This window comes from Marinobacterium iners (genome assembly GCF_017310015.1).
GTDB lineage: Bacteria > Pseudomonadota > Gammaproteobacteria > Pseudomonadales > Balneatricaceae > Marinobacterium > Marinobacterium iners.
This window is the reverse complement of record NZ_CP022297.1, coordinates 1,436,564-1,667,249: the sequence shown is the minus strand read 5'-3', so window position 1 is coordinate 1,667,249 and position 230,686 is coordinate 1,436,564. Positions and strand designations below refer to the sequence as shown.

Sequence of the window (230,686 nt, the reverse complement as noted above, 5' to 3'; positions counted from 1 at the left end):
CAGTATTATCTGCGCAGCGATCCCTGGCAGGGAGATCTGCAGGTCAATTTGGTTACTGAGAGTCAGCGCGAGCGCCCATCACATAACATTGCTCAATCGCTTCGTCACCCCCTGCAGGCCATCGCCGAGCCTTTTGGCGCTTCGGTAAAAATTGTCGAGGTCCCACCCGGCCCGCCTGTCATGTCACCTCTGGTGGCCGAGGTATACGCCGCTGATGCAACCAGACGTGCGGAGCTGTCGCTCCAGTTGATGGCGCAGATGCAGCAGATCGAGGGACTGGTCGATATCGATTCAACACTGGAAGCTCCGGCGAAACAGTGGCAGCTGGTGGTTGATCGCGCTCGCGCCGCCCGGCTGGGAGTTTCTCAGGCACAGGTAGTGCAAGCATTGCAGACAGCACTTGGCGGCAACAACCTGAGTTACCTGCATGACGAACACGCCAAATATCCGGTCCCAATTCGGGTCATTCTGCATGAAGGCGACAAAGCACAGCCATCGGCACTGCTTTCGCTGCAACTGCGCAACCGTGAAGGTCTGTTGATACCACTGGCCAGCTTCGCACAGATTGTTGAGTCAGACTGGGACGCAGCGCGCTATCACAAGGACCTGCTGCCGGTAACCTATGTCACGGCGGACATGGCCGGTGAGATCGACTCTCCACTCTATGGCATGTTCCGCATGGTGAATGCACTGAATCAGCAGGAGGATGCGCCGGAACAGTTCTTTATTCGCCAGCCCGACCTGCCGGAGCTTGGCACACTGAAATGGGACGGCGAGTGGCAGATCACCTATGAGACGTTCAGAGACATGGGACTGGCCTACAGTGTCGGCGTGTTCATGATCTTTGTGCTGCTGGTGGCCCAGTTCCGCTCTTACCTGATGCCGCTGGTAATCATGGCCCCCATTCCGCTGACGCTGATTGGGATTCTGCCTGGCCACGCCCTGCTGGGTCGAGAGTTTACCGCAACCAGCATGATCGGCATGATCGCGCTGGCCGGCATCATTGTGCGCAACTCCATACTGCTGGTGGTATTTATTCGTCAGTTACAGGATGAAGGGATGGGACTGGAAGACGCCGTAGTGATGGCGGGAGCTGTCAGAATCAAGCCCATCGCACTAACAGCCATTTCAGCGATGGTGGGCGCCTGGTTCATTCTTGGCGACCCGATTTTTAACGGACTGGCGATCTCGCTGGTGTTTGGTCTTGCCATGTCGACGTTGCTGACCATCATCGTCGTGCCGCTTTTGTATTATGTGCTTGCACGCCGCCGCTGGCTATAACGCGGCGGCAATCACTGCGCAGTTTCAGTTTCAGTTTCAGCTTCGGCTTGCCACTGCTTTGACCACTTCAGTAGCCAGGTCGGCAGTTCATCTTCCGGCATCGGTCTGGCGATGGCATACCCCTGGCCCAGCTCACAGCCCAGCTCCAGCAACGCCTGGCAATGGGCCTGAGTTTCGACCCCTTCGGCAATAACAGAACGTCGAAAGGCCTGAGCCAGGCGGATGACACCATCCAGGATTGCCAGGTCATCCGGATCATCAAGCATGTCACGCACAAAACTGCGGTCGATCTTGAGCAGCTCAGCCGGCAAACGCTTAAGGTAGGTCAGCGACGAGTAGCCGGTACCGAAGTCATCCAGAGCAAAGCCCACACCCAGGCGCTGGCAGGCAGTAATGATGTCCGATATCTGCACCACGCCATCCAGTGCCGTGGTTTCCAGAATTTCCAGCTCCAGATCTCCGGGCTGAATCGTTGGTCGCTGCTGCAGTTCTTTGTCCAGGCGCTCAACAAAACTGGCATGTTGCAAATGGATGGCGTCAATATTGATACTCACCTGCAATCGCATGCCAGCCTGTTTCCAGCTGACCTGCTGATCCAGAGCCGTACACAACACCCAGTGGCCCAACTCGATTGCCAAGGGGTGGTTCTCAATCACGGGAAGGAAGGCTGCCGGTGGCAACAAGCCGCGTTCAGGATGCTGCCAGCGAATCAGTGCTTCACATCCAATTACCTCACCGGTCCGCATGTTGACCTTGGGCTGGTAAAACAGCCTGAACTCTTCGCTGTACAGGGCATCCCGTATGCGCTCCAGACTTTCATGCTGATCACGTACTGCGCGATCACGCTCTACATCAAACAGATGGTAACGATTCTTGCCCGCCTGCTTGGCCTGATACATCGCCTGATCTGCCTGACGCTGCAACTGGTCGGCATCCAGCGATTCCTGCTGCGGGTAGAAAACCACGCCAATACTGGCGGAAACGGCCAGCTCAAGCTCATCCAACTGGACCGGCTCGGCAGCAGCCTGCAAAAGCCTCTCGAGTACCGGAGTGCTCGCATCCGGATGCTCAAGGTTCTGCAATACGGCAACAAATTCATCCCCGCCCAGACGGGCCAGAGTATCCTCATCGCGCATCACTCGCTTCATGCGCCGTGCTACCTGTACCAGAAGCTGGTCACCCACCGCATGGCTATGAGTGTCGTTCACGGCCTTGAACCCATCCAGGTCAATAAACAGCACCGCGATACTGGTGCCATGACGATTGGCCTGTGCCATGGCCTGCTGCAGACGATCCGCCAGAAGTGTACGATTGGGCAAGCCGGTCAGCGGGTCGAAGTGGGCAATCTGCTCCAGCTGTTTTTGCTGCAGCTTCAGGGTTGTAATATCAGAGAGCAGCGCCACATACCCCTGCAGGCGACCGGCCTCGTCATAAAAAGCATTTACTTTCTGCAGTACGGCATAAAGCTCACCAGCCTTATGTCGGTTCCAGACCTCACCACTCCAATGGCCATCACGCTGCAGAGCCTGCCACATGCTGTCATGGAAGTGCTTACCCTGAAGGTCAGAGTTGAGGAAGGCGGGGTTACGCCCCACCACCTCGTCGGCATCATAGCCCGTTGTGCGGGTAAAGGCGTTGTTGACGCTGACAATATTGCCGTCAGGGTTGGTAATCATGATGCCTTCATTGGCATTATCAAATACGCTTGCAGACAAGCGCAGCTGGCTTTCATGTAGCTCTCTGCGTCTCAGGCTCACCAGCAACTCTGCAAACAGTTTCAGCAGGGCTACGGTTTCGCTGCCAAACTTGTCTCGGTGGCGCATGGAGGATATACCGATAAACCCAGTGCAGCGGCCCCTGACCATCAACGGCTGACCGATCAGGCTTTTGGTACCCTGTGATTTCAGTATTTCGACAATAAAAGGGTCAGGAACCTGTTCCAGGTCCGCTATGACAACCGGCTCGCCTCTTCCATGCAGGGCAATCCAGTTGGGGAATTCACTCATCGGGAGCTGCTGCAGCTTGTGTGCTCCTGGCTCCACACCCTCGGCGCACCACTCAAGCATCATCGAAGCGGTTTTTCCCTCGAAGTCATATTCGAACAGGTAGCAACGGTCAGCATCAAAGAAGCTGCCAATTTCACACAGGGCATCATCAAGAGCGGATTCAATCTGATTCAGCGGCAGGTTGATGAATCGGCTGGAGAACTTCAACACAACCTGCCGATAGCGGTCCGCCTGTGCAATCAGTTGCTCCGCCTCATTGCGCTGCATCTCGGCACTGACCCTGTCTACAAAGAGCTGAATCAGATTGGTTGCAATCTGTGGCTGCAGCAACGGCTTTCGACTCATAACAACCAGCAGCCCAACCGCTTGCTGCTGTTTATCAAGCAACGCACTGCCAATATAGGCTTGTGCATCCATCTCCGCGAGCATGTAATCTTCAGGGTATTTCGTCTGAATATCAGTGGCACAAACAAGTTGGTGCTGTTTCAACACATCAGAACAAGGGCTACCGTGCAGGTCATAGCTGAAACAATGGATGCTGCCTTCATCGGACCAACCCGCCAGTACTTCGGCCCGCTCACAGTCTTTTTCAAACCGCGCGACAAAGGCATACTCAAGCCCGAGAGCGTCAACAAGGTGCCGACAGACCGCTTCATAAAAAGCTTCTCCGGCGAGCGGCGCAAAGGTGGTTGCCAATGCTGTCAACGCCTGCTGAGTGAGCTGCTGCTCAGTAATGTCCTGCACCGTCCCCAGCGTCTGCACGGGTTCACCCTCGGGGGTGTACAGGGTTTCAGCACATACACTGACATGTTTCACGATATCACCCGGCAGTAACAGCCGGTGCTTGATCTCGTAGGTTTTCCCGCTTCTAAGCGCCTTACTGTACACATCCCGGATCCGCTGCCTGTCTTCAGGGTGCAGCCGCGACAGCGCCTTGCGATAGCTGGAATCACTCTCAGATGGATCAAGGTCCAACAGCCGGTACATCTCATCAGAACAGGTGAAACGCTGATTGATGTGATTCAATTCCCAACTGCCCACCCTGGCAATGCGTTGAGCCTCCCTCAGGCGCTCACTGCTCAGCTCAAGCGCCGCTGTTGTTCTGCGTCGCTCCCGCTCCAGCTGACGTCGCCGCTGGATATTCAGAGCCAGGGCAGTAATGACCACCGCCTGTATCAACAGGGCACCCGCCAGCAGCCAGATCTGCAGCTTACGATTGCGCTCCAGTTCATTTACCTGAGCGTCCACCATCGCTTCCAGACGCTCCTGGTAGTGCCACAGATCCTGGGCTTCATGCCGGCCCGGGGTAATATCGTTGATGATGGAGAACAGCAGGTTCTGCTCGTTGAAATGGTAAGGGCGGGAGTGAACCTCTACGGTTCGAATTTCGCCACTGGCAAGGCGGTGACGGAAAAGAAAGTAATTGCGGCCCTCAGCCTGCGCCAAAATCCGTTCTTCTGCCACCTGTTCGGCAGTGAAGGTATTGATCTGCTGGATGGTCATCTGTTCCAGCTGTTCAGTCGAATACCCGTAGAACTCGGCCGTGGCATCATTGGCTTCAACGATGCTGCCGGTGTCCGGTTCAATAAGCAGCATCATGACACCGGACTCACGGAACACCCGTTCAAACTCGGGACCTTTGGCAACCACGGAAGCAAGCCCTGTCATCACCAGTACCATGGACAGGACCACAGCCATCAACAGCCGGCTCAGTTGGCGCAGCGACAGACGATGCTGCCACATATCAATCATGGGCCGTACCAAAACAGCAGGACCCGAACGAGTTTCGTCTGGTGCGAGGAGTGTGTTCAATCCTTGAACATATGTGTAACGAGCACGATCCGTGCCGTATAAATGAGGTTGCGGATATGGTCTTAAACAGCGCCATCTAAAGGCTCGCTCCAACTACTGCAATCCGTTTGGCCATCCAAACTAACCAATTAAAGGTCAGACAACAAGCGTTTAAAGCTGTCGCAAGCAAGATACGGGTCAGCCGTTGATAATAATCAGGTATTAGCATCGCTGAATATACTACGGCTGACTTCGTTCACTGGCTCATAATCCTCAAGAGCCCGAATATGTCACCTTGACGTCAAGGTGTCTCATCCTTACCCGACACTCCATCCTGACGGAACATGGCCTTGATTCCCCTGACAGCCTGTCGAATACGATCCCTGTTTTCAATCAGGGCAAAGCGCACGTAGTCGTCACCGTAGTCACCAAAACCTATGCCCGGCGATACACACACCTTGGCATCGGACAGCAGCTTTTTGGAAAATTCCAGCGATCCCAACTCACGATAGTGATCCGGAATTTTGGCCCAGACATACATGGACGCCTTGGGGTTATCCACCATCCAGCCCGCTTCATGCAGGCCTTTCACCAACACGTTTCGGCGCTGCCGATATTGCTCGGCGATATCGCGCACACATTGCTGATCGCCCTCAAGTGCCGCGATGGCCGCCACTTGCAAGGGAGTGAAGGTGCCATAATCGTGGTAGCTTTTGATACGTGCCAGCGCATGTACCAGCTCTTTGTTACCCACCATGAACCCGATACGCCACCCGGCCATGTTGTAGCTCTTGGAAAGCGTAAAAAACTCAACGGCCACATCTCGCGCACCGGGTACCTGCATGATCGAAGGCGCGGTCCAGCCATCATAGACAATATCGGCATAGGCCAGATCGTGCACCACGATAATGTCATACTGCTTCGCCAGCGCGACAACACGCTCAAAGAAATCCAGCTCAACACATTGTGCGGTGGGGTTGGAGGGAAAGCCCAGAATGATCATTTTGGGTTTCGGGATCGACTCGCGGATGGCCCGCTCAAGCTCGACAAAAAAGTCTACCCCCGGCACCAGTGGAACCGAGCGGACCTGAGCCCCAGCAATTACGGCACCATAGATATGAATTGGGTAGCTTGGATTGGGCACCAACACGGTATCGCCGTGATCCAGGGTTGCGAGCATCAAATGAGCCAGACCCTCTTTGGAGCCAATAGTGACAATCGCTTCATCTTCAGGGTCAATATCGACCTGATAACGCGTCTGATACCAGTTGGCTATGGCTCTGCGCAAACGCGGGATACCCCGTGATGTCGAGTAGCCATGGGTATCATCACGCTGGGCAACGGCACAGAGTTTTTCAACAATATGGGGAGGTGTGGCCCCATCAGGGTTCCCCATGCTGAAGTCAATGATATCCTCGCCACGTCGACGAGCGGCCATCTTTAATTCAGCCGTGATGTTGAACACATAGGGGGGAAGACGATCAATACGGGAAAAATGGCGTACGGATTGCACACCGGTCTTGTCAGTCATATAAGCCTCGATAAACGTCAGCGCCCGGAACCGTCCGAGCGACGCCAGCCATGTGCGCATGGCTGTGACACCGAGATTATCCGCAATCAGCCGCGGACGCCAGTCCCTTCTGCAAAGACTCTGCAGGCTTCACAACTCATTCAATTTAGCGCTTAACTGATCAACGATATGTGCCGCAATGGGAATGGCAGAGGTTGCTGCTGGGGAAGGTGCATTGCACACCACCAGTGCGCGATCGGTTTTCACAAACAGGAAGTCATCCACCAGCGAACCATCCCGCGCCACCGCCTGCGCCCTCATCCCGGCCGGGTAGGGTTTCAGATCCGCCAGGGTCAGCTGTGGGCAATACTTGCGTACCAGCTGCAGATAGCCGTTGCGGAACAGGCTGTTTTTCATCTCGGCCAGTCCCGGCTTCAGGTTGCGTCCCAGCATTTTGAGCAATCCGGGCCAGCTCAACATGCCGGTCATTTCGGACAGGCTCAGATCCCGCTTGCGGTAACCTTCTCGCTTGAACGCCAGCACCGCATTGGGGCCAACGGTGACGGTGCCATCGATCATCCGCGTCAGGTGTACGCCCAGAAACGGCAGATCGGGGTCGGGAATGGGATAGATCAAGTGGTTCACAATCCGGTTGTGCTCGGGCGGCAACAGGAAGTATTCACCCCGAAACGGCACGATGCGAAAGTCCGGCGTCTGCCCCAGCATTTTGACCATCCGATCCGCCCAGAGTCCGGCGCAGGCAATCAGATGCTCTGCGCTGAACAGTTCCGCATCGGTTTCCACCTGAACACCGGACCCGTGCTCTTCGATCCGTCTCACCTTGGCGTTGAAGCGCACCTCGCCACCGGCCTGATGTACCAGTTCCACCATCTTTTCACAGATGCGGGCGTAACTGACAATGCCGGTCGAGGGCACGAATAGAGCCCCTACCCCGGTGATGTTGGGTTCGCGCGCCCTGAGCTGGTCGGCATCGAGCACCTCGATCGACAACTCATTCTCGGCACAGCGTCCGATCAATGCCTGCATCCGCTCCAGCTCCTGCGCATTGGTCGCGACCAGCAACTTGCCGCATTCATCAAACGGAATGCCGTGTTCACGGCAGAAGGCCTTGGTAGCGGCATTTCCCGCCTTGCAGAAACGCGCCTTCAGACTGCCGGGCTTGTAGTACACCCCGGCGTGAATCACGCCGGAGTTGTGGCCGGTCTGATGCTGCGCCGGAGCGGATTCTTTCTCCAGCACCAACACCCGCTTGCCCGGAAAACGCTGTTGCAACTCCAGAGCCGTTGCCAGCCCCAGAATGCCGGCGCCGATCAGAATATAGTCATGCATGGTTCGCACTCGCCTCTGTAGCGGCACCGGTGGCCGGCTTTTCCCCATAGCGACGACTGAACAGAAACAAGCCTACAAACGCCACGGCAGCCACCAAGTCATAGGCCAGCTGGCCATGAGGCCAGAGTAGACCGATAGCGCAGACACCGCTGAACAGACGCAACAGTAGGTTAAGCCGCCCTTCCAGATAGCCTTCCATGAATCCGACAAAGGCATACATGCCGAGAATACCAAAGGCAAAAATGGTCAGTACTTCAACCCAGCTGCCGCCAATAAACGGGGTATAGGCAAACAACAGAGGCACCACATACAGCCCTTTGGAGATTTTCCAGGCGGTGAAGCCGGTCGCCATGGGCGGTGTACGGGCAATTGCCGCCGCCGCAAAGGCTGTCAGACAGACCGGAGGGGTCACATTGGAGTCCTGCGACAGCCAAAAAATGATCATATGGGCCGCCAGCAGGATCATGGCCAGCCTTTCGGGTGCCATCGCTTGCTCCAGCAGTTGCCCCTTGAAGTCTGCCGGCACCTGTTCCAGCAGGCCCATCGCCTGCGCCTCGCTCATGGGCGCGGCCAATGCGGAAAGACTGGCAGGGTCCACCAGCATGAAAATGGTACGCGCCGCTTCCGGCAAATTGCCACTGACCATCAGCTGCAACAGTTCCCGCTCGGCCATCAGGCCATACAGTGCCGGCGCCGACAGGGTCGCCAGCACGATGTAAGCGGCCGTGACCGGGAGGCCCATCCCCAATACCAGCGATGCCAACGCCACCAGCACCAGCGTGATGAGCAGGCTGCCACCGGCCCAGTCGGTCACCATCAATGAGAAGGTATTGCCGATGCCGGTCATGGAGACCACATTCACCACCAGTCCGACCGCAATCAGCAGCATGGCGGTGGTGGCCATGTTTTTTGAGCCCTGTGCCAGCGCATCGACAATCGCTCGCGGTCCCATCTTGCGCGGCGACAGCCAGGACGCCACTACCACGGACAGAATGGAAATACCGGCTGCATAGGTAGGTGTAAAACCTTTTACCAGCAGGGTAACCAGTACCACCAGCGGCAACAGACAGTGCCAGCCTTCCTTGAACACCTCACCCACCGGGCGTGCATCCATCTCAATCGCATGGGCATGGCTGCGCTTGGCCTCAACCCGCACGTAGAAGCCGACCGACAGGAAATACAGCAACGCCGGCAATGCCGCTATCCCAATGATGGTGACATAGGGGATCTGGGTGTAAGACGCCATGATGAACGCACCTGCCCCCATCACCGGTGGCATCAACTGACCACCGGTAGAGGCCGCTGCCTCAACACCGGCGGCAAAACGCGGCGGAAACCCGGCCTTCTGCATCAACGGAATGGTGATGACACCGGTGGATACCGTATTGGCAACGGATGAACCGGACACCGAGCCCATCAGGCCCGAGCCAAACACGGCCACCAGACCAGGGCCACCTACCATTTTGCCGGCCACAGCGCGTGACAGGTCGATGATGAAGTCACCGGCACCGGATTTCACCAAAAAGGCACCGAACAGAATAAACATGAACACATAGGTCCAAGAGATCATGGCGATGGAACCAAACATCCCCTCGGACGAGAAGAAACTCCGGTACAGCACGGTTTCCAGGTTCAGGCCCGGAAAGTTGAACATGCCCGGTACATACTGCCCCCACCAAAACACATAGGTCAGGGCAAACAGAATCAGACAGGGAATGAACCAGCCGGTAGTCCGGCGTGTCAACTCCAGTGCAATCGCAATGGCGATAATTGATACGATCCAATCCGTGGTGATAAAGTTGACACCACGCGCATAGAGCGCATCTTCAAACAGCATCAGATAAGCAGTTGTCCCCACCGCCGCCAGACCGATCAGCAGGTCCAACCCCAGCATCAGCTTCGAGTCGCCAGCCTTGCGGCTCATCGGCACCATCAATGCACAGATCAATGCAAAACCGGCAAAGTGGATCGCCGCCACCCACAGCTCTGACAGCGTTCCCAAGGTGTTGAAATAGATGTGGGCCAGCGCAAACAGTGCCCCGCCCCAGTAAATGAAGCGCCCACTGACGGAATTTGCGTCACGCTTGGTCAGCTCAAGGCTTTTGAGGCGCTCGGCGGTCTGCTGATCATTCAGCTGCGTTGAGGTCATCGACTCGGTCCTCTGTTATTCGGTATTCACCACAACTGCACACCCCGCCCTCTGACGGGGGTGCAATCGACAGACTGGTGAGCAAGCCTGGCTTACTCGGCGATCAGGTGATCCGGGATTGCGAGGCCCGCTTCACGGTAGTAACGCACCGCACCCGGGTGCAGCGGTACCGGCATGCCAGCGATCGCTTTTTCCAGTGCCATCGCCTTGGTAGCGGCATGAATACCGTTGAGGAAGGTCAGGTTTTCATAGATGGTTTTGGTCAGCTGATAAACGTCTTCTTCAGACACGTCCGCATTCACTGCCAGGAAGTTGGGCTGGGCAATGGTGTTGATCTCTTTGGTCTGGCCCGGATAGGTGTTGGCCGGAATGACATAACGGGTCCAGAGGTCATAGCGACCGTTGGCCTGCTTCATCTGCTCGTCGGTGAAATCCAGCGTGGTGATATCACCACCCATGGCGGCATAGGCTCGGGTGATGGCTGAGGTCGGAACGCCCGACGGAATGTTCATGCCATCAATAGTGCCGTTCTGCATCGCATCAGCCGACGGGCCATAACCCATGTAGGCCAGGCTGAAGCTGTCCGGGTCGATACCCAAATTGCCCAGAATGGTACGGCCGGAGCCTTCAGTGCCTGAGTTTTTCGGTCCGATGGAGAACTTCTCGCCCTCAAAGCCCTTCAGGTCCATGATGGTGCCGGTTTTCGCATAGGGTGTGCGAACCACGAACTGCTCCACGTTCTGCCACAGCATGGTGACAGAGCGCAGGTACTCCTGCTTGCCGGACTCTTTCAACTCACCCTCACCGTTCCAGGCCCAGGCACCGTAAAGCCCCTGCAGGATCGAGAACTGAACCTGGTCCTCACGCATCAGCTTGATGTTTTCACCGGAGCCGGCAGAGTTGATGGCAGAAACGGACATGCCGATGGTAGGCTCCAGCTTCACCTTCGCCAGTGTCGCGATCGCAACACCAACCGGGTAGAAGGTGCCACCGGTGGATGCGGTGGCCATGATGTAGGAACGTTTTTCTTCAGCCTGTGCCAGACCGGCAGCGCCGCCAACGGTTGCCATGGCCAGCGTAAGACCCATTGCCTTGATCAGGGTGCGTTTGCTCTGATTCATCTTGGTATCCCTTATCGTTATGTCATCAGTCGTTGTTGTTAGTGACCTGAATAACAAAGCAGGAACCGGGCCAACTCACTCGACCCTTACAACCCTTTGTTTTACATATACATTCAGCATACAACACTGACCTGATGAGCTAAATTTCGCCTATTAAGCCCTCTGAGCATAGGCAAAAAATCGCTTATTGCGCTGTAAAATCACTGCGATTCAGGCCATAACGCTGCATTTTCTGGTTCAGCGTCCGGCGTGGCAGGTCCAGCTCATCCATGACCGCCTTGATATTGCCCTGGTGCCGCTCCAACGCTTCACGAATAAGTTGCGACTCGTATTCAGCCACTCGAACAGCCAACGACAGGGTCTGTCGCCCGGCCAGCGGTGCACTGATCAGCGGCGTCTGGCGCGACAGCAGTTCGGCCACGCTGGCACGCGGGTCCACGGCGTAGCGGATGGCGATGTTCTTCAGCTCACGCACATTACCCGGCCAGGCGTAGGACTGAAGCGCATCCAGATCATGATCACTAAGCTGGCGCGCTTCACGGTCATGCTCATCAGCGCCGCGGCCGGCATAATGAGCAAACAGCAACGGCACATCCTCGATCCTCTCACGCAGTGGCGGAATATGCAGCTCGGAGACACTGAGACGATAGAACAGGTCTTCACGGAAATTGGGGTCGCCACGCAGGTCCACCTTCGCAGCAGCCACCACACGCAGATCGACCGGAATCAATGTATTGGAACCCAGCCGTTCGATCACATGCTCCTGCAGCGCCCGCAGCAACTTGATCTGCAGGTGCAGCGGCATGCTCTCAATCTCGTCCAGAAACAGGGTACCGCCACTGGCATACTCAAACTTGCCGATACGGCGCTTGGCCGCATGGGTAAACGCACCGGCCTCATGCCCAAACAACTCACTTTCAATCAGGTTTTCGGGAATGGCCCCACAGTTGATTGGCACGAACTGCTTCTTGCCTCGAATGCTGTACTCGTGCAGACACTGCGCCACCAGCTCCTTGCCTGTACCGGTCTCACCGTAGATGATCACATTGGTATCCAGCTCGGCCAACGCCAGCAGCTCTCGCCGCAGGCGCTGAATGGCCGGTGAAATGCCGATCAGACGCGCTTCCAGCACCGAACGACTGGCCAGACTCTGCTGCAGGCGCAGGTTTTCCAGCATCAGCCGTCGCTTTTCACAGGCTCGGCGAATCCGCTCCACCAGGCGCTCGGGCACAAAGGGTTTTTCGATAAAGTCGTAGGCACCTTCGCGCATGGCCGCCGTAGCCATATCCACATCGCCATGTGCCGTGAGCAGAATCACCGGCAGATCCGGTGCACGCTTGAGCGCTTCGGTCATCAACTCAAGGCCATCCATGCCGGGCATGCGCACATCAGTCAACAGAATGCCGGGGCAGAACGGATCTATCCGCTCCAGCGCCTGCTCAGCACGGCTGAAACACTCCACACTGAAACCGGACAGCTCCAGCCACTGGGCAGTTGCTTCACGCACCATCGCCTCATCATCCACCAGCAGTACGCGGCCCTGATCAATCATTATTCGCTCCTTGGTTGGTAAAGCGGCATGCTCAGCCGGAAACAGGCACCTTCAGCCTGATCAACAGGTTCGATACTGCCACCGAGGTCACGCAAAATACTGTGTACGATTGCCAAGCCCAACCCCAGTCCCTGGCCCACCTCCTTGGTGGTGAAGAAGGGCTCAAACAGTTGAGTGCGATGCTCGGGCTCAATGCCGGGGCCGTTGTCTCGCACATCCAGCAGCATCTGTCCGTTCTCTATGGCCTGCACACTGATCCAGAGGTGGTGCTCACCGGGTCGTGTCGACATGGCGTCGCAGCTGTTCTTGATCAGATTAATCATCACTTGCTCATAGCGTGCGGCATCACCGGCAATTTTCATGTCAGGCGGCGGCGGATCAAAATGCAGTTGCAGATCCAGCTCCTCGAAGCGACCACGAAACAGCTGCAGCACCTGTTCCATCACCTGCTGCAGCGACACCGGATCGATACGCTCCGGTTTGCGATAGGCAAAGGTTTTCAGCTGCCCGGTAATCAACGCCATGCGGTCGAGCAGCTGCTGTTGCTGGCGCAGGTTACGCACCAGTGCATCAGGATTATCCAGCTGCTTTTCAGCAATGGCGAGATAGGTACGCATGGCGGTCATCGGCTGATTGAGCTCATGTACGACAGAAGCCGACATCCGCCCCAGCGCCGCCAGCTTTCCAGCCTGCACCAGCTCCGCCTGAGCTTCCTGCAATGCCTGGGTGCGTGCAACCACCTTTTGTTCCAGCGACTCGTTGGCTTCTCGAAGCGCCTGCTCCAACCGCTTGCGACGGCTGATATCGATCAGAGTGACCAGATAGCCCAGCTCAGGGTGTCGATCCATCTGCCGAATCGAGATCAGCATGGGAAATTCACTGCCATCCGCACGCTGGCCGACCACTTCCAGCCCGGTCAGCGGCTGAAAGCGTTCGCTGCCCAATGCACCCAGCGCCTGCTGCAGCGGCCGAGCCGAAAAGCCGGCCCGCAGCAGATTCAGCACCGGCTGGTGCCGAATCTGTTCCGCCGAAACGCCAAACAACTGCATCGCCATCGGGTTGACCAGCTCAACCTGGCCCGAAGGCGTAATGTGTATCAAACCAACCTGCGCGGTATTGATGATGTCACGCTGCTGTTCTTCACTGCGTGCCCGCTCCTGCAGTCTCTCCAGTTGGAGCCGACGTTTCTGGCGTGACTCACGCAGGTAAAGCAGCAACAGACCCAGCGCCACCCCGCCGGAAAGTACCGAGGCCACCACCAACTGCTCACGTTGCCTGGCCGGACGGATATCGGTCAGCGTACTCACCTGCCAGCCCAAATCATCCAGCTCAACTCGATGCATGATTGCCATGGAGTCTTCATGCGGCACAAGCTGCAGACGGGTACCATCACTCAACAGCCGGGACTCCAGCTGCCCCAGCGGCCACCCCAGATCAGACTTGAATACCAGCTCTCCCGTGGGTGACACCACCAGCAACGGGTGGTCCGTCGTCAGCTGTTCACTCAGCCGGGGTACATCCAGCCGAATCACGGCTACCCCCACCAACCCGCCATCATAGATCGGCGCTGACATGAAAAAAGTCGCGGTTTCCAGATCTTCTTGATACTGCAGTTCCTGCCCTTGCTCTCCCGCCAGCGCTTGCTGGAAATAGTGCTGCTGCCACTGAGAGCGCAACTGTTGTGAACTTTCATCACGCCAGTTGCTGTATGCCAGCGCCTCTCCTGTAGGGTCAAGCACAAACAGAGCCGTAGAGCCGGCCACCAGGTTGAACTGCTCCAGTACCCGGTTCACCAAAGTACGGTTATGTTCATCCGGCTGGCGCAGAAAGTCTCTGACCTGCAGGTTCTGTGCAACCAGAAAGGGCAGATAGTTGTACTGACCAAGACTGCGGCGCAGCTGGCCGATGCTGTTCAGCAACCGATCGGAACCTTCCACATGCAACTGCTGCATGGCCCGATCATAGGCAACCCGACCACCCCACCAGGCCAGCAACAGAAACAGCAGGCTATACAGCAGAATTTTGAGGCCAAGCGACAGGCGATATTTTGAAGACGTGGCACGTTCGGGCATTGGCAGTCTCTCTTGGGCAGGCGCGGAACCTTAGCAAAGGCAGATATTTTTTTCAGCCGATCAACGCCTGTGCCATAATAGCGGCCCCATTCTATTCAGTCTGTATGGATACCATGACCGCCAACACCATTATCGCCTATCAGGGCCACGAAGGGGCCTATTCCCATCTTGCCTGCCGCCACGTGCACCCGGAGCTGGCGCCCCGCGCCTGCGAAAGCTTTGTTGAAGCGATGTTTATGGTCGAGCGCGGCGAAGCGCGACTGGCGATGATTCCGCTGGAGAACTCCACCGCCGGCCGGGTTGAAGAGATCTACCGCCTGATGCCGAAAACGCGCCTGCATGTGATTGGCGAGCACTTTGAACCGGTCAACCACTGCCTGCTGGCGCTGCCGGGCACCCGCATCGAAGACCTGAAAACGGTCTCGTCGCATCCTCAGGCACTGGCACAGTGTGCCGAAAACATCCGCAGCCTCGGAATTGAGCCGGTTGCCGCGCTGGATACCGCAGGCTCTGCCGATGAGTTGTCACAAAAGCGTACCCCGGGTCATGGCGCCATCGCCTCCAGTCTGGCGGCCGAGCTGTACGGGCTGGAAGTACTGCGAGAAAACTTTCAGGACAAGACCGGCAACACTACCCGCTTCATGATTCTGTCACGCGACCAGATGATGCCGCCGCTGGAGAAGGATGTGCGTTACATCACGTCCCTCATGTTCCGTGTGCGCAACATCCCGGCTGCGCTGTACAAGGCACTGGGCGGCTTTGCCACCAACGGAGTGAACATGGTCAAGCTGGAAAGCTACATGGCCTCTGAAACCATGACCGTGTCCAGCTTTCACCTGGATATTGAAGGTCACCCGCATGAGCAGGCGATGAAGTTCGCGCTACAGGAACTGAACTTCTTCGCAGAAGAGGTGCGCGTGATCGGTACTTATGCAGCCCACCCTTTCCGCTTCAGCCACCTGAGTCTGGAGCTGTAGTCCGGCACTCAACGTTCCGGCGTACACTCTCCCCGCAGGGCACAGCCCAGTGCCTTGCGGATTGCATCCGGTGAAAGCCCAAGCGCAATCAGATGATGCAGCTTGGTGAAGGCCGCTTCCGGGGTCAAATCAAGCCCCGACACCACACCGACCTGATTCAACAGGGCACCCGTTGCATAGGCTCCCTGACTGACCGCTCCCTGCTGGCACTGGGTCACATTCACTACCACCTGCCCGCGCCCTCCTGCATGAGACAGCACCTCCAACAGACCGGTCTCGGTTTCCGGCGGGTTACCAACGCCATAGGTGAGCAATACCATTCCCTTTACCGCTTCAGGCGCCAGCGCTTGTTGCAGCAGCCGCAGCGGCATGCCCGGATATGTCATCAACATGACCACTGCATCAGGATCATACGCGGGTATTTCAAAGCGCACGGGTTGTGGCGGCAGTCGCTCTGCACTCAGCTCAATTTCAATTCCGGCCCTGCCCAGCCAGGGAGCATTCGGCGAGTCAAAGGCATCCAGGCCGCTGCTTTTTACCTTGCGGCTGCGATTGCCGCGCAGCAAACGACCATTGAAACAGATGCACACCTCAGCAAGATCCGTACGCGACGCCAACAGCAGCGCCGTGACCAGATTATCCAGCGCATCATTTCGCACTTGGCTGAGAGGAATCTGGGAACCGGTCAGAATCACCGGCTTGTCCAGCTGCGACAACATGAATGACAATGCAGACGCGGTGTAGGCCATGGTATCGGTCCCATGCAACACCACAAAACCCGTGTAATCATGCCACTTGTCCTGCAGGGATCTGGCGATCTGTGCCCAGTCGGCCGGCACCACACTGGCACTGTCGATCAATCGGTCAAACTCCAGCAGATCAAACGCCGGCACTGTCCGATCCCCCAGCGCCGCCTTCAGCCGGGCGTCAAAACCCGGCTCCGGCACATACCCCTTGGCCGAGGCCACCATACCGATGGTGCCACCGGTATAGATCACCAGAATTTTGCTCATCATGGCGCTACCGCAACCGGTGCCAACATGGCATGCGGGCTCAGAATGGCATCCAGTTTCGCCTCAGGCAGCAGCCCTTCGGCCAGTACCAGTTCACGCACGGTAGAGCCTGAAGTCAGCGCTGTAGAAGCGATCCGCGTTGCATTGCTGTAGCCGATATACGGCACCAGCGCCGTGACAATTCCGATACTGTTGTCCAGATGTCGGGCACACTGCTCTTCATTGGCACGAATGCCGCGAATACAGCGATTTTCCAGCATGGTACAGGCAGAGGTAAGCATCTTGATGGAGTTCAGCAAGTTGTACACGATGAGTGGTTCCATCGCGTTGAGCTGCAACTGCCCGGCTTCTGCCGCCAGTGTCACCGCCAGGTCGGCGGCAATTACCTGATACGCCGTCTGGTTGACCGCCTCCGGGATCACCGGGTTGACCTTGCCCGGCATAATGGAAGACCCCGGCTGCATCGGCGGCAGCAGAATTTCACCCAGCCCGGTGCGTGGGCCACTGGACAGCAGACGCAGATCGTTGCACATCTTGCCCAGCTTGATGGCGAAGCGCTTGAGAATGCCGGAAAACATGACAAAAGCGCCCATGTCTGAGCTGGCTTCCACCAGATTCGTGGCCGATACCACCGGTTTGCCGGAGATCTGCGCCAATCGCCCCACTGCCAGCGCCTGATACCCCGGCGGTGCATTGATACCGGTCCCGATAGCCGTACCGCCGAGATTGACCTCGCACAACAGCCGCGCCACCTCATGCAGGCGGTCGATATCCTCATCCAGATTGACGGCAAAGGCCTCAAACTCCTGCCCCAGCGTCATCGGCACGGCATCCTGCAGCTGAGTACGTCCCATTTTGACGATATGGGAAAACTCGCGCCCCTTATCTTCCAGCGCCTCGATCAAGCTGCGGATTGCCTGTTCAAGCGGTTCAGACGCAAACTGAATCGCCAGGCAGACCGCTGTCGGATAGGCATCATTGGTGGACTGGGAGCGGTTAACATCATCATTGGGATGCAGATACCGGTACTCCCCACGCCCATGCCCCAGCTTCTCCAGCGCCAAGTTAGCGATCACCTCATTGGCGTTCATGTTGGTGGACGTGCCGGCGCCGCCCTGAATCAGGTCGACAACGAACTGATCATGAAGATGACCGGCATCAATCTCGTCACAGGCGGCGATGATGGCATCCGCCTTTTCTGCCGGCAGCACACCCAACTCACGGTTGGCCCAGGCGGCAGCCGACTTGACCTGCACCAGCGCACGTACCAGCGCCGGGAAATGGCTGATAGGCACACCGGTAATGGAAAAGTTATCAAGAGCACGCTGGGTTTGAATGCCGTACCAGGCTTCAGCCGGTACCGCCAGATCACCCAAAAGATCATGTTCAACGCGCATGTTCATCGAATGCATAGACCCTTGCAAACAGATTAAAAAGACCCCCGAGCTCGTCGTGAACCCGGGAGCGATTGGAGAAGCCCTTACCTGACAGTCTTGCCGGAAGCGGTTTCACGCGCCCTGATCCGTTCCAGATCTTCCGGCTCAATTTCCCAGGCGACCGGGTCCACATTCATGTCACGGAACTGGCTGACATCAAAAACCGGCTGCTCGATCCCCTCGCCAATCTGACGATCGAAATCACGCAGAATCCGCAGCCCAGGCTTGACCAGAAACAGCAGCGCAATCAGGTTTGCCAGCGCCAGCAGGCCCATGGTGACATCGGCAAAACCGAATACGGTACCCAGATCGGTGGTGGCGCCCCAGCACACGAGCCCAATGATCAGAACCCGGAATCCATTGAACAGATTCTGGTTTTCAGTGCTGAAGAAATTGAGACTGTTTTCACCCAGATAGTAGTTGTAGAGCATGGTACTGAAGCCAAACAGCACCAGTGCGATGCTGACAAAGGCACGCCCCCAGTCACCGACATGATCCGCCAGTGCCGACTGTGTCAGCGCAACACCTTCAACCGCGACACCGCTGCCCGGCTCATACACTCCGCTGAGCAGAATGATAAATGCGGTTGCCGAACAGATAATCAGCGTGTCGATAAAGACCGAAAAAGACTGCACGATGCCCTGATTGGCCGGGTGGGGCACATAGGCCACGGCTGCCACGTTGGGTGCGCTGCCAAGACCGGCCTCGTTTGAAAACAGGCCACGCTTGACCCCCATCATGATCGCCGCACCAATGCCACCACCGACTGCAGGCTCTAGGCCGAACGCACTTTTAACGATCAACATGAAAACATCAGGGATACGGTCAAAATTGAGGCCCAGCACGACAAACGCTACCAGCAGGTAGCCACCGGCCATGATCGGTACCAGCACTTCGGCGACTTTGGCGATACGCTTGACGCCACCGAAGATGATCATGCCCACCAGCATCGCCATGGCGATCCCGGTATAGAACACCGGCACACCAAAGGCGTCACCGACTGAGGTTGCAACGGCATAGGATTGCAGCGCTGTGAAGCAGAAACCAAAGGTCACCAGCAGCAGTACGGAGTAAATCGCAGCCAGCCAGTTCCACTTTTTGCCCAGCCCACGGGAGATATAGTGCGCCGGGCCACCACGGTAGGTTCCATCCGGCTCGGCCTGCTTGTAGGTTTGCGCCAGCGTACATTCAAGAAAGCTGGTGGCCATGCCCATCAGACCAACCACCCACATCCAGAAAATGGCACCTGGGCCACCCAGTGTAATCGCCACGGCAACACCTGCAATATTGCCACCACCCACGCGCCCGGCCACCGACAGCAGCAGCGCCTGAAACGAACTCAGATGGCCATGTTTATCATGCTTGAACGCCTGACTGGCGCTCAGAATTCGGAACATGCGACCGAAATAGCGAAACTGGACAAAGCGCGAAACGACTGTAAAGCCAACACCGATAAGGATCAGCAGGCCGATCAGCACCTTGCCCCAGAGAAGCTCGTTGAGAAATTCCAACATCACTGCACTCCACTCTATTCTTGTTTTAGGACGGTGGGTCATTTAATCAATGATTCAGCACTGATAAAATTTGTCACTCTGACTACAGAATGGCGTATTTTGGCGCACATACAACACCAAAAAGTGCCAGCGCATTTTGGCGCATGCCCACTACAAACCCTCAGGAGGTGACGCGATTGAACGAGGATCTGGCCCAGAACCTGCGCCTTCTGTGCAGCTATCACAAATCGATCGCCGAAGTCTGCCGCCGACTCGATATCAACCGTCCGCAGTTCAACCGCTACCTGGGCGGACGTTTCAAGCCCTCAGCGGGCACCCTGCGTCGTATCTGTGATTTCTTTGGTGTTGAGGTACATGAGATCATGCTGCCGCATGACCAGTTTCAGCGCCTGGTGCAGATACGCCCCAGTGCGTTGCCACCCAGCGAACCTTCTGCAGATAACCTCAACGCACACCTGGACCACCTGTTCCGCAGTGGCAGTCAGGGGCTGGAACGTTATATCGGTTACTATTTCGAATATTACCTGTCGATGTCAGCGCCGGGAAAATTGATCCGTACGCTGGTCTGTATCGAGGAGCGAGATGGGCGCTACCTGTTTCAACGCACCGAGCGGATGCAACCGGAGCCCGGTGAACCAGCCTGCCACAACCGCTATCAGGGGGCTGCCGTGATGCTTAGTGATCGTTTATTTCTGGTTGATTATGAAACGCTGAATCGACATGAGCTGACCCAGACAATCCTTTTCCCCAGTTTCCGTAACCGACTTACCCGGCTGACAGGACTGCGCATTGGAGTGTCTGATAACAGTGAACGCATGCCCTGCTGCACACGGGTGCTGTATGAGTATCTGGGCACCAGCATCAGAGTGCGCAAGGCGCTGGCGATGTGCGGACTGCTAGACCCCGGCAGTGATGAACTTGATCCAAGCATTCCTGCTGCAGTGCAAAACAACATGACAGATGAAGAGATTCATTTCCGGGCGAGACATCACACCGGCCGATAACGCCTGAGTGCAATATCAGAACATTACCATTGTGATATAAGGGCTTATATTTATTCCGCACTGCACAAAAATATTATTTATTATAATATTTTATTCTAAAAAAACTATTGTGCATCGCACAAAAAAGAGCCATATTGAATTTGTCCTGCATCGCAGGGCACCGCGAGAGTCGTTGCTCTTCCTCAATCTCTCGCATCCCATTTCCAACTCTGGCCGTTTTGAGTTGTTTGCACTTTGCCTGCCCCTCTTCAGATGAAGAGGGGTTTTTTTTGACTGAATTTCGAGAAACGTGACACGCAACGGCCACAAGAGGGGTTACATGTCAGACTGATTGCTCGCGGGCGGCACGTTCCTGCAGTTTTTTCAGCACCCGAGACACCGCCACAAAACCGAAAGTTGCGGTCACGACCGTGGTGGCTCCGAAACCACCGGCACAATCCAGTCGTGTGCCATTTTCCATCACGCTCTTCTGCTGACAGACACTGCCGTCCGGCTGCGGGTAACGCAGCTGCTCTTCTGAGTAGACACATTCAACGGCAAAGCGGCGCCCGCTGCTGCTGAAACGATAATGGCGCCGAAGGAAAGAGCGTACCTTGGCGGCCAGAGGATCGGTTTGGGTACGGGTCAGGTCGGCAACGCGAATCAGGGTCGGGTCGATCTGACCACCGGCACCGCCAATCGTGATCACCGGCACTTTTCGCCGCTTGCACCAGGCGATCACCGCAGCTTTGTCCTTCACGCTGTCGATGGCATCCACCACGTAGTTCAGATCGTCATGCAGCAACTCATCCAGATTGTCGCGGGTTGCGAAGGCTTCTACTTCATGCACCAGACACTCCGGGTTGATATCTCGGATACGATCCGCCATCACCGCCACCTTGGACTGGCCGATGGTGGAACTGAGGGCATGGATCTGACGGTTGGTATTGGTGACACACACATCATCCAGATCAATAAGCGTAATTTCGCCTATGCCGCTGCGCGCCAGTGCCTCCGCTACCCAGGAACCAACGCCCCCAATACCAATAACCGCCACATGGGAGCGCTGAAACAGTTCGAGCCCGTCCAGTCCATAGAGCCGAGCCGTACCACCAAAGCGCTGCTGAGCCACATCACTCATCGTCGAACGCATCCTCGGTCAGTTCGGTCAGAACGGTGTCGCCGCACTGATTGCACTTGCCTTCAATAAAGACCAGCCCATACAGCTCGTATTCCTCAGGGTCGGACATCCCCAGCCCCAGCTGTTGGCAGTTGTCGCACCAGGTATCGGTAAGGAAGAGTTGCTGTTCCTCAGAGTCACGGGCGTAAAAATCCCGCTGCACACGATTTTCGTTCATTTTTTGATCAGTCTTCATAAGAGGCGCATGATAAATCAGCCGGCAGTACCATGCCAGCGCAGAGCAAAAGGATCACGCCATTCACCCGCCAGCAGCGCTGCCACCTCGGGCAACCGGAACAGCTCACCCCGGTCAGGGTCAGTACAAAAGGCACAGGCCTTGTCTGCAAGGCTGAAGCTCAAATGCCAGGCATGCAGATAACCACGATCTGGCTGGGCCACGTTCGGCTGCGCCGCATCCGCTTTTTCATGATAGATCGGATCGCCAATAATCGGAGCACCGATGCTTTTCAGGGCGACACGGATTTGATGTGTTTTGCCGGTGTAGGGACGACACAGAAAGGCGCGCAGGCCTGGCTTGAGCGATGCACTGTAGAACTCGGTACGCGCCCGGTTTTCGTCTGTACGCGTAAGCTTCCAGCTGCCGCGACGGCTGCGAACCATTCCACCCTCGATACGGCCCTGTTTTTTGCTCGGCTTGTGATCGCTCAGCGCCAAATAGAACTTACTGACTTTTTGTGCAGCAAAGGCCGCCGACAGCTCAGCGGCGACTGCAGCCGACAGCGCAAACACCACCAGCCCGGACGTCATGCGGTCCAGCCGGTGCACCGGCCAGACCGGTTGCCCCAACTCTTGTGCCAGCAGCATTGCCAGACCGGCTGCCTGATCATCCTTGTGCATGCTGATGCCCGGTGCCTTGTCGATAACGACAAAGCGGGCGTTGTGTTCAATGATGCGAAAGGCAGGCAGGGTGTCAGGCTGACTCACCAGTTCATGACCTGTTTGACGAAGGGTACGGTGATCTTGCGTTGCGCACTGAGTGAGGCCACGTCCAGCTTGTCCAATGTTACCAGCAGATGGGCCATGTTACGGCTGCCGTGATGCATCAGGTAGCGAATCACATCATCACCCAACTGAAGACCACGGGCCTGAGCCCGTGCACGCAGGGCCACCACCTTGGTGTCGTCATCCAGTGGCTGGAGCTGAAATACCATGCCCCAGTTGAGGCGGGACTCAAGATCGGCCAGTCGAATCCCCAGTTTTGCAGGCGGCAGGCTTGCCGCAATAATCAGCACATGGCCGTTGGCGCGCATCCGGTTATACAGATGGAACAACGCCTCTTCCCACTCAGGGTCACCGGCAATTTGCTCCAGGTTATCAATGCATACCAGATCCAGTTGATCAAAGTCTTCAAGCAGCTGAGGGCCATACTGTTTCAGCTCGGCCAGCGGCAGGTAAACGGCGCTGCGCTTGATCGGGTCGGAGGCATGGCAACAGGACTGCAACAGATGGGAGCAGCCCGTACCGGTATGTCCCCAAAGATAGAGATACTGCTCGCCAAAACCGGCCACCGATTTCTCCAGTGCAGCGCACACCAGCCCGTTGCGGCCACAGACGAAGTTCTCGAAGCGGGCATCATCCCGCAGCGTTATTCCCAGAGGTAACTGCACAGGTGCAGCAGAACGGCTTTTCTCTTTTTGAATCACTGCAAGCGTCTTATGGTTCGCGATACCGAGGAAAAACATACGGCGTGTAAATGACGCGCGTAACTCTAACACAGAGCGCCCGCAACCTGATAAACTAGCGCAATAATTTTTTACCGTTATTTACCCGCTTTAAAGGTTGACTCACCCATGTCTACAGGTTCTGAAAAAACTTCCCTGAGCTACAAGGATGCCGGCGTTGATATTGATGCCGGAAACGCGCTTGTCGAGCGTATTAAAGGTGTCGCCAAACGCACTGCCCGTCCTGAGGTCATGGGTGGACTGGGTGGGTTCGGTGCCCTGTGCGAGCTGCCGGCCGGTTACAAACAGCCGGTACTGGTATCGGGTACCGATGGTGTCGGCACCAAGCTGCGCCTGGCGATGGACCTGAAAAAGCACGATACCATCGGCATCGATCTGGTGGCCATGTGTGTCAACGACCTGGTCGTGGCCGGCGCCGAGCCGCTGTTCTTCCTCGACTACTATGCCACTGGCCATCTGAATGTCGACATGGCCGCTGACGTTGTCACTGGCATTGGCGCCGGTTGCGAGCTGGCCGGGGCAGCACTGGTCGGCGGTGAAACCGCTGAAATGCCGGGCATGTATGAAGGCGACGACTACGACTTGGCCGGCTTCTGCGTGGGCGTGGTTGAAAAGTCCGAAATCATCGACGGCAGCAAAGTTCAGGTGGGTGATGCCCTGATCGGCCTTGCCTCTTCCGGCCCGCATTCAAACGGTTATTCCCTGATCCGCAAGATTCTGGAAGTGGCCAATGCCGATATACAACAGCCAATGGGTGACAAGACCCTGGCCGACGCCCTGCTGGAACCGACCCGCATCTACGTCAAGTCTATCCTGAAGCTGATCCGCGAATCTCAGGTCAATGCCCTGTCACACATCACCGGTGGCGGCCTGCTGGAGAACATTCCGCGTGTACTGCCCGCTTCGGCCAAGGCCGTGATCGACATCGACTCATGGACCCTGCCGCCGGTATTCCAGTGGCTGCAGGCTGAAGGCAACGTGGATGCACGTGAAATGTACCGCACCTTCAACTGTGGTGTTGGCATGGTAATCGCTGTTCCCGCCGACAAGGCTGACGCGGCCATTGCACTGCTGCAGGCTGAAGGTGAAAGCGCATGGCTGATCGGCCAGATCGAAGCGGCCGCCGAAGGCGAAGAACAGGTTGAGCTGCGTCAGGGAGCCTGAACATGGCGTCCAAACGCATCGTTGTACTGATCTCCGGCAGCGGCTCCAACCTGCAGGCCATTCTCGATCAGACACGCACGGGACAGATTAACGGCAGCATCGTGGCGGTGATCAGCAACCGCCCCGATGCCTACGGCCTGACTCGGGCGGAGCAGGCAGGCGTCGATGCCCGCCTGCTCGACCACAAGCAGTTTGCCGACCGTGAATCCTTTGATCAGGCGCTGGTTGAGCTGATCGACAGCTACAGCCCCGACCTGGTGGTACTGGCCGGCTTCATGCGCATTCTGACACCCGAACTGGTCCGCCATTACCATGGCCGCCTGTTCAACATTCATCCCTCATTGCTGCCCAAATACAAGGGTCTGAATACGCACCAGCGTGCCCTGGACGCCGGCGATGAAGCGCACGGCTGCAGCGTTCACTTCGTCACCGAGGAGCTGGACGGAGGCCCCGTGATCGTACAGGCCAGCGTCCCGATTGCCGCGGATGAAACCGCTGACAGTCTGCAGCAGCGCGTACATGCACTGGAGCACAGGATCTACCCGCTGGCGGTGGAGTGGTTTTGTCTGAACCGGTTGGCACTGACCGATACCGGCGTTACGCTTGATGGGGAACCTCTTCCGACAACGGGTTTCCAATACGGCATCTGACCGATGGAGGCTGCATGACTCTTCAATTCAAGGCAGCATGGCTGTCAGCCCTGTTACTGCTGGGCACACCCGCTCTCGCCGACACCGACCCTCTGCCGCCATTCAAGGCAGTGTATACGACCGAGTTTGACCTTGGCATATCACTCAGCGGTGAAGCGGTGCGCGAGCTGCGACAGGATACCGGTGGTCTCTGGCATTTCAGCTCAGAGGCCTCCGCCATGATGGCGGGCATCCGCGAAGCATCGTCCTTCAATTACCGCAGCGGCGAGATGATTCGCCCGCTTAAATACGATTACTACCGCAAGGTGCTCGGCAAAAGCCGTAGCGCACACATCGACTTTGACTGGCCCGCCGGTAAGGTCACAACCGTGGTAAAGGACAAACCCTGGAAAATGGTGATTGGCCCAGGTACGCAGGACAAGCTTAGCTATCAGCTGCAGATGCGGCTCGACCTGAAGGCCGGCCAGCAGAGCATGTCCTATCAAGTGGCGGATGGCGGCAAGCTGAAGACTTACGCCTTTGCGGTGACCGGTGAAGAAGAGGTCAAGACGCCCTACGGCACTTTCAATACGGTACGTGTCATGCGAGACCGGGGCGAAGATGCCGACCGCGAAACCCTGATCTGGTTTGCGCCAGAGCTGGACTATCTGATCGTACGTCTGCAGCAGACCGAATCCGATGGCAAAACCTACGCCCTGCTGCTGAAAAACCTGGAGACACCATGAGCGAAGCATTGATCAGCGCAACCGAGAACTGCCTTCTGGCACGCGAGCAATCCGCTCTGGACAAGCCTGACGAGCTGTTTTATTGCAGCTACCTGATCAGCCACTTGAATCTGGTTGCAGCCGAAATGCCAGAATCAGGCGAAGCCTTCCTGCACAACCTACAGGAAAGCCTCGACAATGCCTTCAGTGTTGATCAGCTCAGTGATCAGGACAAGTCCGGCATCAAGTCACTGTGGAACGAAGTCTGCGGCGAAATCGGATCACCGCTGGCCAGCTGATCCAGCACATCCACCAGCAGCACCCGCTGCTGGTCCAGTGCCAGCCGTCAGGGTAAAGCAGCGCTGGTTGCCACTGATGTCCATATAGGGCGCCGAGCGCAGAATCCGCCGCTCATAATCCTCAGCCGCCACCAACTGATAGAACCAGGGGCGCCAGCTCCAGTTGTGACCAATCACCCGCACATCTTCGTGCCACTGGCCGTCTCGGTATTCATAGTTGGGCGATACTTGTAGCCCCTGGCGGTCACAGATGAAGCAGCGTAGAATCGCCGCATCCGGGCAGTAATGCCTGAGAGCCTCAACCCCCTCACCCGCCAGCAACAGATCACGCAACGCCAACAACTGGCTCTGCATGCCTTCCAAGTGCCACTGCCGCCGCGCAGACTGCTCGATCATCTGCTCCAGATAGCGCTGCAGCAACTGCTGTACCCGATCATAGCAGGCATCCGGTGCCAGAAAATCGGGCAGTGCCGGATCAAAAATAAAGCCCTGCACGTAACTGGCGTTACACTGCAGCGCGAGGAAAAACTCTTCCTCGGTTTCAACCCCTTCAAAAATCAGCTTGCTGCCCAAACGCGACGCCATGTCACCCAAAGTGTGCAGCAGTGCACTTTCCTGGTGCCCGAACGCACTGTTTTTGAACATGCGCATGTCAATTTTGAGCAGATCCGGTGTAAAGGCCAACAGCCGATCCAGCTGCTGGAAACCGGTGCCAAAGTCATCCAGCGCCACCCGTACCCCTTCAGCACGATACCGGCGAGCCAAGTGGTGAATACGGTCGATCCCGCCACCATGTTCGGTAATCTCGACCACCACCCGGCTCAGGTCCACACCCGCCTCACGCATCATCTCCAGCGTGGGCAGCGGCTCCAGCGGATCAAGCGCATCGATCCATTCCGGCGACAGGTTGATGGTCAAATAGGTATCTTCCGGCGCAGACAGAAAGGCATTCAGCGCCTGGCGGCGTACATCACGATCCAGCTGAAGGCGCTCCGCTGCCGGCAGCGTTGCATCCTGAAACACGGCTCCCGCCGATACAACCCGACCCTGTTCATCCTTGCGTCTGGCCAGTACCTCGTAACCTGCAACACGACCGGTGGCAATCTCCACGATCGGCTGAAACCAGGGAAAGAGTGAATACTGCATAATAACCTCGATAAACATGCGGGATGTGGCCTAACCCATAAGCAAAACCCGGGCCATCACGTTACGCACCCGGGTTTGGCGTGGATCAGGGGTAAAACGGAACTCAGGACTTGATGCGCTCGCCCCACAGGTCGTGCTCGTCTGCATCGGTCACACGCACACGCACCCGGTCGCCCGGCTTCACGCCCACGTCGTCCAGCAGATAGATCTGCCCGTCGATTTCCGGTGCATCCGCCTGGGTACGGCCGATGGAGCCATCCAGACCGACTTCATCGATCAACACTTCAAGCTCGCGGCCAATCTTCTGTTGCAGCTTGCGCGCGCTGATGGCCGCCTGCTTCTCCATGAAGCGCGCCAGACGCTCCTCTTTCACCTCTTCAGGTACAGCAGGGTGAATCGCATTGGCGGTCGCGCCCTCTACCGGTGAATAGGTGAAGCAGCCTACACGATCCAGCTGAGCCTCATCCAGGAAGTCGAGCAGGTACTCGAACTGCGCATCGGTCTCGCCCGGGAAGCCGACGATAAAGGTGGAGCGCAGCGTGATGTCGGGGCAGATGTCGCGCCAGGCATTGATGCGATCCAGCGTTTTCTCGCTGGCGGCCGGACGCTTCATGGCACGCAGCACATCCGGATGCGCGTGCTGGAACGGTATGTCCAGATAGGGCAGGATCTTGCCCTCGGCCATCAGCGGAATCACATCATCCACGTGCGGATAGGGATAGACGTAGTGCAGACGCACCCAGGCGCCCAGATCACCCATCGCTTCGCACAGCTCTTTCATGCGGGTCTTGAGCGGACGCCCCTGCCAAAAGCCAGTACGGTATTTGGTATCTACGCCGTAGGCACTGGTGTCCTGCGACACCACCAACAGCTCCTGTACCCCGGCATTCACCAGACGCTCGGCCTCATCCATCACATCGCCCACCGGACGCGATACCAGATCGCCGCGCAGTGAAGGAATGATGCAGAAGGTACAGCGGTGGTTACAGCCTTCCGATATTTTCAGGTAGGCATAATGACGCGGTGTCAGCTTGATCCCCTGCGGTGGCACCAGATCGATGAACGGCTCATGCTTGCGCTCGGGCTTGGGCAGGTACTGATGCACCGAACCTACAACCTGCTCATACTGCTGCGGCCCGGTCACGGCCAGCACCTGCGGGTGGATATTGGTAATCTCATCCGCCTGCGCGCCCATGCATCCGGTCACGATCACCTTGCCGTTTTCGTTCAGGGCCTCGCCAATCGCTTCCAGGGATTCCGCTTTGGCTGCGTCGATAAAGCCACAGGTGTTCACCACTACCAGATCCGCCTGATCATAGGAGGGCACCACCTCGTAACCATCGGAGCGCAACTGGGTGAGAATACGTTCGGAATCAACCAGCGCCTTGGGGCAGCCAAGGCTGACAAAACCAACTTTGGGTGTGTGTGCAGACATAGGGATCAACTGTTCAGGATTGAGCCTGAGGGCGAGCGCCGACAGGGGTTAAGAAAGGCGCGATTATAGCGCAAAGCGGTGGAAGAATCCTAACACCGACGACTCGCCTGTCATCATGATTCGGAGCCGGTCACCGCCTGCAACCAGCCCCGTCTCGAAGAGCGTTCAGAAAATGACGAACTAAAGCGAGTTATTTTCCGGTACAGCAAAGCATTGGCTATCCTGGACAAGAGCCGAATTCAATAGTGGTAACGACACGAGATGATCGTAATCGCTTTATCATCAACTGCGTAGACCAATCGATTCGTATCATCTATTCGTCGGGACCAAAAACCAGCCAAGTTCTCCTTTAGCTGCTCTGGCTTACCAATACCTTCAAACGGTGAGCGCCTGACATCGCTTATAAGCTTGTTTATTCGTTTGAGCGTTTTTTTGTCCTGGGTTTGCCAATAAAGGTAATCGCTCCAGGATTCGTCAGTCCATGACAGTAAACGACTACTCATCAATCAAGTCTCTGCAGGTTACCTTGCCTGCTTTGAATTGTTCGATTGAGCGATTCAAATGGTCAGCATTTGCAGGTGAACGCAGCAAGTGCACCGTTTCCATCAGACTGTTGTAGTAGTCTAACGACATAACAACAGCATCTTCCGAATCACGGCGAGTAATGATTGCTGTATCTGCGTCATTAACGACGGAATCCAAAACCGCTTTCAGACTATTTCTTGCTTCCGTAAAAGACACAATTCTCATACGACCTCCACATGTACGCTTTACAGGACAAGTATAGCCTTCAAACCTAACATGTACAACATAAGGGACATGTTGATTATTTCAGCTAACGCCAGTGTAAACAAGTTCATGGACAACCTGAAAAGCCTTGTAGAACAGGTTATTAGTAAACATGAGCCCCTAAAGGTGACACGTCGTGCCGGAGAGGCTTTCGTGATCGTGAGTGCTGAAGACTGGGGAAAAGAGCAAGAAACTCTCCACGTCCTTCAGAACCGAGACCTGATGCAACAGATAGCGGCCCCGTCTTGAAGAGCATTCAAAATTTTTAATGGCCTCGTCCATGCAAAAACGGGTTAACCCCTAAGCTCGAGATCTTCCCGAATAATCTCTGGATGGCGAAACGCAATCTCGATGAGCGCCTTTGCCGGACCAGAAGGTTTCCGTCGACCTTGCTCCCATTCCTGCAAGGTACGTGGAGAAATATGCAGTACCTCAGCAAACTCAATCTGGGTTAGCCCAGTTTTGCCGCGCGCCTCTGCAACCTCGTTAGGCTCAACGCGACTGATTCTCGCCGCTTTGCCTGTCTTCATCTCCTTAACAGACTGGAGCAACTTGTTGCCAAGCTCCTCTGCACTCAGGGTCTCATCACTCATTTTCCAGTACCTCACGTATCGACTTCAGGATATGCGCGGGTATGTTTTCCTTAACGGCCTTTTTGTAGATCACCAATAACCAGATCTCGCCATTAGCCAACCTGGTGAAGTAGATGACTCGCACCCCACCACGCTTCCCTGAACCCGCTACCGACCATCGAACTTTTCTACAACCGCCGCTACCAGGAATTGGGTCGCCAATTTCCGGATTGGCTGCCAACCAGGCGAAGAACGCGTTCCGTTCGTCCTCAGTCCAGATTTTTCTGGCATCTACTTCGAATGTAGGGGTTTCGATGATGGTAAACATGACCACCAATATACGTCATTGACGGAGTTATGCAAGTGGGATGGCTGGAAGGGTTAACGCTTTGCACACCGGACGAAATAAGCGTAGCTTAAAAGGTTCGAGCCGCGTAGTGGCTGTTATCTTCCGACAACATGCGCTTGTAATATGCCCTTTCCATCAGCGGATCACAGATACTGCTTGGAGTTGGTAAGGCATTTTCGCTTCGTTAACGGCGCCGTTACATAGTCCTCGTCTAAAAAACGGATGAGTTCTTTCATTTGTTTCTTGTCTTCCGGGATAACCAGTTTGCCGTCATCGTTGACCGTAATGCCGATATGGTGTTCTTCGGGCAGTTCGGCATTGAAGTTGTTGGCGACGGTTTGGATATCAGCGACAGTGAGGTCTTTCAGGACTTCATTCTTTTGCAACAGGGCAATTTTCTTGCGAATGATGGAGTCAGCCTGCTCCTTGAAGCTCGCCTGGTCTTCAAAGGCGAAGAGGTCGGTAGCAGCAAAATCGTCCAGATCGGTGTCGGTGGCTTCGCGGTAGTAATCGGCCAGATCCAGAAAGCGTTTGGTATTGTGATAGGAGCTGAAATGTAGAGTCCCGTAATGGAAATGGGCTGTCAGTTTGTCTTGCAATATCAGCCCCGGCTCTTCCAGTTTTTTGTAGGTATCGCCGCTGCCTATCAGGGTAAAGCCACGCTTGAGTAACTTGCCAGCATCGAAGACCTGAAAGTTGACTGTTTTGTTGGCGGCTGACCATGTGCCGCTAAACAGCGCTTTGATGCGGTGCGTTTCGGTGGTGAGATTCAGCACTGGACAAGTGAGCGGATTGCCTATGGCCTGGCCGATGGCGGGTGGTAGCGGGTAATCAGCAATGGTAAAGATCTCGCCCTCATCCACGTTGTAGCTGCCCGTGAAGGCGATGGGCTGCCTGTCGTTAAGTAGTTCGGCCTGCTGTTTGGCAAAGAGTTTTGCCAGTTCGGTATTGAGAGCCGGAGTCAGTGGAATACGTCGGATGGGCGTATCTTCATCGTCCACCAAAGCGAACAGGTTGGAGGGATTATTGTTATTTTGCATGGTTAGCATCCAGGATCATGTATTCGGTTAATTGCACCACCTGCGATACGGCTTTGCAGTCGGTTATGTTCTGGCGGGTGATCAACACATAGGTGATGTCGCCCTCAATGGTTACTTCAAAGAAGTGATAGCCAAAAAAACCCAGTAAGGGATTGAAGTGGTAGGCATGGGAGTTGTAGACGATAAAGAAGAAGATCACCGCCACAAACACCAATACCGGCACGCTGATGGTGCTCTGGCTCTGATTGATCAGCGGCAGCAGGTATACCAGCAAAAAGCCGACGATCTCCTTGTCCACAGTTTTGACCGATTTGATCTTCACCGGCAACCGCTCCAGCCCGTAGCGCGAGGCCGACAGCCAGACCAGACCAAAGCACAGGCCACTCAAAACCAGCGCGGCTAGCAAATAGCCGCTGCCCACCAGCCAATGGTCTGCCAGATTCTCCGACCACGGCACGTCGCGCTGCCAAGCACTGCTGATTTCAACAAACCACAGTGTCAGGCAGATGGGTGCCAATGCCGTGGATACCAGCGCCAGCTTGGCAAGCCGGTTAAGCACCTGCGACCTCCGGGGTATCAGCGCCGGCTTTGCTCTTTACCGCCGTGGATTCGGATTCGCGGTTATGGCTAAAGGCTTCTTTTAATATCGCCTGCATTAGCTGATTGGCATGGGTTTTATTTTTGATTATTTGACTTTCAATTTGATTGATTAGGCATTCCATGTCTCGTAACTTTTGAATGATCTCGTTAGCCTCAGCTATCGAAGGCAGTCCGAATACAGTGTTTCGGATTTTAATTCCGTTCAGAGCTGGTTGGTTTCCTCCTGATGCGCCGCTCCGTGTTTTTTCATAACCCTGAATCAGTGAATTCATCTGCTATTGCCGTGCCACCGCATTGAATATAACCACATTCTTTAACACCGCTCGATCTTATCCGGATTCTGCCGCCGCATCTGCGCTACTGCAGCATCATTCACCGTCTTCTCCGACGTTTTTTTGCTCTGAATGCTATCGGGAACCACAAAACATCCTGCCATGCATGGCGCTTTGTGGCTTGGCGGTTGAACGAGGTGAGTTAAGCCGAGTGGATCAGACCGACTCGTAGATGCAACCGAACGCCCTGAACCCGGGGCAATGTTGGCCAAAACGCAGGTAAAGACGGCGGCCGCTGCTGACCAGGCGGCAGGCCATATACATCAGCTCCTGCATGACGGTTTTTAGCCGCCGACGTTTGGCCGGATGACGCACCGGCGCATCCGGTCCCAGCAGTGCGTGCTGTCCCATCCAGCGCAATATGTTGTAGCCCAGTACGGCAAACGCCATGACCAGGTCGTTGGTATCGAACTTCCCTGACGGCAAACGTTCGAGATCCAGATCAGTCTTGAACTCACTGTGGAACTGTTCGCTGGTGGCGTGATCCTGGTAGAGCGCAATCACCTTGGCATGATCCGCCGCGTCCGGCTTGAGCGAAGTCATCCAGCCTTCCAGGCTCACCTCGGGCTCCAGGAACAGCTGCCCTGTACTGTCACTGTGGCGCACCGTCACCTTGACGATCAGGCGGTCGTCAGTGCCATCCAGCGATTCGCTCACCAGCGTTTCCATTTTGCCCGGCCGGGTATGGCACCAGAGTGCGCCGGCAGCATGAGCCTTGTCCACCCAGGCCAAACCGTCTTGTGAGCGAGGGTTCCACTTGATCAGATAGTCCACCCCGTGCGTACGGAAGTACGCGCGGTTCTCGGCGGCATCATGGGCACTGTCAAGCCGTACCAGTAGCGGTGCATCGGTCAGCTGACGGACCCGAGGCAGCACCCGGTCGAGGGTGTGGATAAACTCCTTGTTGGCGTGTTGGTTACCCGGTCGCAGCTCACAGCCCAGACACCAGCCCTCCGTGCCCAGGTAGGCCGCGATGGGGGCGTAGCCGTCATGCCCCTTGTAGGTGTAGGCCACGCCCTCTTTTTTAGTGTTGCTGTTGTCCATGGGGAATACGTCTATATCCAGCGGCGCGTGACCGGTGGCAAGCGTGCCGACAGGCACCGACGCATTACACAGAAACTCGACACTGGCTTCATCCAACAACGGGATCAGTGCGCAGGCATCTTCATCAAAACGCTGACGCAGCCGAGCGGATGAAGGTGATTGCTTGATGCCCATGGCCGCTTTAAAGAAGGGGTCATGGCGTGCGTGCTCGACCGCTTCGAAGTCGCTCTTGCCAAGGCAAATCAACCCCAGGTAGGTGCGAATAAGATCGATGTTAGCGATGCCATGGCGCTTGACGATGGCGCGCGAGGTTTTGGCCAGGGAGGTCATTCTGTTGACACTGTGGCCAACCAGCGCCAGACCGCCGTGGGGTGTGATAATCTCGGTTTTGGACTGTTCCAGCTTGAAGGTACGCATAGTCAGATATCACTGTCTGGGTGAATCGAGAATGGCGTCCATATTACCGCCGCAGGCCGCGTGGTTACAGGTGTGTGGAGATGCGAAGCTGAGTTTTAAGTCACGGAATCAGGATAACGAGACAAGAAAAAATACCAGACAATTTCAGGAATAATTCCATCATGCGGTCGAATTGCACATACGTTTTGGTTAGTGGCCGCGTCAATATTCAGGATTGCGGTCTGCCCTCTCGTTTTTCCCTGCCCTATCATGGCGACGAGAACACTCCCTTTTGGATTTATCCTTGCGGATGATTCGCCTAATGCTTTGTGAGTTATTTTCTCTCTCGTATTGCCAATATAATTATTGGCGACTTCGCCGCTTGACACCCAATGTATCGTCCCACCCCAATACTCAGGATTATTTCGGTCTGGTGTTGCACCAACCTTGATTTCTGCAACGTCCCCCAACCGGCACCACTCCCAACCCTCTGGAAGTTCAAACGTCTTTTCATCGTCCGTTATCGCTGTCATTGGTTTCTGCGCTTTGATTTTTTTCTCTTTAACCAGTTGCGCTTTTTCGGCGGCGATGCGCTTGAGTAGTTCGCTGGCCGGTTCCACATCGGGGTTTTGAGCTCGCCAGCCGGCGGTGAGTTTGCCTTCAATGGCTTCCTGCAAAATCTGTTGGCGCAGTTTTTTCAGCAGGACTTGTTGATGGGTTAGTTCATGTTTCAATTCAGCATCTTCATTTTCAATACGTTGAAACTGACTGAGAATAGATAGTTGCTCATCTATATCTGGCAACATGATTTCAAGCGGCAAAAGATGTTTGGGTTTTATTTCGGTTTTAATGCCACCTTTCACCTGCTCTTTCAGCAATTGAATAAAGATTGGCGACTTCAGAAAGCGCTTGAAAAACTCAACACTGACTTTGCTTTCATCAAAGGTATACGATGAGTAGTGAATGGTCGCTGTGACATCAGCGTCACCGTGATACACGCCCAAGGCACCTTTAGCAACGTTGATTCCTGAAATGACCAAATCGCCCGATTTAATCAGGATCATGTCCGTTTTACTGGGCTTGTTTGCGACGTGAAAATTCCCAGAGAAATCAATTTTGTCTATCCGCTGGAGCCCTTGAATTTCCTTTGCATCAGGCTTATACCTCCCCTCACGTTCAAAAAGGAAGTCTCCAACTTTTACTTTTTTCCAAACAGCCACTACACCAACTCCTTCCGCAATTGCTCCAGCAATTCATCTCCCTTAGCAAAGGACTGATGCAACAGGTCTAGCAGTTCGGTACTGCTGTGCTGCTTTTCTTCCTCGGCGCGGTGCGGGTTTTTGATGTCGAGGTTGTAGCCGTTGGCCTTGATGGTGTCGATATTCACCTGCCACGCCTGCTCGTTGGCTTCACGGTTTGCCCACCAACTTTTCAGGGTCTCGAACTCGGCTAATTGAATCGGCTTGGTTTTAGAATAGGCCTTGTAACCTTCCGGCAATTTGTGCTCGTAATACCAGATGTTCTGGGTCGGCTCGCCCTTGGTAAAAAACAGCAGGTTGGTGGCCACCGAGGCATAGGGCTGAAACACGGAGTTGGGCAGGCGCACGATGGTGTGCAGGTTACAGTCTTCCAGCAGTTTTTGGCGGATGCGTTGTTTGACGCCATCACCGGTAAGGGAACCATCGGGCAAGACAATGGCAGCGCGGCCACCGTCCTTGAGCAAGTGGATCATCAGAATCAAAAACAGGTCTGCCGATTCCTTGGTGCGGTAGGTTTGCGGGAAGTTGTTCTCATTATTGTTGGAAACCACGCCACCAAAGGGCGGATTGGCGATGATCACGTCTACCCGGTCTTTGCGCGTATATTCGCTCAAGGGCCGTTGCAGCGAGTCACCAAACTGGATGCTGGGGGTGATGATGTCGTGCAGGATCAGGTTGGTGTTGGCCAGCATGTAGGGCAAGGGTTTGTATTCCCAGCCGCGCACATTGTGGGCAATGGCTTCGCGCTCGGCCACCGTGCTGGCACTGGCCTTCAGGTGTTCAATCACCGCTGTCAGGAAGCCACCGGTGCCACAGGCGGGGTCAAGCACGGTCTCGCCGTGAGCGGGATTAACCATTTCAGTCATAAACTGGGTTACAGCGCGTGGAGTATAAAACTCGCCCAGAGTGCCGGCGCTTTGCAGTTCGCTCAGGAAGGTTTCATAGATCTGGCCGAACAAGTGCAGGTCTTTGCTGTTGTTGAAGTCGATTTCGTTCAGCTTGTTGATCACCTGCCGCAGATGAATGCCGGACTTCATGTAGTTGTAGTTGTTGGCAAATACTTCATGCACCAATACAGCACGGCGATTGCCGCTGGAGAGGTCTATTTCCGACAGGGTCGGGAACAGCTTGCGATCGACAAACTTCAACAGCTCGTCACCGGTCATGCCTTCGTCATCCCCGGCCCATTCGTCCCAGTGCAGTTCAGCGGGAATGGGCGATGTATAGTTGTCGTCCATCAACTCCAGCTCTTTGTCCTTGTCACTAAAAATTTTTAGAAACAGCATCCAGCCCAATTGCAGGATGCGCAGCTCGTCGCTGCCGGTGCCAGTGTCCTGGCGCATGATTTTACGAGCGGATTTTACGATGCCTGATACGTTTGCCATGTTACTTATTACTCCAGTGAGATTTTTCATAGGCGCTTTGTTCTTCACGACCTAAAGGTTGCGAGGAGCAGCCGCTGCGCACGAAAAAGTCTTCTCTCCCTTCATATTGGGTAAATACCGGTTTGCCGCTTTTAGATACCTTGATACGGCATATCTGCATGTCTTCAACGGTTGGGAAACTGATCTTTACATGAGAGATCAGCCCTGCGCCGATGTATTTCTTGATGACTTCAACCAAATGCAGTTCAAAACCATCGATATTGGGCTTTGATAGGGTAGACATGTCATCAACCAGACCCAGCATGTTCTGGTTATCATCAACCCCGATAAAGAGGTTACCGCCTTCACTGTTCATAAAGGCTGCAATTGTTTTGGCAATCACGTATTCGAGCTTCTTGTTGACTTCTTTGGTTCGCAGGTCATAACGCAACGTTGACTTGAATTCAACGGTATCGCTTTCGCCCGCTAGGATTAGCTCTTGAACTTCTTCATTGGCGGGCTCCTTATGGCTGAGATCAATGCGCGATTTCAGCTCCTGATAGATGAGCCTCGCGCGCGCCTGTAAAAAGGTCTCGTAATCGTTGCTTTCGATGCCAAAGCCTCCCAAGGCAATAAAGTGAGTTTGCAGTGCCTTGTCAATCTGGCTGTTCTCGTCCTGGAAATCAGCAATGTATTGTGACGGTGCTTTGGCACCGATCTTGCGCTTGTTCAGGTGGTCGCTGACAAAGGTGATATTGATCAGACTGTTGCTGTTGAGCACCGTCCTGTTTTTCAGGTAAGCCTTGGGGAAGAAGTGGTGATAATTCTTGCTGCTGGCCACCTTCAGCCATGAGTTATCGAGAATAACCTTGCCGTTATCCTGAAAATCCTTTGGTTCCTGATAGGCCAGTAGACACAGCACGGCTTTGCAATAACTGTTGCCGGCGCTGAAATTGGTATCAATCAAAGTCTGGGGTGAGTCAAGATAAACCTTGATATCACTGTAATCGGGTCGCTGACCGGCGAGAATCTGGTCTATACGCTTGATGTCCTGCGCCAGTTTCGACTCCGTTGAACTGGAGTAGCGGGATGACAAGGAAATACGCCAAAAAAACTCCTCAAGGTATTTGCGCTGGCCACCATCCGGCTTGTCGTTGTTCACGTGGAAAAAATAGGCAAAAGGCACCAACAGCGAGTCGTAAGGGAGCAACTGGGAAACCGGGATGCGATAGGTTGTGCGAAAGTAATCAACACTGTCCTTGAGGGCCGAAATGACGGAATCCCAGCTGTCAATAATGCTTTGCTTATCTAGGGCGAGAATCGTCTTACGCTTGCATTCCTTGGTGCGGCTTAACAGTAACGCCAGCAGACTCAGCACCACACTGCTGGATATGCCTTCGTATTTAATTCCCTTCAGCTCTTTGATGAAGCCTTCCCACTTCACCTGCATATCGAACTGCTGTGGCTCGTCATAGGTTTTGGCAGACATGATCTCGAACAGGGTCAGGGTTTGTCCGCCCGTATTGATGCGGGTAAACACTTCGATCGCCGAGTCAATATCTTCCTTTCTCAGGATGACCGTTGAAAAATCGTAGGTGTCGAAGGCTCTGGAATACGCATGAATCTTCTTAAAGTCCGCGTCGGAGAAGCGCTCTTTGATATCGGTCATTCTGTCCATGAAATTCAAAACATCGGATAGCGAAATATAGTTTTCACCCGTTGGTTCTTCGGTAATCACTTGCTCATCGTTATCGTTGAGATCGGCATCGAGGTTTACCACGATGCTGCCGTAATCCGTAATCTTTTTTTCCCCCACTTTCTGGAGATGCGCCCCGAGATAAGCCGCAAAGAGCGATGTGATACGCTGCTGTCCATCCAGCACATACTGCACCTTGACGCCGTCCGGGGTGTCCGGAATGTCCAAATTGCCAACGTTCTTGATATCGTTGATGCGCTCGTCTGTTTGCCAAAGGATAAAGGTACCGATTGGGTAGCCCTTTAAAATACTGTCCAGCAGCTTGGCTGTTTTATCGATGGTCCAGACAAAATCCCGCTGAAATTTCGGGATTTTGATGATGCCTTTCTGGATTTCATTGATGAGATCAGAGTACTTTTTGGAATCGGGCTTGGGCTGTTCAAAATTCATGTTTTATGCCGCCTGATACAAGGCTTGCTCCAGTTGGTTCAGGGCCTGCAAGTACTGCGGCTTGCCGCCGAAAAGCTTAATGATTTCTGTGGGTGTGCCGAACTGGTCGAAGGGGTTGACCTTGAGCACCTTGATGTCTTCGATGTTCTCGATGCCTTCGTCGGCGTATTTGTCCAGCAGGGCATTCAGCACTTTACGGGCCTGCTCGCCATATTGGGTGAACACGTCGCGCTTTCTGACCTGTTTGGCGCGTTCTGCACGGGTGAGCGGCGGTTGATCGAAGGCGGTGTGACAGATCATGTCGAAGATATCCATTTCCTTGCCAATGGCTTCTTTCAGGTTCTCCAGCACAATGCCCTGTTCGGTCAGCTCGTCGATGATGGCTTCCTTTTTGTCGGCGCTATGCCATTTGCTCAGAAAGTCATCCAGTGAGTGGTATTGCTCGCGCACTTTCTGGCGGGTGTAGTCTTTCAGGCTGCCAGTGATCAGCTTGCCGTTGCCGTCCATGTACTGGATGCGCTCGTTGAGGATAGCGACATTGACGCCATTAACGTAGTATTTGGGGCGCGGTTCGCTAATGATCTCTCCGCCGGTGATGATTTCCGGAGATTCAGTTGGAGGATCAAAGATAATTTCCTCGCCAGTTTCATCGGTGACGGTCTCACCTTCTGCGATTTCTTCTTCAGGTGTCTCAAAGTCGTCATCCTCACCAAGCTCTTTGACGCGCACCGGATCGCCGTCGAAATCCGGGTCGGCAAACAGATCGGTGACATTGCGAAAATCAAGAATAGTAAAAAAGGTCTTGCCGAACTCTTCGTTGATGCGGGTTCCGCGCCCGATGATTTGCTTGAATTCGGTCATGGAGCTGATGTTGCTGTCGAGTACGATCAGCTTGCAGGTTTGGGCATCGACGCCGGTGGTCATCAGCTTGGAGGTGGTGGCAATCACCGGATAGCGTTCTTCCGGGTTGATAAAGTTGTCCAGTTCTCGCTTGCCTTCGTCGTTGTCGCCGGTGATCTGCATGACATACTTGGGGTTCTGCGCCATCAGGTCACTGTTGGCGTTGGCCAGTGCGGCACGCATGCGCTGGGCGTGATCGATATCGACGCAGAATACGATGGCTTTGTCGAAGCGGTTGGTCTTGGTCAGGTACTCGGTGATCTTGTTGGCCACGGCTTCGGTGCGCTCGTCGATAACCAGGCTCTTGTCGTAATCCTTGCGGTTGTAGATGCGATCATCCACTAGCTGGCCGCTCTTGTCGGTTTTGCCCGCCTCCGGTCGCCAACCTTCCAGATCGACATTCAGGCCGACCCGAAGCACCTTGTAGGGGGCAAGAAAGCCGTCCTGTATACCCTGTTTGAGCGAGTAGGTATAAATGGGGTCGCCGAAGTATTCGGTACTGGAAACCGTTTCCGTTTCCTTGGGTGTGGCGGTAAGGCCAATGTGGGTGGCAGTTTTAAAATAATCCAGAATTTCCCGCCAGGCACTGTCTTCCGACGCGCTGCCACGGTGGCACTCGTCGATGACGATCAGATCGAAGAAGTCCGGGCTGAATTCGCGGTAAGCGTCCTTGTCTTCATCGTAGTTGGTCAGCCCTTGATACAGCGCCAGATAGATTTCGTAGGATTTGTCGATCTTCTTCTGCTTGATGACCGTCATTTTGTCTTTGAAATGACGAAAATCGCCGCGCCGGGTCTGGTCGATCAAGGCATTGCGGTCAGCCAGAAACAGGATGCGCTTCTTGGCCCCGGCCTTCCACAGGCGGTGGATGATCTGAAAGGCGGTATAGGTTTTACCGGTGCCCGTGGCCATCGTCAGCAGAATGCGCTGCTGGCCTTTGGCAATGGCCTCTACCGTGCGGTTGATGGCGATCTGCTGGTAGTAGCGCGGGCTGCGGCTGGTGCCATCGAAGAAATAATCCTGGGCGCTGATGCGCTCGGCTTCTGGCGTAGTGATGCCTTTGTAGCGTTTGTACCGCTCCCAGAGCTGTTCTGGCGTTGGAAAGTCGTGCAGTGGAAGTTCGCGCTCTACACTGCCGCTTGCGGCAGTACGGTCATGCTCATAGAAGCCATCGCCGTTACTGCTGTACACTGTGGGAATATCTAAAATGGTAGCGTAATCCAGCCCCTGCTGTATGCCAGCCATGACCGAGTGTTTGTTATCTTTGGCTTCGATAATGGCGACTGGGATATTTGGCTTGTAGTAAAGGATGTAATCCGCCCGTTTGCGTTTGCCACGAGTGGTGAGATTGCCCTTCACATAGATGCGACCATCGGTGAAACCGACCTCTTCGCGGACTTGTTTCTGCATGTCCCAGCCCGCTTGTTCCAGTGCGGGAGTGATGAACTTGGTGCAGATGTCGCGTTCTGATAGTACTTTTTTACTCGTCATCCGATGGTCGAGCTCCCTCAATTGGTTCGGGCTAGATTGAGCGAATTACACAGAGGTCACCGGTGCCGGAGCGCAAGCGAAGGCCGCCAAAAGCGGCCCGCTCTTTTGGTCCCCACCGTTTGACCGAATTGTTAGCTTTTTGACGCTGGACTGAGAGTGAAGGCCCAGCCAAAAGTTAGCTTACCAAGATGTTTGCTTGGTAAATTTGCTTGAAATTCGCGGCTCTTCACATAGAAAATTCCTGAAAGCTGCCCATTAACCACAGCCTTCTCCCCAACACTTGGAGGGGTTGCACTATCTGGCACTTCAACAATTACCGTATCTGCTTCGGATTGCCCTTCAAGCGTAAATGCCCACTCCATATATCTAACCCCTCGATAAAATTACCACCGCCAAAAACGTCGTGAGATTGCGTGCATTCGGCGACTACAGGAAGCGAGCTCAATAGCCTAGTTCGAATTTCTCCACAAATTTTACAACTAAATGATTTAATTGAAACTCCAGCCCACCTCTATGACCAAAAAAGTAAAAGAGAAATTAGATTGCAACTCAAATGGGTACAGACCACAGCACTAGGGAATACAGGCTCGCCAAGAAGAAGATGATCAACTGCTGAAATATGAAAACTGCAAACCGTCCCGGTCATCAACCCTTCCTCTTTTCCCTGTCTTTGTGGCTGCCGACTTCCCGCAGGCAGGTTTCAAGATTGCCCCAGATGTGGGGCTTTGGCAACACATGCGATTACAGATGTTTCTCCATATGAATATGCTCAATACCGGCATCCATAAACGTTTCGTCGTAGGGTGCAAAGCCCAGGCGTTCGTAAAAGCCGGTGGCATGTAGCTGGGCGCCGAGATAGGCGCGTTGATGCCCGGCTGCCGCGGCCTGTTCGGTCAGGGCCTGTACGATTTCAGCGCCGATACCCTGCCCACGATGAGTCTTCAGCACGGCGATGCGGCCGATATGACCGTCGCCGAGTATCCGTCCGGTGCCGACCGGCTGGTCGTCCACACAGGCCAGTACGTGCATGGCGCCGGCATCCAGCCCGTCGTATTCCAGCTCGGCGGGGACGCCCTGCTCCTGCACGAACACGGTTTCGCGGACCGAGCAGATGGCGGTTTTGTGCGGGCCTTCAAAATCGACAGGGATGATTCGGGGCATGTTGGTTCTCCTGCACGGATACGTTTCAGGGAAAGGGTTTGAGGCGCTTCAAAAACGGCAGCAATGAAAAGTTCAGCTGCTGGCTGATCATGCGGGCGCGTTTTTCCAGCTGGCTTTGGCTCTGGCCGTGATCATCTTCAGCGGCGAAGACGATCCAGTTGCCGCTTTGGGTGTGGCAGCCGTAAATGGTGCCGAACTGTTGCAGCAGCAGTTCCAGTGTGTCCGGCCCCTGATGCTCGCGCCACAGGTTCATCACCAGCCAACCGCCCGGCTTCAGGCGTTCGGCACAGAGGGTCAGGTATTCTTCACCCAGTTGCTGGTCGCTGAGCCCTTCGGCACCATAGATATCACTGAAGATGATGTCGGCCTTGCGGGTTTCCACATGGCGCAGGAAGCCGAGGGCATCCTGAGTATGGACCTGTATCCGCTTGCCGCGTGGCAGTTGAAAGAAACGGTAGGCGACCTCGACCACTTCCGGGCGCAGCTCGGCAATCTGTTGTTTGCAGCCGGCAAAGCGACCATGCAGGCAGGTGTTTAACGCCCCGGCTCCCAGGCCCAGGCTGATCACCTGTTTGGGTTCTGCGAACAGCAACACCAGCAGCATGGCGCGCACATATTCGTGCTCCGGCATGAGCGGGTCGTTCCTGAGACAACAGCTTTGCTCGTCCTGATCACCAAAGGCCAGATAGCGCTTGTCGCCATCGTCCAGCACGCGCACGGCACCGAACTCGTCATAACCGCGATAGATTTCGTGACCGGGCAAAGACATGGTGGCTCCAAAGGCTGCAGGGAATGAACGGGGCGCATTATGACAGAGCGCACGACTAAAGTCTGGCGCCGCCCCCTGCCCCTTTCCTTTTGCCTGATGCACACTAGACTGAAACTAACCCACTGAAAGCCGGAGAGATTATGCCCCGCGTACTGGTTGTCGATGATGAACCGAACATTCTGCTGTCGCTGGAGTTTCTGATGCAGCAGGCGGGCTTCGAGGTGACGACGGCAGAGGATGCCGAGCAGGCGCAGGTACTGATCAGCCAACAGGTACCCGATCTGATCCTGCTGGATATCAGTCTGCCGGGCATGAGCGGCTTTGATCTGCTGGAACAGCTGCGCGCGGATGAGGCCACCCGCAGCCTGCCGGTGGTGATGCTCACGGCCCATGGCCGCGAGGTGGAAAAGGAGAAAGGAATGGCACTGGGAGCCAGTGATTACATTACCAAGCCCTTCTCGACCCGCGAACTGGTCAGCCGGGTTCAGGCCCTGCTGGAAAGCGGCAACGGAGGCTAGCATGCCGTCGCGTCAGAACCTGCTGGGACTCTGGATGCTGCTGTGCGGCGCGCTGCTGTTTGGTGGTATTGGCCTGCTGCTGTGGCTGGATACCGTACTCACACCCGCCACACCTGAACGGGTCGCCCTTTGGGTGTTGGGCCTGAGCCCTGCTGTTGTGGTGCTAATGCTTGGGATGGTGCTGGAGCGCCGCCTGTTTCGCCCACTGCGGCAGTTTCAGGTGCTGCTGGCACGGCTGGTGGCCAGCCCGGATGCACGTTCCGATTTCCCGCTGGATGGCTGGCTCAAACCGCTGCAGCCTGACCTTGACCATATTCGTGACGGCTGGCGCGGTGATCGTACGCGTCTGCGTGATGCCCGTGACGAGGGGGCGGCCGAGGCGCTGCGCATTCAGCAGGAGCTGGAGGGCGTGCTGCAGGTGCTGGACCTGCCACTGTTGATCTGTGACGACCACCAGCGTTTGCTGCTGTTCAACCCGGCGGCACGCGAGCTGTTTCATGACCAGCCCGCATTGGGCCTCGGCCGACGGATCAGTCAGCTGCTGCCCCACGCCAGCCTGAACGATGCGCTCAAACAGTTGCCGCAGGATGGCTCACCGCGCCAGCTGCTGCTGCCCGGCGAGCCGCGCTGGCTGCGCTGCGAGCTGCGCCGCCTGGGGGCACGCCACGGTGGTGCCCTGATCACCCTGCGAGACACCACCCATGAGCTGGAAAGCGACCAGAGCTGGCGCCGTGAGCTTGCGACCTTACTGCCCCGCTTGCGTGGCCATGCCGGCAGCCTGGGCAGCGCGGCCGATGCGCTGGTGCAGGTCGAGCACAACCCTGAGCTGCAGCATAGGCTGGAGCAGGCGATCAGTCAGGAGAGTCAGGCCCTGTCGCAAAAAGTGGAAGCCCTAACCCGTCTGGTCGAGTCTCATCAACTAAGCCAGTCGGGGCTGGAAGAGACCTGGTCCAACGATCTGTTCAGTGCGCTCGGCGAGCGCCTGCATGAAGAAGCGATTGAGCTGACACCGGTGGGCATTCCGGTCTGGATTCGGGTCGACGGCCCGGCCCTGTTGGCGATGCTGGAGCGGTTGATTCGTGAACTGGTACAGATCCGGCCGGTGGAGGCACTGGATATCGAGGTGCTGCTGGGCAACAAACGGGTCTATCTGGACCTGATCTGGCAGGGTGAGCCCTTGACCGATCATCAGCTCAGCCTCTGGCACGCGCTGCACCTGTTCGATGACCCGCTCTCTCCACGTATTGAGGATGTACTGGCACAACACGGTGCCGAGCTGTGGTCGCAGCCCCGCAATGATACTGACACCGCCAGCCTGCGCCTGCCGCTGCCGGCATCAAGCCGCGGTGCCCGGCCACAGCCTCGGGCGGAACAGCCCGCAGACCAGGCACGGCCCGAGTTTCATGACTTCAGCATTGCCGAACTGCCCGACCCTGACGCGGCATTGGCGCATACTCGGCTGGAGGAGCTTGAGCTGGTGGTGTTCGATACCGAAACCACAGGGCTGGACCTGCGCGGCGGTGATCAGATCATCAGCCTCGCCGCCTGTCGCATTCTGCGTGGTCGCCTGCTGGCACAGGACAGCTTTGACCAGCTGATTAACCCGCAACGACCGATCCCGCCCGACAGTACCGCCATCCACCACCTGACGGATGCCGATGTGGCCAATGCCCCGCCCATCGAGGTGGTACTGCCACGCTTTCATCAGTATGTGGGCCCCGGTGTGCTGGTTGCCCATAACGCGGTGTTTGATCTGCTGGCGCTGCGTCTGGCCAGTGGCGAGACCGGGCCCGCGTTCGATATGCCGGTGCTGGATACGCTGCTGCTGTCCCGCGCCATCGACCCGACACTGGAAGGTCACGGACTGGATGCGCTGGCCGAGCGGTTCGAGCTGACCTTCCCGCCCGGTACACGGCACACGGCGTTGGGGGATGCACGTGTGACCGCTGAACTGCTGCTGGCACTGTTGCCACGGCTGCGTTCACGCGGTATCGAAACGCTTGAGCAGTTGCTTGAGTTGCAGCGCGAAGTAGAACAGGGACGCCCATCATGAAACGCAACGAACAGAACCGCCTGCTGGCGCTGACATTACTGGCCCTGCTGCTGTTTTCACCGCCACTGCTGTTACTGTTCGATCGTGAAGGCAGCTCGGGCTTTTCCACCCTGCCGCTGATCATCTATCTGATCTGGGCGGTGCTGATTTTGTTGGCAGCCCTGATTCTGGAGCGTCCCCATGAGGAGTGATGTCACCGTCCTCATCGTCGCGTTCAGCTATCTGGCCTTGCTGTTCGTCATTGCCGCCTGGGGGGATCGCCGCGCCGAACAGCGTCGCTCGCTGGTCAATTCGCCCACCGTGTATGCGCTGTCGATTGCCGTGTATTGCACCGCCTGGACCTTTTACGGCAGCGTGGGCCGCGCCGCCACCACGGGCCTGAGTTTTCTGCTGATCTATCTTGGCCCCACGCTGGCGATGCTGTGCGGCTGGATGCTGATCCGCAAGATGATCCGCATCGCCCGCGCCCAGCGCATCACTTCCATTGCCGACTTCATCAGCGCCCGCTACGGCAAAAGCGGTGGCCTGGGCGCGCTGGTAGCCCTGATCGCAGTGATCGCGATCATGCCCTACATCGCCCTGCAACTGAAGGCGATCACCGTCAGCTACGCGATTCTGACCGAGTACCCGGATCAGACGCTGCCGCAGCTTTCGCTGAGCGGCTTTCTCAGCGACAAGGCGTTCTGGGTATCGCTGGTGTTGGCGGTGTTCATCATTCTGTTTGGCACCCGACATCTGGATGCCAGCGAGCGGCATGAAGGGATGGTCACAGCCATCGCCTTTGAATCACTGGTGAAGCTGTTCGCCTTTCTGTCCGTAGGGTTTTTCGCCACCTTTGTGCTCTACTCCGGCCCTCATGACCTGATGGCCAGTGCCGCTGCCGAACTGCCGCACCTGGGGCAGCGTTTTGGCCTGGACCAGATTCCCGGTGGCGCACTGGGCTGGTTCGGTACGCTGATGCTCGCCACACTGGCCTTTATCACCCTGCCACGCCAGTTTCAGGTACTGGTGGTCGAGAATGTGAACGAACAGCACCTGCGCCGCGCCTGCTGGCTGTTTCCGCTGTATCTGCTGCTGATCAACCTGTTCGTGATTCCGATTGCACTGGCCGGGCTGCTGGGGGGCAGCGCGACCGGTGAGCCGGACAACTTTGTGCTGACACTGCCGCTCTCGGCAGGCCTGCAGGCACTGCCGTTGCTGGTGTTTATCGGCGGGCTTTCAGCCGCAACCAGCATGATGATTGTCGAAACCATTGCCCTCTCGACCATGGTCAGCAACCAGCTGGTCATGCCGCTGCTGTTGCGCTGGCGCAGCCTGCAGCTGGCCAGCCGCCCTGACCTTTCCGGCTGGCTGCTGGGCATTCGTCGGGTGGCCATCATCCTGATTCTGATTCTGGGCTATCTCTACCATGCCCTGATCGGTGAGGCGTACAGTCTGGTCACCATCGGGCTGGTGTCGTTTGCGGCCGCTGCACAGTTTGCGCCGGCGTTGCTGCTGGGGCTTTACTGGCGCGGTGCCAGTCGTAATGGCGCCGCAATCGGCATGATTGCCGGTACGCTGGTGTGGGCTTGGACCCTGCTGATTCCCGGCTTTGCCCTGTCGGGCTGGCTCGATGTCAGCTTTATTGAGCATGGTCCCTTCGGCATTGAACTGCTGCGCCCCTACGCCCTGTTTGGGCTGGAAGGCTGGGATATCTATACCCATGCGCTGTTCTGGAGCATGCTGGTGAATGTGGGACTGCTGGTGGGCATCTCGCTGTTCAGCCGCCAGAGCCACATGGAGCAGACGCAGGCCGCACTGTTCACCAACGCGCTGCGACCCGAAGCGGAACAGGCCCCGATCTGGCAGGGCCAGGCCAGCCGGTATGAACTGTTCATGCTGCTCAGCCGTTATCTGGGCCAGCCCGCCACCCGCAGACTGTTGGGACAACAACCGGAGCCGGGGGACGACAGTGCCGCTACACCCGCCATGATCGCCGCTGCCGAACAGGGCCTGACCGGCGCACTGGGCAGTGCGACGGCACGCATCCTGATCAACTCGGTGGTGCGGGGTGAAGCGCTGGATATGCCCTCGATCCTCAGCATTCTGGATACCACGTCACAAACGCTGGAGTACAACCGACGGCTGGAGCAGAAATCGTCTGAGCTGGCCCAGATCGGGGAAGAACTGCGCAGCGCCAATGAACGCCTGCGCGAACTGGACCGGCTCAAGGATGAGTTCGTGGCCATGGTAAGTCATGAGCTGCGTACGCCACTGACCTCCATCCGCGCCTTTGCCGAGATACTGCGCGATGCAGAGGCCATGCCGGTTGAGAAGCAACAGCACTTTCTGGAGATTATCGTCCGCGAGAGCGAGCGCCTGTCACGCCTGATCGAAGAGATTCTTGATCTGGCGCGGCTGGAATCAGGCCGTATGACACTTAACCCCGAGCGTTGTGACCTGGTTCAGCTGGTACAGCAATCGGTGGATGCAGTTACTCGGCTGTATGAGGATCGCGGAGTGGAGCTGACATTGAAGCTGCCGGACGCCCCCTGCCCGGTGATTGCCGACCCCGACCGGCTGCAGCAGGTACTGATCAACCTGCTCGATAACGCCAGCAAGTTTGCCAGCGACGCGGACTCACAGGTGTTGCTGGCGCTGGCTCCGTACAAAAAACATTACCGCATCCGGGTGGAGGACAACGGTCCCGGCATTGCCGAACCGGAGCGCGAGAAGGTGTTCGAGAAGTTTCATCAGATCGAGCAGGCGCGCAAGGAAGAAGGCCAGCCTGCCGGCACACGCCCACGGGGGACCGGACTCGGATTGCCAATCAGCCGCGGTATCATCAGCCATCTGGGTGGACGTCTATGGGTAGATGACCCGCAGCAGCTGGGGGGTGCCTGCCTGATAATGGAATTGCCAAAAGCGCCGGAAGAAGACAATCCTTCAGGCAGTTGCGGTTGAGGGAAGCTCGTATGCCAGCGCGGCCAGATCCCTCAGCGGGTTGCTGTCCTGGCCGTTCAGCTCGCGCAGTATGTCCCTCGTTTCGCAGACACATTTACCACACTGTGTACCCAGTCCGGTTGCCTTGCGAATATCGCGCAGTGAGCTGGCACCCTCGTCCACCATCTGGCGGATCTGGCGGTCACTGACTCTTTTACAAATACATACGATCATCAGCCATTCACCACTAAAGGCATGAGAATAGATATCATTTATGCATCCAATATAAATAACAAACATTCTCATTACAACCCATGAATGCAAATTATTCTTATCCCACAGCTTTCTGTTGAAGTCCCCGAATCTGTTTCAAATCCCACTGTAGTTGGCGCTGTTCAAAGTCGTCCAGCTGAGCCTGATCAATCCAGTTGTCCGGTAGCCCGTCACCTTCCGCCCGTTCCAGTTGAGCCTGCAGTAACCTGTCCAGCAAGCGCTCAAATACCTGAGTCAGTACCCTTGCCTGCCCCGCTTGCAACCCCCCGGCCTGATCGAGCCAGGCAAGACGTGCCCGGCAGGACACCTCGGGGCAGCCCTTTTTCAGTGCCAGCAGGCGCAGTGCTGCGGTCAGTGGCAACAACCCCTGCCGCTTGAGGTTCAGTGCATTCGGGTGCGGGGCATCCTTGCCATCTCCCTGCAGGCGTTCGAAGCGATCCAGTGCCACCGGCGACTCATCAAACAGCTCGGCCATTTCGTGCAGAAACAACCCCGCTGTTGGCACATGTGCCTGAATCGCATCGCGCAGCTGCTGTGCCAGGGTTGCATCACCGTACACCGGTGCGAAATCAAACAAAATATTGCAGAGCTGAACCAGCTTGACCCGCCGAGTCGCCATCCAGAGCCGCATCTGCTCTTTCCATTCGCTGATCGGCTTGCGCCAGAGCGGGCGCGAGGCCATCACGTCACCCTTGCAGTAGGGAATGCCGGCCTGGTCCAGGCGGGCGGTGAAGCGCTCGGCCAGTGTGCGAAACCAGGCATCGATCTCGTTGTGGCGCTCAAGGGGGTAGTCTTCCAGAATCAGCGCGTTGTCTTGATCCGGGTGCAGCAGGCTTTCATGACGCCCACCCGACCCCATCACCAGCACACAGAAACGTACAGGCGCCGGGCCCCAGCCTTCGGCCTGCATCTCGTCCATCGCTTCATCTATGGCGACCCGATACAGCAGGTCATTGTGATCGCTCAGCAGCTGAGCAATCAGCCAACCCGGCAATGACAACTGCTGTAGTGCTCGTACCAGCTGGGGTTGCCAGTCGCGTGCCTGATCCCAGCTGTCAGACGCCTGCTCCAGCAGCCGTTCCAGCGGTTCAAGCAGCGCAGATGGCAGCTGCAGTTCCAGGCTACGTTGCTGGCCAAACAGTTCTCGCCAAACCGAATCCATCCCGCTCCCCTCTTCTTGTTTCCTTCAGCATAGAGGCAGGGATCGTAAAGTCCAGTTGATTCAGCCGGTTAGCGCTGAACACCCTGGGCCGCTGATGCGACTGCGTCCACCGCTGATCGGCTGAACCTCAATGCGCGTGGCAATGCGGTCTTTCAGTGCCTGAACATGGGAGATGACGCCGATCAGCTTGCCTTCCTGCTGCAGGCCGGACAGGGTATCCAGTGCCGTTTCCAGCGCCTCTTCGTCCAGGGTGCCGAACCCCTCGTCCAGAAACAGCGAGTCAACACGAACGTTGCGGCTGGCCATGCCGGACAGCCCCAGCGCCAGCGCCAGGCTGATGAGGAAGCTTTCACCACCTGACAGGTTTTTGGTAGAACGGATTTCGCCCGCCTGATAGTTGTCGATCACGTTCAGCTCCAGCGGCTGCTCGGCATCACGTACCAGCAGATAGCGGTCAGACATTTTCTGCAGCTGGCGGTTGGCGTGACCGATCATCAGTTCAAAAGTCAGCCCCTGAGCGAAGTTACGGAATTTTTTGCCATCTGCCGAGCCAATCAGGGCATGCAGGGTATCCCAGCGCTCCAATTCACGCTGCTGGGCATCGATCGCCTGTTGCTGGGCACCGAACTGCGCCTTGCGTTCGGTATTGATGTTCAATGTCTGCTGCAGGCTGCCGCGTTTTTCCAACAACAGTCCGTGCTCTGACGTAAGCTGTTCAAGTGCCGCTGCCAGTTCTGCACTGCTCTGCTCGGTCAAAGCCTGCTGTTGCAGCAACTGCAGGCTGCTTTGGCACTGCTCCTGCAACGCCTGCAAGCGTGCCGCGTCCGCTTTCAATCTATCAGCCGCCTGCTGCAACGTTTTGAGCGACGCTTCCGGCAACAGTGCCGCCTGTAATGTCTGCTCGTCGGCAAACTGGCTTTGCGCCAGTGCGGCATCGAAGGCCTGCTGCATTTGAGCCATTTCGGTGTTCAAGTCCGTCATATGGCGCTTGAGGTCACTGATCTGCTGCTGGCGGCGGTTGAGGCTGTTCTGCTGTTCAATGGCAGCAGCCTGCGCCTGTTCCTGCGCCTGACGCGCCTGACGTATTGCCTGCTGCAGGCGCTGTTCAAACGCTACCGTATCCGGCTCTGGTGAAAGTGCCTGTCGCTGCTGTTGCAGTTGAGTCAAATCAGCCCGTGCCGCATCCAGTGCCAGTCGTTGTTGCACGCGCTCCTGTTCGGCTCGTTGCTGCTTCAGGGCCTGCTCCAGCCGGTCAATTTCAGCCAGCCGGTCGCGCAACTCGCCCCACTGCTGACGGGCGGCCTGTTGCACCTGCTCGATCTCATCCGGCGCTGGACAAGTATCCAACGCCAGCAGTTGCAGACAGTGTTGAATCGGGGCCTGAAGCGCTTCCAGGCGCTGGCTGTTGTCAGCCTCCTGCTGGCGCAGCCCCTTCTCGTCCTGTTCCAGTCGCGCCTGCTGTACTGCCAGCGCCTGCAGTTCGCTGCGCAAGGCGGTCAGTTGTTGTTCCAGACGCTGCAAGCGGGCTTTTTCTTCGGTCAGTTGCGGTGGCTGCTCGCTGCGCCAAGGATGCTGCTCCGAACCACACAGTGGACAGGGTTTACCCGGCTCCAGCTCACGGCGTTGCTGCTCCAAGTCGGCAATCCGCTCAGCCAGCCGCTGCAGCTTCTGCAGGTCCAGTTGCTCCTGCTGCAGCCTGCTTTCTTCAGCGTGCTGTTGTTCAAGCGACTGTTGTATCCGATCCTGTTCCGGTTTAAGTGCCGCGCGCTTATGAGCGGCCTCCTGCTGTGCCTGTTTCAGCTCATCGGCCTGTTGCACTCGGTTACGCAGTTCACCCAACTGCTCGCCACGACTGCGAATCTGATCCTGTTGCTGCTGTATCTGTACGCGGGTACTGCCGGCCAGAGCCGCGTGCAGTGCCTGCTCATCACGCTCGATGGCGGCCTCCAGCGTTGCCGGGTCAGGTGCTGCCCCTTCAAGCAGCTCGGCTGGCAGGCGGGCGCTTAACTGTGCCACCTGCGCCTGCTGCTCACGCAGTTTCCAGTCCTGCTCCTGTAATTGACGCAGCAGGGGTTGTTGGCGTTCCAGCTCAGCTTCCGCCTGCTGCAGATGCGCCTGTGCCTGTTGTTGCCGGGCTAGCACCGCATCAGCGGCGTCCTGCAGGGCCGGAAGTCCTGCCTGAAGCGGGTCAAGCTGCTCTTGCGCGCGCTGCAGGTCGCCCCGGCGCTGACGCAGCGGCTCATAGGCAGGCCTGAGTGCCTCCGCTCGCAGCGCCTGCTCCAGCTGTTGCTGTTGCGGCGCAAACGCCTGTTGTGCCTGCTCCAGTTCATGCCACTGTTGTTTCAGTTGCGCGGCCTGCCGGGATTCCCGGTCCAGCTGCTGTCGCCAGTTGAGCAGGGTTTGCTGCTGCCCGATCATGTTTGACTGCTGCTGTACCTGCTCTGACAGCTCGGCCAATTGCCGTGACAGTGTGGCTTCTTCCTCCTCATCCAGCAGCTGCAGGCCGGACTGGGCGGCTTTCAAGTGATCGAGTCTCTGTCGCTCCTCGCCCCTTCGACGATGCACCGCGACAGAGATATCGGAATAGATCGAGGTGCCGGTGATCTGTTCCAGAATGGGCGCGCGCTCGTCGGCGTCGGCCTGCAAAAAGGCCGCAAAGCCGCCCTGCGCGAGCAGCATGGAGCGGGTGAAACGGTCGAAATCCATACCGGTGAGGCGCTCAATGGTGTCGGCCACATCCTTGAGCTTGGTATGCAGCACCTTGTCGGCATCGGCGTCTACAATCTCGTGTTTGGGCTGTTGCAGCGCGCCATCGGCCTGTTTGCGGCTGCGGTGCTGGCTCCAGTGGCAACGCCAGCGCCCCTGCGGGGTTTCAAACAGCACCTCGGCAAAGCACTCGCCGGTCTGACGTGACATCACCTCATTCTGACTGGCATTAACCCGGCTTTGGCGCGGCGTGCGCCCGTACAGTGCCAGACAGATCGCATCCAGCAGGGTCGATTTTCCCGCCCCCGTAGGGCCGGTAATCGCAAAGATGCCATCGCTGATATAGGCGGGATCGGTCAGGTCGATCTGCCATTCACCGGCCAGGGAGTTGAGGTTTTTGAAACGGATCTGAAGAATACGCATTGTGTGTCTCTCTGACGCAGGCGCCTATTCGGCACGATGGTCCTGCTCGGCCATGGATTGCAGCACGCTGCCAAACAGACGCTTCAGTTCATCCTGTTGCGTCTCGGGTACCTGATGCAGTTCAAGCGCACGCTCGAATACTTGCATCGGCTCCAGATCATCCAGCGTCTCCTCTTCACCGCTGCGCGCCAGAATGCGCTCCACTACCCGGTTGTTGCGGACCCTCAGTATGGTCAGCTGGGTGCCATCGGTATGCTGTTCCAGCCAGTCGCGCAGGTCGGCTGCCACCTGCTCGCCTTCGTACAGCACTTCCAGCCAGATCGAGGTTTGCTCCTGCGCCAGCTTGTCCAGTGCGGCACTCAGTTGAGCCTGATCACCCTTGATCCGCTCCAGCCTTTGAAAACGCGGGATATCGATCAATTCAAGCTGTGGGCGACGTCCTTCAAACTCGATCAGGCACAGGCTTTTCTGTTGTTTCGCTTCCCCAAATCCCATGGCCAGCGGTGAGCCACTGTAACGAATCTGCTCGCAGCCCGACACGGCCTGAGGTACATGCAGGTGCCCCAGTGCCACATAATCAAGGCAATCGGGAAAGGCATCCACACCCACCTGCGCCAGAGATCCCACATAAAGATCACGCACCCCATCGCCATCAAGCGTTTTGCCACCAGCGGCAAACAGATGGCCCATGCCGATCAGCGGCACATCCACCTGCAGTGACTCTCGCAGCTCTTCGGCAGCGACACAGACCTGCGCATAATGCTCACGAATGCCCTGCACCAGTTTCCGGTCCTTGTCCTCAAGGCTTTCGCCCGCTTCGCTCTGGCGAATATCACGATCACGCAGGTAAGGAACGGCACAGATAATTGCTTCAGGTGCGCCATTTTTGGCTTTCAGCAATACCACTTCATCTACCGGATTGTCACAGGCAGCACCGACCACATGCACATCCAGCGCCTTGAGCAAACCGGACGGTGCATTCAAAAAGCTGGGAGAATCATGATTGCCGCCAATGATCACCACATGACGACAGCGCGAGCGCGCCACCTGGTGCAGAAAGCGGTAATAAAGCGCCTGCGCCCGGTTGCTCGGGGTAGTGGTATCAAACAGGTCGCCGGCGATCAGCAGTACCCCGACATTCAGATGCTCGATCTGTGCCAACATCCAGTCAAGAAAGGCGGCAAATTCATCGTAGCGCTTCTGGCCGTACAGTAATCGGCCCAGATGCCAGTCGGAGCTGTGCAGGACACGCAACGTTTGACGACTCCCCTCGGCCCCGGTTTTGGCCTTTGCCGGGGTACGTTCCGTGCGCGCCGAGCTAACCGGCACCGAAGGCTGCGGCAGCATCTCTTCATCAAACAGTGAAGGCTGATCAGACACGGTTACTCTCCCTGTAGGGTCGCGATGAGGGTGCGGCGGCCAGCGCGATTACGATGTTCACCCAGATAGATCCCCTGCCAGGTGCCCAGCGCCAACTGCCCATTGGCAATAGGCAGCACCAGACTGACGCCAAGTATGCTGCTTTTGAAATGAGCAGGCAGGTCATCAGGGCCTTCATAGGTATGCTGGTAGTAGGGTTCGTTTTCCGGCACATTGCGGTTAAAAAACGCCTCGAAATCAGCGCGAACGGTCGGGTCGGCATTTTCGTTCAACGTCAGGCTTGCAGAGGTGTGTTGCAATAACAGATGCAGCAGGCCGGTGCTGACTCGGCGTAATTCCGGCAGTGCCTGTTCGATCTCGTCAGTCACAAGGTGGAAGCCGCGAGGTCGCGCCTTGAGACTGATGGTTGTTTGATGCCACATATGAAGAACCGATGGATAACTGAATGGCACGACTATAGAGCTGTGTATCGGTGTTCTCAACCACATCTCGTACAGGCAGCGTTTTACATGTGCCAATCATTCAGGCGTGCTAATCGATCATTTGATAGCGCCGATAGAGCACCTCTATCCTTTTCACATAGGCTTGGGTTTCAGCATAGGGCGGTATGCCACCGTACTGCTGCACTGCGCCGGGGCCTGCATTATACGCTGCCGTTGCCAAGCGTACGTCTTGGTCATAGCGCTGGAGTAATCCGGCCAGATAGCGCACGCCACCGTCGATATTCTGCTCAGCATCAAAGGGGTTACCGACACCGAGCTCTGCTGCCGTTTGCGGCATCAACTGCATCAGCCCCTGCGCACCGGCTCTGGAACGCGCTTGCGGATTAAAGGCGGATTCAGCATGAATCACCGCACGTACCAGCGCAGCATCCATATCATGTAGCGCGGCGATCCGTTCGATTTCATCCCGATAACGGTCGGCAAACAAGGGGGTCGTCTCCCAATTAACGGTAGAATCAACCTTGCAGGCAAAACAGTCGAAACGCACCAGTTCATATTGCACGCCACTCGGTTTTGTATCGCTGAAAGAGAGCACACCGTCAGCATTGCGGTATTTGTAGTAGGTATTGACCACAGCTGCCTTTTGTTCAGGCGCAACGTTGGTGTATTCCACCCGACCATCGGGATGCACAATCTTGCGCATCTCTGCGGTGGCATGAAAGCTAGGCAGCAACAGTGTGGCAAACATGAGAGGGTAAACGTATCGGTACATGGCAGCAGGGTCGAGTCTCAAATCCATTTATGCAACATTCTAGAACCTGTGTGCGGGAAATGCTGCCCCTGTGGGGCAGCTTTATCGGCCAGACTTGATCAAGTTCAGGTCATTCAGTCGAAAAGGTCGCGGTGCATGATGCCTTCGTTGACCCAACGTGCCAGTTCAGCCTCTGCTTCAGCCTTGCTGGCCCCCTTGCGTTGCAGTAACTGCATCAGCACGCCGTCGATCCCCCTCCCCAGCGTAGATGCGCGACCACAGATATACAGGTTGGCACCCCGGTTGATCCATTCCAGCAGTTGATCACCCCGGTGTTCAATCCGCTCGGTGATATAGCGTTGATCACCACCATCACGAGAGAAGACGGTATCAAGATTGGTGATAACGCCCTGCTCTTTGAGCGCCTTGATCTGCTCTCCATACAGGAAGTCACCTTTCTCGTGACGGTTACCAAACAGCAGCCAAACCGGTCCCTTTCGATCCGTGGCAGCGCGCGCCTCAAGAAATCCGATAAAGGGTGCAATGCCACAACCAGTCGCTACCAGGATCATCGGATGCTCTGAGTTCTGAGGCGGATTGAACCCCGGATGAGCCACCAGTTCGACACTCCGTGATTCGTTCAGCGGCCAGTTCAAACAGAGTTCACTGCTGCCGAGACCCAGAACCTCATTACCCTGTTCAGTTTCATATCGCAGCAACCCTACCGTCAGGCGCACCTTGCCGGGGCTTGTCTCATAATCCGAACCGATTGAGTAGGTGCGCGGCTCTGCATCAGGTCGGGGCTGAAACTGGAACAGGTCACCGGGGGCAAAACGGGTACTTTCCGGCACGGCAAACGTCAGGCTGTAACTGTGAGGGCTATCGTCACCCATCGGAGTATCCAGACGGGTACGCTCAATCAGTGTCGCCTCACACCGTTGCCGTTGCACGGCCATACCACCGATCTGCAGGTTCCAGTTGTTGTACTCGGCGAGCTGTCGCAACCATTGCTGCCAACCAACGGCGGGGTCACCATCCACCTCGTGCAAAGTCAGTCGTTCATGGGCACCAGCCTTGATCAACTCAGTCCGCAAGCGCTGGCCACCGGCACAAAAATGGGTATAGCGGCGATCACCCAGTGCCAAAAGACTGAATGACACGCCTTCCAGCTGCCTGGCTTTGATTCCGCTCACCCAGCTACGGGCATTATCCGGTAGCTCACCTTCACCGGTAGTCGAACAGATCACCAGCACCTGTTGGTAAGCATGCCACTTACTGGCAGGAAACGCGGCAATCGATCCCTGGTCGGCAATAATCCCTGACTTTTCAAAAGTGGCTGCGGTTACAGTGGCCAAGCCCTGAGCTGTGCCGGTCTGACTGGCAAAGACGATCAGTACCTCTGCACCTGAACGGATATCGCTGATACGAGCGGCTTGTCGACGCCTCAACCAGCTGATGAACCCTGTCAGCGTCAGCCCCATAACGAGCATCCCAACCAGCATGTTGAAAAGCCCGGATACCCAACCACCCCAAAGCCCTTCATGTAACATTTTGGGCCAGTTGGAGGACAAATCGATGGGAGTCACCTGATCGCCACTGACCACCAACATGGCTTCCTCGGTTTCGATCAACAACGAACCTGACTTGAAACCACGCGCACTGATCAACCCCGACAGGTTATGCTCGCCCGCCGCCTGCTCCAGACCCTGTTGCAACGAGGTGGGCTCCGCCCCGCGCTGCAGGCCCAGATCAGGACGTGCTACATGCAAGGTCATCAGAATACCGGTCAACGGCAGTAGCAGGACTAACGGAAACAGCCACACACCCAGGAATTGGTGCCAGCCCAGCAGTGACTGCTTGAACTTTGGCCAGCCCAACAAAATACCAGCCACTACTATTGCCAGCATTGCCCAAGTCGCCCACTCCACCAACCAGCCGGCATCAACCAGCAGATCCTTGTGCAGATCTTTGATCCAGTCAAAGAACGCCCCACCGGACGTCTCACTGGGACCAACACGCACTCCATCGCTCAGGCGGTACTCACCCAGCGCAGGTATAACCCATTGACCGGACGTTGCACTGCGTTCGATGGCGACAACCGGCCCATCGGCAGACGCACTTTCCAGTAAAGCCTGCACCTGGCTAACCTCAACAGCCCCGGTGTAAGGCGGTGCCGAAAGATCGGCCAGCACAGGCTTGAGCGCCAGCACCATACCGGTCAACGTAATCAACAAAAACAAGGGGGTCAGGAGCAGAGCAAGCCAACGGTGCACCTGCAGCAGGTACGATCTCATCATTCACCATCCTTAGCCATAGCGGCCACTGATTCAGTCAGTTGACCTCTATTTTAACTGAGCCTGACTTAAACAAAGATTAAGGTGCGTAAAGATACGTAAATCTGACCAGTGGCTGTCGAATATACATACATCTACAAATGTATCGATGTTTTTATACCGCCGATACGATAAAATAATGGTTCATTTTTCAACGATTTGAGTTGGGGTTCTTTACAGCTATGGCTAGACGCACCAAAGCCGAAGCAGCAGCCACGCGCGAAGCGTTGATTGATGCAGCAGAAGAGATGTTCATGGCTCATGGTGTAGCACGTACCACACTGGAACAGATTGCCCGTCATGCTGGCATGACACGCGGTGCTGTCTATTGGCATTTCAAGAACAAGGCTGACCTGTTCCGGGCCATGCTGGAACGGGTGCGAATGCCGTTTGATGAACTGGTGCAGGAGATTGATGATCCTGCACTGACCGAGTCCCCACTGAACGCAATTCGCCTGGCCTGCCTCAAGGGTCTGGCACGACTTGAGCAGCCCCGCTATACGCGTGTGCACTCCATTCTGTTGTACCGCTGCGAATTTTTCAGTGATATCGACCCTATCACCATGCAGGAAGAGATCGCCTGTGACATTCATGAGGCTCTGCTGCGTTATTTCGCCCTCGCCGCGGATCAGCAGGAGCTTTCAGTTGCACCAGAGGTGGCTGCCGATTTGATGAATACCTGTCTCTCCGGCCTGTTTCATGATTGGCTGCGCAAACCTGACGCGTACTCTATCCTCAGCCGTGGTGAGACACTAATTTCCCACCTGATTGGGCTGATGACCCACCGCTGAATCGTACGGTTTGCCCCCCTGCTCCCATAATCGTGCAATAAAAAAGGCGCCGTCCCGAAGGAGAGCGCCTTTTTCCAGTTTAACCTGAAGGTCAGTGAGCCGTATTTGACTCAGCCACACCACGCTTGCGTCTGAGCCAGTCAGACACATGTGCAATCATGGCGTAGAAACTCGGCACGAAGCAGCTGGAAATGATCGCCACCGACGCCATACCGACCGACACCGCCGTACCGATATGATGACTGCTCACATCGCTGGCACCGCTGGCCAGTGCCAACGGCAGGGTACCGAGAATAAAGGCAAAAGAGGTCATAACGATTGGGCGGAAACGCAACTCAGCTGCGGTAACAGCCGCTTCATGAATTGATTTGCCCAACTCCCTGCGCTGTAGTTCGGCGAATTCCACGATCAGAATGGCGTTTTTCGCGGCAAGCCCCACCACCACTAACAGGCCGATCTCGACATAGACGGACACCTCCAGTCCCCGCAGCACAATCCCGCCGATGGCACCAAAAAAGGCAAACGGCGTGGCGGTCATAACCGCCAATGGCAGGGACCAGCTTTCGTACTGTGCCGCCAGAATCAGGAACATCATCAGAATACCGAAGATGATCGCCATGGAAGCCGTATTCCCCAGGGTTGTTTCCTGATAGGCCGTACCGGTCCAGCCCATGCCCCAGTTGTCACCCAGCTCCTGCTGTACAATCTCGTTCATGGCAGCTATGGCCTGAGCCGAGCTGTATCCCGGTGCCGGTCCGCCCTGGAACTGGGCACCCAGATAGACGCCGAAACGGGATACCACCGCCGGACCAACCTGACGTTCCAGCGTTACGAACTCGGACAGAGGAATCCGCTCGCCATTTCCCGCACGCACAAAGATATTATTGATATCTTCGGGTTCGTCACGGTACTCATCTTCGTTCTGCAGATACACCTGGAAGTTGCGGTTTTGATAGCTGAAATAGTTCACAAAACCATTACCCAGCGTATTCGACAGGGTTGCGTTCAGATCGGTCAGTGGCACCCCGTAGCTCAGGGCTTTCTGCTGGTCGATGTTGGCGCGGAACGAGGGCACATTCACGTTGAAGGTGGTGAATACCCGCTGCAGCGCAGGATTCTGGGCGGCGGCCTGCATCACTTTCACCGATGCCATGTACAGCTCTTCCGAGCTGGCACCGCCAAAGGACTGCAGATAGCCGGTAAAACCGCCTGTTGTTGAGAGTCCCATAATCGGCGGCATGTTGAAGGCGATGGCACTACCACCGTCAATCTGTGCACCCAACTGCATCACCTGGCCCACCAGCCGGTCAACTGTCAGTTCACGCTCTTCCCAGGGCACCAGACTAATGAACATGATACCCCGAGCGGTGTTAACCGCACTGGAAAGGATGTCATAGCCTGCAATTGACACGACATGATTAACGCCGGGGATCTGCTCGATCTCCTCACTCAGCTTACCCATGTACTGACTGGTTCGATCCAGTGAAGCGGCATCGGGCAGCTGAACACTGACCAACGCAATCCCCTGATCCGTTTCCGGTACCAAAGAAGTCGGCGTCGTGCTGAACATCCACCAGGAACCGGCACTGAACGCAGTGGTCAGCGCCAGTGCAAGCACCCAACGCTGTACCAGCAGCTTAACGATCCAGACATAGGCAGTTGTAACAGCCGCAAACACGCGATCAAACAGGCGAAGTGGCGCATGCAATACGTGCAACACACCCGAACCTTCGAAACGCGGCTTGTGTTTAATGAAAATGGCCGACAGGGCCGGTGTAAAGGTCAGTGCCATCAGGGCCGAAAAGCCAACCGAGATCGCCACCGTCAGGGCAAACTGTTGGTAGATCTGGCCGGTAAAACCGCCCAGGAACGCTACCGGCACAAACACGGCCGCCATGATAAGCGAAGTCGCAATAACAGGGCCGCCCACCTCTTTCATTGCTCGGATGGTGGCATCACGCACGCTGATGTCATCATCTTCACTCAACACACGCTCAACGTTTTCCACTACCAGAATGGCATCGTCCACGACGATCCCGATCGACAGCACCAGCGCAAACAATGTCAGCAGGTTGATTGAGAAGCCGAACAGATAGAAGCCGGCAAAGGTTGCGATAACCGACACCGGCACCACCGACATGGCGATCACGGTAAAGCGCCAGTTCTGCAGGAACACGAACAGAATCACGCCAACGATCAGGAACGCCTCGATGAAGGTCGTCACCACGGTTTCAACGGATGAACTTATAAACAGCGTGGTGTCGTACGGTACTACGTAATCCAGACCCGGCGGAAAGCGTCCGGCCAGCTCTTCCATCTTGGCCTTGACCGCCAGTGATGTTTCCAGCGCGTTGGCGCCCGGCTGCTGGTTGATGATAATGGGCGTCATACCGGCCCCATCAAGACGTGCATCGATACCGTAGAATGAGGCACCCAGCTCGATACGCGCCACATCTTTCAACAATAGCGCCGAACCGTCAGCATTGGTGCGCAGGAAAATATTACGGAAATCATCCGCACTGGACAGGCGTCCACCCGCCGTCACAGTATAGGTATAGGCACGCGGATTCGCATTGGGTGTTGCCGCCAGACTGCCTGCCGGCACTTCGGTATTCTGCGACCGAATTGCGGCTGCCACTTCAGTTGGTGTCAGGTCATACTGCGCCAGCTTATCGGGGTCCATCCAGATGCGCATGGCGAACTTGCCACCACCGAGCACCTCCGCTTCACCCACACCCGGCACCTGACGCAACTCGTCCAGTACATTCAGGGTGGCGTAGTTTTGCATGTAGATGTTGTCGTAGTCACCCTGGGGCGAAATCATCGCCACTACCATCAGGATAGAGCTGGAGCGCAACTTGACCGTCACCCCCTGCGCCTGTACCTGTTCGGGCAGCTGCGACAGCGCACCCTGCACACGGTTATTGACGTTGATGGTGTTGGTATCACCATCAGTGCCGATATCAAACGCCACGCTCAGGCTCATGATACCGTTGTCGGCACTGGTCGAGGTCATGTACAACATGTTCTCGACCCCGTTGATTGCCTCGGCCAGTGGGGCTGCCACGGTCTGGGCCACGGTCTCGGCATTGGCACCGGGGAAGCGTGCCTGCACCGACACTGTGGGGGGAACAACGCTGGGATACTGCTCGATCGGCAGCACGCGCATGCTGACAACCCCGACCAGGGTCAGGATAATTGCCAGCACCGTGGCAAAGATCGGCCGACCGATGAAGAAATTGGAGAAATTCATTCGGCGTTCGCCTCCTCTGCCGCTTCATCGGCGGCGGCTGCCTGGATCGGCGTACCCGGCTTGATACCGGAAGGATCACCGGATACAACCTGTACACCCTCTTCCAGCCCTTCGAGAATGATCTGCCATTCACCGGCAATCTCACCCAGCTGAACCGCCTGTGCACGGGCCTTGCCTTCTTCATCAATTACAAATACCTGAGGCCCCATCAGCCCCTGAGTAACGGCAATTTCAGGCACGGCAATCACATTGAAACGCTTCAGCCCTTCGATGCTGACACGCACAAACTGCCCCGGCAGTACCTGTGCATCAGGGTTTTCAAAGCGGGCAGAGGCCTGCACAGTACTTGTGCTCTCATCCACTCGAGATCCCAGAAAGTCCATCTGCCCTTGCAGAGTCAGGGACTGGGTACCGTTGTTGCCAGCCAGCTGAAGCGAGGCCCGAATTTCTCGAATATCAGTCTCTCCGGCAGCCAGCTGCTTGCGCAGCTCAAAGGCATCCCGTTGCGGCAGCTGGAAGCGTACTTCAAGCGGGTCCAGCGGAGTGATGGTCACCAGTTCTGAACCGGCATTGACCAGATTGCCCAGATTGATCTGGCTGAGTCCAACCATGCCGGCAACCGGTGCCTTCACCTGGGTGTAATTCAAGTCAATACGCGCACTGGCCAGTGCCGCCTCTGCCTGAGCAACACGGGCCTGAGCAACACTCTGTTCAGCCTCTGCCTGATCGACCTGCTGACGACTGACTGAATTGCGACTGAGTAGCTGCTGATAACGCTCCGCATCGCGGCGGGCGCGGTCCAGCTCTGCCTGGGCACTTTTCAGGTCTGCAGCCCGTTCGTTGACGCGAGCCTGATACAACTCTGGCTCGATGGTATAGAGCAGATCCCCCTGCTCAACCCAGTCACCCTGCTCGAACTGACGCGTTTCCAGCACCCCGGTCACACGCGCTACTAACGTGACTTCGTCATCGCTGCGCAGCAATGATGAATATGATTTTTGTAGCGGAATATCCTGTCGCTTGACGGTTAGTACTTCGGTCGTCACCGGCGGAAGTGCCTGCCCGCCGGGGGCGGCAGCACTCTGAGGCGCTTCGTCGCTGCCACAGGCCACCAGCAGCGATGCCGCCAGAGCCAGCAGAACTGCCCGACCGGTATGAAAAGCTGTTTTCATGACGTTAATCCCGTTTCCAAAAGCAGAGTGAAAAGATAGGGTATTTTACATTCATCCATGTATGGATGTAAATCAGACTATGCTGACTAAACACTTTCACGACAGGCCACGTAAAAGCTTGTTGAAATCAAACCTTTTAGGCGACCAGTGGTCTCTGTTGTCCGCTGCAGCATGAAACTCTTTTAGCCGGTTGCAGGTCCTAAGCAGTAGAACATAACGGGAGATACCCATGATTATCCGAAATGGATACCTTGCTGGCGGCATACTTGCGCTGGCACTGTCTGTATTTGCATCAACACGGCTGACCGCAGCTGACACCCCAGCTACTCCTGACCTGTCGCAGTATCAAGTAGCAACCTTTGCCGGGGGCTGTTTCTGGTGCGTCGAGCAGGGCTTCGAAAAAATTCCCGGTGTTATTGAAGCCGTCTCAGGCTACAGCGGCGGCACCGAGCCAAACCCGACCTATGAACAGGTGTCCTCAGGCAGCACAGGTCATACCGAAGCCGTACAGGTCTACTATGATCCGACCCTGATCACCTACAAGGGGCTTGTAGAAGGCTTCTGGCGTTTCATGGACCCCACCGACGCCAAGGGCCAGTTTGTCGACCGTGGGCAACAGTATCGTCCGGCCATTTTCTATCATGATGATCAGCAGCGACAGGTTGCCGAATCCTCTCGTGATGCCCTGGCCGCGTCCGGGCGCTATGACAAACCGGTGGTGATCGAGATCACGCCCTTCAGCACATTCTATGAAGCAGAAGACTACCATCAGGACTATTACAAAAAGAACCCGGTGCGGTATCGCTTTTACACCCACAACTCAGGGCGTTACCAGTTTATCGAGCAAGTCTGGGGGGATGATCAAACACTCGACTTCAGCCAGTTTAGCCCAACTAAAGCCGAGTCTGGCAGTACAGAGATGGGGCCACTTGGGAAGGACTATCAGCGCCCCTCGGATGAGGTTCTGCGTCAGCGTCTGACACCGGAGCAGTTCAAGGTGACACGCGAGGATAGTACTGAACGCGCCTTTGAAAATGAATATTGGGATGAAAAACGTCCCGGCATTTACGTTGATGTCATTTCAGGCGAGCCACTGTTCTCATCACGCGACAAGTATAAATCCGGTACCGGCTGGCCCAGTTTTACGCAGCCCATCAGCGAGGGTATGGTCACTGAGCACGAGGACCGTTCATGGTTTATGACCCGAACTGAAATTCGCAGTGCACTGGCCGATTCACACTTGGGCCATGTATTCAATGATGGTCCAGCACCCACCGGACTGCGCTACTGCATGAATTCGGCAGCCATGCGTTTCATTCCGTTTGAGGAGATGGAAGCACAGGGCTATGGTGACTGGATAGACGCGGTTCGCTGAGGCCCGTGGCAGGCGCTGCGGCAATACCGCCTCAGCGCCTGCGTTCGTAGACGCTCAAGCTGACAGCCGTTGCCAGATTGAGCGATTCGATCTGGCCTGAACCCGTAATGGTGAACGGGCATGCCGACAGGCTATCGAGCTGTTCACGCGGCACACCGCGTGCCTCGTTGCCAAACAGATAGCAGTCACACTCGCTGAAAGTGGGCGCGCTGAGCGGCTCGCCCTGCATGTCGAGACAACCGATCCGTTTATAACGCTCAGCAAGGCTCTCCAGCGGTACATCCAGTTCCAGTGGTACGTGGAAAATCGCCCCCATACTGGCACGAATCACCTTGGGGTTGAACGGATCGACGCTGTTGGGACTGAGCAGGCAGCGAAAGCCGCCAAACCAGGCCAGGGTGCGCAGAATTGTGCCCAGATTGCCCGGGTCCTGAACTTCGTGCAGATAGATGGCGATATCGCCATCGGCAGATACCGGCCTTATCGCATCGATGGGCAGCACCGCCAGAATTCCCTGTGGCGACTTGGTGGCGCTGAGGGCACGCATCTGTTTACTGCCGATTTCATGCTTGACCAGCGGCGTTGGCCAGTCCCGGTATTCTTCGGTCAGATACAGTTCGGCGGCCTGCAGCTCGGGACGGAGCTGCAACGCCTGCTGCAGCTCCAGTACCAGATGCTCGCCCTCAACCAGACAGGCGCCCAGCTCGCTGCGGTACTTTTTCTGCTGCAGCTTCTTGATGTCGTCCAGTTTCATGCCGATTCGGTTTCCCGCTGCTGCAGAATGTCCAGTGCCACCGCTTCCGCCACCTTGATGCCATCAATACCGGCCGACAGAATACCACCGGCATACCCTGCCCCCTCACCGGCAGGGTAAAGGCCGCGCACATTGAGACTCTGCAGGGTGTGTGGGTCGCGAGTGATGCGAATCGGCGATGAGGTACGCGATTCAATCCCGGTCAGCACCGCATCTTCGCGGTCAAAGCCACGGATCTTGCGCCCAAAGGCCGGCAGCGCCTCGCGCATGGCCTCGATCACGTAATCCGGCAACGCTTCGGCCAAGTCACAGAGTTTGACCCCGGGCTGATAGGAAGGCTCGACTTCGCCCAGTTTTTCGGAAGGACGACCGCGTAAAAAGTCCCCTACCAGCTGAGCCGGGGCACGGTAATCACATCCACCCAACTGATAGGCGATCGACTCCAGCTTTTCCTGCAGTTCGATCCCGGCCAGCGGCCCACCGGGAAAATCCTGTTCCGGGTTGATGCCAACAACAATGCCCGCATTGGCATTACGCTCCTTGCGCGAATACTGGCTCATACCATTGGTGACCACGCGTCCCTCTTCCGAGGTCGCCGCAACCACCTGACCACCCGGGCACATGCAGAAGCTGTAAACAGCCCGGCCGTTTTTGGCATGGTGGATCAGCTTGTAATCCGCCGCTCCCAGCTCTTCATGACCTGCATATTTGCCTAAACGCGCCCGGTCGATCATCGACTGCGGGTGCTCAATACGAAAACCAATGGCGAAGGGCTTGGGTTCGATATGTACTTCGCGCTGGTGCAGCATACGGAAGGTATCACGCGCACTGTGCCCCAGCGCCAAAACTACATGACGGCTCAGCAACTGACCGCCATCAGCCAGGGTCACGCCCTTGACTTCGCCATTCTCCAGCAGCAAGTCAGTGACTTTGGATTCAAACCGAATTTCGCCCCCCATCTCAATGATGCTCTGACGCATCCTTGATACTACCGTGGTCAAGCGGAAGGTGCCGATATGCGGCTTGTTGACATACAGGATATTGTCCGGCGCACCGTGATCAACAAACTCCTGCATCACCTTGCGGCCATAGAATTTGGGGTCCTTGACCTGTGAATAGAGCTTGCCATCCGAAAACAGCCCTGCTCCACCTTCGCCAAACTGGACGTTGGATTCGGTACTCAGATTGTGCTGACGCCAGAGCGCCCAGGTATCCTGGGTACGCTTGCGAACATCACGGCCGCGTTCAAGCACGATCGGCTTGAACCCCATCTGCGCCAGAATCGTGGCGGCAAACAGACCACAAGGACCAAAACCGATCACCAGCGGTCGTTCAGCCAGATCGGCGGGTGCCACGGCAACTGGGTGATACTCCGTATCCGGCGCCATGGTCACATGCGGATCATCGACAAAGCGCGCCAGCACGGCAGCCTCATCTTTCACATCCAGGTGGATAATGTAGACGAAGGTAATCTCGGTGTTCTTCTTGCGCGCATCGTAGCTACGCTTGAACACGCTGAAATCGAGCAGCTCGTCATCCGCCAGCTCAAGCCGTTTCAGAATGGCCTGACGCAGGGCGATTTCAGGATGATCAAGAGGAAGTGACAGTTCGCTGAGACGGATCATGGCAAGGGTTCCGGCCGGTTTATCCGGCAAAGGGACAATAAACGGCGGATTATAGCCCTCAACCGGATTAAAGTCAGTCTGATACGCCCGAGAACATGACACCGCAGGGCTTGCGGACGTACAATCGGGTTTTAATTTTCTGATGGTTTCAACCGGTATGGCCCGTTCCAAAAGCAGTGCACGCTGGCTCGATGAGCACGTCAACGATCCTTTCGTCAAACAGGCACAGAAAGACGGTTATCGCTCCCGTGCCAGTTACAAACTGTTGGCGATCAACGAGAAGGACAAACTGATTCGGCCCGGCATGCTGGTGATCGACCTGGGCTCGGCGCCCGGTGGCTGGTCACAGGTCGCCTCCAAACTGGTCGGCACAGGTGGCAAAGTGATCGCATCCGACATTTTGCCAATGGACAGTCTGCCCGATGTGGAGTTTATTCAGGGCGATTTCACCGAAGACAGCGTATTCGAGCAGATTCTGCAGGCGATCAACGACAATCCGGTCGATGTCGTCATTTCGGACATGGCTCCCAACCTGAGCGGTATCGCCACGGCGGATCAGGCGGCCTCCATCTACCTGATCGAACTGGCGCTGGACATGGCACAACAGGTCCTGAAGCCCAAAGGCAGCTTTATTGCCAAGGCGTTTCAAGGTGAGGGCTATGAAGCGTTCGTGAAGGAAGTTCGCAACCACTTTGACACAGTGGTTATTCGCAAACCGGAAGCATCACGTTCACGCTCACGTGAAGTCTACGTGGTAGGCAAGGGCTTCCGTGGTTGAAAATTTTCACCAATAAATTGAAGTAACCAATGGGATGGACTCCTCCTCACCTAACCGGCATCTACGTGCCAAAATGGTGAGTGAACCGTCAACCATCGTAAAGATGAGGAGAAGTCCAGATGAATATTATCCGCGTCGGTGTTGATATTGCCAAGTCAGTGTTTCACGTTCACGGCGTAGACCGTTATGGCCAAACGCGATGGCAAGGCAAGTATTCTCGCAATAAGTGGCTTGACGCTGTGAGCCGGAAAGTACCCGTCGGCGCCGAGATTGGCATGGAAGCTTGCGCCTCATCTCATCACTGGGCGCGTGAGCTACAAAGCCGAGGCTATCATGTCAGGTTGATCGCGGCTCAGTTTGTCAAGCCCTACGTCAAGAGTAACAAGAACGATCGGGTTGACGCGGAAGCGATCTGTGAAGCCATGAGTCGTCCTAACATGCGGTTTGTTGCCCCCAAGACGGTTGCTCAACAAGACATTCAGGCCGCTCACCGTATTCGGGAAGAGCTTGTAGGGCAGCGGACGGCTAAAGCTAACCAGATACGAGGACTGGTTGGCGAGTATGGGATTATTGCGCCAGTGGGCATCCAACAGCTTCGCCGCGCCTTACCAGGATGGCTGGAAGATGCTGAAAACGGACTTAGCGATAGTTTCCGCATTCTGCTGAATGGGCTGGCGGAAGATCTCCGCCACCTTGATGACCGCATTCAAGCGCTTGATGATCGGATCAGTGACAGTGTTAAGCAGGATCCTGTGGCGAAGCGCTTGATGACGTTGCGAGGCGTGGGGCCGCTTACAGCCAGTGCCTTGTCAGGTGCTCTGGGCGACGGGAAGGCCTTCCGCAAAGGGCGCGACTTTGCCGCCTCTCTGGGGTTGACGCCTCGGCAGCACAGCACTGGGGGACGTGATCGTTTACTGGGAATCAGTAAGCGTGGCGACAGTTACCTGCGCAAGCTGCTCGTTCACGGGGCACGGGCTGTGCTACGTCATGTTGAGGGCAAAGACGATGGATTAAGTCATTGGCTGAAAGCCCTGGTCGCTCGGAAGCATGCCAATGTGGCAACGGTAGCCTTGGCCAATAAGACGGCCCGCATTGCCTGGGCGCTGGTACATAACGATACGGGCTATGACGAGAGCCTGGCTGCGGCCAACCGGTGACAGAGCGTTCGGCCGATAGTGCGCTAGCAAGTTAAACAGAGTTTCTACAGAGGTATTCACCACCACGATTGCATGGCATTTTGATTGATGGCGAACAGGTCGAACCGGCACTGGGAAACCCCTTTAACGGCTAGAGCCTTGAGCTCGTGTAAGCGATTGGGAACCAGTGTGCGAATAGCCCATCAGGGTTCGATGCCTACACAACGGCATCATTAAAGAGACCGGATACACGTAGGCAGTCGTACCTTAGTCGCGATCTGACAAAGTGCTTGCAAAAGAGGAGGAGTCCATACACGTCGTTATCAGCTACACCTGTATCCAAACAACAAAAAGCGTATCTAAATGAATACACAAGATAGCGATTGTCTGCCAAAGCTCTCCGGCCAGCTGCCGGCAGCAAAATGATCCACCGGCGGGTCGGTCTTGGTCTGACCACCAAGACGCTGGGCATGACCCTGCTGATCCTCGCCCTGATTATCGGTGTTACGGCCATCATGAGCCGTGCCTTCGAGCGCTTGCACGATCAGGTAGACACGCTCACCAGTACCGAAATGGAAAACCTGATGACCTCAGTGCGACTGGTGCAACAGGCCGAGTCGCTGAACAGCCTTGGCTTTGGCCTGTCTGTTGCCAACAACCACACCGAGCGACGTCAGGCACTGATAAATCTGACCGATCGAACCCTCTGGGTAAACCAGCTGACCGACCGCCTTGCCCAGCAGGGTGGCAACCCTGATCTGATCAATCAGGTCCGCGAGACACAAGCACAGCTGCAGAGCAACATTGCCGAACTGAATGAGCTGGTCAGCCAGCGCATCGATACCGGGCGCCAAACGGGGCTTGAGCGCCAAATCAGAGCCCTGTCACACAACAACCGTGAACTGGCCGGGCAACTGGCTATACTGATGGGCTACTTTTCCGCCACCATGCGCCAACAGATGGTGATGCAAAGCGAGCAGCTTGCCGCCGAGATCAATGTCCAGCAACGCAATCTGATCGCACTTGCCCTGTTGCTGCTGGTCTTTGCCTTGTTGGCCGGGGTTTATTTCGAGGTCGTGGTGGTGAGGCGCATCCTGCAGATGCAGCGCAATGTGAGCGCCCCGGTTGTTGATGTTGATGCCTTTGATACTCATGGTGGCGATGAAATTTCCAGTCTGGCCAAAACCGTGCGCAGTTACGTCCAGCGCATACAGTATCAGGAAGCTCGCATGCGCGAAGCACATCAGGAGCTGACCTTTCTGGCTGAGCACGATGTCTTGACCGGTCTTGCTAACCGTCGTCATTTTCAGGCGGCCGCCCGACGTCTGCTGCGTCAGAGCTACCAACCATTATGTGTGGCTATTGGTGATATTGATCACTTCAAGAAGGTCAATGACCGGTTCGGTCATGCCACCGGGGATCAGGTCTTGATTGAAGTATCCCGGCAATTATCCGAAGGGCTGAGGGAAAGCGATATTCTGGCTCGATTCGGCGGTGAGGAGTTTGCCATTATTCTGACGACAGGCTCCCTGGAAGCTGGTTATCAGGTACTCGACAAGCTGCGAAGCCTGATTGCTGAGAAGCCGTTTTTATCCAGTCAGAAGCACGAAATTCACCTGAGCATGAGTTTTGGAGTTGCCCTGGTTGATGCAACAGTTCTTCAGAGCGAGACAGATGACCAACTGACCGAAAGCCTGCTGGATGCGGCACTGCACGCGGCTGACAAGGCTCTCTATGATGCCAAGCGACAGGGCCGGAATAAGGTCGCCTTAGCTCCAAAGACCGTTTATGCGCAGGCTATCTGATCTGTTTCATTTCGCCTGTTTCAGCGTCATTGGCAGGTTGATGCTGCCATTTCTGCTGCTGTGCAGCCTGCCTCTGCAGGCCAGTGAGCATATTCGGCTTGGTATTCAGCTGGAACCGCCCACTCTCGACCCTACCGTTACTGCCGCCGCCTCGGCTGGCGAGATCACCTGGTGCAATCTGTTCGAGGGCCTCACGCTGGTCGATGGTGAAGGTCTTTTGAGGCCGCGACTGGCACGTAAATGGCACCTGTCCGAAGATGGACTGACCTATACCTTCGAGCTGCACAAGGGCGTGACTTTTCACGACGGCAGCCGCTTCAATGCCCATGTGGCCGCCTTTTCCCTCAATCGACTGCTGGATAAAAACAGCGGCAACCCTCAGCAACAATGGTTTGAGCAAGTCGATAGTGTCACCGCTCAGAGTGACGAGCACCTCATCATCACGCTCAAACGGCCCGACGCCATGCTGCCCTTCGCCCTGTCACTGCCTGCAGCCGTCATGGTTCACCCGAACACCGTTGCAAACAACAGCGAACACCCAGTCGGCACCGGTCCCTTCCGCTTCGACCGCTGGAAGAAAGGGCACTCCGTCACCCTGAAACGCAACATTGATTACTGGGGCAAGCCACCTTACCTGCACCAGGCACAGTTTCTGTTCATGCAGACCACAGTAGGCACCGAGAACATTCTGGCCGAAGGGCTGGTCGATGGACTGCTGAGCGTTACCCGAGTTGGCAACCGTTTCATGATTCGACCCGATTACCGCATGAGCGCACGCAAACTGCAGAGCAAGATGATTCTGGCGATCAACAATGCGCGCCCGCCATTCAACGATTTGCGCGTGCGCCGTGCTCTGTCACACGCCATTGACCGCAACCGCGTCAGCAAACTGTACGGTGCTCAATTCGTGCCGGAACTTATTGGTACACATTTCCCGCCTTCACACCCTGCCTATGTGGATCTGGTAGACCGCTACCCCTTCGACCGGTTACTGGCCCGTCAGCTACTGAGTGCGGCCGAAGTACCTGAAGGCCAGACACTCACACTGACAATTCCCCCGACCGATTATGGCCGTTACGGTGGCTTGATGATTGCGGATGATCTGGAAGCGGTCGGGTTCAGAGTCAAGCTGGAGCAGGTAGACTGGAGCACATGGATGGAGAGGGTATTCCGGCAGAAGGATTACGAACTGACGCTTATCATGCATGTCGAGCCCATGGATCTGAACATCTATGCTCGTGACGACTACTACTTCAATTATGACAACGCCGCGTTCAAAGCGATTTGGGAGCGGGTACTGAATGCACGTACTGAAGATGAACTACACCGACTGCTTGGTGAGGCCCAGCGCCGCATCACTGAAGATGCAGTGAATGTGTATCTGTTCATGCGCCCGGAACAGAACCTGATGCACCGGGACCTGGAAGGGATGTGGGAAAAGAGCCCCATCCCCTCCTTCGTGCTGGAAGATATCCGCTGGAAAGATCAGAAGCGGTAGGACCAGGCCAACCCCAGAATATCCTGACTCATGCTCAGGTCCGCCTCACCGCCACCAAATGCGGCAAGAGAACCGTTACCTTCGACAGACTCTTCAAGTGCTCGTGTATAAGCGAATGTCAGTTCCTGCACTGGAGACGGCCGCCAGCTGGCACCCAGACTGACATGTTCCTGCACCACACCTGGTGCCAGAATATTGAAAAAGGTCTCACTGCTCGGCACCGGCTGGTCCGCGTAGCTGTAACCGGCCCTAAACGTCAGGCGGCTTGACCAGTCATAGCTGACACCCAGCTTGTAGACATTGATATCCTGCCAGCCAAAACCCGAGCCGTTATCCTGCCCCAACTGTGTAATCGGAATCAGCGGGTTGCCCACTGAGGCCACGTCACTGTAGTTGATGCGCTGCCAATCACCCGCCAGGGTCCACTGCGGATTCATCTGCCAGGCAAAGCCGAGACCATAGGTTTCCGGTACATCAAAGCCACCCTGTTCAGCAAACAGACCACGGTAATCGCTGAAGCTGTCGGTCTTGATTTTGGATGACCAGCTGGCAGCCAGTGTCAGAGTATCGGTCACCTGCCCCTGCCAGCCGAGCTTAAGACCGAAACCGTCTGAGCTGTCGTGGCCATTGTCACTCAAGGCGGCAGGATTTGAAGACATGCTTTCGAAGGCTGGACCATTGACGCCTCGGGCTTCAAACATCTGATACACATAGGTCAGGCCGACACCCACACTGTGGCGCTCGGTCAGTCGATAGCCCACGGATGAGGTGACAAACAGCTGGGAAAGATCCACCCCTGCATCGCCAGTTGCGCCAGCGCCTGCATAGGGGTTGTTGGCATAGGAGGTATTCATGCCACCATTGGCATACATGGCCACACCGTAGGCCAGGCGCTCCGAGTGCTGGCGACTGAAGCCCAGCTCAGGTATCCAGAAGCTTTTGTCACCGTTGCCGTCATACTGACCATTGAATGCCGGGTTGCCGCTGATACGCGCATCGCGTTCCGGCTTGAACCAGGTGACACCCAGATCAAACTGATCTCCCAATACCGTAAGCGCAGCCGGATTGCTTGCGGCCGAAATGCTGTCGTGCGCCATCGCATAGCTGACACCGGCCATCCCCTGGGCCTTGATGCTGTTACCGTGGGTGAAGTAACCGTTGGTTGCTTCAGCAGTCAGCGGCAGGGTTGCCAGCGCAATGGCCGCGGCAAGGGGATGCAGTTTGTTCACGACGCTCTCCGTTAAAACAGTACCTAATTAAGAACGTCATCATATTATTAAAAGTTATATAAGAAAAATAACTTTGATGCTTAAGATATATGCAAGGTGGTTATAAGCGAACGCCTGCCCGTTCAATAGAACCGAATCAGCACCACGCCCACCAGCAGAAACGCCACGCCCAGCACCCGCCCCAACGTGATATCGAACTGGGGAAAGGTCGCCCAGCCGAGATGATCGAGAATCACCGAGGTAATCAGCTGACCGGCTACAAACAGGGCGATCATGGTGGCAGCACCGATACGCGGCGCCAGAAAGACACCGGTAGAGACAAACAGCGCCCCCATGAAACCGCCTGTCCAAGCCCACCAGGGCGCCTGCCTGAGATCACTCAGCAACGGCCATTCAAACCGCATCCCTACGACGATCACAAACAGCGCCAGTGTACCAATCAGAAACGAGATAAAGGACGCCCATATCGCTCCTTGGCTGTGCAGCGCCAACGTGCTGTTCACACCGGCCTGCAGGGGCATCATCATGCCGGCCACAAACGCCAGCGAAAGCCAGAAAAACAGCATGGAGCCTCCTTTCTTCATCATTCACTCAACGGCGGGTCAGATAGACACCGCACTCCAGATGGTCCGTGTAGGGAAACTGGTCGAAGATCGCAAACCGCTCCAGTTTGTGGGTTTTGCTGATCTGTTGCAGATTTTCGTGCAGCGTCTCGGGGTTGCAGGAGATATACAGGATATGCGGATATTCGCAGATCTGCTCCACCGTATGCTCATCCAGACCGGCACGCGGCGGGTCCACCAGGACGGTGGTAAAGTCACACTCGTCCAGCGCCAGCCCTTGCACCTTACGACTGGTTTTCTCGCCCTTGAGGATCAGTGACAGATCTTCCGAGGGCATGCGCAGTACGTCAATATTATCGATACCGTTTTCCTGAATGTTCCACTCGGCGGAACGCACCGATACCTTGGAGATCTCGGTGGCCACCACGCGGCGGAAATTCTGCGCCAGTGGCAGGGTAAAGTTTCCGTTACCGCAATAGAATTCCACCAGATCACCGCCAGCGTGGGCACTGGCATCAATCGCCCACTCGATCATCTTTTCGCAGACATGGCCGTTGGGCTGGGTAAAGCCGTTTTCGGTCTGCTGATAACGGTAGGCGCGGCCGTTGATGTTCAGGGTTTCGACCACGAAGTCGTTATCCAGCACGATCTTCTGCTTGCGTGAACGTCCGATAATGCCGATGTTGAACTGTTCACGCAGCGGCTTGACCCGCTCGACCCACTCGTCATCCAGTTTGCGATGGTAGATAAGGCTGACCAGCAACTCACCGGACAGGGTGCTGAGAAAGTCGACCTGAAACATTTTGAAGCGCAGTACCGGGTCGAGGCGAATTACCTCGATCAGCTCGAACATCACGTCATGGATGCGTTCGGCTACCATCGGACAGCTGTCCAACCGTACCGGCGTGCGCTTGTCACCGTCGAACATGACGTAATAGAGGTCATCGCCCTCATGCCAGGTGCGGAACTCGGCGCGCAGGCGGTAATGCTCGGGTTCAGAGGTAAACACCTCGATCGCGGGCAGATCGAATTCGGCAAATTGTGCTTCGATACGGGCTTTCTTGGTCGCCAGCAAGGCGTCGTACTGATCAGGCTCCACGCGGGGAAGGGCCATCGGCTAACCTCTGTGTTCTGTTGCTCGGGACGGGCGGCGGATTTTAGCACAGCCACCCCCAGCCTTCATTCAGAGATCAATCCAGCGTAGAATGCAGGGCTTCATTTGTCTTCAACCGACTCAGAGCCAACGATGTCCGACAGCAAGCGCAAGATTCTCGTCACCAGTGCCCTGCCCTACGCCAACGGTCCCATCCATCTGGGCCATCTGGTGGAGTATATCCAGACTGATATCTGGGTTCGTTTCCAGAAGCAGCGTGGCCATCAGTGTACCTACGTCTGTGCCGATGACGCCCACGGTACGCCGATCATGCTCAAGGCCGACCAGCTGGGCAAGAGCCCGCAGGAACTGATCGACCAGGTCAGCGCCGAGCACCAGCGCGACTTCGCCGGCTTCATGGTCAACTTCGACAACTACTACTCTACCCACTCGGAAGAGAACCGCCACTTCTCCGCGCTGATCTACGAGCGCCTGCGCGATGCCGGTCATATCACCCGCCGCACCATCACCCAGGCCTATGACCCGGTGAAGAACATGTTCCTGCCGGACCGCTTCATCAAGGGCGACTGCCCGAAATGCGGCGCCAAGGACCAGTATGGCGACTCCTGCGAAGCCTGTGGCGCCACCTATCAGCCCACCGAGCTGAAAAACGCCTATTCCGCCGTGTCCGGTGCCACCCCAATCGAGAAAGAGTCCGAGCACTTCTTCTTCAAGCTGGGTGACTTTGAAGACTTCCTGCGCACCTGGGTCAACGAGCACGTTCAGAGCCAGATGATCCACAAGCTCAACGAGTGGTTCGAGTCTGGTCTGCAGGAGTGGGACATCTCCCGCGATGCGCCCTACTGGGGCTTCGAAATCCCCGACGCGCCGGGCAAGTACTTCTACGTCTGGATGGATGCACCGATCGGCTATATGGCCAGCTTCAAGAACTGGTGTGACAAGAACGGCGTCGACTTCGATGAATACTGGAAACAGGATTCCGATGCCGAGTTGTATCACTTCATCGGCAAGGATATCGCCTACTTCCACACCCTGTTCTGGCCGGCCGAGCTGAAAGGTGCGGGCTTCCGCACCCCAACGGGCGTGTTCTGCCACGGTTTCTTGACCGTCAATGGTCAGAAGATGTCCAAGTCCCGCGGCACCTTCATCATGGCCGAAACCTACCTGAAGCACCTGCGCCCGGAATACCTGCGCTACTACTTCGCGGCCAAGCTGGGCTCCGGCATTGATGATATCGACCTGAGCCTTGAAGACTTCCGTTACCGCGTCAATGCCGATCTGGTCAACAAGGTGGTCAACATCGCCAGCCGTTGCGCCGGCTTCATTCAGAAGAAGTTCGACGGCATGCTTGACTCCGAGCTGACCTACGCGTCGCTGTACCATGAAGCAGTTGCCGCCGGTCACGGCATTGCCGAGGCGTACGAAAAGCGTGAATACGCCCGCGCCATGCGTGAAATCATGCACATCGCCGACAAGGCCAACCAGTACATTGATAATGCAGAGCCCTGGGTACTGGCCAAACAGGAAGGCAAGGAAGCCGAGGTACAGGCCAGCTGCACGCTGGGCATCAACCTGTTCCGCGTGATCATCAGCTACCTGGCCCCGGTACTGCCGGAGGTGGCCAAGGAGGCCTGTGAGTTCCTCAACATCGACACTCTGGCCTGGGATGCGATCGAGAAACCGCTGCTGAGCCACAAAATCAACAAGTTCAAGCCGCTGATGCAGCGCGTGGATGAAGCTACCATCGAGAAGCTGATTGAAGATTCTCGCCAGAGCCTGGAAGCCCAACCACAGGTTCAGGCGGCACAACCAAAGGCTGAAGTGACGCAGAACATGGAACCGATCGCCGACACCATCGAGTTCCCCGACTTCGCCAAGATCGACCTGCGGGTGGCCAAAATCGCCAAGGCGGAACACGTTGAAGGCGCCGACAAGCTGCTGCGTCTGACCCTGGACCTGGGCGGCGAAACCCGCAACGTCTTCGCCGGCATCAAGTCCGCCTACAAGCCGGAAGATCTGGAAGGCAAACTGACCGTCATGGTCGCCAACCTGGCCCCGCGCAAGATGAAATTCGGCATGTCGGAAGGCATGGTGCTTGCGGCTGGACCAGGTGGTGAGGATCTGTGGATTCTGGAGCCGCACGAAGGAGCGCAGCCGGGGATGAGAATCAAGTGATGTCTTTACTTTCTTTACTTGTGTAAAGAAAGTAACAAAGAAAGCACACCCCTAAGAGCAGGCCTTCGGCTTCTCTGCGCGTCTCGCGTCAACAGGGATGTTTGGAAAACTCGCCACTGCGTGGCTCAGACAATCCAAACATTTTTCCCTGTTGCCGCTGCGATGCTCGACTGCTCACAAGGGGACTTTTAGGAGTAGTCGTCATCCGGATTCGCCAGTTTCACCTGCAGCGGATCCATCTTCCCACCCGGCATACCGATCATTTCGTTGTACGGGCTTTCATGCACCAGCACGGTGTCGGTAATCCCCAGCCCCTTGAACTGAAACTTGGCGTCCAGCTGGCTATTGAAGCGCATGATCGTGCCCTTGTCATCGCACACGTTTAGCAGCTCTTCACCCTGCTTCAGTTTGATCTGAACCAGGTACATGCTGCTTTCAAATGCGCGCACGACCAGCTGTTCGATCTGGCCGATCTGCTTTTTAACCTCTTCGAGTGAAATCTTCATTGATGCCCTCCTGTTGCATTACTGCATTTACGCAGGCCCGTTACAGACGGTTTAACTGTGTTCGTATTTAAGGTAAAACATCCCTCCTGCTTGATGGAGGTACAGGATGAAGTGTCTGATTATCGGGGCCGGCGGGATCGGCTGTTATTACGGCGCCAGGCTGCTTGAGGCTAAACATGAGGTGACCTTTGTTGCCCGTGGTGCCCACCTTAAGGCGATGCAGCAACAAGGATTAACGGTTGAGCATGAAGCCTTGAAGTTTCACGCACCCGTTGATGCTGTTTCAATGGAGCAGCTGCTGGCCGAACGTGACTGCGCCGACTATGACCTGATCATGCTGGTACTGAAGGCCGGTGCAACCGCCGACTGGCTTGAGCAAAGCGGTGACTGGCTGAGCGCTGCCGACACGCCTGTACTGTCACTGCAGAACGGCGTCGACAATGAGCCTCTGATCGCAGACCGGATCGGTGCTGAACGCACCCTTGGCGGGCTGGCGGTACGGATCGGTGGGCATATCATTGCCCCGGGACATATTGAAGCAAAAGGCCCTGCACAGGTGGTCATGGGCTGCTGGCCTGCCACCACCGACGATGACACGCGACTGAATATTCTGGCCGAAACCCTGAACGCCGCCGGCATCCCCACCCGCGTCACGGCCAATATCCGTTACGAATTGTGGAAGAAGCTGCTGATCAACAACGGCGTTAACCCGCTCAGCGCACTGACCGGGTTGGATACACGCAGCCTGACCGCCGACCCGGTTTTGGGCAAAACGGTCTACCGGATGATGCAGGAGGTCGCCATTGCGGCACGGGCCGATGAGGTTGAACTGACCGCTGCCGACGTAGACGAGATGTTTGAGTTGATCAGCAACTTTGACGCGATCAAGACCTCCATGCTGGTCGATCGCGAAAAGGGACGGCCGCTGGAACTGGACGAGATCAGCGGCGCCGTGATCCGCCGCTGCAAGGCGCTGGGCGAAGACGCCCCATGGACCGAGATGACCGAGTGTTTGCTGCGCCTTGAAATCCGCCCCTTGCAATGGCGACCGCAGCCCGCATAATGCCGCCTTTTGAATCGTCAACCTGAGGATACGCCGATGACACCTGAAGCCTTTGCCGCCCGTTTGGGCACCGATGACAGCATCGATTTTGAAGACACCATGGCGGTAATCAGCGAGCATTTCGACTACGCGCCCTGCGCCTTCAACAACGGCGAAATCTTCAACGAAGCGGGCCAGAACGAGGGCTCCTGCAAGATCTTCGGTTTTGGCAAACTGATGGAGCTGGATGAAGCTCAAACACTGGCCTGTTTTGGCCGCTTCTACCGCGATGTCCTTACCACCCCTGACGGCACTGATCACGGCAATATTCGCAATTTCATGCAATCCGGCTGGGCCGGCATTCAGTTTGAAGGCGAACCACTGCGCCGCAAAAGCTGATCAGGCATCAGAGTCAAACAGCGGAAGCTGTACCGCTTCCGCGTCGCCTTCAGCCGTATCAAGCCGATACCCCACCCCAACCAGCCGTACCGGCTTCTGGCCCCGCTGCCAGGCCTCTTCAATCAGGGCCATGAACAGCGCCTTGTCGGGACGACTGCTGCGGGTTTCGGCCGTAGTCTGGCTGAAGTCCTTAAACTTGAGTTTGACAACCGCGCCGATAATGCGCCGCTGCTCACGATGCTTTTCATAGCGCCGCTCAAGATCGGACAACAACTCATCCAGCTGGGCCTGACAGGCTGCCAGATCAGGCAGATCACGGCTGAAGGTATGCTCAGTACTGACTGACTTGCGCTCGCGGCTCAGGCGTACCTCCCGGTTGTCCTGCCCTCTTGCCAGCTGCCACAGGCGCTCACCAAAGCGTCCAAACAGCTCGGTCAGTTGCTGCTGTGACAGCTGTTGCAACTGGTCACAAGTCTCGACCCCTAGTCCCAATAGCTTCTCCTGCGTCCGCGGCCCCACACCCGGAATTTTCTTCACCGGCAGCTGCGCCACAAATTCGGCCTGTCGCATCGGATCGACCACACAGAGACCATCCGGCTTGTTCCAGTCACTGGCCACCTTGGCCAGAAACTTGTTCTGCGCCACACCGGCCGATACGGTAATACCAGTCTCTTCCCTCACCTGCTGACGAATGGCCTGCGCAATCCGCGTCGCACTGCCATCGAACAGTGGGCTGCCCGTCACATCCAGATAGGCTTCGTCGATGGAAACCGGCTCGATCGTATCGCTGTAACGACGATAGATATCAAAGATTCGCTCCGCTACCTCGCGGTAACGCGCCATGTTGCCGGACACCAGTTGCAATTGGGGGCAAAGCTGCAGCGCCCGGGCAGTCGACATGGCGGAATGCACACCAAAGCGCCGTGCGGGGTAGTTGCAGGTTGCAATTACTCCACGCCTCTCGGCCGCCCCTCCTACTGCAAGAGGAACCTCACACCACTCTGGATGATCCAGCATCTCAACTGCGGCAAAAAAACAGTCGCAATCCAGATGTATTATTTTGCGTGTATTGCCTGACATTCGCCCACCTGTCATCCAGCATTCATCTGACTGTCACTTCAGTGTCAGATCACCGCCATAGTGTACAGGCAGTGAACTGAGGTGACCCAACATGCAGATCGATGTCGAACAGGTACTGGTCAACAAGTACCCCGCTTTTGCAGAAAAACCGGCTCCCGTACGCCGCTCCACCCTGTTCTGCCTGCGCCGCCTGGTGCGTGAACAGGAGATCAACCACTTCCTCGAAACCCATCGCGGCGTGCGTGGCTTCGAGTTTGTGGATCAAGTTCTGGACTACTTTAATTTCAGTTACGCCATCAGCCACAAGGAGCGAATGAACATCCCTTCTTCAGGCCGCGTCGTGATTGTAGCCAACCATCCACTGGGGGCACTCGACGGTCTGGCGCTGCTGAAATTGGTAGGAGAGGTACGCCGTGATGTGCGCATCATCGCCAACGATGTACTGATGCACTTCGATGCACTGCACAACCTGTTCCTGCCAGTCGATAATCTGGGTGGCAACACCCGCAAAGACAACATCAACCGTATTGTGGAAGCGCTGCAGAATGATGAGGCCATTATCGTCTTTCCTGCCGGCGAAGTATCCCGTGCGGGTCTGACCGGTATCAAGGATGGGCGCTGGAACAGTGGCTTCCTGCACTTTGCTCGCCGTGCCAATGCCCCTATTCTGCCTGTCTATCTGGGCGGCAAGAATTCGACGTTGTTCTACAGCCTGTCATACATCAATCGTTCCATGTCGACCCTGTTGCTGGCGCGTGAAATGTTCAACAAGCACTCGGTGACACTGCCTGTGCGGGTGGGCGAGCCGATCGCCTTCAGTCAGCTGGATGCACTGCCGGTATCAAACCGGGACAAGGCCAAACTGCTTAAAAAACACCTGTATCGCATCGCCCGCAACAAGCCACCACTGTTCCTGACCGAAAAGACCATCGCCCACCCGCAGAACCGACAGGCACTCAAACTGGAGTTGAAACAGGCTGAACTGCTGGGCGAAACCGCGGATGGCAAGAAGATCTACCTGTTCGACTACCATCCCGACTCGGTGGTCATGCAGGAGATCGGGCGTCTGCGTGAAATTGCCTTTCGCACCGTGGGTGAAGGGACCGGCGAAAAGCGCGATCTTGACCATTATGACCAGCATTATCGTCACCTGATCCTTTGGGACGAAGACGATCTGGAGATTGCCGGTGCCTACCGTATCGGCGAAGGCCACCAGCGCCACAACGAGTCCGGATACCCGCTATACAGCGAATCACTGTTCCACTACAGCGAACAGATGGAACCGATTTTTGCCGCCGGTATCGAGCTGGGACGCAGCTTCGTTCAGCCACGGTACTGGGGCAAGCGCTCACTGGACTATCTCTGGTACGGCATCGGTGCCTACCTGCGTCGTCACCCGAACGTTCGCTACCTGTTCGGCCCAGTCAGCCTGAGCCACAGCTATCCGAAACGGGCGCGTGACCTGCTGGTCTGGTTCTACCGTCACTACTTCCCTGATCATGCCTGGCTGGCACGCTCACGCAGCCCCTACCTGATCGACAAGGATACCGAAAATGCCATCGCGGACATTTTCTGTGGCAACGACTATCGTGAAGATTTCAGTCGTCTGCGCCAGCAGCTGGAATTCCTTGGCGTAACCGTGCCGACGCTCTATAAGCAGTATTCGGAACTCTGTGAGCCCGGCGGGGTCAGTTTTCTCGACTTCGGCATCGACCCCGACTTCAACTACTGTATCGATGGGCTGGTACTGGTGGATACCGAACAGGTCAAGCTGCGCAAACGCGAACGCTATATCGGCACAACTGACGCCACCAACCGCTGAGCGTAATTTTGACAGGGTTTTGTTAAAGTATCAGTCCACACCCTTTTCGGGAGAACTGGATGCATCCACTGGGACTGGTACTTTTTGCCCTGATCATACTGGGTAGCTGGTACTGGTGGCAGCGACAGCCTGACGACAAGCGAGGCAGCGCCACCCTCAAACTGATTCTGATTTTCGTCACCATCGGCTTGCTGGCGATGGCGATCACCGGACGCATGCACTGGCTCGGCGCCCTGATTGCACTGGTGCTGCCATTTCTGCAAAAACTGCTGCCACTGCTGCTACGCTTCCTGCCCTCACTGGCAGGTACTCTGAATCGCAAGCGCCAGCAGAAAAAACAGCAGCGGTCGAACCGCCCCAACAAACAGATGAGCCGTGACGAGGCACTGGAGATTCTTGGGCTCAAGCCGGACGCCAACCGCGATGATGTCATTCAGGCCCACCGTCGCCTGATCCAGAAACTGCACCCGGACCGGGACGGCAGTGCCTATCTGGCTGCGCGCATCAACGAGGCCCGCGACCGCCTGTTGGAATGACTAGTGCCACCAGTCAAGCTCATGATGCTCCATCATGGGCTTTCCTGAGGGCAGCAGTTCCAGCTCGCTACCATAGGCAGGATGGAAGTGAGTGAGCTTCAGCCGCCCTTCCAGATCGAGCTGAAATACCAGCTTCGAATCACTGCCTGCAGCCTCCTCTGAATCCAGCCACAGCTGCAGCCTTCCAGAGTCGGCCTGCTGCCAGCGGCCGCTGTACTCGATCACCGGCTGCTCATTCAGATAATCCTCAAGCAGCTGCGCCTTACCGTCTGGATCCAGTTGCAGGCTCAACCGGCGCGTCAGGAGTGTGTCTGCAGTTCGGTAGCGGGTAAACAGTCGCCACTGCTGCAAATCACCCAAACGCGCACAGCCATTGTAAAAAAGACCATCCACCTCGGCTGAAAGGGTCAAGGCATACCACCCTCCACGAGGCCCTTCGCAATCGCGTTTTTCGACCTCCATCAGCAGCTGATGGCTGCTGCGACCACCACCAGTGGCCATCGTCTGCTGCCAGCGCCGCACGGCCCCGAGTCGCTCACCTTCAGGGCGCTTGAATCCCAGCTGGCGCAAACTGTCACGGTAATGCACTCGAATCTGCCGTTCACGCAACTCGAAAACGGTATTGCCACGCATGGCAACAGCCCACAGCTTGATATCAGGCAGATCAACATCACAGGCTTTAAGCGACCCGCCGACCAGCAACGGCTGGGTCAGCTCTACACCCTTGATCGATACATGACCAAATGCCTCGATATATACGGGCCAGCCATCACCCAAGCTCTGACGCGCATACTCGCGTTCCAGTGGTTCACCCATCAAGGCAATCGGGTGACGCATTGTCAGGCCACAAGGCTCAAACCAGTACCCTTCAGCATTCTGAACCAGCATCCCTCGCAAGAAAGTACGAGGCTCGGCAGACTGATTGGCCACACCTGCACAGCCGGTCAGCAGCAGGCTAAACAGCAATAACATGGGTCGTCTGAGTATATCGCTCACGGCGTGCATCCTTGTTCTCAACAACGAAATCATCAACTTAAGAATAATACCTTCTAGCCAGGGGCGATATGATCTATCCCATAATCTGGCCCGCTATGGATTTTGGCCTACACTGACATCACTCTACTTCAGCAAGGAGATTCGTCATGTCGGATCATGTCTACAAGATTATCGAAATTGCAGGCTCTTCCGCCGAAAGTCACGATGATGCCATTCGCAATGCGGTTGCCAAAGCAGCCGAGACCATAGGTCACCTCAATTGGTATGAGGTAAAAGAGATGCGCGGGCATATCGCAGACGGCAAAATAGCCCACTACCAGGTTGTCATTCGGGTAGGATTCAGGCTCGAATAAATGACCTTCCATACACGGCTCACTCGGAGGCTGCCCACGCCTGCCGTGTCCGAGTGAGTCTGCCTTCGTTCACCCAAGGTTCATATCTGTCTGCTTTATAATGCACTCCGTTAATCTCTAACGTTGCCTATCTGCAACAAGCCTATCCTGGAAGGATGACCACTTTGCCCTGGCATACCCATTCTCTCAAGCAGCTGGTTCTGCTCGCCTTCTTTCTGGCAGCGGTACCATTGGCGGTGCTGGTATACCAGTCAGGCAATGCGCTGGTTACACAGTCAGCGCAGGCACGCCTGCTGGCGAGAGAAATGCTGGAAAGCAGCCAGCGTAATGAACAGCTACGCACTCTGACCGAAGATATCATCCGCGCTGCACGGCAGTACGATATCGTCAACCGTGCCGAGGTACGCCAGCGGCTGGAACAGAATCTGAATGATTATGCCGCCTTGCTGGATCTGGCTGACAGTTCTGCGGCTCCCACCCTGCCACGATCCGATCTGCACCAGTTGCTGACTGAGCTGCGAGGGCTGTCCACACTCGAACAACCACCCCGTTTTGCCAGTGGCCGCCTGGAGCAGCTGATGCATGAAACTCAGCAGCTGATCAGGGCGAGTGATGCCGGCTTCAATGACAGGCTTGAATTGCTGGAGCAGCGCGTACAACAGGAGCAGCTTCGTACCGGCTGGTTTGCCGTACTGCTTATTGCCACGTCCACGGCCCTGATTCTGTTTTTCAGCGGGCGAATCAACCGCCCGGTACAACAGCTGATTCGCCATATTCGCAACATCGGCGAGGGTGAACGCACACCGCAGGCTGATCTCAGCGGTCCTGAAGAACTGGCACAGGTTAACACCCAGCTGAACTGGCTGGCGCAACATCTCGAATCACTGGAGCAGGACAAGGTACGATTCCTGCAGCATGTGTCACATGAGCTCAAGACTCCCCTGACAACGCTGCGAGAAGGCGCAGATCTGTTGGCAGAAGAGCTGGCCGGGCCGCTTACTGCCGACCAGCACGAAATCATCCAACTGCTGCAACAGAACAGCCTGACGCTACAGGAACTCATCGAGCAACTGCTCGACTATAACCGTCTGCAGCAACCGGGACAGGTCCAGCTGGAGAATGTGGTGATACCACCGCTGGTGCAGCGTATAATGAGGCCTTTCAAGCTGCAAATCGAGCAAAAGCAGCTGCAGGTCAGTACCCGTTTCGAGTTCGAGAGCTGCCACACCGATGCCCAGATGTTACAGCGAGTTCTGTCCAATCTGATCTCAAATGCCGTGCATTATTCAGACCAACAGGGCACTTTATCGATTTCAGCCTGTCGCAATGGCAACGCACTCGAACTAAAAGTTGCCAATAGCGGCCCTCTGATACCGAACGAGGATGTTCCAATGCTGTTCGAGCCCTTCTATCAGGGCAAAAATCGTCGCCGCGGGCCCTTGAAAGGCTCAGGTATTGGGCTGAGCATTGCACAGCAGGCCAGCCGGGCGCTGGGAGCGAAGCTGGTGTTGAGTGAAAATGAAAATGCACGGGTAGCCTTCACCCTGACGCTGCCGCCTGAGGATGCCTGAACCATGTTATCGCGAGCCTTAGCTGCGCTGCTTCCACTTTTGTTGCTGACAGGTTGCCTGCCAACACTGCCATCCGACTCGGGCGTCGAGTCGACTTCAAACATGGCGCAGAAATGCCATATTGATAACGATCAGCTGCTTGGTTGGTTAAAATATGAACATCGTTATACTTCGTCTACACTTAACGACAAACAACAGCTACTGATCGACGCAGAAGCAAGACAGCCAAAAACTCTCTACCCTCTGTTACTGAGCACACCCGGACAATCTCCACAGCATGTAGCCCGGGCTCTGGAAATGCTCACAGCACTACAGCTGCAACCTGTCGAGGTTGACTGCGGTGCCGATCAGTTTCTGCAGCTGCGTTTGCGCCAACTGCAACAGCAGCTGAATACCCTGCAACAGCTTGAACAACTGGAGCTGGACAATCAGGAACTCAAGCGTCAGGTCGATGCCCTGACGGATTTGGAACGACAAATAACGCGACAGCGTGAGGAGCACTGACAGATGACGTCAACCCCCCGTATCCTGCTGGTCGATGACGATACCGCCCTGCTGCGCCTGCTTGAAATGCGCCTGCAGGCGTCGGGCTACGACATCAGCTGTGCCGAAAGCGGCGAAGAAGCCCTGGAGATGATTCGCCAGCACAGCTTTGACCTGGTTCTTACCGATCTGCGGATGGATGGCATGGATGGCCTGATGCTCTTCTCCTGCATTCAGCAGGAGCAGCCAGACTTGCCCGTGATCATTATCACCGCCCACGGATCCATCCCTGAGGCTGTGGAAGCAACTCAGAAAGGCGTATTCGGCTTCCTGTCAAAACCCATCGACAAGGACCATTTGCTTGATACCGTTCGTGCGGCACTTAACACGTCTCAGCGTCACCGTGACCAAAGCTGGCGCGCGGGTATCATCAGCCACAGCGCACGTATGGAGCAGCTGCTGGATCAAGCTCAGCGTGTAGCGGCTTCTGATGTAAGCGTACTGATAACCGGCCCCAGTGGGAGCGGCAAGGAGCTGGTTGCCCGTGCGATCCATCAGGCCAGCGCTCGTGCGGACCAACCGTTCATTGCCATCAATTGTGGCGCTCTGCCCGAGCAGCTGCTGGAGTCCGAACTGTTTGGCCACACCAAAGGTGCGTTCACCGGTGCGGTTAACCAACACGAAGGCTTGTTCCGTGCGGCACAGGGCGGTACCCTGTTTCTGGATGAGATCGGTGATATGCCGGTAGCACTGCAGGTAAAACTGTTGCGCGTACTGCAGGATCGAACCATCCGCCCGGTTGGCTCGACCCAGAGCACGCCGGTAGACGTACGTATCATCTCAGCGACTCACCGCGATCTCGAAGCCGCGATGCTGAGCCAAGAGTTCCGTGAGGATCTCTATTACCGTCTCAATGTGGTCAACCTGGAACTGCCGCCACTGCGCGAGCGGCCCGAAGACATCCCGCTGCTGGCTCGTCATTTCCTTACCCAGGCAGCTCATAAACACAACCGCAAGGTTCGTGGCATCTCTCCCGGTGCGCTTCATCTGCTTGCCCAAGCGGCTTGGCCAGGCAACGTCCGTCAGTTGGAAAACGTGATGGAGCAGGTGGTTGCCCTGAGCCCTTCTCCCATCATTCCCGAAGGGTTGATATCCAAGGCACTGACCAATCAGGAGCGTGTCATTCCTTCGTTCAATGAAGCGCGCGCTGACTTTGAGCGACGCTATCTGATCAAGGTGCTGCAGATTACGGAGGGCAATGTCACCCATGCTGCCCGTATTGCCCAGCGCAACCGGACCGACTTCTACAAGCTGCTGAACAAGCACCAGCTGGAAGCGGCTCAGTTCAAGGCTGATGCCAAGGCTGCTTTGGCTGCTCAACAGGAAGCCCTGAAACAGGCTACCGAGCAGCGCAAAGTCGGCTGACCCTGCCGAACTCGGCACAAAAAAACCGCGCTTGCTTTTGGTAGGCGCGGTTTTTTGTGTTTGAATGCGCCGTTTATCGGCCCAGCATCTCCAGCGCCTTGTCGGTCAAGTCAATAACATCCAGTACCGTACCGCGGCCCTGAACAACGCGCACCACGCTGTCGCCCAACAGAATCAACTCGGCCGCTTCAGAATCGTATCCGAGCCGCTCAAGATAGTGCCGCGGCAGACGCTCGCCTCTGCGATAGAGATCCGAGTCCAGCACTTCACCCTGACGCACCTTGTCACGCCACCCCGGCGGCAGCTCGCCCCCGCGGGCAAGTTTTTTCTGCAAACCCGGTGGCAAGGACTTCATCCTGCCCGGTTCAGAACGAACACCATAGCGCTCTTCCAGCACCTGGTCGCGCAGCAAGCGCCGCTCACGCTCGGACAGGGGTAAAAAACCGTCAACTCGGTCATCAGAGCGACGCTCATAACGTTCATCACGTTGCTGAGGTTGATGTACCCGCTCGGGCCACTCCTTCTGAGGTTTCCCATCAGGTCCTGCCCACGAAGGTTTGTCTGCCATAGTCGGCATAGACATCAGGCAGGCTGACAGTATCAAGGTCAGTTTTTTCATGGCTACCTCTGGTCTTCAGAAGTCCTTCCGGACCGGTGTTGGATTTTATTGCCCATTTTTATAGTATCGCTGTGCCTTTTATTCCCTGTAGACGAGTTTCTAATGTCCTCTCTCCCCAGCCTCAATGAAGCCTTGGCATTAATGAACCAGCAAGCTTTTGCCGCTGCCCGTTCCATCTGCCAGCAGCACCTTGCTCACAAGCCCGACGACTTCAACGCTCGCCACCTGCTGGGACTGATTCAGCTCAAGTCCGGCAATGCCATTGCCGCCTGCCGTGAACTGCAACGTGCCACCGAGTTACCCGTACAGGCGCGCTTTAAGGCTCAGGCTCTCAGCAATCTCTCACTCGCATTGCAGGCAAGGGGCCGATCTGAAGACGCGTACAGGGCAATAGAGCACGCCATCACCCTGCTCCCCGACGAATCGGCATTCCAGCTCAACCGACTCGCCCTGCTGGAACAGCTTGGCCGCTGGCAGACAATTGAGCAGCTTTTCACAGTTCAGCCTCAACTTATGCACTACACCGATGCCCGGCTGACCCTTGCAGTAGCGCTGCGCCACCAGCATAAAAGCCCTGAAGCTCTGAATCTGCTGCAAACCCTGTTGGTATCACCTGATTTCAGTATAGAAGCCGAATCTGAATGGGCCTTGAACCTTTGCCTGTGCCAACAAAGTGACAGGCTGTTGGCGCAGTTGCGCCAGCAGGATTACTCACCGACACGGCTGTTGGAGCTGGCGGATTACATTGCCGAAGAAAGCGACCCTGAGGTGGCTGTTCAGTTATACGAAGAAGTGGTTAAGCAGCAACCTGATAACGCTCATGCACAGCATATGTTGAATGCAGCGGGCAGGTACTGTTCTGCCGAAGCACCAAAGGGTTATGTGCAGGCGCTGTACGATACCCACGCCGAAGAGTTTGAAAATCGTTTGCAAAAACGGCTTGAATATCGCGCCCCCCAACTGCTGGCCGAGCTGCTGACACAACTGATTGAGCCCGACAATGCAGAGCTTGAGATGCTGGACTTGGGGTGCGGCACAGGCCTGTGTGGACAGGCCCTGAAAGCGGTACTGCCGATTCATCGGCTATATGGCTGTGACCTGTCGCACAGCATGCTTGAGTTGGCTGCCGCCAAGAAGTGCTATGACCAGCTCGAATGCCGCGATCTACAGAGTGCGCTGGCACAATCAGGCCCGGTCGATCTGATTACCGCCACCGATGTACTGATCTACACCGGCGACCTGCACCCCGTTTGTCAGGCAGCCGCCAGAGCCCTGCTAGCGGGTGGCCACTTTGCCTTTACCGTTGAAGCGGCCGAAGATGATCAGGCGGTCAGTCTCCAACCATCGGGGCGCTTCCGCCACAGCCAGTCTCATATTGAAGCGGCTGCAGCTGTTGCCGGGCTTCACGTGAAGTACTGCGCAACCTTTCCGCTGCGGCTGGAACATCAGCGGCAGCTAACCGGTCTAATGGTGGTGCTTGAGCGCCCGAGTCAGGCCGAGGGCAACAACGCCAGCAGTTGATCACACAGATTGCGCAACCGCTGCAGCTGGGCGCGCTTGCCCGCGGGTTCGGCAACGGCCGTTGCCGGCTGCTGGCGCAAAATACGTTCGCACAACAAACGCTGATCATCACAGCCAATGCCTGCCTGACCCCATAGAGGCAACGTCTGCTCTAGCAGCCAGCTCAGTGGCAGCAGGCTGCTCTCCAGCGTTCTCTGATCCTGAGCAAACCCCCTAAGGCGCTTCAGCGTGTCCAGGTCGGCAGCATCCGGTTGCCAGAGGCCGCCCAACAGCAACGTCAGGCGCTCAGGTTCAAGATCCTGCAGCGCTCCCGGCAGCCGCCGCAGGACACTCTGACCATACCAGTGTTGCGCCCTGGGCAGCCACTGCCTCACCTGATCGCTGACAGGCCGGACCACCAGCAGTGCATGGGTACCGGCAACCGGATCACGTTGCTCGCCCAGACGTACCGGCCGATAGCCACAGTGATGCCAAAAGGCCAACAAAGATTCTGAAGCCGCGAAACTTGCACCCAGATAGTCAACCCCGGCCGCGACCGCCATACATTCCAGTTCATTCAGCAGCTGAGCCCCCAGTCCCTGCTGTTGCAACAAAGGGTGCACAGCAATGCGCATAATACGCCAGGCGCGCCAGGAGGCCACCTCACCCCAGCCCTCTTGCGCGATCAGGGTTTGCGGCAACAGATGGCCTCGTGGTCGGCGCCGCCCCTCCCACACCGTCTGTGCCAGCGCATCCGGCAGCTCCCCCTCTTCTGCCACCAGCACACAGGCCAGCGGCTGTCCCTGCTGCATCAGGACATGGATCTGAAGGTTGGGGCTGTCGAGCAGAATCCGCAGATCTCCCGGCGTCGTTCGGTAGTGAGCCAGCAGCAGCAGAGCGAACAAATCACGCAGCAGTGCCGGGTCTTGACTCAATTGCGCCTGATCAATGGTTTCCAGCAGCAGTGATTGATCCGGAGATGGAAGGGGCTGTGTATCCACATCCAGCAACAGCATTCGATTACTCAGCTGCTCCAGAGGGTCAGGCCCGGCCCAGCGAATCGGTGTTTCAAGTCGATACTCTGCTGTATTGGGCCGGTGCAGCTCAAGCTGATGCCGAAAACGCAGAGCAAAACCCTGGCCATTGCCCTCATAGCCATGCAGAGTGGTGGAGAATACGATCCGCGGACAACAATTCAGCAGTTCAACCAATACGGGGGTTGGAATGGCGGCGGCTTCATCAACCAGCAGCAAGTCAGCCTGCACTGGCTGATGCAACAAATCGTCAGGGCTGGCAAACAGCAGCTGCGACATACAATCAGGCGCAAGCGCCTGCACCCGTTCAAACACGGCACCTGTCGCGGCACGAGAAGGGGCTGTCAGTATGATTCGCTTTCCCTGCTGCAAAAGACGAGCCGCTGCTATTCCCAGAGCCGCACTCTTGCCCCGACCCCGGTCGGCCGTCAGTACCAGTGCAGCACGGCGCTGCTCAGCCACCGCCAGCACACGTTTAACAGCTTCAGCCTGGTCCAGACTCAGACAGGGCTGCTCTGCAGGCTCAGGATCTGCAGTCTGAGGCAACCGAGGCCAAGCGGCTCCGGCTTCACTCCAGCACAGCAACTGATCGCTACCCTCAAGAGTGCTGCACAGGTACTGAAGAAAGTGGCCATTCATGTCAGCAGGAGTATGGGGTTCCACACACAGAGATGCATATTCAGGGTCATCATAGCCGCGCCATTGATCGGCAGCGGGTGTAAGCAGCAACAGCACGCCGCCCCCTCGGACAGTGCCACACAGCTGGCCAAAGGCATTGGGATTGAAACCGGCGTACGCATCAACAACGGCAAAGTCGAGCGTTGTACCCAGAACACGGTGCAGCTCAGCGGCTTTTAGGGAGGGAATGGCATGAGCAGCCGCAGTCAGTGGCCGTCCCAGCAGCACACCCTGACCAGAGCACAGGGGCGACAATGCAGTTTCAAGCTGGCGGTGACACCATGCCTGTTCACCCTGCACCCAGACCAGCAATCGTTGACGCGACTGTTTCAGCTGACGCTGCAGCCGCTCCAGCAGCGGCTGTGAGTTCATCCGTCAGTATAGGTCATGCTGGGAGTTGCGGGGTCTGTAGCCGCTTCGGCAGCATAGAACACCCCCGGTGCATCCTGCCTGGCTTCCTGCATTTTCTGTTCCAGATGTTGGCTGACCTTGCTTAGATTAAGGTCGCCTCTTGGCTGATAGGTCTGAGCTACCAGCCAAACCGGCAGGTCAGGGTTGGACGAATTTTCCCGAATGTAGCGGTAGCAACGCTCGGTCAGTTGCTCGGCATGCTCATTGGTACAGGGCAGCACGGCCCCCAGGTCTGAGTTGGTTTCCCAGCCGATCAGGTCGCCCGGTCGAGACAGCTCTTCGCTCAACACCCGAATCACCTCCAGCAGGTGCTTACGCTTTGTGTGCTCGCCCAGGCTGATGCGCATCACGGTCAGAGGGGCAAACTCCCTTACTGCACGCCGACACTCCAGCGCCAGCATGTGCCGGAACCAGTTTTCGGTGGCGATACCGGTGTTGGGATCAAGTGCCAGCACCGGCTCCTGAGCGTACGTTACCGCAGCCGTCATACTGCGATTGCGCAGCATAAACAGCAGTGCAGCGGTACCAATCAGCAGCACAATTTGCAGTGCAACCACTCCTGCCCCGTATTCACCACCGGCCAGCAGCGCCAGTGTCAGCATGTTGAGCAGCAGCAACAGCACCACAAGATGGCGGCTGCGTCTAAGCTGCTGAACGAACATCGAGTCCATGTTCCGAGTTCCTTGATCATCTCGATTTGTCACTCAGTAAAGCGACTTTTGACTCGCGATGCAATCGACTGCATCCGATCAACGTCGCTTCTGGTGCTTTTCCCGGTTTTCCTGCCGTGCCTGCTCGCTTTTTCGCAGCATCAAATACACCGCGCCGGTACCGCCATGATGCGACGGAGCCGAGTGAAATGCCATGACCTGCTCCAGTTCAGGCAGCCACTGATTAAGGTAGGTTTTTAACTGATTGGCATGCTCATCCGAGCGCCGCGCACGCCCCTGTTGAATCAATACACACCGAATATTCAGCTCAGCACTCTGGCGTACAAAACCCGCCACTTCATCACGTGCTTGGGCAAGTGTGCAGTGCTGCAGATTCAAACAGGCATCCGTGCTGTAACGGCCAAGACGCAGATTTCGAAACACACCCTCCTGTACCCCATCACGCTTCCAGCTGATCGGATCAGCCGGATGCAACCATTCCAGCGGCGCCAAGGTCAGCCCCTCGGGGGCACCTTCAGCCAGCTGACGTCGAATGCTTTTGTTCGGGTCAACACGCAAGGGGCGAACGGCAGCATGGTCACGCGTGGTATCGGCATAATGGTGTCGACTGACACCCTCAGCCAGCATCTGCTGCATGAATTCATCGTGGTTATCAGATCGCATGACGAACCCTCCTCTCAACAGCCGGGCACTTCAGCCCTGCAGCTGCCAATTGTGACAGCAGCCGCAACAAAATTGAACGCTTTTACCGAATCCGCTTCTCATCTATGGTTAGATAAAGCCTCAGCAGGAGTATGACCGATGCAGCGCTTCATGATCGCCTTGATCATTGTGATATTAAGTACGGCTGTGTACCTGTTTCTACAGCCAGACACCTCCACACCCGCACCACGCCCTGACCAGCCGCCTGAAGTGTCGGAACAAACCCGCTCGGAAGCACAGGCTCATATTGATAGCCTGACCCGCCAGGCATCCTCGGACGTGATCGAGATGGACAAGGCACGCCATTTTGTTACCGGCGAACAGCTGCTTAGCCTTCCGCACAGAGAGTCGCTCAAGGCCGAACAAGAGACGTTGGAGCAGGACGGCAGCGCCAGCAGCTTCGCCGTGGATATGCCTGCGCGTTCTGCAGGCAGCACCAGCCAGCCTGCACCTGAACTGGCACTTGACCGTCTGAGACTGCAGGAGCTGCTGCAAGACCCTGACCGTTCGGCCAACGAGGTGTTCTATATCCACGCTGTTCAGCCCGCCGACCGACATGGCCTGTGGGGAATCATGCGCCAGGGACTGATCGAAACCTTTGCCCGCGGCATTCGCGTCAATGACCGTTCTCGAGTCCTGAGTGTTGCCATTCCTGAAGATGCGGACACGCTGCAGGAAGACCGCAGCAGTTCATGGCTGGGGCGGTTGCTGCACGACAAGGTTGAGCAGACCTGGGTCTACAACCACCAGCAGGGACTGCTGGGACAGAACCCTGATGTGATTCACCCCGGCCAACAGCTGGTGATCGTGCGTTTCAGCGAAGACGAACTGATCAGCATCTATAACCATTTCAGTGAGTCCACACGCTGAGGCGGTGGACTCCTGCCGCCGAAGTGCGTACAATTATGACCTTATTTCAGGAAGGCGGCACCTGAGCAACACACTCCCGCGGCTTTCCTCCTCTTCTATGACCCAGGTAATACTCACAGCATGTCCAACACTGAAACCAGCCCCGCCAGCTTTGGCGATTTGGGACTGTCCGCTCCTATTCTCAACGCTCTGACTGACGTTGGCTACGAAACCCCTTCGCCAATTCAGGCCAGGAGTATCCCGCCGCTGCTGGAGGGACGGGACCTGCTTGGCATGGCTCAGACCGGTACCGGCAAGACCGCCGCATTTGCATTGCCGCTGCTGCAGCGTATTGACGCAGCCGCCACTCACCCTCAGGTTCTGATTCTGGCACCGACCCGTGAGCTGGCTCTGCAGGTTGCGACTGCCTGTGAGAAATACGCCCACCATCTGCCAGGGCTGCGTACCCTGTCGATCTACGGTGGACAGGGTTACGACACCCAGATCCGTGGCCTGCGCCGTGGCGCCCAAATCATCATCGGCACCCCGGGGCGCGTGATGGACCATATCCGTCGCGGCACGCTGCAGCTGGACAAGCTGCAGGCACTGGTTCTCGACGAAGCTGACGAAATGCTCCGCATGGGCTTCATCGACGATGTGGAGTGGGTACTGCAGCACACACCGGCACAGCGTCAAATCGCGTTGTTCTCGGCCACCATGCCGCAAGCGATCCGCAACATCGCGGAAAACTACCTGAACAACCCGGCCGTAATCAAAATCCAGTCACAGACCGCAACGGCCAGCACCATTCGCCAGCGCGTGTGGACGGTTCGCGGCATGAGCAAGACTCAGGCCCTGACCCGCGTACTTGAAATGCATGAGCATGAAGCCGCTCTGGTGTTCGTACGCACCAAAACCTCAACCGAAAGCCTGGCGGATGAACTGACCCGTGCAGGTTTCCCGGCGGCTGCACTGCACGGCGATATCGCTCAGGTTCAGCGTGAACGCATCGTCAGCAAGCTGAAAAAAGGCGAGCTGGATGTAGTGATAGCTACTGACGTGGTTGCCCGTGGCCTGGACGTTGAGCGCATCAGCCACGTTATCAACTACGACATTCCGTACGATAACGAGTCCTATATCCACCGTATCGGCCGTACCGGTCGTGCCGGGCGCAACGGCGATGCCATTCTGTTCGTTGCACCGCGCGAGCAGCGTCTGCTCAAACAGCTGGAGCGTACTACGCGCCAGCCGCTGGAAACGTTGCAGATGCCGAGCGCCAAGGAGATCAATGCGCTGCGCGCCGAACGTCTGCAGAAGAAGATTCTGGCCGCCGCCGAATCGGCCGACCTCAGCCAGTACCAGCCGGTGATCGATTCCCTGCAGCAGAATTCCGAACTGACTCACGAGCAGATGCTGGCCGCAACACTGGCGCTGATGCACAGTGACAAGCCGTTGTGGATGAACGAAAACGAACCCGATCCCAACCGGCCAGTACGTGAGCGCCCTGAGCGTGGCGAACGCCCTGAACGTGGCCGAGGCAAACCGGGTCGTAACGATCCTGTTGCCGAAGGCATGGAACGCTACTGGATCGGCGTTGGTCACCTGCACGGCGTCAAGCCGGGCAATATTGTGGGTGCCGTTGCCAATGAAGCCAACCTGGAAAGCCGCCTGATCGGTCGTATCAACATCGCCGATGAGTTCAGCTGCATCGACCTGCCAGCCAACCTGAGCAGTGAGCAAATTCAGAAGCTCAAGCGTGCACGCGTGTGTGGCCAGAAACTGGACTTGCGCCCCTGGACCGATGCATCTGCTCCGCGCCGCTCACGCAGCAGTAACAGCAGCACCAGTAACAGCAACAAGCCATCACGCCGCGCCGCTCGCGCCAACTGATAGCCTGTAGAAAAAGAAAGGCTGCCTCCGCAACGGAGGCAGCCTCACAGGGCCGGAAAAGATTCCGGCTGATGGCCATACCCAGCGGGCATGGTGATAACGAGACACAGCAACCAACTTTCCTCCCAGTATAGTCAATCCGGTGGCCTAACAAGTCTGCCCGGCTCTATAATGCGTGAAACTTTTTCATTCAGGAGTATGTCATGACCACTCTGGGGACCCCTCTTTCCGCCACGGCCACCCGCGTATTGATGTGCGGTGGTGGTGAACTGGGCAAGGAAGTCGTGATCGAACTGCAGCGCCTCGGGGTTGAAGTGATTGTGGTAGACCGTTATGCCAACGCGCCCGCGATGCAGGTCGCTCACCGCTCGCATGTCATCTCCATGCTGGACGGCGCTGCTCTCCGTGCTGTCATCGAGCAGGAAAAGCCTCACCTGATCGTGCCCGAAATCGAGGCCATCGCCACCGACACTCTGGCCGAACTGGAACAAGAAGGGTTCACTGTCATCCCGACCGCCCGCGCTACTCAGCTCACCATGAACCGCGAAGGCATTCGCCGCCTTGCTGCAGAAGAACTTGGCCTTGCCACTTCTCCCTATCGATTTGCCGGCACACTGGAAGAGTTCCGCCAGGCGGTAACGGAAATCGGTCTGCCCTGCGTGGTCAAACCGATCATGAGTTCATCCGGCAAGGGCCAGAGCACCCTGCGTGAAACGGATCAGATCGAGGCCGCCTGGCACTACGCCCAGGAAGGCGGTCGCGCCGGCGGTGGTCGTGTCATTGTGGAAGGCTTTGTCGAGTTCGATTATGAAATCACTCTGCTGACGGTACGTCATATCGGCGGCACCAGTTTCTGCGAGCCGATTGGCCATATTCAGGTGGATGGTGACTATCGCGAATCCTGGCAGCCACAGGCAATGACAGATTCTGCACTGAAAGCCGCACAGACGGTTGCCGAGCAAGTAACCGGAGCACTGGGTGGACATGGTCTGTTCGGGGTGGAGCTGTTCATCCGCGGTGACGAGGTGTTGTTCAGTGAAGTTTCGCCGCGTCCGCATGATACCGGCATGGTGACACTGATTTCGCAGGACCTGTCCGAGTTTGCGCTGCATGCCCGCGCCATACTTGGCTTGCCGATTCCGGTGATCCGCCAGCATGGCCCATCGGCTTCAGCCGTCATCCTGCCACAGGGAGAATCCACTCAGACCAGTTTCGGCCATCTGCAGGCGGCATTGGCTGCACCGGATACCGACCTGCGCCTCTTCGGCAAGCCAGAGATTCATGGCCGCCGCCGCATGGGGGTTGCACTGGCCCGCGGTGAAAACGTTGAAGAAGCCCGCGAGAAAGCTCGCAACTGCGCCCAGAGCGTGCGTGTAGAGTTCTGATCAGGTATTCACCAGCGCCAGCTTTCGATTACGGGGCAGGCGCTTGAGTGCCGCCTCCCGTCTGTGGGCACTGCTGCGGTCGTGCCCCGATTCCTGCCAGACCAGTGCCACCGGGCGCCGACAGCGGGTATAGCGGGCACCACCAGCACGCTCGCCATTATGTTGTGCCAGCCGCCGTTGCGGGTCTGTGGTCACGCCCGTATAGAGGCTGCCATCGGCACACCGCAGCATATAGACCCACCAGCCATCCTTTTCCTGATTCTCTTGCACCTGTACTTCCGAACCAAATTCGCCTGCTGCGGGTTATTGCCCCTGTTGCCGAAACGGACAGAGGCGTAGAATTCCGCTTTCTAACAATTCTGGGGGCTCGGTCAGACCGATGCAAACACTATTAATCACGATGGCAGGTATCGCCTTTCTGCTGATCGTGCTCGAAGATGTGGTGCACATCAACAAGGCGAAAACCACGCTTTTCCTCGGCACACTTGCCTGGATACTACTGTTTCTGTTTCCTCAACACGGTGCCGATGCGGCCATGGTGCAGGAGCAGCTGAATGAAAATATTCTTGAAATCGCCAGCCTCTGGCTGTTCCTGATGGCAGCCATGACCTTTGTGGCCTTTCTCAACCATCAAGGCTTGATCGAAACCCTGATCTACAAGGTATTGCCGCGCCGACTCAGCGAACGCAAGCTGATGTTTCTGGTAGCCGGTTTTGCCTTCTTCTTCTCGTCCCTGTCGGACAATATCACCGCAACATTGATCTCGATTGCACTGGTACTGTCGCTGCGAATGGAGGTAAAGAAAACAGTTCGCTTCGCCGTACTGGTGGTATTTGCGGTCAACTCAGGCGGTGTTGCCCTGATCACCGGCGATGTCACCACACTGATGATCTTCATGCAGCACAAGGTGGAAATTGACGACCTGCTCTGGCTCAGCTTACCGGCACTGAGCAGCGTACTGCTGCTGGCCACGTTGCTGTCACTCAAGCTTAAGGGCGAAGTCGAAATCATTCCCTCTCCACGCCGTGATGACCGGGTGGGCAAGATGATCGCCATGATCTTTCTGCTCACCATTTTTTCTACCATTATCCTCAACGTGATCGCGGGGGTACCACCGCTGCTGACCTTCCTGTTCGGCCTGTCGATCATGTTTCTGGTGGGTCGCCTCTGCTATGAGGAAGACGAGCGTGAGAGTCTGCTCGACTACATCCGTGTCATCGAATTCGATACCCTGCTGTTCTTCCTCGGCATTCTGCTGTTGGTCGGCATGATGAAAGAGATCGGTGTGCTGGATTCGCTGGTGCGGGTGTACGAGGTGATGCCGACTACAGCGGCCAACTACGTCATGGGACTACTGTCCTCACTGGTGGACAACGTGCCGCTGACCGCCGCATTGCTCAAGTCTGAAATCGCCATGAGTACTGCCAGCTGGCTGACGCTGACCTACGCGGTGGGCGTGGGCGGCTCATTGCTGGTAATCGGCTCGGCAGCCGGAATCGTGGCCATGAGCAAGGTGGAAGCGATCACCTTTATCAGCTTCATGCGTTATTCGGGGTTGATTCTGATCGCATACAGTGTGGGGTTTGCCGGCAGCTATCTGGTCGGTCAGATGCTGCACGGCTGATGTCAGTTCAGCGAGAACCGCTCAAATGCGGTTCTCGGCTTCCGCCGCACCAAACCAGGACAGCTGCGGCTGCAATGCCACCACTTCGCCAACTATTACCAACGAGGGTGCAAGCAGCTGCGCCTCAGCCTGCTGTGACACAATAGTGTTCAGCGTTCCGGTAAGAACACGCTGGTCCTGCGCTGTGCCTCTGGACACAATCGCAACCGGTGTATCAACAGGCTTGCCATGGCGGACCAGACCTTCGCACAGTTTATCAAGCGTATGCAGACCCATATAGAACACGATGGTCTGATTGGGATGCACCAGTTCGGCAAAATCCAGTTCAGAGGTACGATTTTTCAGCTGACCGGTGACGAACTTGACCGACTGGGCGTAGTCACGATGGGTCAGCGGAATACCGGCATAGGTTGAACAAGCGCTGGCGGCGGTAATGCCGGGCACTACCTGAAAGGGAATGCCCTCCTGCTTCAACCGCTCCAGTTCTTCACCACCGCGACCGAAGATGAACGGATCACCGCCTTTCAGACGCACCACCCGCTTACCGGCACGGGCATGGTCAATCAGCAGCTGGTTAATTCCTTCCTGAGGTACTGCATGGTTGTCCCGCTGCTTGCCGACAAATACCAGATCGGCATCACGGCGACACAAGTCCAGCACGTCAGGCGAGACCAAACGGTCATACAGCACCACATCCGCCTGCTGCATCAGCCGCAACGCCTTGAAAGTCAGCAACTCAGGATCACCGGGGCCGGCCCCCACCAGATACACTTCTCCTACCTGGTGCTGAGCATTCCCCTGCTCGATCTGCTGTTCAAGCAATGCTTCGGCAGCGCTATCCTGACCGGCAAATACCCGCTCTGCCACCTGTCCCTGCAGCACCGATTCCCAAAAGACTCGGCGTTCATTTACACTGCCAAAGCGTGCCTTCACCTTGTCACGAAAACGCCCTACCAGCTGACCCAGACGGCTGTAGCCGGTAGGTATCCAGGTTTCGAGCTTGGCGCGCAGCAGCCGTGCCAGCACGGGCGATTGACCACCGGAGCTGATGCCAATCACGATGGGTGAACGGTCAACGATGGCCGGAAACACGAAGGTGCAGAGCGCAGGACTGTCGACAACGTTGACCGGCACGTTCTGAGCTACAGCATCGTAATGCACACGTTCATTAAGCTGATCATCATCGGTAGCTGCCAGCACCAGCACCTTGCCGTCCAGCAGCTCAGGATGGTATTCGCCGATAATCACCAGCCCCCGATTGAGCTCCAGCAACGATTCCAGCTCTGGCAGGACACGGTGCGACACCAACGTAATGCGGGCTCCGGCGCGTACCAGAAGGCGCGCCTTGCGCAAGGCCACATCACCACCGCCAATCAGCAGCACGTCACGCTCGCGCAGGTCAAAAAACAGCGGCAGGTAATCCATCGCGGGGCTCCTCAATCAGGCCAATCTCTGCCCACAACTATAGCCAGAATCAATGGAATAAAAAATGAGTTTTTTATAACTCTATTGAAAAGCACTGAGAATTCAGGGCTCCAGCGGAAAACGACGCTGCAGGTAAGCGACAATTTCGTCAGACTCGTACATCCATTCACTGTGACCATCTTCATGATCAATGCGCAGGCAAGGCACTTTCATTTTACCGCCGCCATTGATCAAGTCCTGGCGGTGACGACCGTCGGCGCGTACGTCACGCAGCTCGATCGGCAGATTCAGGCGACGCATGGCACGGCGCACCTTGACGCAAAACGGGCAGGTTGGCAGCTGATACAGAGAATGGCTGCGCAGCGCTTCTTCAACCTGCTGCTGGTGCTGCGGGGTGCGCTTGCCACGACGTGGCAAAGTCAGAAAATGCAGAGCCATAACAATCAGGCCCAGAATCCAGCGGACGGCTTTCATCGTGACATCGATTCCTGTTTAGAAGTGATGGCGCATATTACACCATTGACCGAGATCAAAAAACCGCCGTCGCCATTTGCCCCCTGTCAGCCACCCTGCGCTCCATGGTATTGTTAGCGCCTTTGACACTACATTGACACCCCAGCGCAACCAGCGAAAGTGAAGCGTTACAGACTATGGCCCAGGCTGAATCCAAATCTACCGTCGGCACCGGTTTCCAATTCAAGAGTACCCGTGCGGCCCTGAACGAACTGATCCTGCTTGAATCAGACCCGGCTCTGCTGGCTCCCCAGCTGGCAGCTCACGCTGCACGCGTCCCGATGCTGTTCAACGGTATGCCGGTAGTACTGAATCTTCAGCAGCTGCCACAGCTGCCCAGTGCCGCTGAGGTACAGGCATTGATTGAGCTGTGCCGCGAACAGACACTCATGCCGGTAGGAATCAAGGCCGAACCGGGCAGCGCCACCGAACTCTGTGCGCAGCTGCAACTGGCTGACTTCAGCCAACAGCGCCGGGTGGCAGAGCCGGCACCGGAGCCAGCCACTGAACCATCGCCAAGACAGCCCGCTGCAGAAGCTGAAACGGCTCCAGAACCTGCTCCGGCCCGCGCCGCCAAAATCGTGACCACCCCGGTACGTTCCGGCCAGCAGATCTACGCCCGTGGCAGTGATCTGGTGATTCTTTCATCGGTGGGTGCCGGTGCCGAGGTGATGGCGGATGGCCATATTCATGTCTACGGCCCGCTTCGGGGTCGAGCCATGGCGGGGGTCAGTGGTGACGAAGATGCACGCATTTTCTGCCAGAGCCTTGAGGCAGAACTGATCTCCATCGCCGGCTATTTCAAGACCAGCGAAGATCTGCAAACCGAGCACTGGCAGAAACCTGCTCAGGCATTGCTCAGCGGTTCACGACTGGATACAGTCGCACTTTAATTAACATCGATCCATTTACACGGACACACACGCATGGCTGAAATCATCGTAGTCACCTCAGGCAAGGGAGGCGTTGGCAAGACCACCAGCAGTGCCGCTATCGGTACCGGCCTTGCCCTGCGCGGATTCAAAACCGTTCTGATCGACTTTGACGTGGGTCTTCGCAACCTCGACCTGATCATGGGATGCGAGCGCCGCGTGGTCTACGACTTTGTCAACGTGATCAATCAGGAAGCCACCCTCAATCAGGCTCTGATCAAGGACAAGCGCACCGATAACCTGTTCATCCTGCCCGCTTCACAAACCCGTGACAAAGACGCGCTCAGCGTTGAAGGCGTGGAAACGGTATTGAACGAACTGGCCAAAACCTTTGACTACATCGTCTGCGACTCGCCTGCCGGTATCGAAAAAGGTGCCCAACTGGCACTCTATTTCGCCGATACCGCTGTTGTCGTCACCAACCCCGAAGTCAGCTCGGTACGTGACTCCGACCGTATTCTGGGTGTACTGCAGAGCAAGTCCCGCAAGGCCGAACAGGGTGGCAGTGTAAAAGAGCACCTGCTGCTGACTCGCTACAACCCGGGGCGGGTTATGGCGGGTGAAATGCTCAGCGTTGAAGACGTGAAAGACATTCTGGCGATCCCGCTGCTGGGTGTTATTCCAGAATCAGAAGCCGTGCTTAAGGCATCCAACCAGGGCGTTCCGGTTATCATGGACGACGACAGTGATGCCGGGCAGGCCTATGACGATGCAATTGCACGCTTCCTCGGCGAGGATCGGGAGCACCGCTTCCTCGATGTACAGCGCAAAGGCTTCCTGAGCCGGGTATTTGGACGGAAGGGCTGATGGGTATTCTGAGTTATTTTCGACAAAAGAAGCAGTCCTCGGCCAGCGTTGCCAAGGAGCGATTGCAGGTACTGGTCGCATACGAACGCTCACAGCGCAGCCAGCCTGACTATTTGCCGCAGATGCAGCAGGAAATTCTGGCCGTGATTGCCAAGTATGTGGATGTATCGCCGCAGGACGTACAGGTCAATCTGGATGAAGACTGCTCCATCCTGGAGCTGAACGTCACCCTGCCGGAAAAGAGCTGACGCCTGCGCCTATCCTGGTTCGAACAAGCCCGCATCTGCGGGCTTTTTAAACCAAAGGTTGAGGGTCTCCGTCTAGAGCAGAACCGCCTCGGCACGTACCGTCGTGGCGTACAGTGCAACCAGCGAATAGTTCATGAATTCGGTACTGGTCGAAAGATAGTCCTTGGCCCAGAAGCTGACCTTGTCAGAAAAGGCTTCAAGCCTTGCCGGCCCATCTTCCGCCTGTTGCAGCACCGTATTCAACGCCGGAAATTGACAGACGACCACCTCTGGCGAGTCCTGTACCTTACCTGCATCCGTAACCGCCAGCCGCAAAACGGAACATGAAGGCGCCCACTCCACCATGAAATAAAGTGACTCGTTTTTAACGTTCGCATCGAGACACTCCACCGCTCGCTCAAGTGCCGCTTCAACAACGTCCTTCACTGCCACATCGTCGACCGCGGTTGATTCGGCGGCGTGAAACACCAACCCAACCGCCGACTCTTCCGCCACATAAGGATTCCGACCCTCATTCACGCTCCAGTTCACGCCCACACTTACTCCTCGTCAGCTAGCCTACCGCGCAACTGTGTGCTGCTCCGATTTGGCCAATATATTCAATACGGGACAAAGCCCTTGTCCTATTTTTGTGTGCAGCCTTCGGCACACACTGCATCATTTTAATTTATACAGGTACAGATATGGATATTCGATCAGCCAGCATGACTCTCGTAACGCCCGCCCTGGAAGAGACTCGCCACTTTTACGAAACCCATTTTAACGCACGTCCGGTCTTCGACTGTGGCTGGTATGTGGTATTGCGTCTTGGCACAACCGACTCTGATGTTGAACTCTGTATTATGCTACCGCAGGACGGCATGACCACGTTTACCGGTGGTGTGTGCCTTAATCTGAGGGTTTCTGACGCTGATAGCGTCCATGAACGTCTGCACCGAACCGCAGGACTACCCGTGGAGATACCACTTGAAGACCATCCATGGGGAGATCGCGGTTTTGGCCTCAAGGATCCGGCCGGAACCATGATCTATTGCTACCATCCAATTGCGCCAGATGAATCCTTTCAGCGTTTCATTCTTGACGATTCGCAATAATTGAAAACGCATCCGGTGACGCCAAGCCGATCCATTCGGCCTCTGGCTGCTGCCGCAGTCTGGCTGGGGTGACTCCGAGCCAGCGCCGCACGTCCCGGCACAGATGTGCCTGATCAGCGTAACCATGGGCCAAAGCAATGTCTGCCAACGGCAGGTCCGACTGCACAATCGCAAGGCCAGCACGCCTTTCTCGACCAAGCCCTTTCCAGAAGCGAGGTGATGCACCGGTAAGATCCAGCACCCCTCGGCGGATACTGCGTTCGCTGCGGGGATGGCTAATGGATCGTCCCTCATTCAACTCCTGCAGGCAATCTGCCAGCCATTGGGGTGGCAGTTGCGCGTACTCCATTACGTCCAAAAGACACTGCTGCATATCGGCCGGCTCTGCCTCATGGTCCAGCCTAGCGGCAGCATCAAGCAACGGCTGGTCACTATACTTTACACTCGACTCAGCGCGCTCCCAGGGAAATGAAACACCAGGCGCCAAACGTATCCCCACAAACCGGGTCTCGCCCTCACAAACCACATGTCTGGGGCTTGCATCCAGCCCTGTGCAGACAAAATTCACAGGCCCACCTTGAGAACTGATGGCAATCAAGTCGCGACAGCCATCCGGCAGCACAGACATTTCCCCTTTGCCGCACTGTACACTCCATTGATACATGATGCTGTCCATAGATCCTCTTAGCAGTAAGACTCAGCCATGTGCCAGCTTCAGCCCCACAATACCGGCACAGATCAGCCCCAGGCTGACCAGCCTGAGCGGCTCAGTGGATTCGCCAAACAGCAGCATGCCCAGCACGGCTGTACCGACAGCCCCGATACCGACCCACACCGCATAGGCGGTCCCTACCGGGAGGGAGCGCATGGCAATGCCGAGCAGCGCAAAACTCACCAGCAGTGAGACAACCGTGGCCACACTGGGCCAGAACCGAGTAAAGCCTTCGGTATATTTAAGGCCGATGGCCCAGCTAATTTCCAGCACGCCTGCCAGACACAGAATCAACCAGCTCATACAACACCTCTCTTGCGTGGGGCCGTCCCCAATGGAATGCAGAGAGGTGGGGTCGTCCCCACATCTGTTTGATATTTGCTGGCCATTATAAAGCGGACAATACCGTTTGCGAATCGCCCGCTAAAACGAGCCGTGGGCGAACCACATCCACAGCGCCATGGCGATCATCATCAGGTTTTCCGTTAGCGACACAAAGCCCAGAGGAACACTGTTCGCACCACCGACACAGGCGCATTTGAGCTCACGCTGATCAATGTAAACGGCCTTGAACACCGACATCGCACCCACGCTACCGATGAAAAGCGCAATCGGAATCGACACCCAGTTCAGCAGCCCACCCACCATCAGTACACCGGCCAGGCCCTCGGCGTAAGGATAAATATATCCATAGGGTACCCAACGTCGCGCGAGCAGGTCATAGTTAAGAAACATGGTGGAAAAGCTCTCGACATCCTGCAGCTTCAGCAATGCCAGAGCCACCATCGAAAGCGCAATAAACCACTCGACCGTTTGTACCGATATCAGGCTGCCATTCACCCCTATATTCAGGGCCAGCGCGGTCAGAGCGGTCATCGCGAACAGTGCAGCCACCGGGCGATAGCTGGTGGCATCAGGGTCTGGCAGTGGCTTGCCCACGTACTCGCGCACCTCTTCATAGCCGCCAATGCGCTCACCGTTAATAAACGTCTGTGGCGTAGTATCCACATCATGCTCGGTCTTGAAGGCATCGGTTTCTTCACGCGAATTCAAATGATGGTCTTCAACATCGAATCCGGCCTGCCGCAAGGTATGCAGGGTCTTGCGCCCGAAGGGACACTGATGCTCGGGCGTCTTCATGCGGTATAGAACAGCGCGTTTCGCGTCCGTATTCATTTTCATCTCCTGCTGTTGCCAGTTTCAGGGAGACGCCTGGGCCCTGAACGGCATGCCAGGACCGAAAGGTTCAGCGCCTTTCACATGGCAAGCTAGCAGAAAATTCGGAAACGGGGGAAACGGGAGGCAACACGCGTGGGGTTCACAGGCACTCGGCACACGCTACTGATCTGATGACTCAGCCGCCTCACGCAAACGCTCACGGCGCTGCTGGTCTTCCTGCAGCACCGCTTTTATCTCTTCCAGCACGGCATCCACATCGGAGTCATCACCCTCATCCTCAAACTCACCGCTCAGTTCAGAATCCGGGGTCAACTCACCTTCCTCAAACAGCGCCCAGATTTCGTTCGCGTACTGTGTATTCAGCAAATCCGGCGCGTACTGGCCGTAATAGCGACGCATATTATTCACGTCGCGGGCGAACATGGCCTGCGCGCTGTTGTTGGACGCCGCGTTGACCGCCTGCGGCAGGTCGATGATCACCGGGCCGTAATCATCCACCAGCACGTTGAACTCCGACAGGTCACCATGCACTATGCCCTCACACAGCATGAGCGTGATGTAATGCATCATCAGGGCATGATCTTCAATGGCCTGCTCTTCTGACATCGATACATCCGCCAGTCGCGGTGCGACATCGCCGGCATCGTCCGTAACCAGCTCCATCAACAGCACGCCATCGAAGCAACCATAGGTCTCAGGTACCCGTACACCGGCTCTTGCCAGTGTCGACAGTGCGTTGATTTCAGCGTTCTGCCACACCTCTTCCTGCTGCTTGCGGCCGTAGTTTGAACGCTTTTCCATGGCGCGCGCCTGGCGCCCACTGCGCACTTTGCGCCCCTCCTGATATTGCGCTGCCTTTTTGAAGCTGCGCTTGACCGCATCCTTATAGACTTTGGCACAGCGAATGGTATCGCCGCACCGAACAATATAGATATCGGCCTCTTTGCCGCTCATAAGGCGGCTGATGACTTCATCGATCAGGCCATCATTGAAGAGAGGCTGTAAGCGTGCGGGTATTTTCAAATAGCGCCTGCCGGTATTGGTCGGTAAAAAACGCCATTGTACCGTTAAAGGGTCAACGGCCACCATGATCCTGAACTGCTAAGCTTGTGACAGATGCCGAACCCATTGACTGGGAGAAGAAAGATGAGCTACCAACATGTTCTGGTTACCGTGGACCTGTCTGAAGCCAGCAAAACGCTGATCGACAAAGCCATCGAGCAGGCCCAACCGGCCAACAGCAAGCTGTCGATTGTATATGTCGAAACGGACCACCTGAGAGCATATCCGGAAGATGAAGCAGATCTGCAGGCGCAACTGCAAACGCTTGCTGCTGAGTGTGGCTACCCGGTGACTGAGACCATGACAGTCATTGGTGATTTACATATGAAGGTGGAGGGCCTGGTCGAGGCCAGTGATATCGACCTGGTTGTCTGCGGCCACCACCACAGCCTGATCAGCCGATTCTTCAGCTCAGTCCCCAAGCTGGTTAACACCGTCAAGGCTGACCTGCTGGTTGTTAATCTAGGGTGATGGCAGGGATCAAGCAGGGTCGCTATGAAGCAGAGAGCTTGGCATCCGGTGAATGGCTTGGTTATGTTGCGTTTGCTGGTAATTCGAGCTGCCTCTCTCCACCAGACTCGTATGAGCACAACCTCTTTTGCCTGCCTGAGATAGACAACTCGAAACAGCGCGTGAATCAATTCTCGAATAGTATCCATGTTGAATTCAGGCACGACTCGTCCAGCATCGGGGTGGATTTGAAGTATTTCACAGTGCTCCAGGATAGCAGCCACGAAATCATCACCGATATGTGGCACATCCTGCTTTTGTAATACGCCTGAATAGCCTGTAAGTCCTCAAGAGCGGACTGGGCGATGCGTAATTCCATTTACTTGATACCCAATGCTTTCCTGGCATCATCCAACGATACGGTGTTGCCCTCACGAACATCCACAAGCCCCTGCGCCACCGCCTTTACAAACCGCAATTCCTCTGCGGTTCTCTCATAATCCTCGAGCCCCTGAACAACAGCTATGCCGCGGCCACGGCTGGTGAGCAGGATGGGGCGATGCGTATCTTGCGCTCGGCCAACCACCTTTCCGGGATTGACCTTCAGGTCTGATAGAGGAATGACATCCTCGGAAAATTTCACTTGCATAGTGATTACCTGATCAACGATTTGGTGCCATAGAAAGCACCTGTTAACAGGTGCGGTCAAGAAATTTAACGACCTGCTCACGCACCCGTTTATAGCCGTGTTGATCTTTGGCACTGTAAATAACCCGATACGTACCGAATATCAGCTCCCTGATACGGGGCGATCCTAGCTCGGGAACCATTCGTCCACTTTCAGGAAAGTCGGCTAACCGTTCTACCGCAGAGAACAAGTCCTCCACCCAGCCACCGCAGCATCCGGGCTATCTTCTGCTATATAGCGGGCTGTATCTTCCACACGCACAAGCGCGAGCGGGGACCAAACAATCTTCATGGAGCCAGCTTGCTCAAAACCCTGTTTTTCGCGTTTTCATGCGCAATGCCATCACCGGATGCTATCTGTTCTTCCGCCTTATATAGCTCTTCCAGAATTTCAAGGCGCTCCTGCATCCTCTCGTACTCGTGAACATCCACCAATACGGCGACTCCGCTTATGCATCATTCGTAGTGGCTCCAGAGACGGAGGACTTTTACCACTTTCTCGTCTTCAAGCACTTGGTATACCAGACGGTGCTGGATATTGATTCGGCGTGAATAGGCACCCTCAAGATCACCAACCAGGTTCTCGAACGGGGGTGGCTTGCGGTACGGATCTTCTGCAATGAGTGCCAATAACTCTTCGGCTTTTGGTTTGAGGCCGCTGGAGGCCAGCTTCTTTGCGTCCTTCTGGGCTTGTTTGGTGTAAACCAACTTCCATGTCACCAGTTCAGCTCCTCATCGCACTCATCCACGGGAATAACCATACCCTCACGAATAGACTCCCGCATACCGGGTACGGAGAGCAGGTAAAGTGTTTCCTGAATTGCAGACCAGTCTTCCTCGGAAACCAGGACGGCTTTGTTCCGCTTACCCATGATGACGATTGGCTGGTGGGATTCGGCGGTCTCGTCAATCAACCGATAAAGGTTGCTGCGCGCCTCAGTGGCTGTGATTCCGGTCATGACGCACCTCTTGCGTGTTCAACTTTTCACCAAGTGTACGCTTTTGAGTACGTACGTCAAGACGAACGCCAGAGGAGACACCGGCGCGCATGTGATGCAAAGGCTAGATGCCATTTCGCGTTTCGATTGCATCAATGGCCTGTTGTAACAGCGCATTGAAGGCATCGGGCCTTTCCAGCATGGGAAAGTGGCCTGATTCCTCAATATAGAGAAGCTGATAGTCTTTAATATGCTTTTGGTTTTCTTCAAATGCGGTCGGCCACAGTCGTGCATTTATTGAGACCACAGGAACGCTGACATCCTTGAAGACAGCGGCGGCGTCTCCGCTGACATACTGTCCCAGGTAATTACGAAAGGCACTCATGGCCGGCGCCTTGGGCGCTGATGACATGTCTTCCATTATCCAGTTCATCAGCTGTTGATCGGTGCCTGCCGGGAACATTTGTGAAACAAAACCCTGCGTCGCCGTTCTGAAATCAGATTCAAATGGCGTTACCATCTCATCAATGACGCTCTCAGGTGTATGCTGCGCAACGTTTTGCAAGGTATCGACCCCGACAATACCCACAACCCTCTTCGGCATGAGTCTGGCCGCCTCGGCAATCACGCCACCTCCCATTGAATGCCCGATCAGAACCGCGCGACCAATGTTTTCCCTGTCCATAACGGCTTTCACATCCTGGGCGAAGGACAGCATTGAATAATCGGATCGCTCCAATGAGGAATGCCCATGCCCTGCCAAGTCGACCGTAATGACCCGATAGTCTTTCGCGAATACCGGGACCTGCTCTTGCCAGTAGCGCCCGTCACAACTCCAGCCGTGAACGAAAATCAGCGCTGTTCCGCCCTCTCCGGCCACATCATAGGCGATACGCTCGGCGTCATACGACACGGCGACATCATGTCTGAGAGCAGACGGGCCAGTCGCACATCCTGGCAATAGCAGGAAGGGTATCAGTAAGACCAGCAGCTGTTTTTTCATGTTTTTTCCTGTTCATGAACATTTTTGATTTCGCGTCAGGGACACACCCTTAAACCCGGAGCGGCATGGGAGCGCGCACGCCCGCATGTCTGAGGTCAGGCAGAGTCAGATCGCCCGAGCGACAATAAAGGGACGGTAGTCACTTTTCTTCGTGCCGTGCCGTTCGTTTTCAAGTATTTCAAACCCCGCTTCACCGATTGCTTGTACCAGCGAACCCGAGGAGCATGTGGTCACGACGCTCGGGGCCTTGCCCACGAGACGCATAACCGGGATGGCAAGACGGATAAGGGGATTCATATCACCGACACAAGGGGTTTTGGCGATGAACAGCCCACCCGGCACAAGCATCGAGTGAATCTGAGCGAGCACGACAGGCAGACTGCCTGCCAAATGCAGGTAGTTAAACGCCAGCACCACATCATACTGCACACCCTCACGGGCCAAGGTATCGGCGGTTGCCTGGCGGAACGCCAACGTCGCATTCAAGCCGCTTTGGCGGGCTGTTTCCAGTTTTTCCTGTGCAATGGCGATCATGCCCGCTGAAATGTCCGTGCCAACGTAGCTTTTCACAGAATCAGCCAGACGCAGGGCTGCCGTACCGGTGCCACAGCCAAGCTCCAGCACCCGTGCGTCGGGCGACATCAACGCACGCGTACGCGCCAGCGTCCTCTCGAACCCCGCCTCATCATCAATTAGAGAAGCTGCATGTTTTTTGGCGGCCCGGTCCCAAAACCGTGCATCGTGCTCGCTCATCTGTTTTTCTCTCGTTGTTGCTCTTAACTGACGGCCAGCGACACCGTCCGCACTGAGGTAAGTCCACCTTACTATAGAAGGTGTCTAGTGTTCGTGGGTAACTCGGTCAATTAACGCCGTGCTAAGGGCCGAAAAAGCGTAGCTTTTGAGGACCCAGTGAGCAAAGCGATGATCTTCCCATGATAAATCTGAACTCTATAGGTTTTGGTTGGCAATTTTGTCCATAAAACCAGAGACTAGAGCCAACGACTTTTTGTTTTGGCTAGCCTGCCTATACATGCACGCTGCTCGCCCAAAACCCAAAGCAGGTTCCTTTTCCTCATGATAAAAGAGTGCGCTTGAACTAAATTCAAATAGAATACCTGCTACATTACGACCTGCATTTTTGTTTGATAAATCTTGCTGCTCTCTAGCGAAATCTGTAATTGCTTTTTGTATTTCCATATCATAAAGACGCACATCGCTTGTTGCTGTAACTGTACCCTCAGGCAAGAGTACATCAGTCACATCCAATGCTATCAACCCATACTTATTTTTACGATTTGCACCAATACGTGTATCTATCTGACTTGATGCTTCTTTCATACGAGAGGCTAATTTTTTCAAAGACTTTATACGTTTGCATTCTACATACAATCTGTCTTTACCAATAGTAACAACCACATCGCAGTCATCCGTTAAGTCGACTTCATAGCCGCCTTTGAGAAACCTAGAGGCAATGTTTAGCTCAAACGCGAAATCTCGTGCAGGGTCATCATTTTTTCCTTTTTTGTTTTTTTTGATTGCTTCGGCACGTATGCTTTTACCAGACATGACATGCTTGATACGATCTTTTAAGCCTTCGTGCTTACCATCCTTAAAAGTATTCCACAAGCGGATGATTAGGCACGCTTCGGTCGCTGCTTGCATAAAATGATAGAAATCATCAATTAAGTCACGTTCCGTAGGTGCTTTTGCTCCGGGGTTTACAAATGTTTTCAGAAGCCGCTCGTAGTCGCCCATTCGAGTACTTTTATATGGAAACCCCATTTCTTCTGATAACCATTTACATGCTTCTGAGAATTCTTTTTTACGTTCTGTAAACTCTCCGTGATACATTGCAGTTTTACTTATTTCTAACGTTGAGATTTTCATAACCCTCCGAACTAATGTGATTTATAACCCGTAGGCTCAGCCGCCAGATTGGAGCGGTAGCGAAAAACTGTTCAGCTGCAGCTATTGGTTATTTTTTTGTGATTAGCGGTTCAGAATGGAATATCGTCATCTTCCATACGTTCTTCAATCCTGTTTACTAAGTCAACAGCTGTATTCTTCAGGTCAGTTATAGTTTTTTCTGAAACGGGAACCTTTTCACCATCTGTGGTCTTTCCGTTCCTATGCACTAGATCGTGACGTTGAATAACGAATTTTTGCATTGCAGAAATATCTGGAAAACTGATGGAGAACGTATCTTCATACATTTTCTTTACAGTAGGCAGCTTGTGATAAATGGTTTCTACCATCACGCTCCTTGCCTTCTCTTCAATACCCCTCCTCTCCTTAAATACATCACTTAAGCTAAACTTCTGTTTCTTGAATTCAGGGTGACTCGCGACAAAATTTTCTAAGAAATATACCGACCCACTAACTTTATTAATAAAAGTATCAGATAGATATGTTTCCAGCGCCCCCATCATACTGATAAAGATCTGTCGAAAAAGAATGTCTTTTATATCTTCTTGTTTTAGATTGATAGCCAAAAGCTGTTCGAGATTTTTTATCTCATTTATGAAGCTTGCCTTTGGGTCTATGTTCTCTAAGATTGCCTCCAGCTCATGCTCGTCTTCAGACCCTCTCTCAAAGACCCACGGTGCCAAATGCGCAGTTCGGTTTTCATCTAAGTCATTGATCTTCTCTAGGATGATCGGGTCATTTTCTTCGCTAAACTGCAAAATATAGTCATAGACCAGCCCATCTTTTGAGACATTGGCATCTATTTCGTAATCAAGCTCTGATAGCTCTTCCCATGAAATACCAAGAGCATCAGCCATCCTGGCGTACCGCTCTTCTTGGTTGTGGAGATAGTTTTCTTTGAGTCCACCCATAGTCTTACCTACAACACATAACGCCTTACTCACCGGAAAATTGGGAGCGCCAGCGAGTAAATTTTGCCGGTGCAGTAATTTTTTAGGCCCCCGAACAAATACTATGTGAAATCGAAAAGTAACTATTCAGCTCAAGTTCCTGCAAAAAGTTCTTGACAGGTTTTTTGTCAAAATATCTCCCAGTCCAGTGACAGTCGGTATTTCGCTTTAAAGCCTGCCTCAAGGTGCCGTACCGCCACTCTGTGGCGTCTGGCGGAGCTCTATGTCTCGGAGCGTGGGAGCAATGTAAAAGTTGCTCAGATCCGCACACAAAGCGAAAAATTTGACCTGAAAAAGTCGTGCGATAATAGGCCATCAATCGACGATACTCAGGCTCATGAAGATCAGCAATATGGATGTCGACGCCATCTTGGCGAACGTCAGACAACAGCTCCAGGACGACAAGACACTCTCGCCATCTCTGCGCGCAGCCATTGAGATGATGATGGTGCTGATCCAGATGATGACCGGCCGGCTCAACACGAACAGTACCAACAGCAGTACGCCGCCCTCCCAGGATCCGAACCGGCCCAAGAAGAGCCGCAGTAAAGGTGAGCGTAAACCGGGCGGACAGCCTGGCCGTATTGGCAAGACGCTGCAACGGGTCGAGGAGCCGGATGCGATCAAGACCGTGAAGGTCGACCGGCGCACCCTGCCTAAGGGCAGCGCATTCCGCGTGGTCGGCTATGAAAAGCGTCAGGTCTTCGATCTGGATATCAGCCGCTTCGTGACCGAGTACCAGGCCGAGATCCTGGAGAACGAACAGGGGCAACGCGTCACAGCGCCATTCCCGGCCGGTGTTGATCGTCCGGTGCAGTATGGTCCCCGCTTGAAAGCGCATGCGGTGTATCTGTCGCAGTACCAGCTGCTGCCCTACGAACGTGTCCGCGAATACTTTGAGGATCAGGTTGGTATCCCGCTCAGCGCAGGGTCGCTGTTCAACTTCAACCAAGACGCTTTCGACAAAGCTGAGGGCTTCGAGCACTGGGTTAAGGACCGTCTGGCCGAGTCGGTGCTGATTCACGCCGATGAAACCAGCATCAACATCGGTGGCCAACGCCGCTGGCTGCATTGCGCCTCGAATGATGACCTGACCTGGCTGGCGCCCCATGCTCACCGGGGTCACGAGGCGATGGAGGCCATCGGTATCCTGCCGCGCTTCCACGGCGTGCTTTGTCATGACCACTGGAAACCGTACTACCGCTATCAGTGCCGGCATGCGCTCTGTAATGCCCACCATCTGCGCGAGCTTCAGCGCGCCTGGGAGCAGGACAAACAGACCTGGGCGCAGCGCATGCAAACCCTGTTGTGCACCATGGAGGATGCCGTTAAGAGTGCGGGCGGCAGCCTGCCGCCTGAAAAGGCAGAAGGGTGGCGAAAGGCCTACCGGCAATGCCTCAAAAAAGCGGAAGACGAGTGTCCGCCACCGGATGAAAACCAACGGCAGGGCAAGCGTGGTCGGCTCAAACGCTCTCGGGCGCGCAACCTGCTGGAGCGGTTGCGCGACTATGAGGCAGATGTTTTGCGCTTTCTGGACGATCCGGCGGTCCCCTTTACGAACAACCAAGGCGAGCGTGATATCCGTATGCTCAAGGTGCAGCAGAAGATCTCTGGCTGCTTCCGCTCGATGGATGGGGCACAGATCTTCTGTCGTGTGCGCAGCTATCTGTCGACGGCGCGCAAGCAAAACCTGAGTGGTTCCGAGGCGTTGACACTGTTGTTCGAAGGACGTTTGCCGACCTTCATGGCAGCGCCAAGCGATAATCCGAAAACTTTTTAAATCAAGCCAACTGAATAGTTACATCGAAAACAACTTTTCCGCCACCAGATGCAGCTATTGCCCTTAGATCTGCTGTGGTTTTCCCGCCCAGTCCTTTCAAGAAAAGCTGCCCACCGCCACTATTTGTGGAGGCTGCTATTGCACGAAGATCAGTAGTCGTAAACCTATCTGCATCTAAAATCATTCCACCGCCAGAAGCAGCAATTGCTCTTAAATCAGTGACCGTTTTCATTCCCATTCTCCTAATTGCCTAACAGTCTTTTAATGAGGCCTTCGACCTCATAATAATTATCGGTTTACCTTTTAATTCTGACCACTGATTCATAAGTCATTAAAAATAATGATCTGATACCAGCATCCACCGACAAAAAGGTACTTTTCTCGACATCACGTCACCCAGCGGGTATAACGGTCTGCATAAATTTCATGGATGAGGTGTGGTACATGTCGGGTTCTCCCTTTTTCAAGTCCGTTGAGGACTTCATGCGTGTCCAGCGCTACCGCCATCACACAATCAGGTCGTATCTGTTCGGGATCAGGTATTTCATTCTGCAGAACGGCAAACGCCATCCGGCCTGGCTGCATGGCCCGGGATTGCAACGTATTGCGCGAGTTCGAGTGAACGATAAGGGTATTGGGGAGGTAGCCAGTTGGCATGCGACATCCCTGCCTGTTTGGGGTTAATCACGGCCAGCGTACTCCCTGCTGACATCAGTAGCTTGAGATTAACCTGAACGGTCTGATAAGAAAAGTGGCAGAAAGGATGTGGCAGAAAGGATGTGAATTGAGGCCCCGCCGAGCGGCGTGGCCTTACACACTTACAGCTGCGTATGCAGTCCGCACTCGCGCGTTTCGAGCGCTTTGGTGGGGTCGAAGTAGTCGTGTTCGTTGGGCAGGTTATGCTCGGCCAGGTAGGCGTCCATGTCGGCTTCGGTCCAGTTGAACAGCGGCGCAACCTTGATGATGCCGTCCTTGCTGGCCGTCACGATATCCAGTGACTGGCGGAATTCGGTCTGGTCCTTGCGGATCGCGTTCAGCCACAGATCGGGCTTGAGTTCGGCCAGTGCGCGCTGGAAGGGTTCCAGTTTCACCTGACGGGTGAACTCATCATGCTGAGGATCGTCCACATCGGGGATGCCGCCCATCAGCACGTTGCGACGGGCTGCGCTCATCTGCGGAATGAAGGTGTGGATATTCAGGTTCAGATCCTTGATCAGCTTTTCCGCGAAGCGGTAGGTGGCCGAGGTGTTGTAACCGGAATCGACCCACAGCACCTCAATGTCCGGCTTGACCTGCACGGCCATGTGCAGAATCACCGACTCATACGGGCGGAAGTTGGTGGTGACCAGCGGCTTGTCGCTGTGGGCGATGGCCCAGGCGATGATCTCTTGCGGTGTTTTGCCGGCCAGCTCGGCATTGGCAGCAGCCAGATCAATGCTCATCTCTACTCTCCTGTTTCGGGTTCAGCTCTGGCGAAAGCCTGGGCGCGCCAGTGTCGCTCCACCCTGGTAATGTACGCTGACTTCGTCAAAAGCGCTCAGTACTTCGGGGCTGTAGCGCTCATCCGGTATCTGCAGAGCGTTGAAGCCGCTGCGCTCCATATGAACCAGCCGGTCGCGGGTTACATCGCCGATGGCGCGGATCTCACCGGCAAAGCCTGCCCGGCGCAGCAGGCGGGCGATACTGAAGCCTCGACCATCGGTAAAGGCCGGGAATTCAACGGCATACAGGCTGACCCGATCCTTCAGGGCCAGAATCTGTTCCAGGTCGTCATCACCGTTCACCTTCACACCCGTTTCACGGGTGGCCAGAGCATCCGCCTGCTCCAGCCAGCGGGCCAGCGGCAGTACCACCGGGCCGGTTTCCGGCAGGGGCTGGTCATCCGTGGGCCACTGCCAGCGGTCTTCGATGACGGGAGTGCGGTCAATGATCAGCGCCATATACGGCCTCCTTGAAGGGGGTTACACCCACACGGCGTACCAGTTCGAGGAAACTTTCCTCTTCGGATTCACGCAGCTCGATGTAGGTCAGCAAAAGCTTTTCGATGGTGTCGGCCACCTGGTCAGCGGGAATCGCCTTGCCCAGGGCCTTGCCCAGCGCCGCATCCGCTTCGGAGGAGCCGCCCAGGGTAAACTGATACCAGTCTTCGCCCTTTTTATCGACACCCAGGATGCCGATATGCCCCACGTGGTGGTGGGCACAGGCGTTGATGCAGCCGGACATGTTCAGCCGGATCTCTCCCACGTCATGCAGGTAGTCCACCTGTTCGAACTTTTCGTTGATCTGTTCGGCGATGTTCAGGGTGTGAGCGTTGGCCAGACCGCAGAAGTCGAAGCCGGGGCAGACGATCATGTCTGTCAGCGTGCCGATATTGGGTCGCGCCAGGTTGTTGGCGTTGAGGATCTTCCATACCTGCAGCAGATCGCCCTGCTTCACGTCCGCCAGCACCAGGTTCTGATGATGGGTGGCACGGACCTCGCCGAAGGAGAAGCGTTCTGCCAGATCGGCGACCGCCTCCATCTGCACATCGGTGATATCACCCGGTGCTTTCAGATAGGGTTTGAGCGAGACCACAACGACCCGGTAGCCCGGCACCTTGTGCTCAACAGTGTTGCGCTCGTACCAGACCCGGAACTCATCGTTCTCGGCCAGCTGGGCGGCAAGATTGTTGTCGGCGGCTCCCGCGTCATAGGCCGGCGGAGCAAAGAGAGCCTTGACCTTCTGGATCTCTTCCTGTGACAGGCGCAGGTCGGAATCGCGGATCTGTTCCCACTCCGCTTCCACCTGCTCGCGGAAGGTATCGATTCCCATGGCGTTCACCAGGATCTTGATGCGCGCCTTGTACTTGTTGTCACGACGACCGTTCAGGTTGTAGACCCGCAGAATCGCTTCCAGGTAGGAGAGCAGGTCTTCCTGTGCCAGGAAGGGGCGGATCTGTTTGCCGACCACGGGAGTACGGCCCAGACCGCCACCCACCAGCACCTCAAAGCCGGTTTCTCCCTTCTCGTTCTGCACCAGATGCAGACCGATATCGTGCACCTGCGAGGCGGCGCGGTCTTCCGGGGTTCCGGTAACGGCGATCTTGAACTTGCGCGGCAGATAGGCAAATTCCGGGTGCAGCGTGGACCACTGGCGAATGATCTCGCACCAGGGGCGCGAGTCTTCCAGCTCGCTGGCGATCACACCCGCGTAAGGGTCAGTGGTGGTGTTGCGAATACAGTTGCCCGAAGTCTGGATGGCGTGCATCTGCACTTCGGCCAGCTCGGCCAGAATATCCGGTACCGACTCCAGTGTGGGCCAGTTGTACTGAATATTGGTACGGGTGGTGAAGTGACCGTAGCCCTTGTCATAGGTGCGGGCGATGTGCGCCAGCTTGCGCATCTGGGTCGAGGACATCAGACCATAGGGAACCGCCACGCGCAGCATCGGTGCCTGACGCTGTATATAAAGGCCGTTCATCAGGCGTAATGCGCGGAACTCTTCGTCCGGCAGCTCGCCTGCAAGGTAGCGGCGGGTCTGGTCGCGGTACTGCGCCACCCGTTCGTCTACCAGCTTCTGATCCACTTCGGTGTACTGGTACATGTCAGTTCAACCTTTTTACTGAGCGTCATTAAAACAGGTCGCCATGTTACCCAGTCGTCTTTATAACGTAAAATACTAATTGATAATTTTGTTATAACCATTATTCGATACCGCCCATATCACCAGACGGAATATAAAAATGCCTATATATTCTTTTTTATTTTATTGGCGGTTCGACATAATGCCATCCAGTTATTAGCCCTCCGGGGCTTTCGTGTCGCAACCAAGTGAAAGAGTCGAATGATGAATCTGTTGCCGGAACACCGCCTGACCCATCTCAAACAGCTCGAAGCCGAGAGCATCCACATCATCCGTGAAGTGGCTGCCGAGTTCGACAATCCGGTCATGCTCTATTCTGTCGGCAAGGACTCTTCCGTGATGCTGCATCTGGCACGCAAGGCGTTCTTCCCGGGCAGGCCGCCCTTTCCGCTGTTGCATGTGGACACCACCTGGAAGTTCAAGGAGATGATCCAGTTCCGTGACCGCATGGCGCAGGAAGCCGGTATGGACCTGATCGTCCACATCAACCCGGAAGGGGTCGAGATGGGGATCAGCCCGTTCACCCACGGCTCGTCCAAGCATACCGACATCATGAAAACCCAGGGGTTGAAGCAGGCGCTGAACCAGTACAAGTTCGACGCCGCCTTTGGCGGTGCGCGCCGCGACGAAGAGAAATCCCGCGCCAAGGAGCGCGTATTCTCCTTCCGCGACAAGCACCACCGCTGGGACCCGAAGAACCAGCGCCCGGAGCTGTGGAACACCTTTAACACCCGCGTCGACAAGGGCGAAAGCATCCGCGTATTCCCGCTGTCGAACTGGACCGAGCTGGACATCTGGCAGTATATCCATCTGGAGCAGATCCCCATCGTTCCGCTGTATTTCTCGGCGGTGCGTCCGGTCGTCGAGCGCGATGGCATGCTGATCATGGTCGACGACGAGCGCCTGCCGCTGGCGGATGGCGAAGTGCCGATGATGAAAAATATCCGTTTCCGTACGCTGGGCTGCTACCCGCTGACCGGAGCCGTGGAATCCGATGCCGACACCCTGCCCGAGATCATTCAGGAGATGCTGCTGACCACCACGTCAGAGCGCCAGGGCCGCGCCATCGATCACGACAGCGCAGGCTCCATGGAGCAGAAGAAGATCGAAGGGTATTTCTGAGCCGCCACCGCCATCTCGTTAACGGATATTTGAGTACAGCATTATGAGTCATCAATCTGATCTGATCGCCACTGACATCGACGCCTATCTGGACCAGCACGAGAACAAGGAGCTGCTGCGCTTTCTTACCTGCGGCAGCGTGGACGACGGCAAATCCACCCTGATCGGTCGTCTGCTGCACGACTCCAAAATGATCTATGAAGATCAGCTGGCCGCGATTCAGAGCGACAGCAAGAAAGTCGGCACCACCGGCGACGAGATCGATCTGGCGCTGCTGGTCGATGGCCTGCAGGCCGAGCGCGAACAGGGCATCACCATTGATGTAGCCTACCGCTACTTCTCCACCGCCAAGCGCAAGTTCATCATCGCCGATACCCCGGGGCACGAGCAGTACACCCGCAACATGGCCACCGGTGCGTCCACCTGCGATCTGGCGATCATCCTGATCGACGCCCGTCACGGGGTACAGGTGCAGACCCGCCGTCACAGCTTCATCGTATCCCTGCTGGGCATCAAGCACACCGTGGTGGCGATCAACAAGATGGATCTGGTGGACTTCAGCGAAGAACGCTTTGAACAGATCAAGCAGGACTACCTGAACTTTGCTCAGGGGCTGGGACTGAAGGATATCCACTTCGCACCGATTTCCGCCCTGAAGGGCGACAACGTGGTCAACCCGTCAGAGAACATGCCCTGGTACAGCGGCGATTCGCTGATGCAGACACTGGAAAACGTGGAGATCGCCGGAGACGCCAATTTTGATGAACTGCGCTTCCCGGTGCAGTACGTCAACCGCCCGAACCTGAACTTCCGCGGCTACTGCGGTACCCTGAGTGCGGGTATCGTGCGCCCGGGCGATGCGGTGACGGTATTGCCCTCCGGCAAATCCAGCAAGGTGAAATCGATCGTAACCTTCGATGGCGAGCTGCCTGAGGCGTTTGCACCCATGGCGGTGACGCTGACACTGGAAGACGAAATCGATATCTCCCGTGGCGACCTGATCGTACACAGTGATCAGGTACCGGAAGTGACTAACCGCTTCGCAGCGCATCTGGTATGGATGTCGGAACAGGAGCTGATTCCGGGGCGCAGCTATGAGATCAAGCTGGCCAGTACACGCACCGCTGGACGCGTCAGCGCGATTCGTCACCGCATCGATGTGAATACGCTGGAACAGAGCCCGGCAGCGACTCTGGGACTGAACGAGATCGCTCAGGTTGAAGTCACACTGGAGCGGCCGATCGTGGCGGATGACTACCGTCGTCACAAGGGCACCGGTTCGTTCATTATCGTCGACCGCCTGACCAACGCCACGGTGGCCGCCGGCATGATCCAGGCCGAAGCGGAAGATGACAGTGCGATTGAGCTGCACGCCGAGTCCATCATCAGCACTCAGCAGCGTGCCGAGCGCTTTGGTCAGAAAGCGGCACTGGTTCAGATCAAGGCCTCTGACGCGACTCAGGGTGCAACACTGCTGTATACACTTGAGCAACAGCTGTTCAATCGTGGCCGCCTGCCGCTGGCATTGACCTTCCAGAACACTGAGCAGGTTGCCGCACTCAAGGCTGCCGGTTTGTTGCTGCTGACTCAGCGTGATGATTTTGAGGCAGATCTGGTGCTTGAGGCCGACGCAGAACTGCCCCCAACCGCACAGGTCAAGGCACTGTTGCAGAAAATTCAGCAGGCAGATCTGATCTGAGTCGGGGATCGGGCGCTTGCGCTCGGCCTGCGGATCTATACCCTAAGGTTATAAATCCGGTAAAATTCAGCGGAATCTAATACGCCCTGCCCGGTCATGCCGGCAGGGCTTGAGGCATTGACAGGGGCTATGACTGAATTTCTGCTCATCCTGATCAGCACCGTACTGGTGAACAACTTCGTACTGGTCCAGTTCCTCGGGCTGTGTCCTTTCATGGGTGTTTCCAACAAGCTGGAAACGGCCATGGGCATGTCCCTGGCCACCACCTTCGTGCTGACGCTGTCGTCGGTCTGCAGCTATCTGGTGTACTCGACCCTGCTGGTCCCCTTCGAGCTGGAATACCTGCAAACCATCGCCTTTATTCTGGTGATTGCGGTAGTGGTGCAGTTCACCGAAATGGTGGTGCACAAAACCAGTCCTCTGCTGTACAAGCTGCTCGGCATTTTCCTGCCGCTGATCACCACCAACTGTGCGGTACTCGGCGTTGCCCTGCTCAACATCAAGAAGCAGAACGGTTTCCTTGAATCGATCGCCTATGGTTTTGGTGCTGCCGTCGGCTTCTCGATGGCGCTGGTGCTGTTCTCGGCAATTCGTGAGCGGATCGCCGTCGCGGATGTGCCCGTTCCCTTTCGCGGTGCGGCCATCGGCATGGTCACCGCCGGTCTGATGTCGCTGGCCTTCATGGGCTTTGCCGGCCTCGTTCAGTTCTGAGGCGGAGACAACGATGACGACCGTTATTACCGCTATTCTTATCCTGTTTTGCCTCGCCGTCGTGTTCGGCGTGATTCTGGGTTATGCCTCGGTACGCTTTCGTGTCGAGGGCAATCCGATCGTGGATCAGATCGATTCCCTGTTGCCACAAACGCAGTGTGGCCAGTGCGGCTACCCGGGCTGTCGCCCCTACGCGGAAGCGATCGCTAATGGTGAGGCGATCAACAAGTGCCCGCCCGGTGGTCAAAGCACCATTGAAGCGCTGGCTGACCTGCTCGATGTGGAAGCGGTGCCGCTGGATGCCGAACATGGCGAAGAACAGGTCAAAAAGGTTGCCTTTATCCGCGAAGATGAATGCATCGGCTGCACCAAGTGCATTCAGGCCTGCCCCGTGGACGCGATTCTCGGCGCCGCCAAGCAGATGCACACCGTCATCGTCGACGAGTGCACCGGCTGCGACCTGTGTGTTGAACCCTGCCCCGTGGACTGTATTGATATGATTCCGGTGGAAACCACCATTACCAACTGGAAATGGCCCTCGCCAACCGAGTCCTCCAGCCTGATCGCGACCGACCGTGGTCGCGGCGCCGAACAGCAGGAGGCACACTGATGGGCAAGGTATTTGCGTTCCACGGTGGCGTGCACCCGCCGGAAAACAAGAAGCAGTCCACCCGAACCCCGATTGCCCAAGCGCCGCTGCCGAAGATGCTCTATATCCCACTGCAGCAGCATATCGGCATTGCCGCCAACCCGGTGGTCAATGTGGGCGATCGTGTACTCAAGGGACAGTTGATTGCCGAACCGGTCGGCCGTATCAGCGCATCGCTGCACGCGCCTACCTCAGGCATTGTGCGCTCAATCGGGCCACACCCGGTGCCGCATGCATCAGGCCTTGAGTCTGACTGCATCACGCTGGAAACCGACGGTCAGGATGAGTGGATTGAACACCAGGGCCTGCAGGATTACACCCGGCTGGAGCCCTCGGTTCTGATCGAGCATATCCGCCAGTGCGGCATCGCCGGCATGGGCGGTGCTGGCTTCCCAACCGATGTGAAGCTGCATCTGGGTGATGACCATATCGTCAATACTCTGATCATCAACGCCGCCGAGTGCGAACCCTATATCACGGCTGATGACATGCTGATGCGTGAGCGTGCCGCCGACATTCTCAGCGGTATTCGCATCATCAGCCACCTGTTGCGCCCGAGCCATATCATGATCGGCATCGAGGACAACAAGCCGCAGGCAATCCACGCATTGGAAGCGGTACTCAAGGGTTGCGAGCTGAATATTGATATCCGCGTCGTGCCCACCAAATACCCTTCGGGCGGTGAACGCCAGCTGATCCAGCTGCTCACCGGACTGGAAGTGCCAAGTGGTCGCATCCCTGCCGATATCGGCATCGTGTGCCAGAATGTGGGCACGGCAACCGCCATCCATCGTGCGGTACATTTTGGCGAGCCGCTGATTTCGCGTATTGTGACCGTCACCGGCGACGCCGTGGCCAAGCCGCAGAATTTTGAAGCCCTGATCGGCACCCCCTTTGCCGACCTGCTGGAGGCCGCCAACCTGTATGAAGGCCGTCTGTTCAGGCTGGTGATGGGCGGGCCGATGATGGGGGTCACGGTCGCGCATGATCAGATCCCTGTGATCAAGACCACCAACTGCATCATTGCCGCCAGCGATGAGGAAATGCCACAGGCACCACCTGAGCAGCCCTGCATCCGCTGCAACATGTGCGAGCAGGTCTGCCCCGTGACACTGCTGCCGCAGCAGCTGTACTGGTTCTCCAAAGGGCGTGAGTTCGACAAGGCGCGTAATCACAACCTGTTCGACTGCATCGAGTGCGGCGCCTGTGCCTATGTCTGCCCCAGCAGCATTCCGCTGGTGCAGTACTATCGCTTTGCCAAATCCGAGATTCGTACCGAAGAAGCCGAACAACGCAAGGCTGACCATGCGCGTCAGCGTTTTGAAGCCCGTCAGGCGCGACTCGAACGTGAGCAGGCCGAGAAGGAAGCACGCCGCAAGGCACGAGCCGAAGAGGCTGCACGGGCACAACAGTCTCGCAAGAATACCGAAGCAGAGAAGGCCCAGTCAGCATCTGACAGCGCCGCTCCGGCAGCCAGTGCTGCACCAGACCTGAAGCAACTGAAAACCGCTGCAGCGGTTGCCCGTACCAAGCTGAAGAAGGCCCGTGACGCCTTCAAGAACGCTGAAGACAAGGGACTGGATGGCATCGATGCCCTGCGCGCCACCCTGACGGACCTGGAGCAGAAATCAGAAGAAGCCGAGCAGGCCTTTAAGGCAGCTGAGCAGGCAGAGGCCGCTGCCGCCGCCGAAAAGGGCGTAGATCTCAAGCAGCTCAAGATTGATGCCGCCATGGCCCGCGCAGCGGTGACCAAACTGGAACGCGCACTGACCAAGACGGAAGACGAACAGGCACGTCGGGAGATGGAAACCGAACTGGTGGAAGCCCGCAAGAAATCCGACGCCCTGAACCAGAGCCTGAGCGAACACTCGCCGGCCTAAACCCAACTGATACTTAAGACAGGATCGCACACCGATGTCACTGATCCGACTGAGTTCACCTCATGTCTACAAGGCCAACAGCACCGCCAATGTGATGCGACTGGTGATGCTGGCCATGCTGCCCGGCATTCTGGCCATGACCGTCTTTTTCGGCTGGGGCACTGTAATCCAGATTATCTGGGCCGGCCTGCTGGCACTGGGATTTGAAGCTGTAATACTCAAGCTGCGCAAGCGCCCGGTGCTGTTTCACCTCAACGATGGCAGCGCCATTGTCACCGCCATGCTGCTGGCCGTGGCGATTCCTCCCTTCGCGCCCTGGTGGATGACACTGGTCGGCGTGTTTGTTGCCATTGTATTGGGCAAGCACCTTTACGGCGGTTTGGGACAGAACCCGTTCAATCCTGCGATGGTGGCCTATGCCCTCCTGCTGATCTCGTTCCCGGTGGAAATGACACGCTGGACCGCCCCCTTCGTACTCAATGGCGACGGCTGGCAGATAGCGCCGTTCCTCGACACGTTGAAGGCCATCTTCGCCGCCGCCGACAACCTCTGGTATGACAGTTTTACCGGAGCGACCCCTCTGGATGAAATCCGCCACCGTGGCGGCCTGACCACCGAAGAAGCCTGGCGCCAGTCCACCGTATTGTCACAAGGCATCGGCGCCTGGCACGCAGTCAGTGCCGCCTGGCTGATGGGCGGCATCTTTCTGCTGTACCGCAAGGTGATCACCTGGCACGCACCCATCTCCATGCTGCTGGCACTGACCCTGTGTTCAAGCATGTTTTTCGGTTTTGATCCCGACAACTATGCTGACCCCTTCTTCCACCTCAGCACCGGTGCCACCATGCTGGCGGCGTTCTTCATCATTACCGACCCAGTCTCAAGCGCGACCAGTAACCGTGGACGGATAGTGTTCGGTGCCAGTATTGGCATCCTGATTTTCATTATCCGTACCTGGGGCAACTATCCCGATGGTGTGGCCTTCGCGGTTTTGCTGATGAATCTGGCGGCGCCCTTTATCGATATCTATACCCAGCCACGCAGCTATGGCCATAACAGGGCCAAAAAGGGACAGGGAGGCAAGGCATGAACGAAGTCTTTCAGGCCATTCGCAGTAACGCCCTGGCCATCGGCATTTTCGCGATCGTAACAGCGGCTGTCATCGCCTTCACTCAGCTGAGTACACGCGAGAGAATCGCGCACAACAAGGCCGAATTTCAGGCTCGTGCCTTGTATGAAATCGTGCCTCGCGAGATAGATCCCGATCTGCTGTCGCATGAGATTCAGCTCAGTGCCGCGCCTGAGCTGGGCTACCCTTCCGGCAGCATAGGCTGGCAGGCAATCAATTCCGGCGAGGTAGTAACTGTACTGCTTCCGGTGATTGCACCGGATGGCTACAGCGGCAACATCGAGCTGCTGATCGGTGTGAATGCCGACAGTTCGCTCGCCGGTGTACGCGTCCTAAGCCACAAGGAAACACCGGGGCTGGGTGACAAGATCGAGCTGGCCAAATCCGACTGGATTCTGGCTTTTGAGGGGGCTCACATGGCGGTTAATCGTGACGAGAACTGGGCGGTTAAAAAAGACGGTGGCAGATTTGATCAGTTCACCGGCGCTACTATCACGCCACGCGCGATCGTAAATGCCACCGCCCGCACAATCGAGTTTTTCCGGGCTCACCGCGCACAGTTGCTGCAACCCGTTACTGCTGACGCCGCTTCTGCGGCAGGAGTCACACAATGAGCGTCGACTACCGCAAGATTACATTGGACGGCCTTTGGACCAACAATCCGGCACTGGTGCAACTACTGGGCCTTTGCCCCCTGCTGGCCGTCACCGCCTCCGTAGTGAACGCCCTTGGCCTTGGCCTTGCAAGCACATTGGTACTGGTCAGCTCAAACCTGACTGTATCCGCTTTCCGCAAACTGGTGCCGGAAACCGTACGCCTACCGATCTTCGTAATGATCATTGCCTCTTTCGTGACGGCGATCGAACTGCTGATGCAGGCATTCACCTATGAGCTTTACCTGATTTTGGGCATCTTCATTCCATTGATTGTGACCAATTGCGCCATCATGGGCCGTGCCGATGCCTTTGCCAGCAAGAACCCGGTGCGCGCCTCAGTATTGGACGGCCTGATGATGGGCGTCGGCTTCACCGCCGTATTGGTCCTGCTGGGCGGTATGCGCGAGCTACTGGGCACCGGCGCGCTGTTCAGTGACATGCACCTGCTGTTCGGCGAAGCCGCACGCAACTGGAAGTGGCTGATGTTCGAGGACTACCCAGGCTTCCTGTTTGCCATTCTGCCACCGGGTGCTTTTGTTGGCCTTGGACTGCTGATTGCGCTGAAGAACATAATCGATGCGCGCCTGGAAGAACGCCGCAAGCAACAGACTCCCAAAACCTTGACGGGTAGCAAAAGGGTACGCGTTACCGGTTGATGACACTTTTTACTCATTGAAACCCAAACCCTTTTTCATTAACCTCGGCCAAACCTGCATCATTTTCGATCAACAGGAGCCAAGGTGGGCAAACCGCTATCCGTCGTAATCTGTGATGATTCCCGCCTCGCTCGCAAGCAGATGGAGCGAGCGCTGAAACAATGGAATGTGGACATTACACACGCCAGCCATGGCCTGGAGGCACTTGAGGCGATCAGGGCCGGCAAGGGTGAGCTGCTGTTTCTCGACCTTAACATGCCGTTGCTGGATGGCTACCAGGTACTGGAACGCATCCGTGCCAATGACCTGCCCACTCTTACCATCGTTGTATCCGGCGATATTCAGCCGGAAGCCCGTGAGCGTGTGATTCAACTCGGCGCACTTGATTTCATCCGCAAACCGCTGGATACCGACCTGCTGACCCAGTCTCTGCGCTCATTCGGCCTGCTCGAAGAACTTGCCGAACGCCCCGCCGACACCGTAAATGATGCAGTTGAAACCGATCTCGAAAGTGCACGTCCACAGCCACTGAACCGCACTCGCGGCCTGGGCCTCGACCCGGTATCGCAGGCATTTGAACTGACCGAGAGCTACCAGGAGCTGGCTAACGTCGCTATGGGCCAGGCAGCCGACCGCCTTGCACGGCTGTTGAAGGTCTTTATCGAATTGCCGATCCCCCACGTACAGTTGGTTGAGCTGTGTGAATTCGACATGGCGTTGCATCAGGCGACTGGAGACAATCCGATCACCACTATCTGTCAGGGCTTTATCGCTCCAGGCATCGCCGGTGAAGCCTTGCTGATGTTCAGTGACTCCAGCAGTCAGGATCTGGCTTATATGCTCGGCCATGAAGGTGAAATCACCGACCAGGTCGAACGCGAATTGATGATGGATATCGCCAACCTCTTGATCGGCGCCTTCTTGAACGGGCTTGGATCACAGCTGGATCTGAGTTTTGGCCAGGGCTCGCCACTGATTCTGGGCCAGCACTGCAGTATACCGAACCTGCAACAGAACAGCCGCTGGACGCGAACACTAAGCATCGACATCGGTTACCGGATCGAGGGGCGCGATTTGAGTTGTGACCTGCTGCTGCTGTTTACCGAAGATTCACTTCCGGCCATGAATGAATTAGTGAGGCATCTGTGATGATCAACCCGCCGGAGCACATACTGAGCGTGGATGAGTTCCATTGGCAACTGGGACTCCTGCAACACTTGGATGTGGGCCTGATTGTGTTGGATGCCGACCACCGCGTTCACCTCTGGAACAACTTCATGACCAACCATTCCGGTGTACGTGATGCCATTGCTTACGGCAAACGACTGGAAGACCTGTTCGATGACTTCCCCGGACAATGGTTTCAGCGCAAGCTTGAAAGCGTCTTCATGCTTCGCAATCGTGCCTTTATCACCTGGGAAGAGCGCCCTTACCTGTTCCGCTTCAAGCCGTACCACCCTATTACGGGACTGGCTGAGTTCATGTATCAGAACGTGACATTGATTCCGCTCTCCTCTCCCAGTGGCAAGATCGACCATGTCGGCATTATGATCTATGACATGACGGCCGCCGCCATGAGCCAGCTGGGGCTGCGTGATGCCAACGCCGAGCTCGCACTGCTGAGTCGCACAGACAGACTCAGTGGTCTTGCAAACCGAGGCTATTGGGAAGAGTGCCTGCGACAGGAGTATGAGCGCTTCCGCCGAACTCAGACCCCCTCAAGCCTGGTCATGATGGATGTGGACCACTTCAAGGCGATCAACGACACTTACGGCCACCAGGCCGGTGACGAGGTCATCCGTATCCTGTCCGAAACCCTGCGCCACCATGCACGTGCCACGGATACGCCGGGCCGTTATGGCGGCGAGGAGTTCGGCGTTCTGCTGGTCAACACCACAGCCACCAACGCCATGGTGTTCGCCGAACGGGTTCGCCGTGCAATTGAGATGCTGGAAGTAAGGCACGGCCCCAACCGTATACAGTTTACCGCCAGCCTTGGCATTTCTCAGCTTGGCAACCAGCATCAATCCCATGAAGAGTGGATGCGAGATGCCGACACAGCGCTGTATTACTCCAAGGAGAATGGCCGCAACCGTACCACCTTGGCCGAGGATCTGGAATAATCGCAGTTTTGCCCGTAACCGGACAGACCGCGATGAATGCCGACAAGCGATACCAGATTTTCAGCCGCCTGCAGGCCGAAAACCCCAACCCTGAAACCGAACTCGAATACAGCAACGCCTTTGAGCTGCTGATTGCCGTCATGCTGTCGGCACAGGCAACCGATGTCAGCGTCAACAAGGCTACCCGCAAGCTTTATCCCATCGCCAATACGCCTGAAGCCATTCTGGCCCTCGGAGTGGATGGTGTGAAGCAGTACATCAAGACCATCGGTCTGTTCAACACCAAGGCCGAAAACGTCATCAAGACCTGCCGCATTCTGATCGAAGAGCACAACAGCGAAGTCCCTCAGACACGCGCCGAGCTGGAGAAGCTGCCCGGTGTTGGCCGCAAGACTGCCAACGTGGTCCTCAACACGGCGTTTGGCCAGCCCGCCATGGCGGTAGACACCCATATCTTTCGCGTCGCCAACCGCACTCGTATCGCCCCAGGCAAGACCGTACTGGAAGTCGAACGAAAACTGCTGCGCCATGTACCCAAACCTTTTCTGGTGGATGCACACCACTGGCTGATCCTGCATGGACGCTATGTCTGCACGGCACGCAAGCCTCGTTGCGGTGCCTGCGTGATTGAAGATTTATGTGAATACAAGCAGAAAACGGAGCTCGAATAGCCCCTTTCGTTACCCACAATTTCTGTGGATAAAACTGTGAGTACTATTGGGAAGAATGGCTCAATCCAGCGTAATTCGAGGCCTTCAGCAAATTGGTAAGAAAAACGTCAGCTTTCGATCAAATCCATAAAAAACAATAGCTTACATATGTCAATAGAGCAATACGTCTTCGCTGAAACGGGTTATGCACCGGCTTCAGTCAGTGCGCCTCAGGCATGTGTACAAGTTCAAAAAAAAAGCGCCCTGTCAAGCACTGCTGTCCCATAGTTTTTGATCATAAAGGGATCCTCATTTGAGGGTCCCTTTTTTCTGGCTTTAGTGAAGGAGGATTAAGTAGCGCCCAAAGGGGTATGCGTTCGAACAAGCTCACCTGAAGTGTTCGCATTATGCGTTGTACGCTCCAGCCTTGCCGGGCGCTGTGGCGAGCAAACGAGAGCAGTAGATAGCAGATCATGGCGATCCAGATCTGCGTCAGCACAGCATTCTTACTGTTACCTAAAAACGCCTTTATCTTCAGGTTTTGCTTGAGTGCTTTGAAGAAGAGTTCCACCTGCCAACGATCCTTATAGATCGACGCAATTGTCGTCGCGGCCAGCTTGAAGTTGTTGGTGATAAAGCGGAAGTGTTTACCGCTTTCCGGGCAGTTATACCCCACCAATCGAAGCGTGGGTGCGCCCTGTTTTTGCGCGTGCTGACTGCTCAACTCAATCACTTGATCGTACTCAACCGACGTCTCGGCACGTACTGGATTCGATTTCTGCACCTGATAAACAGCTTTGGGTCTCAGTCGCGTGACAAAGCTAACCTTTTGTTTTGTTAGCTCTCCATACCAGCGGTAATCAACATAGCCCTTATCAAAAGCCACGATACTGCCTGCCGGAAAGGTGAACTGGCGCCCCTGAATCAAATCGCCTTCCCGTCCATCACTGAGCGCAACGAACTCGGGAATTAAGCTGGCGTTGTTCAGGCCAGTATGCAGCTTTACACCAGCTTTTGACTGATGGATTTTTGCCCAGGGGAAAATATTCAATGACAGATCGATGGTGCTGGCATCGAGTGAATAAAGTGGATTTTTGAAGCGAAATTTATGCGCATTTGAACGCACAGAACAGCGCTGCAAAAGCTTATAAAAGATGGCCTCATAGAGCTCGGCAGGCTGCTGCTCATTGAGGCGGGCGAGGGTTGAGCGAGCAATCGGCTTGGCTCCGAGGTGGTAGAGTTTATGCCGCTGACTGGCGAGGCTAGACTCGATGTCGCGAAGACTTTGTCGGCCAGAAATCTGGGACATCGCAATGCCAATGAACTGATCCCAGCGTGAAGCTGAACGGAGCTTTTGCCCCACATGATGCTCACGAGCCGTTCGCTCAAAATCGTGTCTGGACAAAGGCTGGAGCAACTGATGAAACGCGGTGTTATGATGAGACAAAGCCTGAATCCTTTGTGAGTAGAGTGTTTGGTCGCACTCTCATTTTACTCACTTGGATTCAGGCTTTCTCATTTGCTGCCATTTATGGGACAGCAGTGCCCTGTCAAGGCGCTTCTTTCACTTCATGTCGATTTTGTGACCCGGTTCAATCTTCGGGCAATTCAATCTCGATATGTGTCTTCGGTCGGCAACAACAGGTGAGTATTTCATCGCCCTGAAGATCTACCAGACTATCCTGCACATACTCCACTTCACCATCCAGCAGGCGCACTTTACAGCAGCCACAGTAACCACCCCGGCAGTTGTAGGGGGCAGGAATCTCCTGTGACTCAAGCGCATCCAGCAGAGAAAACTCATACTGATAGAAGAATGTGTGGTAATTGCTGACCTTGATTCGTGGAATACCTGACATGCGTCCCTCGCTTACAGGTCAAAGCCGTCAAAATCGTCACTGCCGACATCATTGTCGATCTGTCCGACCAGATAGGAACTGATTTCCGCTTCCTGAGGCGCCACCTGCACGTTGTCACTGACCAGCCAGCCATTCATCCAGGGCAGCGGATTCTGCCGCGCCGGGAAGATTTCATTCAAGCCCAGTGCCTTCATGCGTACGTTGGTGATGTACTCGACATAGTCGCCCAGAATACGTGCGTTCAAACCGATCATGGAGCCTTCACTGAACAGATACTCGGCCCACTCCTTCTCCTGCTGCGCCGCCTCACGGAAAATGGCGTAAACCTGTTCCTCACATTCAACCGCGATCTGTTTGAAGTCCGCGTCTTCCGCCCCTGATGCCATCAGATTAAGCATGTGCTGGGTACCGGTCAGGTGCAGTGCCTCATCACGCGCAATCAGCTTGATGATCTTGGCATTGCCTTCCATCAGGGCACGTTCGGCAAAGGCAAAGGAGCAGGCAAAGCTGACGTAGAAGCGGATCGCTTCCAGTACATTCACCGAAACCAGCGTCAGATAAAGTTTTCTCTTCAAGTTGTACAGTGAAGCATCGTAGCTGACGCCGTTGATCTGGTGTACACCAGCACCATGCACGGAGTAGACACTGACCAGCTGAATAAATTCGTCATACAGCCGGGTAACCGTTTCGGCCCGCTTGATGATTTCCGGATTGGTCACGATGGTGTCAAACACCTCAGACGGCTCGGTAATGATATTGCGGATGATATGGGTATAGGAGCGGCTGTGAATGGTCTCGCTGAATGCCCAGGTTTCAAACCAGGTTTCAAGCTCCGGCAGAGACACTACCGGCAGAAACGCCACGTTGGGCGAGCGCCCCTGAACCGAGTCCAGCAGAGTCTGGTACTTCAGGTTGCTGAGAAAGATGTGCTTCTCATGGTCCGGCATGTCCATGAAGTCCTTGCGATCGTTGGTCAGATCGACCTCTTCGGGACGCCAGAAGAAAGAGAGCTGTTTTTCGATCAACTTTTCGAAGATCGGGTATTTCTGTTTGTCATATCGCGCCACATTGACCGGGCGACCGAAAAACATCGGTTCACGTGTGGCGTCGTGGTTACTCGGACTGAAAGTGGAATATGACATCGGTGCTTTCCTGAAAAAAACAAAACCTGATCAGGCGCTCACCGGTTGTGAGCGCCTGTTGAAACATGAACATCAGAGGGTCTGATCAGAGCTTGCAGGCTCCGCCTTCACAACCACCGTCGTCAGCCTGATCAGAGGCGCCGTCACGGGTGTTGTGGTAGTAAAGGGTCTTTACACCGTTCTTGTAGGCTGTCAGCAGATCCTGAAGCAGCTGCTTCATCGGCACCTTGTCGCCCGGGAACTTGGACGGGTCGTAGTTGGTGTTGGCCGAGATCGACTGGTCAACAAACTTCTGCATGATACCCACCAGCTGCAGATAGCCGGTGTTGTTCGGGATGCTCCAGAGCAGTTCGTACTGGTTTTTCAGTTCAAGATACTCGGGCACCACCTGTTTCATGATGCCGTCCTTGCTCGCCTTCACCGATACAAAACCACGTGGCGGCTCGATACCGTTGGTGGAGTTGGTAATTTGGGAGGAGGTTTCGCATGGCATCAACGCCGTCAGTGTGCTGTTACGCAGACCGAACTCGCGAATATCCTCGCGCAGCGTCTCCCAGAAGTAGTGCAGTGGTTCCTGACAGTAGTCGTCGACATCACGCTTGTAGGTGTCAGTCGGCAGCAGACCCTTGGCGTAGGTGGTCTCGTTGAATTTCGGGCAAGGCCCCATCTCCTTGGCCAGCTGGTTGGATGCCTTGAGCAGATAGTACTGAATCGCCTCGAACGTACGGTGCACAAGGCCGTTGGCACTGCCATCAGAGTAACGCACACCGTTTTTGGCCAGGTAGTAGGCAAAGTTGGTAACGCCCACACCCAGCGTACGTCGTGACATCGTAGCGTTGCGGGCGGCCGGGATCGGGTAGTCCTGGTAGTCCAGCAGACTGTCCAGCGCACGCACGATCAGATCCGCCAGGTCTTCCAGCTCATCCAGGTTGGCCAGCGCACCCAGGTTGAATGCTGACAGGGTGCAGAGTGCGATCTCGCCATCGGGGTCATTCACGTCTTTCAGCGGCTTGGTCGGCAGTGCAATCTCCAGACATAGGTTGGACTGCTTCACCGGCGCCACGGCCGGGTCAAACGGGCTGTGCGTGTTGCAATGGTCTACATTCTGCACGTAGATACGACCGGTAGAGGCACGCTCGGACATCATCAGCCCAAACAGCTCAACCGCCTTGATGGTCTTCTTACGAATCGACTCATCCTGCTCGTACTGCACATAGAGACGTTCAAACTCGTCCTGATCAGCAAAGAATGCTTCATACAGCCCCGGTACTTCATGCGGACTGAACAGGGTGATATTGCCACCCTTAATCAGGCGTTGATACATCAGCTTGTTGATCTGCACCCCATAGTCGATGTGACGTACGCGGTTCTCTTCAACACCTCGGTTGTTCTTCAACACCAGCAGGGATTCAACCTCCAGGTGCCAGATCGGATAGAACAATGTGGCTGCACCACCACGCACCCCACCCTGAGAGCAGGATTTGACGGCAGTCTGGAAATGCTTGTAGAACGGTATGCAGCCGGTATGGAATGCTTCACCGTTACGGATCGGGCTTCCAATGGCGCGAATGCGGCCCGCATTGATACCGATTCCGGCACGCTGGGACACATACTTGACGATAGCCGCGGCTGTGGCATTGATGGAGTCAAGGCTGTCATCGGCTTCAATCAATACGCAGGAGCTGAACTGGCGTGTTGGAGTACGCACCCCAGCCATGATCGGCGTCGGCAACGACAGCTTGAACAGGGATGTCGCGTCATAGAACCGCTTAACGTAACCCAGCCGTGTTTCACGCGGATAATTGGAGAACAGGCAGGCCGATACCAGCATGTACAGCTGCTGCGGGCTTTCGAAAATCTTGCCACTGACACGGTTTTGGACCAGATACTTGCCTTCAAGCTGTTTCACGGCCGCATAGCTGAAGTTCATGTCACGGCTGTGGTCAAGATAGGCGTTCAGCTCGTCAAATTCTTCACGGCTGTAATCTTCAAGCAGGTGACGGTCGTAACGGTTGTCTTCGACCATGCGCACAACGTGGTCATAGAGATGCGGCGGCTCAAAGTCGTTGAAGGCCCGTTTACGCAGATGGAAAATCGCCAGACGTGCAGCCAGGTACTGATAGTCGGGAGCCTCTTCCGAAATCAGATCGGCAGCTGACTTGATCAGCGTTTCATGAATATCCGAGGTTTTGATGCCCTCGTAAAACTGAAGGTGAGCACTGAGCTCAACCTGAGAAACCGAAACGTTTTCGAGCCCTTCGGCAGCCCAGATTATCACGCGATGGATCTTCTCCAGGTCGATCGGCTCGCGGCGTCCATCACGTTTGGTAACCATCAGATTCTGCTGCATATGACGCTCATCCCAGTTTCAGTCAGTGTTGTCGTTCAGGCGTGATGCTGCCTGTATTCCCTGAAGCAGCCCGCCCAGCCCGGCCCGTGGCTGTGACAGCATGTGTCGCTATCAGTACGCACTCTATGAGAACGCCTGATCACTTTTTAGACGGAAAGCACTATATATAGTGTGGCACTGCTTACAGGGCACTAAATATAGATATTAGAGGAAAGATTTCAATCTTGATTTTCAGCCGTTTGGAGTGTAGCCAGCGCCGGCTGGCGGCCACAAATGCGGTATGGCAGGGGCTACAGGGGAGCGAGCTCGAAAATGAGTTTTTTTCATATGAAAAACCATCATCAAGAAAAAACTGCATAGCCTAAAAAGCCTGATCAATCTCAGGAAAGTGCGGCTTTACAAGCACCGGCGTGATCATTAGAATGCGCAGCTCTTTGGTGGGGTTCCCGAGTGGCCAAAGGGATCAGACTGTAAATCTGACGCGCGAGCTTCGGTGGTTCGAATCCACCTCCCACCACCATCTGATTCAAACGAAAGAGCCCTGCCCTAACCGGTGGGGCTTTTTTGTTTTCGCCGTCAATTTTGTTTTTCCACCTGTGCCATCTCAACCAGCCAACGAAACAGGCGCAGTTGTGACGGCAGGTAAAACAGATACTCCGGGTGCCACTGCACGCCGATAATCGGCTGTCCTGACGTTGACTCTACCGCCTGTGTCAACTCATCCAGATCGCGCCCTACCACCCTGAGCCCATCTCCGGGTACGCGTACCGCCTGATGATGCAGACTATTCACACGCAGCTTTTCGCGCTCGCAGATACGCGCCAGTGCCGAGCCCTGTTCCAGCCGTACTTGCTTGGTGGGCAACAGCCCGGGACGGTTATAGGTCAAACGGCGCAGGTGACGAATGTCCTGATACAACAGCCCCCCCAGCACCACGTTGATCAGCTGAGAGCCACGGCAGATGCCCAACATCGGCAAACCGGTATCCAGCGCATGATGAATCCAGCGCATCTCCAGCTCATCCCGCTCCGGATCGAGTCGCACCGGCTCACTCAGCTCACCACCATAATGCTCGGGGCTGATGTCATCACCGCCCCCGATGATCAGGGCATCGACAGCAGTTTCGGGTACCTCATGGCGTACACTGACCCGCACCGCCTCCGCGCCTGCCAGACGCAGCGCCAATCGGGTGCACCACCAAGAGGGCGACCAGCGCCGACTGTTACCGGTTACTGCCACCCGCGTTGCTGCAGCCATCCATCCACCTGTAGAACCCACTGTTTTCGATTGACTCCCAGCAGAGGCCTGTAAGCCTGCAACCAGGCCTGACTCAGCTCGGCTCTCGCTTCAGCGTCCGCCGCCAACTGCTCAACCACCCACCACTTGTTCCATTCGTTTGCCAACGACCAGGCCGGGTTTTCAATCTCACAGTTGGGCAGGCGATAGTGAAATGCTGGCCGAGACTTGATGCGATCATCCGGCACTTTCGCCTGCACTCGATCAGCGTCGAGATGCGACAGCAGGGGCAGCAGGTCAAGCGCCCGATTGCGGGTGGCGTTATGCGTAAGGTAATGCTCGAACAGCCAGTCAAGGTCAGTATCTGGAGCCTCCAACAGCTCACGAATGAAAGCTTCAGGGTACAGGTCAACATAGGGGGAGATCTTGCGGGCAATATTGACCGCATGAGACTCAACCAGCCACCACTGCAGCAGGCTATAAGCCACAACATAGGCCATGATGGTTTCGGCATCCAACGCGGGCAGTTCCGCATTGATATGCACACCCAAAGCCGCCACAAGCGAGTCACTGGTCCCCTTCGCTCCGGAGCGGCGCAGCATATCAACCAGTGCATCCAGCTCGTCCAGTTTATCCAGCGGCAAGGGTGGGCAAACAACCTCGACCGGAACCAGCAATGCAGCCGCCTGACTGACCATTCCGACCCATTCGGGTTCGGGCTGATCCGAATCAGTGGCCTGCTGCGCCTCGGCGGCCGTGCGCTTGAGCAGAGCCCAATCCAACTCCAGGTTATAGCTGCCCGAATCAGTTTTCAGCTTGCGTTCGGCGGCCGAGACCTGTTCCACCTCGGCCTTCAGCACCTGCTGCATCGCCACCAGCGCTTCATCCACATTGAGCCCGGTAAACTCAAGCTCAAACCCGATTCGGCGCATCTGGCCGTCATCCCTGTTAATCACCGCTGGCATGCGAAACGCCGTTGGCATGGGCTACCTCCAGTTGTCAGGCAGTGTTCATTTCACCCTAACGCAAGTATTGCTCCATGCAAAGACTCTGTAATCGGCTTTAGTGCTATGCAGTATCTGCCAGCTTCGTGCTAGTCTTGCACTAACAGGTAATTCAGGACCGGTTTGAAACGGTAATGACAAACGATAACAACAAGCCTACACACGACAGCCGCAACAACCTCACTCTGCCAAGCCAGCAGGAGTTGATGAGGATTCTGAACGAACAGCGTGTCGTACTGGACAACGCCAGTGTTGGCATCTGTTTTATCCTGCAGCGCCAGATTCAGCGCTGCAATCAGCGCTTTGCCGAAATTTACGGCTACGACAGCGCCGACCAACTGGTTGGCACCAGCAGCGAACAGCTGTATCCAGATAACCTCAGTTTTCGCAAGCTCGGCGTTGAAGCCTATCCCTCTCTTGCCCGAGGCGAGCGTTTCAGTACCGAACTGCAGATGCGCCGCGCCAGCGGCAAACCGTTCTGGTGCCGCGTTACCGGCAAAATGATCGACCCTTCCAGTCCCGAACAGGGCTCCATCTGGATCGTTGACGATATCGATCAGCAGCGTCATGCGGCAGATTCACTGGAACAGATTACGCGTCAACAGCAATTGATTTTGGACCATGCCATGGTGGGCATCGTCTTCCTGCACAACCGTCATGTCGCCAGCTGTAACCGGCGTTTTGCCGAGCTTCTGGGCTATGAAACTGACGAACTGATCGGCGTCAGTTCCCAGCTCTGGTATGCCGACAAGTCGATCTGGCAAGCGGCGGGAGAGCGTTACAATGCGGTGCTGTCTTCAGGCCGCGCCTTTGAAGCAGAGATGGAATTGATCCGCAAGGATGGTACCCGGTTCTGGTGTGACGTTCGCAGCAAGGCGGTAGACCCGAACGACCTGAGCAAGGGCGGCATCTGGATCATCATGGATATTTCCGACCGCAAAGCGACCGAGGCGGCTCTGGTCACCGCTCGCCAGCAGCTGGAGCAGCGAGTTGAGGAACGCACTCGTGAGCTGGAACAGGTGGTCTCCAGCCTGCACCGCGAGATAGAGGAGCGCAAGATTGCGGAAGAGCGCATCCGCCATCTGGCTCAGCACGATAGCCTCACAGGCCTGCCAAACCGAGGCCTCTTCGAGAGCCGACTGCAAGAGCAAATCGCACAGGCCGAGACCCGTCAAGATGCGCTGGCAGTCCTATTCGTAGATCTGGATCGCTTCAAGCACATCAACGACTCCCTCGGTCATCACGAAGGCGATATGCTCTTGCGCAGCCTGGCCGAGCGACTGCGACAGGCAGTGGGGCAGCAAGGTACCCTGTCACGCATCGGTGGTGATGAGTTTGTCATCATGCTCAATGACATCAAGCCGCGCAGCCGCATTGAACAGCTGATCATGCGCATCCAGGCGGCACTGGTGCCGGTTTTTCGGGTGGGGGTACAGGAGTTCAGAATTTCTTCCAGCATCGGTGTGGCGGTTTACCCGGAAGACGGCCATACGCCTCAGGCACTGATTCAGCATGCCGATGCCGCCATGTATCGTGCCAAGGCGAACGGTCGCAACCGGTACCACTTTTACAATCACCGACTCGATAATGAGCAAAGTGAACGCGTTGAGCTGGAAAATGCGCTGTTCCAGGCCCTGCGCCACGAGGAGTTTGAGCTGCACTATCAGCCTCAAATCGAAATTCAGAGCGGTCGCATTATCGGCGTTGAGGCATTGATTCGCTGGCAACGGCCAGGCCACGGCATGGTATCACCCGCGAATTTCATTCCGCTGGCTGAAGAGAACGGACTGATCACAGAGATCGGCAGTTGGGTACTGGAGCGCGCCTGTGCCCAGCTACAGCAGTGGCAACAGCAAGGGCTTGACCTTCGGGTGTCGGTCAATTTGTCGGCACCTCAGCTGGACGATGCCAATTTTTGTGACAAGGTAGCACGCTGCCTCAAGCGCTACCGGCTTGACCCCAGCCAACTTGAGCTGGAGCTGACCGAAAGTATCATCATGAAACATGTGGACCAGACCATCCGACTGCTGGAGCAACTGGATCAAATGGGGGTTCACCTGAGCGTAGATGATTTCGGTACCGGCTACTCAAGCCTGAGCTACCTCAAGCGTTTCCCGCTTAACAAGCTCAAGATTGATCAGTCCTTCGTGCGTGAAATCTGTGTTGATCCCGATGATGCCACCATCTGTCGCACCATCATCTCCATGGCAGACAACCTTAACCTGACAGTCATTGCTGAGGGGGTTGAAGATGCCGATCAGCTGGCCATGCTGGCCGAGTTTGGCTGCCATCAGTATCAGGGCTACTTTTTCAGTCGCCCGGTACCGGCAGAACAGATTCCTGATCTGTTTGACAATACCGAGCAGCCGGAGCGGTGGAACTACCAGATCTGAGCTACTTGCTCATGCCACCCATAATGCCTCGGACAGCCGCCGGGATATCGCCGGGCAGCAGTACGATCTTGGCATTCTCACCCGCTGACATCTCCTTGATCGCATCCACATACTTTTCACCAAGCAGGAACATCACCGGCAATTCGTTGCCCTGGATCGCTGAGGTCACCTTTTCGATGGCAGCCTGACTGGCTTCCGCCAATACCACCTTGGCCTCGGCATCACGACGCGATGCTTCCAGCCGCCCTTCCGCTTCCAGTATGGCTGCGGCCTTTTCGCCTCCGGCTCGGGTGACAGTGGCGCGGCGCTGACGTTCGGCTGCCGCCTGCTCTTCCATCGCTGTCTGCATGGTCTGGGACGGATTGATATCCTGAATTTCGACCGTTTTCAGGGTAATGCCCCAGTCAGCAATATCGTCGGAGATCGCGCCCTTGAGCTTGGCCTTGATACTGTCACGATTGGACAGAGCCTCGTCCAGATTCATCTCGCCTACAATAGAGCGCAGCGACGTCTGCACCAGATTCTGGATCGCAAAGCGGTAGTCCTCAACACCGTAGACCGCCTTTTCCGGCGACACGATATTAATGTAGGCCACAGCATTGGCGATGATCACCGCATTATCGAGCGTGATCACATCCTGTGAAGGAATATCCAGCACGATATCCTTGGTCGTCACCTTGTAGGCCACGGTATCAATATAGGGGAAAATGATGTTCAGCCCTGGTCCCAGCGTCTTGTGGTACTTGCCCAGCCGCTGCACCACATGCTTACTGCCCTGAGGCACAATCTTGACACCCAGAAACAGGGTGACTACTACCAAAGCCAGAAATACTCCAGCCATTGTCAATCCATCGATCAGCATCCGTTTATCCTCATGCAATCACTTGAAGGTTTGGTTGTATCAGCGTTTTCTGACAATCAGAGTGTTGCCGGAAATTTCCGTTATCACCACTCGATCACCCACTTCGACCGGCTGCTCACAGATGAACTCCCATTCATCATCACCCAGTACCGGTGTGGTAAATCTGACTCGCCCTCGCCGCTCGGCTTGCGGGGCTTCTATCACCTGCCCGGTTTCACCCAGTACCGCCTCACGTGAAATACCGGCTTTGGTTCGGTCTCGCATCATGGGTCGCAACAGTCGAAACCAGGCCAGCGCAAACAGACCCGACCCGATCGCCCACAGTACCAGCTGCAGGTTCAGTGTAAGCTCAGGCAGCAACCAGACCATCAGCGCCATCAGCAGAGCACCAAGCCCAAACCAGAAAATGGTAAAGCTGGGCACCACCAACTCGGCCAATATCAGCAGCATGCCAAACACGACCCAGTGCCAGTATTCGATCTGAAACTCCATGATGCGTCCTTGTATGGAAAGAGGTAAAAGGGATTATGCAACGCCTGCCATAGCAGGTCGATATGATTAGCACTAATTGAGGATGCTCTGATATTACGCAGGTGCAGCAATATTATTAAACCCGGCGTATAATTCGCCGCGATAAAAACAACTCAAACTGCATGACAGCCCTTACGGCTGAGAGAGAAACCTGCCATGTCGACGAGCACACCCGGTGCGCTGGCGCACAATTTTCTGGGCAATGCCCCTGCCTGGTACAAGCAGACAATTGTACTCTTCCTGATCATCAATCCGGTTTGTCTCTGGCTGTTTGGCCCTCAGGCGACCGGCTGGCTGCTTATCGCTGAATTTATTTTCACACTGGCCATGGCACTCAAGTGCTACCCGCTGTTGCCTGGCGGATTGCTCGCCACCGAGGCCCTGCTGTTGGGCATGACCTCACCTGAAACCCTCTATGCAGAGATTCAGACCAATCTGCCGGTCATTCTACTGCTGATGTTCATGGTGGCCGGGATCTATTTCATGAAGAGCCTGTTGCTGGTGACCTTTACCAATATTCTGCTGCATGTGCGCTCCAAGTACCTGTTGGCGCTAATGTTCAGCATGACCGCCGCCCTGCTCTCCGCATTTCTTGACGCACTCACCGTCACGGCCGTCATCATCAGCGTAGCGGTGGGCTTCTACTCCGTTTACCACAAGGTAGCTTCCGGCAAGGGACATCAGCACAATACACACGACCACGGCAGCGATCAGGAAGTGGTTGACCTGCATCGGGATGATCTGGAAGGCTTTCGCGCCTTTCTGCGCAGCCTGCTGATGCACAGCGCCATCGGTACCGCCCTGGGGGGCGTATGTACGCTGGTCGGCGAACCACAGAATCTGCTGATCGCCAAAACAGCCGGCTGGGATTTTGCCGACTTCTTTATCAAAATGGCCCCCATCTCCATGCCGGTACTGGCGGCCGGGCTGATCACTTGCGTGCTGCTGGAGAAATTTAAGCTGTTCGGCTACGGCGTCAAGCTGCCCCGTCCCGTTCTGCAGGTGCTGAAGGAGTTTGCCGATGCCGAGCGCGCCAAGCGTACCCAGAGCCAAAAAGTCGCACTGATCGTTCAGGCAGTTGCTGCCGCCATACTGGTCGTCGGACTGGCCCTGCACTTGGCGGAAGTAGGACTTATCGGCCTGCTGGTGATCATCCTGATCACCTCTTTTAACGGCGTAACCGACGAGCATCAGATCGGCAAGGCCTTTCAGGAAGCACTGCCCTTCACATCACTGCTGGTGGTCTTCTTCGCCATTGTGGCAGTCATTCACGAGCAGCACCTGTTCAGTCCAATTATCGCGGCAGTACTGGCACTGCCGCCAGAGCAACAGCCCGGCATGTTCTTCCTCGCCAACGGCGTATTGTCGATGATCTCCGACAACGTGTTCGTCGCCACGGTTTATATCAGCGAAATCAAGCAGGCACTGGATAACGGCGCTATCAGCCGCGAGCATTTTGATCGTCTGGCAGTGGCCATCAATACCGGCACCAACCTGCCCAGCGTTGCCACGCCCAACGGCCAGGCCGCGTTCCTGTTCCTGCTGACCTCGGCCATCGCACCACTGGTACGGTTATCATATGGTCGAATGGTGATAATGGCTCTGCCTTACACCGTGGTGTTGGGCGGGGTAGGCCTGCTGTCGGTGATGCTGTTCATCAAAGCCTGAAGGCTTTGCGCTCGCCCTGAGGCGAGCGCATCAACGCACCAGCGGCCAGCCCAGCAGCAATGTGGTCAGCGTAACCGCACCGATCAGCAGGTTCATGGGCACTCCAACTTTGAGAAAATCACTGAACCGATAGCCACCGGGACCGTACACCATGAGGTTGGTCTGATACCCAAGCGGGGTCGCAAAACTGGCTGAAGCGGCAATCATGATGGCAAAAATGAACGGCTCATGTTGCAGACCGGCACGTTCAGTCACCTCCAGTACGATCGGTAACATCAGAACGGCAGCAGCATTATTGGTGATGATTTCAGTCAGGATGGACACAGCCAGGTATGTCAGCAACAACAATAGCCAAGGCGTGCCTGCACTCAGGTCGACAATGGCATGGGCGATCCAGCCTGATACACCGGTTTTCTGCAGCGCCGCCCCCAGTGCAAAGGACGCTGCGATGGTCAAAATTACGGTCAGATCGAGGCTCTTTTCCGCCTGAGATACACTGCAGCAACCGGTCACTACCATTAAACCGGCACCCACCAGCGCCGCATTGAGCATACTGGTCGCACCTGTACCGGCGGCAAGCACAATCGCGGCCAGAATACCCCAGGCCAGCCAGGCACGCTCATGCCGTGGCTGGGACTTGTTTAGGTCGTTAATCAACAGGAAATCCTTGTTGTAGCGCTGGCGACTCACAAAGGCCGGGCGTGCTTCAAGCAGAAGAGTATCCCCTGCTTCCAGAACGATATTGCCCAGGTTGCCCTGTACCCGCTCCCCATTGCGTGCTACTGCCAACACAACAGCACCGTAGCGATCCCGAAAACGGGCATCACGGATTGCGTGGCCGACGGCGTCACAGTGAGGTGACACCACCGCTTCAACCAGACTGCGTTCGGCACGGTCCAGGTTGAGCGTATCGGAATGGCCGTTTTCCGGCGAAGGGATGATTCCATTGATGCGCAGCAGGTCTGAAATGGCCTCGGTATCGCCGGCAAACACCAGTCTGTCACCGTCGCGCAGCTTTTCTTCGGACGGCACTGCGGTCACGATATTGCCGTTGCGCTCAATTTCGACCAGATAGACCCGATCAAGACTGCGCAACCCCGCCTGCTCCACGCTTTGGCCCACCAGCGGCCCACCGGGCGCCACAGCCACTTCAAGGGTGAACTCACGTAGATTGGCAAAAGCGCGTTTTTCGCTGCGATCCGGCAGCAGACGCGGAAATACCAGCCAGATAAATGCCAGGCCAACCAGTACCACCGGCAGCGCAACGGCGGTAATCGAGAACAGCGACAGGCCGGCTTCACCGGTCAGTTCCTGGTACTGACCGTTCACGACCAGATTGGTGCTGGTTCCGATCAGCGTCAGCGTACCGCCCAGAATGGCACTGTAGCTGAGCGGAATCATCAGTTTGGATGCGGGAATATTGATCTTGCGCGACCAGGCATGGATCGCCGGAATCATGGTCGCCACTACGGGGGTGTTGTTAAGAAAGCCGCTGAGCAGCACCACCGGCGCAAAGATGCGAGCCAATGCACCACGCACCCCTTTTGGTTTGCCCAGTACACGGTTGACCAGCATGTCGACACCGCCGGAAGAGTGAATTCCGGCCGCTACTACAAACATGCAGGCAACGGTTATCAAGCCAGAGTTGGAAAAGCCGGACAGGGCCTCACTGGGGCTCAGCACGCCACTGATACTGAGCAGTGCCAGCACCGCCATCATCACGATGTGCGGCCCTATGCGCGTCAGTATCAGTACGGCCAGTGCCGTAACCATCAAACTCAGTGCAAACCAGCCCTGCCACTCCACAGCGATAACCCGTATCCGTTAAAAACCACCAAGATACAGGGTTATTTTGATTCTATAAAAGAATAATAAATAACAAATTTATTCATTTAAAGAATATAAATTATCAACTTGCCGCGCTGCCTCTAACACACCTCAAGCATCTACCGAAGTCTTGAAACGGGCGATCAGGCCACGCATGGAGTCCGATTCCTGACGCAGGGCGTTGCTGACTTCCCGTGCGCTGCCAACGCTGGCCACCAGCGAATCGGCACTCTCTTCCAGCGCCTGTGCCCGGCGGCCTACACGGCCGGTTTCATCACGCTGAGTCGCGATTGCATCACTGATACCGGAGCTGTGACTCTCCAGCTCTACAAACTGCTCCTGCAGCCGCTCCAGGAACGCGCGCAGGGCCGAAATATGGGATCGGTTTTGACTACCGGCATCACGCATGCCACCCAGTTGTTGCTCGACCTCTTTTACACCGGCCACCAGCTCTTCCACCCACTGACGTATGTCACGGGTGGAATCCGAGGTGCGCTGTGACAGTACCCGGACTTCATCTGCAACCACGGCGAAGCCTCGCCCATGCTCACCGGCACGAGCAGCCTCAATGGCAGCGTTCAAGGCCAGCAGGTTGGTCTGCTCGGCAACATCTGCAATGATGCTGATTACTTGGCTGATACGCCCGCTGGATTCGGTCAGGGTTGTAATCGACTCGCTGACCCGGTTGATAATACTGACCGCGTGATCTGCTGCCTTCTCGCTGCTGAGGATGCCCTGCTGTGCTTCCGCATTGGCTGCCAGTGCTTCACGGACTGTATTGGCGGACTGCTCGCTGGCCGCTTCGATGGCAGTGGACTGATTCGCGATGTTGTTCATGGACTGGTTTACATCATCAATCAATCGACGCGTTTGCGTTGACGTGCTGTGAAGGGTTTCCGCCTCCCGATCCAGCTGAGCAGAGCGTTCGGTCAGACCGCTGGCAGCCGTTCGGACGTCACCAACAAAGTGCTCGAACCGTTGCACCAGACCACTTAACGCCCGATTCACGCCGGCCACTTCATCATTGCCTTCGACCATTGGCACACCGCTCAAGTCACTGTTGCGATCCATGGCGCTCAGGTCCCGCTCCATGCGCTGCAGACGCAGGATGACGGTATGACGCAGCCAAAGTGTCATGCTGACAACGATCACCAGAAACAGAATTGAGCCACCAAACAGATAATTCTGCTGACTTGCAAGAAACGTCAACAGTTCCTCTGCGGCCAGGGACAGTCCATCGCGACTGGTTTGCTGGCGCTCAGCAATCGCCTTGAGCATGGGCTCCAGTGCCGGTACCAGATCAAAGTCCACCACCTGTCCGACGCGGTAGTAGCTTTTTTCACCGATGCTGTTCAGGGGTGAGATAAATATCCAGGGTATGTGAGAAAAATGTGGGATTGGGCGGGATGCGTCGACACGGAGTGGTATGAGAATTTGAAAAGGATTTTCAGATAGCGGAAGGGCCGAGAGGGGCCGGATCAGAACAGCGCATGCTGATCCGGGTCACCCTTGGCGCGAATGCGTTTTATGACTTTATATATACCACGAACAGTCATGTTGAATTTACGAGCAAGTACATGATGATTTCGGCCATCAAACTCGGCATAAATCTCCTGGTCACGCATAGTGACATAATAATGATGGTCCATAGGGAATGTGAAGTTTTGCCCTCCCCAGTTCTGTGCTAAATGATCAGCCAGCGCTGCCCCAGCCTGGTCTGCCACCGCAGCATCGATACCAAACTCCTGCAATACGGATTTAACTTGGGCGTGCACATCCTCCAAGAGCTCATGACGGCGTCCCCCCATTGTTGAATCATCGCGAGACATATCAAACCTCCTTCTGGATCAGTAGGCTGAGCAGTTGTTCTAGGGCTTTACGGTTGCGTTTCCAGCCTTTTCTGGGTCTGTAGTCGCGCTCGATGTCAGCCTCGGTGATGCTGAGACGCAGCATTTCACGCTCCACACCCGCCCATAGTGATCGTTTTTCCTGCTCCACATGCAGTGCAGCAATCACCGCCTCAAAATGTTCGCGACGCTTGAGCCAGCCCATACGCTCAATGCTGAACTGGCGCTTGGCGATCGCATCCGCGTAGCTCCAGGGCAGCTGCATATCGGCCAGCTGTGCTTCGATCTTCTGTAGCATGGGGGTCGTCTCGATGTTTTGAGGCGTGCCTGGGTGGCGTGCCACCTGCTGGCGTGGCTTCCCTTGAAAGCCGAGCTTACGTAATTGATCCAGAACGATGCCGCACTCTTTGGCATTGAGATCAGCCGCGCTTCGTTTACCTGACTTTTCACCGCTGCTGGTCCAGCTCTCAAGCAAATCGCGGTAAATGTCATCATCCAGCCCCAGCTGCTTTTTGGCGATGTGGATCTGGGCCAGAGCGGCTTTGCGGTTATCGTGCTTTTTCATGGTGTCTCCGGTTTATGGCTGCTCATCAGTACCCAGCCACCACGCTGGATAGACCTGCCCGGATCAACCGGACAGGTTTCGCTTACTGCTTAGGATTCAGGCTGTCTTTCAGCAGTTTGGATGCTGAGAAACGCAGGCCTTTGTGGGCAGCAATTGTCATTGGCTCACCCGTAGCAGGGTTGCGCCCTTGGCGAGCTGCGCGATCGCTCACGCTGAACTTGCCGACACCGTGGAAGATGAATTCACCATCCTCGGCCAATTTCTTGCGGCAGAGATCTGAGAACACATCAAGAAAAGCTTGTACATCGGCTTTACTGACTGCTCGGTCGTAGTGAGTTTTCATGGCCTGGGTCATGGCGTCTACCTGGTCAGATTTGCGCATTAGATTTCTCCTTGTTGGCTGCTCATCAGTACCGGACAACCACGCCCGGCATACGCCCTGACGGGCGTTTCGCTTAATGCTGCTGCCATCACTGCATTCACTACTGCAACCTCTTTGGCTGAGCTGCTCCAGACATGCCAGGATTTAATCGAGCGGACGCACCAGCTTGGGCCCCAAGTAAAGATGCCTTGTAGTCGTTGTGAGCCAACTTGTCGGTACGGCTGATTGCTTTCCCTTCCCCCAGCTGGCCATAATTAGAGGCTTTCCACTGTGTTATCAGCTCCGAATGGCGTGCAGGCACCTGAAGGTTTTGGACCTTTTGACGTGCCTTCAGAACCCATGACTCAGCAAATAGGTCGCCACGCCTTACCTTCGTTGCTCGCTTACAGCGCTTCAACGTGGCCAAATACGCTTTGCGATCCCGGTCCAACTGGCGTCGAAGCACGTCGAAGGTATATCCCGCCAACTCCGGTGCTTCCTCTACACCTATAAACCGAACATTGCTCACAAATCGGCCAAAGCTGTAGACACTTTCATGAACGGCATCGACGCCAAACGCATCTTTGATCATGTTGATCAGCATATGCTGATACATCGGAAGCGAGCGGTTGTTACTGATTTTCTGCGTTTTCGACTGGATTGCTGACAGCTCAACATCAGTGCTGGTAAGCCCGTGCATTTCCATCAGCTTCTGTGCCTGACGCATCGCAGCCGATGCCTCATGCTCATTGCTGGATGCGGCGAGTGCGAGGCACTTCTTGATCTTTGCGAGTAATTTTTTATCCATATCACACCCCATCCGGTCGTGAGTGAATCAGGCCCATCATCCAGCGGATGGCGTCGCAAACACCTTCTTCGTAGGTACCGCTTTCGTGGTCGGTGGTGCCGCCATCTACATGCTCCTCACTCCAGGCAAGCAGCTCATGGACTTCGCTTTCAGTCACTGGCAGTTGAATGCTCATGAGTTCAATGCCTCCCGTGCGCTGTTGTGCTGTCGGAACCGGATGGCCGACTCGCCGCTGGGTTTATAACCTTTATCGAACATGCCAAAGCCCTCGATCTGGACAGCCTTATCCTGCGCGACAGCAGTCACTACAATGTGGCCGAACGCCCGCAGGGCTTGGTAGGCTTGGTGCTCGGTCATCTGTACTTGGAAGGCCAGAGTTTTGGCTAAATCCTCAAGGGTGATGACACCGGCATACTGTCCGTTATCGTTCATATGTCTTCTTCCCCTGGCTCTGACCCAGTTAGAGATTGGATTTGCTGAATAGCGTCCTCGCACTCTTTACCCATCCCGTGAAGAGACAAGGTCTCAAGTGCGATATCGACGACCTGATTCAGCTTTTCTTCCGTAGCATCCAGCTGTTTGAACACATCATGAACAGATGCTGACACTATCCGTCCGGACAAAATCTCACCGCCAAAATTGAAATTTGGGTATTCGAGTTCATCCGGTATTTCGATGCCAATGGTTATAAATTTGGGCATGGTGGAACTCCTAAAGCTTGGCCAGATCCAGCGGAATGGCTCGCCACTGGTCCGATTGCCCCACACGCTCATACAGGCGGATGTAGGTCTGGCTGCCGGTGATCTGGATGCTGTCGGCAATGGCGGTCATGGCCTGATTCCACTGTTCATCGTCGATCGACAGGCGACGCAGGCCCAGCACGCGGCCGGTGCTGATGTTGCCTTCCTTGTCGACCTGGAAGGCATGCTCCACCAGCGCACGGATCTCGGCGGCACTGCCCTTGGCCCAGCGGTGGATGCACTGATCAATCAAGGCTTTGGCGGCTTGCAGGCGTTCGTCAAAGCTGATGCTTTCCTGAATGGCTCGCTGCAGCTTGTAGCGGCCATCGAAGCTGACCAGGGTGACGTTGCCCTTCTTGCCCCCGATCTGGACGCCATACTTCTCGGCGGACAGGTCGATAAAGGCTTCCACATCGCCCAAGGTGTTCATCTTGAAGTCGCGCATTGCCTGCTGCAGTTCCAGCGCCTTGCGGGTGATTTCGTGCACCAGCTCATGGCGCACCATGTCGATATCGCTGATGGTTTCGACCGGCACCAGGTGGCCGGCGCTGTTTTTCATGTACCCCTCGGGTATGTGTTGCTGTACGGCGTGGTTCATGCGGCATCTCCTGTCTGTTCCAATTCGTGTTCCGGTACCGGCCAGCCGACCAGCTCGCGCCAGTCGCCGGTATGGTTCTCAACAACGCGGGTTAATATGGCGCGGGTGGTGCGGCCGTTGTCGTAGCGTTCCAGGTTGCGATTGACGTAATCCTCGGTGACGATCAGGGCCCGGTGTGGGTCGGTGGTGTCCGACTCGCTGCCTACGCCCCAAAACACCAGCTGCTGTTGCATGCGGGTCTGTGCCAGATTGATGATGTGATAGCTCACGCATATACCTCCCAGCTGATCTGGCAATCGGCCAACAGCGCTACCTTCTCGACACTGCGGCGGCCATTCACGATAGAGCGCCGGGTCCAGGCTGATTCGAGATGCTGGCAGCCATAACCAGGCATAATGCGGATGCACGGGCGCTCACCAATTTTATCGATGCTCACCACTGTCAGGTTCAGCGCTTTCAGCTGATTAACAGCCAGTTGAGTTTTGGCCAGCTGCTCAGTAATCAGCTGGTTTTGCAGATCCTTCTTATTTGACATGTCACACCCCCTTCACGAGGTCAGCGGTCAGTTTCGGGATGCCGAGCTGGGCCGCTTCATTCAGCGCCGCCGTCACGACGTTATGTACGGCCAGGGGGTACAGCGCGGAGAACCCCTGTCCGGTAAGTTTGTTGCGCAGCGCCTCAATCGCGTCGGCGTCCATGACCTGGGCAAGGTCAACACCTGCCAGCTTGAAGCGATGCTGTAGATAGCCTTCCAGGTGAGTATCCAGTGGGCGCAGGGTGACAACTTCGCAACGCTGCACGATCTCGCGCACACGCGGGTTGCGTTCGTCCAGGCGGCGGCCCAGCTCGGTCTGGCCGATTAGGATGATGGAAAGCAGCTTGTTGAAGCCGTCTTCCAACTCATAGAAGCGTTTCAGGTGCTTGAGGGTGGCGATCGGCATGCCGTGGGCCTCTTCGATGATCAGCACATGGCGGTTACCGGCGCGGAAGCTCTCCAGCAGGGCTTCATGGCACTGGCGGAATCGCGCTTCAGAGCTGGCCTTGATCTTGTCGCCAGGTGCCACCGCTCGCATGATCGCCTCTGCGATGTGGCCAGCCTTCAGCGTTTTGCCACGCTCGTCGGACTCCTCCATGCCAAGCACGTAGGGCTCAATCAAGATGATCGGATCATGCTCATTGGCTGCCCAGGTGGCCAAGTCCTTGCGCAGGGTCGACTTACCGGCACCCGACTCACCCACGATCGCCATGAAGGTGCCAAACTTGGCCCCGACACGCATGGACTCACGCACATAGCGGATATCGTGCGTCAGATAGACCTCTTCAGCAGCGCGCACCTCGGCGAACGGGTCACGGAACAACCCGAAAATGCGCTTGGTATCTGGTTTCAGGGTCTGTTTGCGTAGTAGCATCATGCTCTCCAAGTTATGCTCTTGCTCAGCGTTTGGGTTATGGCTTGGGGCCGTCCTCTGGGTTGGAGCCAGAGGACGGTTTTCAAACTCGAACAGCCCTTTTTCCTGATAAGGCTGCAGGCCATTGGCACGTAGGATGTCGATGATTTCGGCCTGAAAATCCTCAACGGTTCGTGACTTGGGCCACTTGTTGTAACGCACCAGCTGCGTAATCGTTGCTGGAGACAGGTGTACCTGCCGGGCCAGGTCAGACTTGGAAAAGGCCAACGAACTCAGCACTCGATCGAGTCGCATTGACATCATTCACCTCCAACCGCTCTGAGCGCTGTCGGTTTGGATCGGCGCATGGCGGCTTCAATGCCGGGCAGGTCATCCTCGGTGATACCCTCTGGATAACGCTGAACCAGCCAGTTGTAGTGTTCGCCCGTCCATTCATCCCCCAAGCGATCGCGCAGGCGGCGGGCGGCTTCGACATGGTTCAGGCGCAGCGCCTGAACGGTTGGGGCCTGCACATCAAGCTCAGTACCACGCTTGGGCAGGTAATCGGGCAGCTGGGTATCGGTAATCGGTTTCATCGGGTCCAGCTGACCCGCAAAAGGTGTAGCGCCACGCTTGCGCTTATCGGCGGCCTCGGCATCGCTCTCAGCGCCCATGGAGAAGCGTTCTACCTCTTTGCGATTGGTTTCCAGCGCGGTATCGGCATGGCTGCGGAAGGTCTCGCCGATCACGGGTGCATCCATCGGGAAACCGTATTCGTTGAGTTCCTGTGCCTGTACCAGCTGCACAATCTCGCGGCCGTCCTCGTTTTTGTAGAGCACGCCAGCCACATCCTCGTGCCAGGGGTTACGCATCACCTCCAGCTGCATGCCCACCTGAACGCCGGGAATACCGGCGACGGAATACGCTCGGCCACGGAAACTCACCTCCAGTTGTACCGACACCTTGCGCACCTCTGGCTTACTCATGGCTACGGCGCGAATCACCTGGGCATCAGGTGCAATGATCAGCTGGTCGGCTCGGATCGTCTGCCACACGGCATAGCGGGTTTTGCCGGTACGGCTGTGCGTTTTGGTACCGTTGAACCAGGTCATCCACTGCTCGACGGCGGCATTCAACTCATCCAGGCTGGTGGGCGGATGCGCCAGAAATTTCAGCCGATGCTCGAACGAGCGCTCGACGATATCGTTGGCCTTTTCCACCTGGCCTTTGGCCCAAGGCTGTCCCGGTACGTTCACCTGCAGGTGCATACCCAGCGCCCGGCAGGCGTTGCGAAACACCGCACCGGTGTTGGCGCTGCCGGGGTCGACCATCACCACCTGGGGGATGCCGTGGAACGGGTCACCATCGCGCTTGATCGCGGCGCGGATAAAGGCGGTCAGCAGGTTGACGCCGCTCTCGGCGCCCAGAACGTAGTGCACAAAGATCACGCCACTGGTGTGGTCGGTGATGACGTAACGCCAGACCCGCTCCTTCTCGATGCGGCGGATATTGCCCGGTTTGTTCTTGTAGAACTTGGCTTCGTCCATCACCTGCAGGGCTTCACCGGCCTTGGTGGGCAGGTAGTAGAGCACGCACAGCGAGGGGTCGATCTGCCACACATGGTTTGGATGCTTGCTGGCCAGCACCTGCTTGGGGCTCGGGCGGCGCAGCTGCTCCGGGTGCAGGTTGTACTGGTACAGAGCACGGTTGATGGCCGACAGCGATAGCGGGCAGAACTCGCCGGTCTCATCATCCACCCGGCCGGCCTCGATCTCACCGTTGGCGCGCAGTACCTCCACCGCATCCTCCAGGGAGGACAGGCGCTTACCATTCTTGCGGCGGCTGTCCATCATGTAGGCCGAGATCGCCTTGGCGTCATCACGTGATAAGGCGCTCTGTCCGGCGTCTTCGCGGCGCTTACGGGTACTGGGCCGGATCTCCGACAGCTTGCGTAACAATGTGTGGATACTCACGCCCAGTTGCTCGGCAGCAGAGGCATAGATCTCCGTCTTGCCGCCATGACCGGCCTGTTCGGCACGTTGTGCCACGTCGAGCAGGAACTGCCCCTGTGCCAAGGTGTTCATTGCACTGTCCTCTCCGCATCAATGACCTGACCGTCCCACTGTTCGCCATCCAGATCCGGGTCGGTTGATGGCTGCCAGGCCACCATGCCCAGCTGCTCACGCAGGTACTCGGTGGCTTCACTCAGTTGGTCCAACTGCCCGCGCAGCCAGTGGCCGACATCCAGCTGGTGGTCGTTGGCGTGGGCTACCACCTGTTCCAGCGGTGCTACCAGCTGGCGAATAGCGGTTTCGGTATCGAACAACAGGCTGTTGGCTTCCTCGCGCAGTTGCTGGCTCTCTTCGTCCGGCGGCAGGCGTTCCAGGCGTTTACGGCTAACCTGTTTCTCAAGGTCCAGAATTTTGGAGGTTTTGTCAGAGACCACCTCTTCGAGTGCCTGCTTATCTGCATGGGCGTCGTCACGTTCTTTGGTGAGCTGCTCCTTTTCCTGGGCGAGTTGCTGTTTCTCTCGGGTGTGTTTGCTCACTAGGCTGTCGACCAGTTCGGCGATCTGATCTTTGTCATCGCACTCACGGGCCTGCTGGATCAGCGCAATATCTTCATCTGGCAGCTTGCGCAGGGTTCGCATCTTTCCAGGGCCGATACCGACCTGGCGCATCGACTCAAACAACTCTTCGCCGAAGGCATTGAGGTTCTGCAGATCGAGGTCGATGGATTCGACAGAACGCCCCTCAACCAATCGGCAGTAGTCAGCCCAAGTCGTAATATTGCGAGTTTCTCCATCGATGCTGATCTGTAACCCTTTGTATTCTTTGGATTCCTTTATTTTTTGCAGATCAACCAGATTCGTAACGTTACTGATTTTCTCGAACATGGTAAGAATCTGCCGGCGGCCAATACGCTGGTTAACAGCCGCGTTCTTGTGCTGCTGCTCTTCACTGAACGCATTCTGCAAGGCCGCATTCTTGTTCTGCAGGTCATGCACTGCCTGCACGGACTGAGCATCAAGCTCCAGTTCGTGGTTCTCTTCTTGTGTGCCAACTGTGCTATCGCGATCCATATCAGTGCACCTCCACGCCAGGTTCAGTCAGTTCCATATAGCGGTCCAAAAGTCCGTCTATTCGCATTGTTTTCAATGACTGGGTGGTCGTTTTCCCTTCACGGATCAACAATTCAAAACGATCAGCAATCTGTATCAGCAGCGCGGTGAGCAAGGGGTTTTTGAACTCAGGGTTATGTTCACCCAAAAACTTGATGTCATGGTTTTGGGCCATCTCACGCACCGGATTGCCTTGCATCACCAGCGCCATCATGTGCTGGTTAAAGGCTGCCTCGGCCATGCCCAAAATCTGCATAGTTTGGTCTTGCGGTGATTGACTCTTTGTTTTCATAAACCCGTCCTTATCGACTGCCAGCAGCAATGCGCTGGGTAAGTTCGTTGATCCGATCAGAGCCATGGCTCAGCTCATTGGCGGTCCGCTGGGCGATCTGCAGCAGTGCCACGCTGGGGGCAAAGCGGCCGTTGTCCAGCTTCACCGCAAACCCCTCGGCGATCAGCGTGGCCATAATGCGGGTGACACCACTGGCCGGGATCTTCAGCGACTGTGCCAGCTCGGTATTGCTGACCCCATCCAGCGTGTGACCTGACAGCGCCTTGATGGCCCTTAGGTGCTTCACCCCGGTATTGCTGACATAACTGTCTGCCATCGTTAAAACTCCAGTTGTGGTTGAGCGTGTTGCTGCACATTGCCGCGGTGCCAGGCCAGTGCCTGCATGGCGTTCTGGATGCCGGCCAAAGTGTCTTCGGCTTCGGCGTTGCCGGCGTAGAACTGCATCAGCAGGCCGGTAACTTCGTGCAGCCGTGACTGCAGCTCCTGGATATCCTCAGCTGTGGCCTGACGCCCTGACGGGATCTCGACCAGCAGCTTGCCGGTATGCGCGGCCATCCAACGGGTGACCAGATTGATGCCGCAGGCCTTTTCAAACGGGATGATCTGCGTAGCCGGAATGCGGCCGGTCTGAATCCACTTGTACAGAGTCCAGTGATCCTCAAGCCCCATCTCGGTTGCGATGCGCTCGACACTCATGTTGTGCCGTTCACGCGCGTGCTCCTTGCAGCCTTCCAGGGCGCGGCGGATGTTGCTGGGTTGGTAGTGCTTCCAACGTCTGGCGCTCATTGGAACCTCGTATTTCCGTGCGGCTGTTGCCGCGTCCAAACAAAAAAGGTTTTTGCTATAGGTAAAACCGTTTCAAATTCGCTAGGCTCTTCGGTACATTGACTAACCGAGGGCGCGGCTATGACGACCGATGAGCGTTTGCTGAAATTGGAAGGCCAGGTACAGGCATTGGCCCAGGCATGGCTCCATTTGGCGGCTGCATCCGAAGCTGCCGGCGGCCATAACCCAGATGGATTGAGCAGCGCGCTACAGCAGCGACGATGGCCCGATGCGGCTTTCGAGCCTTATGCGCAAGCGATGTTGTCAGGGTTGGTTGACCAGCTTGAGCAGGCACGTCAGCACCGATTACCGGAGCGTTAATGGGGAAGCCGTATGCGTTGTAGAGATCAGTCATGATTCAGCTCCTCAAGCTGCTGCGTGTTCAGGGCTGGCTGGGCACTTGAGGCCCAGCTTGACGGCGATTTCATGGGCCTTGCCGTATTTGGCTTTATCGAACCCGTTCAAAACGCGATAGACAGCGTTGCGGGTGTAGCCGTGGTCTTTGGCCCACTGAGTGATCGTGATGCCCTGATCTTGTAGCTGGGCTTTGACTTCATCAGGGGTGAGTGCTTTGCGCTTGGTCATGGGATCCTATGCCTCGTGCTCTGTTAATGATGTTTTGCATTTGTTGGGTTCATATTAGGTTTGATTTTCAAACTCGTCAATAAAAAAGAGGGATAGTTTGATAAAAACACTTATCCGGACCGTCATGTCCGCCTGTTCATTGAGCCAACAGGACTTGGCCGATCTAACGGGATCTAGCTTGAGCCGTGTCAAGGCTATGTCTTCTGGTCGCGTGGCGAAGCTCAAGCCTGAAGAAATCAGGGCGTTGGTCCAAAAGCTTAATATCCGAGCCGAGTGGCTTGTGACCGGTGATGGCCCGATGTTCCGCTCTGATGGTGAACAGGAATTAGAACGTCGGCTGGGTGCAGTGGCTGGCGCTACTGAGAAGGCTCAGATGGATGGACTGAGCGCTGATGAGCAAGCCCGTGTACAGATGCTTTTGACTGGGCTTGAAATCGGCAATGCAGACCTGGTGCGGCAGGCTCTGAATGTGTTGTCGGCAGATGAGCAGCAATTGATCGAAAACTACCGACAGAGCGCGCCGGAAGGCAAAAAGGCCCTGCGCTCAACGGCCAGCGTGTTCGCCAAGAGTGGTGGCAAAATGTCAAACAAAGGCAGCATCATTGATAACGGGGGCGATACGTCGTTCAGCGTTTCCGGCAATGGCAATACTGTAGCGGGGCGTAATTTCATCAAGAAGTAAGGATGGATATGACATGGAATTGGAAATTGAGGGAAGCAATAACCAGGTGGCAGCAAGGGATCTTTATCAGATCCACAATGTACCGGGGCGGCTTTTAACCAAGGATGAGCGGAAAGAGTTAAACAGCCGCGTCCAAATGCTTGCCGAAGAGTATGGCGAGCCCCCTTGGGAGACTTGGCGCCTCATACATCAGGCGATCGGTGTGGAGGGGGTAAATCAGCTGCATATCGAGCATCGAGACCAGGCGCATTTTATCCTTGGTTTGCTGGAAGAACGCTGCAGCTTGAAGCACCAGTTAGCTGGCGGAACACCGCCTGAGACAGATCTTTCAGACGAGCCCTCTACGCTCGAAGATAGGGTTTCAAAGGGTGGTGTTGTCACTTGGATGGCTGAATTCCCTGAGTATGCCGGGCTGCTGTTCATAATGGGAATGACCGCAGGTTTGGCGCTGCAAATGATCTAAGGAGGGAAACATTATGCGAATCATAGGCTTGATTCTTGTGGCAGTGGGCATCATTGGAGCCGCCTACGCCCTAAACTTCAACACGTCAATTAGAGTTGGTGGGTCCTTAGTCCACAACTTCGAGCTGGCTGATAAGCAGCTTCTGATCGGGTTGTTTTCAGGTGCTGTCTTCATCTCAGGCACCGTACTGTTTGGACTGGGAGAAATGATCCGTGCTTTTGTTGCTGTTAATTCTGCAGCAGATGGTACGGATGCCAGCTCAAGCGTTCCGTTTTATTACCGATACGACCCGCAGCTCCTCGGCATGATGGGGTTGGTAGCCTTAGCGGTATGTGGTGCGGTCGTTTGGGTGTTTGCCGGCCAGTCATAGGGTGTACCGGTTGATGCAGGCACTGAAATCAGTGATCTAAGGAGGGAGTATGAATGTTTTAAGGGTAATCACCTGTATCGGAGCCGGCCTAGTTCTTGCTGGCTGTTCCGGCGTTGGTGTCAGTGTCAAACTCAATGGAGCAGATGTGACCAGTCGTAGTTTTGACAGCCCTGAGATTGGACGCGTGGTAACGGCTGGGGTCGGTGAGCAGATGTTAAGTAAAGGCTTGGTTTATGAGCAAACCGTGTTGACCATTTCTAAGCCAATCGGTGGCGCACAATACCAGATTCACCCGAGCCAATATCCGCAAATTGGGTACGATGATAAGTGGACGTTCTATTCTGCTGCTGGTGTCACACGCATGTCACTGGCGGACCCGATCACCGCGCTTGGTGTCCCAAAGGGTAAACCTCAGACCGTATGCACAATCTCCCCGATATTTGGGACTTCCACATGCTACAAAGGCAGCTACAAGATCGAGAAGCGTAGCATTGTAGGTAAAGAGTCATTTCAGCAGACGTTGCTCTATAGCGGTCGAGTTGGCAACAAAATCAATATCAGCTACCGCGAATTCAGTAACAGCATGGCGCGGCCCGCATTTAATAATGAGGTCGAATACGATCTGTCGGTGTCAAATGTGATTGGCTACAAGGGTGCTTCAATCGAGGTTATCAACGCAGATAACAGCAGTATCACTTACCGGGTAGTTAGGAATTTTAGATAGGGAGGTTGTTTATAGTGTCAGCTGAATTGAGCTTTGAGCATGTTGTGTACTACGGTACAAGGGAGCCGTTACCGATAAAGGATGTTGTTGAATCCTTGATCGGCATGGATAAAATAGCCACCACATTTTTGGCAGATGCCTATAGTCGTCTGCTTGGTGCTGAGGTCCTGACAGTCAACGCCCTGGTAGAGGGGCTTGAGGAAGGCTCGTTTATAGAGCGTTTCTTGCTTCGGCTGACGTTCAAGGACGAAGCAAGCATGGACGCAGCCGCGGATAAGCTCCGCAATTTGGCGATTGGTGCATACCATAAACTACCAGGAGGTGGTTATCCCGTGATCAAAGCCACAGTCGTTTCGGGCGTGATAGCGGCATTGATTGCAACTGGAACTGTATATGCGATCAATGCGGCCCAGCCTGCAGGATCGAACCCTTCAGTTTCCATCAACTTGCAAGATAGCCCGGTCATTGTGATTGGTGCTGAGTCCTACAACATGACTCCTCAAGAGTTTATGACCATTGTTGAGTCTGTTGCTGCCAGAGATCGAAAAAAGCTGGCTGAAAACTCGGTTAAGGTGGTTGCACCTGCTAAGCGTGAGCCGGGCGGTAGCTCGGTGCATATTGGCGAAGGTACCAATATTCCAGCCATGGACGCGGATATCGTCACACAGGCCCCTGCTGTCTTTTCTATGGAGCCAGACGAGATTTCGGAAAGCTACGATGATGTGGATTTGGAAATCCGTGCCACCGATCGAGATAGTGCCTCACGTGGCTGGAGTGGTGTCATACCACACCTGACAAAAACGAGGGTCAAATTGCAGCTTGCTGATGCAGTTGATCCACATCATCTCGCTGGGCGATTTACGGTACGGGCGAACGTTATCGTTCATTACCGTTACTCCACTGCAAAAAAACAATATATCCCCAACCTGATAGAAGTGCTGTCACTCGTTGAAGAAAGCGCACCTTAATCTGCATGTCTGAAAAGGGGGTGATTTTGCCCCTGTTCAAATTACTCCCTACCTGATCGGCGTCATGCTCTGACTGTATCCACAACAGTCAGAGGACGCCGACATGCTGCAAAACCTGCTCTCAAAACTTTCCATTCCCCGCCTGGTTGTCTGGCTGGTCGTCAGCGTTGTGCTGTTGGCTGGGATTTCTGTGATCAGTCCGCAGCAGCTGCCGGTAGTGCTGTACAAAATAGCGCTGGTCACCATCGCCGCCGTGTTGGCCTATTGGCTGGATCGCACTCTGTTTCCTTATGCACGGCCACATAAATTCATTGCAGCGGCAGCGCAGTCCGACGGTGAGTGTCATCGACTGAACTGGCAGCAGGCAGCCTTTGCCACCCTCCGCCGCGCTCTGATCGTCCTGGCCTGTGTGCTGGGCCTGACGCTGGGGCTGTGACCATGGACTGGCTTGCAAAAGTCTGGGGCAACGTCGAAGCGCCGGCCTGGGCGCTGTCCATTCTGGCTTTGCTGGTCTTGATCGTCAGCTGCCAGCCTGCCGAGGCATCCACCATTCCGGCCGTCGCCAAGCAGTACCAACGCACGCTGACCCGCAGTGCTCATGCGTATTGGGGGCTGGACGCGCCCATTGCGACCTTTGCCGCTCAGATTCATCAAGAGTCCCGTTGGATGCCTGATGCAGTCAGCCCGGTGGGTGCTCGGGGCATGGCGCAGTTTATGCCAGGCACCTCAGCGTGGATGGCCGAACTCTACCCCGATGCGCTGGGCAGTAATCAGCCGATGAACCCCGGCTGGGCGTTGCGTGCATTGGTGATTTACGACCGCTGGATCTACGTCAGGGTGCGGGCGGCAGATGAGTGCAATGCCATTGCCATGATGCTGAGTGGTTATAACGGCGGCTTCGGCTGGGTACAACGCGATCAACGCCTAGCGTCGGCTGAGGGGGCCGATCCTGCCACGTGGTTCGACAGCGTTGAGTACCACACCCGCCGAGCCGATTGGGCGCGCAAGGAAAACCGCCAGTATGTGCGTCTGATTCTGCTGCGCTGGGAACCACTCTACAAGGCCGCAGGCTGGGGGACTGGATCATGCTGATGCCCAGCGCCAAGACAGTCTCACTGGCCCTTGCCGCCCTGATTACAGGTGCGGCGGGCGGCTACTGGGTGGGGCGAGATCACGGGGCGCTCGAAGTACAGGCCGCCGCCGACAGCCAGACGGTCGCCAGCTTCACATCGCTGCTTGAACAACACGCACAGCAGGTACGGGAGGCCAATGCCGCCAGCGAGCGGCTTAACCGCCTGATTGCACAGCGCCAAACCCACGACGACTCGACCACACAAACACTCAAGGAGGTGCTGCATGAAACGGCTGCTCTGCGTGCTGATTGCCGCTTCGACGACCGCGTCATGCGCGAACTCACCGACGCCCGTAACCGCGCCGCCAAAGCCGCAGCCAGCGGTCTTGACGGTACCGTGCCCACCACCGATTGAACCGGGCGATGGCAGCCCCGACGCGGCTGCAATCGCGTTGAAGATTTTATATGACCAGTACGGCCTCTGCGCGGGTCGTGTGTTTGAACTGATACACCGCTTACAGGGAGATGAAGATGGAGGCAATTGAGCTGCGGGATGTGATCAGCCTGGTGGCTGTCGTGCTCACGTTGATCGGGGGCTACTGGGCGCTGGCCAAGTATGTAGGACGGCTCTTTACACAGCAGCTCGATAGCAAGTTCGAGGCGCTGAATCAACGATTGAACCGAATCGAAGAAAGCGAGCAACGCAACCATCACGCCGTGACCAAGGTGGAACGTGACCTGATGGAGCTGCGGGCTCAGCTGCCCGAAAAGTACGTGCGCAACGAAGACTACATCCGGGGGCAAAGCCGTTTGGAAGCAAAGCTGGACAGTCTGGCGAGCAGGCTGCAAACCACACCGTTGCATGGGCTGGTAGGAGGTCAAAATGCAGCAAATTGATATGGAACGTGTACGCCGTGAATCGATGCGCTGGCTGATTCTGCTGACGCTGAACAACGCTCGTCCGATCGGTGCCTTCGAGCACCTGGTGCTGTCGGTGGTGCGCAGTGAATATCCGGATGCCACACCGCTGGAGCTGCGCAAAGAGATCGATTACCTGTTCGATCGCAAAATGGTTGATGTCGACAAGAAACCGGACGGCCGCTGGCATTGCGACCTGACCAGCCTCGGTACCGATATCGCTGAATACACAGTCGACTGCCGCCCAGGCATCGCCCGCCCTGAGAAGTACTGGTGAGGTGCGCAGGATGAGTGAGCACGACGAATCCATGCCTTTGATCGCTCGACCGGGGCGCTCATCCATCGCACGCCTGCCCGACGAGGTGAAGCGCCACATTGAGCAGCGTCTGGTCGAAGACCGCATGACACTGGATGAACTGATCGCTGACCTGCAGGGCCGGTTTCCAGAACATGCCGAAGAGTTGCCCAGCCGAAGCGCTGTGCACCGTTACGGCCAAAAGCTGGAGAAGCGCTTATCCGCCATTCGGGCCAGCACCGAAGCGGCTAAGATTATCCGCGCCCATGCCGGTGACCGGGAAGACGCCCGTTCTGAGGCACTGACGGCCATGATCCAGTCTGAGCTGTTCGAATCGATCATGTCCCTGCAAGAAGCTGACGCTGAAGAGGTCGATATCGCGCAGCGGATCGGCCTTCTGTCGGATGCGGCCAAGAACATCGCCACCCTGACACGCTCCAGCGTGACGCTGAAGAAGTACCAGGAAGATATCGCCGAGGCAGCCCGGCAGGAGCTGCTGCGGGAGCAGAAGGAGAAGCTGGCGGCCATGCCGAGCAGAGGTGGTGTCACCGAAGACACCAAACAAGCCATTCGCGAAGCGCTGGGGATTGGCTGATGTCTGCGCCGATTAAGGGTAACGCGAAGGTTGTGCCGGCCAACCCGGACGCCATCTTCCTGCCGTACCAATCCAAATGGATCACCGACTCCAGCCGCCTGAAGCTGATGGAAAAAGGCCGTCAGATCGGCCTGTCCTGGTCGACCGCTTACGCTTCCGACGAACGCACCGCCGCACAGGGCGCACGGTTCGACCAGTGGGTCAGTAGCCGTGACGAGTTGCAGGCGCGTCTGTTCATCGAAGACTGCAAGATGTGGGCGAAGATCATGAACATGGCCGCCAACGACCTGGGCGAGGTGGTCGTCGATCCCGAGAAGCGGATCTCTGCCTATGTGCTGGAGTTCGCAAGCGGTCGCCGCATTCACAGCATGTCGAGCAACCCGGATGCACAAGCCGGTAAGCGCGGCAGCCGTGCCCTGGACGAATTCGCCCTGCACCCGGACCCGCGCAAGCTCTGGTCCATCGCTTATCCGGGTATCACCTGGGGCGGCATTCTGGAAGTGATTTCTACGCACCGAGGCTCGCACAACTTCTTCAATCAGCTGATCCGCGAGATCAAAGAGAATGGCAACCCCAAAGGTATCAGTCATCACCGCGTGACGCTGCAGGACGCACTGGATCAGGGTTTTCTGTTCAAGCTGCAGCAGATGCTACCAGCAGGTGATGAACGCCAGGATATGGACGAAGCTGCGTATTTCGACTTCGTTCGCTCCGGCTGTGCCGATGAAGAGTCCTTCCAGCAGGAGTACATGTGCAACCCGGCCGACGATGATGCGGCCTTCCTTGAATACGACCTGATCGCGGCCGCTGAATACCCCGGCGGTACCGACTGGCAACAGTTCGAGAGTGGTCGCCTGTTCATCGGCGTCGATATCGGCCGCAAGAAAGACCTGACCGTGCTGTGGGTGATCGAGAAGCTGGGCGATGTGCTCTACACCCGCCATGTCGAGTGTCTGCAGAACATGCGCAAGTCCGAGCAGGAAGCCGTGCTCTGGCCTTGGTTCGCCAAGGCTGATCGCATCTGTATCGATGCCACCGGCCTGGGGATCGGCTGGGCCGATGATGCCCAGGATCAGTTCGGTACCTATCGGGTTGAAGCTGTGACGTTCACCACCGCTGTGAAAGAGCAGCTGGCATATCCGATCCGCTCCGGTATGGAAGACCGCAAGATCCGCATTCCCCACGACCCCAAGATCCGCGCCGACTTACGGCAGGTGACAAAACAGGTCACCGCTGCCGGCAACGTGCGGTTCACCGCCGAGCGTACGCCGGATGGTCACTCGGACCGTTTCTGGGCACTGGGGCTTGCGATTCATGCGGCCAGTGGTCCCGCCACTTCGATTGAGTTCATTCCAGCCCCACCGTCCGGCCGCTGGTCATCCGGCGATGACTGGGACGAAGACGATTACACAGTACAAGGAGGCCGAGCATGGTAAAGATTCCAGGGTTTATGCGCCGTTTGTTCGGCGATAGTCAGCAGGCACTTAAAGAGAACCAGACCGGCGATGCCCGAGTGGCTCAGCTGAAGCGCGAGTTCGCTGAACACCCCAGCCGGGGCCTGACGCCGGCACGCTTGCACGAGATCCTTGAGGCCGCCGAGCAAGGCGATTTGAAGGCGCAGAGCGAGCTGTTTGAGGATATGGAAGAGCGTGATACCCAGATCGGGGCCGACATTGCCAAGCGCCGCCAGCTGGCCGCTGAACTGGAGTGGCAGATCGTGCCGCCAGACAATGCCAGCCGCCAGGAGAAGAGAGCCGCCGATCAGGCCGCCGAGGCCTTTGCCGGCCTTGAAGTAGAAGATCTGATCATTGATCTGGGGGCTGGCATCGGCCACGGTTGGGTCAACCTGGAACAGTCCTGGGCATTGGATGGCAGCCTGCGTTTTGTCGAGCAGCCTGAGCTGCGCCCACATAGCTGGTTTCGCTTGCACCCGGATGACCAGAACCTGATTACCCTACGTGACAACAGCGCTCAAGGAGCCGATCTTTGGCCGTTGGGCTGGGTGCAACACCGTCACCGTGCCAAACCGGGTTATGTAGCCCGCAGTGGCCTGCACCGTCAGCTGGCCTGGCCATACCTGTTCAAGCATTTCTCGGTCTCTGACCTGGCCGAACTGTTGGAAATCTACGGATTGCCAGCACGTATCGGTAAATACCCCAGTAACGCTAAACCGTCTGAGAAAGCCACGTTGCTTCGTGCCGTCACCAGCCTTGGGCACAACGCTGCCGGCATCATCCCCGAGGGCATGAGCATTGAGTTCATGACGGCGGCGGGTGCCGCTGGTGGAGCTGACATGTTCAAGCTGATGCTGGACTGGTGTGAACGCTCCATCGCCAAATCCATCTTGGGCGGAACGCTGACCAGCGGTACCGGTGAAGGTACCAACACCAACGCATTGGGCAATGTACATGAGCGTGGTCAGGCCAGCCTGATTCGGGCTGATGCACGCCAGTACGCAGGCACCATCAAGCGCTGCATGCTCTGGCCGATGGCCGCCATGAACTTCGGCATCGACGATATCCGTCGGGCGCCCCAGTTCTACCTGGAAACCGAAGAGGCCAAGGACTATGCCGCCCTGTCACAGTCGTTGCCGACCTTTGTCGATATGGGGATGCGGATACCGGTCTGGTGGGCACATGAGAAGACCGGCATACCGGAAGCTACCGAGAAAGATGAAGTACTGAAGCCTGCCGTCCAGCCTTTACCCACTGAGCCTGTTGCCTTGGGCGCCACCCGACAGGCCCCGATCGCGGCCCTGCGAGCGGATATACCACCAGCTACCCAGCCACCAGCTCAGATGCAGGAACAAGCGCGTGCAGCGGCAGAACCGGCACAAACTGAATGGATCAACCAAGTGCGAACCTTGGCGAATGAGGTGGGCAGCCTTGAAGAACTGCGCGATCGCTTGCTGACGGTGTATCCCAACCTGTCACTGGATCGGTACGCTGAGGCGCTGGCTGAAGCCGGTGCTGCTGCTCATCTGGCGGGCATGAATGAGATCAAAGAGGAACAGTCCTGATGCCCAGCGTGTCCTATGGCTCGGTGCCGTTCCCGCAGCAGATCGACTTTATTCGGCAGAAGCTGAACATCCCGACGCGCCACTGGACCGATATCTACACCCAGGAACATGACTGGGCGTTTATGGTGGCCGGCGCCAACCGCGATGCGATCGTGGGCGACTTCCGCGAGTCCATCGAACGCATGATCACTGACGGCGGCACCCTGGAAGACTTCCGCAAGGATTTTGACAACATCGTTTCAAAACACGGCTGGGACTATAACGGCGGTCGCAACTGGCGCAGCCGGGTGATCTATGAAACCAACCTGTTCAGCAGCTACAACGCGGGCCGGTTCGAACAGCTGTGGAACGACCGCGACACACTGCCGTACTGGCAATACCACCATAACGATTCCGTTACCCACCCGCGTGAGCATCACCTGGCATGGGATGGTCTTATCCTGCGCGCCGATAACCTTTGGTGGAAGGCGCACTTCCCGCCGGGTGGCTGGGGTTGCCAGTGCTATGTCACCGGCCTGTCGGAGTATGACATCCAGCAACAACAGCTAAAGTTGGGCGATGCCCCGGCTGAGAACTGGCAAACGGTCGAAATCGGCCAGCGCAGCCCCAGCGGCCCCCGCAACGTACGGGTGCCCGAGGGGATCGATCCCGGCTTTGAGTACACCCCCGGCCGTGCCCGTTTACAGAGTGCTATTCCGCCTGAACGCCCTGAGCCACCGATCTCTGGCTCGACCGGTGGCCAGGGTTTGCCCAATACCCGCCCCAATGCGCCATTGCCTGAGCCACGTCCGGCCAACCCGGACCAGCTGCTGCCCGAAGGGTTGACGCAGGAAGAGTACGCCCGTGCCTTCCTGCAACCGTTTGGAGCCGACCTGGATAGCCCTGTTGTATACCGTGACGTGATTGATGAGCGCCTGGTGATGGGTAAGGATCTGTTTACCGATCGCAGCACTGGCGCTTTGAAAGCCGACAAACGTGGCCGTGGCAGCTACTTGCCGTTACTGGCCGAAGCCGTGACCGATCCGGATGAGATCTGGGTCCGCCTGGAATGGCACCATGCCCAGAAGAAAGCCATTGTTCGCCGCCGCTATATCGCCCAGTTCAGCCTGCCGAATCAGATCTTGCCGGCGTTGGCCGTGTTCGAGATTGCAGCCGATGGGTGGAGCGGGGTCACCGTGTTTCAGCCCGATGCTCATGACATCGACGATATGCGGGTGGGTGTCAGATTGTACAGCAGAGATGAGGAGTGACCGCAGGCCGGCACCTGCGGTCCCGCGATGCTTGGCGGCCCAATTGCCGGGGGCGTATTCATCGCGGTTAACCCAATTATAGGAGAAAACCATGGCCGGTGCGCGTATCGATATCGAGCTGAACAACCAGTCTGCCAGTCGTTCATTAACTACGGCATTGGAGGCGCTGGAGAACCCACGGCCGATGCTGGCCAACATTCGTGAATACCTGACCCGTACCCATCGAAAGCGTTTCAGTGATCAGCGTGCGCCCGATGGTACGCCTTGGGCACCACTTTCGCCTCGGTACCGAGAGCGCAAGAAGCAGAATTCTGACAAGACTCTGGTGTTGCGCGGCTACCTGATGAATACGTTGCGGGGTGTGATTGATGATGAAGGTCTGGCCTTCGGTACCGATCGCCCCTACGGTGCAGTGCATCAGTTTGGCGCCGAGATCCAACACCAAGCACGGGATACCACCCTGTACTTCAAGCGCAATCGGGACGGGTCTGTCGGCAGCCGGTTCGTTAAACCTGGAAAATCTGACTTCGCCCAAAACGCGAACATCGGTGCGCACAAAACCAAGATCCCGGCACGCCCCTGGTTGGGAACCAGTGACGAGGATAACAACGACCTGCTGGCTATGGCGCGTGATTACCTCGCCAGGGCGGTATCCAGTCGATAATACCACCGACCGCCTGAGCGCCTTTCTAAGCCCCTGACAGGCGCTCAGGGCTACAACCACTGCCACCAGCCCTCAAAAAGGCCGTCACAAGGCCATTTTCGCTTTTATAAAAAGGATTGCGTGCCAGTCCTGACCTGCATTTGCTGTTTCAGAGCTGAAACACCCCGTCTGCAAGTTTTGCCCCCGTTCAAATTACACACCGGGTCACTCCGCTTAGGCTGACTTCGAACGCAGTAAAAACGCATTTGAAACCAGTCACCCTGACCGGAGCGAGTCATGTAATGAAAAAGCTGTTGATCGCCGCCTGTGCTCTGCAAGTCATGCCCAATACCGATGTGGTGCGCCTGATGCCGGGTGGGCGCTTTGAAGCGCCTCGTGGCGCACTGGCCGGATCTGGGCCCTGGAACCTGACGGAGACCCGTGCGCAGCAGATCATATCCCTGGCGGCTGCCCGCAGCACCGATATCGCCATTGACTATGAACATCAAACGCTGCTGGCAGACCAGAATGGCAAACCTGCACCAGCAGCTGGTTGGGTGGACCGTAACAGCCTGCAATGGCGTGATGATGGATTGTATGGCCGTGTGACCTGGACGGCAGCTGCCAGCCAGGCGATCAATGCGGATGAATACCGCTATCTCTCTCCTGTATTTCCCTATGACCAGAACGGCGAACCGCTGGACATCCTGCATATCGCCCTGACGAACACCCCGGCTATCGATACCGCCGTTCCTGCATTGGCAGCGGCGCGCATGGCCTCAACCGAATCCATCGAACCTGAGGAGGACAGTATGGATAAAGCGAAATTGCTCAAGGCGCTGGGCCTGGAAGACGGCGCCACCGACGAGCAGATCGAGGCAGCTATTGTGGCACTGAAGTCCTCTGCCAAGGATGCAAAAGACGAGGTGGCCGCACTCAAGGCAACTGCCAAGCCGGATATGTCCCAGTTTGTGCCTGTAGCGGTACTCAATGAGGCCAATCAGCAGCTGGCCGCGCTCAAGGCCGGTAATGAAACCGCCGAGCTGGATATGCTGATCAAGCAGGGCTTAGACGATGGACGTATCGCGGGCCAGGCAACAGCTGACTGGCTCAAGCAGCAGGGACTTGCGGCATGCAAAAACTACTTGCAGGACGCTCCGGCTGTGGCCGCCTTGAAAGGGGCCACTCAGACCAATGGCAAGCCGCCGGTGCCCGAGGCTAAGCCTGACGCACTTTCCACAGAAGAGCTGGCTGTTTGTAAGTCGATGGGGATCACCCCTGAAGCCTATCGTGCTGCCAACCCTGTTCAGGCCCATTAAGGAGGTGATCCGTGACTGCACTGACCAAAGAACGTAACACCCCGGAGCGCCTGAATAAGCGCTGCAACGACCCAATGGCCGCAGCCGTCGTGATTTTTGCCGGTGCGCTGGTGGTGCTGGATGCCAGTGGCAATGCCACGAAAGGGGTCACTGGCACTGGGCTGACTGCACGAGGGGTTGCTATGGCCACCGTCGATAACAGCGCCGGCGCCGCAGGGGCTGAGTCGATTGAGACAGAGAAAGGCACCTGGCGTTTTGAAAACGATGGCACCGACACGGTCGATCGCACCCATATCGGGGGCACGGCTTACATCGTGGATGACCAGACGGTCGCCGCGACCGATGGCACCGGCACCCGCAGTGCCGCCGGAAAAATTGTGGATGTCGATGATCTCGGCGTCTGGGTTGAGATCGCATAACCGAGGAGAACACCATGGATCTGACATCTGCCAACTTGCAAGCGCTTTTCAAAGCGTACAAAACCCACTTCCAGCAGGGCTTCGACTCACTCGGTGATGACGGTTCGCTGTTTGAGCAGTTCTGTACCGTTGTACCGTCCACCACGGCCGTTGAGGTGTATCCCTTCCTCAAGTCGCTGCCGCGTATGCGTGAGTGGCTGGGCGACCGGGTTATTCACTCCCTGGAAGGCGGTGACTTCAGTATCAAGAACCGCAAGTTCGAACTCACCGAAGGTGTCGAGCGCGACGCCATTGAAGATGATACCTACGGCCTGTATGGGCCGGTGTTCAACGAGTTCGGCCGCTCCAGCCGCGAGCACCCCAACGAACTGGCAGTCGAAGTACTGGAAAGCAACCCGACCTGCTTTGATGGTCAGCCGTTGTTCGATACCGACCACCCAGTGCTGAATGCTGCCGGCAAGGAGGTGTCGGTCAGCAATGATATGGGCGGTACCGGTGATGCCTGGTACGTGATGGACCTGAGCCGTGCCATCAAGCCGATGGTGTTCCAGAAGCGCCGCGATTATGACTTCCGCTCCATCACCAACCTGAACGACAGCGAAGTGTTCATGAAGGACAAGTTCCTGTTCGGGACCGATGCGCGTGTGAATGCAGGACCGGGGCTGTGGATGCTGGCGGTTCGCTCCAAGCAGGAATTCAATGCGGCCAACTACAAGGCAGCACGCGAACGCCTGCAGGCGATGAAGGGTGACCATGGGCGTCCGCTGGCATTGCGTCATACCCACACCATGGTGCCATCCACCATGGAGGGCGCAGCGCGCAAAGTCGTGCAGAACCTGCTGGCGGCCGGAGGTGAGACCAACGAGTGGGCCAACACCTCCAAACTGATCATGAACCCCTGGCTGGCGACCGCGTGAGCGGCGCCTCCCCGGCCTTGATTGAGGACTAAGCGATGGCAGCACCTAAAAGCACAAGCGGACGCCGTAATGCCACTTCAAAGCCCCCCGAACCGGCAACCCCGAACACCACCGAACAGAGCTCGGCCAAGGATGCGCCGGAAGCGAAAGCAGCGACTGAAGACGAGATCGAAGGCATCTGGGTACGCTCGGTGAAAGCCAGTTTCCGCCGTTGCGGCATGCGCTTTACCCGCGAAGGGTTTGGTGTCGCGATGGAGGAACTTGAGGAGGGCCAGTTGGAGACCCTGGAGCAGGAACCGAACCTGGTTGTTGAGCGCGTAACCTTCACCGACGAGCGGATGACCCGATGAGCTACATCACTTCTGATCAGCTCGCCAAGCGCCCCGGTGCCCGAGAACTGGCCCAAATTGCCACTCCTGAGCACGAGGCTGTGGTCGATTCCGAGCTGATGGAAGCGACCCTGACCGGTGCCGATCGCTCGACCTGGTCAATCGAAGAGATCGAGGTTGCCGATGAGGCGCTGGGCACCATTGAAGATGCCATGGCAGATGCCAAGTCGGTAATCGATGGCTTCCTGGCCCGGCGAGGCTACTTGCCGCTCAACCCGGTGCCGCCGATCGTGACCACCTGGGCACGCGCCATTCTGCGCTACATGCTGCACAAGGACCGTATTGGCGACAGCAAGGATGACCCCATCGTGCGCGACTACAACGATGCCATGCGGCTGCTTCAGTTGACGGCTGACGGCAAGTTCAGTCTGGGGGCTGATGATCCTATACAGACTGAAGGCGCTGATTTGGATGTGCAATTCTTGTCGGATGGGCGCGTATTTGGGAGGGGGTGTGTATGAACGAACCCCTCGACACCACTCCCATACAGCAACGCCTGCGCGACCAAGTGCCTGGCTTGATTGGTGGCGTGGGTGGTGCAGCCGAATACGGCGCGGTCAAAAGCATACGCGACTACCGTCCCGGCAGCGCCTATGTAGTGCTGGCAGCAGAGCGTAACCCGCATTCACCCGACAGCCCTGAAGGCAACCGGCGCCGGGGTGTCAACCAGGCGCTGTGTACCTTTGGTGTCATCACCGTATCCCGCAACGCCAGAGGGCGAACCGGCGACGAAGTGATGCAGGAGATGCGGCCGTTGATTGGTGCTGTACGAACCGCGCTGATTGGCTGGGTACCTGAAGAGTCATTGCAACCGATCGCCTGGTATCAGGGCGATGTGATGGAGTATGACGCCAATACATTGCTCTGGATTGATGTATTCACGACCACTCATTACCTCGGAGACACCGCATGAGCACCCCGAAACCTACACCTGCAACCGTTGAAGTGGTCCTCTTGAAGGATCATACCCACAACGGCAAACGACTGAAGAAAGACGCGAAGATTAAGGTCACCGCCTCGCAGCGGGCGTTCTTGATCAAGCGTGACATCATCGCCGCCGACGGTCCGGAACCGGCCAAGGCAACCACCACGAAAGCCAAGGGCTAAGGGGGTAACCAATGAAAGATTTTTCACTGCAGGGCAAAGTGTTCCTGGCGGAAAACGTGAACGGCAAGCCCAGGTCTGCCCGCTGGGTGGGCGATGCGCTGTTGAAGACGCAGTTCACCGCCAACGAAGAGAAGCGCCAGGAGTCCTACTCCGGCCAGCGCCGTACCAGTGCGACCCTGCAAACCGGTGTTGAAGCTAACTTTACCCTGACCTTTAACTACGGTGAGCCGGAGAACTTCGCCATCGGCTTGGGCGGTACGGTGAATACCGTGGCTTCGGGCAGCGTAACCGGTGAAGTGCTGCCTGCGGATCTGGTGGCGGGTAACTTCGTGGCCTTGGATGAGGTCGATATCAGCAATGCCGTGCTGGAAGACTCTGCCACCACGCCAGTCACCCTGACTGAAGGCACTCATTACCGCATTGAAAATGCCAAAGGCGGCATGATCGAGATTCTTGATCCTGCTGCGCTGACTCAGCCGTTCAGTGCAGCCTATGACTACGGAGCGCGTAAGGATATTGCGATCGCCACTGAGACCTCCATTGAGCGTTACCTGATCGTGGTGGCCCAAAATACCGTGCGCGGAGCCAAGGATCTTACCCGTGTTGAACTGTACAGGGCGAAGTTCAACATGACGAATGAAATTGATTTTCACGCCACCACCATGAGTGGCCTGGAAGTAAGCGGTACCCTGTTGAACGATTCCCACAACGAGGTCGATCCTGAGCTGGGCGGCTATGGCCGTATGCTGATGCCGGGGGCTGCCTGATGGCTCGGCTGACCGATAAGCCGCAGTCGGTTGAGGATCACCAGAGCGATCTGGAGATCCTCAACCCTGAACGCCAGCTGCGTATTCAGGGTGAACTGATCACGGTGCGGGAATACGGTTTTGTCGAAGGCTTGAAGATCCGCCCGATCGCCCAGCCGTTTATCGATAGCCTGGGTGAGCTGTTCAGGTCTGGAGGCTTGAGCACTGATGGGGTGATCGACGTGGTGGCTGAGCATCTTGATGCCGTGCTGCAGCTGGTCGCCACGGCCGCCGATGTGGACCGAGCCTGGATCGAGCAGCTCAACGATGCCGACGGCCAGGCATTGCTGATGACCTGGTGGGGTGTAAACGGCCCTTTTTTCGTGCGCGCGCTGCAGACGCGGGCGATCACGGATCTGCTGGAAGCGCAGCGAAAAGCCGTTCAGGCCTCCGCTGGGCCGACATCTATGCCGACCTCATCGCCAACGGACACGACGTCGACCGCATCGGCCGCTACACCGAACGCCAGCTGATCCTTCACCACAACGCCGCCTTGCGTCTACATCGACGCAGGCGCGCCGACAGGCTTGTTGATACCAACCTGGCAACTTGTGGCGGTGATGAGGCTAAGAAACTGCTGAAGGAGTTGAGGAAATGACGTTGTACTGCAGGGCTGGCCAGCCCTGCCATGTGCCCTGACATCTGAATAACTTTTTGCCCTCGTTCAAATTACCCACCGCCTGATCAATGCCACCATCACCTATATCTCTCAGGTGATGTTATGGCCAATAAAGATCTCGAACTCGCACTCCGTATTAAAGCCGACCTGCAACAGGCGATCCGTCAGATCGAGCAGCTGGATGCAGCGCTGGATGAGACTACCGCCAGTGCCGGTTCTGCCGGCAATGCCAGTCGCTCGGCAGCGGGTGGCATCGGCGTACTGGGCACCTCGGCTGCTACCAATATGCAGCGCGCCACAGGGGCGACTCGGGAGTATGACGCAGCGATCCAGTCGGCCACCAGCGCCACCCATCAACTTCAAGGAAATACCCAGCAGCTTGGCGGCGGGATGACCGCTCTGGCCGCCTCGGTGAAGGCGGTGACGCTCACCCTGGCTGCCGGTTTTGGCTTGGCGCAGATCACCCAGGCCAGCGATGCCTGGACTGCCTATGAAAACCGGCTCCGTCTGGTGACCAACACTCAAGCGGCCCTGTCGCAGTCATCTGCAGACGTCTATCAAATTGCACGCGCTACCAGCCAGCAGCTGGACTCCACTGCCGCTGTATATCAGCGTTTCACTCAAAATGCCGAGCGGCTGAATATTACCCAGCAGGAATCAGCACGTCTGACGGAAACTGTCAGCAAGGCAATTGCCATTTCCGGTGGCTCGGCCGCCAGCGCTGAAGCGGCCTTGGTCCAGTTTGGTCAAGGGCTGGCTTCTGGTGTGCTGCGTGGCGAAGAATTCAACTCGGTCATGGAACAGGCCCCAGGCTTGGCGTTGGCACTGGCTGAAGGGCTGAACGTCGATATCGGTAAGCTGCGTGAAATGGCAAATGAAGGCGAGCTGACCGCTGATGTGCTGGTCAATGCCTTGAGCGCAGCAGCGGCCAGTGTCGATGAGCAGTTCGAAACACGCGTCAAGACCATTGCACAGGCTGCAACGGAGTTTGATACCGCATTCACCCGGTTGGTGGGTACTTTGTCCAGCGGTACCGGTGCGGGTGAAGCTGTATCGACCGTCATTACCGACTTGGCCGACCTTCTGGACGTACTCTCCGACAATCTGGATATCGTTGATGCTGCTCTTGAAACTGCGCTTGTTTTGACGGCTGGTCGTGTCGTGGCCTCGCTCACAGCCATGACCTCGGAGGGTATCAAGAATATAGCCATGCAAAAGGCAGCAGCCACAGCAGCCATGCAAAAGGCGCTGGCTGATGAGGGTGCTGCCGTTGCCGCCAAGACCGCCTCTGTAGCAGAGCTTGAGAAAGCACGTGCTGCGGTGATTTCGGCCGAAGCGGATGTAGCTGCCACTGCCGCCGAGGTGCGCCGAACAGCTGCACTTGCAGCAGCGGCCACAGGGCTCAGCGGTAAGGCTGCGTTAGATGTGAAAGCGGCGGCTGCCGTTGCTGCACATACGGCAGCGGAAGCACGATTGTCTGCAGCGCTTGGTACCCGTGCAGTCGCAAGCGAAGCGGCGGCTGTCGCGACAGCGTCTCTGACGACGGCGACAGCCGCCTCTGCTGCAGCCGCTTCAGCAGCCAGTGTGGCTACCAGCCTGTTGACCCGTGCCATTGTCGGCTTGACCGCTATCGGCGGACGTATCCTGGCAATGCTGGGCGGACCCTTGGGCATTGTAGTGGCTTTGGGCCTGGCAGCAACGGCCTTTATCGATTTCGGCAATGATGCCCAGTCGGGTATGGATCGCGCCGCCTCCGCGACAGAACGAGCCAGCCTGCGTATCCGCAATGCCACCCGAGACATCATTCGCGGTCTGAATATTCCAGATGTGAAAGCTGCCAGCTTTGATCAGTTAGAGGGTGGTGTCGAGCAGCTCGAAACGATGCTCGAACAGGCTAAAGAAACTCGTGACTATATCCAGCAGCTCAACGACACCGACATCCCGCTTTGGGATGACAGTATGCCGACCCTGGATGAAGCCAATGAGAAAGTTCGCTCTTTGGAAGCGGCAGTAGCCAAACTTCGCCAGGCCCAAAACGATAGCCGCTTTGATGGCCAGAAGGCAGCCGGTGAGTATCTGGAATCACTGCAGAAACAGAATGAACGTCTACAGAATCTGACCGAGCGCGAACAAGCCCTCGCGTTCCTGCGCAAGAACCAGATCGATGTCAACTCAGAACTGGCCCAGAACATCCTGGCGTTGGCCACCGCCAACGATGCCCTGCGTGAGTCACGCGGTGCCAGTGAGGATGACCTCAGCCGCGCCGATCGCTTGGCCAAGGTCAACACCGAGCTGGATAACGAGTTGTCGCGTCTGTACATGCTCAAACCCGAGCGCGAAGCCCAGGTTCAGTTTGACCGCATTGAAGAGCAGTTGCTGGGCAACAAAATCACGCTGAGTAAGGAAGAAGCTGCAGCCCTGCAGCAAAAGATTGTACTGATTCGCCAGGCCAACCAGGTGCAGTCCGAGATGGACCGTATCTACACCGCCACCATCGGCGTGCAGACCCGCTACAACGCGGCCCGTCAGGCAGCGGATCGACTCCTCTCACGGGGTGTTATCACGCAGGAGCAATACAATCGGGAGCTGACCAAGACCCGCGAGAGCTACCTCAACCAGATCGACCCCATGCGTCAGATCAACCGCCAGATCGAGGAGCAGGCCCGCCTGCTCAAGCTGCCCCAGAAGGAGCGCGAGATCGAGGCGAAGATGATCCAGCTGACCAACCAGCTGCTGCGTGAAGGGATCGATCTGCGCAAGGATGAAGCGGCGACAGCCGCGCTCAGGGCAGCATTAACCGGCAATCAGTTGGAACAGGAAGCGGCAGAGCGCCGGGATCGTATCCAGGCAATGATCGAAAACATGCCCGGCACCGATTTGGAGCTGGACGTTTTCGAAGCCATGGCGTCGGAATTGCGTTCTGTTTGGGATGACACTGCCGGGGAAATCATACATGTAGCGGCGCGTATTACAGCCTTGAATGATGCGTTCGAGCAAGGTGCCATCACGGGCGATTACTACACGAACCAGATTGCTCGCCTGAACGTTGAAACAGCCACCCTGATGAATAGCTTGGGCGAAGGTGACATGGGCAGCGTTCTGGTTGAAGGGCTGGGGCAACTCCTGGATGACTTCACCACACTGGAGGCTGGTTTTGCCGATATATTCGGACGCGGTGCCAAGGGCTGGGTTGATGGGTTGGCTGATGGACTGGCGCGTGTTGCCGTCGAAGGGGCCAGTCTCAAAGAGATTCTGGGTAACGTGGCGCGTACAGTCGCGATTGACATGATCAGTGCACTGATCAGGCTGGGTGTGCAGTATTTGGTCAACCAGGCCTTGGGTACCGCTGCTACTACCGCCATGATGGCGCAGCAAACACTGGCAGCCAGTCAGGTGGCGTTGGCTTGGGCACCTGCTGCAGCGCTTGCATCCTTGGCATCGTTCGGTGCTAATGCGGCAGGCGCGAATGCAGCACTCGTTTCAACAAATGCCATGGCGATGGCATTGGCTATGCCAGCTGGGTTTGCAAATGGGGGCTACACTGGCCCTGGGAGCAAATATGAACCGGCCGGTATCGTCCACGCTGGCGAGTACGTCCAGCCACAAGAACGCATGCGTGAGCCCGGTGCCATGGCCTTCATGGAGGCGTTTCGCCGTGACGGCATGGCCGCACTGCAACGCTTCCAGGGCTATGCCGATGGTGGTGCTGTTTCATCTGATGCCCTGATGCCGCCGGTCACACATTCTTCGGGCAGTGGCCGGGATACGATTCAGATCATGAACCTCCTTGATCCCGATGACCTCGCCCAGTCTGCGCTGTCGACCCCAACGGCCGTGCGTCAGATCAAGAACATTTTCAAAGCGGAAAAAAGCACGTTCCGCGCGATTTTGGAGGGCTGAGCTATGCCACTGCCCAACAATGTCGCCGCCATTTTCCCGTACCCGGCCAATTGGACCAGCCCTCTTATTGAAGGACGTGATTATAAAACCGATGTCATGCGCAGTCGTGACGGTACCGAGCAGCGCCGTGCGTTACGTTCCAAACCGCGAAAGAATGTTTCATTTGAGGTGTTGCTTGAGGGGCGCGATGCGGCCAATTTCGATTACCTGATGACCGCTTTGCAGCCGCATGTATTGTTATTGCCAATGTGGCAGCGGTCACATCGTTTGGCTGTAGCCGTTTCGGCTGGTGGCAACACACTCCAGCTTACACAGCCGGTGTCCTATGAGAGGCGATCCGGTGATTATCTGGTACTCCACAGGAACGGCGAGGAGCCAGAAGCGCAACAGATCGAAACCGTTGCTGCCGACCGATTGTCTGTCACGCTGGTCGATACACTGGAGTCAAATTGGCCCGCGTTCACATCCGTATACCCTGCCGAGCTGGCACAGCTTCGATCCCGCTTCACGGGTCGTAGACTCACATCTGGCCTGCTGCGTGCGGGCCTTGATTTCAGTTGTCTCGTCGATAGCCGCGCACCGGGTACGTCCTCGCTGACGGCTGACCTGGTTATAAGTGATCTGGAGGTGTTGATTCGCCCTGTCAATTGGGGGAGTACTCCCGAGATCGGCTACAACTGGGCACCTGTGATGGTGGATGCTGAGTTGGGTCCGTCTGCCTATGAAACCGATGGGGATGTGGCCATACGCACTCGAAAGGGCGAGGTGCTCACTGAAAGCCGCGACGAAGTCGACTGGTGGCTGGCGTTTTTCGATCGCTGCCGTGGTCGGCAACGGCCGTTCCTGATGCCAACTTGGTTTGACCTGCACCTGCAGACGCCTGTTACGCCTGGTGCGATCTTTGAGGTGCCTGGTACCGAGTTGGGAATGTATTTGTCGAGTGACCCTGTACACACCCACCTGATGGTCCGCAAGCGTGACCGAAGCCTGGCATTTTTCGAGATCACCGCACTAACAGCCAACCTCAATGATGGTGTCACCGTGATCACAACAACCGAGAGCTGGGGCGAAGCCTACGCGCCATGGGAGTGCGTGCAAGCCTCTTTGGTCACGGTCTGCCGCCTGGCCAGCGATCGGCTGGAAGTTGAGTGGATCACTGACGAGGTGGCGAAGTGTGCGATCGCAGTTCAGATAGTGGAGGACGTTGCATGAGTCAATTTGAGTATTCGCAAACCGGCTATGCGAGCCGGCCCGCCGAGCTGTATGAGTTTCGTTATGGTGACGGTGCATCAGATATTTTGTGTTTCACCAGCGCCGATCATGACATCACCATCGGGGCTGTTACCTACACCTCGATTGCACTTGAACGTGGCCGCATTACCGATGACGGTAACCCGGATGATGGCAATGCTCTGCGTTTGAGCATGCCACGCATCAATCCACTGGCCGAGCTGTATCAGATCCAGCCCCCTGAAAAAACGGTCACCATAAAGCTCAAGGCTGTACAGCTGGATGATCCTGATCAGCAGGTGCTGACGCTGTGGTCTGGGCGTGTGATCAATATGGCGTGGGAGTATCCGGCAGCGGTAGTGGCCTGCGAGAGGATCTCTACGTCGTTGAAGCGCACAGGGGTTCGGGCCAGGTATACCCGTCATTGCCGGCATGTCCATTACGGCCCTGGGTGCAACCTGGTGCGGCAGGATTACGCGTTGAGTGGCGCGATTGACAACATCGTCAACAAACTAAACCTGAGCATCCCTGCCGCCTCTGGCCAGCCTGACGGGTACTACACCGCCGGTATTTTGGAGTTCCAGGGAGCAATGAGGCTCGTTGTCGGACACGCCGGTAACTCTGTATCAATTAACCGACCGATCATGGGCTTGCAGGTGGGCGATTTAGTCACCTTGTACCCCGGCTGTGATCGATCCGCCACGACATGCGCGGCGAAGTTCAACAACGTGGATAACTACGGTGGCTTTGATTTTATCCCCGTAGATGGCCCCTTCGACGGCAACAACATCAACTCGATTGTGTGAGGTATTTATGGGTTTCTGGGTTCCATTCCTCGTTGCTGTTGCTCTGCAAGTTGTCGCGTACATCCTGACGCCTAAACCTCAGCAGCCGGGCGTTAAACCGGATGAGTTCTCGAACGTGCCGACAGTACAGGAAGGGGCCAGCATCCCGGTGCTGTTCGGTACTCGCACGATCACCTCCGCGTCGGTGACCTGGTACGGCGACCTGAGGACCGAGGCCATTAAAGAGGACGCAGGTAAATGACGGCCGAGCCTGTTGTGACCTTTCAGACCTTACGCCGAATGGGCTGGTGTGCGGCCGGCGTGCGCAACTGGTGCGATCGTAACAGCTTTGATATGCGGCGCTTCCGTGAGGGTGTGCCCGTGTCCGAGCTGCGCGAATTGAAATGCCCTTTGGCGGACAAGGCCATAGCGGCCGCGGAACAGGAGCATTAAGCAGTGGGCGGCAGCAGCAGCGTAACGGTTGGCTATAAATACTACCTCGGGGCTCACATGGTCCTGTGCCACGGACCGATCGACAAGATCGTGAAAATCGACGTGGGCGGTAAAGAGGCGTGGATAGGAGAAGCAACAGCCAATACGGCGGCATCTGCTCGCGTGACCATCGACAAGCCAAAACTGTTCGGCGGGGATAAGCGAGAGGGCGGCATCCAGGGCGACATTGATGTCCTATCCGGCCACCCGGATCAGGCCAAAAACGATTACTTGCTGGCCAAGATCGGCTCCGCCGTGATGAGCGCCTATCGCGGCGTCACATCCGTGGTGCTGCGTCAATGTTACTTGGGCGTGAACCCGTATTTGAAGCCCTGGAAGTTTACCGCGCAGCGCATTCATGTTCGGGGGGATGGATCTGAGCAGTGGTATCCGGAGAAGGCGGAAGTGGGGTCTTATAGTTTCTCTCAGGCAGCGCCAGCTTACGTCGATCCGCTGACCAGTCTGGACGGGTTCGACGTCTCCTATGGCTCTATGTCCTCCTTCGTGATTCAAGACGGCCATCTCACCAATACGCCTGATAGTGGAGCAACGTCAGGCATTGTTAAATCAATCGGTCCATTCCAGTCCTATCTGGGCTTTAAGATACAGTTCCGAGTCAACTTTCTCGGGCAAGATGACGCGGGTGGTTTTTCCTCAGGGCCCATCGGCATGCAGTCTTCTCGACAGCCGTCGGTTGACCCTCAGAAAAGGGTTCAGATAAACGGAGCCCAGAATCAACTCGGCGTAATGCTCCTGGACGGACCTCCGGATATAGGCGTGTGGTACGAAATAGAAGCATTTGTTAATCCCGATGGGCTTGACCAAACGGTTATCCTTCGCCGAGAAGGAGTGGAGGTTGACCGAAACGAATCTGTACCGTTTCAGACTTCCAGCGCCGTAAGCGCGATAGGATTCACCCAAGAGAACTTGTTTCCCGGTGGCAGCACAACGTGGCGGAATCTTGAAATCTGGGCGACAAATAGCGGCTCCCAGGGAGACATGAACCCGGCTCACATCATCCGCGAATGCCTGACAGACAGCATCTGGGGCCGAGGCTTGCCGGAGTCTGAAATCGGCCCTTCCTTCGCTACAGCTGCGGACCAGCTACACGCTGAAGGCCTTGGTTTGTCCTTCCTGTGGACCGATGAGGCGCCGATCGAGGACTTGATCGGTGAGGTGCTTCGCCATATCGACGCGGTGCGATATGAAGACCCTGAAACGGGTCTTCAGGAGCTGAAATTGATCCGTGGGGATTACGACATCCCGAGCTTACCGGTGTTGGACCACTCCAACTCGGAGGTCACCAAGTTCGAGGTGCCGGCGCTGTCCGAGCTGACCAATCAGGTCACGGTCAAATATTGGAACCGCGAAACGGACAACGACGCGGCGATTACCGTGCAGGACACGGCGGCAATCACGATGGTTGGAACGGTCATCAACCAGACCTATGAATATCCCGGCATCACGAATGACATGGTCGCCGGCATGGTCGCTACACGGGACCTCATGGCGACCAGCCGCCCGTTTGCACGCGGTACGGTGGTAACCAATAGGACCGTCGCCAACCTCAAGCCGGGGGATGTGTTCGTTCTGAACGACCCCGACAACGGTATCGACGCGATGGTCTGCCGCGTGGCGAAGCGATCAGACAGCGGCGCCCTCAACGGTGAGATCACCATCGAGTTCGGGGAGGACGTGTTCGGGTCCGAGTTTTCCGCATTCACGACCCCCACAGCTTCAGGATGGGCACCGATTGTCGGCAGTGCGGCCAATTTCCCGTACCAGACCGCGTTTGAGGTTCCTTACGTTCACTTGGTACGTCGGGTGGGCGACAGCTATATCGGGGACGTGGCCGCCGACATCGGCTACGTCGGTTTCATAGGTGCAGAGCCTGAGAACACCAACCACCTGAACTACGATCTGTTCGTGTACCCGGATGGCACTACGCTACCTACGGAAACGACCAGTGCGGTTGAGGGGGATTTCGGCTTCGCGGCTGTAACAGCCGCCGGTGCTGATCCGGACGCATCCACCGTTTCTATCGCCGCTTACGCCGGACTGACAGTGGTGCCTGCTGGGGAATTTGTCTTGATCGGAACCGGCGCGGACGGCAGTCGTGAGATCGCGGCACTGGCCGCCGACCTGACGCCTGGCGATACTTCAATATCCCTGCATCGCGGTGTTGCCGATACGATTCCCCGTCTGATCACAGCCACTACGCCGATATTCCTGTTCCATAAAGACTACAGCTACTCCAGCCGTGAGTTTGTAACAGGAGAGGTGGCCGAAGTGTACGGGCGCCCAAGCACCGGGCAGAGCGACTTCACAGGCCCGTACACATACCACGACATTGAGATCACCAACCGGGTGAATCTGCCGTATCCGCCTGCGAACGTGAAGCTGAATGATACCTATGTGTTCTCAGGCGATCCGCTCATGCCGAGCAAGATCGTTCTGACGTGGAGCCACCGCGACCGAGGCTTGCAGTCTAACCTCCCGGTGAGCTGGTTTGACGCCGGACACTACGGCCCTGAGGCTGGAGTGTCGTACCGAGTTGAAGTTGATCTGCTGGATGCCTCCAAGGCCGTCCTGCAAGCCAAGTTCATTGACAGGTTGGTTGGGCCGGCATCGACTGAGACTTTGGACTTCTCGATTGACGTTCCTGATGCGGATACCGAGTTCCTGGAGGTTCGTGTCTACTCGGCACGTGACGGCCTCGACTGCCTGCAGCCGTTCACCGCGACCGTGGCGCTGCTCAAAGCCCCGGCGGACTTGACTGCGGCAAACATCACTGTCGGCTACGGCACAAATTACGGAGGTGCGTATGGCGGTTGAACTGGTGTGGACTGATCTCAACGCCAGCGAGGACGGACATCGAGTTTATCGGTCAGCATCTCCGATCCAAGACGACGCGCTGCCGGCACCGCTCGCGGAGTTAGGGCCGGATGAAACCGGCTATGTAGACACCACGGCGGTGGTTGGGGAGGTCTACTACTACCGGGTCTCTGCGTTCAAGGGGGCTGTCGAGTCCCTGAGTGTCGAGATCCAGATTACAGCGACTTGAGGAGAATAGGATATGCCTGCGATTCAAGGCCCGAACCTCGGGCTCAACTATGGCTGGACTCTCGGTGAATCCGGCTGGAACACCGGGATGGATGCCAACCTGAAAAAACTTGACGCCCTGATTCAACTGACGGTGTTATCTGCGACTTCTAGTGTGCCCGCATCTCCAACTTCGGGGGACAGGTACATCGTGCCCGCGGGCGCTACAGGAGCGTGGGCTGGGCAAGACGGCAAGATCGCACGATACAACGTGGATACTTGGGAGTTCTTCACGGCGAGTGCTGGCTGGGTTGCTCAGGTTCTGAACACCGGCCATCGACTTCGATTCAGCGGATCTGCGTGGGCCGCACCTGAAGAGGTAGTCGTGCTGGAAACCGGCAGTCTTATTAAGGATTACGCCGAAACCGTAAACGCCACATCAGGTGCGACACTCGATCGCTCAACAGGCGGTATACAGCGGCTTAATCTTGGTGCGAACACCACGTTAGATCTGTCTGATCTCGCGGCTGGTCAGTCTGTCATGTATCGCGTCACGGGTGGTGCGACATACACGCTCAGTTATACAGGGTTAGGCGCGTGGTCTGACGGAAACGTGCCGACATTATCGGCGATTCACTATTTAGAGTTTGTGCATGACGGTGTTGAGGTTGTTGGTTTTGATTGCGGAGGTCGATAATGCTTCATCATAGATTGAGGGCGGCTAGTGGGGCGCGGAAGAATGGTGGGGGTGGGATACCGACAGACGGACTGCTCGCACATTACACGATGGACAATATCAGCGGCGGTACGCTTATTGACGAGACCGGGAGTAATGATGGAACTATATACGGCGCTACAGATGGACCAGGGTACTTGGATTTCGACGGTTCTGATCGTGTCGATGTACCAACACTGCCAGCACAGCCTCAAAGCTTTTCTTTTTTTGTTGACGTGACACCAGACTCAATTCGCACCGCGCCATATGAGAGTGGTGTGGTACACATGATCAGTGGTTACGGTGCTGTAACCCTGATATTCCAATCTAATACCATCAAATTTTATTTGTATGATGGTGCATTTACAATATTACAAGCTCCGGCTATAGCAAGCGCACAATACAAGATCGTGGCACAGTATACTGGAGGAGTCGGGGAGCTGTATGTTAACGGCTCCTTGGCTGACTCTGCTAGTGGTATTGGCATAATTGATTATAAAGGTGATGAAGCTGGTAGACGACTAGGTAGCAACTACAACAACCATTACAACTTCAGGTTTGACGGTAAATTCTGGGAGTATGCAGAATACAACCGATTGCTTACTCCCGCCGAAATATCGGAGCACTTCTCATGAAATTCACAAACGGCAAATTCACTGGCACCTACAACCAGTGCCGCGATTATTTAGGCGCATCCATTCCGCGAGAACATCCTGAGAATTGGCCTGATGGGCCGTGGGAAGTGGTTGAGCCTGAGCCTGTTGTGCATGTCCCCACGACTGAGCAGCTTCTATACACGCTGGAGGAGGCTCGCAAGGCCGCCGAGGATCAGGGCGTCACAATCAACGGCATCCGGCACTCCGGGGCCGCGAGCAACCGCCAGGCGCTGAACGAGGCGTTGCAGGCGGCAGCTGAGTTCGAGCTGGCTGAATTCGCCAGTTGGAAGGACAGCGATGGGGCGTACCATCCCAACGTCCCCGTGACTGACGTGCATTCCGCTCTGCGCCAGATCGGCTTGCGGCGCATGAATCTGATCGCGCAGGAGGGGGCCTACGCCCAGCAGATCCAGTCCGGGGCGATCACGACCTACGCTGAGATCGAGGCGCTGGAATGGGATGCCTGAGGCAGCAACTGCTGCGTGTCGCCGCCTGGGCCAGCCAGACGGTGAATCTGTGGCTGTTGTTCGGACACCACGATCAGACGGTCAGCGCCCGCTGCTATCTCAACCGAGACCAACCGGGCTGGCGCTTGGCCTACCTCACGATCAACCGGATATTCTTTTGGCAGAAAGACCACTGCCGGTCGAGCCATCTACGGGACGTGGAATTCGCGCTTGATGTGCTGGTAAATGAAACTAGATTCCGTATTTTAGAATAACGAGCCAGTGCCAATTTTCGCGCAAACTAGTTCCAATTTTCGCGCCGCGCTACACGATGCCCTTGGCCATGGCATCCAGATACGCCATCACACGGTCAAACTCCGCCTGATGCGCTTCGGCCCAAGCGCTCAGGCCCACATTGTTTTCAATTCGCTGCCAATGACTGGGCAGCGCCTGCTTCAAATCAGCATGAGTCGGTTCAATTTCATCCCACAGCAACAGCTGGGCCTTGGTTTTATAGGACAGGTCCTGCAGCTTGCGGTGATCCTGCTCAAGATCCACCAGCAGCCAGGTTTCCTCCAAGCTGGTGTGGATCAGGTTATTGGAGGCTTCTTCAGCCTTGATAATGATACTCCAGGCCAGCGTAGCCAGACCGGCCAGCGCCAGCACGCAGAGGAAGGCAAAAAACAGAATACGAAAACGGACTGTGCCAAGCATAATGACTCCAAATGCATACTACGCTCGGCAGGATATGTCTGAGGGATGACTGTTTGATGACAGCACCACCGACGGGTCTATTAACTCACCGGCTGCAGCGCTCAATCAGTACTTGATAACGCTCAACGGCGTGCGAGGTCAGGCCCTTTTAACCGTGGCAAGCCAAGGGAGATCAATAGCGTCGTGACCAGCATGGCGGTCGAAATCCAGAGGCAAGCCTGCAAACCGCTGCTACCCATACCTGCCAACTGGAATACCCAGCCGGACAGCAGCGTACCGATCAGACGCCCCATGGCATTAGCCATGTAGTAAAAACCCACGTCCAGCGATACGCCGTCACTGCCTGCGTAACTCACAATCAGATAACTGTGCAGCGACGAATTGACGGCAAAGACTGCACCGAACAGCAACAGGCCGCCGATCAGCACGGCAGCAGGATTCAGTTCGTACAGGAGTCCCAACGCTATCAGGGCCGGCAAAAGCGCCAGCAGTGCGACCCAGACAACCGCCGCAGCGCCGTCAGGCACCTTCCCGGCCGCCTTGCCGGTCAGCCGGGGAGCAAGCGCCTGCACCATGCCGTAACCGATCACCCAGAGCGCCAGAAAGCCACCGGTCTGGCTGTGATTCCAGCCCAGTGTCTGCGACAGAAACACTGGCAGGGCCACCACAAACCAGACATCACGCGCCCCAAACAGGAACATCCGTGCCGCCGACAGTATGTTGATGGCGCAGCTTTTGGAAAAGATGTCGCGAAACTTCGGCTTGTGTTTCGCCTTGCCCAGGTCCTGCTTCAGCAGCACCAGACTCGACAGCCATACAAGCGTAAGCGCTGCAGCCATTGCGGCCACAGCCCCGGCAAAGCCGAGCCACATCAGCAACGCACCGCCAAGGAAAAAGCCCACCCCCTTGAGCGCATTCTTCGAGCCGGTCAGCAGCGCCACCCATTTGTAGAGTGTGCCCTGCGCATCCGCCGGTACCAGCAGCTTGATCGAGCTTTTGGCGCTCATCTTGTTCAGATCCTTGGCGATGCCGGACAGCGCCTGCGCCGCCATCACCCAGGGCACTGTCAGCCAGGCGGCCGGCACCAGCAACATTGTCAGGGCGATCACCTGCAGCGCCAGACCGATATTCATGGTGCGGTTGAGACCCAGGTGGGCTCCGAGCCAGCCCCCCACCAGATTGGTGATCACGCCGAAGATTTCGTAGAACAGAAACAGCAGTGCGATCTCCAGCGGAGAATAGCCCAGACCGTGAAAGTGCAGCACCACCAGCATGCGCAGGGCGCCGTCGGTCAGGGTAAAGGCCCAGTAGTTGCCGGTGACCACCAGATACTGGCGGATGGCGGGGGAAAGCCGGCTCAGCATTTACGCACGCCCTACCTTCAACGCCAGTTCGGCGGTGCGGTTGGCGTAGCCCCACTCGTTGTCGTACCAGACATAGAGCTTCACGTGAGTGCCGTTCACCACCATGGTCGAGAGCGCATCGATGATACCGGAGCGTGGATCGGTCTTGTAATCGATCGACACCAGCGGGCGCTCCTCGTATCCGAGAATCCCTTTCAGCTCGCCTTCGGCAGCGGCCTTCAGCATCGCGTTGACCTCTTCCACGGTTGTCTCGCGGGCGACTTCAAACACGCAGTCGGTGATCGAAGCGTTGGCCAGCGGCACACGGATGGCGTGACCGTTCAGCTTGCCCTTCAGCTCCGGGAAGATATGGGTGATTGCGGTGGCTGAGCCGGTGGTGGTCGGAATCAGGCTCATGCCGCAGGCGCGGGCACGACGCAGATCCTTGTGCGGCGCGTCGAGAATGGTCTGGGTATTGGTGATGTCATGGATGGTGGTCATGGAACCGTGCTTGATGCCCAGCTGCTCATGAATCACCTTCACCACCGGTGCCAGACAGTTGGTGGTGCAGGACGCGGCCGTGACGATGCGGTGCTGCGCCGGATCAAACAGATGATCGTTCACCCCCATCACCAGATCCAGCACGCCTTCCTGCTTCACCGGCGCGGTGACCACCACCCGCTTCACGCCCTGATCCAGATAGGCCTGCAGCACCTCTTTCTTCTTCATCTTGCCAGAGGCTTCGATTACCAGATCGCAGCCGGACCAATCGGTCTCTTCGATGCTCTTGTTGCGGCTGATCGCGATACGCTGAGAGCCGATCAACATACTTTCGCCTTCGGCCAGCGCCTCATGCTGCCAGCGACCGTGCACAGAATCGAAGTTCATCAGGTGTGCCAATGTGGCGGCATCACCGGCCGGATCGTTGATCTGTACGATTTCGATGTCGCTGTGCTCAAACAACACTCGCATGGTCAGGCGTCCCATGCGCCCGAAGCCGTTGATCCCCACCTTCATGGTCATGGTGTAACTCCCTCACTGAAAATCGGTTAAAAAAACAAACAGGTGAAAAATAAAATGGACACTAGCATCCCTGTGTTACATTCCGGTGAACCAGTGCCGAGTGCGATTGACAATTGCCACCAGTGACAGCATCACCGGCACTTCCACCAGCACGCCCACCACGGTGGCCAAAGCTGCGCCCGAGTGCAGGCCAAACAGGGAGATCGCTACAGCCACGGCCAGTTCGAAGAAGTTGGAAGTACCGATCATGCAGGCCGGAGCTGCCACGTTATGCGGCAGTCGCAGCCAGTAGGCAGCGGCATAAGCGATGATGAAGATGCCATAGGTCTGGATCAGCAGCGGAATGGCGATCATGCCGATACTGAGTGGCTGGGCGATGATGGTTTCCGCCTGAAAACCGAACAGCAGCACCACCGTAGCCAGCAGGCCCAGAATCGACCAGGGCTTGAGTACATGCAGCAAGCTGTCCAGACGGGCGCCGTCGCCCTTGCGCTCCAGCCAGTGACGGGTCAATACCCCCGCCACCAGCGGCAACACCACATAGAGCACCACCGACAGCAGCAGGGTTTCCCAGGGTACATGGATATCGCTGACACCCAGCAGAAAGGCAGCGATCGGCGCAAAGGCGAAGATCATGATGATATCGTTCACCGATACCTGCACCAGCGTGTAGTTGGGATCACCCTTGGTCAGCTGGCTCCAGACGAACACCATCGCGGTACAGGGTGCCACGCCAAGCAGAATCATGCCGGCGATATACTCGCCCGCCGTTTGCGGATCGACCCAGTCGGCAAAAATCACACGGAAAAACAGCCAGCCCAGCGCGGCCATGGTAAAGGGCTTGATCAGCCAGTTGATGATCAGTGTCAGCACCAACCCCTTTGGTTTCTTGCCCACATCCTTGATCGAGCTGAAGTCGATCTGCACCATCATCGGGTAGATCATCACCCAGATGAACACCGCCACTACCAGATTGACGTGGGCAAACTCCAGCTCTGCCACCGCACCAAAGAGGCCCGGAACCAGGTTGCCCAGCACCACGCCGGCGAGAATGCACAGTGCAACCCACAGGGTCATATAACGTTCAAAAATACCCATTTCGTTTTTGCTTACCCCAGCAATTTCTGAATCTCGTCCGGACTGGCCACTTTGCCTTCGACCATAATCTCATCATCAATCGCCAGCGCCGGTGTGCGCATGACACCCGCATCGATAATGGCATTGGTATCGGTGACCTTTTCGATCTCGAAGTGGATTCCCTTGGCGTTAGCGGCCTGCTCAGCGTTTTCAGTCAGCTGTTTGCATTTGGCACAACCACTGCCGTAAATGGTGAATTTCATCCTGTCTTCCTCATATTCAACGTTTCAGATCAGCCTGACCTGTTCAGGCATGCCAGAGGTTGCCGTATACATAACCGGTGATGGTGGCCATCACGACAACCAGTGCACAGTAGACCAGTGTTTTCTCGGTGCCCAGAATGGTGCGGATCACCAGCATGTTGGGCAGTGACAGTGCCGGGCCCGCCAGCAGCAGGGCCAGCGCGGGCCCCTTGCCCATTCCGGCTCCCATCAGTGCTTCGACGATCGGCACTTCAGTCAGTGTCGAGAAGTACATCAGGGCACCAAGGAAAGAGGCGAGAATGGTAGACATCAAGCTGTTGTCACCCACTGCAGCCGCCACCCATTGTGACGGGATGATGCCTTCACTGCCCGGCCGCCCCAGCGCAAAGCCGGCGACAAATACCCCGGCCAGCAGCAATGGCAGGATCTGTTTGGCAAAGTCCCAGCTTTGCACGGCCCACTCCCGATCCTGCTCGCGCAGGCTCGCAATGATCATCAAGCCGGCAATGCCGATGGCAAACGGCAGTTCGGGGGCCGCAGGCACAAGCCAGGCCGCCACCAGTACCACGGTGCCCAGCAGCAACAACTGATGAGCCGGCCAGTGCCAACGCCAGACCAGCAGCGCAGCCAGCAGTGATGCCAGCACGGCGGTGATCGGCCACTTCCATTCATAAATCACCATCCATGTCTCACTGTCGGCCGCCGCCCAGTTGGCAAATACCAGAATCCCGACCATCAGGGCAAAGAAACCAACCACAACTCCCATGGGGCGATCGCCCGACTCACCCTCAAAACCTCGGCTGCTCTTCACTGAGCGCTCTGCTTCCTCCCTGCGGTAAATCAGATGCATGATGGTGCCGATCACCAGCGCAAACAGAATGGCACCCACAGCACGGGCGATACCGATCTCGGCACCGAGTACCTTGGCCGTCACCACCACCGCCATCACATTGATTGCCGGGCCGGAATAGAGAAAGGCGATCGCGGCCCCAAGACCCGCGCCCCGCTTGTAGATGCCGCCGAACAGCGGCAGTACCGTACAGGAGCACACCGCCAGCAAGGTGCCCGAAACGGAGGCCACGCTGAACGCGACCGGCTTGGATGCATCAGGCCCAAGGTAACGCATCACGGCACCCTGACTGATATAGACCGCCATGGCGCCTGCGATCAAAAACGCGGGCAGCAGACAGAGGATGACATGTTCACGCGCATACCAGTTGGTCAGGCGCACCGCTTCAAGTACGGCATTGTCAAAGCGCGCCGTACCCGCCGGTACAAAATAGATGGCGAGAAAGGCCGCCAGCATGAGAAACAGCAGATTGCCTTCACGCCGGTTACTGTCATAGAGCCCTAACAGTTGCTTGTACACGACAGGTACCTCTGTATTCAGATGTATTAACCGGCCAACGCCGTACCGCAGACATTGCCACCCTTGCTTGGGCGATCTCCCATCGCCTCCAGACGCGCCAGTGGCTGCTGCAGCATACGAGTGCCGTGCTCACGTGTCTGGCGCAGTACGTCCCGCATCCAGTCATGCAACAGGGGATGGAGCCGGTAAAACACCCACTGTCCCTGGCGACGGTCCAGCAGCAGCCCCGCCTTGCGCAGCTGGCCAAGATGGCGTGAAATTTTCGGCTGCGGCAGGTCCAGTGCGGCCATCAGCTCACACACACACAGCTCACCCTCCTGCTCAATCAACAGCAAGCTGAGCAGGCGCGTTTCATCCGCCAGTGACTTGTAGAACTCCAGCGGCTGCAACACCTTCACCTGCGAGTTCACGTCCTTGCTGTTCACCAGCATGAACAGACGGATTCGCTCGCTGATCTCCTGCAGGGTACGTTCAAACGCTTTCGGATCATTGCTCGCCTTGGGATCCGGGAACTCCCAGGCCATCACCACACCACCGCCGGGCCAGTATCGACACTCACGATGCGCCTTGTCGCACAGGCTGATCACATAATCGAAATGCTGATCTCCAAGGCGCTCAACCGACTTTGAGACAAGCCCCTGAGCCTCCAGTCCGAAGCCCTTCAGCGCCTCCAGGGTACGGGGATCGACCGTTGAGGGCTCTGTGCCGGCACTGAATACGTCAAATCGATCACCGCCGAAATGACGCAGCAGCACTTCAGCCATCTGTGAGCGGGCGGAGTTGGCCGAACAAAGGAAAAGGACACGTGTTTTCATATCTACCCCGTCTTCATTTAAAAGGCAGAATATATGAAAAAACATATATGTAAAGTTTCATATAGCAATAGGGAGGATTGTCACGGGTAACCGCATCACCAGCCATGCTAATCTCAAATAATGTGTAAGTTTTTCAACTACTGCACGACTAAAGACCCTAATCGTACGTTGCTTCACTGAACCGGTATCGCCATGTCAGACGAAAATGCCCCGCAGGGGCTGCAGGATCCCGAATTCCTCGCAGAGTTGCGCCTTCAGATGCTGAAATTTGCCACTCTGCAATTGAAGGACGCGGTATTGGCTGAGGATGCGGTGCAGGAAGCCATGCTCGGCGCACTCAAGAACGGTTCGGCCTTCAAGCGTCAGGCCGCCCTCAAAACCTGGGTGTTTGCCGTTCTCAAGCACAAAGTTGTTGATCTGCTGCGGCAGCAACAGCGTTATGTCAGTCAGGACAGGGATACCGATACAAACGATGAGGGCTGGATGGATAGCCTGTTCAACGGTCGCGGGCACTGGCATCGCACCCAGCGGCCGGTTAAATGGCAGCAGCCTGACCTGGACATTGAGAGAAGCCACTTCTGGCGGGTATTCGACATCTGCCTGAACGCCTTGCCCGAGCACTATGCCCGTTTTTTCATGATGCGCGAATTTCTTGAACTGTCCACGACCGAAATCTGTCACACCGAGTCAATCAGCGAAAACAACCTGAACGTAACGCTCTATCGGGCGCGCATGAAGCTGCGTCAATGTCTCGATAACGGCTGGTTTCAGAAAGGAGACACACCATGATGAACTGCAGACAGGCCACTGCACTGCTGTCACAGGCGCTGGATCGAGAGCTGACCCTTGCAGAACGTGCCGAGCTGAAAGTCCACCTGATGATGTGTTCCGGTTGCCGCAATTTTGGACAACAGATGCATGAACTGCGCGACATCACTCGGCTGTACGCAAAGGGCAGCTCCACTGAAAAAAACTGTGATGACGAGCTGTAATATTCCAGCCCGAGCCGCGACTAATATCAAAACACACCTTTTCAAGGGGGCTGACACATGCTGTCGACCATAGAACTGCTGGAAGTGACCGACTTTCCCACGATACGCCGCGACAGAACACAGACCCTGCAGGTCAATTTGGGCTATCGCTGTAACCAGACCTGTGTGCATTGCCACGTCAATGCCGGCCCCAATCGTACCGAGATGATGAGCGATGCGTTGATTGACCTGATCCCTCAGGTACTGAAAACACGCAAAATCGACACTCTGGATCTGACCGGCGGCGCACCGGAAATGCACCCGCGCTTTCGCGAACTGGTACGCGCTGCGCGTGCGCTGGGCGTGAAGGTGATCGACCGCTGCAACCTGACCATTCTGTTTGAAAAAGATCAGACCGGCCTGGCCGAGTTTCTCGCCGAACAGCAGGTGGAGATCGTGGCCTCCCTGCCCTGCTACTCGGTTGAAAACGTGGACAAACAGCGCGGCAAGGGAGTGTTTGACCTGAGCATTGCAGGGCTGCAGAAACTGAACGCACTTGGTTATGGCCAGCCCGGTTCCGGTTTGGTGCTCAACCTGGTCTACAACCCGCAGGGGCCTTCTCTGCCACCGCCACAGCAGGCACTGGAAGCCGATTACACGCGTGAGCTGGCCGAACACTTCGGTATTGTCTTCAATCAGCTGTTCACCATCACCAACATGCCGATCAAGCGGTTCGGCTCCATGCTGCTGTCCAAAGGTCAGTTTGAGCCCTACATGCAACTGCTGAAGGACAATTTCAGCCAGACCAATCTGGACAATCTGATGTGCCGCAGCACCCTCAGCGTTGACTGGCAGGGCCGGTTGTATGACTGCGACTTCAACCAGCAGCTGGAAATGCCTGTACCGGGCACGCAACGCCACCTTGAGGATTTGCTCAACGCCGATCTGGCCGGCAGCACGATCTGCACCGGCGACCACTGCTATGGCTGTACCGCCGGTCAGGGCAGCAGCTGTGGTGGCGCCATTGGAGACAAGGGATGAAAAAACTGCTGATACTGGCCATCCTTGCAGCCGTTGCCGGTGCTTTCTTTATGCTGGATCTGCACCACTGGCTGACACTGGAAGGGCTTAAGTCGGGCCTGGGTCAGTTCGAGCAGTGGCGCAGTCAGTTTCCACTGATTACGGCTGGTGCCTTTTTTACCCTGTATGTGGTGGTTACAGCATTGTCGCTGCCCGGTGCGGCTGTGATGACTGTTGCCGCAGGTGCCCTGTTCGGTTTGCTGCAGGGCACAGTACTAGTGTCGTTTGCATCCACCATCGGCGCCACACTGGCGTTTCTGGTGTCGCGCTATCTGCTGCGTGATTCGGTACAGCAGCGTTTCGGTTCACGACTGGCAGCCATCAATCGCGGTATTGAGCGAGACGGGGCGTTCTACCTGTTCACCCTGAGGCTGGTACCGGCATTTCCCTTTTTCCTGATCAACCTGCTGATGGGCCTCACGCCGATCAAGGCCTGGACCTTCTACTGGGTCAGCCAGATCGGCATGCTGGCCGGCACGCTGGTCTACGTGAATGCCGGCACCCAGATTGCCCAGCTTGAAAGCCTGTCCGGCATTCTCTCGCCTGATCTGCTAATCTCCTTCGCGCTGCTGGGCCTGTTCCCGCTGCTGGCGAAGAAGGTGACTGGATTGATTCAGCGCCGCCGGGTTTATGCCCGCTGGAAAAAACCGGCGCGCTTTGACCGTAACCTGATCGTGATCGGCGCGGGCGCCGGGGGGTTAGTGTCGTCCTACATCGCGGCCGCCGTGAACGCCAAAGTGACCCTGATCGAAGCCCACAAAATGGGCGGCGACTGCCTCAACTACGGCTGCGTCCCCAGCAAGGCGCTGATCAAGAGCGCCCGTGTAGCCCATCAGATGAAGCACGCCGAGCGCTATGGTCTTGAAGCGACCAACCCGAGTTTTTCCTTCCGTACCGTCATGGCACGTATCCATGAGGTGATCCGTCAGGTAGAGCCCCATGACAGCGTTGAGCGCTATACCGGGCTGGGTGTCGAAGTCCTTCAGGGGCATGCCAGCCTGATTGATCCCTGGACGGTGGAGATCCGCCTGCACGATGGGAGCCGCCAGCGTCTGACTGCCCGCAGCATCATTCTCGCCACCGGCGCCAGCCCGGTCGTGCCGCCACTGCCGGGACTGGACGAGACCGGCTATGTCACCAGCGATACCCTGTGGGACAGGTTTGCAGAACTGGATATCCCACCGAAGCGACTGATCGTGTTGGGTGGCGGCCCCATCGGCTGTGAGCTGGCACAAAGCTTTGCGCGCCTGGGCTCGAACGTGACACAGGTGCAGCGCGGCACACGCCTGCTGCCGCGTGAGGATGAGGAAGTGGCCCAGCTGGTGCAGGCCTCCATGCAGGCCGACGGCGTAAAGGTGCTGACCGGACACGCCGCCCTGCGCACCGAGTTGCGCGAAGGGCGCAAGTTCCTGATCTGCGAGCATCAGGAACAGGAAACAGCACTGGAATTCGATCAGTTGCTGATCGCCGTAGGCCGACAGCCACGCCTCACCGGTTATGGACTGGAGACACTGGGGATCGAAACCCGGCGCACAGTCGTCACCAACGACTATCTGGAAACCCTCTACCCCAATATCTATGCCGTGGGTGATGTGGCCGGACCCTATCAGTTCACCCATACGGCGGCACATCAGGCGTGGTACGCCGCCGTCAATGCCCTGTTCGGGCAGTTCAAGCGCTTTCGTGCCGACTACCGCGTGATTCCCTGGACCACCTTCACCGACCCTGAAGTGGCACGGGTGGGCCTGAGCGAGCAGGAGGCCATTGATCAGGGCGTCGCGTATGAGGTGACCCGTTATGATCTGGATGATCTGGATCGCGCCATTACCGAGAGCGAACGCACTGGCTTCGTCAAGGTGCTCACGGCACCGGGCAAGGATCGCATTCTCGGCGTCTATATCGCGGGCAGTCATGCTGGTGAACTGCTGGCCGAGTTTGTGCTGGCGATGAAGCACGGACTGGGGCTGAACAAGGTACTGGGCACCATTCATACCTACCCCACCTGGGCCGAAGCCAACAAGTATGCCGCCGGCGAATGGAAAAAGGCACATGCCCCCGAAGCCGCCATGAAATGGCTGCAGCGCTACCATGCCTGGAGGAGAGGCTGAGATGACCACCCAGACCGATCTTGCGATCGTGGTGCCGGTCTTGAACGAGATCGAGGCACTGCCCCGGCTCTTGCAGCATCTGCGTCACTGGCAGCAGCGCGGTGCCGAGGTGCTGCTGGTCGATGGCGGCAGTCATGACCAGACGCCCGAAACCGCTCGAGCACAGGGCTTCAGGGTACTGGATGCCGCGCGTGGTCGCGCCACTCAAATGAACAGCGGCGCGCGCGCCTGCAAAGCGGACAACCTGCTGTTCCTGCATGCCGATACACGCCTGCCGGACGGGGCGGATCAAGCGGTACTGGCTGCGCTTGCCAATCACCCTCATGTCTGGGGTCGCTTCGATGTGCAAATTGAAGGACGTTCACGCATGTTGCCGCTGATCGCCCGCCTGATGAACCTGCGCTCCCGCCTGAGCGGCATCGCAACCGGCGATCAGGCGCTGTTCATGAGCCGTGAGCTGTTCGAACGGGTCGGCGGCTTCCCCGAGCAGCCGCTGATGGAAGATATCGAGATCAGTAAACGCCTGAAGTCGGTCGTCGCCCCCATCTGTTTGCGCCAAACCGTCACCACCTCCGGCCGGCGCTGGGACAGCCGTGGCAGCTGGCGCACCATCCTGCTGATGTGGCAACTGCGCTGGGCCTACTGGCGTGGAACCCCGGCACAACAACTGGCGGAGCGCTATCGATGAACGCAGTACGCATCATCATCATCGCCAAGGAACCCCGGCCAGGCCTTGCCAAGACCCGGCTGATTCCGGCACTGGGGGCACAGGGGGCCGCCGAACTGGCCGACCGGCTGTTGCACCACGTGGTTACACAGGCGCTGGCGGCCGATCTGGGTCCGGTGGAGCTGTGTGTGACCCCGGACCGACGTGCCGACTACTGGCACCACTGGCATGACAATGACCGGCTCGAACTGACCGAACAGTCCGACGGGGATCTGGGCCAGCGCATGGCCACAGCGGCTCGACGGGGGCTGGCATCAGGACTGCCGGTGATGCTGATCGGCACCGACTGCCCGCAGCTGGAAGCACCAAAGCTGCAGGCCATGGCTACCACGCTGATGAAACAGGATGCTTGCCTCTGCCCCGTGCTGGATGGCGGCTACTCCCTGCTGGGGCTGCGCCGATTTGATGCATCCCTGTTCAGCGATATGCCATGGAGTACGGATCAGGTAACAACGCTGACCCGTGACCGCCTCAGACAACTGGGTTGGCGCTGGCATGAAAGTGAGCCGCTCTGGGATCTGGATGAGCCCGACGATCTGGCGCGACTTGAGCACTATCCATCCCTGTCAGGACATTCGATATGAGAAGCCGCTTACTGCGCGCCACTGTTTTAAGCGCATCGCTGTGCACCCCGGCCCTGTCGGGGGCTGAAGTCGTCATGCTGGGTGATTTCAGCCGCTACAGCAGCCTGCCGCAGGCCCCCTGGCAGCTGGTACGTTTCGAGGACAACATCCCGGCGACCCAATATGGCCTGCGCCAACATCAGGGGGTGGCCGCTGTTGAAGCCCGTGCCGAGGCCGCCATGGCGCTGCTGGCGCGCCCGTTGCATGTGGATCTGGATCAGACGCCGGTGCTCTGCTGGCGCTGGTGGGTCGACAGCCCCATCGAGCAGGCTGACATGACCACCAAGGCGGGCGATGACTATGCCGCCCGTGTCTACGTCACCTTTGACCTGCCCGACAGTGCCATGAGCCTCGGCACACGCATGAAGCTGGGCCTGGCCCGCACGCTGCACGGCGATGACCTGCCCGATGCCGCCATCAACTATATCTGGGACAACCGTCATCCCATCGGCACCACGGCAGACAACGCCTATACCGACCGCGCCCGGATGCTGGTCCTGCGCAGCGGCAGGGACGATACCGGCCGCTGGGTGGAAGAACGCCGCAACCTGCTGACGGACCTGCAGCAACTGTTTGGCACCGATTCGGCCCGTACGCTGCAACTGGCCGTGGCTTCTGACAGTGACAACAGCGGCGTTCAAACCGGCGCCCTGTTTGCGGATCTCCATCTGGTCACGGCCGAGGCGCCGTGCCGGTTTCCTGCCGCTGCAGCCTCACCGTCTAACCCCAACAACCTGACTGACACGAACGGGAACTGAGATGAACACTCCGCTGGCTGTTTTGATTATGATCGTGGCTGCCTTCTCGCTGTATCTGTCCCGCCAAAGGACACAGGAGAACGGCTTTTTCCATGGCCGCTCTGCCGAAGGCGATGCACCGGGGCTAATCACGCTGATATTCTCTCAGGTCACCACCTGGATCTTTGCCCGTTCGCTGCTTAATGCCGCCATTCTGGGCTTTTATTACGGTATTTGGGGCACGCTTGCCTACGCCGCCTATTACCTGTCGTTTTTTACCGGCGCCCTGATCATCGACCACCTGCGCTTTCGACAGGGGCACACGAGCATTCAGGCCTTCCTGCATGAACGCTTTGGCCACTGGGGCACCCGCTGCTACAACCTGGTGATCGGCGTGCGCCTTGTCAGCGAGGTGTTCGCCAACCTGCTGGTAATCGGCATTCTGTTCGGTGTGGCCGGTTCTCAGGCCTATACCCTGGCGGTACTGGCCGTGTCGCTTGTGACCCTGATCTATTCCATGCTCGGTGGCCTGCACGCCAGCCTGCGCACCGACCTGTTCCAGATGCTGGTGTTCTTGGCCGTACTGGGGCTGCTGCTGATCTTTGCCGTGGCCGGAGGTCACTTTTCTATCGCCCTGCTCGACTTCAAGCCCTTCGCGATCAGTGATCCCGGCCCCATTCTGCTGCTGGTCGCCCTGCTGCAGGTGTGGAGCTACCCGATGCACGACCCGGTGATGATGGATCGTGGCTTCCTTGCCGACCGCCGCACCACCTGGCGCAGCTTCATCCATGCCGGCTGGATCAGCACCCTGTGCATTCTCGCCTTTGGTTCACTGGGCGTTATTGCCGGTGCCGGTGCTTTTAGTGGTGAAGACATGAACCAGGCGCTGACGCGATTGTTGGGTGAATGGCCCATGCTGCTGTTCAGTGCCACGCTGGTGATTTCGGCCATGTCGACCCTGGACAGCACCCTGTCCAGTTCTGCCAAACTGGTGGTGATGGACATGAAACTGGTTCCGGCACGGGTAAACAACGGCCGTATCGCCATGGTGCTGTTCATGCTGCTGGGGCTGGCGCTGGTGTTCTGGGGCAACAAGGATCTGTTCAGCGCCGTGGCGGTCAGCGGTACCGCGTCCATGTACCTGGCCCCGGTCATCTTTTTCAGCCTGTGGGGCAATCAACGCGACATTCCGCTCTGGAGCTATCTGGGCAGCTTTGTTGTAGCACTTGGGGGTGCGGTGCTCTATTTCACCGAGTCCTCGGGCTACAGCGCCCTGTTGGGCGAGGCGCACAAGTACACCAAGCTGTTGTGGATCTCACTGGCCGTGCTGGTCATCGGCTGCCTGATGTTCCAGATCGGCAGCCTGAGTGCCCGCCGCCCCCGACCAGCGAACAGCCGGATGCAGGTACAGCCATGATGATCAACCCGAAGAGGGACCTGGGACTGTTGAACGGGCCTGTATTGCTGTTTGGTGGCCCCTACAGCAATCTGGCCGCCACCGAAGCGGTGCAGGCCGAAGCACAGCGGCTGCAAATTCCGCCCGAGCGGATCATCTGCACCGGCGATATCATCGCCTACTGCGCCGAGCCCGTGGAAACCCTTGAGCTGATCCGGCGTTGGGGCATCCATGTGGTACAGGGCAACTGCGAGCAGTCATTGGGAGCCGGCGCGCCCGACTGCGGCTGCGGATTTGACGCCAACAGCAGCTGCTCACTGCTGTCGATCGAGTGGTATCGCTACGCCAGCCAACGGATCAGCGCAGAGCAGCAGCGCTGGATGGCCCAACTGCCGGGACAGCTGGATTTTCAGTTGGGCTCACTCCAATTCAGCGTGGTACACGGCAGTCCTGACAGCATCAACGAGTTCATCTTCCCGGGCACCCCGCAGGCACTGAAACAGGCACGCCTGTCAGCCACCGCTGCCGATGTGGTGGTCGGGGGGCATTGCGGCATTCCGTTTGGCGAGCGGCTTGAGCGTGGCTACTGGCTCAACGCCGGTGTGATCGGCATGCCCGCCAATGACGGGACTCGGGATGGCTGGTATCTGCTGCTGGAACCCGACAGCGATGGCGTCATGGCCCATTGGCACCGACTGCCGTATCAGGCCCAGACAAGCCGGCAACGGATGCAACAGGCGGACTTGTGTGATGCATACGCGCAGGCACTGACAAGCGGGCGCTGGCCCAGTACCGATATTCTGCCGGAGGCAGATCGACTGGAGCCAGCCACCCCGCTTAAGCCTCAGACGCTGCGCCTGAGTTACTGAGCCCAGGCCAGTGTCTTGGGTTTGCTGTCGGTTCCCACAAACAGGTGCCCCACATCGGGCACCGCGTAGCAGCGGTCACCACGCTTGGGCTGACGCCGGTTGAATTCGGCGTGGCTGATACCCACTTCCCAGATCTCGTCACCGGCCCAGCCATCAGGGCGCAGCTCAACCCTAACCTCAGAGCCGATCAGGCTGACGGCCTCGATGTTGAACGGCAGGTAGGCATGTTCGGATGGCTGCTCGACCAGCCTGACCTCATGCGGACGAAGACAGAGTTGTGCCTCGCCTTGCTGTGCGGCCTGCGGCAGCCTGACCCAAGCGTCCCCCTGACTCAGTCGATCGCTTTCGATCTGTCCCGAGAGTACATTCACATGCCCCAGAAAATCGAACACGAAGCGGCTTTCCGGTCGGGCATAGAGTTCTGTGGGTGTATTGACCTGCTCCACCCGACCATGACTCATTACCACGACCTGATCGGACAGCTCCAGCGCCTCCTCCTGATCGTGAGTCACGAAGATGCTGGTAAAGTGGAATTCGTCATGCAGGCTGCGCAGCCAGCGGCGCAAGTCCTTGCGCACTTTCGCGTCCAGCGCCCCGAACGGTTCATCCAGCAACAGAATCCGCGGCCGAGTGGCCAGCGCCCGTGCCAGGGCCACACGCTGCTTCTGTCCACCGGAGAGCTGGGCGGGATAGCGATCCGCCAGCTGCGGCAGCTGAATCATCTCCAGCAGCTCCTTCACCCGCTTGGCGATTTCAGCTTTTGCCGGCCGCTCGCGGCGCGGCAACGATTCCAGACCAAAGGCGATGTTTTGCGCCACCGTCAGGTTGCGAAACAGGGCATAGTGCTGGAATACGAAACCGATATTGCGATCGCGCACATGCAGTTTGCTCACATCCTGATCACCAAACAGAATGCGGCCCTGATCATTGCTTTCAAGTCCCGCAATGATGCGGAGCAACGTCGTCTTGCCCGAACCGGATGGTCCCAGCAGGGCCGTCAGCTGGCCTTCGGGAATCTCCAGATTCACGTCATGCAGCGCCTGAAAGTTGCCGAAGAACTTGTTTACCCGTTCAATTCTGATGGTCATGCGCCGGTCCTGTCACTCGGTGTTTCCACGGTTTCGCGGCTTTGATGCCACTCCACAAACCCTTTTACCGCCAGCGTCAGCACCGCGATGCCCGCCAGCAGGGAGGCACTGGCAAAGGCCCCCACGATGTTGTAATCCTGATACAGCAGCTCCACATGCAGCGGCAAGGTATTGGTCTCGCCACGGATATTGCCGGACACCACCGACACGGCGCCGAACTCGCCCACCGCCCGTGCGTTGGTCAGTACCACCCCGTAAATCAGCGCCCATTTGATATTGGGCAACGTGATCTTGCGGAACAGCCGCCAGCCCGAAGCACCGAGCACCACTGCAGCCTCTTCCTCTTCACTGCCCTGCTGCTGCATCAGCGGGATCAGCTCACGGGCAACAAAGGGACAGGTCACGAACACGGTCACCATGACAATGCCCGGCCAGGCAAACATCAGCTGAACATCGTAGTCACTGAGCCAACTGCCCACCCAGCCGTTGTTGCCGTATAGCACCAGGTAGAGCAAACCTGCCACCACCGGGGAGACCGCAAAGGGAATATCGATCAACGTGATCAACAGCTTGCGACCCGGAAAATTGAACCGGGTCACGGCCCAGGCCAGTGCGGTACCGAATACCAGATTCAGCGGCACGGTCAGTGCCGCTACCAGCAAGGTCAGGCCGATGGCGTGCAGGGTAATACTGTCGCTCAGGTTTTCAATATAGCCAGCGACACCGGCACTGAACGCTTGGGCAAAGATCATCACCAGCGGCACCAGTAACAGCAGTACAGCCAGCGTCAGGGTCAACCCGACCAACAGCCACTTCACCCAGGGCTGATCACCAATGCGGTTATGTTGTGCACGTCTCATGATCAATTACCGACCTGCCAGCCGGCGCAGAAACCGCGCCTGCCAAAGGTTGATTGAAAACAGCAGGACCAGCGATACCAGCAGCACCACGGATGCGATGGCACTGGCGGCGGCGTAGTCAAACTCCTGCAGCCGAATGAAGATCATCAGGCTGGTCACTTCACTCACATAGGGCATGTTGCCCGCAATAAAGATGATGGCGCCAAATTCACCCAGACTGCGGGTAAAAGAGAGCGCAATACCGGTCACCAGTGCCGGCCAGATCGCCGGAAACACCACCTGTCTGAATACGCGCAGATCGGTGGCTCCCAGTGTAATGGCGGCCTCTTCATCCTCAGGGGCCATATCTTCCAGCACTGGCTGAACGGTACGCACCACAAAGGGGATACTGGTGAACGACATGGCGACCACAATACCCAGCGGCGTAAAGGCCACATCGATCCCCAGCTGTGCCAGCCACTGACCGTACCAGCCGTTCTGTGAGAACAGGCCCGCCAGCGTAATGCCGGCAACCGCCGTCGGCAACGCGAAGGGCAGATCGACCATCGCATCCACCAGCCGCTTGCCCGGGAACTCGTACCGTACCAGCACCCACGCCAGCAACAGACCAAACGCGCCGTTGAAAAGTGAAGCCGCCAGGGCGGTCCAGAGCGTTACCTTGTAGGATTCAATCACGCGCGGGTCGGTTATGACCTGCCAAAAACGCGCCCAACCCATCCCCGAGGTTTCCATCACCAGCCCACTGATGGGCAGCAACAGCACCAGGCTGACGAAGAACAGAGAGATGCCAAGGCTCAGTGCAAAGCCGGGCAGCACCCGCTTGCTTCTGCTGCCAAAAAGACGCCCCCCAAAGGGGGCGCCTGATGATTGCGGTACTGAGTGTTGCCGTGAGGTCACGTGGGGCTCCTAGCGACGCTGCAGCTGGTCCAGCTTGCCACCGCTGGCAAAATGTTCGTCCATCGCCTTCTGCCAGCTGCCGGTAATGGCCTGAATCGGCAGCAGCTCAACTTCAGGGAAACGATCCGCTGTTTCGGCTTTCACGACATCGTTGTGAACACGGTAGTTATAGCCGGCCAACAGGCGCTGAGACGCTTCGGAGTACAGCTCTTCCAGATAGGCCTTGGCCAGATCGGTTGTGCCATTGCGCTCGTTATTGCTTTCCAGCCAGGTCACCGGGAATTCGGCCAGGAAGCTGACTTTCGGTGTCACCGCCTGATAGGCACCCTTATGGCTGTCGGCCAGGTTCAGAATTTCGCTCTCGAAGGTCAGCAGCACGTCACCAATGCCACGCTCAACAAAAGTGGTGGTGGCGCCGCGGCCGCCGGTATCGAACACTTTTACCTGTCGCAGCAACTTGGCCAGAAACTGGTCGATTTTTTCCTGATCACCGCCGAACACTTTCTGGGCGTAACCCAGTGCGGCCAAGTAGGTATAGCGACCGTTGCCGGACGTTTTCGGGTTCGGCATTACCAGTGCCACATCATCACGAATCAGGTCATCCCAGTTCTGAATGTTCTTCGGGTTACCTTCACGAACCAGAAACGCCATGGTGGAGTAGTAGGGAGAACTGGCGTTGGGCAAACGCTCGGACCAGTCTGCCGGAATCAGATTGCCACGCTCATGCAGGATGTCGATATCAGTCACCTGGTTAAAGGTAACGACATCTGCACGCAGCCCCTGCAGAATGGCCTGGGCCTGCTTGGAAGAGCCCGCATGGGACTGTTTGATGGCAACGGTTTCACCGGTTTTTGCCTGCCAGTGAGCCTTGAAATGCTCGTTGTAGTCAGCGAACAGCTCACGGGCAATGTCGTATGATGTGTTAAGCAGTTCACGCTCTTCAGCCAGTACCGGCTGCGACAGCAGGGCAGCGCCCAAAGCAGCCGCCTTGATCCAGTTTTTCATCATTGCACCTTTTGTCAGGGTCTTAAGAATGGATTCTTTATAACAAAAGGAAATCAATAATCCAAATCTTATAATTTTATAGCCATATAGAAATTTGCTATAATCGCGCCCCTGCTAATATTCATCGATCTTGAGAGCGCTGTAATGCTGCAAAAAATCAAACAGGACTGGTTCTCCAATATCCGCAACGACTTGCTTGCGGGAACGGTTGTGGCACTGGCCCTGATTCCCGAGGCAATCGCCTTCTCCATCATTGCCGGTGTCGATCCCAAGGTTGGCCTCTATGCCTCTTTCTGTATCGCCGTCATCATCGCCTTTGTGGGCGGTCGCCCCGGGATGATCTCGGCCGCCACCGGTGCCATGGCGCTTTTGATGGTAACGCTGGTTAAGGAACATGGTCTGCAGTATCTGCTTGCCGCGACTCTGCTTACGGGCGTGATTCAGATTCTGGCGGGCTTTCTCAAGCTGGGTGACTTGATGCGCTTTGTATCGCGCTCGGTGGTAACCGGCTTCGTCAACGCGCTGGCCATCCTGATCTTCATGGCTCAGCTGCCCGAGCTGACCAACGTGACCTGGCATGTCTACGCCATGACGGCCGCCGGTCTGGGCATCATCTATCTTTTCCCCTATGTGCCGGTACTGGGCAAGAACCTGCCCTCCCCTCTGGTCTGCATCATCTCCATGACCGCTGTGGCCATGATCTTCGGCCTCGATATTCGCACCGTTGGCGACATGGGCGAGTTACCGGACACCCTGCCGATTTTCCTCTGGCCTGAAGTGCCGCTGAACCTTGAAACTCTGATGATCATCCTACCCTACTCCCTTGGCCTGGCCGTTGTCGGCCTGCTGGAGTCCTTGATGACCGCCAACATCGTTGACGAGCTGACCGACACCAGCAGCGACCGCAACCGTGAGTGCAAGGGTCAGGGCATCGCCAATATCGGTTCGGGCCTGCTCGGCGGCATGGCCGGCTGTGCGATGATAGGACAGTCGATCATTAACGTGAAATCCGGTGGTCGAGGCCGTCTCTCCACTTTCGTGGCGGGTCTGTTCCTGATCATTCTGGTGGTCTTTCTGGACGAATGGATCAGCCAGATCCCGATGGCGGCCCTGGTAGCCGTAATGATCATGGTGTCGATCGGCACCTTCTCTTGGGCGTCGATTCGGGATCTGAAGAAACACCCGATGTCGACCAACGTGGTCATGATCGCCACCGTCGCCGTAGTGGTTGCAACACACAACCTGGCAATCGGTGTGTTCGTTGGGGTACTGCTGGCGTCGCTGTTCTTCGCCAACAAGGTGGGTCAGCACATGGCAATCCGCTCACACAAGGACGATGCCAGCGCCACCCGTACGTACACAGTGGTCGGACAAGTATTCTTCACCTCGGCGGAAAAATTCATCACTTCCTTTGATTTCAAGGAAGCGCTTGATAAGGTCGTAATCGACCTGAGCCAGGCTCATTTCTGGGATATTACGGCCGTTGGTTCACTGGACAAGGTCGTGCTTAAGTTCCGCCGCGAAGGTGTTGAGGTCGACGTTATTGGCCTCAATGAGGCCAGCCGCACCATCGTCGACAAACAGGCGATCCACAACAAGCCTGAAGCGGTCGAAAAATTCATGTCCGGGCATTAAGGGATACTGACCATGAGCAAGATTATTGCGTGTATCGATGGCTCACGGGCCGCCATCAACGTGTGTACAGCCTCCGCCTGGGCCCAGCAGCAACTGAACGCACCGCTGGAGCTGCTGCATGTGCTGGAAAAAACCGACTACCCGTCCGAAGGCAACATGAGCGGCAACATTGGCCTTGGGACTCGTGAGCATCTGCTGGAAGAGCTGGCCGAGCTGGATGGCAAACGCAGCCGCCTGATGCTGGAGCAGGGCCGTTTCATGCTGGCCGAAGCCCGCAAGCAGGTGGAAGAAGCCGGTGTATCCAATGAACAGATCAGCGAGCTGCAACGCCACGATTTTCTGGTCGATACCCTGCTGGAGTTCGAGCCGGATACCCGCCTGCTGGTGATGGGACGTCAGGGTGAAGCCCATGACAGCGCCAGTGATGCCGTCGGCAGCCATCTGGAAAATGTCACCCGTACACTGCAAAAACCGATTCTGGTGGCACTGGAGAACTTCAAGGCCCCCGAACGCTTTATGCTCGCCTATGACGGCAGTGTTACAGCCAACAAGGCGTTGAAAATGGTTGCCCAAAGCCCACTGTTCAAGGGCATCCCCTGTCATCTGGTGATGGCAGGCAAGCGCCTTGAGCGCCAGCGTGAACAGCTGGCCAATGCCAAAACCATGCTGGAGGGAGCCGGGTTCGAGGTTACAATCGCAGAGCTTGAGCAGGAAGAGGTGCGCACCGCCCTGATGGGGTATGTGGAAGAGCAGCAGATCGGCATGCTGGTGATGGGGGCCTGGGGCCACTCCCGTATCCGCCAGTTTCTGCTGGGCAGCATGACCCACTGGATGCTGCATAACAGCAAGGTTCCGCTGCTGCTGTTGCGCTGATCAGTGCGCCGGGGCCCTGTTGTTATGTATCAGGGCCCCGTTTTCAACAGATTCAAAGTATTCAACGTTCCAGGGTATAGAGCAGATCTGCACCACTGCCCAGTTCATTGCTTTGCGCTTCAACACGCCATTTTTCACTCAACTTGTATTTCAGGCTAAGTGTGTTGACGGCCTCCATCACGCCTACGCCATAACGCAAATAGAGTCGGGGTGACAGGTATTTGCCAATGAAAAAGGCCGATTCACCGCTCGCATCGCTGTCAAAGCCGAACTCGTCCAGAGCAAAGGCCTCACGCAGGTTACCGGTAATTTTGTTGCCCTGGTTCATGCCCAGTGCCAATGCCGCCTGCAGCATCACCTGCTGCTCACCTGCGGAACTTTCGCCAGGAGCCTTGCCCAGCAACAGGTAGGACAGCACGCTGCTGTCCGGCATGGCCGGCTCACCATAGAGGTCCATGCGCGGTTCACGCAAGGTGCCACTGACATTGGCACCTACCATCACGTCGTCTACCTGGCGGCCGATACGCAGATCCAGTCCCGGGTTATCGACCGGGCCGGCAGCATATACCAGACTGCCACGTCTGATCTGCAAATCCTGACCATAAAGCTGGTACTGACCGCTTTCCACCTGGATGCTGCCAGTTGCCCGCGTGGTCCGGCCCGGCGATTCCTCGATCTGCAGTGCTCCCAGCAGACGCCCCTTGAAGCCCAGCGCATCGACCCGCACATCGTCACCGAGTTCGATGCGAATGTCAGCATACACAGGAATGGCGGGGTCTTTTTCGACGACTTCTCCATCCTTGACAATAACCACATCAGATGAGGGCTGCACGGCACTTTCACGGGACTTGGGCGTGGATATCAGCGTCTGGGGCACACGCAGGGACCCTCCCAGACGGACCGCTTCAGGTGACAGGTTCAGGGTCAAGTCGGGGCTGATCTGGGCATGAATCTCCTGTGTGTTCATGGCGGTAAATTGCTCGCCATTCAGCGTCAGCTCACCGGTACGCTGTTCCAGATCATATTCCCCGTCCAGTTGCAGCTTTCCGCCACCGGAGCGCGCTGACCCCGTAAAGCGGATCAGACCGGGGTATTCGGCCTGTGCCAACTGCAGCTCAATCGGCGCGATCAGCAGCCCCATCGCCGGCAGCTCTACACTGCCCTCTCGATAGCTGATCTCTCCTGCCAGCTCCGGCTTTGCCAGTGTACCCGCCAGGCTCAGCTCGCCACGGACAAAACCCTTCAGGTTTTGCAGATCCGGTATCAGCACCTGCACATCACTCAGATCATCTGCACTGAGACGCAGCTGTCCACGTAATCGCTGTTGCTGGCTCAGGCCCGTGACATCCAGTTCAAGCGCCAACTCACCGGCTACCATTTCCAGCAGCGTATCTGCCGTCAACTGCAACCGATCTTCAGCCAAGGCAATACGCGCAGTCAGTGGCGCCAAAGCAACTGATTGGTCCGCCTGCGCCGGAGTCAGTTCACCCGCTGTCGTCGTCAGTGTTGCATCAAGTATTGGCAGGCCACCGGGTTGCTGGGTGAAGTCTGCCTGCAGCGAGAGCGTTGGGGTCAGCTGCATGCCATTAAGCAGTGGCTCCAACATGCTCAGTGCCAGCTCGTCCAGCTCGGCCCTTGCCTGCGTACGGCCGGCAAAATCACCGTCTGCCTGCAGGCACAGACTCCCTCCGGCACTTTGCTCATCGAGGCAGAAACGTTCCAGGCGGTAGTCTTGCATTGAGATCATGAGACCCGCAGGTGCCACCGAGCGCCATTGACTGAACGGCTCGGGCAGCAGCTCCAGTCGATTGAGCTGCCCCTGCCAGCGCTGCTGATCCGGGCTCCAGCCACCGGCGGCGCTCAGCTCCAGCTGACCCGGCGAGCCGTTGGCAGATAGGCTCAGGCGGTGTTTTTCCGGTTTGCCATTGAGGCTCAATCTGACCTGTTCAATGGTCTGGCCAGCTGCAGCGGCATTATCCAGCTGCAGGTCTGCCGTCCAGTCGCTGCCACCGGACAGGTCCAGCGACACGTCTCCACTCAAGCGCTCCAGGCTGGCCTGATCGGCATAGCCCAGCCCACTGGCACGAATGCGGGCCGTCACGGCAGGCTGCAGCAATGCGCCCTTCAACTGCCCACTGAGTGACAGTTGCCCACGCGCGTCAGGCAGCAGCCGAGCCAGATTGGGTGCCTGCAGCTCCCAGCTTAAATCCAGACGATCGTTGATCGCACCCTTTGCCTGTGCCCGCGCACCCGCGTAGCGAAGATCCAGCGCATCAATCTGCCACTGCCGGGTATCACTCGCCACGCTGGCGCTCAAACTGATCGGCTGCTGTCGCAATTGACCCTGCAATGACTGCAACTGAAGCGACAGCTGAGGCAGCTGCTTCCCCAGCTCAACGTGGCCGTTGGCCGACAGCTCCAACTGACCCGGCCAGTCAGCAGCTGCCAGTGCCGGGTTGATGCCTTCAGCGCTCAGTTGATAATCAAGCTGGATCGTTTCGCTGGCGTCCACCTGTGACTGCAACCGCAACACTGTTTCACCCTGCTGTGCCTGAAGCTGCAACTCCAGCTGACGCTGGGCGCCATCCAGATCCAGTACCAGATCAGCACTCAGAGGCAGTGACTCCGGCCAGTGTTCAAGCTGTACCCAGTGGGTCAGATCGGTTGAGCCCTGCAACTCAAGGTAGCTCAGGAACTGCCGCGCCGGTTCGGTCCAGCCGCTCAACTGCAACTGGCTGCCGGGCTGTTCCAGTTTCAGTGAGTCAATCACAAGCAGCTGATCATCACTGTGCAGTGCGAGGCTCACTCCCAGCTCGTCCAGCAACCGCTGTTCTCCCTGGATAATGCGTATATGCCCCACACTAACCTGATCCAACTCAAGCTGCAGCGGCAACTCCACTGCAGGCAGTTCCGGCAGCTGGAAAGTGCCTGTTTCCTGCACCGGAGCCTCTTCCTCAGCCGATGCCGGCAAGGCAACGTTCACAGACGCTGCACTGAGCCCATACACTTTCAGGCGTGGCTCGCGCAGCGACCAGGGGTGCCAGTGCAGAGACAGCTGCTCTACTTCGATGCCCAGCTCATCCTGGGCAAAACGCAGGTATCCAATCTGCAGCTCGGATGTCAAGGTGCCATCAATATCCCTGAGTTCAAGCTGGGGCAGCAGATTGGCACTCAGGTTGAGCGCAAAACGGGTACCGGAGGGCAGAAACAAAATGGCCGCCAGCATCAGCAGGATGCCCAGCAGAACAATCAGCAGTGTACCCAGACTCCAGCGTAACAGCGGTCTCACAAATCAGGCCCCAGTGTAAAGTGTATGCGCCAGCCGCTCTCATCCAGAGGCATGGCCAGATCAAGACGCACCGGCCCTACCGGCGACTGCCAGCGGGCACCGAAACCTGCGCCGGTTTTGAGCTCTGTATCGGCGTCGTCAAAGGCGTTACCAGTATCGATAAAAGCCGCCACGCGCCAGTTTTCACGAATCATATAGTCGACTTCAACGCTGCCGGTCACCAGATAGCGCCCGCCAATCACATCACCATCACCGCCGACTGGTCCCAGCGACTGGTAGTCGTACCCCCTTACACTGTTGTCACCGCCAGCGTAGTAACGCATTGTGGCCGGCAGGTCATCGACCGAGTCGATCAATGTAATACCCAGTTCGGCACGGGACAGCAAACGCCAGCGATCAGACAGGCTATCGACACGCTTTCCACGCAGATCCAGCTGCAAAAGGTCAGTATCGGAGAGCAGGTTTTGTGAGGCCACACCGACGCCAAAACTGATTTGATGTCCCTTACGGGTGTTAAGACGGTTGTCCGCGATGGTTCGGCTGAAACGGGCTCTTGGAATAAGCAGTGTGGAGTCCTGTTCATCCCCCTCAAACACCCAGCTTTCCTGCTCCCAATCCAGCGAGAGATGTCGTTCCCAGTCACCAATCTGCTTCTGCCAACTGCCACCGATGCCGTAGCTGCGGGCATCGATGGTATCCGACTTCTCATCCTGCAGTTTCAGATTCAGCGCAAAACGATCGGTGGTCGGCTGAAAGCCGGGAATCTCATAATTGGTCGTGAACTGTTGGCGAATTTCAGATAACCGCAGCCGACTGTTCAGCGTGTGCCCTCGGCTGTTAACCCAACGCCGCGTAAGACCCACTTGCATGCGCGCCCCTGTATCGGTTCCGTAACCAAAACCGGCCTGGTAGAGGCTGCGCTTGCGCGGTGTCAGTTTCACATCGACCGGCAGTTCTGCATTGTCCAGCTCCGCCAGCTGAGGTCTCACCTCCACATCGGCAAAATAATCACTGTTGATCAGGTTACGCTGCAACTCGATCAGATGTGCGGTATTAACCGGGTCACCCGACTCGAAGGGAAGGTAACGTCGCAGCAGCGTTTCCGATACCGGTGCCTTGTCAAAACGAATCTCACCGATCCGGGCCCGGATTCCGGTGTCATACACCAGTTCGATGTCGGCCAGATTTTGTTCGGGGTCAACCCGGATCTCACTGACCCTGAGCATCGCTTCGTAGTAACCCCGCTCGGCTGCCCGCGACTGCAGGCTGCTTTTAAGAGCGGTATAGTCTGCATGCCGCAATGGCTCATCGGTTCGGATATTTGTATCCGTGAGCACCTGCTGCAGTACACTGTCCTGGGCGCCCTCTCCTTGAAGCACCAGCTGTGCAGAACGAATGCGGGTGATTGGACCGGCATCAATCCGATAGCGAGCCGCCCACTGTTCTGCCGGTCCATCCAGATTGATCTCCAGCTGCAGCACCGGATTGTAGTAACCGAACGGTTGCAGCGCCCGGCGTATCTCTTCTGGCGCCTGACGGTGGAGGTAGCGAAGCCGGCTGACAGTGGGCGGTGGTGTCTGTAACAGCGCATCGTCAACGCTTAGCATCGCACGCACGTTGTCAGCCAACTCACCCTCAACCCCGTCGAGCTCAAACTGGGCAGCGTGTAGCTGGCCACATGTGCCACACAGCAACAGAGCGGGCAACAACAGCAATCGGGGACGATAAAACAGAGGCACTCACACAGCTCCTTTGATCGAGTCTGGCATCATTCTAACCTGCCCACGCACTGAAAATCTTCCCTCGGCTGACACGCCGGCACAGAGGAGCACACCTCATACACGTGACCGGTGGCATAAAACGGTAACCTCCTGTTTTTGCGATATATCAATTTATTGTCATACTGACCTGAGACTGAACCGGTTCACTTTTGCCGGCGTATCGGTCAACCCATTGCACATTGCTTAAAAGACGTCGCTGAAAAGGAGTCATCCATGACGACCGCAAAACGTGAATGGAACTCGACCATTCTGGTCCCGGTATTTCTGCCGGCCGTTATCGTCATCGCCCTAATGGTGATCGGTACCGCCAGTAATCCTGAACTGGCGGGCGAGGTGTTTGCCGACACCCTGGCCTATGTTACCTCCAGCTTTGGCTGGTTCTACATGCTCGCCGTAGCATTGTTTCTGATCTTCATCGTCAGCGTAGCGTTCAGCAGCTGGGGCAGCACCAAACTGGGGCCTGACCATGCCGAACCCGAGTATGACTTCAAATCATGGTTCGCCATGCTGTTTTCGGCCGGTTATGGCATCGCATTGCTGTTTTTCGGCGTGGCCGAACCAGTGCTGCATTACGCTTCACCACCGGCCGGGGCTCCGGAAACCGTTAACGCGGCCAAGCAGGCAATGCAGATTGCCTACTTCCACTGGGGCTTCCACATCTGGGCGATCTATGGTCTGGTAGGGCTATCATTAGCCTACTTTGCCTTCCGCCACGGCCTGCCGCTGGCGATGCGTTCAACCCTGTACCCGCTGATCGGTGATCGCATCCACGGCTGGATGGGGCACACGGTTGATACCTTTGCCATCCTTGGCACCCTGTTTGGTATTGCCACCACCCTGGGCCTCTCGGTGGCGCAGATCAACGCCGGCGTGAACTACCTGTTCCCATCCGTACCGGTCAACACCACCTTCCAGATCATCGCCATTGCCGCCATCACCGGTCTTGCGATCATCTCAGTGGTGGCCGGCATGGACAAGGGCGTCAAGCGCCTGTCGATGATCAACATCGCGCTGGCGATCGCCCTGATGCTGTTCGTGTTTATCGTTGGCCCGACCATTTTCATTCTGGAAACATTCGTTGAAAACACCGGCAGCTACCTGAGCAACATTGTAGAGCGTACCTTCAGCCTGCAGGCCTACACCGCCAGTGACTGGATCGGTAACTGGACCCTGTTCATCTTTGGCTGGACCATCGCCTGGGCACCCTTTGTCGGCCTGTTTATCGCCAAGATAAGCCGTGGCCGTACCATCCGCCAGTTTGTGGTGGGCGTGATGCTGGTGCCAACCATTTTCACCTTTCTCTGGTTCTCGGTGTTCGGTGATACCGCGCTGCACCTGATCATGGTGGAAGGCTATACCCAGCTGATTCAGGAGGTGCAGGATGATCACGCCATCGCGCTGTTCAAGCTGTTTGAGCGCCTGCCGCTGACATCGATCGTCTCTTTTGTCACCGTTATCCTGATCATCACTTTCTTTGTTACCTCGTCAGACTCCGGCTCGCTGGTTATTGACTCTCTGGCTTCCGGTGGCGCAATGCATACCCCCGCCTGGCAGCGGGTGTTCTGGGCCACGACCGAGGGTGTTGTGGCATCGGTACTGTTGCTGGCCGGTGGTCTGGGGGCACTGCAGACCGCGTCAATCGTCAGTGCGCTGCCCTTTGCGATCATCATGCTGATCGCCATGGTGGGTATGTGGCGTGCACTGGTGATCGAGCAGCACCATGAGGCCAGTCTGCAGAGTCACATGCAAAGCCATCGCCAAAGTGGCAGCGGCAAGCAGGGCCCCGGCTTCTGGAAAAAACGCCTGGCATCGCTGGTGGACTTCCCGAGCAAGGAGGATGTGGAAAAATTCATCCGCACCAAGGCGTATACCAGCATGGAGCGTGTGAAGGTTGAACTGGAGGAGAAAGGCTGGCCCGCCGAGGTGACTTTCGATGAGCACAACTGGCGTGCCCATATCGATGTAATCAAGCCGGGGGAGCTGGAATTTATCTACGAGATCCGCCTGCGCGGCTACGCCATGCCGACCTTCGCCTACCCGGAGATGGACCGCGACCTGGACGGTGATGAGCATTACTACCGTGCCGAAGTATTCCTGCGCCGCGGCGGCCAGGCCTATGACGTGTATGGCTACGATCAACAGGACATCATCAGCGACATTCTCGACCAGTTCGAGAAATACCTGCACTTCCTGCATGTATCACCGGGCATCCTGCCCTGGCAGATGGAAGAACACGATGATGACCTGAGCAAGCCCGAAGACGCCGAGGAAGAGCATCCTGAAATTGATGCCGGTCTTGAAGCGTTTGAGGAGGAGTTGGAGAAAGATAAGAAGCCAAACGACAACTGAGGCCTTCCCCTTCCCCCGCCATAGGCGGGGGAAGGGGTTCAGCTAAAGCAATCGGTTAGTTCGCCACTACGCGGTTGCGGCCCCCGTTTTTGGCTGCATACAGACGCTGATCGGTGGCCGATATAAACTGATCCAGACTCATACCCTGCTTCAAACTCATAATACCGGCACTGACATATTGAACAAACCCCTGCTCGAAGGCATGTGCGGCAAGTGCGGTCCGAATTTTCTCGGCTACCCTGAGCGCATCCTCGGTTGTCGTTTCCGGGCAGACGAGCAGAAACTCCTCACCGCCCCAGCGCCCGAAAATATCGGTAGAGCGCGTGCAGGCACAGACCAGATCACAGAACACGCGTAGCACCTGATCACCCGCCTGATGGCCATAGCGGTCATTTACCTGCTTGAAATAGTCCAGATCAAAGAGTACCAGTGACAGGGGGCGTTGATAGCGCTGAGCGTGGGCATGCTGCTCTGCCAACACCTGATCAAGATGGTGACGGTTGAATATACCGGTCAGTTTGTCTGTTACCGATATTTCATGCAGTTGCTCATTCTTCAGCTTCAGTTCTGCTTGAGTCATCTGCAGCTGATCGTTAACGGCACGAATGCGTGTGTTAAGCGCCGACAGACGCATGCTGTGCAACGCCAGCAGCAACATGGCTGTGAGAATCGCACCGCCTATCGGAATCAATGTACCCCAGGGAATATGCTGGCTCACCGGCACGGGCAGGGAGACCCAGCGATCGTATATTTCGTTGTGCTGTTGCTGACTGATACTGAGCAGCGCATGATCCAGCAGCTCTCTTAGCGGTGCAAGGTCACTCCGAACGGCCATACTCAGATCGAACGAATAAGGAGTTTGACCGGAAACCTGCAGATTGCTCAGCCCCAGACTTTTGATTAGATGACTCATAACGGCCAAATTATCCACGAACGCAAACCCCTGACCTGCAGCTAGTGCTCGCAGACCCTCCTCAGCGGTGCTGACATACTGCAAAGACACCTGCGGATGGTTGCTGCGAAGCCATTCATCCGATGCATAATCACGCACCACCAACACTTCCTGCCCGTTCAGAGCGGAAATATCGGCCATATACTCCTGATCATCACGGGTCACGACCACCATTGGTGAACGAATATGGGGATAGGTAAACTGCAGATACTGACGTCGCTCCGGGGTTGAGGAAATACTGGGCAACAGGTCAACCCTGCCTTCGCGCGCCGCTTCCAGCGCCTGAGACCAGGTCAGGTCAGTTACCAACTCAAATTCGACCCCGAGACGCTCACCGATCAGTTTCAAATAGTCGGATGCAACCCCCTGTAGCTGTTGTTGATTATTAAGATACTCAAACGGTGGCCAGCTAGGGTCGATGGCAAAGCGGATGGGGCTGATACTGTTCAGATAGGCCTGTTGTTCAGCACTCAGCGCCAGCTCACGCTGACGGCTCGACTCAAACACCAGACTCGATAATGCACGATCACTCGTCACATCCAGCAGATCATGCGCCAGCAGAGTCTTGAGAATATGCTCAAGGCGCCCCTTGTTGATTGAGCCGAGTTCGACGGTATAGGGTGCTATCAACTGCTCAAGCCCTAGTGCCTCGTTTAACAGCGCTGCCCGACTTTTGTCCTGAGTATTGTATTTATCCAGAATCAGGTCAATCAACTCTTCCTTGTTCTCCAGCGCATACTCCCAACCACGCAGCACTGCGCGGCGCATCGCCTCTACTCGCTCAGGGTGGTGTGTGGCTTCCGCTTCGCTGGTAAAAAGAATATCGCCGTATAAATCAAAACCGAAGTGTTTGGGATCGATCAGATCCACTTCATGACCCTGCTCACGAAAACGGAATGGCTCATTGGTGCTGTAAGCCGTTATGGCATCGACCTGCCCGCCGAGCAGTCGCTCAACGCGTTCCGAGAAAGGGACGCGCTCAAGCCCGTCACGCAACACTCCCTGGGCCGAGAGCATGGCTAAAATACCGATCCCTTCGGAGTCATTGTCGTAAAAGGCAAGGCGTTTACCAATCAAATCACGCGGGCTTTCAATACCGGAGGATCGCATCACCATGAGGACGTTGGGTGAGTGCTGCAGAATAGGCGCGATCAGGACCACACCCTCGCCCTGGGCGTGGTAGAGCAACAAAATGGAATCCGCTACGCCGTAGTCCGCCTCGCCACCGAGTACCTGAGCCACGTTGTTTTGGCTCAGATCACGTTCCCGCAGCTCGACCTTCAGCCCTTCGTCGGCAAAAAAGCCCTTCTCCAGCGCAGCGTAATACCCGGCAAACTGGAACTGATGCAGCCACTTAAGCTGCAGGATGACGGTTTCCTGCTCGGTCTGGCGTGCCTGCAATGGCTGACATAGCAGTAGAACCGACAGCATGCAGAAGATCATTGGCAAAATACGCGTTCGCAGCATTATGCAAGCCCCGGCTCTAATACAATGACCCTGTCGCTAACGTAACTATTCAGTTGGCTTGATTTAAAAAGTTTTCGGATTATCGCTTGGCGCTGCCATGAAGGTCGGCAAACGTCCTTCGAACAACAGTGTCAACGCCTCGGAACCACTCAGGTTTTGCTTGCGCGCCGTCGACAGATAGCTGCGCACACGACAGAAGATCTGTGCCCCATCCATCGAGCGGAAGCAGCCAGAGATCTTCTGCTGCACCTTGAGCATACGGATATCACGCTCGCCTTGGTTGTTCGTAAAGGGGACCGCCGGATCGTCCAGAAAGCGCAAAACATCTGCCTCATAGTCGCGCAACCGCTCCAGCAGGTTGCGCGCCCGAGAGCGTTTGAGCCGACCACGCTTGCCCTGCCGTTGGTTTTCATCCGGTGGCGGACACTCGTCTTCCGCTTTTTTGAGGCATTGCCGGTAGGCCTTTCGCCACCCTTCTGCCTTTTCAGGCGGCAGGCTGCCGCCCGCACTCTTAACGGCATCCTCCATGGTGCACAACAGGGTTTGCATGCGCTGCGCCCAGGTCTGTTTGTCCTGCTCCCAGGCGCGCTGAAGCTCGCGCAGATGGTGGGCATTACAGAGCGCATGCCGGCACTGATAGCGGTAGTACGGTTTCCAGTGGTCATGACAAAGCACGCCGTGGAAGCGCGGCAGGATACCGATGGCCTCCATCGCCTCGTGACCCCGGTGAGCATGGGGCGCCAGCCAGGTCAGGTCATCATTCGAGGCGCAATGCAGCCAGCGGCGTTGGCCACCGATGTTGATGCTGGTTTCATCGGCGTGAATCAGCACCGACTCGGCCAGACGGTCCTTAACCCAGTGCTCGAAGCCCTCAGCTTTGTCGAAAGCGTCTTGGTTGAAGTTGAACAGCGACCCTGCGCTGAGCGGGATACCAACCTGATCCTCAAAGTATTCGCGGACACGTTCGTAGGGCAGCAGCTGGTACTGCGACAGATACACCGCATGCGCTTTCAAGCGGGGACCATACTGCACCGGACGATCAACACCGGCCGGGAATGGCGCTGTGACGCGTTGCCCCTGTTCGTTCTCCAGGATCTCGGCCTGGTACTCGGTCACGAAGCGGCTGATATCCAGATCGAAGACCTGACGCTTTTCATAGCCGACCACGCGGAATGCGCTGCCCTTAGGCAGGGTGCGCCGGTCGACCTTCACGGTCTTGATCGCATCCGGCTCCTCGACCCGTTGCAGCGTCTTGCCAATACGGCCAGGCTGTCCGCCCGGTTTACGCTCACCTTTACTGCGGCTCTTCTTGGGCCGGTTCGGATCCTGGGAGGGCGGCGTACTGCTGTTGGTACTGTTCGTGTTGAGCCGGCCGGTCATCATCTGGATCAGCACCATCATCATCTCAATGGCTGCGCGCAGAGATGGCGAGAGTGTCTTGTCGTCCTGGAGCTGTTGTCTGACGTTCGCCAAGATGGCGTCGACATCCATATTGCTGATCTTCATGAGCCTGAGTATCGTCGATTGATGGCCTATTATCGCACGACTTTTTCAGGTCAAATTTTTCGCTTTGTGTGCGGATCTGAGCAACTTTTACATTGCTCCCACGCTCCGAGACATAGAGCTCCGCCAGACGCCACAGAGTGGCGGTACGGCACCTTGAGGCAGGCTTTAAAGCGAAATACCGACTGTCACTGGACTGGGAGATATTTTGACAAAAAACCTGTCAAGAACTTTTTGCAGGAACTTGAGCTGAATAGTTACTCGCTAACTATAAACATCGGTTTAAATGTATCAGCTTCGCTACGATAAATGAACGCAAAATGAACAGCTAATCTTTCAGCTCTGATCGGTTGAAAGCATTTTCATCAAAGCCGACTCCTTCAATGGCGGTGCAAAATAGAACCCCTGTACCTGATTGCAGCCCATCTTCCGCAGCAGTTCCAATTGAGCCTCATTCTCGACGCCCTCGGCAACTGTCAAGAAACCGAAATGAGCGGCCATGGCGACCACGGTTTCCGTCAGCTTTTGGTCCTGCACACTGGTTTCCAGCTCACGGATAAACGCCCGATCGATTTTGAGTACCGACACTGGCAGTTTTTTCAGATATGCCAGTGAAGAATAACCGGTACCAAAGTCATCAATGGCCACGTTGAAACCTGCGCTGTTCAGGGCCTGCAGCTGCCTCAGCGCAAGCTCCATATCCTGCATCAGACCGGACTCGGTTACTTCTATTTCCAGACAGCCCGATGGCAAACCGGCAGCCGATGCGAGCTGCATCAGCCAGTCGGCAAAATCAGGTTGGGCGAGCTGCAGCGGAGCAACATTGATCGCAATTGAAAAACGATTATCGACCTGTTCCCGAGTACGCCAACGCATAAGCGCAGCCACGGCTTCTTCCGCGACCCATGCACCAATAGGGATGATTTCACCACTGGCTTCGGCCAGGGGGATGAATTCTGCCGGTGACACCCGTCCATAATCAGGATTTTCCCAGCGCAGAAGCGCTTCCACACCGCATATCCGGTTGGTTTGAAGATCAATTTTGGGCTGAAATGCCAACTGCAGCTCTTGTTTTTCTATGGCTGAGCGCAGTGCGTTGCGCATTCCTGTGCGCCGCTGCAACTGTTGCTCCAGCTGATCATCATAGCCGCGCCACTGTCCTGATGCCGGCGGGAGTGCCAGTGCGGCCATGCGAAACAGCTGATCCACACTGCGTCCGGGCAAGGAGGCGCTGACACCTATCCTTACACCCGGATGCAGAGACATCTGTTCGACCTCGAACGGCTGCTCAAAACAACGCAAAACCGACTGTGCAACAGGGTCAACGGCTGCATCAGAGCTGACACAGCGTGCAAGCAACGCCCATTCGGTACTGTTCCAGACGCCCAAGGTTGCGCCGTTCAGCTCAGGCAAGGCTTGAAGCCGTTGTGCCAGTTTGGCCGCCAATTGATCCGCAACCGAGAACCCGTGGATGCGGGCAATCTCGTCCACACCCTCAATCGCCAGAAACATGACGATGGTTTCACTTTGCGCATCAATCTGCTGCTGCAGCACTTCACGCAGGGCACGTCGGTTGGGCAGGCCGGTCAATGGTTCCTGCCGGGCTTTGCGCGCCAGCTCCTGAGTCCGCTCCTGAACGAGGTGTTCAAGCTGACTGGCCCGCTCCAGCCGTTCGGTCATCAGTTTCTGTAACTGCAGGGTATTATTGATCCGCTGTAACACTTCCAGATGGTCAAAGGGCTTGGTCAGAAAGTCGCGGGCACCCAGTTCAAGTGCGCGATAGCGGGTTTCATCGTCAATCTGGGCTGTCAGAATAATCACGGCCGGAGCCTGTTCACCCATCGTATTGAGCTGCTGCATCACATCAAAACCGCTCAAATACGGCATGCGCACATCCAGCAGAACAAGATCGGGGCAACGATTTCCGACCCGCGCTTCAACTTTTCTGGGGTCACAGAGGCCTTCTACCCGGCTGTAACCTTCATCTTCCAGCAGCGCCAGCAGCAACTCCACATTGGCGGTATTATCATCCACTACCAGAATATCAGCATCGATATGCAGCGGGGTTGCAAGACTCAATGTGACTCTCCTTGTGACAGAATATGCCGCACCTGATCGACCAGAGCCTGAATATCAAAGGGTTTTGTCAAATAGTCGACGAAACCAGCTTCGCGCGCACGGCGCCGATTGGATGAGGAGGCTGCAGCCGATATGGCAAGCACTGGAATGTTTCGGGTCATGGGGTTTCGAGCCAGAATCTGCTGGGCAGCAAAACCATTCATGCCAGGCAGGTCAATATCCATCAGGATCAAGTCCGGTGATTCTGAAAAGGCCAACTCCAGCCCCTGCTCGGCATCCATAACACAGGTCAACTGCACGTCTGGCAAATCATGAAACAGATCCTGCATCAAACGTTGATTGGCAGGATTATCTTCTATGTACAGCACATGTTGATAGCGAACAGGTTCCGTTATTTCCCTCGATACCATGGATGGCTCATCTTCGGTCGATGCCACCTCATGGCCGGCACACAGCGGCAACTCAAACCAGAAATCACTGCCTTCTCCTTCTCGGCTGACAACGCCCATCTGACCATTCATCAAACCTACCACTTTACGGGTCAAGGCCAGGCCTACCCCGGTCCCCTCGATACTGCCAGATTCAGCCCCCAGGCGATTGAAGGGCTGAAACAACTCATCCAGACGCGATTCCGGTATACCATGGCCCGTGTCGGATATCGTGATGCGGTACACCCCGTCATCGGGCACACAGTAAAGGCTGATGGAACCACCATCACGGTTGTATTTAACAGCATTACTGAGCAGGTTGATCAGCACCTGTTTCACGCGGGTATAGTCACCCAAAATACAAACGTCACACTGCCCCACATCCGGTAGATTAAGACTGAGGTTACGCTCGTCTGCCAGAGGTCTGATAATCTCGATTGCATCCTGAAGTACATCCTGCGCCCGGACGGATTCAAGAGAGACCTGCATGTTGCCAGACTCTATACGGGCCAGATCCAACACTTCATTGATCAGTTCCAAAAGATGTCGACCACTGCGAATAATCTGCTGCGCCTGACGCCTCTGGCGCTCTGGCAAAGGGGTACGGCTGTTTTCAAGCAACTGCGCAAACCCAAGGATTGAGTTCAAAGGTGTGCGCAACTCATGACTCATGGAGGAAAGGAAGTCCGTCTTGGCCTGACTGGCTGTTTCGGCCTGTTCTTTGGCAAGCCTCAACTCTTCGGTAAAACGCTCCTGCTCACGCAATTGGCGGTGCAAATTGATCAACAAGGCACAGGTCGAGGTAAAGGGTTTCAGCCATTCGACCAAGGCTTCATCGTAATCGTGTTGGGCGTTGGCAATGGCATACATGCCAATCAACTGCCCACGATCAATGATCGGCACACCCAGGTAGCGAGTCAACACCGGATGCCCCTGTGGCAAGTGCCCGTTACGCTCATCATGCAGCATATCGTTGCTCAACACGGTTTCACCGCCAGCAAATACCCGGCCCAGCATGGTATGCGGATTACCCAGCATCATGTCGCCACTGACCAAAAGCTCCATCAAACGCCGCGACTCATCATTCCAGGACAAATCAGTTATGGCATGGATTTTAAGTGCCGGCTTGTCATCCTGAGTAACGACCTCACCGATGAGTGCATATTCACTCTGTGTGAGCTCCTTCAAAGCCTCTTTCAAAAAGCGCCACAGCGTATTTCCGGATACCAACGCCCGGTAGTCGGTCAAGCCCTGATGTAAGACTTCAAGCAAAGCACGCTCTTTCTGCTCACGCTTGCGCGCAGCATGGACATCACGCAGATCGGACAGGATGCCGATAAAGTGACGCCGTTCATGATCATCAGTTTTTGTACCGAGCTGTACTTCGCTGACCGCCAGGTGAACCGGGATGAGTTCTCCTGTTTTATGCTGCGCCTCAACTTCACGCCCCTTGCCAATGACTTTGGCATCGCCACTCGTCTGATAGGCGTGTAAAAAGCCATCATGCGCCAAAGCTACCGATTGCGGCATCAGCATTTTGACATTTCTGCCCAGCAGTTCTCTTTCAGAGTAGCCAAGCATATCGCAGACGAAGTGGTTGACCTCCAACATGGTCCCACGGCCATTAATGCGCACTACGCCGGCTGCTGCACCCCGGATAATGGCTTGATAACGGGCCGAAACCGCACGGTTACTATCCGCCTCTTCAGCCAGCGAGTATGTATATCGATGCAGGCTGATCAACGGCTCGACTTGGTTGGCCAGCAGTTTCAGGCGTTCGAGGCATTCTGTATCAAAGTTTCTCGGTCGAGTATCAATCAGGCACAGCGTTCCCAGAATAAAACCCGAAGGAGAGCGGATCGGCATGCCGGCATAAAACCGGATATGAGGCTCACCCGTTACAAGTGGGTTGTCGGCAAACCTGGAGTCCAGACTTGCATCCTGCACGACCAGAGGGGATTGGTTATAGACTACATGGCTGCAAAACGACACATCTCGAGTGGTCTCCGTAACACAGAAACCATAGGATGATTTGAACCACTGCCGATCCCTGTCCACTAGAGACACCAGCGCAATGGGAACATCAAACAGCTCAGCAGCAAGTTGGGTCAGACTGTCGAATGACGCATCACGCGCTGTATCCAACAGATTTAAATCATACAGCTCCGCAAGGCGCTGGTTCTCGTTATCCGGTATCAGGGGGGCCGTCATACTGCCTCCACTCCATTGTCAAAATCGGCAGAAATCACTGGACTGGATTATACGGTAGCCTGCACTTACTGTCTTTGAACACCATCAGCCGCTTAAAGTATCTGAAAACTGCCCGATCGCCTCCACCACGCGCCGGGCATCGGCACGAATCCCCTGTATCATCTGTCCAGCCTGCTCGGCCTTGATTACACCGGCCTCAACCTGATCACGACTGCCACTCATATGGGCTACCGCTTTTTGCGACAGCGTGCCATTCTGCGCCACGACACGCTTGATCTCTTCAGTCGCATCGTGAGTACGGGATGCCAGCTTGCGCACCTCATCTGCCACGACGGCAAAGCCGCGCCCCGCTTCGCCTGCACGCGCGGCTTCTATTGCGGCGTTCAGGGCCAGCAGGTTGGTCTGCTCGGCTATTCCCTGAATCACATGGACAATGCTGCCGATCTCGTCTGACTGGTGACTCAGCGCTCCTATTTCTTCTGCAGCCGTATTGAGTCCGCTGGCGATTCCCTGCACCATGCTGACGGTCGCGCTGACGATATCCGCGCCTTGTGCAGCATTGCTGTCGGTTTCGGCTGCAATTTCGAGCGCCATCCGCGCTGCCCGCTGCTCCGCCTTTTGCTGCTCCACCTGATCGGTCACATCAGAAGCGATCTTGACCACACCGTAGAGCTTTCCGGTCGCATCGAACAACGGGTTATAGCTGGCGCGTAGCCATACCTCCCGCCCCGCCTTGTCGTAGCGCCGGAAACGATCCGATATAAATTCACCACGGTTCAGCTTGCGCCAGAAATCAAGGTAGGCCTCGCTGGCAGCATAATCGGCGTCACAGAACAGGCGATGATGCTGTCCGATCAGCTCCTTTTCGCTGTAGCCCATAGTGTTGACGAAGTTGCGATTCACCTTGATGATGTTGCCATCAAGATTGAATTCGATAATCGCCATCGAGCGGTCGATGGCGCCCAGAATACTTGTCTGTTCCTGCTCCCGTTTGACATCATCGGTCACGTCTACCGCTGTTTTGACAACGCGCACCACCTGACCCGCTTCATTGCGCACGGGGATATAGCTCGCCTCCAGCCATACCTCCTCACCGGACGCCTTGAAGCGCTGAAAGCGATCGCTGCAGCCTTCACCCCGAGCCAGGCTCTGCCAAAAGCCCCGGTAGGCCGTGCTGCCGCTATATTGCTCGCTGCAGAAAATACGGTGATGCTGTCCGATCAGTTGTTCGCGGTCATAGCGCATCACCTTGCAGAAAGGAGCACTGACATCAAGAATTTCACCCTGAGGCGAAAATTCGATCAGCGCCATGTGTCGGTTCAGTGCACTCAGGGTTTCCTGCTGATGGGCGATTTGAACCTTGGCCTTGAGCAGGGCTGATTTATGGCGATTGAACAACATGTCTTAACCTCGGGGGATGGGATCGTGCCGAACAACCGGAAGGGGTTGAACGCGTGGTTGCAAACTCTCACCGGGTTATACAACAGGGAAATAAAGGTAGATCATCGCTACATTAAATTAATGTTTACTTCAGAGCGTTTTTTTTGCTGTAACGGCTGATCTTTTTGTTTCGTTTCTTGTCACAGGTGCCGTTGAGTGTACTGAATCATGTTATAAAGTAACGCTTACTTTTTGACAGATGCTTTCCGGAGGCCAAGATGCGACTGATTCCCCCCCTGCTGTTATGCGCCCTGCTCCCGCTGCAGACAGCTGTTGCAGCCGGTGTACACCAACACGGTGTTGCCCAGCTTGATCTGGTGCTGGACCCTCCCATGCTCGCCGTGTCAGTACGCTCGCCCCTGGCCAACCTGATCGGGTTTGAGCATCGTCCGGTGTCGGAACAGGAGCAGGCTGACTGGGCCAGGCTGCAGCAGCAACTGCAGCAGGCCGAGCATCTGCTGCAACTCCCGGCTGCAGCCGATTGCAGCCTGAGTAAGGTCGCATTGCACCAACCCTTCACCGAAACGGATACTCATGACGGGCACGGGCACTCGCATTCCCACGACCACCACAATCACAGTGCGGATGATGAGCACCAGGCACATGCCGATCTGATGGTGGAGTATCACTATCTCTGTGCCGACTCGGCACAATTGAAACAATTGCAGTTACCGTTGATGCAGCACTATCCGGGAATCGAGCGACTGGATGTTCAGTTGATCACGCCATCAGGGCAGCACCTGAGCCAACTGCGTCAGGGCGAAACCCTGCTTGAGCTGCCATGAAACCGATCATCAGTATCGACAACCTGCGTTTTGCCTGGCCCGGACAAGCGCCGGTGTTGGAGATTCCGCAACTGCAATTGGCAGCCGGTGAGCACCTGTTCATTCAGGGCCCATCCGGCAGTGGCAAAAGCACCCTGCTGAACCTGCTTGCGGGTGTCTTGACCGGCTTTGAAGGCGAAATCAGGGTTGCCGAACACGCGCTGGGACGACTGTCCGAGCGCCGCCGCGATCGCTTGCGTGCCGATCGGATCGGCGTACTGTTCCAGCAATTCAACCTGCTGCCCTACCTGAACCTGACCGATAACGTCAGCCTGCCCTGCTCCCTCTCCGCAAAACGCCGCTCGGCGGCAATCCAGCGCAGCGGCAGTGTAGAAGCGGAAGCGAAGCGCCTGCTGGCACAGCTGCAACTGCCAACGGAGCTGTTTGATCGCCGCGCCGTGGCAGAACTGTCCATTGGCCAGCAGCAGCGTGTTGCCGCGGCGCGGGCTCTGATCGGCTCACCCGATCTGATCATCGCCGATGAACCCACCTCGGCACTGGATGGCGCCAGCCGCGACCGCTTCATGCAGCTGCTGCTCGATGAGCTGGCTCAGAGTGAGACCACCCTGTTGCTGGTCAGCCATGACCCTGCGCTGTCTGAGTATTTCTCACGCCACCTTACACTGGAAGGAGCCGGCTCATGCTGATCCGACTTGCACTGCGCAGTCTGGCCAGCCGCCGTGCCAGCGCACTGCTGACACTGTTCACTCTGGCGCTAAGCACTGCTCTGTTGCTGGGTGTACAGCAGATTCGCGAACAAAGCCGTTTGAGTTTTTTCGATACGGTCTCTGGTACCGATTTGATTGTCGGTGCTCGCTCCGGGCCGGTACAACTGCTGCTCTATTCCGTGTTTCATATTGGCTCAGCGACCAGCAATATCCGCTGGAGCAGCTACGAAGCCCTGAATGATGACCCGCGCATCGCCTGGACAGTCCCGCTGTCACTGGGCGACTCACATCGCGGCTATCGTGTTGTGGGCACTCACAACAGCCTGTTTGAACATTACCGCTACGGCGCCAAACAACCGCTTGAGTTCGCTCAGGGTGGCCCGCTGAATGACCTGTTCTCGGTAGTAATCGGTGCCGAGGTGGCACGCGAGCTGGGCTACAACCTTGATGATCGCCTGGTGATCGCACACGGTGCCGGCAACACCAGTTTCAAGCGTCACGACAATCTGCCCTTCAAGGTCAGCGGCATTCTGACCGCCACCGGCACACCACTGGATCGGGCCCTGCTGGTATCACTTGAGGGGCTGGAGGCTGTTCATCTCGGCTGGCGTGCCGGCATTCCCCTGCCGGGTATGCAGGTCACGCCCGAGCAGGCCCGCAAGCGCGACCTGACACCCCGAGAAGTTACGGCTGTTCTGGTGGGCCTTGAATCTCGCCTGCAGACCTTCCATCTGCAGCGCGAACTGAACAACCGACGGGACGATCCCCTCACTGCCGTTTTGCCTGGCGTGGCGCTGCAGGAGCTGTGGCAAGTGGTCAGCGTGGCCGAAAAAGCATTGCTGGCCGTGTCCGGTGCTGCACTGCTGATCGGCCTGTGTGGCATGCTGGCCGTATTGCTCAGTGGTATGCAGCAGCGCCGACATGAGATTGCCGTACTGCGGGCATTGGGGGCATCCCCCTTGCGCATCGCCAGCCTGCTGATGACTGAAAGCCTGCTGCTGACTCTCAGTGGCCTGTTGCTGGGGCTGTTATTGCTTTGGGGCGGGATGACACTGCTGCAACAGCCTCTGCTGGATCTGTTTGGCCTGCGGCTAGTACCTGCAAAGCTGTCACCCGAGCAATGGGCACTTGGTGGTATCATCCTGCTGCTGGGAGTGCTCAGCGGACTGATACCGGCCCTCATGGCCTACCGCATGGCACTGGCCAACAGTCTGATCCGGCGCAACTGATGGAGAACTCAATGCGTGTACTGACTACTCTGATACTGGGCCTTTCGCTGTTGCAGCCACTGCAGGCCAATGACGAGATCATCGTCAATGGCGAAACCGCGGCCGAGATACGCTGGGATGATTTGATGCCGGAAGACTATGGCCTCTCACTTGAAGAGCTATTCAATAGCCCCGAGCTGGATGCATTGGACGATTACAGCCCGAAAGCGCAGCAGATCATGGACCAGATGATGCAGACACTGGCTTCAGCCCCAGTCGTGGAGTCGATGGATGGCCGCATGGTGAGCATTCCAGGCTTTGTGGTACCACTTGAAGGGGTGGGTGACGTAGTCGATCGCTTTTTTCTGGTGCCCTATTTCGGCGCCTGTATTCATGTGCCGCCACCGCCTTCCAACCAGATTATCGACGTGCACTACCAGCCCGGCACACGGGTTGAAAGCCTGTACGATGCGGTGCTGATCAGCGGCCGGCTGACGACTGAAGTGTTCAGCCATGAGATGGGAACGGCAGGCTACCGACTGGAAGCCTACCGCATCCAACCCTATGAACTGCCGGATGATGCGGAAGACTGGCCTGAAGAGTAACCTGCTCTCAGGCCAAACAGTACCACCCAGATCACACTTGCCAGCAACAGGCTGAGCACCAGAGTGGCGCCCGCCGGCCAGTCAAGCTGCCACGCCAGGCCGAGCCCCAGCGGGTAGCCAGCACAACCGCACAGCAGCGCAGCGCTGCGACCACCCGCCAGTTGCGCCACCAGCGCCGGTGCAATCAGCGTCACGAACACCAGATAAACGCCCAACAGCGGCACCGAGAAGCTGACCAGCAGCGCAAAACAGGGATAGAACCCTGCAGCACCGAGCCAGTTTGAGTACCGCCACTGTACAGTCCAGAAAGCGACAGTCAGCAGCGCCAGCGGCAACAGGTCATTCCAACTGACCCAAAGAATATCACCGTTAAGGCTGCGGGCCAGTTGATGCCCCGCATGGGGATCGGATGCCAGCAACAACAGCAGCGAGCAGGCGGCCCCGGCATAGAGCAACCCGATAACCGCCTCACGCTGAGCTGGATACCGCGCGGCCAGCCAGCCCACAAGACCGGCTCCCAGCACTGCCAGCAAAGTGCCACCCGCCAGCGCGGCCCATGGCACATCCGGCCACCCTTGCTGCGCCAACAAGGCTCCCAGCGCAGCCAATTGAGCCACCGCCAGATCGATAAACAGAATGCCACGTTTGAGCACCTGCTCGCCCAGCGGCAGATGCGTCAACAGTACCAGCAGCCCTGCCGCCAACGGAACCAGTAACAGTCCAACTTCAGCCAGCATCAACCTGCTCCAGCAGCTGCGCCAGCAGATGATCGAACAACTGATCCAGCCGTTCTATCCCCTGCTCTGGCGCGGTTGTGGACGGCAGTGCCAACACCGGCAGTCCGGTTTTTTGGGCAAGCCACTGAGCACTTTGCGGGTCCTGATACCAGCTGTGCACAATGGCCAGCGGTTGTTCTGCCTTCACATCCTCGACCAGTGATGCCAAATGACCCGGAGTCGGTGGCACACCCGGCTTGGGTTCCAGATCGGCCACCACCTCCAATCCCAGCCAACGCCAGAAGTAATCGAAGGTACTGTGTTGAACCACAAGCGTACGACCGCGCAGCGGCTCCGCACGTTCACGCCATTGATTCATGCGCTGCTGCCAGCTCAGGGACCAACGCAGGTAGGCCGCACGGTACCGGACGGCCTGCTCAGGATCAGCCCGGCCCAGACGCTCACTCAGCACCGCCGCCACCTGCCGGATTCGCTCCGGATCAAGGTGCAGGTGCGGATTGCCCTCCGGGTGCACGTCACCGGCACCGAAGGGGACATGATCGAGCTGATCAAGCGTTTCGACATGTTCAGCCGCAAACAGCATTCCCGCACGTCCCGGCTGTACCTTTGGGTTGGCAGCTCGCTGCTGCAGCGCCGGCAGCCAGCCGGCTTCGAGCGAGGCACCACTGCAGATGGCCAGATCCGCACGGCGCAACCGGGCGATCAGGCTCGGCCGCGCTTCGATATAGTGCGGATCCTGATAGGCATGGGTTGCACTGCTGATACGCGCCTCCGGCGCCAGTGCTTGAGCCAGTGCTGCCCACTCGGGCTCACAGGCAAAGATCTCAAGTGCCTGAGCTGGCAGCGGCAGTAATGCCGCCACCAGCGCAAGGCCGGTCAGACTAGAACGAATGCGCATCATGAGCACCAAAGCTGATGATGTACTGCAGCGTCAGGACATCATCAGCTGCCGCATCAAAGGTATCATCCCAGTCCTGACGTACATTTTGATGAGTGTACTGCAGTCGAAGTGTCTGGGTGTGGCTCGGATTCCAGGCCAGCATCACAGCAGTCTCTTCCAGCGCACCTTCATGGAAGTGATCATCATGCCCCATCTGTACATCCAGGCGTCCATGACGCAGCCCTGCACTCCACTGAGGTGCAAAGCGATACACCGCCGAACCGTACCAGCCCTCGTGATACTCCTTACTGTTGGCATATTCATTCGGGTCGGTGACGCGAGCATATTCGGCTGAAAGTGTCAGCTGCTGGTTGCGATTATTGCCCTGAGGCGCCCATTTCCACACCAAATCGGCCAGGTACATATGCTTGCCGGTATATTCGGCACCATGGCTGTGACCATGCCCTTCTTCTTCATGGTCGTGATGGTCGTGGTGGTCATGTTCATCATGCTCACCCGCTTCCAGTGTGCGGTTACGCAGGTAGCTGAAGCCGGCCTGCCAGCTTTGAGAATCACTCAAATCACCGCCCAGGCTGGTCGACAGAGCCCAGGTTCCCACCGTACGACCACTATCGGTTTCACTCAGCTGGTCGCCATCAAATGCCTCGGCACTGATGCGCCAGTAAAGATCCGTGGGCATAACCAGGCTCAACCCAAGACCGTCGTCGTAATAGTGACCACCCAAAAAGGCGCGATACAGCAGCGGGCGCTCAACAAAACTGTCAGCATGCGGATGCTGACCATTCAGATAGCCGATATCCGACAGAAAGCGGCCACCCCGCAGCGTCATTCCTGCCGGCAATGACAGCGTCTGCAGGTAGGCTTCTTCAATACTGAAATCGGTTTCCTCCTCATTGGCTTCCATAACGGCGGTCAGTTTGCCGCTCATCAGGTTACCAAACTGTTGCTTGAGCGCCAGCTCCGTATGGCTCAGCCCCCAGCCTTCTGTACGGCCACCCAAAGCCGTATCCGTAGACTTGTGATAGGCATCAATCGTGAGGCTGATATCGGGGGCCGACAGCTCCGCCTGAGCGGTACCGGCCACGAATACAGCCAAGGGCAATGTGCGAAGTAAAGTTGATTTCATTTTCATGGTTTTACAGCTTTAGTACGTTGGAGAAAGGGATGTGTATACTATAACCTTTGTTATAACATAACAACAAAAGCCAATAGGGAAGGAGAGCATGATTGTTTGATCGAACTCGCAGACGTGTGCAGGCTGTAAAAAGGAATTTCGGGCCGATTAACTTGTACCGACTACACGATTACGTCCGGCACTCTTCGCGCGATATAATGCGTGGTCTGCCTGCTCCAACAGCGCCTCTGCTGGACCCTGTTTCAACTCTGCCGCCGCATAACCAACACTTACCGTTACATGATCCGCGATGGATGAATATTCATGCGGATAGTTCAAACTCTCAACTGCACGGCGCATCGCTTCAGCAACTTTGGCGGCACCGGCGATGTCAGTTTCCGGCAAAACGACCACAAATTCTTCACCACCATAACGCGCAACCAGGTCACCCGGGCGCTGCGTTACCTGCTGCAGAGCTGTTGCAACCTTGATCAAGCATTCATCACCCTTGCCATGGCCATAGTTATCATTGAAAGGTTTGAAAAAGTCGATATCCAGCATGATCAATGCCAAAGGCTTACCGCTGCGTGACAAACGTCTCGCTTCAGATTGTAATACTTCATCAAAACGGCGCCTGTTGGCTAATTGCGTCAACCCATCAAAATTCGAAAGGTTTTCGAGCAGATCCGTTTTGAGCTTCAAGCTCATGTGGTTACGCACACGCGCTTTCACAACCTGAGCATGAAAGGGCTTGGTGATGTAATCCACTGCACCCAGCGCAAGCCCCCTGGACTCATCCTCAACCTCACCCAGGGCGCTCACAAAGATCACCGGAATTTTGCTGGTCTCCGGCTTTTGCTTCAATTCGCGGCAGACAGCGTAGCCGTCCATATCGGGCATCAAAATATCCAGGAGGATCAGGTCAGGCGGGTGATTGCCTTGCGCTATTTCAAGCGCTTTTTGGCCATTGTTGGCCACCTGAATCGTATATTCATCCTTTAGCAGGTTGGCCAAAATACGGATGTTCGTGGCAACATCATCAACAATGAGCAACCTGTTTTTGGCAGCTGGGCTGACCGGTTGCCCTGCTGCGGGCTGCGGTTCCGGCGCCGTCGCACTCTCCTCTGACTGTTGAACCATTGGTGCCAACTCAAGCCACTGTTCTAGCATTTTGAACAGTTGCTGTCCCGAAAAGGGCTTGCCCAAATGGTCATTCATGCCGGCATTCAGTGCCTTGTCTCGGTCTTCAATCAGGGCTGCTGCCGTCAATGCGACAACCGGTATATCCTGATTAAAGCTGCGTATGGCTTTGGTCGCTTCATAACCATCCATCACAGGCATCTGGATATCCATTAGTACCAAATCCACACCACCCTGCCGCACACGCTCAACACCCTCGGCACCATCACTGGCCAGCTCAACTCCAAGCCCCATCTGTTCAAGCTGGGACTGAACCACCTGCTGGTTAACCGGGTTGTCTTCTACCACCAGCACCCGCTGATTCTTGAACAGGCTAACGGGTCTCCATAAGCCGGGCTCTATAAAATCGCCGACAGGCGCAGTCTCATCACAGAGATGATCGGTTTCGGACTGATCACCCGAGGATGTCTGCACCTGTGCGATCGGCAGGCATAACTCAAAGCAGAAGCAGCTGCCGACACCTGCTTCGCTTTCTACATGGATGCTTTCTCCACCCATCAACAAAACCAGGCGTTGACTGATTGAGAGTCCTAAACCGGCACCGCCATGACGGCGCGTGATAGAGGTGTCGGCCTGGCTGAATGCCTGAAACAGCTTTTTTTGCTGCTCTTGAGTCATGCCAATACCGCTGTCCTTTACCCTGAACACAAGCCTCGTACGCTCGTCTGACAGGCATTCGCCCTCAATCTGCAGCTCAATTTTTCCCTGTTCGGTAAACTTCACGGCATTACCCAGCAGGTTGGTCATCACCTGTGTCAGGCGTACTCGATCACCTGTATACCACTGAGGCAGGTTATGCTGGATCGTAAATAACAACTCCACCCCTTTTTGCCGACTTAATGGACCGAAAAGGGTATTGAGCTGGCTGATGACATCCGAAAGCCTGAAAGGATCGGCTTTAATCACCAATGTTTTCGACTCTATCTCTGAAAAGTCCAACAGGTCATTCACAATCC

226 protein-coding genes, 1 tRNA gene, 2 other RNA genes and 1 pseudogene (2 of these 230 cut by a window edge) are annotated in these 230,686 nt (G+C 56.5%); 103 read left to right on the top strand and 127 right to left on the bottom strand.

Features of this window, described 5'->3' with window-relative positions:
• On the top strand, positions 1–1,281 hold the end of the coding sequence (locus CFI10_RS08020) for an efflux RND transporter permease subunit (RefSeq protein WP_206841162.1). Its footprint begins 1,941 nt before the window's first position; the window shows 1,281 of its 3,222 coding nt (coding positions 1,942–3,222); the start codon falls outside the window, past its left edge; the stop codon is at positions 1,279–1,281.
• Positions 1,282–1,292: 11 nt separating this feature from the next.
• Here CFI10_RS08020 and CFI10_RS08015 read toward each other — a convergent pair whose 3' ends face one another.
• From CFI10_RS08015 to CFI10_RS07985, 7 genes are all read right to left on the bottom strand, one after another.
• Positions 1,293–5,039, bottom strand: a complete 3,747-nt coding sequence (locus CFI10_RS08015) for a GGDEF and EAL domain-containing protein (protein ID WP_206841160.1) — start codon at positions 5,037–5,039, stop codon at positions 1,293–1,295.
• A 340-nt stretch (positions 5,040–5,379) separates the two neighbouring features.
• Positions 5,380–6,609 carry an alanine transaminase gene (alaC, locus tag CFI10_RS08010; protein ID WP_091827032.1) on the bottom strand — a complete coding sequence of 410 codons (1,230 nt, stop codon included), beginning with the start codon at positions 6,607–6,609 and terminating at the stop codon, positions 5,380–5,382.
• A 129-nt stretch (positions 6,610–6,738) separates the two neighbouring features.
• The gene (gene lhgO, locus CFI10_RS08005; protein WP_206841159.1) at positions 6,739–7,938 is read right to left on the bottom strand and encodes an L-2-hydroxyglutarate oxidase; all 1,200 of its coding nucleotides are present in this window, start codon (positions 7,936–7,938) and stop codon (positions 6,739–6,741) included.
• Positions 7,931–10,087, bottom strand: a complete 2,157-nt coding sequence (locus CFI10_RS08000; protein WP_206841158.1) for a TRAP transporter permease — start codon at positions 10,085–10,087, stop codon at positions 7,931–7,933. The genes lhgO and CFI10_RS08000 overlap by 8 nt, the downstream gene beginning before the upstream one ends.
• Before the next feature lie 92 nt (positions 10,088–10,179).
• A complete protein-coding gene (locus tag CFI10_RS07995; protein ID WP_091826940.1) occupies positions 10,180–11,208 on the bottom strand; it encodes a TAXI family TRAP transporter solute-binding subunit in 1,029 nt (342 codons plus the stop codon).
• A gap of 184 nt (positions 11,209–11,392) precedes the next feature.
• Positions 11,393–12,760, bottom strand: a complete 1,368-nt coding sequence (locus tag CFI10_RS07990; protein ID WP_091826939.1) for a sigma-54-dependent transcriptional regulator — start codon at positions 12,758–12,760, stop codon at positions 11,393–11,395.
• A complete protein-coding gene (locus tag CFI10_RS07985) occupies positions 12,760–14,832 on the bottom strand; it encodes a sensor histidine kinase (protein ID WP_206841157.1) in 2,073 nt (690 codons plus the stop codon). Before CFI10_RS07985 ends, CFI10_RS07990 begins: the two co-directional genes overlap by 1 nt.
• Before the next feature lie 113 nt (positions 14,833–14,945).
• Here CFI10_RS07985 and CFI10_RS07980 point away from each other — a divergent pair, with 113 nt between their 5' ends.
• Positions 14,946–15,809: a prephenate dehydratase gene (locus CFI10_RS07980; protein ID WP_206842043.1), complete on the top strand. Its 864-nt coding sequence runs from the start codon at positions 14,946–14,948 to the stop codon at positions 15,807–15,809.
• 8 nt (positions 15,810–15,817) lie between these two features.
• On the opposite strand, the gene CFI10_RS07975 is transcribed toward CFI10_RS07980, so the two are convergent.
• The 3 genes from CFI10_RS07975 to CFI10_RS07965 all read right to left on the bottom strand — a co-directional run bounded on the left by CFI10_RS07975 (position 15,818) and on the right by CFI10_RS07965 (position 19,772).
• Complete coding sequence (locus CFI10_RS07975; RefSeq protein ID WP_206841156.1) at positions 15,818–16,825, bottom strand: asparaginase domain-containing protein; 1,008 nt, start codon at positions 16,823–16,825, stop codon at positions 15,818–15,820.
• The gene (locus CFI10_RS07970) at positions 16,822–18,225 is read right to left on the bottom strand and encodes an aspartate ammonia-lyase (RefSeq protein ID WP_242530190.1); all 1,404 of its coding nucleotides are present in this window, start codon (positions 18,223–18,225) and stop codon (positions 16,822–16,824) included. Before CFI10_RS07970 ends, CFI10_RS07975 begins: the two co-directional genes overlap by 4 nt.
• 77 nt (positions 18,226–18,302) lie before the next feature.
• Complete coding sequence (locus tag CFI10_RS07965; RefSeq protein ID WP_206841153.1) at positions 18,303–19,772, bottom strand: alanine/glycine:cation symporter family protein; 1,470 nt, start codon at positions 19,770–19,772, stop codon at positions 18,303–18,305.
• 176 nt (positions 19,773–19,948) lie between these two features.
• Here CFI10_RS07965 and CFI10_RS07960 point away from each other — a divergent pair, with 176 nt between their 5' ends.
• Positions 19,949–20,776, top strand: a complete 828-nt coding sequence (locus CFI10_RS07960; RefSeq protein ID WP_206841152.1) for a helix-turn-helix transcriptional regulator — start codon at positions 19,949–19,951, stop codon at positions 20,774–20,776.
• Between the two features lie 322 nt (positions 20,777–21,098).
• On the opposite strand, the gene tcdA is transcribed toward CFI10_RS07960, so the two are convergent.
• The 4 genes from tcdA to hda are packed head-to-tail and all read right to left on the bottom strand — an operon-like array spanning position 21,099 to position 23,599.
• Positions 21,099–21,896 (bottom strand): tRNA cyclic N6-threonylcarbamoyladenosine(37) synthase TcdA, encoded by a 798-nt coding sequence (gene tcdA, locus CFI10_RS07955; RefSeq protein ID WP_206842041.1) that lies wholly within the window; start codon positions 21,894–21,896, stop codon positions 21,099–21,101.
• Positions 21,889–22,113: a hypothetical protein gene (locus CFI10_RS07950; protein WP_242530158.1), complete on the bottom strand. Its 225-nt coding sequence runs from the start codon at positions 22,111–22,113 to the stop codon at positions 21,889–21,891. The genes tcdA and CFI10_RS07950 overlap by 8 nt, the downstream gene beginning before the upstream one ends.
• A 35-nt stretch (positions 22,114–22,148) precedes the next feature.
• The gene (locus CFI10_RS07945; RefSeq protein WP_242530157.1) at positions 22,149–22,880 is read right to left on the bottom strand and encodes a TIGR01621 family pseudouridine synthase; all 732 of its coding nucleotides are present in this window, start codon (positions 22,878–22,880) and stop codon (positions 22,149–22,151) included.
• A complete protein-coding gene (gene hda, locus CFI10_RS07940) occupies positions 22,877–23,599 on the bottom strand; it encodes a DnaA regulatory inactivator Hda (RefSeq protein ID WP_242530156.1) in 723 nt (240 codons plus the stop codon). The genes CFI10_RS07945 and hda overlap by 4 nt, the downstream gene beginning before the upstream one ends.
• A 147-nt stretch (positions 23,600–23,746) precedes the next feature.
• Between hda and purM the strand changes: the two genes are divergently transcribed.
• The 4 genes from purM to CFI10_RS07920 are packed head-to-tail and all read left to right on the top strand — an operon-like array spanning position 23,747 to position 26,455.
• On the top strand, positions 23,747–24,802 hold the full coding sequence (gene purM / locus CFI10_RS07935) for a phosphoribosylformylglycinamidine cyclo-ligase (protein ID WP_206841151.1): 1,056 nt from the start codon (positions 23,747–23,749) through the stop codon (positions 24,800–24,802).
• A gap of 2 nt (positions 24,803–24,804) precedes the next feature.
• Entirely contained in the window at positions 24,805–25,452 is a 648-nt protein-coding gene (gene purN, locus CFI10_RS07930; RefSeq protein WP_206841150.1) for a phosphoribosylglycinamide formyltransferase, read from the top strand.
• Positions 25,453–25,466: 14 nt separating this feature from the next.
• Positions 25,467–26,177 (top strand): DUF3108 domain-containing protein, encoded by a 711-nt coding sequence (locus CFI10_RS07925; RefSeq protein WP_091826928.1) that lies wholly within the window; start codon positions 25,467–25,469, stop codon positions 26,175–26,177.
• Positions 26,174–26,455: a YfcL family protein gene (locus CFI10_RS07920; protein WP_091826927.1), complete on the top strand. Its 282-nt coding sequence runs from the start codon at positions 26,174–26,176 to the stop codon at positions 26,453–26,455. The genes CFI10_RS07925 and CFI10_RS07920 overlap by 4 nt, the downstream gene beginning before the upstream one ends.
• On the opposite strand, the gene CFI10_RS07915 is transcribed toward CFI10_RS07920, so the two are convergent.
• The 4 genes from CFI10_RS07915 to CFI10_RS07900 all read right to left on the bottom strand — a co-directional run bounded on the left by CFI10_RS07915 (position 26,438) and on the right by CFI10_RS07900 (position 29,786).
• Entirely contained in the window at positions 26,438–27,601 is a 1,164-nt protein-coding gene (locus CFI10_RS07915; protein ID WP_206841149.1) for an EAL domain-containing protein, read from the bottom strand. The two genes, CFI10_RS07920 and CFI10_RS07915, sit on opposite strands and share 18 nt — an antisense overlap.
• Before the next feature lie 103 nt (positions 27,602–27,704).
• Complete coding sequence (gene rimO, locus CFI10_RS07910) at positions 27,705–29,036, bottom strand: 30S ribosomal protein S12 methylthiotransferase RimO (RefSeq protein WP_206841148.1); 1,332 nt, start codon at positions 29,034–29,036, stop codon at positions 27,705–27,707.
• A gap of 239 nt (positions 29,037–29,275) precedes the next feature.
• Entirely contained in the window at positions 29,276–29,539 is a 264-nt protein-coding gene (locus CFI10_RS07905) for a Txe/YoeB family addiction module toxin (RefSeq protein WP_206841147.1), read from the bottom strand.
• Complete coding sequence (locus tag CFI10_RS07900; RefSeq protein ID WP_206841146.1) at positions 29,532–29,786, bottom strand: type II toxin-antitoxin system Phd/YefM family antitoxin; 255 nt, start codon at positions 29,784–29,786, stop codon at positions 29,532–29,534. The genes CFI10_RS07905 and CFI10_RS07900 overlap by 8 nt, the downstream gene beginning before the upstream one ends.
• Positions 29,787–29,837: 51 nt before the next feature.
• Here CFI10_RS07900 and CFI10_RS07895 point away from each other — a divergent pair, with 51 nt between their 5' ends.
• On the top strand, positions 29,838–30,074 hold the full coding sequence (locus CFI10_RS07895) for a type II toxin-antitoxin system Phd/YefM family antitoxin (RefSeq protein WP_242530155.1): 237 nt from the start codon (positions 29,838–29,840) through the stop codon (positions 30,072–30,074).
• 44 nt (positions 30,075–30,118) lie between these two features.
• Here the strand turns inward: CFI10_RS07895 and CFI10_RS07890 are convergent, their stop codons facing one another.
• The 13 genes from CFI10_RS07890 to CFI10_RS07830 all read right to left on the bottom strand — a co-directional run bounded on the left by CFI10_RS07890 (position 30,119) and on the right by CFI10_RS07830 (position 43,248).
• Complete coding sequence (locus tag CFI10_RS07890; protein ID WP_206841145.1) at positions 30,119–30,418, bottom strand: helix-turn-helix domain-containing protein; 300 nt, start codon at positions 30,416–30,418, stop codon at positions 30,119–30,121.
• Positions 30,411–30,725 (bottom strand): transcriptional regulator, encoded by a 315-nt coding sequence (locus tag CFI10_RS07885; protein WP_206841144.1) that lies wholly within the window; start codon positions 30,723–30,725, stop codon positions 30,411–30,413. The genes CFI10_RS07890 and CFI10_RS07885 overlap by 8 nt, the downstream gene beginning before the upstream one ends.
• A gap of 164 nt (positions 30,726–30,889) precedes the next feature.
• The gene (locus CFI10_RS07880; RefSeq protein WP_206841143.1) at positions 30,890–31,747 is read right to left on the bottom strand and encodes a Kiwa anti-phage protein KwaB-like domain-containing protein; all 858 of its coding nucleotides are present in this window, start codon (positions 31,745–31,747) and stop codon (positions 30,890–30,892) included.
• Positions 31,748–31,775: 28 nt separating this feature from the next.
• The gene (locus CFI10_RS07875) at positions 31,776–32,345 is read right to left on the bottom strand and encodes a hypothetical protein (RefSeq protein WP_206841142.1); all 570 of its coding nucleotides are present in this window, start codon (positions 32,343–32,345) and stop codon (positions 31,776–31,778) included.
• Complete coding sequence (locus tag CFI10_RS07870; RefSeq protein WP_206841141.1) at positions 32,338–32,658, bottom strand: restriction endonuclease subunit S domain-containing protein; 321 nt, start codon at positions 32,656–32,658, stop codon at positions 32,338–32,340. The genes CFI10_RS07875 and CFI10_RS07870 overlap by 8 nt, the downstream gene beginning before the upstream one ends.
• A 216-nt stretch (positions 32,659–32,874) precedes the next feature.
• Complete coding sequence (locus tag CFI10_RS07865; protein ID WP_206837229.1) at positions 32,875–34,179, bottom strand: IS1380 family transposase; 1,305 nt, start codon at positions 34,177–34,179, stop codon at positions 32,875–32,877.
• A gap of 95 nt (positions 34,180–34,274) precedes the next feature.
• On the bottom strand, positions 34,275–35,378 hold the full coding sequence (locus tag CFI10_RS07860; protein ID WP_206841140.1) for a restriction endonuclease subunit S: 1,104 nt from the start codon (positions 35,376–35,378) through the stop codon (positions 34,275–34,277).
• Positions 35,378–36,802, bottom strand: a complete 1,425-nt coding sequence (locus CFI10_RS07855; protein WP_206841139.1) for a class I SAM-dependent DNA methyltransferase — start codon at positions 36,800–36,802, stop codon at positions 35,378–35,380. Before CFI10_RS07855 ends, CFI10_RS07860 begins: the two co-directional genes overlap by 1 nt.
• 1 nt (position 36,803) lies before the next feature.
• Entirely contained in the window at positions 36,804–38,927 is a 2,124-nt protein-coding gene (locus CFI10_RS07850) for a GmrSD restriction endonuclease domain-containing protein (RefSeq protein WP_206841138.1), read from the bottom strand.
• Positions 38,928–38,930: 3 nt separating this feature from the next.
• Positions 38,931–41,318 (bottom strand): EcoAI/FtnUII family type I restriction enzme subunit R, encoded by a 2,388-nt coding sequence (hsdR, locus tag CFI10_RS07845; RefSeq protein ID WP_206841137.1) that lies wholly within the window; start codon positions 41,316–41,318, stop codon positions 38,931–38,933.
• Between the two features lie 131 nt (positions 41,319–41,449).
• Complete coding sequence (locus CFI10_RS07840; protein WP_206841136.1) at positions 41,450–41,680, bottom strand: hypothetical protein; 231 nt, start codon at positions 41,678–41,680, stop codon at positions 41,450–41,452.
• A 379-nt stretch (positions 41,681–42,059) separates the two neighbouring features.
• Positions 42,060–42,479: a GNAT family N-acetyltransferase gene (locus CFI10_RS07835; RefSeq protein WP_206841135.1), complete on the bottom strand. Its 420-nt coding sequence runs from the start codon at positions 42,477–42,479 to the stop codon at positions 42,060–42,062.
• Between the two features lie 25 nt (positions 42,480–42,504).
• On the bottom strand, positions 42,505–43,248 hold the full coding sequence (locus tag CFI10_RS07830; RefSeq protein ID WP_206841133.1) for a spermidine synthase: 744 nt from the start codon (positions 43,246–43,248) through the stop codon (positions 42,505–42,507).
• Between the two features lie 140 nt (positions 43,249–43,388).
• Between CFI10_RS07830 and CFI10_RS07825 the strand changes: the two genes are divergently transcribed.
• From CFI10_RS07825 to CFI10_RS07810, 4 genes are read left to right on the top strand one after another with little or no spacing between them, the layout of a single operon-like run.
• Positions 43,389–43,766, top strand: coding sequence for a response regulator transcription factor (locus CFI10_RS07825; protein WP_206841131.1), 378 nt, complete (start codon positions 43,389–43,391; stop codon positions 43,764–43,766).
• Position 43,767: 1 nt separating this feature from the next.
• A complete protein-coding gene (locus tag CFI10_RS07820) occupies positions 43,768–45,819 on the top strand; it encodes a 3'-5' exonuclease (protein ID WP_206841130.1) in 2,052 nt (683 codons plus the stop codon).
• Complete coding sequence (locus CFI10_RS07815) at positions 45,816–46,010, top strand: hypothetical protein (protein ID WP_206841128.1); 195 nt, start codon at positions 45,816–45,818, stop codon at positions 46,008–46,010. The genes CFI10_RS07820 and CFI10_RS07815 overlap by 4 nt, the downstream gene beginning before the upstream one ends.
• Positions 46,000–48,762, top strand: coding sequence for a sensor histidine kinase (locus CFI10_RS07810; RefSeq protein ID WP_206841126.1), 2,763 nt, complete (start codon positions 46,000–46,002; stop codon positions 48,760–48,762). The genes CFI10_RS07815 and CFI10_RS07810 overlap by 11 nt, the downstream gene beginning before the upstream one ends.
• On the opposite strand, the gene CFI10_RS07805 is transcribed toward CFI10_RS07810, so the two are convergent.
• The 7 genes from CFI10_RS07805 to CFI10_RS07775 form a co-directional block, all read right to left on the bottom strand.
• A complete protein-coding gene (locus CFI10_RS07805) occupies positions 48,745–48,975 on the bottom strand; it encodes a (2Fe-2S)-binding protein (protein ID WP_206841123.1) in 231 nt (76 codons plus the stop codon). The genes CFI10_RS07810 and CFI10_RS07805 overlap by 18 nt on opposite strands.
• Positions 48,976–49,072: 97 nt before the next feature.
• A complete protein-coding gene (locus tag CFI10_RS07800) occupies positions 49,073–50,176 on the bottom strand; it encodes a DUF294 nucleotidyltransferase-like domain-containing protein (RefSeq protein WP_206841121.1) in 1,104 nt (367 codons plus the stop codon).
• A 60-nt stretch (positions 50,177–50,236) separates the two neighbouring features.
• The gene (locus CFI10_RS07795; RefSeq protein ID WP_206841120.1) at positions 50,237–53,305 is read right to left on the bottom strand and encodes an AAA family ATPase; all 3,069 of its coding nucleotides are present in this window, start codon (positions 53,303–53,305) and stop codon (positions 50,237–50,239) included.
• Positions 53,306–53,329: 24 nt separating this feature from the next.
• Positions 53,330–54,685 (bottom strand): exonuclease SbcCD subunit D C-terminal domain-containing protein, encoded by a 1,356-nt coding sequence (locus CFI10_RS07790; protein ID WP_206841118.1) that lies wholly within the window; start codon positions 54,683–54,685, stop codon positions 53,330–53,332.
• Positions 54,686–54,687: 2 nt separating this feature from the next.
• Positions 54,688–55,107 carry a secondary thiamine-phosphate synthase enzyme YjbQ gene (locus CFI10_RS07785; RefSeq protein ID WP_206841116.1) on the bottom strand — a complete coding sequence of 140 codons (420 nt, stop codon included), beginning with the start codon at positions 55,105–55,107 and terminating at the stop codon, positions 54,688–54,690.
• A 109-nt stretch (positions 55,108–55,216) separates the two neighbouring features.
• Positions 55,217–55,876 carry a lytic transglycosylase domain-containing protein gene (locus CFI10_RS07780; protein ID WP_242530154.1) on the bottom strand — a complete coding sequence of 220 codons (660 nt, stop codon included), beginning with the start codon at positions 55,874–55,876 and terminating at the stop codon, positions 55,217–55,219.
• A 137-nt stretch (positions 55,877–56,013) separates the two neighbouring features.
• Positions 56,014–58,176: a PepSY domain-containing protein gene (locus tag CFI10_RS07775; RefSeq protein ID WP_206841113.1), complete on the bottom strand. Its 2,163-nt coding sequence runs from the start codon at positions 58,174–58,176 to the stop codon at positions 56,014–56,016.
• Positions 58,177–58,394: 218 nt separating this feature from the next.
• On the opposite strand from CFI10_RS07775, the gene CFI10_RS07770 reads away from it, so the two are divergent.
• Positions 58,395–59,003, top strand: a complete 609-nt coding sequence (locus CFI10_RS07770; RefSeq protein WP_091827610.1) for a TetR family transcriptional regulator — start codon at positions 58,395–58,397, stop codon at positions 59,001–59,003.
• A 91-nt stretch (positions 59,004–59,094) separates the two neighbouring features.
• On the opposite strand, the gene CFI10_RS07765 is transcribed toward CFI10_RS07770, so the two are convergent.
• Together CFI10_RS07765 and CFI10_RS07760 are read right to left on the bottom strand one after the other, a co-directional pair.
• Entirely contained in the window at positions 59,095–62,256 is a 3,162-nt protein-coding gene (locus tag CFI10_RS07765) for an efflux RND transporter permease subunit (protein WP_206841111.1), read from the bottom strand.
• Positions 62,253–63,428 (bottom strand): efflux RND transporter periplasmic adaptor subunit, encoded by a 1,176-nt coding sequence (locus CFI10_RS07760; RefSeq protein WP_206841109.1) that lies wholly within the window; start codon positions 63,426–63,428, stop codon positions 62,253–62,255. Before CFI10_RS07760 ends, CFI10_RS07765 begins: the two co-directional genes overlap by 4 nt.
• A gap of 229 nt (positions 63,429–63,657) precedes the next feature.
• On the opposite strand from CFI10_RS07760, the gene msrB reads away from it, so the two are divergent.
• Positions 63,658–64,803 carry a peptide-methionine (R)-S-oxide reductase MsrB gene (msrB, locus tag CFI10_RS07755; protein WP_206841107.1) on the top strand — a complete coding sequence of 382 codons (1,146 nt, stop codon included), beginning with the start codon at positions 63,658–63,660 and terminating at the stop codon, positions 64,801–64,803.
• Between the two features lie 31 nt (positions 64,804–64,834).
• Here msrB and CFI10_RS07750 read toward each other — a convergent pair whose 3' ends face one another.
• Positions 64,835–65,557 carry a TrmH family RNA methyltransferase gene (locus CFI10_RS07750; RefSeq protein ID WP_206841105.1) on the bottom strand — a complete coding sequence of 241 codons (723 nt, stop codon included), beginning with the start codon at positions 65,555–65,557 and terminating at the stop codon, positions 64,835–64,837.
• Positions 65,554–67,182, bottom strand: coding sequence for an NAD(P)/FAD-dependent oxidoreductase (locus CFI10_RS07745; protein WP_206841103.1), 1,629 nt, complete (start codon positions 67,180–67,182; stop codon positions 65,554–65,556). Before CFI10_RS07745 ends, CFI10_RS07750 begins: the two co-directional genes overlap by 4 nt.
• Positions 67,183–67,339: 157 nt before the next feature.
• Here CFI10_RS07745 and rlmE point away from each other — a divergent pair, with 157 nt between their 5' ends.
• The 4 genes from rlmE (at position 67,340) to CFI10_RS07725 (ending at position 72,399) form a co-directional block, all read left to right on the top strand.
• A complete protein-coding gene (gene rlmE, locus CFI10_RS07740; protein WP_206841100.1) occupies positions 67,340–67,960 on the top strand; it encodes a 23S rRNA (uridine(2552)-2'-O)-methyltransferase RlmE in 621 nt (206 codons plus the stop codon).
• Positions 67,961–68,079: 119 nt separating this feature from the next.
• Positions 68,080–69,117 carry an IS110 family RNA-guided transposase gene (locus tag CFI10_RS07735; RefSeq protein ID WP_206836051.1) on the top strand — a complete coding sequence of 346 codons (1,038 nt, stop codon included), beginning with the start codon at positions 68,080–68,082 and terminating at the stop codon, positions 69,115–69,117.
• Between the two features lie 401 nt (positions 69,118–69,518).
• Complete coding sequence (locus tag CFI10_RS07730; protein WP_206841098.1) at positions 69,519–70,901, top strand: GGDEF domain-containing protein; 1,383 nt, start codon at positions 69,519–69,521, stop codon at positions 70,899–70,901.
• Positions 70,885–72,399, top strand: a complete 1,515-nt coding sequence (locus tag CFI10_RS07725; protein ID WP_206841097.1) for an ABC transporter substrate-binding protein — start codon at positions 70,885–70,887, stop codon at positions 72,397–72,399. The genes CFI10_RS07730 and CFI10_RS07725 overlap by 17 nt, the downstream gene beginning before the upstream one ends.
• Here CFI10_RS07725 and CFI10_RS07720 read toward each other — a convergent pair.
• The 3 genes from CFI10_RS07720 to trmA all read right to left on the bottom strand — a co-directional run bounded on the left by CFI10_RS07720 (position 72,387) and on the right by trmA (position 75,305).
• Positions 72,387–73,628 (bottom strand): OmpP1/FadL family transporter, encoded by a 1,242-nt coding sequence (locus CFI10_RS07720; RefSeq protein ID WP_206841095.1) that lies wholly within the window; start codon positions 73,626–73,628, stop codon positions 72,387–72,389. The two genes, CFI10_RS07725 and CFI10_RS07720, sit on opposite strands and share 13 nt — an antisense overlap.
• A 122-nt stretch (positions 73,629–73,750) precedes the next feature.
• Positions 73,751–74,215, bottom strand: coding sequence for a DMT family transporter (locus CFI10_RS07715; RefSeq protein ID WP_206841093.1), 465 nt, complete (start codon positions 74,213–74,215; stop codon positions 73,751–73,753).
• A 4-nt stretch (positions 74,216–74,219) separates the two neighbouring features.
• A complete protein-coding gene (gene trmA / locus CFI10_RS07710; protein WP_091827599.1) occupies positions 74,220–75,305 on the bottom strand; it encodes a tRNA (uridine(54)-C5)-methyltransferase TrmA in 1,086 nt (361 codons plus the stop codon).
• A 132-nt stretch (positions 75,306–75,437) separates the two neighbouring features.
• Here trmA and metG point away from each other — a divergent pair, with 132 nt between their 5' ends.
• Positions 75,438–77,480, top strand: a complete 2,043-nt coding sequence (gene metG, locus CFI10_RS07705) for a methionine--tRNA ligase (RefSeq protein ID WP_206841090.1) — start codon at positions 75,438–75,440, stop codon at positions 77,478–77,480.
• A 188-nt stretch (positions 77,481–77,668) separates the two neighbouring features.
• Here metG and CFI10_RS07700 read toward each other — a convergent pair whose 3' ends face one another.
• Positions 77,669–77,986 (bottom strand): DUF6482 family protein, encoded by a 318-nt coding sequence (locus tag CFI10_RS07700; RefSeq protein WP_206841088.1) that lies wholly within the window; start codon positions 77,984–77,986, stop codon positions 77,669–77,671.
• A 106-nt stretch (positions 77,987–78,092) separates the two neighbouring features.
• Here CFI10_RS07700 and CFI10_RS07695 point away from each other — a divergent pair, with 106 nt between their 5' ends.
• Complete coding sequence (locus tag CFI10_RS07695) at positions 78,093–79,049, top strand: ketopantoate reductase family protein (protein ID WP_206841086.1); 957 nt, start codon at positions 78,093–78,095, stop codon at positions 79,047–79,049.
• A 36-nt stretch (positions 79,050–79,085) separates the two neighbouring features.
• Positions 79,086–79,427 carry a HopJ type III effector protein gene (locus CFI10_RS07690; protein ID WP_206841084.1) on the top strand — a complete coding sequence of 114 codons (342 nt, stop codon included), beginning with the start codon at positions 79,086–79,088 and terminating at the stop codon, positions 79,425–79,427.
• Here CFI10_RS07690 and dinB read toward each other — a convergent pair whose 3' ends face one another.
• Entirely contained in the window at positions 79,428–80,507 is a 1,080-nt protein-coding gene (gene dinB / locus CFI10_RS07685) for a DNA polymerase IV (protein WP_206841083.1), read from the bottom strand. It abuts the gene before it with no gap.
• Between the two features lie 91 nt (positions 80,508–80,598).
• Here dinB and olsF point away from each other — a divergent pair, with 91 nt between their 5' ends.
• Entirely contained in the window at positions 80,599–82,329 is a 1,731-nt protein-coding gene (gene olsF, locus CFI10_RS07680) for a bifunctional ornithine lipid synthase OlsF (protein ID WP_206841081.1), read from the top strand.
• Between the two features lie 59 nt (positions 82,330–82,388).
• Positions 82,389–82,865 carry a J domain-containing protein gene (locus CFI10_RS07675; RefSeq protein WP_091827592.1) on the top strand — a complete coding sequence of 159 codons (477 nt, stop codon included), beginning with the start codon at positions 82,389–82,391 and terminating at the stop codon, positions 82,863–82,865.
• Here the strand turns inward: CFI10_RS07675 and CFI10_RS07670 are convergent, their stop codons facing one another.
• The gene (locus CFI10_RS07670; protein WP_206841079.1) at positions 82,866–83,861 is read right to left on the bottom strand and encodes a hypothetical protein; all 996 of its coding nucleotides are present in this window, start codon (positions 83,859–83,861) and stop codon (positions 82,866–82,868) included.
• 146 nt (positions 83,862–84,007) lie between these two features.
• Here CFI10_RS07670 and CFI10_RS07665 point away from each other — a divergent pair, with 146 nt between their 5' ends.
• The 4 genes from CFI10_RS07665 (at position 84,008) to CFI10_RS07650 (ending at position 87,693) form a co-directional block, all read left to right on the top strand.
• Positions 84,008–84,214 (top strand): dodecin, encoded by a 207-nt coding sequence (locus CFI10_RS07665; RefSeq protein WP_091827590.1) that lies wholly within the window; start codon positions 84,008–84,010, stop codon positions 84,212–84,214.
• A 155-nt stretch (positions 84,215–84,369) separates the two neighbouring features.
• Positions 84,370–85,785, top strand: coding sequence for a HAMP domain-containing sensor histidine kinase (locus tag CFI10_RS07660; RefSeq protein WP_206841077.1), 1,416 nt, complete (start codon positions 84,370–84,372; stop codon positions 85,783–85,785).
• 3 nt (positions 85,786–85,788) lie between these two features.
• Positions 85,789–86,289 carry a hypothetical protein gene (locus tag CFI10_RS07655; RefSeq protein WP_091827588.1) on the top strand — a complete coding sequence of 167 codons (501 nt, stop codon included), beginning with the start codon at positions 85,789–85,791 and terminating at the stop codon, positions 86,287–86,289.
• 3 nt (positions 86,290–86,292) lie between these two features.
• Positions 86,293–87,693 (top strand): sigma 54-interacting transcriptional regulator, encoded by a 1,401-nt coding sequence (locus CFI10_RS07650; RefSeq protein WP_091827587.1) that lies wholly within the window; start codon positions 86,293–86,295, stop codon positions 87,691–87,693.
• A gap of 73 nt (positions 87,694–87,766) precedes the next feature.
• Here the strand turns inward: CFI10_RS07650 and CFI10_RS07645 are convergent, their stop codons facing one another.
• Positions 87,767–88,276: a hypothetical protein gene (locus CFI10_RS07645; RefSeq protein WP_206841074.1), complete on the bottom strand. Its 510-nt coding sequence runs from the start codon at positions 88,274–88,276 to the stop codon at positions 87,767–87,769.
• Positions 88,277–88,414: 138 nt separating this feature from the next.
• Here CFI10_RS07645 and CFI10_RS07640 point away from each other — a divergent pair, with 138 nt between their 5' ends.
• Entirely contained in the window at positions 88,415–89,833 is a 1,419-nt protein-coding gene (locus CFI10_RS07640) for a methyltransferase (protein WP_206841073.1), read from the top strand.
• Here CFI10_RS07640 and CFI10_RS07635 read toward each other — a convergent pair.
• The 3 genes from CFI10_RS07635 to smrA form a co-directional block, all read right to left on the bottom strand.
• Positions 89,803–91,896 carry a tRNA(Met) cytidine acetyltransferase TmcA gene (locus CFI10_RS07635; protein ID WP_206841071.1) on the bottom strand — a complete coding sequence of 698 codons (2,094 nt, stop codon included), beginning with the start codon at positions 91,894–91,896 and terminating at the stop codon, positions 89,803–89,805. The two genes, CFI10_RS07640 and CFI10_RS07635, sit on opposite strands and share 31 nt — an antisense overlap.
• Positions 91,893–92,606, bottom strand: a complete 714-nt coding sequence (locus tag CFI10_RS07630; RefSeq protein ID WP_091827583.1) for a hypothetical protein — start codon at positions 92,604–92,606, stop codon at positions 91,893–91,895. Before CFI10_RS07630 ends, CFI10_RS07635 begins: the two co-directional genes overlap by 4 nt.
• Before the next feature lie 78 nt (positions 92,607–92,684).
• Positions 92,685–93,269 (bottom strand): DNA endonuclease SmrA, encoded by a 585-nt coding sequence (gene smrA, locus CFI10_RS07625; protein WP_206841069.1) that lies wholly within the window; start codon positions 93,267–93,269, stop codon positions 92,685–92,687.
• A gap of 138 nt (positions 93,270–93,407) precedes the next feature.
• Between smrA and CFI10_RS07620 the strand changes: the two genes are divergently transcribed.
• From CFI10_RS07620 to purT, 3 genes are all read left to right on the top strand, one after another.
• Positions 93,408–94,178, top strand: coding sequence for a hypothetical protein (locus CFI10_RS07620; RefSeq protein WP_206841067.1), 771 nt, complete (start codon positions 93,408–93,410; stop codon positions 94,176–94,178).
• Positions 94,179–94,298: 120 nt separating this feature from the next.
• Entirely contained in the window at positions 94,299–96,047 is a 1,749-nt protein-coding gene (locus tag CFI10_RS07615; RefSeq protein WP_206841065.1) for a DEAD/DEAH box helicase, read from the top strand.
• A gap of 203 nt (positions 96,048–96,250) precedes the next feature.
• Entirely contained in the window at positions 96,251–97,432 is a 1,182-nt protein-coding gene (gene purT / locus CFI10_RS07610; RefSeq protein ID WP_206841063.1) for a formate-dependent phosphoribosylglycinamide formyltransferase, read from the top strand.
• Here the strand turns inward: purT and CFI10_RS07605 are convergent, their stop codons facing one another.
• Positions 97,433–97,702, bottom strand: coding sequence for a GIY-YIG nuclease family protein (locus tag CFI10_RS07605; RefSeq protein WP_309546613.1), 270 nt, complete (start codon positions 97,700–97,702; stop codon positions 97,433–97,435).
• Positions 97,703–97,811: 109 nt separating this feature from the next.
• On the opposite strand from CFI10_RS07605, the gene nhaD reads away from it, so the two are divergent.
• The gene (gene nhaD / locus CFI10_RS07600) at positions 97,812–99,056 is read left to right on the top strand and encodes a sodium:proton antiporter NhaD (protein WP_206841061.1); all 1,245 of its coding nucleotides are present in this window, start codon (positions 97,812–97,814) and stop codon (positions 99,054–99,056) included.
• Positions 99,057–99,077: 21 nt separating this feature from the next.
• Here the strand turns inward: nhaD and cysG are convergent, their stop codons facing one another.
• Both cysG and CFI10_RS07590 read right to left on the bottom strand, forming a co-directional pair.
• The gene (gene cysG / locus CFI10_RS07595; RefSeq protein WP_206841059.1) at positions 99,078–100,481 is read right to left on the bottom strand and encodes a siroheme synthase CysG; all 1,404 of its coding nucleotides are present in this window, start codon (positions 100,479–100,481) and stop codon (positions 99,078–99,080) included.
• A gap of 102 nt (positions 100,482–100,583) precedes the next feature.
• Positions 100,584–100,955: a glutaredoxin family protein gene (locus CFI10_RS07590; protein WP_206841057.1), complete on the bottom strand. Its 372-nt coding sequence runs from the start codon at positions 100,953–100,955 to the stop codon at positions 100,584–100,586.
• 176 nt (positions 100,956–101,131) lie between these two features.
• On the opposite strand from CFI10_RS07590, the gene minC reads away from it, so the two are divergent.
• From minC to minE, 3 genes are read left to right on the top strand one after another with little or no spacing between them, the layout of a single operon-like run.
• Positions 101,132–101,887 carry a septum site-determining protein MinC gene (gene minC, locus CFI10_RS07585; protein ID WP_206841055.1) on the top strand — a complete coding sequence of 252 codons (756 nt, stop codon included), beginning with the start codon at positions 101,132–101,134 and terminating at the stop codon, positions 101,885–101,887.
• A 33-nt stretch (positions 101,888–101,920) separates the two neighbouring features.
• Complete coding sequence (minD, locus tag CFI10_RS07580; protein WP_091827574.1) at positions 101,921–102,733, top strand: septum site-determining protein MinD; 813 nt, start codon at positions 101,921–101,923, stop codon at positions 102,731–102,733.
• Positions 102,733–102,981 (top strand): cell division topological specificity factor MinE, encoded by a 249-nt coding sequence (minE, locus tag CFI10_RS07575; protein WP_091827573.1) that lies wholly within the window; start codon positions 102,733–102,735, stop codon positions 102,979–102,981. Before minD ends, minE begins: the two co-directional genes overlap by 1 nt.
• A 72-nt stretch (positions 102,982–103,053) precedes the next feature.
• Here minE and CFI10_RS07570 read toward each other — a convergent pair whose 3' ends face one another.
• Positions 103,054–103,518, bottom strand: a complete 465-nt coding sequence (locus CFI10_RS07570) for a hypothetical protein (protein ID WP_206841053.1) — start codon at positions 103,516–103,518, stop codon at positions 103,054–103,056.
• A gap of 146 nt (positions 103,519–103,664) precedes the next feature.
• On the opposite strand from CFI10_RS07570, the gene CFI10_RS07565 reads away from it, so the two are divergent.
• On the top strand, positions 103,665–104,075 hold the full coding sequence (locus CFI10_RS07565) for a VOC family protein (protein ID WP_206841052.1): 411 nt from the start codon (positions 103,665–103,667) through the stop codon (positions 104,073–104,075).
• Here the strand turns inward: CFI10_RS07565 and CFI10_RS07560 are convergent.
• The 4 genes from CFI10_RS07560 to CFI10_RS07545 form a co-directional block, all read right to left on the bottom strand.
• Positions 104,053–104,703: a helix-turn-helix domain-containing protein gene (locus CFI10_RS07560; RefSeq protein ID WP_206841050.1), complete on the bottom strand. Its 651-nt coding sequence runs from the start codon at positions 104,701–104,703 to the stop codon at positions 104,053–104,055. The genes CFI10_RS07565 and CFI10_RS07560 overlap by 23 nt on opposite strands.
• Positions 104,704–104,772: 69 nt before the next feature.
• Positions 104,773–105,090 carry a quaternary ammonium compound efflux SMR transporter SugE gene (sugE, locus tag CFI10_RS07555; protein WP_206841048.1) on the bottom strand — a complete coding sequence of 106 codons (318 nt, stop codon included), beginning with the start codon at positions 105,088–105,090 and terminating at the stop codon, positions 104,773–104,775.
• Positions 105,091–105,210: 120 nt separating this feature from the next.
• A complete protein-coding gene (locus CFI10_RS07550; protein WP_206841047.1) occupies positions 105,211–105,963 on the bottom strand; it encodes a MauE/DoxX family redox-associated membrane protein in 753 nt (250 codons plus the stop codon).
• A gap of 162 nt (positions 105,964–106,125) precedes the next feature.
• A complete protein-coding gene (locus tag CFI10_RS07545; protein ID WP_206841045.1) occupies positions 106,126–106,989 on the bottom strand; it encodes a PA4780 family RIO1-like protein kinase in 864 nt (287 codons plus the stop codon).
• Between the two features lie 123 nt (positions 106,990–107,112).
• Here CFI10_RS07545 and CFI10_RS07540 point away from each other — a divergent pair, with 123 nt between their 5' ends.
• Positions 107,113–107,499 carry a universal stress protein gene (locus tag CFI10_RS07540; protein WP_206841043.1) on the top strand — a complete coding sequence of 129 codons (387 nt, stop codon included), beginning with the start codon at positions 107,113–107,115 and terminating at the stop codon, positions 107,497–107,499.
• 155 nt (positions 107,500–107,654) lie between these two features.
• Here CFI10_RS07540 and CFI10_RS19210 read toward each other — a convergent pair.
• The 10 genes and pseudogenes from CFI10_RS19210 to CFI10_RS07490 form a co-directional block, all read right to left on the bottom strand.
• A pseudogene (locus CFI10_RS19210) lies at positions 107,655–107,762 on the bottom strand (type II toxin-antitoxin system RelE/ParE family toxin); the annotation flags it as partial.
• Positions 107,763–107,857: 95 nt separating this feature from the next.
• Positions 107,858–108,127 carry a type II toxin-antitoxin system Phd/YefM family antitoxin gene (locus CFI10_RS07530; RefSeq protein WP_206841042.1) on the bottom strand — a complete coding sequence of 90 codons (270 nt, stop codon included), beginning with the start codon at positions 108,125–108,127 and terminating at the stop codon, positions 107,858–107,860.
• Between the two features lie 43 nt (positions 108,128–108,170).
• Positions 108,171–108,365 (bottom strand): type II toxin-antitoxin system RelE/ParE family toxin, encoded by a 195-nt coding sequence (locus CFI10_RS19445; protein ID WP_206841040.1) that lies wholly within the window; start codon positions 108,363–108,365, stop codon positions 108,171–108,173.
• A gap of 88 nt (positions 108,366–108,453) precedes the next feature.
• Positions 108,454–108,597, bottom strand: coding sequence for a hypothetical protein (locus tag CFI10_RS07520; protein ID WP_206841038.1), 144 nt, complete (start codon positions 108,595–108,597; stop codon positions 108,454–108,456).
• A gap of 24 nt (positions 108,598–108,621) precedes the next feature.
• Entirely contained in the window at positions 108,622–108,885 is a 264-nt protein-coding gene (locus CFI10_RS07515) for a Txe/YoeB family addiction module toxin (RefSeq protein ID WP_206841036.1), read from the bottom strand.
• Complete coding sequence (locus tag CFI10_RS07510; RefSeq protein ID WP_206841034.1) at positions 108,882–109,124, bottom strand: type II toxin-antitoxin system Phd/YefM family antitoxin; 243 nt, start codon at positions 109,122–109,124, stop codon at positions 108,882–108,884. The genes CFI10_RS07515 and CFI10_RS07510 overlap by 4 nt, the downstream gene beginning before the upstream one ends.
• Before the next feature lie 103 nt (positions 109,125–109,227).
• Positions 109,228–110,106 carry an alpha/beta fold hydrolase gene (locus tag CFI10_RS07505; RefSeq protein ID WP_206841031.1) on the bottom strand — a complete coding sequence of 293 codons (879 nt, stop codon included), beginning with the start codon at positions 110,104–110,106 and terminating at the stop codon, positions 109,228–109,230.
• Positions 110,107–110,211: 105 nt separating this feature from the next.
• Positions 110,212–110,859: a class I SAM-dependent methyltransferase gene (locus CFI10_RS07500; protein WP_206841029.1), complete on the bottom strand. Its 648-nt coding sequence runs from the start codon at positions 110,857–110,859 to the stop codon at positions 110,212–110,214.
• Positions 110,860–111,054: 195 nt separating this feature from the next.
• Positions 111,055–111,993, bottom strand: coding sequence for a hypothetical protein (locus tag CFI10_RS07495; RefSeq protein ID WP_206841028.1), 939 nt, complete (start codon positions 111,991–111,993; stop codon positions 111,055–111,057).
• Positions 111,994–112,103: 110 nt separating this feature from the next.
• Positions 112,104–112,943 (bottom strand): HEPN domain-containing protein, encoded by an 840-nt coding sequence (locus tag CFI10_RS07490; RefSeq protein WP_206841026.1) that lies wholly within the window; start codon positions 112,941–112,943, stop codon positions 112,104–112,106.
• Positions 112,944–113,319: 376 nt separating this feature from the next.
• Here CFI10_RS07490 and tnpC (CFI10_RS07485) point away from each other — a divergent pair, with 376 nt between their 5' ends.
• On the top strand, positions 113,320–114,762 hold the full coding sequence (gene tnpC, locus CFI10_RS07485) for an IS66 family transposase (RefSeq protein WP_206834310.1): 1,443 nt from the start codon (positions 113,320–113,322) through the stop codon (positions 114,760–114,762).
• Between the two features lies 1 nt (position 114,763).
• Here the strand turns inward: tnpC (CFI10_RS07485) and CFI10_RS07480 are convergent, their stop codons facing one another.
• The 5 genes from CFI10_RS07480 to CFI10_RS07460 all read right to left on the bottom strand — a co-directional run bounded on the left by CFI10_RS07480 (position 114,764) and on the right by CFI10_RS07460 (position 118,344).
• Positions 114,764–114,994, bottom strand: coding sequence for a hypothetical protein (locus CFI10_RS07480; protein WP_206841024.1), 231 nt, complete (start codon positions 114,992–114,994; stop codon positions 114,764–114,766).
• A 155-nt stretch (positions 114,995–115,149) separates the two neighbouring features.
• Positions 115,150–115,419 (bottom strand): hypothetical protein, encoded by a 270-nt coding sequence (locus tag CFI10_RS07475; protein WP_206841022.1) that lies wholly within the window; start codon positions 115,417–115,419, stop codon positions 115,150–115,152.
• A 161-nt stretch (positions 115,420–115,580) separates the two neighbouring features.
• Complete coding sequence (locus CFI10_RS07470; protein ID WP_206841019.1) at positions 115,581–116,204, bottom strand: phosphoadenosine phosphosulfate reductase domain-containing protein; 624 nt, start codon at positions 116,202–116,204, stop codon at positions 115,581–115,583.
• 21 nt (positions 116,205–116,225) lie between these two features.
• Complete coding sequence (locus tag CFI10_RS07465; RefSeq protein WP_206841017.1) at positions 116,226–116,702, bottom strand: DUF934 domain-containing protein; 477 nt, start codon at positions 116,700–116,702, stop codon at positions 116,226–116,228.
• A complete protein-coding gene (locus tag CFI10_RS07460; protein WP_206841015.1) occupies positions 116,686–118,344 on the bottom strand; it encodes a nitrite/sulfite reductase in 1,659 nt (552 codons plus the stop codon). The genes CFI10_RS07465 and CFI10_RS07460 overlap by 17 nt, the downstream gene beginning before the upstream one ends.
• Positions 118,345–118,587: 243 nt before the next feature.
• On the opposite strand from CFI10_RS07460, the gene cysD reads away from it, so the two are divergent.
• The 11 genes from cysD (at position 118,588) to nth (ending at position 129,679) form a co-directional block, all read left to right on the top strand.
• Positions 118,588–119,505, top strand: coding sequence for a sulfate adenylyltransferase subunit CysD (gene cysD / locus CFI10_RS07455; RefSeq protein WP_425270446.1), 918 nt, complete (start codon positions 118,588–118,590; stop codon positions 119,503–119,505).
• Positions 119,506–119,548: 43 nt separating this feature from the next.
• On the top strand, positions 119,549–121,204 hold the full coding sequence (cysN, locus tag CFI10_RS07450; protein WP_206841013.1) for a sulfate adenylyltransferase subunit CysN: 1,656 nt from the start codon (positions 119,549–119,551) through the stop codon (positions 121,202–121,204).
• 129 nt (positions 121,205–121,333) lie between these two features.
• Positions 121,334–121,915, top strand: a complete 582-nt coding sequence (rsxA, locus tag CFI10_RS07445) for an electron transport complex subunit RsxA (protein WP_091827131.1) — start codon at positions 121,334–121,336, stop codon at positions 121,913–121,915.
• 13 nt (positions 121,916–121,928) lie between these two features.
• Complete coding sequence (gene rsxB / locus CFI10_RS07440) at positions 121,929–122,525, top strand: electron transport complex subunit RsxB (protein WP_091827130.1); 597 nt, start codon at positions 121,929–121,931, stop codon at positions 122,523–122,525.
• Positions 122,525–124,444, top strand: a complete 1,920-nt coding sequence (gene rsxC, locus CFI10_RS07435; RefSeq protein ID WP_206841011.1) for an electron transport complex subunit RsxC — start codon at positions 122,525–122,527, stop codon at positions 124,442–124,444. Before rsxB ends, rsxC begins: the two co-directional genes overlap by 1 nt.
• A gap of 34 nt (positions 124,445–124,478) precedes the next feature.
• On the top strand, positions 124,479–125,534 hold the full coding sequence (gene rsxD / locus CFI10_RS07430) for an electron transport complex subunit RsxD (protein ID WP_206841008.1): 1,056 nt from the start codon (positions 124,479–124,481) through the stop codon (positions 125,532–125,534).
• The gene (gene rsxG, locus CFI10_RS07425) at positions 125,531–126,187 is read left to right on the top strand and encodes an electron transport complex subunit RsxG (protein WP_206841006.1); all 657 of its coding nucleotides are present in this window, start codon (positions 125,531–125,533) and stop codon (positions 126,185–126,187) included. Before rsxD ends, rsxG begins: the two co-directional genes overlap by 4 nt.
• On the top strand, positions 126,184–126,885 hold the full coding sequence (locus CFI10_RS07420; RefSeq protein ID WP_206841004.1) for an electron transport complex subunit E: 702 nt from the start codon (positions 126,184–126,186) through the stop codon (positions 126,883–126,885). Before rsxG ends, CFI10_RS07420 begins: the two co-directional genes overlap by 4 nt.
• 84 nt (positions 126,886–126,969) lie before the next feature.
• Complete coding sequence (locus tag CFI10_RS07415; RefSeq protein WP_242530153.1) at positions 126,970–128,034, top strand: response regulator; 1,065 nt, start codon at positions 126,970–126,972, stop codon at positions 128,032–128,034.
• Positions 128,034–129,008, top strand: coding sequence for a GGDEF domain-containing protein (locus tag CFI10_RS07410; RefSeq protein ID WP_206841002.1), 975 nt, complete (start codon positions 128,034–128,036; stop codon positions 129,006–129,008). The genes CFI10_RS07415 and CFI10_RS07410 overlap by 1 nt, the downstream gene beginning before the upstream one ends.
• A 32-nt stretch (positions 129,009–129,040) precedes the next feature.
• On the top strand, positions 129,041–129,679 hold the full coding sequence (gene nth / locus CFI10_RS07405; protein WP_091827123.1) for an endonuclease III: 639 nt from the start codon (positions 129,041–129,043) through the stop codon (positions 129,677–129,679).
• A 274-nt stretch (positions 129,680–129,953) separates the two neighbouring features.
• Here the strand turns inward: nth and CFI10_RS07400 are convergent, their stop codons facing one another.
• The 4 genes from CFI10_RS07400 to nrdA all read right to left on the bottom strand — a co-directional run bounded on the left by CFI10_RS07400 (position 129,954) and on the right by nrdA (position 135,009).
• Positions 129,954–131,105 (bottom strand): IS4 family transposase, encoded by a 1,152-nt coding sequence (locus tag CFI10_RS07400; protein ID WP_206836194.1) that lies wholly within the window; start codon positions 131,103–131,105, stop codon positions 129,954–129,956.
• A 145-nt stretch (positions 131,106–131,250) separates the two neighbouring features.
• Positions 131,251–131,517 carry a class I ribonucleotide reductase maintenance protein YfaE gene (yfaE, locus tag CFI10_RS07395; protein ID WP_091827122.1) on the bottom strand — a complete coding sequence of 89 codons (267 nt, stop codon included), beginning with the start codon at positions 131,515–131,517 and terminating at the stop codon, positions 131,251–131,253.
• A gap of 11 nt (positions 131,518–131,528) precedes the next feature.
• A complete protein-coding gene (gene nrdB / locus CFI10_RS07390; protein ID WP_206841000.1) occupies positions 131,529–132,659 on the bottom strand; it encodes a class Ia ribonucleoside-diphosphate reductase subunit beta in 1,131 nt (376 codons plus the stop codon).
• Between the two features lie 85 nt (positions 132,660–132,744).
• Positions 132,745–135,009, bottom strand: coding sequence for a class 1a ribonucleoside-diphosphate reductase subunit alpha (nrdA, locus tag CFI10_RS07385; protein ID WP_091827120.1), 2,265 nt, complete (start codon positions 135,007–135,009; stop codon positions 132,745–132,747).
• 436 nt (positions 135,010–135,445) lie between these two features.
• Here nrdA and CFI10_RS07380 point away from each other — a divergent pair.
• Positions 135,446–135,529, top strand: a tRNA-Tyr gene (locus tag CFI10_RS07380).
• A gap of 56 nt (positions 135,530–135,585) precedes the next feature.
• Here the strand turns inward: CFI10_RS07380 and CFI10_RS07375 are convergent.
• Positions 135,586–136,266: a gamma-glutamyl-gamma-aminobutyrate hydrolase family protein gene (locus CFI10_RS07375; protein WP_206840998.1), complete on the bottom strand. Its 681-nt coding sequence runs from the start codon at positions 136,264–136,266 to the stop codon at positions 135,586–135,588.
• Positions 136,239–137,228 (bottom strand): amidoligase family protein, encoded by a 990-nt coding sequence (locus CFI10_RS07370; protein ID WP_206840997.1) that lies wholly within the window; start codon positions 137,226–137,228, stop codon positions 136,239–136,241. The genes CFI10_RS07375 and CFI10_RS07370 overlap by 28 nt, the downstream gene beginning before the upstream one ends.
• A gap of 155 nt (positions 137,229–137,383) precedes the next feature.
• Here CFI10_RS07370 and CFI10_RS07365 point away from each other — a divergent pair, with 155 nt between their 5' ends.
• Positions 137,384–139,642 (top strand): sensor domain-containing protein, encoded by a 2,259-nt coding sequence (locus tag CFI10_RS07365; protein WP_242530152.1) that lies wholly within the window; start codon positions 137,384–137,386, stop codon positions 139,640–139,642.
• 1 nt (position 139,643) lies between these two features.
• Here CFI10_RS07365 and CFI10_RS07360 read toward each other — a convergent pair whose 3' ends face one another.
• Positions 139,644–140,483 carry an SPFH domain-containing protein gene (locus tag CFI10_RS07360; RefSeq protein ID WP_175527668.1) on the bottom strand — a complete coding sequence of 280 codons (840 nt, stop codon included), beginning with the start codon at positions 140,481–140,483 and terminating at the stop codon, positions 139,644–139,646.
• Between the two features lie 60 nt (positions 140,484–140,543).
• Entirely contained in the window at positions 140,544–140,996 is a 453-nt protein-coding gene (locus CFI10_RS07355) for an NfeD family protein (protein ID WP_206840995.1), read from the bottom strand.
• 195 nt (positions 140,997–141,191) lie between these two features.
• On the opposite strand from CFI10_RS07355, the gene nhaB reads away from it, so the two are divergent.
• On the top strand, positions 141,192–142,703 hold the full coding sequence (nhaB, locus tag CFI10_RS07350; protein WP_206840992.1) for a sodium/proton antiporter NhaB: 1,512 nt from the start codon (positions 141,192–141,194) through the stop codon (positions 142,701–142,703).
• Between the two features lie 30 nt (positions 142,704–142,733).
• On the opposite strand, the gene CFI10_RS07345 is transcribed toward nhaB, so the two are convergent.
• From CFI10_RS07345 to CFI10_RS07250, 20 genes are all read right to left on the bottom strand, one after another.
• Positions 142,734–144,509: an SLC13 family permease gene (locus CFI10_RS07345; RefSeq protein ID WP_341868548.1), complete on the bottom strand. Its 1,776-nt coding sequence runs from the start codon at positions 144,507–144,509 to the stop codon at positions 142,734–142,736.
• Between the two features lie 132 nt (positions 144,510–144,641).
• Entirely contained in the window at positions 144,642–145,841 is a 1,200-nt protein-coding gene (locus CFI10_RS07340; RefSeq protein WP_206840990.1) for a methyl-accepting chemotaxis protein, read from the bottom strand.
• Positions 145,842–146,008: 167 nt separating this feature from the next.
• Positions 146,009–146,359 (bottom strand): Mor transcription activator family protein, encoded by a 351-nt coding sequence (locus tag CFI10_RS07335; RefSeq protein WP_206840988.1) that lies wholly within the window; start codon positions 146,357–146,359, stop codon positions 146,009–146,011.
• A 1-nt stretch (position 146,360) separates the two neighbouring features.
• Positions 146,361–146,942: a gp16 family protein gene (locus CFI10_RS07330; protein ID WP_206840987.1), complete on the bottom strand. Its 582-nt coding sequence runs from the start codon at positions 146,940–146,942 to the stop codon at positions 146,361–146,363.
• Positions 146,943–146,954: 12 nt separating this feature from the next.
• Positions 146,955–147,026, bottom strand: an RNA gene (locus CFI10_RS07325) — hammerhead ribozyme type II.
• A complete protein-coding gene (locus CFI10_RS07320; protein ID WP_206840985.1) occupies positions 147,025–147,324 on the bottom strand; it encodes an HU family DNA-binding protein in 300 nt (99 codons plus the stop codon). The genes CFI10_RS07325 and CFI10_RS07320 overlap by 2 nt, the downstream gene beginning before the upstream one ends.
• Positions 147,325–147,336: 12 nt before the next feature.
• Positions 147,337–147,399, bottom strand: an RNA gene (locus CFI10_RS07315) — hammerhead ribozyme type II.
• A gap of 25 nt (positions 147,400–147,424) precedes the next feature.
• Complete coding sequence (locus CFI10_RS07310; protein ID WP_206840983.1) at positions 147,425–148,111, bottom strand: DUF2786 domain-containing protein; 687 nt, start codon at positions 148,109–148,111, stop codon at positions 147,425–147,427.
• Position 148,112: 1 nt separating this feature from the next.
• Complete coding sequence (locus CFI10_RS07305) at positions 148,113–148,286, bottom strand: hypothetical protein (RefSeq protein ID WP_206840981.1); 174 nt, start codon at positions 148,284–148,286, stop codon at positions 148,113–148,115.
• A complete protein-coding gene (locus CFI10_RS07300) occupies positions 148,283–148,543 on the bottom strand; it encodes an HU family DNA-binding protein (RefSeq protein ID WP_206840979.1) in 261 nt (86 codons plus the stop codon). Before CFI10_RS07300 ends, CFI10_RS07305 begins: the two co-directional genes overlap by 4 nt.
• A complete protein-coding gene (locus CFI10_RS07295) occupies positions 148,540–148,812 on the bottom strand; it encodes a hypothetical protein (protein ID WP_206840977.1) in 273 nt (90 codons plus the stop codon). Before CFI10_RS07295 ends, CFI10_RS07300 begins: the two co-directional genes overlap by 4 nt.
• A gap of 10 nt (positions 148,813–148,822) precedes the next feature.
• Entirely contained in the window at positions 148,823–149,449 is a 627-nt protein-coding gene (locus tag CFI10_RS07290) for a DUF3164 family protein (RefSeq protein ID WP_206840975.1), read from the bottom strand.
• Complete coding sequence (locus CFI10_RS07285) at positions 149,446–149,718, bottom strand: hypothetical protein (protein ID WP_206840973.1); 273 nt, start codon at positions 149,716–149,718, stop codon at positions 149,446–149,448. The genes CFI10_RS07290 and CFI10_RS07285 overlap by 4 nt, the downstream gene beginning before the upstream one ends.
• Positions 149,715–149,984 (bottom strand): hypothetical protein, encoded by a 270-nt coding sequence (locus tag CFI10_RS07280; protein WP_206840970.1) that lies wholly within the window; start codon positions 149,982–149,984, stop codon positions 149,715–149,717. Before CFI10_RS07280 ends, CFI10_RS07285 begins: the two co-directional genes overlap by 4 nt.
• Position 149,985: 1 nt before the next feature.
• The gene (locus CFI10_RS07275) at positions 149,986–151,152 is read right to left on the bottom strand and encodes an ExeA family protein (RefSeq protein WP_206840968.1); all 1,167 of its coding nucleotides are present in this window, start codon (positions 151,150–151,152) and stop codon (positions 149,986–149,988) included.
• Between the two features lie 5 nt (positions 151,153–151,157).
• Positions 151,158–152,921 (bottom strand): DDE-type integrase/transposase/recombinase, encoded by a 1,764-nt coding sequence (locus CFI10_RS07270; RefSeq protein ID WP_206840966.1) that lies wholly within the window; start codon positions 152,919–152,921, stop codon positions 151,158–151,160.
• Positions 152,918–153,919 (bottom strand): coiled-coil domain-containing protein, encoded by a 1,002-nt coding sequence (locus CFI10_RS07265; protein WP_206840964.1) that lies wholly within the window; start codon positions 153,917–153,919, stop codon positions 152,918–152,920. Before CFI10_RS07265 ends, CFI10_RS07270 begins: the two co-directional genes overlap by 4 nt.
• Before the next feature lies 1 nt (position 153,920).
• Positions 153,921–154,316, bottom strand: coding sequence for a hypothetical protein (locus CFI10_RS07260; protein ID WP_206840961.1), 396 nt, complete (start codon positions 154,314–154,316; stop codon positions 153,921–153,923).
• A complete protein-coding gene (locus CFI10_RS07255; protein WP_206840959.1) occupies positions 154,261–154,566 on the bottom strand; it encodes a helix-turn-helix domain-containing protein in 306 nt (101 codons plus the stop codon). Before CFI10_RS07255 ends, CFI10_RS07260 begins: the two co-directional genes overlap by 56 nt.
• Positions 154,567–154,568: 2 nt before the next feature.
• Positions 154,569–155,036, bottom strand: a complete 468-nt coding sequence (locus CFI10_RS07250; protein WP_206840957.1) for a hypothetical protein — start codon at positions 155,034–155,036, stop codon at positions 154,569–154,571.
• A gap of 120 nt (positions 155,037–155,156) precedes the next feature.
• Here CFI10_RS07250 and CFI10_RS07245 point away from each other — a divergent pair, with 120 nt between their 5' ends.
• Positions 155,157–155,396 carry a hypothetical protein gene (locus CFI10_RS07245; RefSeq protein ID WP_206840954.1) on the top strand — a complete coding sequence of 80 codons (240 nt, stop codon included), beginning with the start codon at positions 155,157–155,159 and terminating at the stop codon, positions 155,394–155,396.
• Positions 155,397–155,441: 45 nt separating this feature from the next.
• On the opposite strand, the gene CFI10_RS07240 is transcribed toward CFI10_RS07245, so the two are convergent.
• Positions 155,442–155,660, bottom strand: coding sequence for a DNA-binding protein (locus CFI10_RS07240; RefSeq protein WP_206840952.1), 219 nt, complete (start codon positions 155,658–155,660; stop codon positions 155,442–155,444).
• A gap of 196 nt (positions 155,661–155,856) precedes the next feature.
• Here CFI10_RS07240 and CFI10_RS07235 point away from each other — a divergent pair, with 196 nt between their 5' ends.
• From CFI10_RS07235 to CFI10_RS07070, 34 genes are all read left to right on the top strand, one after another.
• Positions 155,857–156,342: a hypothetical protein gene (locus CFI10_RS07235; protein WP_206840950.1), complete on the top strand. Its 486-nt coding sequence runs from the start codon at positions 155,857–155,859 to the stop codon at positions 156,340–156,342.
• A gap of 13 nt (positions 156,343–156,355) precedes the next feature.
• The gene (locus tag CFI10_RS07230; protein ID WP_206840948.1) at positions 156,356–156,805 is read left to right on the top strand and encodes a hypothetical protein; all 450 of its coding nucleotides are present in this window, start codon (positions 156,356–156,358) and stop codon (positions 156,803–156,805) included.
• Between the two features lie 13 nt (positions 156,806–156,818).
• Positions 156,819–157,175: a hypothetical protein gene (locus tag CFI10_RS07225; protein ID WP_206840946.1), complete on the top strand. Its 357-nt coding sequence runs from the start codon at positions 156,819–156,821 to the stop codon at positions 157,173–157,175.
• A 49-nt stretch (positions 157,176–157,224) separates the two neighbouring features.
• Positions 157,225–157,899, top strand: coding sequence for a hypothetical protein (locus CFI10_RS07220; protein WP_206840944.1), 675 nt, complete (start codon positions 157,225–157,227; stop codon positions 157,897–157,899).
• A 14-nt stretch (positions 157,900–157,913) separates the two neighbouring features.
• The gene (locus CFI10_RS07215; RefSeq protein WP_206840942.1) at positions 157,914–158,867 is read left to right on the top strand and encodes a hypothetical protein; all 954 of its coding nucleotides are present in this window, start codon (positions 157,914–157,916) and stop codon (positions 158,865–158,867) included.
• Positions 158,868–158,970: 103 nt separating this feature from the next.
• Positions 158,971–159,303, top strand: coding sequence for a putative holin (locus CFI10_RS07210; protein WP_206840940.1), 333 nt, complete (start codon positions 158,971–158,973; stop codon positions 159,301–159,303).
• A gap of 2 nt (positions 159,304–159,305) precedes the next feature.
• On the top strand, positions 159,306–159,959 hold the full coding sequence (locus CFI10_RS07205; RefSeq protein WP_206840937.1) for a transglycosylase SLT domain-containing protein: 654 nt from the start codon (positions 159,306–159,308) through the stop codon (positions 159,957–159,959).
• A complete protein-coding gene (locus CFI10_RS07200; protein ID WP_206840935.1) occupies positions 159,953–160,354 on the top strand; it encodes a hypothetical protein in 402 nt (133 codons plus the stop codon). The genes CFI10_RS07205 and CFI10_RS07200 overlap by 7 nt, the downstream gene beginning before the upstream one ends.
• A 116-nt stretch (positions 160,355–160,470) precedes the next feature.
• Positions 160,471–160,836 (top strand): hypothetical protein, encoded by a 366-nt coding sequence (locus tag CFI10_RS07195; protein ID WP_206840933.1) that lies wholly within the window; start codon positions 160,471–160,473, stop codon positions 160,834–160,836.
• Positions 160,823–161,134: a hypothetical protein gene (locus CFI10_RS07190; RefSeq protein WP_206840931.1), complete on the top strand. Its 312-nt coding sequence runs from the start codon at positions 160,823–160,825 to the stop codon at positions 161,132–161,134. The genes CFI10_RS07195 and CFI10_RS07190 overlap by 14 nt, the downstream gene beginning before the upstream one ends.
• Before the next feature lie 10 nt (positions 161,135–161,144).
• The gene (locus tag CFI10_RS07185; RefSeq protein WP_206840929.1) at positions 161,145–161,747 is read left to right on the top strand and encodes a phage protein Gp27 family protein; all 603 of its coding nucleotides are present in this window, start codon (positions 161,145–161,147) and stop codon (positions 161,745–161,747) included.
• Entirely contained in the window at positions 161,747–163,183 is a 1,437-nt protein-coding gene (locus CFI10_RS07180; RefSeq protein ID WP_206840926.1) for a phage terminase large subunit family protein, read from the top strand. Before CFI10_RS07185 ends, CFI10_RS07180 begins: the two co-directional genes overlap by 1 nt.
• On the top strand, positions 163,177–164,766 hold the full coding sequence (locus CFI10_RS07175; RefSeq protein ID WP_206840924.1) for a DUF935 domain-containing protein: 1,590 nt from the start codon (positions 163,177–163,179) through the stop codon (positions 164,764–164,766). Before CFI10_RS07180 ends, CFI10_RS07175 begins: the two co-directional genes overlap by 7 nt.
• Positions 164,766–166,016, top strand: coding sequence for a PBECR2 nuclease fold domain-containing protein (locus CFI10_RS07170; RefSeq protein ID WP_206840922.1), 1,251 nt, complete (start codon positions 164,766–164,768; stop codon positions 166,014–166,016). The genes CFI10_RS07175 and CFI10_RS07170 overlap by 1 nt, the downstream gene beginning before the upstream one ends.
• A 91-nt stretch (positions 166,017–166,107) precedes the next feature.
• Positions 166,108–166,680, top strand: a complete 573-nt coding sequence (locus CFI10_RS07165; protein ID WP_206840920.1) for a phage virion morphogenesis protein — start codon at positions 166,108–166,110, stop codon at positions 166,678–166,680.
• A gap of 281 nt (positions 166,681–166,961) precedes the next feature.
• Complete coding sequence (locus CFI10_RS07160; protein WP_206840917.1) at positions 166,962–167,978, top strand: phage protease; 1,017 nt, start codon at positions 166,962–166,964, stop codon at positions 167,976–167,978.
• Positions 167,979–167,989: 11 nt separating this feature from the next.
• The gene (locus CFI10_RS07155; RefSeq protein ID WP_242530151.1) at positions 167,990–168,397 is read left to right on the top strand and encodes a hypothetical protein; all 408 of its coding nucleotides are present in this window, start codon (positions 167,990–167,992) and stop codon (positions 168,395–168,397) included.
• Between the two features lie 14 nt (positions 168,398–168,411).
• Positions 168,412–169,314, top strand: coding sequence for a Mu-like prophage major head subunit gpT family protein (locus CFI10_RS07150; protein ID WP_206840915.1), 903 nt, complete (start codon positions 168,412–168,414; stop codon positions 169,312–169,314).
• 35 nt (positions 169,315–169,349) lie between these two features.
• Positions 169,350–169,664, top strand: a complete 315-nt coding sequence (locus CFI10_RS07145) for an HI1506-related protein (protein WP_206840913.1) — start codon at positions 169,350–169,352, stop codon at positions 169,662–169,664.
• On the top strand, positions 169,661–170,164 hold the full coding sequence (locus CFI10_RS07140) for a gp436 family protein (RefSeq protein ID WP_206840911.1): 504 nt from the start codon (positions 169,661–169,663) through the stop codon (positions 170,162–170,164). Before CFI10_RS07145 ends, CFI10_RS07140 begins: the two co-directional genes overlap by 4 nt.
• Positions 170,161–170,616: a phage tail terminator protein gene (locus CFI10_RS07135; protein ID WP_206840909.1), complete on the top strand. Its 456-nt coding sequence runs from the start codon at positions 170,161–170,163 to the stop codon at positions 170,614–170,616. The genes CFI10_RS07140 and CFI10_RS07135 overlap by 4 nt, the downstream gene beginning before the upstream one ends.
• Positions 170,613–170,810, top strand: a complete 198-nt coding sequence (locus tag CFI10_RS07130; protein ID WP_206840907.1) for a DUF7210 family protein — start codon at positions 170,613–170,615, stop codon at positions 170,808–170,810. The genes CFI10_RS07135 and CFI10_RS07130 overlap by 4 nt, the downstream gene beginning before the upstream one ends.
• Positions 170,811–170,821: 11 nt before the next feature.
• A complete protein-coding gene (locus CFI10_RS07125; RefSeq protein WP_206840905.1) occupies positions 170,822–171,577 on the top strand; it encodes a phage tail tube protein in 756 nt (251 codons plus the stop codon).
• Positions 171,577–172,089, top strand: a complete 513-nt coding sequence (locus CFI10_RS07120; protein ID WP_206840903.1) for a DUF6631 family protein — start codon at positions 171,577–171,579, stop codon at positions 172,087–172,089. Before CFI10_RS07125 ends, CFI10_RS07120 begins: the two co-directional genes overlap by 1 nt.
• A gap of 248 nt (positions 172,090–172,337) precedes the next feature.
• Positions 172,338–176,135 (top strand): tape measure protein, encoded by a 3,798-nt coding sequence (locus CFI10_RS07115; protein ID WP_206840900.1) that lies wholly within the window; start codon positions 172,338–172,340, stop codon positions 176,133–176,135.
• A 3-nt stretch (positions 176,136–176,138) separates the two neighbouring features.
• The gene (locus CFI10_RS07110) at positions 176,139–177,347 is read left to right on the top strand and encodes a hypothetical protein (RefSeq protein ID WP_206840898.1); all 1,209 of its coding nucleotides are present in this window, start codon (positions 176,139–176,141) and stop codon (positions 177,345–177,347) included.
• On the top strand, positions 177,344–178,171 hold the full coding sequence (locus tag CFI10_RS07105) for a phage BR0599 family protein (protein WP_206840896.1): 828 nt from the start codon (positions 177,344–177,346) through the stop codon (positions 178,169–178,171). The genes CFI10_RS07110 and CFI10_RS07105 overlap by 4 nt, the downstream gene beginning before the upstream one ends.
• A 7-nt stretch (positions 178,172–178,178) precedes the next feature.
• On the top strand, positions 178,179–178,412 hold the full coding sequence (locus CFI10_RS07100; protein WP_206840895.1) for a hypothetical protein: 234 nt from the start codon (positions 178,179–178,181) through the stop codon (positions 178,410–178,412).
• Positions 178,409–178,603 (top strand): hypothetical protein, encoded by a 195-nt coding sequence (locus tag CFI10_RS07095; protein WP_206840892.1) that lies wholly within the window; start codon positions 178,409–178,411, stop codon positions 178,601–178,603. The genes CFI10_RS07100 and CFI10_RS07095 overlap by 4 nt, the downstream gene beginning before the upstream one ends.
• Positions 178,604–178,606: 3 nt before the next feature.
• Positions 178,607–181,477: a phage tail protein gene (locus CFI10_RS07090; RefSeq protein WP_206840890.1), complete on the top strand. Its 2,871-nt coding sequence runs from the start codon at positions 178,607–178,609 to the stop codon at positions 181,475–181,477.
• On the top strand, positions 181,467–181,706 hold the full coding sequence (locus tag CFI10_RS07085) for a hypothetical protein (RefSeq protein ID WP_206840889.1): 240 nt from the start codon (positions 181,467–181,469) through the stop codon (positions 181,704–181,706). The genes CFI10_RS07090 and CFI10_RS07085 overlap by 11 nt, the downstream gene beginning before the upstream one ends.
• Before the next feature lie 12 nt (positions 181,707–181,718).
• Positions 181,719–182,381: a DUF2793 domain-containing protein gene (locus CFI10_RS07080; RefSeq protein ID WP_206840886.1), complete on the top strand. Its 663-nt coding sequence runs from the start codon at positions 181,719–181,721 to the stop codon at positions 182,379–182,381.
• Between the two features lie 89 nt (positions 182,382–182,470).
• Positions 182,471–183,034, top strand: a complete 564-nt coding sequence (locus CFI10_RS07075) for a LamG-like jellyroll fold domain-containing protein (protein ID WP_206840885.1) — start codon at positions 182,471–182,473, stop codon at positions 183,032–183,034.
• The gene (locus CFI10_RS07070; protein ID WP_206840882.1) at positions 183,031–183,522 is read left to right on the top strand and encodes a DUF4376 domain-containing protein; all 492 of its coding nucleotides are present in this window, start codon (positions 183,031–183,033) and stop codon (positions 183,520–183,522) included. The genes CFI10_RS07075 and CFI10_RS07070 overlap by 4 nt, the downstream gene beginning before the upstream one ends.
• Here the strand turns inward: CFI10_RS07070 and CFI10_RS07065 are convergent.
• The 8 genes from CFI10_RS07065 to CFI10_RS19395 form a co-directional block, all read right to left on the bottom strand.
• Positions 183,486–183,710 (bottom strand): hypothetical protein, encoded by a 225-nt coding sequence (locus CFI10_RS07065; protein WP_206840879.1) that lies wholly within the window; start codon positions 183,708–183,710, stop codon positions 183,486–183,488. The two genes, CFI10_RS07070 and CFI10_RS07065, sit on opposite strands and share 37 nt — an antisense overlap.
• 115 nt (positions 183,711–183,825) lie before the next feature.
• A complete protein-coding gene (locus tag CFI10_RS07060) occupies positions 183,826–184,215 on the bottom strand; it encodes a hypothetical protein (RefSeq protein WP_206840877.1) in 390 nt (129 codons plus the stop codon).
• Between the two features lie 122 nt (positions 184,216–184,337).
• Positions 184,338–185,579, bottom strand: a complete 1,242-nt coding sequence (gene arsJ / locus CFI10_RS07055) for an organoarsenical effux MFS transporter ArsJ (RefSeq protein WP_206840875.1) — start codon at positions 185,577–185,579, stop codon at positions 184,338–184,340.
• The gene (locus CFI10_RS07050) at positions 185,580–186,581 is read right to left on the bottom strand and encodes an ArsJ-associated glyceraldehyde-3-phosphate dehydrogenase (RefSeq protein ID WP_206840873.1); all 1,002 of its coding nucleotides are present in this window, start codon (positions 186,579–186,581) and stop codon (positions 185,580–185,582) included.
• A gap of 75 nt (positions 186,582–186,656) precedes the next feature.
• Complete coding sequence (arsB, locus tag CFI10_RS07045) at positions 186,657–187,679, bottom strand: ACR3 family arsenite efflux transporter (protein ID WP_206840871.1); 1,023 nt, start codon at positions 187,677–187,679, stop codon at positions 186,657–186,659.
• Between the two features lie 11 nt (positions 187,680–187,690).
• Positions 187,691–187,921, bottom strand: a complete 231-nt coding sequence (locus CFI10_RS07040; protein ID WP_206840870.1) for a thioredoxin family protein — start codon at positions 187,919–187,921, stop codon at positions 187,691–187,693.
• Positions 187,922–187,964: 43 nt separating this feature from the next.
• Complete coding sequence (locus tag CFI10_RS07035) at positions 187,965–189,290, bottom strand: permease (protein ID WP_242530150.1); 1,326 nt, start codon at positions 189,288–189,290, stop codon at positions 187,965–187,967.
• A 26-nt stretch (positions 189,291–189,316) separates the two neighbouring features.
• Entirely contained in the window at positions 189,317–190,105 is a 789-nt protein-coding gene (locus tag CFI10_RS19395) for a metalloregulator ArsR/SmtB family transcription factor (RefSeq protein WP_206840869.1), read from the bottom strand.
• Between the two features lie 192 nt (positions 190,106–190,297).
• Here CFI10_RS19395 and CFI10_RS07025 point away from each other — a divergent pair, with 192 nt between their 5' ends.
• From CFI10_RS07025 to CFI10_RS06985, 9 genes are read left to right on the top strand one after another with little or no spacing between them, the layout of a single operon-like run.
• The gene (locus tag CFI10_RS07025) at positions 190,298–190,894 is read left to right on the top strand and encodes a sigma-70 family RNA polymerase sigma factor (RefSeq protein ID WP_091827109.1); all 597 of its coding nucleotides are present in this window, start codon (positions 190,298–190,300) and stop codon (positions 190,892–190,894) included.
• On the top strand, positions 190,891–191,097 hold the full coding sequence (locus tag CFI10_RS07020) for a zf-HC2 domain-containing protein (protein ID WP_175527667.1): 207 nt from the start codon (positions 190,891–190,893) through the stop codon (positions 191,095–191,097). Before CFI10_RS07025 ends, CFI10_RS07020 begins: the two co-directional genes overlap by 4 nt.
• 57 nt (positions 191,098–191,154) lie before the next feature.
• Positions 191,155–192,117 (top strand): arsenosugar biosynthesis radical SAM (seleno)protein ArsS, encoded by a 963-nt coding sequence (arsS, locus tag CFI10_RS07015; protein WP_206840868.1) that lies wholly within the window; start codon positions 191,155–191,157, stop codon positions 192,115–192,117.
• Positions 192,114–194,264 (top strand): FAD-dependent oxidoreductase, encoded by a 2,151-nt coding sequence (locus CFI10_RS07010; protein WP_206840866.1) that lies wholly within the window; start codon positions 192,114–192,116, stop codon positions 194,262–194,264. The genes arsS and CFI10_RS07010 overlap by 4 nt, the downstream gene beginning before the upstream one ends.
• 1 nt (position 194,265) lies before the next feature.
• Complete coding sequence (locus CFI10_RS07005) at positions 194,266–194,952, top strand: TIGR04283 family arsenosugar biosynthesis glycosyltransferase (RefSeq protein ID WP_206840864.1); 687 nt, start codon at positions 194,266–194,268, stop codon at positions 194,950–194,952.
• Positions 194,949–195,575 (top strand): TIGR04282 family arsenosugar biosynthesis glycosyltransferase, encoded by a 627-nt coding sequence (locus CFI10_RS07000; protein WP_206840862.1) that lies wholly within the window; start codon positions 194,949–194,951, stop codon positions 195,573–195,575. The genes CFI10_RS07005 and CFI10_RS07000 overlap by 4 nt, the downstream gene beginning before the upstream one ends.
• Positions 195,572–196,372 (top strand): DUF3047 domain-containing protein, encoded by an 801-nt coding sequence (locus tag CFI10_RS06995; protein WP_206840860.1) that lies wholly within the window; start codon positions 195,572–195,574, stop codon positions 196,370–196,372. Before CFI10_RS07000 ends, CFI10_RS06995 begins: the two co-directional genes overlap by 4 nt.
• 1 nt (position 196,373) lies before the next feature.
• Complete coding sequence (locus CFI10_RS06990; protein ID WP_206840858.1) at positions 196,374–197,768, top strand: sodium:solute symporter family transporter; 1,395 nt, start codon at positions 196,374–196,376, stop codon at positions 197,766–197,768.
• On the top strand, positions 197,765–198,616 hold the full coding sequence (locus CFI10_RS06985) for a metallophosphoesterase family protein (RefSeq protein ID WP_242530149.1): 852 nt from the start codon (positions 197,765–197,767) through the stop codon (positions 198,614–198,616). The genes CFI10_RS06990 and CFI10_RS06985 overlap by 4 nt, the downstream gene beginning before the upstream one ends.
• Here the strand turns inward: CFI10_RS06985 and CFI10_RS06980 are convergent.
• Genes CFI10_RS06980 through cysP form a run of 4 tightly spaced genes read right to left on the bottom strand, consistent with a single transcriptional unit; the run spans position 198,610 to position 202,466 of the window.
• Positions 198,610–199,704, bottom strand: coding sequence for a sulfate/molybdate ABC transporter ATP-binding protein (locus CFI10_RS06980; RefSeq protein WP_206840856.1), 1,095 nt, complete (start codon positions 199,702–199,704; stop codon positions 198,610–198,612). The genes CFI10_RS06985 and CFI10_RS06980 overlap by 7 nt on opposite strands.
• On the bottom strand, positions 199,701–200,564 hold the full coding sequence (gene cysW / locus CFI10_RS06975) for a sulfate ABC transporter permease subunit CysW (RefSeq protein ID WP_206840854.1): 864 nt from the start codon (positions 200,562–200,564) through the stop codon (positions 199,701–199,703). The genes CFI10_RS06980 and cysW overlap by 4 nt, the downstream gene beginning before the upstream one ends.
• 6 nt (positions 200,565–200,570) lie before the next feature.
• The gene (gene cysT, locus CFI10_RS06970) at positions 200,571–201,461 is read right to left on the bottom strand and encodes a sulfate/thiosulfate ABC transporter permease CysT (protein ID WP_091827100.1); all 891 of its coding nucleotides are present in this window, start codon (positions 201,459–201,461) and stop codon (positions 200,571–200,573) included.
• A gap of 9 nt (positions 201,462–201,470) precedes the next feature.
• Positions 201,471–202,466 carry a thiosulfate ABC transporter substrate-binding protein CysP gene (cysP, locus tag CFI10_RS06965; RefSeq protein WP_091827099.1) on the bottom strand — a complete coding sequence of 332 codons (996 nt, stop codon included), beginning with the start codon at positions 202,464–202,466 and terminating at the stop codon, positions 201,471–201,473.
• Positions 202,467–202,610: 144 nt separating this feature from the next.
• On the opposite strand from cysP, the gene CFI10_RS06960 reads away from it, so the two are divergent.
• Both CFI10_RS06960 and CFI10_RS06955 read left to right on the top strand, forming a co-directional pair.
• Positions 202,611–204,101, top strand: a complete 1,491-nt coding sequence (locus CFI10_RS06960) for a SulP family inorganic anion transporter (protein WP_206840852.1) — start codon at positions 202,611–202,613, stop codon at positions 204,099–204,101.
• A 12-nt stretch (positions 204,102–204,113) separates the two neighbouring features.
• Positions 204,114–204,974, top strand: a complete 861-nt coding sequence (locus CFI10_RS06955; protein WP_206840850.1) for a universal stress protein — start codon at positions 204,114–204,116, stop codon at positions 204,972–204,974.
• Between the two features lie 61 nt (positions 204,975–205,035).
• Here the strand turns inward: CFI10_RS06955 and CFI10_RS06950 are convergent, their stop codons facing one another.
• Both CFI10_RS06950 and CFI10_RS06945 read right to left on the bottom strand, forming a co-directional pair.
• Complete coding sequence (locus CFI10_RS06950) at positions 205,036–208,263, bottom strand: translocation/assembly module TamB domain-containing protein (RefSeq protein ID WP_206840848.1); 3,228 nt, start codon at positions 208,261–208,263, stop codon at positions 205,036–205,038.
• Positions 208,260–210,002, bottom strand: a complete 1,743-nt coding sequence (locus CFI10_RS06945; protein ID WP_242530148.1) for an autotransporter assembly complex protein TamA — start codon at positions 210,000–210,002, stop codon at positions 208,260–208,262. The genes CFI10_RS06950 and CFI10_RS06945 overlap by 4 nt, the downstream gene beginning before the upstream one ends.
• A 255-nt stretch (positions 210,003–210,257) precedes the next feature.
• On the opposite strand from CFI10_RS06945, the gene CFI10_RS06940 reads away from it, so the two are divergent.
• Positions 210,258–212,393 (top strand): BCCT family transporter, encoded by a 2,136-nt coding sequence (locus CFI10_RS06940; protein ID WP_206840845.1) that lies wholly within the window; start codon positions 210,258–210,260, stop codon positions 212,391–212,393.
• 55 nt (positions 212,394–212,448) lie between these two features.
• Here the strand turns inward: CFI10_RS06940 and CFI10_RS06935 are convergent, their stop codons facing one another.
• From CFI10_RS06935 to CFI10_RS19355, 5 genes are all read right to left on the bottom strand, one after another.
• The gene (locus CFI10_RS06935; RefSeq protein WP_206840843.1) at positions 212,449–214,812 is read right to left on the bottom strand and encodes a transporter substrate-binding domain-containing diguanylate cyclase; all 2,364 of its coding nucleotides are present in this window, start codon (positions 214,810–214,812) and stop codon (positions 212,449–212,451) included.
• Between the two features lie 63 nt (positions 214,813–214,875).
• Positions 214,876–216,318: an IS66 family transposase gene (tnpC, locus tag CFI10_RS06930; protein WP_206834310.1), complete on the bottom strand. Its 1,443-nt coding sequence runs from the start codon at positions 216,316–216,318 to the stop codon at positions 214,876–214,878.
• A gap of 333 nt (positions 216,319–216,651) precedes the next feature.
• The gene (locus CFI10_RS06925; protein WP_242530147.1) at positions 216,652–218,394 is read right to left on the bottom strand and encodes a GGDEF/EAL domain-containing response regulator; all 1,743 of its coding nucleotides are present in this window, start codon (positions 218,392–218,394) and stop codon (positions 216,652–216,654) included.
• Positions 218,391–221,033 carry a GAF domain-containing protein gene (locus CFI10_RS06920; protein WP_206840841.1) on the bottom strand — a complete coding sequence of 881 codons (2,643 nt, stop codon included), beginning with the start codon at positions 221,031–221,033 and terminating at the stop codon, positions 218,391–218,393. Before CFI10_RS06920 ends, CFI10_RS06925 begins: the two co-directional genes overlap by 4 nt.
• A gap of 84 nt (positions 221,034–221,117) precedes the next feature.
• Positions 221,118–222,434: a methyl-accepting chemotaxis protein gene (locus CFI10_RS19355; RefSeq protein WP_206840839.1), complete on the bottom strand. Its 1,317-nt coding sequence runs from the start codon at positions 222,432–222,434 to the stop codon at positions 221,118–221,120.
• A gap of 257 nt (positions 222,435–222,691) precedes the next feature.
• On the opposite strand from CFI10_RS19355, the gene CFI10_RS06910 reads away from it, so the two are divergent.
• Genes CFI10_RS06910 through CFI10_RS06895 form a run of 4 tightly spaced genes read left to right on the top strand, consistent with a single transcriptional unit; the run spans position 222,692 to position 225,778 of the window.
• Positions 222,692–223,258 carry a ZrgA family zinc uptake protein gene (locus CFI10_RS06910; protein WP_206840836.1) on the top strand — a complete coding sequence of 189 codons (567 nt, stop codon included), beginning with the start codon at positions 222,692–222,694 and terminating at the stop codon, positions 223,256–223,258.
• Positions 223,255–223,944 (top strand): ATP-binding cassette domain-containing protein, encoded by a 690-nt coding sequence (locus CFI10_RS06905; protein WP_206840834.1) that lies wholly within the window; start codon positions 223,255–223,257, stop codon positions 223,942–223,944. Before CFI10_RS06910 ends, CFI10_RS06905 begins: the two co-directional genes overlap by 4 nt.
• On the top strand, positions 223,938–225,194 hold the full coding sequence (locus tag CFI10_RS06900; RefSeq protein WP_206840832.1) for an ABC transporter permease: 1,257 nt from the start codon (positions 223,938–223,940) through the stop codon (positions 225,192–225,194). The genes CFI10_RS06905 and CFI10_RS06900 overlap by 7 nt, the downstream gene beginning before the upstream one ends.
• Before the next feature lie 11 nt (positions 225,195–225,205).
• Entirely contained in the window at positions 225,206–225,778 is a 573-nt protein-coding gene (locus CFI10_RS06895; RefSeq protein WP_091827089.1) for a DUF3299 domain-containing protein, read from the top strand.
• Here the strand turns inward: CFI10_RS06895 and CFI10_RS06890 are convergent.
• From CFI10_RS06890 to CFI10_RS06875, 4 genes are all read right to left on the bottom strand, one after another.
• Entirely contained in the window at positions 225,736–226,515 is a 780-nt protein-coding gene (locus CFI10_RS06890; protein ID WP_206840831.1) for a metal ABC transporter permease, read from the bottom strand. The two genes, CFI10_RS06895 and CFI10_RS06890, sit on opposite strands and share 43 nt — an antisense overlap.
• On the bottom strand, positions 226,505–227,416 hold the full coding sequence (locus CFI10_RS06885) for a metal ABC transporter substrate-binding protein (protein ID WP_242530146.1): 912 nt from the start codon (positions 227,414–227,416) through the stop codon (positions 226,505–226,507). Before CFI10_RS06885 ends, CFI10_RS06890 begins: the two co-directional genes overlap by 11 nt.
• Positions 227,397–228,512 (bottom strand): hypothetical protein, encoded by a 1,116-nt coding sequence (locus CFI10_RS06880; protein WP_242530145.1) that lies wholly within the window; start codon positions 228,510–228,512, stop codon positions 227,397–227,399. Before CFI10_RS06880 ends, CFI10_RS06885 begins: the two co-directional genes overlap by 20 nt.
• A 186-nt stretch (positions 228,513–228,698) precedes the next feature.
• Positions 228,699–230,686: the 3' portion of a response regulator gene (locus CFI10_RS06875; RefSeq protein ID WP_277987755.1), read on the bottom strand. Its footprint extends 1,057 nt past the window's final position; the window shows 1,988 of its 3,045 coding nt (coding positions 1,058–3,045); its start codon lies off the right edge, out of view; it ends in the stop codon at positions 228,699–228,701.

Bases quoted from the DNA above. Each gene is read 5' to 3' on its own strand.
- CFI10_RS07255 (WP_206840959.1), bottom strand. From the start codon at position 154,566: ATGGCAGACAGTTATGTCAGCAATACCGGGGTGAAGCACCTAAGGGCC.
- purT (WP_206841063.1), top strand. From the start codon at position 96,251: ATGACCACTCTGGGGACCCCTCTTTCCGCCACGGCCACCCGCGTATTG.
- metG (WP_206841090.1), top strand. From the start codon at position 75,438: ATGTCCGACAGCAAGCGCAAGATTCTCGTCACCAGTGCCCTGCCCTAC.
- CFI10_RS07985 (WP_206841157.1), bottom strand. From the start codon at position 14,832: ATGCCCGAACGTGCCACGTCTTCAAAATATCGCCTGTCGCTTGGCCTC.
- CFI10_RS08015 (WP_206841160.1), bottom strand. From the start codon at position 5,039: ATGATTGATATGTGGCAGCATCGTCTGTCGCTGCGCCAACTGAGCCGG.
- CFI10_RS06955 (WP_206840850.1), top strand. From the start codon at position 204,114: ATGAGCAAGATTATTGCGTGTATCGATGGCTCACGGGCCGCCATCAAC.
- CFI10_RS19395 (WP_206840869.1), bottom strand. From the start codon at position 190,105: ATGAAAACACGTGTCCTTTTCCTTTGTTCGGCCAACTCCGCCCGCTCA.
- CFI10_RS07650 (WP_091827587.1), top strand. From the start codon at position 86,293: ATGACGTCAACCCCCCGTATCCTGCTGGTCGATGACGATACCGCCCTG.
- CFI10_RS06935 (WP_206840843.1), bottom strand. From the start codon at position 214,812: ATGCTGCGAACGCGTATTTTGCCAATGATCTTCTGCATGCTGTCGGTT.
- rlmE (WP_206841100.1), top strand. From the start codon at position 67,340: ATGGCCCGTTCCAAAAGCAGTGCACGCTGGCTCGATGAGCACGTCAAC.
- CFI10_RS07465 (WP_206841017.1), bottom strand. From the start codon at position 116,702: ATGGCGCTGATCATTGACCGCACTCCCGTCATCGAAGACCGCTGGCAG.
- CFI10_RS07690 (WP_206841084.1), top strand. From the start codon at position 79,086: ATGACACCTGAAGCCTTTGCCGCCCGTTTGGGCACCGATGACAGCATC.
- CFI10_RS07040 (WP_206840870.1), bottom strand. From the start codon at position 187,921: ATGAAATTCACCATTTACGGCAGTGGTTGTGCCAAATGCAAACAGCTG.
- CFI10_RS07260 (WP_206840961.1), bottom strand. From the start codon at position 154,316: ATGGCTCTGATCGGATCAACGAACTTACCCAGCGCATTGCTGCTGGCA.
- dinB (WP_206841083.1), bottom strand. From the start codon at position 80,507: ATGTCAGGCAATACACGCAAAATAATACATCTGGATTGCGACTGTTTT.
- arsJ (WP_206840875.1), bottom strand. From the start codon at position 185,579: ATGCTGAGCCGGCTTTCCCCCGCCATCCGCCAGTATCTGGTGGTCACC.
- CFI10_RS07640 (WP_206841073.1), top strand. From the start codon at position 88,415: ATGTCCTCTCTCCCCAGCCTCAATGAAGCCTTGGCATTAATGAACCAG.
- CFI10_RS07095 (WP_206840892.1), top strand. From the start codon at position 178,409: ATGACGGCCGAGCCTGTTGTGACCTTTCAGACCTTACGCCGAATGGGC.
- CFI10_RS07645 (WP_206841074.1), bottom strand. From the start codon at position 88,276: ATGTCTATGCCGACTATGGCAGACAAACCTTCGTGGGCAGGACCTGAT.
- CFI10_RS07665 (WP_091827590.1), top strand. From the start codon at position 84,008: ATGTCGGATCATGTCTACAAGATTATCGAAATTGCAGGCTCTTCCGCC.
- minC (WP_206841055.1), top strand. From the start codon at position 101,132: ATGGCCCAGGCTGAATCCAAATCTACCGTCGGCACCGGTTTCCAATTC.
- CFI10_RS07725 (WP_206841097.1), top strand. From the start codon at position 70,885: ATGCGCAGGCTATCTGATCTGTTTCATTTCGCCTGTTTCAGCGTCATT.
- CFI10_RS07075 (WP_206840885.1), top strand. From the start codon at position 182,471: ATGGACAATATCAGCGGCGGTACGCTTATTGACGAGACCGGGAGTAAT.
- CFI10_RS07210 (WP_206840940.1), top strand. From the start codon at position 158,971: ATGCTGCAAAACCTGCTCTCAAAACTTTCCATTCCCCGCCTGGTTGTC.
- CFI10_RS07850 (WP_206841138.1), bottom strand. From the start codon at position 38,927: ATGAATTTTGAACAGCCCAAGCCCGATTCCAAAAAGTACTCTGATCTC.
- smrA (WP_206841069.1), bottom strand. From the start codon at position 93,269: ATGCGATCTGATAACCACGATGAATTCATGCAGCAGATGCTGGCTGAG.
- CFI10_RS07870 (WP_206841141.1), bottom strand. From the start codon at position 32,658: ATGAATTCACTGATTCAGGGTTATGAAAAAACACGGAGCGGCGCATCA.
- CFI10_RS07495 (WP_206841028.1), bottom strand. From the start codon at position 111,993: ATGAAAATCTCAACGTTAGAAATAAGTAAAACTGCAATGTATCACGGA.
- rimO (WP_206841148.1), bottom strand. From the start codon at position 29,036: ATGTCTGCACACACACCCAAAGTTGGTTTTGTCAGCCTTGGCTGCCCC.
- CFI10_RS07225 (WP_206840946.1), top strand. From the start codon at position 156,819: ATGCGAATCATAGGCTTGATTCTTGTGGCAGTGGGCATCATTGGAGCC.
- CFI10_RS07975 (WP_206841156.1), bottom strand. From the start codon at position 16,825: ATGATGAGCAAAATTCTGGTGATCTATACCGGTGGCACCATCGGTATG.
- lhgO (WP_206841159.1), bottom strand. From the start codon at position 7,938: ATGCATGACTATATTCTGATCGGCGCCGGCATTCTGGGGCTGGCAACG.
- CFI10_RS06885 (WP_242530146.1), bottom strand. From the start codon at position 227,416: ATGATGCGCATTCGTTCTAGTCTGACCGGCCTTGCGCTGGTGGCGGCA.
- CFI10_RS07300 (WP_206840979.1), bottom strand. From the start codon at position 148,543: ATGAACGATAACGGACAGTATGCCGGTGTCATCACCCTTGAGGATTTA.
- CFI10_RS07080 (WP_206840886.1), top strand. From the start codon at position 181,719: ATGCCTGCGATTCAAGGCCCGAACCTCGGGCTCAACTATGGCTGGACT.
- CFI10_RS07540 (WP_206841043.1), top strand. From the start codon at position 107,113: ATGAGCTACCAACATGTTCTGGTTACCGTGGACCTGTCTGAAGCCAGC.
- CFI10_RS07715 (WP_206841093.1), bottom strand. From the start codon at position 74,215: ATGATGAAGAAAGGAGGCTCCATGCTGTTTTTCTGGCTTTCGCTGGCG.
- CFI10_RS07375 (WP_206840998.1), bottom strand. From the start codon at position 136,266: ATGGCTGCAGCAACGCGGGTGGCAGTAACCGGTAACAGTCGGCGCTGG.
- CFI10_RS07925 (WP_091826928.1), top strand. From the start codon at position 25,467: ATGACTCTTCAATTCAAGGCAGCATGGCTGTCAGCCCTGTTACTGCTG.
- CFI10_RS07100 (WP_206840895.1), top strand. From the start codon at position 178,179: ATGGGTTTCTGGGTTCCATTCCTCGTTGCTGTTGCTCTGCAAGTTGTC.
- CFI10_RS07730 (WP_206841098.1), top strand. From the start codon at position 69,519: ATGATCCACCGGCGGGTCGGTCTTGGTCTGACCACCAAGACGCTGGGC.
- rsxA (WP_091827131.1), top strand. From the start codon at position 121,334: ATGACTGAATTTCTGCTCATCCTGATCAGCACCGTACTGGTGAACAAC.
- CFI10_RS07275 (WP_206840968.1), bottom strand. From the start codon at position 151,152: ATGCGACTCGATCGAGTGCTGAGTTCGTTGGCCTTTTCCAAGTCTGAC.
- CFI10_RS07750 (WP_206841105.1), bottom strand. From the start codon at position 65,557: ATGAAACTGGACGACATCAAGAAGCTGCAGCAGAAAAAGTACCGCAGC.
- CFI10_RS07410 (WP_206841002.1), top strand. From the start codon at position 128,034: ATGATCAACCCGCCGGAGCACATACTGAGCGTGGATGAGTTCCATTGG.
- CFI10_RS07180 (WP_206840926.1), top strand. From the start codon at position 161,747: ATGTCTGCGCCGATTAAGGGTAACGCGAAGGTTGTGCCGGCCAACCCG.
- CFI10_RS07905 (WP_206841147.1), bottom strand. From the start codon at position 29,539: ATGAGTAGTCGTTTACTGTCATGGACTGACGAATCCTGGAGCGATTAC.
- CFI10_RS07070 (WP_206840882.1), top strand. From the start codon at position 183,031: ATGAAATTCACAAACGGCAAATTCACTGGCACCTACAACCAGTGCCGC.
- CFI10_RS07360 (WP_175527668.1), bottom strand. From the start codon at position 140,483: ATGGCTGGAGTATTTCTGGCTTTGGTAGTAGTCACCCTGTTTCTGGGT.
- CFI10_RS07115 (WP_206840900.1), top strand. From the start codon at position 172,338: ATGGCCAATAAAGATCTCGAACTCGCACTCCGTATTAAAGCCGACCTG.
- CFI10_RS07815 (WP_206841128.1), top strand. From the start codon at position 45,816: ATGAAACGCAACGAACAGAACCGCCTGCTGGCGCTGACATTACTGGCC.
- CFI10_RS07890 (WP_206841145.1), bottom strand. From the start codon at position 30,418: ATGAGTGATGAGACCCTGAGTGCAGAGGAGCTTGGCAACAAGTTGCTC.
- CFI10_RS07950 (WP_242530158.1), bottom strand. From the start codon at position 22,113: ATGAACGAAAATCGTGTGCAGCGGGATTTTTACGCCCGTGACTCTGAG.
- CFI10_RS07760 (WP_206841109.1), bottom strand. From the start codon at position 63,428: ATGAAAACAGCTTTTCATACCGGTCGGGCAGTTCTGCTGGCTCTGGCG.
- CFI10_RS07245 (WP_206840954.1), top strand. From the start codon at position 155,157: ATGACGACCGATGAGCGTTTGCTGAAATTGGAAGGCCAGGTACAGGCA.
- CFI10_RS07675 (WP_091827592.1), top strand. From the start codon at position 82,389: ATGCATCCACTGGGACTGGTACTTTTTGCCCTGATCATACTGGGTAGC.
- CFI10_RS06900 (WP_206840832.1), top strand. From the start codon at position 223,938: ATGCTGATCCGACTTGCACTGCGCAGTCTGGCCAGCCGCCGTGCCAGC.
- CFI10_RS07110 (WP_206840898.1), top strand. From the start codon at position 176,139: ATGCCACTGCCCAACAATGTCGCCGCCATTTTCCCGTACCCGGCCAAT.
- CFI10_RS07980 (WP_206842043.1), top strand. From the start codon at position 14,946: ATGACCGCCAACACCATTATCGCCTATCAGGGCCACGAAGGGGCCTAT.
- CFI10_RS07805 (WP_206841123.1), bottom strand. From the start codon at position 48,975: ATGATCGTATGTATTTGTAAAAGAGTCAGTGACCGCCAGATCCGCCAG.
- CFI10_RS06980 (WP_206840856.1), bottom strand. From the start codon at position 199,704: ATGACCATCAGAATTGAACGGGTAAACAAGTTCTTCGGCAACTTTCAG.
- minE (WP_091827573.1), top strand. From the start codon at position 102,733: ATGGGTATTCTGAGTTATTTTCGACAAAAGAAGCAGTCCTCGGCCAGC.
- CFI10_RS07370 (WP_206840997.1), bottom strand. From the start codon at position 137,228: ATGCCAACGGCGTTTCGCATGCCAGCGGTGATTAACAGGGATGACGGC.
- CFI10_RS07995 (WP_091826940.1), bottom strand. From the start codon at position 11,208: ATGAATCAGAGCAAACGCACCCTGATCAAGGCAATGGGTCTTACGCTG.
- CFI10_RS07265 (WP_206840964.1), bottom strand. From the start codon at position 153,919: ATGGATCGCGATAGCACAGTTGGCACACAAGAAGAGAACCACGAACTG.
- CFI10_RS06895 (WP_091827089.1), top strand. From the start codon at position 225,206: ATGCGTGTACTGACTACTCTGATACTGGGCCTTTCGCTGTTGCAGCCA.
- CFI10_RS07050 (WP_206840873.1), bottom strand. From the start codon at position 186,581: ATGACCATGAAGGTGGGGATCAACGGCTTCGGGCGCATGGGACGCCTG.
- CFI10_RS07865 (WP_206837229.1), bottom strand. From the start codon at position 34,179: ATGCGTACCTTCAAGCTGGAACAGTCCAAAACCGAGATTATCACACCC.
- CFI10_RS07250 (WP_206840957.1), bottom strand. From the start codon at position 155,036: ATGAGCGCCAGACGTTGGAAGCACTACCAACCCAGCAACATCCGCCGC.
- sugE (WP_206841048.1), bottom strand. From the start codon at position 105,090: ATGAGCTGGTTGATTCTGTGTCTGGCAGGCGTGCTGGAAATTAGCTGG.
- CFI10_RS07630 (WP_091827583.1), bottom strand. From the start codon at position 92,606: ATGGACTCGATGTTCGTTCAGCAGCTTAGACGCAGCCGCCATCTTGTG.
- CFI10_RS07140 (WP_206840911.1), top strand. From the start codon at position 169,661: ATGAGCTACATCACTTCTGATCAGCTCGCCAAGCGCCCCGGTGCCCGA.
- CFI10_RS06960 (WP_206840852.1), top strand. From the start codon at position 202,611: ATGCTGCAAAAAATCAAACAGGACTGGTTCTCCAATATCCGCAACGAC.
- CFI10_RS07150 (WP_206840915.1), top strand. From the start codon at position 168,412: ATGGATCTGACATCTGCCAACTTGCAAGCGCTTTTCAAAGCGTACAAA.
- CFI10_RS07020 (WP_175527667.1), top strand. From the start codon at position 190,891: ATGATGAACTGCAGACAGGCCACTGCACTGCTGTCACAGGCGCTGGAT.
- CFI10_RS07365 (WP_242530152.1), top strand. From the start codon at position 137,384: ATGACAAACGATAACAACAAGCCTACACACGACAGCCGCAACAACCTC.
- msrB (WP_206841107.1), top strand. From the start codon at position 63,658: ATGATTATCCGAAATGGATACCTTGCTGGCGGCATACTTGCGCTGGCA.
- CFI10_RS07355 (WP_206840995.1), bottom strand. From the start codon at position 140,996: ATGGAGTTTCAGATCGAATACTGGCACTGGGTCGTGTTTGGCATGCTG.
- CFI10_RS06985 (WP_242530149.1), top strand. From the start codon at position 197,765: ATGATGATCAACCCGAAGAGGGACCTGGGACTGTTGAACGGGCCTGTA.
- CFI10_RS07615 (WP_206841065.1), top strand. From the start codon at position 94,299: ATGTCCAACACTGAAACCAGCCCCGCCAGCTTTGGCGATTTGGGACTG.
- CFI10_RS07205 (WP_206840937.1), top strand. From the start codon at position 159,306: ATGGACTGGCTTGCAAAAGTCTGGGGCAACGTCGAAGCGCCGGCCTGG.
- CFI10_RS07970 (WP_242530190.1), bottom strand. From the start codon at position 18,225: ATGAACATGCGCGTTGAACATGATCTTTTGGGTGATCTGGCGGTACCG.
- CFI10_RS07990 (WP_091826939.1), bottom strand. From the start codon at position 12,760: ATGATTGATCAGGGCCGCGTACTGCTGGTGGATGATGAGGCGATGGTG.
- CFI10_RS07735 (WP_206836051.1), top strand. From the start codon at position 68,080: ATGAATATTATCCGCGTCGGTGTTGATATTGCCAAGTCAGTGTTTCAC.
- CFI10_RS06910 (WP_206840836.1), top strand. From the start codon at position 222,692: ATGCGACTGATTCCCCCCCTGCTGTTATGCGCCCTGCTCCCGCTGCAG.
- CFI10_RS07120 (WP_206840903.1), top strand. From the start codon at position 171,577: ATGGCTCGGCTGACCGATAAGCCGCAGTCGGTTGAGGATCACCAGAGC.
- CFI10_RS07820 (WP_206841130.1), top strand. From the start codon at position 43,768: ATGCCGTCGCGTCAGAACCTGCTGGGACTCTGGATGCTGCTGTGCGGC.
- CFI10_RS07235 (WP_206840950.1), top strand. From the start codon at position 155,857: ATGTCTTCTGGTCGCGTGGCGAAGCTCAAGCCTGAAGAAATCAGGGCG.
- CFI10_RS07490 (WP_206841026.1), bottom strand. From the start codon at position 112,943: ATGGGTGGACTCAAAGAAAACTATCTCCACAACCAAGAAGAGCGGTAC.
- CFI10_RS07775 (WP_206841113.1), bottom strand. From the start codon at position 58,176: ATGATGAGATCGTACCTGCTGCAGGTGCACCGTTGGCTTGCTCTGCTC.
- CFI10_RS07320 (WP_206840985.1), bottom strand. From the start codon at position 147,324: ATGCGCAAATCTGACCAGGTAGACGCCATGACCCAGGCCATGAAAACT.
- rsxG (WP_206841006.1), top strand. From the start codon at position 125,531: ATGAACGAAGTCTTTCAGGCCATTCGCAGTAACGCCCTGGCCATCGGC.
- CFI10_RS07695 (WP_206841086.1), top strand. From the start codon at position 78,093: ATGAAGTGTCTGATTATCGGGGCCGGCGGGATCGGCTGTTATTACGGC.
- CFI10_RS07170 (WP_206840922.1), top strand. From the start codon at position 164,766: ATGCCCAGCGTGTCCTATGGCTCGGTGCCGTTCCCGCAGCAGATCGAC.
- yfaE (WP_091827122.1), bottom strand. From the start codon at position 131,517: ATGTCAGGTATTCCACGAATCAAGGTCAGCAATTACCACACATTCTTC.
- CFI10_RS07810 (WP_206841126.1), top strand. From the start codon at position 46,000: ATGAGGAGTGATGTCACCGTCCTCATCGTCGCGTTCAGCTATCTGGCC.
- CFI10_RS07530 (WP_206841042.1), bottom strand. From the start codon at position 108,127: ATGCAAGTGAAATTTTCCGAGGATGTCATTCCTCTATCAGACCTGAAG.
- cysP (WP_091827099.1), bottom strand. From the start codon at position 202,466: ATGAAAAACTGGATCAAGGCGGCTGCTTTGGGCGCTGCCCTGCTGTCG.
- CFI10_RS07475 (WP_206841022.1), bottom strand. From the start codon at position 115,419: ATGCCAACTGGCTACCTCCCCAATACCCTTATCGTTCACTCGAACTCG.
- CFI10_RS06940 (WP_206840845.1), top strand. From the start codon at position 210,258: ATGACGACCGCAAAACGTGAATGGAACTCGACCATTCTGGTCCCGGTA.
- CFI10_RS07660 (WP_206841077.1), top strand. From the start codon at position 84,370: ATGACCACTTTGCCCTGGCATACCCATTCTCTCAAGCAGCTGGTTCTG.
- CFI10_RS07700 (WP_206841088.1), bottom strand. From the start codon at position 77,986: ATGAAGATTTCACTCGAAGAGGTTAAAAAGCAGATCGGCCAGATCGAA.
- CFI10_RS07745 (WP_206841103.1), bottom strand. From the start codon at position 67,182: ATGATCCGTCTCAGCGAACTGTCACTTCCTCTTGATCATCCTGAAATC.
- alaC (WP_091827032.1), bottom strand. From the start codon at position 6,609: ATGACTGACAAGACCGGTGTGCAATCCGTACGCCATTTTTCCCGTATT.
- cysG (WP_206841059.1), bottom strand. From the start codon at position 100,481: ATGGATTACCTGCCGCTGTTTTTTGACCTGCGCGAGCGTGACGTGCTG.
- CFI10_RS07295 (WP_206840977.1), bottom strand. From the start codon at position 148,812: ATGCCCAAATTTATAACCATTGGCATCGAAATACCGGATGAACTCGAA.
- CFI10_RS07330 (WP_206840987.1), bottom strand. From the start codon at position 146,942: ATGAAAAAGCACGATAACCGCAAAGCCGCTCTGGCCCAGATCCACATC.
- CFI10_RS07305 (WP_206840981.1), bottom strand. From the start codon at position 148,286: ATGAGCATTCAACTGCCAGTGACTGAAAGCGAAGTCCATGAGCTGCTT.
- CFI10_RS07965 (WP_206841153.1), bottom strand. From the start codon at position 19,772: ATGTTGGAATTTCTCAACGAGCTTCTCTGGGGCAAGGTGCTGATCGGC.
- CFI10_RS07290 (WP_206840975.1), bottom strand. From the start codon at position 149,449: ATGAACCACGCCGTACAGCAACACATACCCGAGGGGTACATGAAAAAC.
- rsxD (WP_206841008.1), top strand. From the start codon at position 124,479: ATGTCACTGATCCGACTGAGTTCACCTCATGTCTACAAGGCCAACAGC.
- CFI10_RS07165 (WP_206840920.1), top strand. From the start codon at position 166,108: ATGGCCGGTGCGCGTATCGATATCGAGCTGAACAACCAGTCTGCCAGT.
- nhaB (WP_206840992.1), top strand. From the start codon at position 141,192: ATGTCGACGAGCACACCCGGTGCGCTGGCGCACAATTTTCTGGGCAAT.
- CFI10_RS07800 (WP_206841121.1), bottom strand. From the start codon at position 50,176: ATGGATTCGGTTTGGCGAGAACTGTTTGGCCAGCAACGTAGCCTGGAA.
- CFI10_RS07470 (WP_206841019.1), bottom strand. From the start codon at position 116,204: ATGAGCATTGATCTGGCTGCTGCCAATGCCGAGCTGGCCGGCAAAACA.
- CFI10_RS07010 (WP_206840866.1), top strand. From the start codon at position 192,114: ATGAAAAAACTGCTGATACTGGCCATCCTTGCAGCCGTTGCCGGTGCT.
- CFI10_RS07005 (WP_206840864.1), top strand. From the start codon at position 194,266: ATGACCACCCAGACCGATCTTGCGATCGTGGTGCCGGTCTTGAACGAG.
- CFI10_RS07920 (WP_091826927.1), top strand. From the start codon at position 26,174: ATGAGCGAAGCATTGATCAGCGCAACCGAGAACTGCCTTCTGGCACGC.
- CFI10_RS08000 (WP_206841158.1), bottom strand. From the start codon at position 10,087: ATGACCTCAACGCAGCTGAATGATCAGCAGACCGCCGAGCGCCTCAAA.
- CFI10_RS07590 (WP_206841057.1), bottom strand. From the start codon at position 100,955: ATGAAAGCCGTCCGCTGGATTCTGGGCCTGATTGTTATGGCTCTGCAT.
- nrdB (WP_206841000.1), bottom strand. From the start codon at position 132,659: ATGTCATATTCCACTTTCAGTCCGAGTAACCACGACGCCACACGTGAA.
- CFI10_RS19355 (WP_206840839.1), bottom strand. From the start codon at position 222,434: ATGTTGTTCAATCGCCATAAATCAGCCCTGCTCAAGGCCAAGGTTCAA.
- CFI10_RS07190 (WP_206840931.1), top strand. From the start codon at position 160,823: ATGCAGCAAATTGATATGGAACGTGTACGCCGTGAATCGATGCGCTGG.
- CFI10_RS07795 (WP_206841120.1), bottom strand. From the start codon at position 53,305: ATGCGTATTCTTCAGATCCGTTTCAAAAACCTCAACTCCCTGGCCGGT.
- minD (WP_091827574.1), top strand. From the start codon at position 101,921: ATGGCTGAAATCATCGTAGTCACCTCAGGCAAGGGAGGCGTTGGCAAG.
- CFI10_RS06920 (WP_206840841.1), bottom strand. From the start codon at position 221,033: ATGACGGCCCCCCTGATACCGGATAACGAGAACCAGCGCCTTGCGGAG.
- CFI10_RS07825 (WP_206841131.1), top strand. From the start codon at position 43,389: ATGCCCCGCGTACTGGTTGTCGATGATGAACCGAACATTCTGCTGTCG.
- CFI10_RS07200 (WP_206840935.1), top strand. From the start codon at position 159,953: ATGCTGATGCCCAGCGCCAAGACAGTCTCACTGGCCCTTGCCGCCCTG.
- CFI10_RS07420 (WP_206841004.1), top strand. From the start codon at position 126,184: ATGAGCGTCGACTACCGCAAGATTACATTGGACGGCCTTTGGACCAAC.
- CFI10_RS07855 (WP_206841139.1), bottom strand. From the start codon at position 36,802: ATGGCAAACGTATCAGGCATCGTAAAATCCGCTCGTAAAATCATGCGC.
- CFI10_RS07280 (WP_206840970.1), bottom strand. From the start codon at position 149,984: ATGTCAAATAAGAAGGATCTGCAAAACCAGCTGATTACTGAGCAGCTG.
- CFI10_RS06990 (WP_206840858.1), top strand. From the start codon at position 196,374: ATGAACACTCCGCTGGCTGTTTTGATTATGATCGTGGCTGCCTTCTCG.
- CFI10_RS07785 (WP_206841116.1), bottom strand. From the start codon at position 55,107: ATGTGGCATCAAACAACCATCAGTCTCAAGGCGCGACCTCGCGGCTTC.
- CFI10_RS07335 (WP_206840988.1), bottom strand. From the start codon at position 146,359: ATGTCTCGCGATGATTCAACAATGGGGGGACGCCGTCATGAGCTCTTG.
- CFI10_RS07195 (WP_206840933.1), top strand. From the start codon at position 160,471: ATGGAGGCAATTGAGCTGCGGGATGTGATCAGCCTGGTGGCTGTCGTG.
- CFI10_RS07765 (WP_206841111.1), bottom strand. From the start codon at position 62,256: ATGAATTTCTCCAATTTCTTCATCGGTCGGCCGATCTTTGCCACGGTG.
- CFI10_RS07085 (WP_206840889.1), top strand. From the start codon at position 181,467: ATGGCGGTTGAACTGGTGTGGACTGATCTCAACGCCAGCGAGGACGGA.
- CFI10_RS07655 (WP_091827588.1), top strand. From the start codon at position 85,789: ATGTTATCGCGAGCCTTAGCTGCGCTGCTTCCACTTTTGTTGCTGACA.
- CFI10_RS07565 (WP_206841052.1), top strand. From the start codon at position 103,665: ATGGATATTCGATCAGCCAGCATGACTCTCGTAACGCCCGCCCTGGAA.
- purM (WP_206841151.1), top strand. From the start codon at position 23,747: ATGTCTACAGGTTCTGAAAAAACTTCCCTGAGCTACAAGGATGCCGGC.
- cysN (WP_206841013.1), top strand. From the start codon at position 119,549: ATGAGTCATCAATCTGATCTGATCGCCACTGACATCGACGCCTATCTG.
- CFI10_RS07620 (WP_206841067.1), top strand. From the start codon at position 93,408: ATGCAGCGCTTCATGATCGCCTTGATCATTGTGATATTAAGTACGGCT.
- arsS (WP_206840868.1), top strand. From the start codon at position 191,155: ATGCTGTCGACCATAGAACTGCTGGAAGTGACCGACTTTCCCACGATA.
- CFI10_RS07510 (WP_206841034.1), bottom strand. From the start codon at position 109,124: ATGACCGGAATCACAGCCACTGAGGCGCGCAGCAACCTTTATCGGTTG.
- CFI10_RS07000 (WP_206840862.1), top strand. From the start codon at position 194,949: ATGAACGCAGTACGCATCATCATCATCGCCAAGGAACCCCGGCCAGGC.
- nrdA (WP_091827120.1), bottom strand. From the start codon at position 135,009: ATGCAGCAGAATCTGATGGTTACCAAACGTGATGGACGCCGCGAGCCG.
- CFI10_RS07065 (WP_206840879.1), bottom strand. From the start codon at position 183,710: ATGGCTCGACCGGCAGTGGTCTTTCTGCCAAAAGAATATCCGGTTGAT.
- CFI10_RS07895 (WP_242530155.1), top strand. From the start codon at position 29,838: ATGTACAACATAAGGGACATGTTGATTATTTCAGCTAACGCCAGTGTA.
- CFI10_RS07160 (WP_206840917.1), top strand. From the start codon at position 166,962: ATGAAAAAGCTGTTGATCGCCGCCTGTGCTCTGCAAGTCATGCCCAAT.
- trmA (WP_091827599.1), bottom strand. From the start codon at position 75,305: ATGGCCCTTCCCCGCGTGGAGCCTGATCAGTACGACGCCTTGCTGGCG.
- CFI10_RS07835 (WP_206841135.1), bottom strand. From the start codon at position 42,479: ATGCCCCGAATCATCCCTGTCGATTTTGAAGGCCCGCACAAAACCGCC.
- CFI10_RS07480 (WP_206841024.1), bottom strand. From the start codon at position 114,994: ATGAAAACGGTCACTGATTTAAGAGCAATTGCTGCTTCTGGCGGTGGA.
- tnpC (WP_206834310.1), bottom strand. From the start codon at position 216,318: ATGAAGATCAGCAATATGGATGTCGACGCCATCTTGGCGAACGTCAGA.
- CFI10_RS06995 (WP_206840860.1), top strand. From the start codon at position 195,572: ATGAGAAGCCGCTTACTGCGCGCCACTGTTTTAAGCGCATCGCTGTGC.
- CFI10_RS07560 (WP_206841050.1), bottom strand. From the start codon at position 104,703: ATGTCTGTGCTGCCGGATGGCTGTCGCGACTTGATTGCCATCAGTTCT.
- CFI10_RS07770 (WP_091827610.1), top strand. From the start codon at position 58,395: ATGGCTAGACGCACCAAAGCCGAAGCAGCAGCCACGCGCGAAGCGTTG.
- CFI10_RS07125 (WP_206840905.1), top strand. From the start codon at position 170,822: ATGAAAGATTTTTCACTGCAGGGCAAAGTGTTCCTGGCGGAAAACGTG.
- CFI10_RS07310 (WP_206840983.1), bottom strand. From the start codon at position 148,111: ATGGATAAAAAATTACTCGCAAAGATCAAGAAGTGCCTCGCACTCGCC.
- CFI10_RS07830 (WP_206841133.1), bottom strand. From the start codon at position 43,248: ATGTCTTTGCCCGGTCACGAAATCTATCGCGGTTATGACGAGTTCGGT.
- nhaD (WP_206841061.1), top strand. From the start codon at position 97,812: ATGCAAACACTATTAATCACGATGGCAGGTATCGCCTTTCTGCTGATC.
- CFI10_RS07460 (WP_206841015.1), bottom strand. From the start codon at position 118,344: ATGTACCAGTACACCGAAGTGGATCAGAAGCTGGTAGACGAACGGGTG.
- CFI10_RS07500 (WP_206841029.1), bottom strand. From the start codon at position 110,859: ATGAGCGAGCACGATGCACGGTTTTGGGACCGGGCCGCCAAAAAACAT.
- CFI10_RS07135 (WP_206840909.1), top strand. From the start codon at position 170,161: ATGAACGAACCCCTCGACACCACTCCCATACAGCAACGCCTGCGCGAC.
- rsxC (WP_206841011.1), top strand. From the start codon at position 122,525: ATGGGCAAGGTATTTGCGTTCCACGGTGGCGTGCACCCGCCGGAAAAC.
- CFI10_RS07900 (WP_206841146.1), bottom strand. From the start codon at position 29,786: ATGAGAATTGTGTCTTTTACGGAAGCAAGAAATAGTCTGAAAGCGGTT.
- arsB (WP_206840871.1), bottom strand. From the start codon at position 187,679: ATGGGTATTTTTGAACGTTATATGACCCTGTGGGTTGCACTGTGCATT.
- tcdA (WP_206842041.1), bottom strand. From the start codon at position 21,896: ATGAGTGATGTGGCTCAGCAGCGCTTTGGTGGTACGGCTCGGCTCTAT.
- CFI10_RS07915 (WP_206841149.1), bottom strand. From the start codon at position 27,601: ATGCAGTATTCACTCTTTCCCTGGTTTCAGCCGATCGTGGAGATTGCC.
- CFI10_RS07840 (WP_206841136.1), bottom strand. From the start codon at position 41,680: ATGGAGTGGGCATTTACGCTTGAAGGGCAATCCGAAGCAGATACGGTA.
- cysW (WP_206840854.1), bottom strand. From the start codon at position 200,564: ATGAGACGTGCACAACATAACCGCATTGGTGATCAGCCCTGGGTGAAG.
- tnpC (WP_206834310.1), top strand. From the start codon at position 113,320: ATGAAGATCAGCAATATGGATGTCGACGCCATCTTGGCGAACGTCAGA.
- CFI10_RS07550 (WP_206841047.1), bottom strand. From the start codon at position 105,963: ATGAATACGGACGCGAAACGCGCTGTTCTATACCGCATGAAGACGCCC.
- CFI10_RS06905 (WP_206840834.1), top strand. From the start codon at position 223,255: ATGAAACCGATCATCAGTATCGACAACCTGCGTTTTGCCTGGCCCGGA.
- cysD (WP_425270446.1), top strand. From the start codon at position 118,588: ATGAATCTGTTGCCGGAACACCGCCTGACCCATCTCAAACAGCTCGAA.
- CFI10_RS07105 (WP_206840896.1), top strand. From the start codon at position 177,344: ATGAGTCAATTTGAGTATTCGCAAACCGGCTATGCGAGCCGGCCCGCC.
- CFI10_RS07885 (WP_206841144.1), bottom strand. From the start codon at position 30,725: ATGTTTACCATCATCGAAACCCCTACATTCGAAGTAGATGCCAGAAAA.
- CFI10_RS07025 (WP_091827109.1), top strand. From the start codon at position 190,298: ATGTCAGACGAAAATGCCCCGCAGGGGCTGCAGGATCCCGAATTCCTC.
- CFI10_RS07240 (WP_206840952.1), bottom strand. From the start codon at position 155,660: ATGACCAAGCGCAAAGCACTCACCCCTGATGAAGTCAAAGCCCAGCTA.
- rsxB (WP_091827130.1), top strand. From the start codon at position 121,929: ATGACGACCGTTATTACCGCTATTCTTATCCTGTTTTGCCTCGCCGTC.
- CFI10_RS07175 (WP_206840924.1), top strand. From the start codon at position 163,177: ATGGTAAAGATTCCAGGGTTTATGCGCCGTTTGTTCGGCGATAGTCAG.
- CFI10_RS07130 (WP_206840907.1), top strand. From the start codon at position 170,613: ATGAGCACCCCGAAACCTACACCTGCAACCGTTGAAGTGGTCCTCTTG.
- CFI10_RS07635 (WP_206841071.1), bottom strand. From the start codon at position 91,896: ATGAACTCACAGCCGCTGCTGGAGCGGCTGCAGCGTCAGCTGAAACAG.
- CFI10_RS07220 (WP_206840944.1), top strand. From the start codon at position 157,225: ATGAATGTTTTAAGGGTAATCACCTGTATCGGAGCCGGCCTAGTTCTT.
- hsdR (WP_206841137.1), bottom strand. From the start codon at position 41,318: ATGACGAGTAAAAAAGTACTATCAGAACGCGACATCTGCACCAAGTTC.
- CFI10_RS07060 (WP_206840877.1), bottom strand. From the start codon at position 184,215: ATGCTTGGCACAGTCCGTTTTCGTATTCTGTTTTTTGCCTTCCTCTGC.
- olsF (WP_206841081.1), top strand. From the start codon at position 80,599: ATGCAGATCGATGTCGAACAGGTACTGGTCAACAAGTACCCCGCTTTT.
- purN (WP_206841150.1), top strand. From the start codon at position 24,805: ATGGCGTCCAAACGCATCGTTGTACTGATCTCCGGCAGCGGCTCCAAC.
- CFI10_RS07185 (WP_206840929.1), top strand. From the start codon at position 161,145: ATGAGTGAGCACGACGAATCCATGCCTTTGATCGCTCGACCGGGGCGC.
- CFI10_RS06890 (WP_206840831.1), bottom strand. From the start codon at position 226,515: ATGCTGGCTGAAGTTGGACTGTTACTGGTTCCGTTGGCGGCAGGGCTG.
- CFI10_RS07145 (WP_206840913.1), top strand. From the start codon at position 169,350: ATGGCAGCACCTAAAAGCACAAGCGGACGCCGTAATGCCACTTCAAAG.
- CFI10_RS07505 (WP_206841031.1), bottom strand. From the start codon at position 110,106: ATGAAAAAACAGCTGCTGGTCTTACTGATACCCTTCCTGCTATTGCCA.
- nth (WP_091827123.1), top strand. From the start codon at position 129,041: ATGAATGCCGACAAGCGATACCAGATTTTCAGCCGCCTGCAGGCCGAA.
- CFI10_RS07230 (WP_206840948.1), top strand. From the start codon at position 156,356: ATGGAATTGGAAATTGAGGGAAGCAATAACCAGGTGGCAGCAAGGGAT.
- CFI10_RS07270 (WP_206840966.1), bottom strand. From the start codon at position 152,921: ATGAACACCTTGGCACAGGGGCAGTTCCTGCTCGACGTGGCACAACGT.
- CFI10_RS07780 (WP_242530154.1), bottom strand. From the start codon at position 55,876: ATGTTTGCCACACTGTTGCTGCCTAGCTTTCATGCCACCGCAGAGATG.